General features: G+C 64.0%; 196 protein-coding genes, 1 tRNA gene, 5 pseudogenes and 1 riboswitch (2 of these 203 only partly in view). Of the genes and pseudogenes, 82 read left to right on the top strand and 120 right to left on the bottom strand.

The features are described 5' to 3' along the window. From AC3IYG_RS03420 to aptA, 4 genes are all read right to left on the bottom strand, one after another. On the bottom strand, positions 1-486 hold the 5' portion of the coding sequence (locus tag AC3IYG_RS03420) for a gamma-glutamyl-gamma-aminobutyrate hydrolase family protein (protein ID WP_489312323.1). It extends 297 nt beyond the left edge of the window; only the first 486 of its 783 coding nucleotides appear in the window; the start codon lies at positions 484-486; the stop codon falls past the left edge of the window. Positions 487-704: 218 nt separating this feature from the next. Continuing rightward, positions 705-2,201 carry a CoA-acylating methylmalonate-semialdehyde dehydrogenase gene (locus AC3IYG_RS03415; protein ID WP_489312322.1) on the bottom strand — a complete coding sequence of 499 codons (1,497 nt, stop codon included), beginning with the start codon at positions 2,199-2,201 and terminating at the stop codon, positions 705-707. A 99-nt stretch (positions 2,202-2,300) separates the two neighbouring features. Beyond that, on the bottom strand, positions 2,301-2,585 hold the full coding sequence (locus tag AC3IYG_RS03410; protein WP_489312321.1) for a cupin domain-containing protein: 285 nt from the start codon (positions 2,583-2,585) through the stop codon (positions 2,301-2,303). 7 nt (positions 2,586-2,592) lie between these two features. Then, complete coding sequence (aptA, locus tag AC3IYG_RS03405; RefSeq protein ID WP_489312320.1) at positions 2,593-3,939, bottom strand: omega-aminotransferase AptA; 1,347 nt, start codon at positions 3,937-3,939, stop codon at positions 2,593-2,595. Positions 3,940-4,118: 179 nt separating this feature from the next. Here aptA and AC3IYG_RS03400 point away from each other — a divergent pair, with 179 nt between their 5' ends. The 8 genes from AC3IYG_RS03400 to AC3IYG_RS03365 all read left to right on the top strand — a co-directional run bounded on the left by AC3IYG_RS03400 (position 4,119) and on the right by AC3IYG_RS03365 (position 12,153). Continuing rightward, positions 4,119-5,039 (top strand): LysR family transcriptional regulator, encoded by a 921-nt coding sequence (locus AC3IYG_RS03400; protein ID WP_489312319.1) that lies wholly within the window; start codon positions 4,119-4,121, stop codon positions 5,037-5,039. A gap of 267 nt (positions 5,040-5,306) precedes the next feature. Next, entirely contained in the window at positions 5,307-6,125 is an 819-nt protein-coding gene (locus tag AC3IYG_RS03395; protein ID WP_489312318.1) for an outer membrane protein OmpK, read from the top strand. Between the two features lie 243 nt (positions 6,126-6,368). Beyond that, positions 6,369-7,022 (top strand): TetR/AcrR family transcriptional regulator, encoded by a 654-nt coding sequence (locus AC3IYG_RS03390; protein ID WP_489312317.1) that lies wholly within the window; start codon positions 6,369-6,371, stop codon positions 7,020-7,022. Next, complete coding sequence (locus AC3IYG_RS03385; RefSeq protein ID WP_489312316.1) at positions 7,022-7,606, top strand: IMPACT family protein; 585 nt, start codon at positions 7,022-7,024, stop codon at positions 7,604-7,606. Before AC3IYG_RS03390 ends, AC3IYG_RS03385 begins: the two co-directional genes overlap by 1 nt. Then, the gene (locus AC3IYG_RS03380; protein ID WP_489312315.1) at positions 7,603-7,878 is read left to right on the top strand and encodes a hypothetical protein; all 276 of its coding nucleotides are present in this window, start codon (positions 7,603-7,605) and stop codon (positions 7,876-7,878) included. The genes AC3IYG_RS03385 and AC3IYG_RS03380 overlap by 4 nt, the downstream gene beginning before the upstream one ends. Before the next feature lie 571 nt (positions 7,879-8,449). Beyond that, the gene (locus tag AC3IYG_RS03375; protein ID WP_489312314.1) at positions 8,450-10,024 is read left to right on the top strand and encodes an ABC transporter ATP-binding protein; all 1,575 of its coding nucleotides are present in this window, start codon (positions 8,450-8,452) and stop codon (positions 10,022-10,024) included. 11 nt (positions 10,025-10,035) lie between these two features. Then, complete coding sequence (locus AC3IYG_RS03370) at positions 10,036-11,133, top strand: ABC transporter permease (RefSeq protein WP_489312313.1); 1,098 nt, start codon at positions 10,036-10,038, stop codon at positions 11,131-11,133. A gap of 93 nt (positions 11,134-11,226) precedes the next feature. Beyond that, positions 11,227-12,153: an ABC transporter permease gene (locus AC3IYG_RS03365; protein WP_489312312.1), complete on the top strand. Its 927-nt coding sequence runs from the start codon at positions 11,227-11,229 to the stop codon at positions 12,151-12,153. A 95-nt stretch (positions 12,154-12,248) separates the two neighbouring features. Here AC3IYG_RS03365 and AC3IYG_RS03360 read toward each other — a convergent pair whose 3' ends face one another. Continuing rightward, on the bottom strand, positions 12,249-12,698 hold the full coding sequence (locus AC3IYG_RS03360) for an REP-associated tyrosine transposase (protein WP_489312311.1): 450 nt from the start codon (positions 12,696-12,698) through the stop codon (positions 12,249-12,251). Between the two features lie 245 nt (positions 12,699-12,943). Here AC3IYG_RS03360 and AC3IYG_RS03355 point away from each other — a divergent pair, with 245 nt between their 5' ends. The 4 genes from AC3IYG_RS03355 to AC3IYG_RS03340 all read left to right on the top strand — a co-directional run bounded on the left by AC3IYG_RS03355 (position 12,944) and on the right by AC3IYG_RS03340 (position 17,734). After that, positions 12,944-14,299 (top strand): 8-oxoguanine deaminase, encoded by a 1,356-nt coding sequence (locus tag AC3IYG_RS03355; protein WP_489312310.1) that lies wholly within the window; start codon positions 12,944-12,946, stop codon positions 14,297-14,299. A 333-nt stretch (positions 14,300-14,632) separates the two neighbouring features. Then, positions 14,633-15,715, top strand: coding sequence for a BMP family ABC transporter substrate-binding protein (locus AC3IYG_RS03350; protein WP_489312309.1), 1,083 nt, complete (start codon positions 14,633-14,635; stop codon positions 15,713-15,715). A 200-nt stretch (positions 15,716-15,915) separates the two neighbouring features. Continuing rightward, positions 15,916-16,881, top strand: a complete 966-nt coding sequence (locus AC3IYG_RS03345) for a 2-oxoglutarate and iron-dependent oxygenase domain-containing protein (RefSeq protein WP_489312308.1) — start codon at positions 15,916-15,918, stop codon at positions 16,879-16,881. A 166-nt stretch (positions 16,882-17,047) separates the two neighbouring features. Next, entirely contained in the window at positions 17,048-17,734 is a 687-nt protein-coding gene (locus tag AC3IYG_RS03340) for an SDR family oxidoreductase (protein ID WP_489312307.1), read from the top strand. A gap of 285 nt (positions 17,735-18,019) precedes the next feature. Here the strand turns inward: AC3IYG_RS03340 and AC3IYG_RS03335 are convergent, their stop codons facing one another. Further along, positions 18,020-18,184 carry a hypothetical protein gene (locus AC3IYG_RS03335; RefSeq protein WP_489312306.1) on the bottom strand — a complete coding sequence of 55 codons (165 nt, stop codon included), beginning with the start codon at positions 18,182-18,184 and terminating at the stop codon, positions 18,020-18,022. Positions 18,185-18,420: 236 nt separating this feature from the next. Between AC3IYG_RS03335 and AC3IYG_RS03330 the strand changes: the two genes are divergently transcribed. Continuing rightward, complete coding sequence (locus tag AC3IYG_RS03330; RefSeq protein WP_489312305.1) at positions 18,421-19,374, top strand: adenosine deaminase; 954 nt, start codon at positions 18,421-18,423, stop codon at positions 19,372-19,374. Positions 19,375-19,381: 7 nt separating this feature from the next. Here the strand turns inward: AC3IYG_RS03330 and AC3IYG_RS03325 are convergent. The 8 genes and pseudogenes from AC3IYG_RS03325 to AC3IYG_RS03290 all read right to left on the bottom strand — a co-directional run. Next, positions 19,382-19,582, bottom strand: a pseudogene (locus AC3IYG_RS03325) (transcriptional regulator); the annotation flags it as partial. Between the two features lie 101 nt (positions 19,583-19,683). Further along, positions 19,684-20,211 (bottom strand): cytochrome b/b6 domain-containing protein, encoded by a 528-nt coding sequence (locus AC3IYG_RS03320; protein WP_489312304.1) that lies wholly within the window; start codon positions 20,209-20,211, stop codon positions 19,684-19,686. 3 nt (positions 20,212-20,214) lie between these two features. Further along, on the bottom strand, positions 20,215-20,496 hold the full coding sequence (locus tag AC3IYG_RS03315) for a PepSY domain-containing protein (RefSeq protein WP_489312303.1): 282 nt from the start codon (positions 20,494-20,496) through the stop codon (positions 20,215-20,217). Between the two features lie 93 nt (positions 20,497-20,589). After that, on the bottom strand, positions 20,590-21,966 hold the full coding sequence (locus tag AC3IYG_RS03310) for a PepSY-associated TM helix domain-containing protein (RefSeq protein WP_489312302.1): 1,377 nt from the start codon (positions 21,964-21,966) through the stop codon (positions 20,590-20,592). 59 nt (positions 21,967-22,025) lie between these two features. Continuing rightward, on the bottom strand, positions 22,026-22,499 hold the full coding sequence (locus AC3IYG_RS03305) for a copper chaperone PCu(A)C (protein ID WP_489312301.1): 474 nt from the start codon (positions 22,497-22,499) through the stop codon (positions 22,026-22,028). Between the two features lie 62 nt (positions 22,500-22,561). Further along, a complete protein-coding gene (locus AC3IYG_RS03300; RefSeq protein WP_489312300.1) occupies positions 22,562-24,601 on the bottom strand; it encodes a TonB-dependent receptor family protein in 2,040 nt (679 codons plus the stop codon). Positions 24,602-24,746: 145 nt separating this feature from the next. Beyond that, positions 24,747-25,124: a DUF2946 domain-containing protein gene (locus AC3IYG_RS03295; protein ID WP_489312299.1), complete on the bottom strand. Its 378-nt coding sequence runs from the start codon at positions 25,122-25,124 to the stop codon at positions 24,747-24,749. A 78-nt stretch (positions 25,125-25,202) separates the two neighbouring features. Further along, positions 25,203-26,120 (bottom strand): LysR family transcriptional regulator, encoded by a 918-nt coding sequence (locus AC3IYG_RS03290; protein WP_489312298.1) that lies wholly within the window; start codon positions 26,118-26,120, stop codon positions 25,203-25,205. A gap of 107 nt (positions 26,121-26,227) precedes the next feature. Between AC3IYG_RS03290 and AC3IYG_RS03285 the strand changes: the two genes are divergently transcribed. Together AC3IYG_RS03285 and AC3IYG_RS03280 are read left to right on the top strand one after the other, a co-directional pair. Further along, a complete protein-coding gene (locus AC3IYG_RS03285) occupies positions 26,228-27,241 on the top strand; it encodes a zinc-binding alcohol dehydrogenase family protein (protein WP_489312297.1) in 1,014 nt (337 codons plus the stop codon). A gap of 199 nt (positions 27,242-27,440) precedes the next feature. Next, positions 27,441-27,620, top strand: a complete 180-nt coding sequence (locus AC3IYG_RS03280; RefSeq protein WP_489312295.1) for a hypothetical protein — start codon at positions 27,441-27,443, stop codon at positions 27,618-27,620. A 54-nt stretch (positions 27,621-27,674) separates the two neighbouring features. On the opposite strand, the gene AC3IYG_RS03275 is transcribed toward AC3IYG_RS03280, so the two are convergent. From AC3IYG_RS03275 to AC3IYG_RS03265, 3 genes are all read right to left on the bottom strand, one after another. After that, on the bottom strand, positions 27,675-28,847 hold the full coding sequence (locus AC3IYG_RS03275; RefSeq protein ID WP_489312294.1) for a multidrug effflux MFS transporter: 1,173 nt from the start codon (positions 28,845-28,847) through the stop codon (positions 27,675-27,677). A gap of 133 nt (positions 28,848-28,980) precedes the next feature. Then, positions 28,981-32,118 carry an efflux RND transporter permease subunit gene (locus AC3IYG_RS03270; protein ID WP_489312293.1) on the bottom strand — a complete coding sequence of 1,046 codons (3,138 nt, stop codon included), beginning with the start codon at positions 32,116-32,118 and terminating at the stop codon, positions 28,981-28,983. Between the two features lie 12 nt (positions 32,119-32,130). Then, positions 32,131-33,309 carry an efflux RND transporter periplasmic adaptor subunit gene (locus tag AC3IYG_RS03265; RefSeq protein WP_489312292.1) on the bottom strand — a complete coding sequence of 393 codons (1,179 nt, stop codon included), beginning with the start codon at positions 33,307-33,309 and terminating at the stop codon, positions 32,131-32,133. Positions 33,310-33,484: 175 nt separating this feature from the next. Between AC3IYG_RS03265 and AC3IYG_RS03260 the strand changes: the two genes are divergently transcribed. Beyond that, entirely contained in the window at positions 33,485-34,123 is a 639-nt protein-coding gene (locus tag AC3IYG_RS03260) for a TetR family transcriptional regulator (protein ID WP_489312291.1), read from the top strand. Here AC3IYG_RS03260 and AC3IYG_RS03255 read toward each other — a convergent pair. After that, positions 34,102-34,299: a heavy-metal-associated domain-containing protein gene (locus AC3IYG_RS03255; protein ID WP_489312289.1), complete on the bottom strand. Its 198-nt coding sequence runs from the start codon at positions 34,297-34,299 to the stop codon at positions 34,102-34,104. The genes AC3IYG_RS03260 and AC3IYG_RS03255 overlap by 22 nt on opposite strands. A gap of 168 nt (positions 34,300-34,467) precedes the next feature. On the opposite strand from AC3IYG_RS03255, the gene AC3IYG_RS03250 reads away from it, so the two are divergent. From AC3IYG_RS03250 to cueR, 3 genes are all read left to right on the top strand, one after another. Then, positions 34,468-34,860: a hypothetical protein gene (locus AC3IYG_RS03250; protein WP_489312288.1), complete on the top strand. Its 393-nt coding sequence runs from the start codon at positions 34,468-34,470 to the stop codon at positions 34,858-34,860. A gap of 90 nt (positions 34,861-34,950) precedes the next feature. Then, complete coding sequence (locus tag AC3IYG_RS03245) at positions 34,951-37,467, top strand: heavy metal translocating P-type ATPase (RefSeq protein WP_489312287.1); 2,517 nt, start codon at positions 34,951-34,953, stop codon at positions 37,465-37,467. Then, positions 37,464-37,865 carry a Cu(I)-responsive transcriptional regulator gene (gene cueR / locus AC3IYG_RS03240; RefSeq protein ID WP_489312286.1) on the top strand — a complete coding sequence of 134 codons (402 nt, stop codon included), beginning with the start codon at positions 37,464-37,466 and terminating at the stop codon, positions 37,863-37,865. The genes AC3IYG_RS03245 and cueR overlap by 4 nt, the downstream gene beginning before the upstream one ends. Here the strand turns inward: cueR and AC3IYG_RS03235 are convergent. The 3 genes from AC3IYG_RS03235 to AC3IYG_RS03225 form a co-directional block, all read right to left on the bottom strand. After that, a complete protein-coding gene (locus AC3IYG_RS03235; RefSeq protein ID WP_489312285.1) occupies positions 37,831-38,733 on the bottom strand; it encodes an EamA family transporter in 903 nt (300 codons plus the stop codon). The genes cueR and AC3IYG_RS03235 overlap by 35 nt on opposite strands. A gap of 137 nt (positions 38,734-38,870) precedes the next feature. Next, positions 38,871-39,764, bottom strand: coding sequence for a PA4780 family RIO1-like protein kinase (locus tag AC3IYG_RS03230; RefSeq protein ID WP_489312284.1), 894 nt, complete (start codon positions 39,762-39,764; stop codon positions 38,871-38,873). A gap of 128 nt (positions 39,765-39,892) precedes the next feature. Further along, on the bottom strand, positions 39,893-40,783 hold the full coding sequence (locus AC3IYG_RS03225; RefSeq protein WP_489312283.1) for a LysR family transcriptional regulator: 891 nt from the start codon (positions 40,781-40,783) through the stop codon (positions 39,893-39,895). Between the two features lie 103 nt (positions 40,784-40,886). Here AC3IYG_RS03225 and AC3IYG_RS03220 point away from each other — a divergent pair, with 103 nt between their 5' ends. Further along, positions 40,887-41,528: an NAD(P)-dependent oxidoreductase gene (locus AC3IYG_RS03220; protein ID WP_489312282.1), complete on the top strand. Its 642-nt coding sequence runs from the start codon at positions 40,887-40,889 to the stop codon at positions 41,526-41,528. Between the two features lie 34 nt (positions 41,529-41,562). Then, entirely contained in the window at positions 41,563-41,853 is a 291-nt protein-coding gene (locus AC3IYG_RS03215; protein WP_489312280.1) for a DUF2218 domain-containing protein, read from the top strand. A 184-nt stretch (positions 41,854-42,037) separates the two neighbouring features. On the opposite strand, the gene AC3IYG_RS03210 is transcribed toward AC3IYG_RS03215, so the two are convergent. Then, on the bottom strand, positions 42,038-43,315 hold the full coding sequence (locus AC3IYG_RS03210; RefSeq protein ID WP_489312279.1) for an acetyl-CoA C-acetyltransferase: 1,278 nt from the start codon (positions 43,313-43,315) through the stop codon (positions 42,038-42,040). Between the two features lie 159 nt (positions 43,316-43,474). On the opposite strand from AC3IYG_RS03210, the gene AC3IYG_RS03205 reads away from it, so the two are divergent. Then, positions 43,475-44,827, top strand: a complete 1,353-nt coding sequence (locus AC3IYG_RS03205; RefSeq protein WP_489312278.1) for a 3-oxoacyl-ACP reductase — start codon at positions 43,475-43,477, stop codon at positions 44,825-44,827. 50 nt (positions 44,828-44,877) lie between these two features. On the opposite strand, the gene AC3IYG_RS03200 is transcribed toward AC3IYG_RS03205, so the two are convergent. Further along, positions 44,878-45,870, bottom strand: coding sequence for an AraC family transcriptional regulator (locus AC3IYG_RS03200; protein WP_489313830.1), 993 nt, complete (start codon positions 45,868-45,870; stop codon positions 44,878-44,880). 182 nt (positions 45,871-46,052) lie between these two features. On the opposite strand from AC3IYG_RS03200, the gene AC3IYG_RS03195 reads away from it, so the two are divergent. The 7 genes from AC3IYG_RS03195 (at position 46,053) to AC3IYG_RS03165 (ending at position 50,430) form a co-directional block, all read left to right on the top strand. Next, positions 46,053-46,904, top strand: coding sequence for a MaoC family dehydratase (locus tag AC3IYG_RS03195; RefSeq protein ID WP_489312277.1), 852 nt, complete (start codon positions 46,053-46,055; stop codon positions 46,902-46,904). 36 nt (positions 46,905-46,940) lie between these two features. After that, on the top strand, positions 46,941-47,246 hold the full coding sequence (locus AC3IYG_RS03190; RefSeq protein ID WP_489312276.1) for a nucleotide pyrophosphohydrolase: 306 nt from the start codon (positions 46,941-46,943) through the stop codon (positions 47,244-47,246). After that, on the top strand, positions 47,243-47,992 hold the full coding sequence (locus tag AC3IYG_RS03185) for a methyltransferase domain-containing protein (protein ID WP_489312275.1): 750 nt from the start codon (positions 47,243-47,245) through the stop codon (positions 47,990-47,992). The genes AC3IYG_RS03190 and AC3IYG_RS03185 overlap by 4 nt, the downstream gene beginning before the upstream one ends. A 21-nt stretch (positions 47,993-48,013) precedes the next feature. After that, positions 48,014-48,616: a DUF4136 domain-containing protein gene (locus tag AC3IYG_RS03180; protein WP_489312274.1), complete on the top strand. Its 603-nt coding sequence runs from the start codon at positions 48,014-48,016 to the stop codon at positions 48,614-48,616. Positions 48,617-48,792: 176 nt separating this feature from the next. Beyond that, positions 48,793-49,353 (top strand): DUF4136 domain-containing protein, encoded by a 561-nt coding sequence (locus AC3IYG_RS03175; protein WP_489312273.1) that lies wholly within the window; start codon positions 48,793-48,795, stop codon positions 49,351-49,353. Positions 49,354-49,381: 28 nt separating this feature from the next. Next, positions 49,382-49,873, top strand: a complete 492-nt coding sequence (locus AC3IYG_RS03170) for a GNAT family N-acetyltransferase (protein WP_489312272.1) — start codon at positions 49,382-49,384, stop codon at positions 49,871-49,873. Between the two features lie 107 nt (positions 49,874-49,980). Then, complete coding sequence (locus AC3IYG_RS03165) at positions 49,981-50,430, top strand: DMT family transporter (RefSeq protein WP_489312271.1); 450 nt, start codon at positions 49,981-49,983, stop codon at positions 50,428-50,430. Here AC3IYG_RS03165 and AC3IYG_RS03160 read toward each other — a convergent pair. After that, positions 50,414-51,352, bottom strand: a complete 939-nt coding sequence (locus AC3IYG_RS03160; RefSeq protein ID WP_489312270.1) for an SdiA-regulated domain-containing protein — start codon at positions 51,350-51,352, stop codon at positions 50,414-50,416. The two genes, AC3IYG_RS03165 and AC3IYG_RS03160, sit on opposite strands and share 17 nt — an antisense overlap. A 285-nt stretch (positions 51,353-51,637) precedes the next feature. Here AC3IYG_RS03160 and AC3IYG_RS03155 point away from each other — a divergent pair, with 285 nt between their 5' ends. Continuing rightward, positions 51,638-52,768: a GGDEF domain-containing protein gene (locus tag AC3IYG_RS03155; protein ID WP_489312269.1), complete on the top strand. Its 1,131-nt coding sequence runs from the start codon at positions 51,638-51,640 to the stop codon at positions 52,766-52,768. Between the two features lie 24 nt (positions 52,769-52,792). Here AC3IYG_RS03155 and AC3IYG_RS03150 read toward each other — a convergent pair whose 3' ends face one another. The 6 genes and pseudogenes from AC3IYG_RS03150 to AC3IYG_RS03125 all read right to left on the bottom strand — a co-directional run bounded on the left by AC3IYG_RS03150 (position 52,793) and on the right by AC3IYG_RS03125 (position 58,576). Next, positions 52,793-53,521 carry a methyl-accepting chemotaxis protein gene (locus AC3IYG_RS03150; RefSeq protein ID WP_489332197.1) on the bottom strand — a complete coding sequence of 243 codons (729 nt, stop codon included), beginning with the start codon at positions 53,519-53,521 and terminating at the stop codon, positions 52,793-52,795. 135 nt (positions 53,522-53,656) lie between these two features. Continuing rightward, positions 53,657-54,679, bottom strand: a pseudogene (locus AC3IYG_RS03145) (cache domain-containing protein); the annotation flags it as partial. A gap of 358 nt (positions 54,680-55,037) precedes the next feature. Further along, on the bottom strand, positions 55,038-55,691 hold the full coding sequence (locus tag AC3IYG_RS03140; RefSeq protein ID WP_489312268.1) for an ABC-type transport auxiliary lipoprotein family protein: 654 nt from the start codon (positions 55,689-55,691) through the stop codon (positions 55,038-55,040). Then, a complete protein-coding gene (locus tag AC3IYG_RS03135) occupies positions 55,688-56,626 on the bottom strand; it encodes an MlaD family protein (protein WP_489312267.1) in 939 nt (312 codons plus the stop codon). Before AC3IYG_RS03135 ends, AC3IYG_RS03140 begins: the two co-directional genes overlap by 4 nt. A 1-nt stretch (position 56,627) precedes the next feature. After that, a complete protein-coding gene (locus AC3IYG_RS03130; protein WP_489312266.1) occupies positions 56,628-57,434 on the bottom strand; it encodes an ABC transporter ATP-binding protein in 807 nt (268 codons plus the stop codon). Next, the gene (locus AC3IYG_RS03125; RefSeq protein ID WP_489312264.1) at positions 57,431-58,576 is read right to left on the bottom strand and encodes an MlaE family ABC transporter permease; all 1,146 of its coding nucleotides are present in this window, start codon (positions 58,574-58,576) and stop codon (positions 57,431-57,433) included. Before AC3IYG_RS03125 ends, AC3IYG_RS03130 begins: the two co-directional genes overlap by 4 nt. Before the next feature lie 261 nt (positions 58,577-58,837). On the opposite strand from AC3IYG_RS03125, the gene AC3IYG_RS03120 reads away from it, so the two are divergent. Next, positions 58,838-59,965, top strand: coding sequence for a glycoside hydrolase family 5 protein (locus tag AC3IYG_RS03120; RefSeq protein WP_489312262.1), 1,128 nt, complete (start codon positions 58,838-58,840; stop codon positions 59,963-59,965). Here AC3IYG_RS03120 and AC3IYG_RS03115 read toward each other — a convergent pair. From AC3IYG_RS03115 to pbpC, 3 genes are all read right to left on the bottom strand, one after another. After that, on the bottom strand, positions 59,962-61,731 hold the full coding sequence (locus AC3IYG_RS03115; protein WP_489312261.1) for an ABC transporter ATP-binding protein/permease: 1,770 nt from the start codon (positions 61,729-61,731) through the stop codon (positions 59,962-59,964). The two genes, AC3IYG_RS03120 and AC3IYG_RS03115, sit on opposite strands and share 4 nt — an antisense overlap. Then, a complete protein-coding gene (gene glk / locus AC3IYG_RS03110) occupies positions 61,732-62,712 on the bottom strand; it encodes a glucokinase (RefSeq protein ID WP_489312260.1) in 981 nt (326 codons plus the stop codon). Positions 62,713-62,921: 209 nt separating this feature from the next. After that, positions 62,922-65,216: a peptidoglycan glycosyltransferase PbpC gene (pbpC, locus tag AC3IYG_RS03105; RefSeq protein ID WP_489312259.1), complete on the bottom strand. Its 2,295-nt coding sequence runs from the start codon at positions 65,214-65,216 to the stop codon at positions 62,922-62,924. Between the two features lie 251 nt (positions 65,217-65,467). Here pbpC and AC3IYG_RS03100 point away from each other — a divergent pair, with 251 nt between their 5' ends. Next, positions 65,468-65,761, top strand: coding sequence for a hypothetical protein (locus AC3IYG_RS03100; protein ID WP_489312257.1), 294 nt, complete (start codon positions 65,468-65,470; stop codon positions 65,759-65,761). A 98-nt stretch (positions 65,762-65,859) separates the two neighbouring features. On the opposite strand, the gene AC3IYG_RS03095 is transcribed toward AC3IYG_RS03100, so the two are convergent. After that, on the bottom strand, positions 65,860-66,150 hold the full coding sequence (locus tag AC3IYG_RS03095) for a GYD domain-containing protein (RefSeq protein ID WP_489312256.1): 291 nt from the start codon (positions 66,148-66,150) through the stop codon (positions 65,860-65,862). A gap of 41 nt (positions 66,151-66,191) precedes the next feature. After that, complete coding sequence (locus AC3IYG_RS03090; RefSeq protein WP_489312255.1) at positions 66,192-66,473, bottom strand: DUF3303 domain-containing protein; 282 nt, start codon at positions 66,471-66,473, stop codon at positions 66,192-66,194. 349 nt (positions 66,474-66,822) lie between these two features. On the opposite strand from AC3IYG_RS03090, the gene AC3IYG_RS03085 reads away from it, so the two are divergent. Then, entirely contained in the window at positions 66,823-67,476 is a 654-nt protein-coding gene (locus AC3IYG_RS03085) for a peroxiredoxin (protein ID WP_489312254.1), read from the top strand. 141 nt (positions 67,477-67,617) lie between these two features. On the opposite strand, the gene AC3IYG_RS03080 is transcribed toward AC3IYG_RS03085, so the two are convergent. After that, complete coding sequence (locus tag AC3IYG_RS03080) at positions 67,618-72,525, bottom strand: alpha-2-macroglobulin family protein (RefSeq protein ID WP_489312253.1); 4,908 nt, start codon at positions 72,523-72,525, stop codon at positions 67,618-67,620. A 180-nt stretch (positions 72,526-72,705) separates the two neighbouring features. On the opposite strand from AC3IYG_RS03080, the gene AC3IYG_RS03075 reads away from it, so the two are divergent. Genes AC3IYG_RS03075 through AC3IYG_RS03065 form a run of 3 tightly spaced genes read left to right on the top strand, consistent with a single transcriptional unit; the run spans position 72,706 to position 75,601 of the window. Continuing rightward, positions 72,706-74,073 carry an MATE family efflux transporter gene (locus tag AC3IYG_RS03075; RefSeq protein ID WP_489312252.1) on the top strand — a complete coding sequence of 456 codons (1,368 nt, stop codon included), beginning with the start codon at positions 72,706-72,708 and terminating at the stop codon, positions 74,071-74,073. Next, positions 74,060-75,112: a sensor domain-containing diguanylate cyclase gene (locus tag AC3IYG_RS03070; RefSeq protein WP_489312251.1), complete on the top strand. Its 1,053-nt coding sequence runs from the start codon at positions 74,060-74,062 to the stop codon at positions 75,110-75,112. The genes AC3IYG_RS03075 and AC3IYG_RS03070 overlap by 14 nt, the downstream gene beginning before the upstream one ends. 33 nt (positions 75,113-75,145) lie before the next feature. Beyond that, positions 75,146-75,601, top strand: coding sequence for a DUF2214 family protein (locus AC3IYG_RS03065; RefSeq protein ID WP_489312250.1), 456 nt, complete (start codon positions 75,146-75,148; stop codon positions 75,599-75,601). 42 nt (positions 75,602-75,643) lie between these two features. On the opposite strand, the gene AC3IYG_RS03060 is transcribed toward AC3IYG_RS03065, so the two are convergent. From AC3IYG_RS03060 to AC3IYG_RS03040, 5 genes are all read right to left on the bottom strand, one after another. Continuing rightward, positions 75,644-76,564, bottom strand: coding sequence for an alpha/beta hydrolase (locus AC3IYG_RS03060; RefSeq protein ID WP_489312249.1), 921 nt, complete (start codon positions 76,562-76,564; stop codon positions 75,644-75,646). 131 nt (positions 76,565-76,695) lie between these two features. After that, positions 76,696-78,606 (bottom strand): arginine decarboxylase, encoded by a 1,911-nt coding sequence (gene speA, locus AC3IYG_RS03055; RefSeq protein WP_489312248.1) that lies wholly within the window; start codon positions 78,604-78,606, stop codon positions 76,696-76,698. Between the two features lie 125 nt (positions 78,607-78,731). Continuing rightward, complete coding sequence (locus AC3IYG_RS03050; RefSeq protein ID WP_489312247.1) at positions 78,732-79,103, bottom strand: translation initiation factor Sui1; 372 nt, start codon at positions 79,101-79,103, stop codon at positions 78,732-78,734. A gap of 287 nt (positions 79,104-79,390) precedes the next feature. Further along, positions 79,391-79,918: an NUDIX hydrolase gene (locus tag AC3IYG_RS03045; RefSeq protein WP_489312246.1), complete on the bottom strand. Its 528-nt coding sequence runs from the start codon at positions 79,916-79,918 to the stop codon at positions 79,391-79,393. A 3-nt stretch (positions 79,919-79,921) separates the two neighbouring features. Beyond that, on the bottom strand, positions 79,922-80,995 hold the full coding sequence (locus AC3IYG_RS03040) for a DUF2333 family protein (RefSeq protein WP_489312245.1): 1,074 nt from the start codon (positions 80,993-80,995) through the stop codon (positions 79,922-79,924). 288 nt (positions 80,996-81,283) lie between these two features. Between AC3IYG_RS03040 and AC3IYG_RS03035 the strand changes: the two genes are divergently transcribed. The 15 genes and pseudogenes from AC3IYG_RS03035 (at position 81,284) to AC3IYG_RS02965 (ending at position 101,556) form a co-directional block, all read left to right on the top strand. Next, complete coding sequence (locus AC3IYG_RS03035; RefSeq protein WP_489312244.1) at positions 81,284-82,891, top strand: diguanylate cyclase; 1,608 nt, start codon at positions 81,284-81,286, stop codon at positions 82,889-82,891. Positions 82,892-84,457: 1,566 nt separating this feature from the next. Beyond that, positions 84,458-84,973 (top strand): annotated as a pseudogene (locus AC3IYG_RS03030) (methyl-accepting chemotaxis protein); the annotation flags it as partial. Between the two features lie 114 nt (positions 84,974-85,087). Then, positions 85,088-86,887 carry a protein-disulfide reductase DsbD gene (locus AC3IYG_RS03025; RefSeq protein ID WP_489312242.1) on the top strand — a complete coding sequence of 600 codons (1,800 nt, stop codon included), beginning with the start codon at positions 85,088-85,090 and terminating at the stop codon, positions 86,885-86,887. A gap of 122 nt (positions 86,888-87,009) precedes the next feature. Further along, entirely contained in the window at positions 87,010-87,453 is a 444-nt protein-coding gene (gene aroQ / locus AC3IYG_RS03020; protein ID WP_489312241.1) for a type II 3-dehydroquinate dehydratase, read from the top strand. A 25-nt stretch (positions 87,454-87,478) separates the two neighbouring features. Further along, on the top strand, positions 87,479-87,934 hold the full coding sequence (gene accB, locus AC3IYG_RS03015) for an acetyl-CoA carboxylase biotin carboxyl carrier protein (protein WP_489312240.1): 456 nt from the start codon (positions 87,479-87,481) through the stop codon (positions 87,932-87,934). 17 nt (positions 87,935-87,951) lie between these two features. After that, positions 87,952-89,301, top strand: coding sequence for an acetyl-CoA carboxylase biotin carboxylase subunit (gene accC / locus AC3IYG_RS03010; protein WP_489312239.1), 1,350 nt, complete (start codon positions 87,952-87,954; stop codon positions 89,299-89,301). 160 nt (positions 89,302-89,461) lie between these two features. Further along, positions 89,462-90,340: a 50S ribosomal protein L11 methyltransferase gene (gene prmA, locus AC3IYG_RS03005; protein ID WP_489312237.1), complete on the top strand. Its 879-nt coding sequence runs from the start codon at positions 89,462-89,464 to the stop codon at positions 90,338-90,340. A 113-nt stretch (positions 90,341-90,453) separates the two neighbouring features. Then, positions 90,454-91,752 (top strand): DUF3426 domain-containing protein, encoded by a 1,299-nt coding sequence (locus tag AC3IYG_RS03000; protein WP_489312236.1) that lies wholly within the window; start codon positions 90,454-90,456, stop codon positions 91,750-91,752. Positions 91,753-91,918: 166 nt separating this feature from the next. Then, entirely contained in the window at positions 91,919-92,917 is a 999-nt protein-coding gene (dusB, locus tag AC3IYG_RS02995) for a tRNA dihydrouridine synthase DusB (RefSeq protein ID WP_489312235.1), read from the top strand. After that, entirely contained in the window at positions 92,914-93,234 is a 321-nt protein-coding gene (fis, locus tag AC3IYG_RS02990) for a DNA-binding transcriptional regulator Fis (RefSeq protein ID WP_489312234.1), read from the top strand. The genes dusB and fis overlap by 4 nt, the downstream gene beginning before the upstream one ends. An 82-nt stretch (positions 93,235-93,316) precedes the next feature. Further along, entirely contained in the window at positions 93,317-94,924 is a 1,608-nt protein-coding gene (gene purH, locus AC3IYG_RS02985; protein WP_489312233.1) for a bifunctional phosphoribosylaminoimidazolecarboxamide formyltransferase/IMP cyclohydrolase, read from the top strand. 262 nt (positions 94,925-95,186) lie between these two features. Further along, positions 95,187-96,476, top strand: coding sequence for a phosphoribosylamine--glycine ligase (gene purD / locus AC3IYG_RS02980; protein WP_489312232.1), 1,290 nt, complete (start codon positions 95,187-95,189; stop codon positions 96,474-96,476). 114 nt (positions 96,477-96,590) lie between these two features. Continuing rightward, entirely contained in the window at positions 96,591-99,380 is a 2,790-nt protein-coding gene (locus AC3IYG_RS02975) for a response regulator (protein ID WP_489312231.1), read from the top strand. Positions 99,381-99,435: 55 nt separating this feature from the next. Further along, entirely contained in the window at positions 99,436-100,029 is a 594-nt protein-coding gene (locus AC3IYG_RS02970) for a MarC family protein (RefSeq protein WP_489313828.1), read from the top strand. Between the two features lie 261 nt (positions 100,030-100,290). Beyond that, positions 100,291-101,556: an Hsp70 family protein gene (locus AC3IYG_RS02965; RefSeq protein WP_489312230.1), complete on the top strand. Its 1,266-nt coding sequence runs from the start codon at positions 100,291-100,293 to the stop codon at positions 101,554-101,556. Positions 101,557-101,653: 97 nt separating this feature from the next. Here AC3IYG_RS02965 and AC3IYG_RS02960 read toward each other — a convergent pair whose 3' ends face one another. Beyond that, positions 101,654-102,136 (bottom strand): GreA/GreB family elongation factor, encoded by a 483-nt coding sequence (locus tag AC3IYG_RS02960; RefSeq protein WP_489312229.1) that lies wholly within the window; start codon positions 102,134-102,136, stop codon positions 101,654-101,656. A 160-nt stretch (positions 102,137-102,296) separates the two neighbouring features. On the opposite strand from AC3IYG_RS02960, the gene AC3IYG_RS02955 reads away from it, so the two are divergent. Continuing rightward, positions 102,297-102,503: a hypothetical protein gene (locus AC3IYG_RS02955; RefSeq protein ID WP_489312228.1), complete on the top strand. Its 207-nt coding sequence runs from the start codon at positions 102,297-102,299 to the stop codon at positions 102,501-102,503. 68 nt (positions 102,504-102,571) lie between these two features. Here the strand turns inward: AC3IYG_RS02955 and AC3IYG_RS02950 are convergent, their stop codons facing one another. Then, positions 102,572-102,874: a PsiF family protein gene (locus tag AC3IYG_RS02950; RefSeq protein ID WP_489312227.1), complete on the bottom strand. Its 303-nt coding sequence runs from the start codon at positions 102,872-102,874 to the stop codon at positions 102,572-102,574. A gap of 90 nt (positions 102,875-102,964) precedes the next feature. Next, entirely contained in the window at positions 102,965-103,336 is a 372-nt protein-coding gene (locus tag AC3IYG_RS02945) for a hypothetical protein (RefSeq protein ID WP_489312225.1), read from the bottom strand. Between the two features lie 321 nt (positions 103,337-103,657). Between AC3IYG_RS02945 and AC3IYG_RS02940 the strand changes: the two genes are divergently transcribed. After that, positions 103,658-103,864, top strand: a complete 207-nt coding sequence (locus tag AC3IYG_RS02940; protein WP_489312224.1) for a hypothetical protein — start codon at positions 103,658-103,660, stop codon at positions 103,862-103,864. Positions 103,865-103,969: 105 nt separating this feature from the next. After that, entirely contained in the window at positions 103,970-104,332 is a 363-nt protein-coding gene (gene osmE, locus AC3IYG_RS02935) for an osmotically-inducible lipoprotein OsmE (RefSeq protein WP_489312223.1), read from the top strand. 47 nt (positions 104,333-104,379) lie between these two features. On the opposite strand, the gene AC3IYG_RS02930 is transcribed toward osmE, so the two are convergent. Next, entirely contained in the window at positions 104,380-105,354 is a 975-nt protein-coding gene (locus tag AC3IYG_RS02930; RefSeq protein ID WP_489312222.1) for a cysteine synthase A, read from the bottom strand. Here AC3IYG_RS02930 and AC3IYG_RS02925 point away from each other — a divergent pair. Both AC3IYG_RS02925 and AC3IYG_RS02920 read left to right on the top strand, forming a co-directional pair. Further along, positions 105,353-105,712: a hypothetical protein gene (locus AC3IYG_RS02925; protein WP_489312221.1), complete on the top strand. Its 360-nt coding sequence runs from the start codon at positions 105,353-105,355 to the stop codon at positions 105,710-105,712. The genes AC3IYG_RS02930 and AC3IYG_RS02925 overlap by 2 nt on opposite strands. Before the next feature lie 121 nt (positions 105,713-105,833). Next, positions 105,834-106,058 (top strand): hypothetical protein, encoded by a 225-nt coding sequence (locus AC3IYG_RS02920; protein ID WP_489312220.1) that lies wholly within the window; start codon positions 105,834-105,836, stop codon positions 106,056-106,058. Positions 106,059-106,122: 64 nt separating this feature from the next. Here AC3IYG_RS02920 and AC3IYG_RS02915 read toward each other — a convergent pair whose 3' ends face one another. Continuing rightward, entirely contained in the window at positions 106,123-107,226 is a 1,104-nt protein-coding gene (locus AC3IYG_RS02915) for a fatty acid desaturase family protein (protein ID WP_489312219.1), read from the bottom strand. 19 nt (positions 107,227-107,245) lie between these two features. After that, the gene (locus tag AC3IYG_RS02910; protein ID WP_489312218.1) at positions 107,246-108,361 is read right to left on the bottom strand and encodes a flavin reductase family protein; all 1,116 of its coding nucleotides are present in this window, start codon (positions 108,359-108,361) and stop codon (positions 107,246-107,248) included. Positions 108,362-108,502: 141 nt separating this feature from the next. On the opposite strand from AC3IYG_RS02910, the gene AC3IYG_RS02905 reads away from it, so the two are divergent. Next, the gene (locus tag AC3IYG_RS02905; RefSeq protein ID WP_489312217.1) at positions 108,503-109,138 is read left to right on the top strand and encodes a TetR family transcriptional regulator; all 636 of its coding nucleotides are present in this window, start codon (positions 108,503-108,505) and stop codon (positions 109,136-109,138) included. Positions 109,139-109,320: 182 nt separating this feature from the next. Beyond that, positions 109,321-110,235 (top strand): glycerophosphodiester phosphodiesterase family protein, encoded by a 915-nt coding sequence (locus AC3IYG_RS02900; protein ID WP_489312215.1) that lies wholly within the window; start codon positions 109,321-109,323, stop codon positions 110,233-110,235. On the opposite strand, the gene AC3IYG_RS02895 is transcribed toward AC3IYG_RS02900, so the two are convergent. The 9 genes from AC3IYG_RS02895 to amaB all read right to left on the bottom strand — a co-directional run bounded on the left by AC3IYG_RS02895 (position 110,213) and on the right by amaB (position 121,220). Next, positions 110,213-110,977 carry an SDR family oxidoreductase gene (locus AC3IYG_RS02895; protein ID WP_489312214.1) on the bottom strand — a complete coding sequence of 255 codons (765 nt, stop codon included), beginning with the start codon at positions 110,975-110,977 and terminating at the stop codon, positions 110,213-110,215. The genes AC3IYG_RS02900 and AC3IYG_RS02895 overlap by 23 nt on opposite strands. A gap of 702 nt (positions 110,978-111,679) precedes the next feature. Continuing rightward, entirely contained in the window at positions 111,680-112,618 is a 939-nt protein-coding gene (gene lhpI / locus AC3IYG_RS02890) for a bifunctional Delta(1)-pyrroline-2-carboxylate/Delta(1)-piperideine-2-carboxylate reductase (RefSeq protein WP_489312213.1), read from the bottom strand. A 167-nt stretch (positions 112,619-112,785) separates the two neighbouring features. Next, positions 112,786-113,502, bottom strand: a complete 717-nt coding sequence (locus AC3IYG_RS02885) for an ABC transporter ATP-binding protein (RefSeq protein ID WP_489312212.1) — start codon at positions 113,500-113,502, stop codon at positions 112,786-112,788. Beyond that, a complete protein-coding gene (locus AC3IYG_RS02880) occupies positions 113,499-114,374 on the bottom strand; it encodes an ABC transporter ATP-binding protein (protein ID WP_489312211.1) in 876 nt (291 codons plus the stop codon). Before AC3IYG_RS02880 ends, AC3IYG_RS02885 begins: the two co-directional genes overlap by 4 nt. Further along, entirely contained in the window at positions 114,371-115,657 is a 1,287-nt protein-coding gene (gene livM / locus AC3IYG_RS02875) for a high-affinity branched-chain amino acid ABC transporter permease LivM (protein WP_489312210.1), read from the bottom strand. The genes AC3IYG_RS02880 and livM overlap by 4 nt, the downstream gene beginning before the upstream one ends. 2 nt (positions 115,658-115,659) lie before the next feature. Then, positions 115,660-116,574, bottom strand: coding sequence for an ABC transporter permease subunit (locus tag AC3IYG_RS02870; RefSeq protein WP_489312209.1), 915 nt, complete (start codon positions 116,572-116,574; stop codon positions 115,660-115,662). A gap of 245 nt (positions 116,575-116,819) precedes the next feature. After that, entirely contained in the window at positions 116,820-117,941 is a 1,122-nt protein-coding gene (locus tag AC3IYG_RS02865) for a branched-chain amino acid ABC transporter substrate-binding protein (RefSeq protein ID WP_489312208.1), read from the bottom strand. A gap of 422 nt (positions 117,942-118,363) precedes the next feature. Then, a complete protein-coding gene (gene amaA / locus AC3IYG_RS02860) occupies positions 118,364-119,647 on the bottom strand; it encodes an L-pipecolate oxidase (protein WP_489312207.1) in 1,284 nt (427 codons plus the stop codon). A gap of 82 nt (positions 119,648-119,729) precedes the next feature. Further along, positions 119,730-121,220: an L-piperidine-6-carboxylate dehydrogenase gene (gene amaB / locus AC3IYG_RS02855; RefSeq protein ID WP_489312206.1), complete on the bottom strand. Its 1,491-nt coding sequence runs from the start codon at positions 121,218-121,220 to the stop codon at positions 119,730-119,732. Between the two features lie 144 nt (positions 121,221-121,364). Between amaB and AC3IYG_RS02850 the strand changes: the two genes are divergently transcribed. Together AC3IYG_RS02850 and AC3IYG_RS02845 are read left to right on the top strand one after the other, a co-directional pair. Then, positions 121,365-122,273 (top strand): LysR substrate-binding domain-containing protein, encoded by a 909-nt coding sequence (locus AC3IYG_RS02850; RefSeq protein WP_489312205.1) that lies wholly within the window; start codon positions 121,365-121,367, stop codon positions 122,271-122,273. Between the two features lie 121 nt (positions 122,274-122,394). After that, complete coding sequence (locus tag AC3IYG_RS02845; RefSeq protein WP_489312204.1) at positions 122,395-123,423, top strand: DUF1338 domain-containing protein; 1,029 nt, start codon at positions 122,395-122,397, stop codon at positions 123,421-123,423. A gap of 132 nt (positions 123,424-123,555) precedes the next feature. Here AC3IYG_RS02845 and azu read toward each other — a convergent pair whose 3' ends face one another. After that, on the bottom strand, positions 123,556-124,005 hold the full coding sequence (gene azu, locus AC3IYG_RS02840; protein WP_489312203.1) for an azurin: 450 nt from the start codon (positions 124,003-124,005) through the stop codon (positions 123,556-123,558). 399 nt (positions 124,006-124,404) lie between these two features. On the opposite strand from azu, the pseudogene AC3IYG_RS02835 reads away from it, so the two are divergent. Next, a pseudogene (locus tag AC3IYG_RS02835) lies at positions 124,405-124,968 on the top strand (cytokinin riboside 5'-monophosphate phosphoribohydrolase); the annotation flags it as partial. A gap of 88 nt (positions 124,969-125,056) precedes the next feature. Here the strand turns inward: AC3IYG_RS02835 and AC3IYG_RS02830 are convergent. After that, positions 125,057-125,905, bottom strand: a complete 849-nt coding sequence (locus tag AC3IYG_RS02830) for a mechanosensitive ion channel family protein (protein WP_489312202.1) — start codon at positions 125,903-125,905, stop codon at positions 125,057-125,059. A gap of 252 nt (positions 125,906-126,157) precedes the next feature. On the opposite strand from AC3IYG_RS02830, the gene AC3IYG_RS02825 reads away from it, so the two are divergent. Beyond that, positions 126,158-126,340 carry a hypothetical protein gene (locus tag AC3IYG_RS02825; protein ID WP_489312201.1) on the top strand — a complete coding sequence of 61 codons (183 nt, stop codon included), beginning with the start codon at positions 126,158-126,160 and terminating at the stop codon, positions 126,338-126,340. 252 nt (positions 126,341-126,592) lie between these two features. Here AC3IYG_RS02825 and AC3IYG_RS02820 read toward each other — a convergent pair whose 3' ends face one another. The 6 genes from AC3IYG_RS02820 to AC3IYG_RS02795 all read right to left on the bottom strand — a co-directional run bounded on the left by AC3IYG_RS02820 (position 126,593) and on the right by AC3IYG_RS02795 (position 138,552). Continuing rightward, entirely contained in the window at positions 126,593-127,708 is a 1,116-nt protein-coding gene (locus AC3IYG_RS02820; RefSeq protein ID WP_489312200.1) for an SO2930 family diheme c-type cytochrome, read from the bottom strand. Then, positions 127,705-128,946: a parallel beta-helix domain-containing protein gene (locus AC3IYG_RS02815; RefSeq protein ID WP_489312199.1), complete on the bottom strand. Its 1,242-nt coding sequence runs from the start codon at positions 128,944-128,946 to the stop codon at positions 127,705-127,707. The genes AC3IYG_RS02820 and AC3IYG_RS02815 overlap by 4 nt, the downstream gene beginning before the upstream one ends. A gap of 179 nt (positions 128,947-129,125) precedes the next feature. Further along, positions 129,126-130,013, bottom strand: a complete 888-nt coding sequence (locus AC3IYG_RS02810) for a transglutaminase family protein (RefSeq protein ID WP_489312198.1) — start codon at positions 130,011-130,013, stop codon at positions 129,126-129,128. Then, entirely contained in the window at positions 130,013-132,499 is a 2,487-nt protein-coding gene (locus AC3IYG_RS02805; protein WP_489312197.1) for a circularly permuted type 2 ATP-grasp protein, read from the bottom strand. The genes AC3IYG_RS02810 and AC3IYG_RS02805 overlap by 1 nt, the downstream gene beginning before the upstream one ends. Before the next feature lie 203 nt (positions 132,500-132,702). Further along, on the bottom strand, positions 132,703-135,993 hold the full coding sequence (locus AC3IYG_RS02800) for a transglutaminase family protein (protein WP_489312196.1): 3,291 nt from the start codon (positions 135,991-135,993) through the stop codon (positions 132,703-132,705). A gap of 255 nt (positions 135,994-136,248) precedes the next feature. Further along, positions 136,249-138,552: a YgiQ family radical SAM protein gene (locus AC3IYG_RS02795; protein WP_489312195.1), complete on the bottom strand. Its 2,304-nt coding sequence runs from the start codon at positions 138,550-138,552 to the stop codon at positions 136,249-136,251. 231 nt (positions 138,553-138,783) lie between these two features. On the opposite strand from AC3IYG_RS02795, the gene AC3IYG_RS02790 reads away from it, so the two are divergent. Further along, the gene (locus AC3IYG_RS02790) at positions 138,784-140,694 is read left to right on the top strand and encodes a diguanylate cyclase domain-containing protein (protein WP_489312194.1); all 1,911 of its coding nucleotides are present in this window, start codon (positions 138,784-138,786) and stop codon (positions 140,692-140,694) included. A 33-nt stretch (positions 140,695-140,727) separates the two neighbouring features. Here the strand turns inward: AC3IYG_RS02790 and alr are convergent, their stop codons facing one another. From alr to rnr, 8 genes are all read right to left on the bottom strand, one after another. Continuing rightward, positions 140,728-141,804, bottom strand: a complete 1,077-nt coding sequence (alr, locus tag AC3IYG_RS02785; RefSeq protein WP_489312193.1) for an alanine racemase — start codon at positions 141,802-141,804, stop codon at positions 140,728-140,730. Between the two features lie 96 nt (positions 141,805-141,900). Continuing rightward, complete coding sequence (gene dnaB / locus AC3IYG_RS02780; protein ID WP_489312192.1) at positions 141,901-143,298, bottom strand: replicative DNA helicase; 1,398 nt, start codon at positions 143,296-143,298, stop codon at positions 141,901-141,903. Between the two features lie 125 nt (positions 143,299-143,423). After that, positions 143,424-143,870: a 50S ribosomal protein L9 gene (gene rplI / locus AC3IYG_RS02775; protein ID WP_489312191.1), complete on the bottom strand. Its 447-nt coding sequence runs from the start codon at positions 143,868-143,870 to the stop codon at positions 143,424-143,426. 20 nt (positions 143,871-143,890) lie between these two features. Next, positions 143,891-144,784 (bottom strand): hypothetical protein, encoded by an 894-nt coding sequence (locus AC3IYG_RS02770; RefSeq protein ID WP_489312190.1) that lies wholly within the window; start codon positions 144,782-144,784, stop codon positions 143,891-143,893. Positions 144,785-144,820: 36 nt separating this feature from the next. Then, positions 144,821-145,051, bottom strand: coding sequence for a 30S ribosomal protein S18 (rpsR, locus tag AC3IYG_RS02765; protein ID WP_002551829.1), 231 nt, complete (start codon positions 145,049-145,051; stop codon positions 144,821-144,823). A 28-nt stretch (positions 145,052-145,079) separates the two neighbouring features. Further along, a complete protein-coding gene (gene rpsF / locus AC3IYG_RS02760; protein ID WP_003439045.1) occupies positions 145,080-145,505 on the bottom strand; it encodes a 30S ribosomal protein S6 in 426 nt (141 codons plus the stop codon). Positions 145,506-145,776: 271 nt separating this feature from the next. Beyond that, positions 145,777-146,541: a 23S rRNA (guanosine(2251)-2'-O)-methyltransferase RlmB gene (rlmB, locus tag AC3IYG_RS02755; RefSeq protein WP_489312189.1), complete on the bottom strand. Its 765-nt coding sequence runs from the start codon at positions 146,539-146,541 to the stop codon at positions 145,777-145,779. Beyond that, complete coding sequence (rnr, locus tag AC3IYG_RS02750) at positions 146,538-149,123, bottom strand: ribonuclease R (protein ID WP_489312188.1); 2,586 nt, start codon at positions 149,121-149,123, stop codon at positions 146,538-146,540. Before rnr ends, rlmB begins: the two co-directional genes overlap by 4 nt. 209 nt (positions 149,124-149,332) lie before the next feature. On the opposite strand from rnr, the gene AC3IYG_RS02745 reads away from it, so the two are divergent. After that, a tRNA-Leu gene (locus AC3IYG_RS02745) sits at positions 149,333-149,419 on the top strand. Positions 149,420-149,596: 177 nt separating this feature from the next. Here AC3IYG_RS02745 and AC3IYG_RS02740 read toward each other — a convergent pair. The 14 genes and pseudogenes from AC3IYG_RS02740 to AC3IYG_RS02675 all read right to left on the bottom strand — a co-directional run bounded on the left by AC3IYG_RS02740 (position 149,597) and on the right by AC3IYG_RS02675 (position 164,784). Continuing rightward, the gene (locus AC3IYG_RS02740; protein ID WP_489332195.1) at positions 149,597-150,481 is read right to left on the bottom strand and encodes a methyl-accepting chemotaxis protein; all 885 of its coding nucleotides are present in this window, start codon (positions 150,479-150,481) and stop codon (positions 149,597-149,599) included. Next, a pseudogene (locus AC3IYG_RS02735) lies at positions 150,455-150,616 on the bottom strand (HAMP domain-containing protein); the annotation flags it as partial. The pseudogene AC3IYG_RS02735 and the gene AC3IYG_RS02740, both read right to left, overlap by 27 nt. A gap of 1,062 nt (positions 150,617-151,678) precedes the next feature. Continuing rightward, positions 151,679-152,971: an adenylosuccinate synthase gene (locus AC3IYG_RS02730; RefSeq protein WP_489312187.1), complete on the bottom strand. Its 1,293-nt coding sequence runs from the start codon at positions 152,969-152,971 to the stop codon at positions 151,679-151,681. 53 nt (positions 152,972-153,024) lie between these two features. After that, on the bottom strand, positions 153,025-154,212 hold the full coding sequence (locus tag AC3IYG_RS02725; RefSeq protein ID WP_489312186.1) for an ATP phosphoribosyltransferase regulatory subunit: 1,188 nt from the start codon (positions 154,210-154,212) through the stop codon (positions 153,025-153,027). A 42-nt stretch (positions 154,213-154,254) separates the two neighbouring features. After that, positions 154,255-154,440, bottom strand: coding sequence for a DUF2065 domain-containing protein (locus AC3IYG_RS02720; RefSeq protein ID WP_489312185.1), 186 nt, complete (start codon positions 154,438-154,440; stop codon positions 154,255-154,257). 106 nt (positions 154,441-154,546) lie between these two features. Beyond that, positions 154,547-155,416 (bottom strand): protease modulator HflC, encoded by an 870-nt coding sequence (gene hflC, locus AC3IYG_RS02715; RefSeq protein ID WP_489312184.1) that lies wholly within the window; start codon positions 155,414-155,416, stop codon positions 154,547-154,549. Continuing rightward, a complete protein-coding gene (gene hflK / locus AC3IYG_RS02710) occupies positions 155,416-156,570 on the bottom strand; it encodes an FtsH protease activity modulator HflK (protein ID WP_489312183.1) in 1,155 nt (384 codons plus the stop codon). Before hflK ends, hflC begins: the two co-directional genes overlap by 1 nt. A 96-nt stretch (positions 156,571-156,666) precedes the next feature. Continuing rightward, on the bottom strand, positions 156,667-157,968 hold the full coding sequence (hflX, locus tag AC3IYG_RS02705) for a ribosome rescue GTPase HflX (protein WP_489312182.1): 1,302 nt from the start codon (positions 157,966-157,968) through the stop codon (positions 156,667-156,669). A 12-nt stretch (positions 157,969-157,980) separates the two neighbouring features. Then, entirely contained in the window at positions 157,981-158,241 is a 261-nt protein-coding gene (gene hfq / locus AC3IYG_RS02700; protein WP_137818587.1) for an RNA chaperone Hfq, read from the bottom strand. A 95-nt stretch (positions 158,242-158,336) separates the two neighbouring features. Then, complete coding sequence (miaA, locus tag AC3IYG_RS02695; protein ID WP_489312181.1) at positions 158,337-159,278, bottom strand: tRNA (adenosine(37)-N6)-dimethylallyltransferase MiaA; 942 nt, start codon at positions 159,276-159,278, stop codon at positions 158,337-158,339. A gap of 224 nt (positions 159,279-159,502) precedes the next feature. Then, complete coding sequence (gene mutL, locus AC3IYG_RS02690) at positions 159,503-161,377, bottom strand: DNA mismatch repair endonuclease MutL (RefSeq protein ID WP_489313826.1); 1,875 nt, start codon at positions 161,375-161,377, stop codon at positions 159,503-159,505. 17 nt (positions 161,378-161,394) lie between these two features. Then, positions 161,395-162,822 carry an N-acetylmuramoyl-L-alanine amidase gene (locus AC3IYG_RS02685; protein ID WP_489313825.1) on the bottom strand — a complete coding sequence of 476 codons (1,428 nt, stop codon included), beginning with the start codon at positions 162,820-162,822 and terminating at the stop codon, positions 161,395-161,397. Between the two features lie 4 nt (positions 162,823-162,826). Beyond that, complete coding sequence (gene tsaE / locus AC3IYG_RS02680) at positions 162,827-163,258, bottom strand: tRNA (adenosine(37)-N6)-threonylcarbamoyltransferase complex ATPase subunit type 1 TsaE (RefSeq protein ID WP_489313824.1); 432 nt, start codon at positions 163,256-163,258, stop codon at positions 162,827-162,829. Positions 163,259-163,284: 26 nt separating this feature from the next. Continuing rightward, entirely contained in the window at positions 163,285-164,784 is a 1,500-nt protein-coding gene (locus tag AC3IYG_RS02675) for an NAD(P)H-hydrate dehydratase (protein WP_489312180.1), read from the bottom strand. A 62-nt stretch (positions 164,785-164,846) separates the two neighbouring features. Between AC3IYG_RS02675 and queG the strand changes: the two genes are divergently transcribed. Next, the gene (queG, locus tag AC3IYG_RS02670) at positions 164,847-165,908 is read left to right on the top strand and encodes a tRNA epoxyqueuosine(34) reductase QueG (protein ID WP_489312179.1); all 1,062 of its coding nucleotides are present in this window, start codon (positions 164,847-164,849) and stop codon (positions 165,906-165,908) included. 39 nt (positions 165,909-165,947) lie between these two features. Here queG and orn read toward each other — a convergent pair whose 3' ends face one another. Next, positions 165,948-166,490 carry an oligoribonuclease gene (gene orn / locus AC3IYG_RS02665; protein ID WP_489312178.1) on the bottom strand — a complete coding sequence of 181 codons (543 nt, stop codon included), beginning with the start codon at positions 166,488-166,490 and terminating at the stop codon, positions 165,948-165,950. Between the two features lie 179 nt (positions 166,491-166,669). Between orn and rsgA the strand changes: the two genes are divergently transcribed. Beyond that, positions 166,670-167,701 carry a small ribosomal subunit biogenesis GTPase RsgA gene (rsgA, locus tag AC3IYG_RS02660; protein WP_489312177.1) on the top strand — a complete coding sequence of 344 codons (1,032 nt, stop codon included), beginning with the start codon at positions 166,670-166,672 and terminating at the stop codon, positions 167,699-167,701. A 44-nt stretch (positions 167,702-167,745) separates the two neighbouring features. Here rsgA and motB read toward each other — a convergent pair whose 3' ends face one another. Together motB and motA are read right to left on the bottom strand one after the other, a co-directional pair. After that, a complete protein-coding gene (gene motB / locus AC3IYG_RS02655) occupies positions 167,746-168,759 on the bottom strand; it encodes a flagellar motor protein MotB (RefSeq protein ID WP_489312176.1) in 1,014 nt (337 codons plus the stop codon). A gap of 3 nt (positions 168,760-168,762) precedes the next feature. Continuing rightward, positions 168,763-169,614: a flagellar motor stator protein MotA gene (gene motA, locus AC3IYG_RS02650; RefSeq protein WP_489312175.1), complete on the bottom strand. Its 852-nt coding sequence runs from the start codon at positions 169,612-169,614 to the stop codon at positions 168,763-168,765. Between the two features lie 119 nt (positions 169,615-169,733). Here motA and AC3IYG_RS02645 point away from each other — a divergent pair, with 119 nt between their 5' ends. From AC3IYG_RS02645 to AC3IYG_RS02625, 5 genes are all read left to right on the top strand, one after another. Next, complete coding sequence (locus AC3IYG_RS02645) at positions 169,734-171,254, top strand: HDOD domain-containing protein (RefSeq protein ID WP_489312174.1); 1,521 nt, start codon at positions 169,734-169,736, stop codon at positions 171,252-171,254. Between the two features lie 45 nt (positions 171,255-171,299). Then, positions 171,300-172,115, top strand: a complete 816-nt coding sequence (rhdA, locus tag AC3IYG_RS02640; RefSeq protein WP_489312173.1) for a thiosulfate sulfurtransferase — start codon at positions 171,300-171,302, stop codon at positions 172,113-172,115. A gap of 39 nt (positions 172,116-172,154) precedes the next feature. Next, positions 172,155-173,012 (top strand): archaetidylserine decarboxylase, encoded by an 858-nt coding sequence (gene asd / locus AC3IYG_RS02635; RefSeq protein WP_489312172.1) that lies wholly within the window; start codon positions 172,155-172,157, stop codon positions 173,010-173,012. A gap of 265 nt (positions 173,013-173,277) precedes the next feature. Then, the gene (locus tag AC3IYG_RS02630; RefSeq protein ID WP_489312171.1) at positions 173,278-175,095 is read left to right on the top strand and encodes a molecular chaperone; all 1,818 of its coding nucleotides are present in this window, start codon (positions 173,278-173,280) and stop codon (positions 175,093-175,095) included. Positions 175,096-175,158: 63 nt separating this feature from the next. Beyond that, positions 175,159-177,228 carry a GGDEF/EAL domain-containing response regulator gene (locus AC3IYG_RS02625; protein WP_489312170.1) on the top strand — a complete coding sequence of 690 codons (2,070 nt, stop codon included), beginning with the start codon at positions 175,159-175,161 and terminating at the stop codon, positions 177,226-177,228. A gap of 65 nt (positions 177,229-177,293) precedes the next feature. Here AC3IYG_RS02625 and serB read toward each other — a convergent pair whose 3' ends face one another. Continuing rightward, on the bottom strand, positions 177,294-178,508 hold the full coding sequence (serB, locus tag AC3IYG_RS02620) for a phosphoserine phosphatase SerB (protein ID WP_489312169.1): 1,215 nt from the start codon (positions 178,506-178,508) through the stop codon (positions 177,294-177,296). Between the two features lie 144 nt (positions 178,509-178,652). On the opposite strand from serB, the gene AC3IYG_RS02615 reads away from it, so the two are divergent. Then, complete coding sequence (locus tag AC3IYG_RS02615; RefSeq protein ID WP_489312168.1) at positions 178,653-180,197, top strand: AhpA/YtjB family protein; 1,545 nt, start codon at positions 178,653-178,655, stop codon at positions 180,195-180,197. Beyond that, positions 180,194-180,730, top strand: a complete 537-nt coding sequence (locus AC3IYG_RS02610) for a metal-dependent hydrolase (protein WP_489312167.1) — start codon at positions 180,194-180,196, stop codon at positions 180,728-180,730. The genes AC3IYG_RS02615 and AC3IYG_RS02610 overlap by 4 nt, the downstream gene beginning before the upstream one ends. Positions 180,731-180,768: 38 nt before the next feature. Here AC3IYG_RS02610 and AC3IYG_RS02605 read toward each other — a convergent pair whose 3' ends face one another. The 9 genes from AC3IYG_RS02605 to AC3IYG_RS02565 all read right to left on the bottom strand — a co-directional run bounded on the left by AC3IYG_RS02605 (position 180,769) and on the right by AC3IYG_RS02565 (position 190,036). Further along, on the bottom strand, positions 180,769-181,482 hold the full coding sequence (locus AC3IYG_RS02605) for a PqiC family protein (protein WP_489312166.1): 714 nt from the start codon (positions 181,480-181,482) through the stop codon (positions 180,769-180,771). Positions 181,483-181,620: 138 nt separating this feature from the next. Beyond that, positions 181,621-183,873 carry a DNA topoisomerase IV subunit A gene (parC, locus tag AC3IYG_RS02600; RefSeq protein WP_489312165.1) on the bottom strand — a complete coding sequence of 751 codons (2,253 nt, stop codon included), beginning with the start codon at positions 183,871-183,873 and terminating at the stop codon, positions 181,621-181,623. A gap of 7 nt (positions 183,874-183,880) precedes the next feature. Beyond that, the gene (locus tag AC3IYG_RS02595) at positions 183,881-184,405 is read right to left on the bottom strand and encodes a retropepsin-like aspartic protease family protein (protein ID WP_489312164.1); all 525 of its coding nucleotides are present in this window, start codon (positions 184,403-184,405) and stop codon (positions 183,881-183,883) included. Continuing rightward, positions 184,402-185,400, bottom strand: a complete 999-nt coding sequence (locus tag AC3IYG_RS02590; protein WP_489313823.1) for an esterase-like activity of phytase family protein — start codon at positions 185,398-185,400, stop codon at positions 184,402-184,404. The genes AC3IYG_RS02595 and AC3IYG_RS02590 overlap by 4 nt, the downstream gene beginning before the upstream one ends. Beyond that, positions 185,397-187,301, bottom strand: coding sequence for a DNA topoisomerase IV subunit B (gene parE / locus AC3IYG_RS02585; protein WP_489312163.1), 1,905 nt, complete (start codon positions 187,299-187,301; stop codon positions 185,397-185,399). The genes AC3IYG_RS02590 and parE overlap by 4 nt, the downstream gene beginning before the upstream one ends. A 19-nt stretch (positions 187,302-187,320) precedes the next feature. Next, a complete protein-coding gene (locus AC3IYG_RS02580; protein ID WP_489312162.1) occupies positions 187,321-187,947 on the bottom strand; it encodes a YqiA/YcfP family alpha/beta fold hydrolase in 627 nt (208 codons plus the stop codon). 92 nt (positions 187,948-188,039) lie between these two features. Beyond that, a complete protein-coding gene (gene cpdA / locus AC3IYG_RS02575) occupies positions 188,040-188,855 on the bottom strand; it encodes a 3',5'-cyclic-AMP phosphodiesterase (protein ID WP_489312161.1) in 816 nt (271 codons plus the stop codon). A 120-nt stretch (positions 188,856-188,975) separates the two neighbouring features. Beyond that, on the bottom strand, positions 188,976-189,428 hold the full coding sequence (locus AC3IYG_RS02570) for a DUF1249 domain-containing protein (protein ID WP_489312160.1): 453 nt from the start codon (positions 189,426-189,428) through the stop codon (positions 188,976-188,978). Beyond that, the gene (locus AC3IYG_RS02565) at positions 189,419-190,036 is read right to left on the bottom strand and encodes an NUDIX domain-containing protein (RefSeq protein WP_489312159.1); all 618 of its coding nucleotides are present in this window, start codon (positions 190,034-190,036) and stop codon (positions 189,419-189,421) included. The genes AC3IYG_RS02570 and AC3IYG_RS02565 overlap by 10 nt, the downstream gene beginning before the upstream one ends. Positions 190,037-190,249: 213 nt before the next feature. Here AC3IYG_RS02565 and AC3IYG_RS02560 point away from each other — a divergent pair, with 213 nt between their 5' ends. Beyond that, positions 190,250-190,996, top strand: coding sequence for an RsiV family protein (locus AC3IYG_RS02560; protein WP_489312158.1), 747 nt, complete (start codon positions 190,250-190,252; stop codon positions 190,994-190,996). 65 nt (positions 190,997-191,061) lie between these two features. On the opposite strand, the gene cytX is transcribed toward AC3IYG_RS02560, so the two are convergent. After that, a complete protein-coding gene (gene cytX, locus AC3IYG_RS02555) occupies positions 191,062-192,351 on the bottom strand; it encodes a putative hydroxymethylpyrimidine transporter CytX (protein WP_489312157.1) in 1,290 nt (429 codons plus the stop codon). A gap of 180 nt (positions 192,352-192,531) precedes the next feature. Beyond that, the gene (thiC, locus tag AC3IYG_RS02550; protein ID WP_489312156.1) at positions 192,532-194,421 is read right to left on the bottom strand and encodes a phosphomethylpyrimidine synthase ThiC; all 1,890 of its coding nucleotides are present in this window, start codon (positions 194,419-194,421) and stop codon (positions 192,532-192,534) included. Between the two features lie 138 nt (positions 194,422-194,559). Next, a riboswitch (TPP riboswitch) is annotated at positions 194,560-194,665 on the bottom strand. Positions 194,666-194,907: 242 nt separating this feature from the next. Between thiC and AC3IYG_RS02545 the strand changes: the two genes are divergently transcribed. After that, a complete protein-coding gene (locus AC3IYG_RS02545) occupies positions 194,908-196,356 on the top strand; it encodes a TolC family outer membrane protein (RefSeq protein ID WP_489312155.1) in 1,449 nt (482 codons plus the stop codon). Between the two features lie 128 nt (positions 196,357-196,484). On the opposite strand, the gene waaA is transcribed toward AC3IYG_RS02545, so the two are convergent. Both waaA and AC3IYG_RS02535 read right to left on the bottom strand, forming a co-directional pair. Then, complete coding sequence (gene waaA / locus AC3IYG_RS02540) at positions 196,485-197,783, bottom strand: lipid IV(A) 3-deoxy-D-manno-octulosonic acid transferase (RefSeq protein WP_489312154.1); 1,299 nt, start codon at positions 197,781-197,783, stop codon at positions 196,485-196,487. A 70-nt stretch (positions 197,784-197,853) separates the two neighbouring features. Then, complete coding sequence (locus AC3IYG_RS02535; RefSeq protein WP_489312153.1) at positions 197,854-198,738, bottom strand: LysR family transcriptional regulator; 885 nt, start codon at positions 198,736-198,738, stop codon at positions 197,854-197,856. A gap of 92 nt (positions 198,739-198,830) precedes the next feature. Here AC3IYG_RS02535 and AC3IYG_RS02530 point away from each other — a divergent pair, with 92 nt between their 5' ends. From AC3IYG_RS02530 to AC3IYG_RS02515, 4 genes are all read left to right on the top strand, one after another. Beyond that, positions 198,831-199,163: a DMT family transporter gene (locus tag AC3IYG_RS02530; RefSeq protein WP_489312152.1), complete on the top strand. Its 333-nt coding sequence runs from the start codon at positions 198,831-198,833 to the stop codon at positions 199,161-199,163. Positions 199,164-199,327: 164 nt separating this feature from the next. Then, entirely contained in the window at positions 199,328-200,503 is a 1,176-nt protein-coding gene (locus AC3IYG_RS02525; RefSeq protein WP_489312151.1) for an FAD-dependent oxidoreductase, read from the top strand. After that, complete coding sequence (locus AC3IYG_RS02520) at positions 200,500-201,309, top strand: aldo/keto reductase (protein WP_489312150.1); 810 nt, start codon at positions 200,500-200,502, stop codon at positions 201,307-201,309. Before AC3IYG_RS02525 ends, AC3IYG_RS02520 begins: the two co-directional genes overlap by 4 nt. A gap of 41 nt (positions 201,310-201,350) precedes the next feature. Then, positions 201,351-202,364, top strand: coding sequence for a metal ABC transporter ATPase (locus AC3IYG_RS02515; protein ID WP_489312149.1), 1,014 nt, complete (start codon positions 201,351-201,353; stop codon positions 202,362-202,364). Positions 202,365-202,437: 73 nt separating this feature from the next. Here the strand turns inward: AC3IYG_RS02515 and AC3IYG_RS02510 are convergent, their stop codons facing one another. The 4 genes from AC3IYG_RS02510 to msbA form a co-directional block, all read right to left on the bottom strand. Next, complete coding sequence (locus tag AC3IYG_RS02510) at positions 202,438-203,646, bottom strand: acyl-CoA dehydrogenase family protein (protein ID WP_489312148.1); 1,209 nt, start codon at positions 203,644-203,646, stop codon at positions 202,438-202,440. A 13-nt stretch (positions 203,647-203,659) separates the two neighbouring features. Beyond that, a complete protein-coding gene (locus tag AC3IYG_RS02505; RefSeq protein WP_489312147.1) occupies positions 203,660-204,949 on the bottom strand; it encodes an acyl-CoA dehydrogenase family protein in 1,290 nt (429 codons plus the stop codon). A 223-nt stretch (positions 204,950-205,172) separates the two neighbouring features. Next, a complete protein-coding gene (gene hldE / locus AC3IYG_RS02500) occupies positions 205,173-206,597 on the bottom strand; it encodes a bifunctional D-glycero-beta-D-manno-heptose-7-phosphate kinase/D-glycero-beta-D-manno-heptose 1-phosphate adenylyltransferase HldE (protein WP_489312146.1) in 1,425 nt (474 codons plus the stop codon). Positions 206,598-206,636: 39 nt separating this feature from the next. Then, a complete protein-coding gene (gene msbA / locus AC3IYG_RS02495; protein ID WP_489312145.1) occupies positions 206,637-208,445 on the bottom strand; it encodes a lipid A export permease/ATP-binding protein MsbA in 1,809 nt (602 codons plus the stop codon). A 163-nt stretch (positions 208,446-208,608) separates the two neighbouring features. Here msbA and AC3IYG_RS02490 point away from each other — a divergent pair, with 163 nt between their 5' ends. Beyond that, positions 208,609-209,268 carry a lipopolysaccharide kinase InaA family protein gene (locus tag AC3IYG_RS02490; RefSeq protein WP_489312144.1) on the top strand — a complete coding sequence of 220 codons (660 nt, stop codon included), beginning with the start codon at positions 208,609-208,611 and terminating at the stop codon, positions 209,266-209,268. 47 nt (positions 209,269-209,315) lie between these two features. Here the strand turns inward: AC3IYG_RS02490 and AC3IYG_RS02485 are convergent, their stop codons facing one another. The 4 genes from AC3IYG_RS02485 to AC3IYG_RS02470 all read right to left on the bottom strand — a co-directional run bounded on the left by AC3IYG_RS02485 (position 209,316) and on the right by AC3IYG_RS02470 (position 216,112). Further along, a complete protein-coding gene (locus AC3IYG_RS02485; RefSeq protein ID WP_489312143.1) occupies positions 209,316-210,767 on the bottom strand; it encodes a hypothetical protein in 1,452 nt (483 codons plus the stop codon). Between the two features lie 84 nt (positions 210,768-210,851). Then, positions 210,852-211,760: a glycosyltransferase family 2 protein gene (locus tag AC3IYG_RS02480; RefSeq protein ID WP_489312142.1), complete on the bottom strand. Its 909-nt coding sequence runs from the start codon at positions 211,758-211,760 to the stop codon at positions 210,852-210,854. After that, entirely contained in the window at positions 211,744-213,501 is a 1,758-nt protein-coding gene (locus AC3IYG_RS02475) for a carbamoyltransferase family protein (protein ID WP_489312141.1), read from the bottom strand. The genes AC3IYG_RS02480 and AC3IYG_RS02475 overlap by 17 nt, the downstream gene beginning before the upstream one ends. Positions 213,502-213,736: 235 nt before the next feature. Beyond that, the gene (locus AC3IYG_RS02470; RefSeq protein WP_489312140.1) at positions 213,737-216,112 is read right to left on the bottom strand and encodes a glucose/quinate/shikimate family membrane-bound PQQ-dependent dehydrogenase; all 2,376 of its coding nucleotides are present in this window, start codon (positions 216,110-216,112) and stop codon (positions 213,737-213,739) included. Positions 216,113-216,410: 298 nt separating this feature from the next. Between AC3IYG_RS02470 and AC3IYG_RS02465 the strand changes: the two genes are divergently transcribed. After that, positions 216,411-218,507 (top strand): TonB-dependent receptor family protein, encoded by a 2,097-nt coding sequence (locus AC3IYG_RS02465; RefSeq protein WP_489312139.1) that lies wholly within the window; start codon positions 216,411-216,413, stop codon positions 218,505-218,507. Between the two features lie 10 nt (positions 218,508-218,517). On the opposite strand, the gene AC3IYG_RS02460 is transcribed toward AC3IYG_RS02465, so the two are convergent. The 9 genes from AC3IYG_RS02460 to glnE all read right to left on the bottom strand — a co-directional run bounded on the left by AC3IYG_RS02460 (position 218,518) and on the right by glnE (position 229,654). Continuing rightward, on the bottom strand, positions 218,518-219,954 hold the full coding sequence (locus AC3IYG_RS02460) for a lipopolysaccharide kinase InaA family protein (RefSeq protein ID WP_489312138.1): 1,437 nt from the start codon (positions 219,952-219,954) through the stop codon (positions 218,518-218,520). Further along, positions 219,951-220,697, bottom strand: a complete 747-nt coding sequence (locus AC3IYG_RS02455) for a lipopolysaccharide kinase InaA family protein (protein ID WP_489312137.1) — start codon at positions 220,695-220,697, stop codon at positions 219,951-219,953. Before AC3IYG_RS02455 ends, AC3IYG_RS02460 begins: the two co-directional genes overlap by 4 nt. Next, entirely contained in the window at positions 220,694-221,431 is a 738-nt protein-coding gene (locus tag AC3IYG_RS02450) for a lipopolysaccharide kinase InaA family protein (protein ID WP_489312136.1), read from the bottom strand. Before AC3IYG_RS02450 ends, AC3IYG_RS02455 begins: the two co-directional genes overlap by 4 nt. Continuing rightward, entirely contained in the window at positions 221,424-222,272 is an 849-nt protein-coding gene (gene rfaP, locus AC3IYG_RS02445; protein ID WP_489312135.1) for a lipopolysaccharide core heptose(I) kinase RfaP, read from the bottom strand. The genes AC3IYG_RS02450 and rfaP overlap by 8 nt, the downstream gene beginning before the upstream one ends. Next, positions 222,269-223,393, bottom strand: coding sequence for a glycosyltransferase family 4 protein (locus AC3IYG_RS02440; protein ID WP_489312134.1), 1,125 nt, complete (start codon positions 223,391-223,393; stop codon positions 222,269-222,271). The genes rfaP and AC3IYG_RS02440 overlap by 4 nt, the downstream gene beginning before the upstream one ends. A 13-nt stretch (positions 223,394-223,406) precedes the next feature. Beyond that, complete coding sequence (waaC, locus tag AC3IYG_RS02435; RefSeq protein WP_489312133.1) at positions 223,407-224,411, bottom strand: lipopolysaccharide heptosyltransferase I; 1,005 nt, start codon at positions 224,409-224,411, stop codon at positions 223,407-223,409. Next, on the bottom strand, positions 224,408-225,445 hold the full coding sequence (gene waaF / locus AC3IYG_RS02430; protein ID WP_489312132.1) for a lipopolysaccharide heptosyltransferase II: 1,038 nt from the start codon (positions 225,443-225,445) through the stop codon (positions 224,408-224,410). The genes waaC and waaF overlap by 4 nt, the downstream gene beginning before the upstream one ends. Positions 225,446-225,674: 229 nt before the next feature. Next, complete coding sequence (locus AC3IYG_RS02425; RefSeq protein WP_489312131.1) at positions 225,675-226,598, bottom strand: branched-chain amino acid transaminase; 924 nt, start codon at positions 226,596-226,598, stop codon at positions 225,675-225,677. Between the two features lie 110 nt (positions 226,599-226,708). Then, positions 226,709-229,654, bottom strand: a complete 2,946-nt coding sequence (glnE, locus tag AC3IYG_RS02420) for a bifunctional [glutamate--ammonia ligase]-adenylyl-L-tyrosine phosphorylase/[glutamate--ammonia-ligase] adenylyltransferase (protein WP_489312130.1) — start codon at positions 229,652-229,654, stop codon at positions 226,709-226,711. Between the two features lie 255 nt (positions 229,655-229,909). Between glnE and aceE the strand changes: the two genes are divergently transcribed. Next, positions 229,910-230,686, top strand: the start of a protein-coding gene (aceE, locus tag AC3IYG_RS02415; RefSeq protein ID WP_489312129.1) for a pyruvate dehydrogenase (acetyl-transferring), homodimeric type. 1,869 nt of this gene lie beyond the right edge of the window; 777 of the gene's 2,646 nt are visible here — the first part of the coding sequence; it begins with the start codon at positions 229,910-229,912; the stop codon falls past the right edge of the window.

Below are 230,686 nucleotides of genomic sequence, written 5' to 3'. Positions count from 1 at the left end.
TTCGGTCAGGTTGACCTTGTGGATCGGGCCGTAGGCCACGTTATCCGGCACGTCCTTGACCTCGCGGTGGTCCAGGCGACCCGGCGCTTCGTGCACCTGGCGATGCAGGGTGCCGCCGAACAGCACGTTCATTTCCTGCACGCCACGGCAGATGCCGAGGAACGGGATGCCACGCTCCAGGCAAGCGCGCATCAGGCGCAGCACGGTGGCGTCGCGCGGTTTGTCGGCCAGGCCCAGGCCGGGATGGTCGTCGCCGTAGAAGCTCGGGTGGACGTTGGACAGCGAGCCGCCGAACATGATGCCGGAGACGCTATCGAGCACGGTGTCCATGTCCAGGTCGTCGGCAAAGGCCGGGATCATCAGCGGGAAGGCACCAAAACCGGTGACCGAGCTGATGTACTTCTCGCCCACTAGGTGAAACCAGCCAATGTCACGATCAGTCAGCTGCCAGCGGCACAGTGGGAGGCCAATCAGGGGTTTGCTCATGGCAAGGGTTTCCTCTTGTTCTGCGAAGATTGCTCTGGGCTGCCCTTGGGTCAACGGCCTCCACGGTCACCGATTGGTGGCCGCAAGCCCGCTCGCCCAAGGGGTGCCGTTTCCCGGCGACGGTTGGCGCCACCAGGGTCACTGCACCAATGCCGCGCCCGCGCGGCAGGTTTTTTGCGAAAAAAAGGCCGGTCTTGCGACCAGCCTTTGGGTGTTACTTAGCTGTTGCTTGGGAAAGCGAACTGCGCGGCTTCGTGGCTGGCGCGTTGCGGCCAGCGCTGGGTGATGGCTTTGCGGCGGGTGTAGAAGCGCACACCGTCCGGACCGTAGGCGTGGAGGTCGCCGAACAGCGAGCGTTTCCAGCCGCCGAAGCTGTGGTAAGCGACCGGCACAGGCAGTGGGACGTTGACGCCGACCATGCCGACTTCGATTTCGTCGCAGAACAGGCGCGCGGATTCGCCATCACGGGTGAAGATGCAAGTGCCGTTGCCGTATTCGTGGTCGTTGATCAGCTGCATGGCCTCTTCCAGGCTGCCGACGCGCACGATGCACAACACCGGGCCGAAGATTTCTTCTTTGTAGATGCGCATCTCCGGGGTCACGCGGTCGAACAGGCAGCCGCCGAGGAAGAAGCCGCCTTCATTACCGGCAACCTGCAGGCCACGACCGTCGACCACCAGTTGCGCGCCGGCGTTTTCGCCATCGGCAACGTAGCTGCTGACTTTGTCCAGGTGCTGGCTGGTGACCAGTGGGCCCATGTCCAGGCCGCAGGAGGTGCCGGCACCGATTTTCAGGGCCTTGATTTGCGGCACCAGCTTGGCGACCAGCGCATCGGCGACCTGATCACCCACGCACACGGCTACCGAGATGGCCATGCAGCGCTCGCCGCAGGAGCCGTAGGCGGCGCCCATCAGAGCGCTGACGGCGTTGTCCAGGTCGGCGTCAGGCATCAGTACCGCGTGGTTTTTCGCGCCGCCCAGGGCCTGCACGCGCTTACCGCGCTTGGTGCCTTCGGCGTAGATGTATTCGGCAATCGGTGTGGAGCCGACGAAGCTCAGGGCTTTGACTTCCGGCGCTTCGATCAGCGCATCGACCGCTTCCTTGTCGCCGTGCACCACGTTGAGCACGCCTTTCGGCAGGCCGGCCTGGTTCAGCAGGTCGGCGATCAGCAGGGTAGAGCTGGGGTCGCGCTCGGATGGTTTGAGGATGAAGCAGTTGCCGCAGACAATGGCCAGCGGGTACATCCACAACGGCACCATGGCCGGGAAGTTGAACGGGGTGATGCCGGCGACCACGCCGAGCGGCTGGAAGTCGCTCCAGGCGTCGATGTTCGGGCCGACGTTGCGGCTGTATTCGCCCTTGAGGATTTCCGGCGCGGCGCAGGCGAATTCGACGTTCTCGATCCCGCGCTTGAGTTCGCCGGCGGCGTCTTCGAGGGTTTTGCCGTGCTCTTCGCTGATCAGCTGGGCGATGCGTGCCTCGTTGGCTTCGAGCAGTTGCTTGAAGCGGAACATGACCTGGGCACGCTTGGCCGGCGGGGTGTTGCGCCAGGCCGGGAACGCGGCCTTGGCGGCGTCGATGGCTTGCTGCACGGTGGCGCGGCTGGCCAGCGGGACTTTATGGATGGCGGCGCCGGTGGACGGGTTGAATACGTCGGCAGTGCGGCCAGTGTCGGTCACGAACTCGCCGTTGATCAGGTGCTGGATGGTGCTCATGGTACGGTTCTCTTGTTGAAGGCTTGTAGGGTTGGGGGGTTACCCTCTCCCCCGCCCTCTCCCTGGGAGGGAGAGGGGGTAAATTGCGATGGGCCGCGTTTATTTGATCTCGGTTTCGACGAAGACGATTTCATGTGCGCTGGCGTTGATCACATTGTGTTCGACGCCGGCTTTGCGGAAATACGCCTGCCCAGCCGTCAGGGGCGCGTGCTTGTCGCCCTCGGGGGTTTCCAGCAGTAGCGTGCCGCTGGTCATCGGCACCACTACGTAGTCGTAACCGTGGCTGTGGTGGCCGGTTTCGGCACCGGGCGCAAAGCGCCATTCGGTGACGATCACCCGCTCGTTGTTCACTTGCACGCTCGGCACGGCTTGCGGTCGGCTCATGCTGGCTTCAATCCAGGCTGTTCAGCGCTTCGCCAACGGCATCGAACACGCGGTCGAGGTCGGCGGGCTTGGCGTTGAAGGTTGGGCCGAACTGCAGGGTGTCGCCACCGAAGCGCACATAGAAGCCGGCTTTCCACAGTTTCATCCCGGCCTCGAACGGACGGACGATGGCGTCGCCATCACGCGGGGCGATCTGGATCGCACCGGCCAGGCCGCAGTTGCGGATGTCGACGACGTTCTTCGCGCCTTTCAGGCCATGCAGGACGTTCTCGAAGTGCGGCGCCAGTTCGGCGGACTGTTGAATCAGGTTTTCGCGCTCAAGCAATTCGAGTGCGGCCAGGCCAGCGGCGCAGGCGACCGGGTGTGCCGAGTAGGTGTAGCCATGGGTGAATTCGACTGCGTACTCGGGTGTCGCCTGGTTCATGAAGGTTTGGTAGATCTCGCGGCTGGCGATCACGGCGCCCATCGGGATAGCGCCGTTGGTGATCTGCTTGGCGACGTTCATCAGGTCCGGAGTCACGCCGAAGTATTCAGCGCCGGTGGCTTTACCCATGCGACCGAAGGCGGTTATCACTTCGTCGAAAATCAGCAGGATATTGTTGGCATCACAAATCTCGCGCAGGCGTTGCAGGTAACCCTGCGGCGGCACCAGCACGCCAGCGGAGCCGGCCATCGGCTCGACAATCACGGCGGCGATGTTGGAGGCGTCGTGCAGCTCAATCAGCTTCAACAGTTCGTTGGCCAACTCGATGCCACCGGTTTGCGCCATGCCACGGGTAAACGCCAGGCCCGGTTGAAGGGTGTGCGGCAGGTGGTCGACGTCCATGAATTGGCCGTACATTTTGCGGTTGCCATTGATGCCACCGAGGCTGGTGCCAGCGATATTGACACCGTGGTAGCCACGGGCGCGGCCGATCAGTTTGGTCTTGCTCGCCTGGCCTTTCAGGCGCCAGTAGGCGCGGGCCATTTTCACCGCGGTGTCGGCGCACTCGGAGCCGGAGCCGGTAAAGAACACATGGTTCAGGTCGCCTGGCGTCATGTCGGCGATTTTCTCAGCCAGTTTGAATGACAGCGGGTGGCCGTATTGGAAGGCCGGCGAATAGTCGAGGGTGCCCAGTTGACGGGCCACTGCTTCCTGGATTTCCTTGCGGGTATGCCCAGCGCCGCAGGTCCAGAGGCCGGACAGGCTGTCGTAAATCTTGCGACCCTGCTCGTCGATCAGGTAGCTGCCTTCGGCGCCGACGATAAAGCGCGGGTCGCGTTGGAAGTTGCGGTTGGCAGAAAACGGCATCCAGTGCGCGTCCAGCTTGAGCTGGCTGGCGAGAGACGGAGTGGCGGTTTGTGGCATGTTCATGAGCGGCCTCGCAAGTAAATGCTGTGTTCTGGTCTGTAGGAGCGGGCCATGTCCGCGATTGCGGATGTTCGTGGCCATGGCCCGTGCCTAAGGTTGTTTCTCTTGCCGGCTAAGGTGCCACGGGCATAAAGTCTTAAAAACACGATTCTTCTAATTCTCAGATTGGCTTTCACTAAACTATGAGCACCCGTCGCCCCGATCCCCTGGCGCAAGTCAGCGACTTCGATATCCGCCTGTTACGCATCTTTCGCAGCGTGGTGGAGTGCGGCGGCTTTTCTGCCGCAGAAAGTGCGCTGGGCATCGGCCGCTCGGCCATCAGCCAGCAAATGAGCGATCTCGAGCAACGCCTGGGTTTGCGCTTGTGTCAGCGCGGGCGTGCCGGCTTTGCCCTGACCGAGGAAGGCCGCGAGGTCTACCAGTCGTCCTTGCAACTGCTCAGCGCCCTGGAAAGTTTTCGCACCGAGGTCAACGGCCTGCACCAGCACCTGCGTGGCGAGCTGAACATCGGTCTGACCGACAACCTGGTGACCCTGCCGCACATGCGCATCACCAACGCCCTGGCGCTGCTGAAGGAGCGCGGGCCGGACGTGCACATCCAGATCCGCATGACCCCGCCAAGCGAGGTCGAGCAAGGGGTGCTCGACGGCAGCCTGCATGTCGGCGTGGTGCCGCAGGCCAACACGCTGTCTGGGCTGGAGTATCAGCCGCTGTACAGCGAACGTTCGCTGCTCTACTGCGCGGTCGGCCACCCACTGTTCTATGTCGACGACCAGCAGTTGGCCGATGAGCGCCTCAATAGCCAGGATGCCATCGCCCCAACCTTTCGCCTGCCACCGGAGATCCAGGCCCAATACCAGGCGCTGAAATGTACGGCCAGTGCTTCGGACCGTGAGGGCATGGCCTTCTTGATTCTCACCGGACGCTATATCGGCTACCTGCCGGACCACTACGCCAGCCTGTGGGTGCAGCAGGGGCGGCTGCGCGCGCTGAAACCAACGACGCGTTTCTATGACCTCAGCCTGGCCTCGGTGACCCGCAAAGGCCGGCGGCCGCATCTGGTGCTGGAGAGCTTTCTCGAGGCATTGGCAGCAACCAGCTGATCGCGCCCCGCCTCGGTGCAGCCACAGCCCCAGCGCGATGCAAAAGGCGCCACCTCGACTACACAGTCATTCATGCGACTGCTCGGAAGGCCCGCGGCAGCGAATGTATGCAACCCCTGAAACAAGGCCCAGGACGATTGCGCACAATTGCGCGGATCTTTCTTGATACAAAGCTGATCACTTGGACAGAAAATTGCAGAGGGTGGCGTACCTGACCAAAAGGCCAGGAAAAAATTAGAACAGAACGATGCCATCCTGGGAGCAAACATGAATCGCAAAGCCTCGTCCCTGCTGCTCGCCGGCAGCTTGCTACTCGCCGCCGATGCACACGCCGACAGCCCGCTGCTGTGGCAGGACAACAGCGTCACCTACCTCTATGGCCGGGATTTCAAGATCGACCCACCGATCCAGCAGACCCTCTCCTTCGAGCATGCCAGTGGCTGGAGCTTCGGTGACCTGTTCATTTTCTTCGACCAGATCAACTACAACGGCGAGGAAAGCGCCGGCGCCGGCAAGGACACCTACTACGGCGAGTTCGCTCCGCGCCTGTCCTTCGGCAAGACCTTCGACCAGAAGCTGGAATTCGGCCCGATCAAGGACGTACTGCTGGCCGGCACCTACGAGCGTGGCGAGAACCGCAACCAGAACTACCTGCTCGGCCCAGGCTTCGACCTGGCCATCCCCGGCTTCGACTACTTCCAGCTGAACTTCTACTACCGCAAACCCGACGGCATCACCAAGAATCCGTCCGGCCAATGGCAGGTCACCCCGGTGTGGTCCTACACCATTCCCGTGGGCAACTCCGACATCCTCATCGACGGTTTCATGGACTGGGTGTGGAACAACAAGGACGCCACCAACAGCCGCCCGAATGACCTGCACGCCAACCTGCACTTCAACCCGCAGGTCAAATATGATCTGGGCAAGGCCATGGGCTGGAGCGCGGTCAAGCACTTCTACGTCGGCGTGGAGTACGACTACTGGAAGAACAAATACGCCATCGACGATGAGAGCTTCCTCGGTGACGAAATCCTCGAAGGCACCACCCAGAGCGCGATCAACCTGATCGCCAAAGTGCACTTCTGATTCAGCTGAGTAGCGCCGGTGCCCGCCACCGGCGCCGCTCGGATGATTGCAACAGCACACCTTATCGATTTCAGGCGGACAGGCAACACAATCGAGCACGCCCTGCGCAATCACGCACAACAGCAGTGCACCCCAAGGTCTTGGTACTGACGGCCACGCTTTTTCTGCGCCTTGCGCTTGTCACCTCGCCGACAGTGGGTTATCTGTGCTCGCTGCGCTCCCTGAACCGTTCGGAATCGCCCCATGACCCTTGAAGTTCCCGCCCACGGCTCCAAACCTGCCGGGCGCATACGCCAGAAAAACGAAGAAGCGATCCTTGCCGCCGCCGAAGAAGAGTTCGCTCGCCACGGTTTCAAGGGCACCAGCATGAATACCATCGCGCAGACCGTCGGCCTGCCGAAGGCCAACCTGCACTACTACTTCAACAACAAGCTGGGCCTGTACCTGGCGGTGCTGAGCAACATCCTCGAACTCTGGGACAGCACCTTCAACACCCTCACCGCCGAGGACGATCCGGCTGTGGCGCTGGCCGGCTACATCCGCGCCAAGCTGGAGTTTTCGCGGCGCTATCCGCTGGCCTCGAAGATCTTCGCGATGGAAGTGATCAGTGGCGGCGTTTGCCTCGAAGCGCATTTCGATCAGGACTACCGCGACTGGTTCAGGGGCCGGGCCGCGGTCTTCGACGCCTGGATCGCCGCCGGCAAGATGGACGCCGTCGACCCGATGCACCTGATCTTCCTGCTCTGGGGCAGCACCCAGCACTATGCCGACTTCGGCGCGCAGATCTGCCGCGTCAGCGGGCGCAAACGCCTGACCAAGGAAGACTTCGAGAGCGCCACACAGAACCTTATCCACATCATCCTCAAGGGTTGCGGCCTCACCCCGCCAAGCGCCTGATGCCCCTCACGCTCGGCGCCTCTTGCGAGTACCGCGCGGAGATCCGCAAAAGCCGCTTCCTCGCCCTCGCCGCACCGGTTGCCAGCGCGGCCGAGGCGCAGGCCTTCATCGCCACCGCCAGCGACAGCGGTGCTTCGCACAACTGCTGGGCCTGGAAGGTCGGCAACCAGTACCGTTTCAGCGACGACGGCGAACCCGGCGGTACCGCCGGCCGGCCGATCCTGGCAGCCATCGAGGGGCAGGCCTTTGACCAGGTGGTCGTGTTGGTGATCCGCTGGTACGGCGGCATCCAGCTTGGCACCGGCGGCCTCGCCCGAGCCTACGGCGGCAGCGCCAGCAAGTGCCTGCAAGGCGGCGAAAGCAAGCCGCTGTTGCAGCTGCGGCACTTCACCTGCCACCTGAGCTTTGCCGAACTGCCGCTGCTCAAGGCCCGCCTGGCCGAATTGGAGATCCTGCTGGAACACGAAGCCTACGATGCCAGCGGGGCCGAGTTGCAGTTGGCCGTAACCGATGCGCGCTGCGCCGAACTGCAGCGCTTGCTGGCCGATATCAGCCGGGGCCGCGCGCAGCTGCAGCGTTTGTGAGCAGGCTACGGGCGCCGTGGATCCTGGCTCTGCTGCTGGCCGGGCCACTGCGCGCCGAAGTCAGCTCGCCGATTCGCGCCAACGGCCAGGCCAGCTCCAGGGAGATCGATCAGCGCCGGCAAAGCACCGCGCCACAAGCCGACGACAGCCGCCTGGAACAGCAGGCCAACCAATTGGCCCACAGCATTCTGAACCGGCATCTCGAACGGGTGTGGCGCTACGACCTGGAAACGGGTCATGGCAATACCCTGGGCGCCAGGCTAGGCGAATAGCCAAGCCTCGGTGAGCCGTTGCAACTCGCGGGGCATGGCCAAATTACCTGCCTGTATTGCCCGTTGGCCCCACCGCCATTTCCACGAAAACGGTTGGGCAAAGCACCCACACAATCGGTTAACAAGCCTGTGGATAAGCTCTGCAAAGGCGTGCCCAGGCTCCGCCGTGCGGGCCCCTCAAACACCTGTACGTTTTTTGACCAACACTCAAGACGCTCGCCAACATGCCGTAAGCACCTGATCTGTCGAGCTTTATTTTGCATGATCGACAGACCGTGCGGCGCCAGGCAAGTCGATGCGGGCGGCCTTGTCCACAATGGCCGTGGACAGAGCTGTGGATAAGCGTGGGAATAAAGTCGCCAGCCCCGGCGCCATCGGCCCTGCCGCAGGCTGCTGGTTTTTTCACCAGCGGCCTGCGCCGTGATCGGCCATGGCGCCCCAATAGCGTGCAACCCATCCGCAGCGAATTCCTTGCGCGCAGCCGCAAAACCTCGGCCCCGGCGCTTTCTGACCAAGTGGCCAGCTTTTTGCTTTACCGGGTGCATGCTGCCCTCCCCGAGAAAGACTGAAGATGAATAGCCCGACCTCCCCGCCGCGCCTGGAGTTGCATGGCATCAGCAAGCGCTACCCCGGCTGCCTGGCCAACGACCGCATCGACCTGAGCATCGCGCCTGGGGAAATCCATGCCTTGCTCGGCGAGAACGGCGCCGGCAAAAGCACCCTGATGAAGATCATCTATGGTGTCACCCAGCCCGACAGCGGCGAGATCCGCTGGCAGGGCGAGGCGCTGAAGATGCACGACCCGGCCATGGCGCGCAGCCTGGGGGTCGGCATGGTGTTCCAGCATTTCTCGCTGTTCGAAACCCTCAGCGTGGCGCAGAACATCGCCCTGGCCATAGGGGCCGAGGCGGGCACGCCGAAGCAGCTCGAACCACGGATTCGCGAGGTCTCGCAGCGCTACGGCATGGCCCTGGAACCGCAACGCCTGGTGCACAGCCTGTCAATCGGCGAACGCCAACGGGTGGAGATCGTCCGCTGCCTGATGCAGGACATCAAGCTGCTGATCCTCGACGAGCCGACCTCGGTGCTCACCCCGCAGGAGGCCGACGAACTGTTCGTCACCCTGCGCCGTCTGGCGGCCGAGGGCTGCAGCATCCTCTTCATCAGCCACAAGCTCGGCGAAGTACGCGCCCTCTGCCAAAGCGCCACGGTGCTGCGCGGCGGCCGGGTGTCCGGACACTGCGTACCGGCCGACTGCTCCGACCTGGAGCTGGCGCGACTGATGGTCGGCGACGCCGAGGGCCTGGAAGGCTGCTACCCCAAGGCCTGCGGCGGCCTGCCGCGTTTGCGCGTAGACGACCTCAGCTGGCACAACGACGCCCCCTTTGGCACCTCCCTGAGCCACCTGCGCCTGGACGTGCGCAGTGGCGAGATCGTCGGCATCGCCGGGGTCGCCGGCAACGGCCAGGATGAGCTGCTGGCCTTGCTCAGCGGCGAAGTGCGCCTGTCCCGTGGCGAACGCGAACGCATCAGCCTCGATCAGCAGGCGGTCGCCCACCTCTACCCGGATGCCCGCCGCCGTCTCGGCCTGGCCTTCGTCCCCGCCGAGCGCCTGGGCCATGGCGCCGTGCCAGACATGTCGCTGGCCGACAACGCGCTGCTTAGCGCCTTCCAGCAGGGCCTGCTGCGCAAGGGCCTGATCCAGCGCGGCAAGGTGCGCGCCTTCGCCGACGAAATCATCCGCCGCTTCGCGGTGAAAACCCCGGACGCCGACACCGCCGCGCGCAGCCTGTCCGGCGGTAACCTGCAGAAATTCATTCTTGGCCGGGAAATCATGCAGCAGCCGAAACTGCTGGTCGCCGCCCACCCGACCTGGGGCGTCGACGTCGGCGCCGCCGCGGCGATCCACCGCGCGCTAATTGCCCTGCGCGATGCCGGCGCGGCGATCCTGGTGATCTCCGAAGACCTCGACGAGCTGTTCCAGATCAGCGACCGCATCGGCGCCCTGTGCAGCGGCAAGTTGTCGCCCCTGGCCGCCACCGAACGGACCTCGCCGGTCGAGGTCGGCCGCTGGATGGCCGGCGAGTTCGCCCCGGTCGCCCCCTTGAATAACCTGGTCGCAGCCGCTGCTGCCGCCCTGCGCTGACGGAGTCTGCCATGCTGCTATCGCTCGAACCGCGCGGCCAGCAATCGCGCCCCATGCTTTGGCTGTCGCCGCTACTCGCAGCGCTGCTGACCCTGTTCAGCGGCTCGCTGCTGTTCGCCATCCTCGGCCATGACCCGCTGGCCACCCTGCACACCCTGCTGATCGCGCCGCTGGCCGACTGGTACGGGGTCTCCGAACTGCTGGTCAAGACTCTGCCGATCCTGCTCTGCGCCCTCGGCCTGGCGGTGGCCTACCAGGCGCGCATCTGGAATATCGGCGCCGAAGGCCAACTGCTGCTCGGCGCCCTGGCCGGCAGCGCCATGGCCCTGCAACTGCTCGACTGGGAAAGCCGCTGGGCACTGGTCTGGGTGGTGGCCGCCGGCACCTGTGCCGGCGCGGCCTGGGCGGCCATCACCGCCTGGCTGCGCACGCAGTTCAACGCCAACGAAATCCTCACCAGCATCATGCTCAACTACATCGCGCTGAACCTGCTGCTGTTCTTCGTGCATGGCCCGCTGAAGGACCCGGCCGGTTTCAACTTCCCCGAGTCGGCGATGTTCGGCGACGCCAGCCGCCTGCCGCTGGTCAGCGAGGACGGCCGCGTGCACGCCGGCCTGTACCTCGCCCTGTTGGCGTTGGTGGCGGTGTGGGTGCTGCTGCACAAGAGCTTCCTCGGCTTCCAGATCAAGGTGCTCGGCCTGGACCGTCGCGCCGCCGGTTTCGTCGGTTTTCGCGAGAAACGCCTGGTGTGGTTCGCCCTGCTGGTCAGCGGTGCGCTGGCCGGGCTGGCCGGGGTCGGCGAAGTGGCCGGTCCGATCGGCCAACTGGTCCCACAGGTGTCGCCGGGCTACGGCTACGCGGCGATCACCGTGGCCTTCCTCGGCCGCCTCAACCCGCTCGGCATCCTCTTCGCCAGCCTGCTGATGGCCCTGCTCTACCTGGGTGGCGAGAACGCGCAGATGAGCATGAACCTGCCGCAGGCGATCACCCAGTTGTTCCAGGGCATGATGCTGTTCTTCCTGCTCGCCTGTGACGTGCTGATCCTCTATCGGCCGCGGCTGAAGCTGAAGTGGGGGCGACGCGCGGCACTCAAGGAAGCGGCGGCCTGACGTTGGCCATGAACCTAGCCCCTCCCACCCAGCCAGCACCCTGCAATCACTTTTTCACCTGCCGCATGTGGCGCGCAGCTTGAGGCTTCGATTATGGATCTCGATCTACTGAGCAATATCTTCTACGCCATGGTGCGCACCGGCACGCCGCTGCTGCTGGTGGCCTTGGGCGAACTGATCTGCGAGAAGAGTGGCGTGCTCAACCTGGGCCAGGAAGGCATGATGCTGTTCGGTGCGGTGATCGGCTTCATCGTCGCCCTCAGCACCGGCAACCTGTGGCTCGGCGTGCTGCTGGCGATGGCCGCCGGTATGCTCCTGTCGCTGCTGTTCGCCGCCGTGGCCCTGGGTTTCAACGCCAACCAGGTGGCCACCGGCCTGGCCCTGACCATCTTCGGTGTGGGCCTGTCGACCTTCGTCGGCGCGGCCTGGGTCGGCAAACCGCTGGCCGGCTTCGAGCCCATCGCCATCCCGCTGCTCAGCGAGATCCCGCTGATCGGACGCATGCTGTTCGCCCAGGACGTGCTGATCTACCTGTCCTTCGCCCTGTTCGCTCTGGTCGCCTGGGTGCTGCTGAAAAGCCGTATCGGCCTGATCATCCAGGCCGTCGGCGAAAACCCCGACGCGGCCAGCGCCATGGGCCTGCCGGTGCTGCGCGTGCGCACCCTGGCGGTGCTGTTCGGCGGTGCCATGGCCGGACTGGCCGGCGGTTACCTGTCGCTGGCCTACACGCCGATGTGGGCGGAGCACATGACCGCCGGGCGCGGCTGGATCGCCCTGGCGCTGGTGGTGTTCGCCAGCTGGCGGGTGTTGCGCGTGCTGCTCGGCGCCTACCTGTTCGGCCTGGCCAGCATCCTCCATCTGGTGGCCCAGGGTATCGGCCTGTCGATCCCCTCCAACCTCCTGGCGATGCTGCCCTACGTGGCCACCATCCTGGTGCTGGTGCTGCTCTCGCGCGACGCGATCAAAACCCGCCTGTTCGCCCCGGTATCGCTGGGCAAGCCGTGGCAACCAGGGCATTGAGGGCAACAGGTCGCGGCTAAAGCCGCTCCCACAGGAATCGGCTGCTTCCTAGGAGCGCTTTCGTAGGAAGGGCTTTAGCCGCGACCCACCCAAGGTCAAAGCCACACCACATCCCACAGGGGATAATCCCCAACCCGACTGACCAGTCCAGCCCGTAACGGATTGGCGACGATATAGCGGGCCACAGGCAGCACATCCTCTTCACGACGTAGCGCGCGGTCATGAAAACCGTCCTGCCAGCGCTTACCCTGGCGCCCGGTCATTGAATTGATTTGCTTGGCGCTACGGCCCTTGATCCGGCGCATCAGCATGCTGAGTGATCCCTGCTTAAGGGCCACCAGCCAATGCAGATGATCCGGCATAACGACCCAAGCCAGCGAGTCGACCAGGCCGTCGTCGTGAGCGGCTCTCAGTTCACCGACAAGGAGACGAGCCAGACTGAAATCCGTGAAGAGTGTTTCACGCCCTTCGACGGTTGCGGTCAGCAGGTAGATACGCGCCGGCTCCGAGACCCGGCCAGCACGCAAACGGGCTGAATGGGGCATTCCTTTGCCTCCTTGGTGGGTATGGCAAAGGTATAGCCAATCTTTTGCGGCAGGGGGCAGGTCGCGGCTAAAGCCGCTCCCACAGACTCGCTTCGTTCCTGTGGGAGCGGCTTTAGCCGCGACGCCTGTTGATCCTGACCTGAAGGGCAGGTATCGTCGTCCGACGTCATCCGACGCACCTGGATCAGCAGACAGGGTCAACACTGAGCTGGCTAACCTGAACTCACCCTCAGAGGAGCCTGCTCATGGCAGCCACCCGTATCTGGATCAAAAACCCTCTCGCCATCTTCACCGCCAACGACCAAGACGCTAGCGGCGGCCTGGTGATCGAAAACGGCGTCATCGCCGAACTGCTCGGCGCCGGCCAGCAGCCCTCGAAACCCTGCGCTCAGACTTTCGACGCCCGCGAACACGTGGTGTTGCCGGGGCTGATCAACACCCACCACCACTTCTACCAGACCCTCACCCGCGCCTGGGCGCCGGTGGTCAACCAGCCGCTGTTCCCCTGGCTGAAGACCCTGTACCCGGTGTGGGCGCGCTTGACCCCCGAGAAGCTGGCGCTGGCCAGCAAGGTAGCCTTGGCCGAGCTGCTGCTGTCCGGTTGCAGCACCGCGGCGGACCACCATTACCTGTTCCCCGGCGGCCTGGAAAACGCCATCGACGTACAGGTCGAGGCGGTGCGCGAACTGGGCATGCGCGCCATGCTCACCCGCGGTTCGATGAGCCTGGGCGAGGCCGACGGCGGCCTGCCGCCGCAGCAGACGGTGCAGCAGGGCGAAGTGATCCTGGCCGACAGCCAGCGCCTGATCCAGCAGTACCACCAGCGCGGTGACGGCGCGCAGATCCAGATCGCCCTGGCCCCCTGCTCGCCGTTCTCGGTGACCCAGGAGATCATGCGCGCCAGCGCCGAGCTGGCTGAACGGGAAGATGTACGCCTGCACACGCACCTGGCGGAAACCCTGGATGAAGAGGAGTTCTGCCTGCAGCGCTTTGGCCTGCGTACCGTGGATTACCTCGACAGCGTCGGCTGGCTCGGCCCGCGTACCTGGCTGGCCCACGGCATCCACTTCAACCCGGATGAAATCGCCCGCCTGGGCCAGGCCGGCACCGGTATCTGCCACTGCCCCAGCTCGAACATGCGCCTGGCCTCGGGCATCTGCCCGACCCTCGACCTGGAAGCCGCGGGGGCGCCGATCGGTATCGGCGTCGACGGCTCGGCGTCCAACGATGCCTCGAACATGATCCTCGAGGCCCGCCAGGCCCTGTATATCCAGCGCCTGCGCTACGGCGCCGAGCGCATCACCCCGGAACTGACCCTGGGCTGGGCCAGCAAGGGCTCGGCCAAGCTGCTTGGACGCAGCGACATCGGCGAGTTGGCGGTGGGCAAGCAGGCCGACCTGGCGCTGTTCAAGCTCGACGAGCTGCGTTTCTCCGGCAGCCACGACCCGCTGTCCGCCCTGTTGCTGTGCGGCGCCGACCGTGCCGACCGGATGATGATCGGCGGCACCTGGCGGGTGCTCGACGGGCAGATCGAAGGTCTCGACGTGGCGCAATTGATCGCCGACCACCGCCAGGCAGCCAAAGCCCTGATCGCCGGCTAAATCAGCGCGGGTCTGTGGGAGAGGCTTTAGCCGCGATCTTTTTGAAAAAATCGCGGCTAACGCCTCTCCCACAAGACACCACAACCCTCTGCACCACGACACAGCACACCTCTCTTTTCTCGCACCAGAGCAGCCCCGGCGCGACGCGTTATCGGCACGCCCGCGATCTGCCTGGCCGAACGTATCGCGGGCATGGGCTAGGCGCCCCCGCCGCTCCCACGACCTTCAGCAGATAAATCCACGCTCTATTTGTCCACTTGGTCAGCTTTTTGCAATCCAGTGATCAGCCGCCGTCCAGGCCACCACCCGCTACCCACTGGAGCTCCACTCGCTATGCAGAACAACACTAAAAAACCGCTGCTGCGCGCCCTCGTCGCCGCCCTTGGCTTCAGCGCCACCTTGAGCGCCTCCGCCGCCGACCCGCTGAAGGTCGGCTTCGTATATATCGGCCCAATTGGCGACCACGGCTGGACCTACCAGCACGAACAGGGCCGCAAGATGCTGGCCGAAACACTCGGCGACAAGGTCGCGACCAGCTACGTGGAAAACGTCCCGGAAGGCGCCGATGCCGAGCGGGTGATCCGCAACATGGCCAAGGGTGACTACGACCTGATCTTCACCACCTCCTTCGGCTACATGAACCCGACGCTGAAAGTGGCCAAGCAATTCCCCAAGGTCACCTTTGAGCACGCCACCGGCTACAAGCAGGACAAGAACCTCGGCACCTATCTGGCGCGCTCCTACGAGGGGCGCTACGTCGGTGGTTTCCTCGCGGCGAAGATGACCAAGAGCAAGAAAGTCGGCTACGTCGCCTCCTTTCCGATCCCGGAAGTGATCCGCGACATCAACGCCATCCAACTGGCCCTGGACAAGTACAACCCGGGCACCGAAATCAAAGTGGTGTGGGTCAACTCCTGGTTCGATCCGGGCAAAGAATCCGATGCCGCCAACGCGCTGATCGACCAGGGCGTCGACGTGGTGTTCCAGCACACCGACAGCCCGGCACCGATCCAGACCGCCGAACGCCGGGGCGTCTACTCCGTGGGCTACGCCTCGGATATGGCCCACTTCGGACCGAAAGCCGTGCTCACCTCGATCGTCAACGACTGGGGCCCGCATTACGTGAAAGCCACCCAGGCCACGCTCGACGGCAACTGGACAGCGCAGGACTACTGGGGCGGCCTGGATGACGGGACCATCAAGCTGCCGATCAGCGACTTGGTGCCGGCCGAGGTGAAAAGCGAAGCCGAGCAGATGATCGCCGATATCAAAAGTGGCAAGTTCCACCCCTTCACCGGCCCGATCAAGGATCAGGCCGGGGTCGAAAAAATCGCCGCCGGCGTAGTGGCGACCAATGCCGAACTGGCCTCGATGAACTACTACGTGGAAAACGTGAAGGCCGAGCTGCCGAAGTAAGCGGCGGGCAAAAACCTGTGGGAGGGGCTTTAGCCGCGATAACTGGATTGATCGCGGCTAAAGCCCCTCCCACAATCACTCCCACCGATGCCGTCCCTCCTCGTCCAAGCGGAGAACCGCATCAAAAGGACGATACCTTCGCCCTTTTTCGCTGCCCTGGGTACGAGAAGACTCGCAGCACCGCCCCACCCGGAGCCTCTATGCACACGCTGCCCATCATCGACATCGCCCCCCTCTACGCTGCCGACGAATCCGCCTGGCCCGAAGTGGCCGCGCAGATCGACCGCGCCTGCCGCGACTGGGGTTTCTTCTACATCACCGGCCACCCGATCAGCCCGGCTCGCATTGCCGAACTGCTGGCTGCAGCCAAGACCTTCTTCGCCCTGCCGACGCAAGACAGGCTCAAGATCGACATCACCCAGACCGCCCACCACCGCGGTTACGGCGCCATCGCCACCGAGCAGCTCGACCCGAGCAAGCCAAGTGACCTCAAGGAAACCTTCGACATGGGCTTGCACATGGCCGCCGAGCACCCCGAGGTACTCGCCGGCAAAGCGCTGCGCGGGCCCAATCGCCACCCCGACCTGCCCGGCTGGGCCGAGCTGCTGGAGCAGCATTACAGCGACATGCAGGAACTGGCCAAGACCCTGCTGCGTGCCATGACCCTGGCCCTGGGCATCGAGCGCGAGTTCTTCGACAGCCGCTTCTTTGATCCGATCAGCGTGCTGCGCATGATCCATTACCCGCCGCGGCATACCGCCAGCAGCGTGGAACAGCAGGGCGCCGGGGCGCACACCGATTACGGCTGCATTACCCTGCTCTATCAGGACGAAGCCGGCGGCTTGCAGGTACGCAGCCGCGATGGCCAATGGATCGACGCACCGCCGCTGGCCGGCAGTTTCGTGGTCAATATCGGCGACATGCTGGCGCGCTGGAGTAACGATCGTTACACCTCCACCCCGCACCGGGTGATCAGCCCGTTGGGCGTGGATCGCTACTCCATGCCGTTCTTCGCCGAACCGCACCCGGACACCGAGATCAGTTGCCTGCCGAACTGCTCGGACGCCGCTAACCCGCCCAAATACCCGTCCGTGACCAGCGCCGAGTACCTGCTGTCGCGCTTCGCCGACACCTACGCCTATCGGCGCGAACAGGACGCCATTTAACCGCTAGGGCCGACTCGGGAGCACAGCGAACAGCCCACCAAGTTGCCGCAACGTTGGACGGCGTGCCGCGTCCTACGGGCGGGACGGGCAACCCCGGGCTCGGCCACGCATCGACTTACCGGTATGCTGTGGCTCGCATTCATCGTCACGGAGCACCTATACGGCTATGGCACAGGCAAAAACGGCATTGATCATTGGCGCCTCGCGCGGGCTGGGTCTGGGCCTGGTCAACCAGTTGCTGGCGGACGGTTGGCAGGTCACCGCCAGCGTCCGCGAACCTGCGCGCGCCGAGGCATTGCAGGCACTCCCGGGTGTACGGATCGAGCAGCTGGATATCGACGATGCCCAGCAATTGAGCGCCCTGGAGCAACGTCTCGAAGGGCAGGTGTTCGACCTGCTGTTCGTCAACGCCGGCATCTCCGGCCCGGCGCACCAATCCGCCAGCGCCGCCACCGCGGCGGAAGTCGCGCAGCTGTTCATGACCAATGCCATCGCGCCGATTCGCCTGGCCGAACGCTTCGCCCTGCATATCCGCAAGGGCAACGGCGTGCTGGCGTTCATGAGTTCGGTGCTGGGCAGCGTGGCCAATCAGGAAGGCAGCAATCTGGCGCTGTACAAGGCGAGCAAGGCCGCACTCAACTCGCTGACCAACAGCTTCGTCGCCGAACTGGGCGAGAATCGGCTGACCGTATTGTCGCTGCACCCCGGCTGGGTAAAGACCGACATGGGCGGCCCAGGCGCCAGTGTGGAAGTGGAGGCCAGTTGCCAGGGGCTGATTGCGCAGATCGAACAGTATGCCGGCAGCGGCGAGCATCACTTCATCGACTACCAGGGTCAGACCATCCCCTGGTAGAAACTCGCTCCCACAGGTTCGTCCAGCCCAAGCAACCGGCTTCGATGCACCTGACACCGGCAGTCTCGCCAATTCATGGCAGCAACAGCCTGGCACACCCTCATACTGCACAGGGTTGCAAATAGAAGAATTGCAATTGGCGTTACAAAGAGCTGAAAAAGAGCGCTCGCCTAAAGACCGCGACGCGCTAATGAAAGAGTTTATGTCGCTCGGTGACAGGCTTACCCATGACGAGACAGTAGCCCGAAATCGAGCCGCCACGGCTTGATACCGGTTACCTAGCTTTTAATAGGTTAATGACATGAACTTCCCCGCATCGAGGCGCAGACGATAGCCGCAACCAGGAGCAACGCGCTGGCCGGAGCCAAGCAGCCAATGCGCCAACGGGTAGACAATCGCAACAGCCCGCAACGCCAGCAGCAGCTTTTCATTTTTCAGGTGGACGAACATGCTCGGTGCAGCATCCTTGGCCGGAGCAACGGGGAAAGATCGTGCCGTCTCAACTGAGGCCAAATGTCTGTCAGCCGCAAGCGCAGGCTGGTGTATGGCGCAGCCGCTGACTACTGGCAGGCTTTGCAGGCAGCGCCGGGCGTTGAGAACGCGTGCGAGGCGATTGATTCACAGGAGATTCTGTCCTGGCGGTCAGTTAAACTCCCGAACATCAACCCTCGACAAGGCTCTGACTTATGTACGACTGGCTCAACGCCTTGCCCAAGGCCGAACTGCACCTGCACCTGGAAGGCTCGCTGGAACCTGAGCTGCTGTTCGCCCTGGCCGAGCGCAACCGGATCGCCCTGCCCTGGAATGACGTCGATACCCTGCGCAGCGCCTACGCTTTCAACAATCTGCAGGAATTCCTCGACCTCTATTACCAGGGCGCCGATGTGTTGCGCACCGAGCAGGATTTCTACGACCTGACCTGGGCCTACCTGCAACGCTGCAAAGCGCAGAACGTGATCCACACCGAACCCTTTTACGACCCGCAGACCCACACCGACCGCGGCATTCCTTTTGAAGTCGCGCTCAATGGCATCGCCACCGCGCTCAAGGATGGCCGTCAGCAGCTCGGCATCAGCAGCGGCCTGATTCTCAGCTTCCTGCGTCATCTGCCGGAAGAGCAGGCGCAAAAAACCTTCGATCAGGCCCTGCCTTATCGCGATGCCTTTTTTGCCGTCGGCCTCGACAGCTCCGAAATGGGCCACCCGCCGAGCAAGTTCCAGCGGGTGTTCGACCGCGCGCGCAGCGAAGGCTTCCTGACCGTTGCCCACGCCGGTGAAGAAGGCCCACCGGAATACATCTGGCAAGCCCTCGACCTGCTGAAGGTCAGCCGCATCGACCATGGCGTGCGCGCCAGCGAAGACCCGCGGCTGATGCAGCGGATCATCGACGAGCAGATCCCGCTGACCGTCTGCCCGCTGTCGAACACCAAGCTCTGCGTGTTCGACGACATGAGCCAGCACAACATCCTCGACATGCTCGAACAGGGCGTGAAGGTGACGGTGAACTCCGACGACCCGGCCTACTTCGGCGGCTACGTCACCGAGAACTTCGCCGCCCTGCACGACAGCCTGGGCATGACCGAAGACCAGGCCAAGCGCCTGGCGCAGAACAGCCTGGATGCGCGCCTGATCAAGGGTTGAGCGCCAGCTAGGCGCAGACCCGCGCCGCGATGCGCGGGATCTCCCGGCTACCGCTGGGCGACACATGCAACGCCCGCGAACCCTTCATCGGCCGCAGCCAGCGCTGCTGCACGCAAGCCTGCAACAACGCCGCCCCCAAGGCGCCACCCAAATGCGGCTTGCGCGCGCGCCAGTCGGGGCAGGCGCAGGCGAATTGGCGGCGGCGTTTGCAGAAAGAAGAGTTGATCCAGGCATTGGGTTCTTCAGCGGGTTATTGCGGCTAGGCGCCAACCTGACCTTGCGCGCGGTGCTCTGATCGACACGCCCGAACTAACGCTGCCTACGGCGGCCGGTGATCATCGACAGCGGCAGGTTTTCCTTCAGCCGGAAGCTCTCGAAGATCGCCGCCGTCACATGCAGGCAAACCAGGGCAAACAGGGCATCGGCGAAAAACACATGCACATCCCGTGGCAGGTCCTCGCCCCAGAAGTAATCGATTTCTTCGAGCATGAAGCCGGTAATGCCCAGGCCCAAGATCAACAGCAACATCAGCACCATCACCAGACCACCCAGTGGCGAATGGCCAAGGCGATGATGCGGCTGCCCGCTGAATAGCGCCCGCAGGTGCGCGGCAAGGCGCGCCGGGGTCGGCCAGAAGTCCGCCCAACGCGCCGCCCCTGAACCAATGAAACCCCACACCAGGCGCAGCAATACGCACGCCACTGCGTAGTAGCCAAGCCAACGGTGCCAGCCGTCGCCCGCTTCGTTGAAGAAGTAGTCGCTGAAGAAAGCCAGCACCAGCGACCAGTGACACACACGCACCACCGGGTCCCACAGACGCAGAGTCTCCTGATTCATGGATCAGTAACCGCCGTCCTCGTCCTCGACTTCTTCCTTGACCACCTTGCCGCTGACCGGATCGAAGTAAATTTCGACTTTGCGCTTTTCCTTGTCGAAGCCGTAGATTTCGTAGCAGTTGCCACCGGTGACCTTGAACTTCTTGATCTCGTAGCCCTGGGCCTTGAGGTTGTCCTGGAACTTGGTCTGGTCCTGCCACTGCGCCTTGTCGGCAGTGGTGCACTCCGTGGCGGCGAACGTCAGCGGGCTGGCGACGATGAGAGAAAGCAGCATAAGTTGGCGCATGGGAATTTCCTCGTAGTGTTGGAATCGCCACATAAAAATTAGCCCATGCTCAGGTTTAAGCCAGTAATTATTCTCAGCCGCTAGTGCTTCTCGTCATCTTTCCAGTAGCTCTCGGGAGCCAGCCAGGCGCGAAAACAGCAACCAGTCCAGCACGCCAATCACCAACAGCGAAGCACCGACCAAAGGGAAAGCCACGCCAAGCACGACGATGATCACCAGCGCGGTCTTCCACAACGGCAAGTCATGACGCAGCGGTGGCACGCCAAGACCGCCTTGCGGGCGACGCAGCCACCAGATCGCCAGGCCGCTGACCGAACTGAGCAAAATCAACAGGCAGACCAGCAGCATCAGCAGTTGGTTGGCCAGGCCGAAGAACTTGCCCTCGTGCAGCACCACGCCCATTTCCACGCTTTTCGCCACCGCACCGTAGTCCTGCCAGCGCACGTCGGCCAGCACCTTGCCGCTGTATTGATCGACATGCAGCGTCGCGTCATGGCGCGGGTCGTCGGCGAATAGCGCAATGGTATAGACCCCTTCCGCGCCCTTGGGCAAAGTCACGCTATAACCCGGCGCCACACCCTTGGCGCTGGCGATTTCCAGCACCTGTTGCAGGCTGACCTCGGCCACGGCCGGCGCCGAAGAACCCACGGCCTGAGCGTTATGCGCGGCATGCGGGTCGGACGCCGGTATCGGCGTATTTTCCATCGCCCAGGCGACGGTCTGCCCCTGCGCCGTATTGAGGCTGCGCGCCTGCTCGGTGGATTTGGGCACCTCGTTCCACATCGTCGCCGGGAAGCGGTTCCATACACCGGCGAAGGTCTCACCCCAGAAACCGGTCCAGGTCATGCCCGTCAGCAGCATGAACAGCAACAGCAGCGCGCCCCAGAAACCGGTTACCGCATGCACATCGCGCCAGAACAGCCGGCCACGATTGGCCAGCCGTGGCCAGAACACACCGCGCAGACCATTGCCACGCGGCCACCAGAGATAGAGCCCGGACACCACCAGGACGATGGCCCAGCCGGCGGCCAATTCCACCAGCCGATCACCGACCGTACCGATCAGCAACTCGCCATGCAGCGCACGGGCAATCGCCTGCAGGTTATTCACCGCGTCCTGGCTGCCGAGCAGGGTGCCCTGGTAGGGATCGAGAAACAGGTTGAGCTTGCGCCCACCCTCGGTCACCACGAACTGCGCGCTGTGTTGCGCGTCCACGGGTGGCAGGTACTGGTTGATCGTAGCCTGCGGATAAGCCAGCTTGACCCGCGCCAGTTGCTGATCCGCGCTGAGCAGTTGCTCGCCCTGCGGCACCAGCAGCAGGTCGGCGTAGAGCAGGTTGTCCAGCTGCGGCTTGAACAGGTAGATGATGCCCGTCAGCGACAGCATGATCAGAAACGGGATCACGAACAGCCCGGCATAAAAATGCCAGCGCCAGGCCTGGTGGTAGAAAGACATAGGTGACTTGGTCATGATTAAGACTCCTCTCGAATGAATCAGCCCTCTGCGCGCAAAGGGCTGGGCGTTATGCCTCAGTTCTGCGGTTCGTGCCGATGCTCGGCCGGTGCTTCTTTCTGCACCGCTACCTCGACCTGCACATCACCGGCTTTCTCGAAGTGCAGGGTCAGCGGGAAGCGCTCGCCAGCGCGCAACGGCTGCTTCAGGTTGAACAACATCACGTGGTAACCCATGGGCGCGAAGGCCACCTCGCCAGCGGCGGGAATGGTCACGGCCGGCACCTGTTGCATCTTCATCAGGCCGTCCTGGTGCAGGTGCTCATGCAGCTCGGCCTTGCCCGCCGCGGGGGTGTCCGCACCGAGCAAACGATCGGCATTCAGGCCTTGGTTATGCACGACGAAATAGGCCGCGGCGGTCGGCGCATTCGTGGGCATTTCCCGCGACCACGGATGGGCGATGTGCAAGTCACCGGTCTGGTACTCCTGGGCCGATACGCCCCAGGCGCAGGTCAGCAAGGTGGTCAACAACAGGGATCGAGTGAGGTTCATGGTGGCTCTCCTGGGTTGCGACTCAGCGGTTTCAGGTAAAGGCTCGAAAATCAGAGCCGGGCTCACATCCGCCACTCCAGGCCGGCGAACACACCACGGCCATCGCCCGGCAGGAACTGCGCGCTGTCCTGGCCGTTGGCATCGGCGATCACACCAGTGGTGGCGACGTAGGTTTTGTCCGAAAGGTTGCGGCCTTCGATAAAGAAGCCGAAGCCTTCGCTCGGCCGATAGCCACCCTTCAGGCCCCAGATGGCATAGCCTTCGGCGTACAGGGTTTCGGCCTGGTCGACGTTGTAGTGGGTCGGCGTCCACTCGAGGGTCGGCCCGGCATACCAACCGTCCTGCTGCCACAACGCCTCGCCCTTGATGAACTGGCGCGGAGTGCCGGCCAGGCGGTTATCGCCATAGACATCGTCGTTATCGAAGCGAAAATCATTGAACAGATACTGGCCGCGCAGTACGACCTGCCCGAGGGTCAGCGCCCCACCCAGTTCGATGCCCTGGTGCAGGGTGCGGTCGGCGTTGATGGTGCCCAAGGGTTGGCCGTTGCCATCGTTGAGGGCCAGCAGCTCGTCGCGGATTTCGCTGCGATAGACCGCCAGGTCCAGGTCGAGGTTGTCGCGGTTCCAGCGCAAGCCGGCCTCAAGGGTATTGGCCTTCTGTGCGTCGTTCCTGGTCACCACCTGGCCGCCGGTCAGCTCGCTGAAGGTCGGCGGCTCGAAGCTCTGGCTGAAGTTGCTGAACAACTGCACGCCTTCCGTCAGGTCATGACGCAACCCGATGCGGCCAACCCGGCCCACATAGGTTTCGTTGAACGACTCATTCTGCGGTAAGCAAAAAGCGCTGACGAAGGCGTTGCATCTCAAGCGGTCGTCGACATCGCGCTCCTGATGCAGCCAGGCCAGCCCGCCGATCAGCGCCCAGCGTTCGGCCAACGGCACCTCCAACTCGCCAAAAGCATTCAGGTTGCGGGCGGTCTGGTGCAGCTCATTGACCTTGCGCCCCTTGTGCCCGCTGACATTCTGGTAGCGCGAATCCCAGTTACGGCCCTGGCTGGCTTCGACACCACCGGTCCAACGCCAGCCTTGCTGGTTCTCCCATTTGTGCGCCAGACGCATGCCGTAGTCTTCACTGTTGATATCCAGCACCTGGAAGATCGGGTGCCACAGCGACTTCTCGCTGTAGTAGCTGGACAGCTCCAGGCTGTGGCCGTCATCCAGCTGCAGCGTGGTGATGTTGCCGATGCGGTTGAGGGTGAAATCGCGGCGCTGATCGCCGCTGATATTGCCCGCCGCGGCCTGCTCCGGGTCGCGGTGCAGCTGAGCCTTGGTCAGGTTGCCCGGCAGTTCCGAATCGCTCTCCACATGGGTCAGGTAGACGCGGGTGGACAGGCGCTCATTGATGCGCCCGCCGAGGTTGGCGAAGTAGCGCTGGTTATCCTGCTTGGAGTGAGCGCGAAAACCGTCCTGGGCCGAGTCGGAGAGACTGACGAAGCCGTCCCAGTCGCCGAAGTCCTGGGCGAAGGCGCCGTACAGGCGCTGATAGCCGAAGCTGCCGCCTTCGTAGCGCAGGTCCACCGGTGGCGCCGTCTTGCCGGTGGGCGTGACGAAGTTGATCGCCCCGCCGAGGTTGGCCGCGCCATAGCGCCAGGCATTGGCGCCGCGCAGCACTTCGATGTGGTCGGCGGCCAGCGGCTCGATGGTCTGGAAGTCGAAACTGCCATCGGCCAGGTTCACCGGGGCGCCGTCCTGCATCAGCAGTATGCCGCGACCGTGAAAGGTGCGTTGCAGGCCCGAGCCGCGAATCGACAGGCGCGCCTCTTCGGCACCGAAGCGTGGCTGGATGAACACTCCGGTGGCCAACCCCAGGGCATCCTGCAGGGTGCTGCTGCGACCGGTCTTGTAGGTTTGCGCATCGATTACGGTTGCGCCGCCAGGGACGTGCGAGAAATCAGCACGCTTTTCGGCGATGCTCGGTGCCGTGGGGTCCTTCTGATACTCACCCGTGACCACGGTGTCGTTGAGTTCGACATTCTCGGCCTGGGCGAAAGGAGCCAGGCCCGCGCTCAAGGCGAGCAGGCTCAGCATGGATAGATTGCGCATCACGCACTTCCCTAGATTTTCTTAATAGCGTTCTGGTTGGCAGGCAGCAGTCCTCTGCTGCCGTGACGGCCCTGCAGAAACAGCTCGGACAGGCACGGGCAAGCGCCCGGCAGCGGAACTGCAGGTGCTGAAGCGAGCGAACGCGTTAAGGGGAGGCGCGGGGGTTGGCCGAGGGCCAGGTGTAACGAGGCGGGGTTTTACTCTGACGTTCGTAGCTCGGGCGCAGATCGCCGGGGGCCCGGCGCAACCAGCTGAGGCAGAACAGCAAGGCCAGACCGAGGCTGATGGTGCCGCACAACGGGCAACTGATAGTGCTCGACCAGGCGCTGTCCGACAGAGAGCCTGAGCCGGAATCCAAGGTCGGCCCTGGGTTGCCTTCGGCGGAGCAGAACGCGCCACCGAAACCATTGAGGCTCAAGCCGAGCATTTGCCCATGACCAATACCGCAGGCGAGCACGTTGAACAGGACGCTGAAGTACAGCATCCAGGCAATCAACGAACGGTCGGTACGGGTTAATTTCATGGCCGCGACTCTAACATTGTGCCCTCGGATAGCAAGCTCCCGCCCTGTGCTCGATTGCCGCACGGCGAAGGCTCTGGACTAACCGGCCCAGGGCTTGTGTAGCAGCAGTTCGGCACAGCGGCGCTGGACGAACTCGCGGAGCAGATGCACCGCCTTACTCAGCTGGGCGCGATGGGTACAGACTAGGTTAAGCGGTGCCAGCTCGCCACGCAGCTGAGGCAACAATACGTGCAAACGACCGGCCCGCACGTCGTCCGCCACATCCAGCCATGATTTGTAGACCACCCCACACCCCGCCACGGCCCAGCGGCGCACCACGTCGGCATCATCGCTGACGCGATTGCCGCTGACCGTCACGCCGAGCTCGCGCTTGCCGTCCTGAAAGCGCCAGCGCTCATGCACGCGGCCGCCGAGCATGTACAACAGGCAATTGTGCTGCGCCAGCTGATCCAGCCGCTGCAGTTCGTCGTGTTGTTGCAGGTACGCCGGCGCCGCGCAGAGCACCCGCCGGTTGCCCGCCGCCAGTGGCAACGCCACCAGGCTGGAGTCTTCGGGGGCGCCATAGCGAATGGCGATGTCGACCTGCTGCCGGAACAGATCGGCAACCCGGTCACCAAGCAGCAGCCGTACGCTCAGTTGCGCGTGCTCCTGCTGGAACTCATCGAGCCAGGGCAAGAGTACGTTGCGGCCCAGGTCGGACGGCGCCGAAAGCTGCAACACCCCGCTGATGCCGACCTTGCGCCCGGCCAGTTGCTGCTGGCCTTCATCCAGGCTCTGCAAGGCCGCCCGCGCATAACCGAGAAACTGCTCGCCCTCCGGAGTCAGGCGCAGGCTACGGGTCGAGCGGGCGAACAGGCGCACGTCCAACTGCCGCTCCAGGCGTTTCAGCGCGCCACTGGCGACCGCCGGTGAAACGTCCAGGGCGCGGGCAGCGGCCGACAGACTGCCGAGCTCGGCGGTGCGCACCACGATTTGCAGGTCATCCAGGCGCAACATGGTTCGGACCTTTATTTTCAACAAATAATTGAAGGAGACTTTATCTCTACCTGGTTTTTCTACCCAGCGAAATAGCCGACCATGGCCGCAGCCAACGGAGACGCCCCATGAAAGCCATCGCCTATTACCAAGCCCTTGCCATCGACCACCCCGAGTCGCTGCAAGACATCGAACTGCCGGAACCAACGCCGGGGCCGCGCGACCTATTGGTGGAAGTCCGCGCCATCTCGGTCAACCCGGTGGATACCAAGATCCGCCAGAACGTGCAGCCGGAAAACGGTCAGGCCAAAGTGCTCGGCTGGGACGTGGCCGGCGTGGTCAAAGCAGTCGGCCGCGAGGTCAGCCTGTTCAAGGTCGGCGACAAGGTCTACTACGCCGGCGCCCTCAACCGCGCCGGGGGCAACAGCGAGCGGCACGTGGTCGATGAGCGCATCGTCGGGCACCTGCCGAAAAGCCTGAGTTTCACCCAGGCCGCCGCCCTGCCGCTGACCGCGATCACCGCCTGGGAACTGCTGTTCGAGCGCCTGCACGTCGCACAAGAGAAAACCGACCGGCAACAAAGCCTGTTGATCGTTGGCGCGGCCGGCGGCGTGGGCTCGATCCTGACCCAGCTGGCCCGCCAGCTCACCGGCCTGACCGTGATCGGTACTGCCTCCCGTGCGCAAACCCAAGCCTGGGTCCGCGAGCTTGGCGCCCACCACGTGATCGATCACAGCCAGCCACTGAGTGCCGAACTCAAACGCATCGGCATCGACCAGGTCACCCACGTCGCCAGCCTGACGCAGACCGATCAACACTTCGATCAATTGATCGAAGTGTTGGCGCCGCAAGGCAAACTGGCGCTGATCGACGACCCGAAAGCGCTGGATGTGGTCAAGCTCAAGCGCAAGAGCCTGTCGCTGCACTGGGAGTTCATGTACACCCGCTCGCTGTTCGAAACCCCGGACATGCTCGAACAACACAAGCTGCTCGAGCGGGTGGCTGAGCTGATCGACAGCGGCATCCTGAAAACCACCGTGGGCGAGCATTTCGGCAGCATCAATGCGAGCAACTTGCGCCGCGCCCATGCCCTGCTGGAAAGCGGCAAGGCCAAAGGCAAAATCGTACTGGAAAGCTTCTAACTCGGTATAAACGGGATGACCCGGGCAAGCCGCACAGGCGCAGGTTGGGCTGAGAGGCGCGTAGCCCAACGCCCCAGACAAAGCAAACGCGCCACTGGCGCGAAAGGCTGACGACCGTCAGTCGGCCGCTTGCTCCAGGTCAAAGAAAGTTCACACATGGGGACTAGACTGCAATTTCTTCGTCCAACGGGAGGCAGCCATGAACATCCTTATTCGTACGCTCTCCAAGCCCCAAGGGACCTGCTGGCAGGTGCGCCTGGATCAACATGCGGTGACCTTTCGCAGCGAAGCTGAAGCCCGCGCATTCGTCACCACCCTCGAAGCACGATTGCGGGCGCCGCACACCTTGCCGCTGGTTGAGCAACGGGCCGCCGGTTAACGGCAGCAGGAACACGTACCTGACGCTGAGCGGGACCGCAGCGTCAGGTCCCGCTCAGCGCGCCTGAGCGCGAGCCGTCAGTTGCGCGCAGACCAGCGCCAAGACACCACACAGACTGATCACCAGCGCCATCGGCAAGGCACTGCCATCGTGTAGTGCCGCCACCAGCGCCGCCGCCGCAGCGGACACGCCGGACTGCAAACAACCGAGCAAAGCCGAAGCACTGCCCGCATTCGCACCTTGCCCGGCCATCGCGCACGCCGAGGCGTTGGGGATGATGCAACCGAGGCTGGCGATGCAACCAAACAGTGGAATCAACAGCGGCCACAGTGCCGTCGGCCGCAACGCCGTCAGCCCGAGCAAGATCAGCGCGAAGGCCAGGTAGACCCACACCATCCGCACCAACCAATACGCCGGGCCATGGCGGCGCAACAGCCACGCATTGACCTGGGCCATGAGAATGAAGCCCGCCGCGTTGCTGCCGAACAGCCAACCGTAGTCCTCGGCAGGCACGCCATACAGCTCGATGAACACGAACGGCGAACCGGCAACGTAAGCAAACATCCCGGCCATCGCCACCCCGCCGGTCAAGGCATTGCCGAGGAACTGGCGGTTGCCGAACAGCCGCCGGTATTGGCCGAGGGCGCCGCTCAGTGGCGCGCGCGCCAAGCCGGCGGGAATGGTCTCCGGCAGCCAGAGCGCGACAGCCACCATGCTCAGCGCGCTGAATACGGTCAGGCAATAGAAAATCGACTGCCAGCCGAACGCCCCCAGCAGCACACCACCGGCGAACGGCGCCAGAATCGGCGCTAGGCCCATCACCAGCATCAGTTGCGAAAACACCTTGGCCGAGGCCAGCGGGTCGCACAGATCGCGCACCACCGCCCGCGACACCACCATCCCGGCACAGCCACCCAGCGCCTGGACGAAACGCGCAGCGATCAACCATTCCAGGCTCGGCGCCAGCGCGCAGGCCCCCGACGCCAGGGTGAACAACAGCACGCCAACCAGCAGCGGCGTGCGCCGGCCATAACGATCCGCCAGTGGCCCATAGACCAATTGGCCGATCGACATGCCGATAAAGTAGACCGCCAGCGACAGCTGCACATGCTCGACATCCGTCGCGAAAACCCGTGCCAGCGTGGGGAAACTCGGCAGATAGAAATCAATCGCCAACGGCCCGAAAGCGCTTAGCGCACCGAGGATCAAGAGCACTCTTAAATTCATCGGATATCCAATAACCGGCGCCTACAGCGAACCCGGTTCGCGGCGCGTAAGACGTTAGCCAAGCCATGCGCTTGGCCACACCCCAAAAACAAATACGCCGCCATCTTCGCAGATGGCGGCGCACGGGTGAACCTTACTCCGCGTTGACCACGGCCTCGGGCTTCTTGTCTTTGCTGAGCTTGGCCGCCGCCGACTCCACCAGCAGGTAGAACATCGGAATCAGGAAAGTCGCCAGGATGGTCGCGGCCAGCATACCGCCAATCACCCCGGTGCCGATCGAGTGGCGGCTGGCCGACCCCGCGCCGGTGCTGATGGCCAACGGCACGCAACCGAGGATGAAGGCCAGTGAAGTCATCACGATCGGCCGGAAACGCAGCTTCGCCGCCTCCAGCGCCGACTCATGGATGCCCATGCCCTGCGCCCGACAGAGCACCGCGAACTCGACGATCAGGATGGCGTTCTTCGCCGCCAGACCGATCAAGGTCACCAGCCCGACCTGGAAGTACACATCGTTCTGGATGCCGCGCAGCCAGACCGCCAGGATCGCGCCGAATACCGCGAACGGCACCGCGGTGACCACCGCCACCGGCAAGGTCCAGCGCTCGTATTGCGCAGCGAGGATCAGGAACACCATGACCAGGCCGAACACGAACGCCGTGCTGCCGGAGCCTTGGGACGCCAGCTCCTGGTAGGCCGAGCCGATCCAGCCGATGCTGTAATCCTCCCCCAGGGTCTGATCGGCCACTTCCTGCATGGCCACCAACGCCTGCCCGGAGCTGTAGCCCGGGGCCGGGCCGCCGAGCACCTTGGCCGCCGGGTAGACGTTGAAGCGCGCGTAGCTGTCGGGCCCGAGGATACGCTGCACACTGACCAGGGAGGACAGCGGCACCAGATCATCGCTGGCCGAACGCACATAGACCTGGCTGAGGTCTTCCGGCTTGCGGCGGAACTCCGACTCGGCCTGCAGGCTGACCTGCCAGGTGCGCCCGTAGAGGGTGAAGTCGTTGACATAGTAGCTGCCGAAGGTGGCCTGCATGGCGGTGAACACATCGTTGACCGCCACGCCCAAGGCCCGCGCCTTGGTGCGGTCGAGATCGATGTAGTACTGCGGCACGTCGGCGTTGAAGGTGGTATTGACCCCCGCCAGTTCGGGGCGCTTGGCCGCCTCGGCGAGGAACTTGTGCACCACCGCTTGCAACTGCTCGCTGTTACCGCCGCTACGGTCCTGGATGTAGGCCTCGAAGCCACCGGTGGTACTCATGCCGGTGATCGGCGGCGGGTTGAAGGTCATCACCACCGCGTCTTTCTGCTGCGCCCCCATGCTCATGAAATCGCGCGGCAGGTTGCGAGCGTCGAGCTCGGGCGTGGTCCGCTCGCTCCAGTCCTTCAGCGGCACGAACGAGACCCCGGCGTTGCTGCGGGTGCCGAAGGTGAGAATGTCGAAACCGGCGAAGGTCACCACATCCTGCACCGCCGGGTGCTTCATCAATTCCTCGGTGACCGCGCCGGTGACTTTCTCGGTACGGGTCAGCGAGGCCGCTGGCGGCAGGAAGTAGGCGTTGAGCACATAACCCTGATCCTCGTCCGGCACCAGCGAGGTCGGCACCCGGCCAAACAACACGACCATCAGCGCGATCATCCCGCCGAACAGCAGCAGGCCGATCACCGAGCGTTTGAGGAAGAACTGCACCCCGGCACCATAGCCGGCGGTGGCGCGATCGAACACTCGGTTGAACCAGCGGAACGGCGCCGCCGGCTCATGCTCACCGGGCTTGAGCAACAACGCGCAGAGTGCCGGCGACAAGGTCAGTGCCACCACCCCGGAGACCATCACCGAGACCGCGATGGTGATCGCGAACTGCTGGTACATCTGGCCCGCCAGCCCGCCGAGAAAACCCACCGGGATGAAGACCGCGCAGAGCACCAGCACGATGGCGATGATCGGCCCGGTCACCTCTTCCATTGCCTTGATCGCGGCTTCGCGCGGAGCGAGCTTCTCGGTGCGCATCACCCGTTCGACGTTCTCCAGCACGACGATGGCGTCGTCGACCACGATGCCGATGGCCAGCACCATGCCGAACAGGGTCAACAGGTTGATCGAGAACCCGAGCAGGTACATGCCGGCGAAGGTGCCGATCAGCGACACCGGAATCGCCAGCACCGGGATCAGCGTGGCGCGCCAGTTCTGCAGGAACACGAAGACCACCAGGACCACCAGCAGCAAGGCCTCGAAGAAGGTGTGAATCACCTCCTCGATCGAGACTTTGACGAACTTGGTGGTGTCGTAGGGAATCTTGTAGGCGATGCCTTCCGGGAAGCGCTTGGACAGGCGCGCCATGGTCGCCTCGACCGCTGCGGCGGTGTCCAGGGCGTTGGCGCCCGGCTGCAGATAAATGCCGAACGCGGCGTTCTGCTGGCCATTCAGCGAGGTCATCAACGAGTAGTCCTGAGCGCCCAACTCAACCCTGGCAACGTCCTTGAGCAACAGGCTGGCGCCGGTCGCGTCGGTGCGCAGGATGATGCTCTCGAACTCTTTCGGGTCGGTGAAACGGCCCTGGGTGGTGACCGTGTAGGTGAAGTCCTGCTCCTGCTTGAGCGGTTGACGACCAAAGCTGCCGGCGGCGAACTGCGAGTTCTGCTCCTGGATGGCGTTGACCACATCGGTCGGCGTCAGGTCGTACTGTGCGAGTTTGTCCGGCCGTAGCCAGATGCGCATGGAGTAGTCCTTGGAGCCGAACTGGCTGGCGTCGCCAACGCCCTTGAGACGCTTGAGCTCATCGATCACGTTGATCAGCGCGTAGTTGCTGATGAAGATCGGATCGCGAGAACCATCCGGCGAGTAGAGGGTGATCACCTGCAGGATGTCGGAGGATTTCTTCTCCACCTTCACCCCTTGCCGACGCACTTCCTCGGGCAGTTTCGCCAGTGCCGCCTGCACCTTGTTGTTGACGTTGATGGTCGCCTGATCCGGGTCGGTGCCGACCTGGAAATACACCGTCAGGCTCATGGCGCCACTGCTGTCGGAGTTGGACAGCTGGTAGATCATGTTTTCGACGCCGTTGATTTCCTGCTCCAGCGGCGCCGCCACGGTTTCGGCGATGACCTGGGAGCTGGCGCCCGGATAGGAGGCGCTTACCGAGACCTGCGGCGGCAGGATTTCCGGGTATTGGGAGATCGGCAGCGAGCGCATGGCCGCAAGACCGGCCAGCACGATGACGACGGAAATGACGGTGGCGAAAATCGGCCGGTCGATAAAGAAGCGCGAGATCACGATAGGCGCTCCTCAGGACTGCTTGGCAGGTTGGCTTTCGGCGGGCTTGGCGCGGCTATCGACCGCCTTGACCGGCTGATCGGGGCGCACCTTGAGCAGGCCCTCGACAATCACCCGATCACCGGCGGCAACACCGGACTCGATCACCCAGCGACCATTGGCGGTCTGCCCGGTGGCGACCTGACGAATCCGCGCTATCCCCTGGTCGTCGACCACATAAACGAAGGTGCCACGTGGCCCCTGTGCCAGCGCGCGCTCGGGCACGGTCACCGCCTCCGGCCGGCTGAGGCCTTTGATCAGCACGCGCACGAACTGGCCGGGCAACAGCTTCTGCTCGGGGTTGGGGATCACGGCACGGGCGCTGACCGTACCGGTGCCGGTATTGACGAAGCTGTCGGTGAAATCCACCCGCCCTTCGAGCGGGTAGGCGCTGCCGTCGCCAAACTGGAGCTCGGCGAACAACTTGCCGTCCGCCGGCAGCACCAGCTTGCCGCTCTGCACCCCCTCACGCAGGCGTTCGGCCTCGGTGTCCGGGTAGGCGAAGTTGACGTACAGCGGGTCGAGCTGGGTCAGTTGCGTCAGCAGGCTGCTATTCGGATCGTTCGCCGCCACCAGGCTGCCTTCGGAGCGGGTTTCCTTGCTGGTCATGCCCGAGATCGGTGCTTCCACCGTGGTGTAGTCGAGGTCGATCTGCCTGGCCTGCACCTCGGCCCTGGCCGCCTCGACATTGGCCTTGCTCTGCTCGAAGTTGGAGATCGCGTTATCCAGCTCGCTCTCACTGGCGTAGCCCTTCTTCTGCAGCTCGCGCGTGCGCTTCAGATCGCGGTCGGTCTGCCGGTAGCGCGCCTCGGCCTGGGCCAGCGCGCCCTTGGCCTGCCCAAGGGCGGCCTGGTAGGAACGCGGGTCGATGCGAAACAGAATCTGCCCCTTGGTGACCCGGCTGCCTTCATCGTAGGTCCGTTGCTGCAGGATACCGCTGACCTGCGCCCGCACCTCCACTTCCCGGTAACCAGCGGTGCGTCCGGCGTACTCCAGCACCAGCGGGAAAGGCGCGGCGGTGACCGTTTCCACCGCCACCTCCGGTGGCGGTGGCGCAGCTGCCGAGGGATCGGCCGCCACTGCGTGCTGTGCCAAAACGCTACTGAGCGCAAAAACTTTAAGGACAGAAGGAAGGTGACGAGCAAACAACATAGAGGTCTCCATGACAACCCAATCCGGACGGAAGCAGCAGGCTAGCGATGCTAATTACATACATTCATGCTTGTAAACAGAATATCGGCGTTAAACTCATTACACTCTGTCCCCAAGCAAATGTCCCCAACATCTGCTCCAAAATAAGAGCCTAGTCAGAAATACCCTAACTGCCATGCGCCGGACTAAAGAAGAAGCCGAGAAAACCCGCAGCGCCATCCTCCTGGCGGCGGAAATGCTGTTCCTGGAAAAAGGCGTGGCCCACACCACGCTCGAGCAGATCGCCCGCACTGCGGCGGTAACCCGTGGCGCGGTGTACTGGCACTTCCAGAATAAAGCCCATTTGTTTCACGAAATGCTCAATCAAGTGCGTCTGCCACCGGAGCAGATGGCCGAAGTCCTGTCCGGCTGCAACGAGCAGGATCCCCTGCAGACGCTGCGCAACCTCTGCGTCGACGCCATGCAGAACCTGGCACGCGACGAACAGCGCCGGCGCATCCTCACGATCCTGCTGCTGCGCTGCGAATTCACCGACGAGTTGCGCGAAGCCGAAGACCGCCACAAGGCCTTCATCAACCAGTTCATCGCCCTCTGCGAGGAGCTGCTGAGCCGTGCCCAGGCGCGCGGTCGCCTGCAACCGGGCATGACCCCGCGCATCGCCGCCCGCGCCCTGCATGCGCTGATCATCGGCCTGTTCAGCGACTGGCTGCGCGACCCCACGCTGTTCGACCCCTTGCAGGACGCCGCCGCGATGATCGACGCACTGTTCCGCGGCCTGACCCGCGACTGGCCTCAATCGGCCGTGGCGCTGTAGCCTTGCGCCTCGATCGCCTGCAACAGTTCGGCCGTCGCCAAGCGGCTGGTCACCCGCACTTCGCCAGCAGCGAGATCCACCTGCACCTCGGCCTGCGGATCACGCGCTTGCAATGCCTGGGTGATGGCCCGCACGCAGTGCCCGCAGGACATGCCCTGCACCTTGAACCTTTGCATACCGATACTCCCGAGTGAATGACGGGGCAAACCGTGCGTTTGCCCGTGCAAACCAAGCATCGACCTTGCCACAGAGGCAAGGTCAAGGGCCTGCCGGCATCCGCACTTGTCGATGCGCGACAACTCGACCACCCTTGCAGCAACCCTTTGCCGACCCGGAGGTGTTACATGCGCCGCTTGAACCTGAGTTTGCTGGCCGTGCTGGCACTGCCGCACGGAACCCTGGCAGAAATCCCCCAGCCCATGACGCCGCAAGCCGACGGCTATGGGGTGTTGATCATCTCCCGCGAACGCCTGGAGGTCGCCAGCCCCTGCGACATCGGCCTGTACCTGGACGATCAGCTCGCCGCCCGCCTCTACCAGGGCCAGTCCGTCTCCTTCAACCTGCCGCCGGGCCCGCTGTCGCTGCGCCTCGGCCTGGTCGGTAGCGGGGCCTGCCAACCCGGCATCACCCAGCTCAACAGCCAGTCGATCGCCCTGCAGGCCGGCGAAATCCGCAAATACCGCATCGCCCTCAACACCCAGGGTCTGTACCTGCTGCCGGCCCCGGCCAGCCGCTAACCCCGGCTGTGCGGGGCTGGCATCGCTAAAGACTTGACCTTACCCAGGTGGCAAGGTTGATCCTGTGGGTGAACGCAATGGAGATCACCCATGCCCAGCCCGACCACCTTCGACCTGCCCATCACCGGCATGACCTGCGCCAGTTGCGCCGGCCGCGTTGAACGAGCGCTGCAGAAAGTCCCCGGCGTACAGCGCGCCAGCGTCAACCTGGCCACCGAGCAGGCGCGGGTCGAAGCGGCCGATCGCGACCTGCCAGCACTGATCGAGGCGGTGGAAAGCGCCGGCTACCAGGTTCCCAGCCAACGCCTGGAACTCGCCATCGAGGGCATGACCTGCGCCAGCTGTGTCGGCCGCGTCGAACGCGCCCTGCAGAAAGTCCCCGGCGTGCGCGCGGTCACCGTCAACCTGGCCAGCGAGCGCGCCCACCTGCAGCTGCTCGACGGGCTCGACAGCACGCTGTTGCTACACGCCGTCGAAGCCGCCGGCTATCACGCCGACATACTCGCTGACGGCCACCCCACCAACACTCACGAACGGCACCTGCGTCGCGAACGCTGGGCCGTACTGCTGGCCCTGGCCCTGGCACTGCCGCTGCTCGCGCCGATGCTGCTGGAGTGGTTCGGCCTGCACTGGATGCTGCCGGCCTGGGCTCAGTTCGCCCTGGCCACGCCGGTGCAGTTCGTCCTCGGTGCGCGGTTCTACAAGGCGGCCTACAAAGCCGTGCGCGCTGGCGCCGGCAACATGGACCTGCTGGTCGCCATCGGCACCAGCGCGGCTTATGGCCTGAGCCTTTACCAGTGGTGGACGGTGCCCGCCGGCGCCATGCCGCACCTGTATTTCGAAGCCGCCGCCGTGGTGATCAGCCTGGTATTGCTCGGCAAATACCTGGAAAGCCGCGCCAAGCGCCAGACCGCCAGCGCCATCCGCGCCCTCGAAGCGCTGCGCCCGGAACAGGCCATCCGTCTGCGCGACGGCCAGGAAGAAACGGTCGCCATCGCCGCCTTGCGCCTGGACGATCAGGTCGTGGTCAAACCCGGCGAGCGCTTCCCGGTCGATGGCGAGGTGCTCGAAGGTCAGAGCCACGCCGACGAGGCGCTGATCAGCGGCGAAAGCCTGCCCGTGCCCAAGCAGCCCGGCGATCCGGTCACCGCTGGCGCCATCAACGGCGAAGGTCGGCTGCTGGTGCGTACCCGCGCCCTCGGCGCGGAAACCGTGCTGGCGCGGATCATCCGCCTGGTGGAAGACGCCCAGGCGGCCAAGGCGCCGATCCAGAAGCTGGTGGACAAGGTCAGCACGGTGTTCGTCCCGCTGGTGATCGCCATTGCCGTCGCCACCCTGCTCGGCTGGCTGTGGTCCGGCAGTTCGCTGGAAACCGCGCTGCTCAACGCCGTGGCGGTGCTGGTGATCGCCTGCCCCTGCGCCCTCGGTCTGGCCACGCCGACGGCGATCATGGCCGGCACCGGCGTGGCGGCACGCCACGGTATCCTGATCAAGGACGCCGAAGCCCTGGAAGTCGCCCATGCGGTCAGCGTCGTCGCCTTCGACAAGACCGGCACCCTGACCTCGGGCACGCCGCAAATCGTCCACCTTGCTTCTTTACCGGGTCCCCGCCTTCGCGGGGATGACGGCGACCAAGAGGATGAGCGTGATGGCGGGAGTGGCGGGAGTGGCGGGGATGAGGGTATTTTGCAGCTGGCCGGGGCGCTGCAGCGGGGCAGCGAACACTCATTGGCCAAGGCCGTGCTGAGCGCCTGCCAGGCGCGCGGCCTGGAACCGCGTAACGTCACGGCCAGCCAGGCGTTGGCCGGGCGCGGCATTGCCGGCACCGTCGAGGGGCGGCAACTGGCACTGGGCAATCGCCGGCTGTTGACGGAAAGCGGCTTGCCCGCCGATGAACTGGAAGCTTCGGCGCAGACCTGGGAAGCCGAAGGACGGACCTTGTCCTGGCTGATCGAACAGGCGCCGCAACCCAGGGTGCTGGGCCTGTTCGCCTTTGGCGACAGCCTCAAGCCCGGGGCCGCGCAAGCCATCCAACAGCTGAACGCGCGGGGCATCGGCAGCCACCTGATTACCGGCGATAATTCAGGCAGCGCGCGGGTTGTCGCCGACGCCCTGGGCATCAGCGCCGTCCATGCCCAGGTGCTGCCGGCCGAGAAATCGGCAATCATCAGCGAGTTGAAAAAAACCGCCGTGGTGGCGATGGTGGGTGACGGCATCAACGATGCGCCGGCCCTGGCGGCGGCCGATGTCGGTATCGCCATGGGCGGTGGCACCGCTGTGGCCATGCACGCCGCCGGCATCACCCTGATGCGTGGCGACCCGCGGCTGGTGCCGGCGGCGCTGGACATCAGCCGCCGCACCTACAACAAGATCCGGCAGAACCTGTTCTGGGCGTTTATCTACAACCTGGTCGGCATACCGCTGGCGGCGCTCGGTTTGCTTGACCCGATGCTCGCCGGCGCCGCCATGGCGCTGTCCAGCGTCAGCGTGGTGAGCAATGCGTTGCTGCTGAAAACCTGGACACCGCAGATCGACAGCGAACGCTCGAAAACCCCACGCGCCGACTCGCTCAACCCGGCCCGTAACTGGAGGACGACCTCGCGATGAACATCGGCCAAGCAGCCAAAACCAGCGGCCTGAGCGCCAAGATGATCCGTTACTACGAGTCCATCGGCCTGCTCAAACCGGCCAGCCGTAGCGACAGTGGTTACCGCCGCTACAACGCCCAGGACTTGCACGCTCTGGCGTTTATCAAGCGCTCACGCGACTTGGGCTTCTCCCTGGAGGAAGTCGGCAAATTGCTCGCCCTCTGGCAGGATCGCCAACGCGCCAGCGCCGATGTGAAAACCCTGGCCCGCGGTCATATCGACGAGCTGAACCGCAAGATTGCCGAACTGACGGGCCTGCGCGACACCCTGCAAGAACTGGTGGAGCACTGCCAAGGCAATCATCGTCCGGATTGCCCGATCCTCAGAGACCTGGAGTCGAATGGCGCTTGCCACTGAACAGGTGCCGCAACCGCTCGTTGGGCAATACGGTGATCGCCAGGCCGACGAACACCAGCGCGCAGGCCAGCCAACTGGCCACGCTCAGACCCTCATCGAGAAACAGCCAGCCGGCCAGCAGCCCGGAAACCGGCACCGCCAAGGCGAATGGCGTGACCACGCTGGCCGGGTAACGGCGCAACAGGAAACTCCAGATCCAGAAACCGAGGGTGGTGGCGAAAAAAGCGATATACAGCAGCGCGCCGACACCCGCCCAGGTGAAGTGGCTGAGCGCAGCCTGAATCGCCTGCGGCCCCTCGAACAGGTAGGACAACCCCAGCAACGGCAGCGGCGGAATCAAACTGACCCAGCAGATCAGCCGCAGCATGTCGGTCGCGCCGGAGCCTTTAGTGGCGATATTCGCGAAAGCCCAGGCCAGCGCTGCCGCGACCACCAGGCCGAACGCCAGCAAACTGTCGCCCAACGGCCGTTGCCAACCGATGACCAGCAACCCCAACGCGGCCAGCAGCAAGCCCGCCAGCGCCCGTATGCCCGGTCGCTCGCCCAGTAAAACGGCGGCGATCAGCACGGTGAAAAACACCTGGCTCTGCAACACCAGCGAAGACAAGCCGGCCGGCATCCCCAGGTGCATACCGACGAACAACAGGCCGAACTTGATCACCCCGAGCAACAGGCCGATCTGCACGATCCGCCACAGCGGCGCCGGCATTGGCCCCCGCAGGAACAGCAAGGGCAACGCCGCCAGGGCGAAACGCAGGGCGCAGAACAGCAGCGGTGGAAAGTCCTGCAGGCCGACCTTGATCACAACGAAATTGATACCCCAGATCAGGGTCACCAGCAGGGCAAGCAAGGCGTGGGGCAAAGACATGGCGAAAGCTCCAGAACAGCTCAGAGCACGCTAGCAGTTTGTCTTGACGCTGTACGGATACAGCTGGCGAGAAACAGCTGGTATGGCGGATTGACCGCAGGGCGTTGCGCCCTGCGGTTCACGGTCTTATTCGCGGCTTATTGCAGCCAGGGCGGCGGTGGCGGCTCTTCGGCTTTCGGCGGGCCATCCGCTTCGGCGCGGCCGGCCTGGCGACGCAGTTCATCGAGGCGCGCCGCTTCGATTTCGCGGATCACGCCATCGACATCGGCCAACTCGTCCGGCTCGTCGAACTCGCCGGTCAGCGGGCTCAACGGATGCAGCGCGCCGGCCTCGTACAAGGCCCACATCTCCTTGGCGTACTTGGTGGCTTTCAGTTCCGGGGCGTAGCGACCGAAATAGGCGGCCATGTTGCCGACATCGCGTTCGAGCATGCTGAAGGCGTGGTTGTTGCCCGCGGCATCCACCGCCTGCGGCAGGTCGATGATCACCGGGCCCTCGGCGTCGAGCAGCACGTTGAATTCGGACAAGTCGCCATGCACCAGGCCGGCGCAGAGCATCAGCACGATCTGCCGGATCAGGAAGGAGTGGTAGATGCGCGCTTCTTCCGCATCCATGACCACGTCGTTCAGCCGCGGCGCGGCTTCGCCGTAGGCATCCGCCACCAGTTCCATCAGCAGCACGCCTTCGAGGAAGTCGAACGGCTTGGGCACCCGCACACCGGCGCTGGCCAGACGGAACAGGGCCGCCACCTCGGCGTTCTGCCAATTGTCTTCCTGCTCCTTGCGGCCGTGCTTGGAGCCCTTGGCCATGGCCCGTGCATCCCGGCTGTTACGCACCTTGCGGCCTTCCTGATACTCGGCGGCCTGGCGGAAACTGCGCTTGTTCGCCTCTTTATAGACCTTGGCGACGCGCAGCTCCTTGCCGCAGCGCACCACATAGACCGCCGCTTCCTTACCGCTCATGAGCGGGCGCAGCACCTCGTCGACCAAGCCATCTTCAATCAGGGGTTCAATGCGTTTTGGAGTCTTCATCAGCTTTTATCGCGGGTCCTTTGTGGCTGGCGTCTGTCGCACCTGAGGGTTGTCACGTGCGCCATCCTCTCACAGCGCGCAGCAGTTGCCGACCATTGAACGCGAAGTGACGCGCTTATGTGTTCAACTCAGGCGGCGAGCAGGTTCTGGCGCAACGCCTCGATGGCATAACGCACTTTCGCCGGCTGCGCATCACGGCGCGGGGTCACGATGTAGATACCGAATTGCGGCGCCTGCCACTGCGGCAACACCCGCAACAAACGACCGCTGGCCAGTTCGGCACGGATTTCCGGCTCCGGTTGCAGGGAAACACCCATGCCGGCCAGGGCAAACTCGCGCGCGGCAATGATGTTGTTGCTGCTGACGCGGCTGTCGATACGTAACCGCTGCTCTGCGCCGCCGGGGCCGCGCAGGGTCAAGTGCTGCGGCTGCGCATAGGCACTCTGGCTCAACCAGTCGAGGTCGAGCAACTGCTCCGGCCGCTCGATCGCGTCGTGGCGCGCCAGGTAGGCCGGCGCGGCACAGAGCACGGTATGCCAGTCGGCGATATGCCGCGCCACCAGGCTGGAGCTTTCCTGCTTGCCGACGCGGATGGCGATGTCGATGCGCTGCTCGATCAGATCGATCTGCTCATCGTGAAAGAACAGTTGCAGGCTCAGTTGCCGGTGCGCCGCCAGCAACGGTGCCAGGGCCGCGCACAGGCGTCCACCGGCGAAGCCCACGGGGGCGGCGATGCGCAACTCGCCGACCGGCGCATCGCGCAACTCGATCATCTGCTGTTCCGCCTGCTGGGCCAGTGCCAGCACCTGCGCGCAACTGCGGTAAAAGAGTGCGCCGGCTTCGGTCAGGGTCAGCTTGCGAGTGGTGCGGTGCAGCAGACTGACCTGGGTGCTCTGCTCCAACCGGCGAATCTGCTGGCTGACCGCCGAGGGCGTCATGCCCAGCACCTCGGCGGCGGCCACCATCGAGCCCTTGTCCACCACCGTGGCAAACACGGCCATGCGTTTTAACTGTTCCATTATTAAGCTCTGCTTAATTGTTAAAGTTTTTTAGCCTATTTTTCTGGCCTTTATCTATCTGAGATTATCTGTCCACTCGAATCACCACACTCGGAGACAGTTGATGAAACTCGCATTGATCGGCGCCAGCGGCTTTGTCGGCGCCGCAGTTCTGCAAGAAGCCCTGAACCGCGGCCATCAGGTCAGCGGCCTGGTTCAACACCCGGAAAAACTGCCGCGGCATGCCAATCTGACCGCGCTCAAGGTCAATGCCTATGACCGCGCCGCCGTCGCACAAGCGGTCGCCGGACATGACGCCGTGATCAGCGCGTTCAATCCGGGCTGGGACAAGGCGGATATCCTGCCGCTGTTCATTCAAGGCAGCCAGGCCATAGTCGCCGGCCTCAAGCAAAGCGCCGTCAAGCGCCTGCTGGTGGTCGGCGGGGCCGGCAGCCTGTACGTCGCGCCGGGGCTGCAACTGATCGATACCCCGGACTTCCCGGCCGCTTACCGCGACGGTGCCGAGGGTGCGCGCCAGGCCCTGCAACAGCTGCGCGACGAACACAGCCTGGACTGGACCTTCCTCTCGCCGCCGGCACTGCTGCAACCGGGTGAACGCAGCGGGCACTACCGTCTGGGTGGCGAACAGCTGCTGATGAACGGCGAAGTGCCAGCCAGCATCAGCGTCGCCGACCTGGCCGTGGCGATTCTCGATGAGATCGAGCAACCGCAGCACCGACAACAGCGTTTTACCGTCGGTTATTGAGCCCGCCGGGCCCGTCTTTTCTCAGGAATACGCCATGTCGTTTACCAGCACCGCTTATGTACCCACCGACACTGCCGGCCGCTACATCAGCCGCCTGTGCAAGCACTTCGCCCACAAGATCCCGGTCAGCTTCGATGAACAGCAAGGGCGGATCGAATTCGCCTCCGGGCTCTGCCTGCTGCGCGCCGAAAACGACGGCCTGAGCCTGCAGGTGGAAAGCACCGCGGCCGAGCCCCTGGAACAGCTCAAACAGGTGGTCGCCAGCCATTTCGAGCGTTTCGCCTGGCAGCAGGCCCTGCAACTGGAGTGGCACGACGCGGTTTAATCCACCGCCAAGGTCTGGCGGATGAAAAGCCGCTGGCCGACCTCGTGTCATGGTGTGCGGGCGCAGCCCGAAACAAGCAAAAAAAGGCGGCACCGCCGAAACGGGCCGCCGCTCTCAACTTGAAGAGAATCACGGAGTTGCTTACATCCTGTTGCCGCGCTGAACTGCGCCAACAGGGGTTAGATCACTTTTCGATGATTGCAGTCACACCCTGACCACCCGCGGCGCAAATCGAGATCAAGCCACGGCCGTGCTCAGCCATCGACAACAGCTTGGCCAGGTTGGCGACGATGCGCCCGCCGGTGGCGGCGAACGGGTGACCGGCGGCCAGCGAGCTGCCTTTGACGTTCATCCTGCTGCGGTCGATCGAGCCCAATGGCTGCTCGAGGCCGAGCCGGGTCTTGCAGTACTCGGGGTCTTCCCAGGCCTTCAGCGTACACAGCACCTGGGCGGCGAAGGCCTCGTGGATTTCGTAGTAGTCGAAGTCCTGCAGGCTCAGCTGGTTGCGCGCCAGCAGTCGCGGCACGGCGTACACCGGCGCCATCAGCAGGCCCTCCTGGCCTTTAACGAAATCCACCGCCGCGGCTTCGCCATCGCGGAAATAGGCCAGGATCGGCAAACCGCGAGCCTTGGCCCAGTCTTCACTGGCCAACAGCACCACCGAGGCGCCATCGGTCAGCGGCGTCGAATTGGCGGCGGTCAGGGTGCCGCGCGGGCCTTGGTCGAACACCGGTTTGAGGCTCGCCAACCTCTCCAGGCTGATGTCCGGGCGCAGGTTCTGATCGCGGGTCAGGCCGAGGAACGGCGTCAGCAGGTCGTCATGCCAACCCTCGGCATAGGCGGCCGCGAGCTTCTGGTGGCTGGCGACGGCCAGTTGGTCCTGCTCATCGCGGGGGATGGCCCAGGTCTGCGCCATCTGTTCGCAATGCTCGCCCATCGACAAACCGGTGCGCGGCTCGCCATTGCGCGGGATGTGCGGGGTCAGGTGACGCGGGCGGATCTGCAGCAGAGCTTTCAGCTTGTCGCCCGTGGACTTGCTACGGTTGGCTTGCAGCAGGATCTGCCGCAACCCTTCATTGACCCCGATCGGCGCATCGGAGGTGGTGTCGACGCCGCCGGCGATGCCACTGTCGATCTGCCCGAGGGCGATCTTGTTGGCCACCAGGATCGCCGCCTCCAGGCCGGTACCGCAGGCTTGCTGGAGGTCGTAGGCCGGGGTTTGCGGCGCCAGCCGCGAGCCGAGCACGCACTCGCGGGTCAGGTTGAAGTCGCGCGAATGCTTGAGCACCGCGCCGGCCACCACCTCGCCCAACTGCTCGCCATGCAGGTTGTAGCGCTCGATCAGACCTTCCAGCGCAGCCGTCAGCATCTGCTGGTTGCTCGCCGTGGCGTACACCGTATTGGAACGGGCGAAAGGAATACGGTTGCCGCCGACAATGGCGACCCGGCGCAGCTGGGTCATGTGAGACTCCTTGGGAGATACGTGGTCACAAGACTAGCTTGCCACGCCTTCCTCGCATTGGCCGCCTTGCCAGCGAGGCGAGCGGCGCGGTCAATTGCGCAATCCACCGGGCTGCGTAGAGTGGCTCTACATTTGATTCTCCAGCTGGAGCCGACTGCCATGTCCGACCGCTATCTGAACTTCGCCAACTCCGCTATGGGCCGCCGTCTGGTCGGCGCCCTCGGGCTGCCCGCGCCGTTGCGCCTGGAGCGCTGGGTGGCCGGGCGCACACGGCCGGTCGATGGCGCCCTGCTGATCAGCGACGGCGTGCTGGCCAAAGCCGCCAGCGCTTGTCTGAACCGACTGACCGATGCCGCCTTCGCCAGCGAGGACGGCCTGTTCGGCCTGAACCGCTGGACCGCCGAGCACGGCCCGAAACTCAAAGCCCTGATCTTCGACGCCAGCGGCATCGGCAATGCCGAGCAGTTGCGCGAACTGCGCGCGTTCTTCCAGCCCGCCCTCAAGGGCCTCGGCCATTGCCCGCGCGTGGTGGTGCTCGGGCGGCCACCGGAGTCGCTGAAAGACCCGTTCGCCGCCAGCGCGCAACGTTCGCTGGAAGGTTTCACCCGCTCGCTGGGCAAGGAAATCCGTCGTGGCGGCAGCGTGCAACTGGTGTATGTCGGCAAGGGTGCCGAAGATCAGCTGGAAGGCGCCCTGCGCTTCTTGCTGTCGCCGAAAAGCGCTTACGTCTCTGGCCAGGTCATCCGTTTGGCGGCCTGTGCGGCGCAGGTGAAAGACTGGACGCGGCCGTTGGCCGGCCAAACCGCGCTGGTCACCGGCGCCAGCCGTGGCATCGGCGCCGCCATCGCGGAAACCCTCGCGCGCGACGGCGCCCAGGTATTGCTGCTGGATGTGCCGCCGGTCAAGGATGCGCTCGACGCCCTGGCCGCACGCTTGGGCGGGCGCAGCATCGCACTGGATATCTGCGCCGCGGATGCGCCGGCACAACTCATCGACGCACTGCCCGAAGGCGTGGATATCCTAGTGCACAACGCCGGCATCACCCGCGACAAGACCCTGGCGAAGATGAGCGAAACCTTCTGGGACTCGGTGATCGAGGTCAATCTGCGCGCCCCCGAGTTGCTGACCCAGGCCCTGCTGGAGGCCGGCAAGCTGCACGACAACGGCCGGGTGCTGCTGCTCGCCTCGATCAGCGGCATGGCCGGCAACATGGGCCAGAGCAACTATGCGGTCAGCAAAGCCGGGCTGATCGGTCTGGCCCAGGCCTGGGCGCCGGCACTCGGCAAGCGCGGCATCAGCATCAATGCGGTGGCGCCGGGCTTTATCGAAACGCAGATGACCGCCGCCATCCCCCTGACCATCCGCGAAGCCGGCCGGCGCATGAACTCCATGGGCCAGGGCGGCCTGCCCCAGGATGTCGCCGAAGCGGTGGCCTGGTTCGCCCAGCCGAGCTCAGGGGCCATCAGTGGGCAGACCTTGCGGGTCTGCGGGCAGAGTTTGTTGGGGGCGTAGGGCGCCGCTGGAGCGGTCGGTGGGTTACGCCGCTGCGCGGCTAACCCACCCTAGGGTTTGCCGCGTTTTCGGAACTCCACCGGGGTCTCCCCGACCCAGCGCTTGAACGCGCGGTAGAAGGTGCTCGGTTCGGAAAAACCGGTGCGCTCGACTATCACTTCGATGCGCTCATCGGTCTTGAGCAGCAGCTCCTTGGCCAGCCGACAGCGGTAGTCGGTGACCAGATCGTTGAAGCGCACGCCCGCCACCGCCAGACGCTCGCGCAGACGGCGCGGCGGCATGTTCAGGCGCCCGGCGACCTGCTCCAGGGTGGCGCCGCTCTCGACCAGCAGTTCACCGATCAATTCGCGCACCTTGCGCACCAGGTCCAGGCGCTCGACCTCCGCCAGTTGCCGGCGCGCCAGGGACTCATGCATGCGCAACAGTTCCGGGGCGGCGTGGCGGGAGATCTGGTCCAGCACAGCGGCGTCGAACAACAAGGCATAGCGCTCGGCGCCCAACTGCGCGGGGCACCCATAAACCTCGGCGTAACGCTCGGCGGGGGCACCCTCGCGGTGCATCAACTGCACGGCCTGGGGTTTGAAGTTGCCCTCGGTCAGCGCCGCGAACAGGCGGATCACCGCGCCGGCGAGCATTTCCGGAAAGTGCCGCGGCACCCCGGCAGTCATGCCGAGCACCAGGGTCGCCTGCCCGCCCTCGACGTCCAGCTTGGCGTTCAGGGTGTCGGAGAGCAGCCGCACGTAGCGCAGGGCATGGCGCAAACCATCGCCGAAGGTTTCGCTGGAGAGGAACAGATACTCCAGCAGCAAGCCATGAAATGCCGGCAGATGGCGCGCCAGGTACAGGCCGATGTGCTCCTGCGCGCACTCGTCGGCTGCGGCTTTCCAGAACAGCGCCTGGGCGCAATGGGGGAAGCGGCCGGCGGGCAAGCCACCAGGGGGTAAGCCGACACGCACCAGCACCCGATCAGGATCGGTTCCACTGGCCCGCAGGGCATCGATCACCGGGCGCATCAGCGCCACATCGTCGGTCAGATCACGCAGCATTTTTTAGGATTCTTATTGTCGTGAGGCGCGGCCATCTTATGCAGCTTTGGCCTTGCGGCTCAAGACGCGAATCAGCGCCATGAGCCGATTGGCTCGCCTGCCAGGCTGTCGCGCCGCGCGGCCAATGCAGCCGCAACACGGCAGACTAAGCTGCTGGCATCTGAATAAGGAACGTATCCATGGCCACCACCTGGCTCGACCTGCCCGTCCCCCCGGCGCTGCCAGGCCTGTTCGCCCGCGCCGCAGTGCGCCGTGGCGTAACCGGGCAGACCCTGCCCAGCCACGGGCTGCGTTGCTCGGTCAGCGTCGATTCCGAGCATTTGCGCCGCTACCGGCAGCTCTGCGGCTGCAGCGACGATGGGCGCTTGCCGCCGGCCTATCCGCATCTCCTCGCCTTCCCGCTGCAAATGCAACTGCTCACCGAAAAGGCGTTCCCGTTCCCGCTGCTCGGCCTGGTCCACCTGGAAAACCGCATCCGCGTGCTGCGCCCGCTCGGCGGCCTCGGCCCGTTCAGCGTCAGCGTGCAGGTGGAAAACCTGCAGCCCCACGAAAAAGGCGCGGTGTTCAGCCTGATCACCCGCCTCGAAGACCAGCTCGGCCTGCTCTGGGAGGGCGACAGCCGCATTCTCTGCCGCGCCCTGCACCTGATCGGCCAGCCAACCGAACGCACCGAGGACGAGCCGCTGGCACTGGATCTCATCGCACAGTGGCAGGCACCGGCGGATATCGGCCGACGCTACGCCAGGGTGGCAGGCGACTACAACCCGATCCACCTGTCCGCCCTCAGCGCCAGGCTGTTCGGCTTCCCGCGCGCCATCGCCCATGGCCTGTGGAGCAAGGCCCGCGCACTGGCCGCCCTTGGCGAACGGTTGCCGGCGGCCGGTTATGTGCTCGAGGTGCGCTTCCAGAAACCGCTGTTGCTACCCGGCGAAGCCTGCCTGCTGGCCAGCGCCGTGGCACCCGGCGGGCAGTTCAAACTGCAGAGCCTGGACGGCGTCCCACATATGAGTGGTAGCTGGCGGGCCCTCTAAGCGCGTGAAACAATGCGGCTCTGACCGGAGAGCCGCATGAACCTCGAAGAACTCACCACCCGCCTGCACGCCATTCGCGACAGCAATGACTGGCGCGGCTTCCACAGCCCGAAGAACCTGGCCATGGCCGCCAGCGTGGAGATGGCCGAGCTGGTGGAAATTTTCCAGTGGCTTTCCGAAGACCAGTCGCGGCAACTGCCGGCCGATCAGTTGGCGCATGCAGGCCAGGAAGTTGGCGACATCGTGCTCTATCTCCTGCTGCTCTGCGCCGAACTGGGCGTCGATATGGAACAGGCGGTGCGCGGCAAACTGGCCGATAGCGAACGGCGGTTCGGCAAATGAGCGACCGCCATTTCGATGAACTGGCGACGCGCTTCGCCGAAAAGATCTACGGCGGCGCCAAGGGGGCGATCCGCCTGGCGGTGCTGCAGGCCGATCTGGCTGAAGCGCTGCCAGACCGCCCGTTGCGGGTGTTGGATATCGGTGCGGGCCTGGGCCATATGTCGTTGTGGCTGGCCGAGCGCGGCCACCAGGTCACCGTCAGCGAACCCGCCGCGCCGATGCTGCAAGGCGCCCGCGAGCGCTTTGCAGCCGCCGGGCAGAGCGCGACCTTTATCCAGGCGCCCTGGCAGGAATTACTCGGCCAACTGACCGAACCCTACGACCTGGTGATCTGCCATGCGGTGCTGGAGTGGCTGGCCGAACCCCACGCGATCCTGCCGGTGCTGCACCAACTGACGGCGACGGGCGGCTGGCTGTCGCTGGCCTTCTACAACCGCGATGCGCTGATCTACCGCAACCTGCTCAAGGGTCACTTTCGCAAGTTGCGCAAACAGGAGTTCGCCGGCGAAAAACAGAGCCTGACGCCGCAGCGGCCGCTCGACCCCCGCGAGCTGGCGGCGCAACTCGCCGGGCACTGGCAGGTCGAAAGCCAAAGCGGCGTGCGGGTATTTCACGATTACATGCCGGTGGAGTTCCAGGCCAAGGCCGAGCTGATCGACCTGCTGGAAATGGAGCTGGCCCATCGCCGCCACCCAAGCTTCATGGGCCTTGGCCGCTACCTGCATTGGATCTGCCGCCCGCTCTAGCGGGGCGGCGCGGAGGATGAGATGAATCGCTGCCTTTGTTTGTTGGCCTGTTGTCTTTGCCTCGCAGCCTGCCAAGCCAGCAACCCCTACACCGCCAGCTCCAAACCCTTGCCCCCGGCGCCGGCCCAGGCGGCCAATACGTTCGACCTCAGTGCTTACCCCGCCGCGCCCCGCGATTACGGACGCTACCGCACCTGGACCTGGCAGAATGGCCGCTTGCCGGCGGGCACCGCCTGGGCCAGCCCGGAACTGCTGCAGGAAACCCTGAGCACCAGCCTTGACCAGCGCGGCCTGCGCCCCGCCAGGCAAGGCGCTCAGGCCGACTTGCGGGTCAGTGCGGACATGCAGGTCGAGCGCCGAGTGCGCCAGGAGCGCGATGACTACGGCAGCTATTACGGCCACGGTCCCTACGGCAACAACTACGGCCTGTATGGCAGCGTGCCGCTGGTACGCACCTACGAGTATGAAGTCCTGGTGGTGCGCATTGACCTGTTCGACGCCGGCAACGGCCAGCCGGTATGGAGCGGCAGCGCCGAAAGCCAAAACAGCGGCAGTCAGTCCGAACGCGCCACGGCCCTGCGTTCGGCCGTACAAAAAGCCCTGAGCGACTACCCGCCGTACTAGCGCGCCGGGTACATCCTCCGCCAATGGCACAGCGAGAGCGGCAAACGACTATTCAACCTTGCGCTACGAGCCCGCCGCACTGGCGAAGCCCAGGACTCGCAGCACATTGCAATCTGCGCTTGCGGTCGCTCGCCGCTTGCGCTTGGATAGAAGCTCTAGCATCCGGAGATGCCATCATGTTTCCCCGTCTTTTCCTGGCCACCATCCTATTGTTGCTGGCCGCCTGCCAGACCGACCAACTCAGCCGCGATTACGACGCCTCCCGCGACTTCGGCGCTTATCGCAGTTGGGGCTGGCAAGAACCAGCGCTGCAGTACACCCCCGACGATCCGCGGATCAAAAGCGACCTCACCGAACAGCGGATACGCGAAGCGGTCAGCCAGCAACTCGACCAACGCGGCCTGCGCCCGGCACCGGCCGGCGCCAAGCCAGACCTCAAGGCTCAGGCCTGGCTGATCGTCGAGAATCGCCAGGATCAGGTCAGCACCAGCTACGGTGGTGCCTGGGGCGGTTACTGGAACGGCTACTGGGGTGGCCCGGCCTACACCGAGACGCGCAACGTCGATTACAAAGTCGCCACCCTGCAGGTCGACCTGTTCGACGGCAAGGACGGCAAGCTGGTCTGGCGTGGCAGTGCCGAGCAGATCATGCGCAGCGCGCCACCCAGCCCCGCCGAGCGTGAAGCGGCGATCCGCGAAACCGTCGGCAAGGTGCTCTCGCAATACCCGCCGCATTGACTGCCACCGGCCTGGAGTGAACAGACAAATGGACTTGCCCGTGCACGGCCTCAGCCAGCGGCCCGCGACCGTCGCCGACCTCGGCGACATCGTCGGCTTCCCGCAGAACCCGGACGAGTTGTTTTTTTGCTACCCGAAAGCCATCTGGCCGCTGAGCATCGGCCAGCTGGCGGCGGTCATGGCCGAGCGCCGCGCCAGCACTGTGGCGCTGCTCGATGGCCGGGTCGCCGGCTTCGCCAATTTCTATCAGTGGCAGCACGGTGAATACTGCGCCCTTGGCAACCTGATGGTCGCCCCTTGGGCGCGCGGCCAGGGGGTGGCCGACTACCTGGTCGGCGTGATGGAACAGCAGGCACGGGAGCACTACAAAGCCAAGTCGATGCAGGTCTCCTGCTTCAACGCCAACAGCGCCGGCCTGCTGCTCTACCCTAAGCTCGGCTACCAGCTCACAGGGCTGGTGGAGCGGCGCAATCAGCTCGAACAGCGCGTGGCCTTGCTGCAATTCAGCAAACCGCTTTAGCCAGGGCCTGGATGGCACGCTGGTGATGCTGGCGGCAAGCCCCGCGAAGGCTAGCAAGCGCTGCAATCCACGTCATACTTCGCGCCCTTGCCTACTGGAGATTCCCCATGCCCGCCCCCGCCTGGTGGTTGCTGATCCTGCCCTTTATCGCCGGGGCTTTTCTGCCGCTGCAAGCCGGCATCAACGGCCAGTTGGCCAAACAGGTTTCCAGTGTGCTGGCCGCCGCGCTGGTCTCTTTTCTGATCGGCTCGCTGGCGCTGCTGTTACTGGTAGTAGTGCAACGCGAGGTGCCTAGCCTGGCGGCACTCAAGGGGCTGACCTGGTGGCACTGGAGCGGCGGGTTGCTCGGTGCGTTTTTCATCACCTGCGCCGCATTCGCCGGCCCACGGATCGGCGCCCTGCTGTTCATGGCCCTGGTGCTGGCCGGGCAACTGGCGATGGCGCTGACGCTCGATCACTTCGGCTGGGCCGGCTTTCGCGAAACGCCGGTTAGCGCCGGCAAGATCACCGGCCTGGTCCTGATCGTCGCCGGCGTCTGGTTTATTCGGCGCGGCTGAAGCGGTAGAACAGGTTCGGCTCGCTGACCAGGTAGAGGTTGCCGCGGTTATCCATGGTCACGCCTTCGGCCTGCGGCACGCCATGGTCGAGCCCGGCGAAGCCGCGAAACAGTGAGCGGAAGCTGACCAGTTCGCCCTCGTCGCTCAGCTCCATCAACAGCTTGGACTCGTCGCTGAGCAGCAACAGATGGCCGGTCTGCTCATCGAAATGCACCGCCGACAGGTCGGTGGCGAAGATCTTGTTCCTGATCCAGCTCGAGCGGTCGATCACCTTCAGGTTGAAGTCGCCCTGCAAGCTCTGGCGCAGGCCCTGAATTTCATAGAGCTGGCGTGGCGAATCTTCCTTGACCACATACAGACGGTCGCCCTTGCGGTCGTAGCCCACCCCTTCGAAACCCTTGTTGGTGCCCGCGCCGAGGCCCAGGGTCAAGGCCTGGTAATCCTCGCGATAGAGGGCCCCCCCGCCGGCCGGGGCCGGCACCACCACCAGGGCGTGGGTTTGCTCCTCGACGAGCAGCAATAGGCCATCGCCCAGGTAGGTAAGGTCCTCGACATCACTGAAGCCGCTCAGGGAATAGCGTTCCAGCAATTCACCCGATTTGTTCAGTGCCTGCAACTCGGGCGGGTTGTTGACCACCGACCAGAGCTGGTCGCGCTGATCATCGTAGGCCAGCCCGGACAGGTTGGCGCCGACCCCCACCACCGGCACCGCCTGCTCGCGCACGCTGAAATCGGGCAGCCAGATGCTGCGATTTTCCCACTGTGTCTGTTGGCTGCTGGTCTGCAACCAGAAATACAGGCGGTGATCCAGGTGCCGGCTGACAACCTGGTAGGACAGCGTCAACAGCAGCAACGCCATGCCCCAATGCAGGGGCGTCAAACCAGGCAGCCTTCCAAGCAGCCCCTTAGCAGCGGACATCATCAATACAGTTCTCACGTGCCATCGGATAGCGCCAGTCTGCCCCGCGACTGTGTCAATTCGTCGTGGGGCGGCAAACCGACAGGTGGCGTGGATAGGCCGGCGTCCTAAATGGAGTACCCGGCACGCGCATAAGTTCAGCCGGCATCGCGCCGCCGCTCTGCCTGTAACCGCGAGCCGCCGCGCGCGGCCAGAGCCGCGGGACGGCGCCGCAAGTGATGGCGATTTGACAGCCTTTTTCTGACAAGAGCACTATGCAGGAGCCAGCTGTCTTTGTGATCACAACCTATGACCGACACCGAATTACCCCGCCACCCCACTGCATTCGCGCTGTGGCGCGAAGTCCAGGACACGCGCATACGCACGCGTCTGGGCGGTGTCTATTATCTGTTGGCCTGGTTGCTCACCTGGCTGTTCAGCGACACGCCCGGCAGCCAATTGCTCAGCGGCCTGCTTGGCGCCGCAGTGTTCACCACCCTGCTGGCCCTGCGCGTGCTGCACCGCCCACCACTGCTGCAAACCCCACAACACCTACAAGCCTGGCTCGACTGGCACTGGGCCTTGGTGCTGCTCACCGCGTTGTGCTGGGGGCAAACCCACGCCTGGGCCCTGTACAACCCGGCGCTCAATGCCTCGGAACTGATCGCCACCCTCAGCACCATCGCCTTCAGCACGGCGATGACCTTCAACTTCGCCATGCGCAAACAACGGGCGCTGGTGGCCATCCTGCTGCTCTACGTGCCGGGGCTGGCGGTTCTGGCGCTGGACTGGGCGGCGCAACGCACCATCCTGATCACGCTGCTGTTCTACCTCAGCTACCTGCTGCTGGCTCTCAACCGCAGCCATCGCGAATACCGCAACACCCTGGAACTGGAGCTGCGCCTGCTGGAGCAACAGGAGCGACTGGATCAGTTGAGCCGTACGGACAGCCTGACCCAGCTGGGTAATCGCTACCAGTTCAACAGCCTGTTCCAGTTGCTGGTGGCCAACGCCCGGCGCGATGGCCAGCCCTTGTCGCTGGTGCTGCTGGATATCGACTTCTTCAAGCGCGTCAACGACGAGCACGGCCACGCCAGCGGCGATGCCTGCCTGAGTGCTTTTGCCCTGCGCATGCGTGAGGTGTTCCGCCGCGACAGCGACGCGCTGCTGCGCCTGGGCGGCGAGGAGTTTGGCGTCCTGATGCCCAATACCCCCCTGGACCATGCCCAGGAACTGGCCGAACACTTTCGCCGGGAACTGGCGCAGAACGGCATCGACCTGCAGGGCCAGCACTTGCCGCTGACCGCCAGCCTGGGCGTGGGCGGCTACGACCCCGATCTGGACAGCGACGCCGAGGCCTTCTTCAAACGGGTCGACAGCGCCCTCTACCAGGCCAAGAGCAGCGGCCGCGACCGTCTGGTACTGGCGGCCGTGAACTGATCGCCCCCGCTGGGGGCACTGCGCCTACAAGCGGAAACTGCGCATCTGCGCGGCCAAGTCATCGGCCAAGCCGCGCAGCGTCAGGCAATCCTTGCGGCACAGTTGCACCTCGCCGGCGGTGGCGTGAGCCAGGTCGGCGATCCCCTGCACGTTGCGGTTGATCTCTTCGGTCACAGTGGACTGCTCTTCAGTCGCCGCCGCCACTTGCGTATTCATGTCGCTGATTTTTTCGATCTGTCGGGTGATCGAGCCCAGCGACTCACCCGTACGCTGGCTGGCCTCGACCCCCGTACCCGTCGCGGACTGCCCGGCGTGCATGGAGTTGACCGCTGTTTGCGCGCCGGCTTTCAGCCGCTGGATCATCTGCTGGATCTCGCCAGTGGAGGCCTGGGTCCGACCGGCCAGGCTACGCACCTCATCGGCGACCACGGCAAAACCACGGCCCATCTCACCGGCCCGAGCCGCCTCGATCGCCGCATTGAGGGCGAGCAGGTTGGTCTGCTCGGAAATTCCGCGAATCACGGCAAGCACCTGATCGATCGATGCCACCTCGTTGGCCAATTCGCCAACCGCACTCGCCGCGTGGCCGATATCGCCGGACATCGTCTCGATATGGGCGATGGAACTGCCCACCACCTGACGGGCCTGCACCGCCTCGTCGCGGGCACTTTGCGAGGTGTTCGCCGCGCTGCTGGCGTTGCGTGCGATCTCTTGCACGGTCAGGCCCATCTCATGCACGGCGGTGGCCACCATATCGGTCATGTCCTGCTGCTGGCCGGCACGCCCGGCGGTGTTTTCCACCACCTGCGCCACCTGGCCGACCGCCGTACGCAGTTGCTCGCTGGTGGTCAGCACGGCGCTGATCAGCTCCCGCTGGCTGCCGACGAAGCGGTTGAAGCCGCGCGCCAGGTCACCCAGCTCATCGGCGCGCGACTCGTCCAGGCGCCGGGTCAAATCGCCACCGCCGCCACCGATTTCCACCAGCGCGTCGGTGACCTGGCGAATCGGGCGCACCAAACCACGGGCCAACAGCACCACCAGGCCAAGCGAGAACAACGCCACCAGCAGGCCGATCAGGCTGCTGGTCAGCAGCGCCTGGCGGGCGTCGGCGTAGATTTCCGCCTCCGGCACCTCGCTCACCAGCAACCAGCCGAGGCTCTTCAAGGGTTTGGCCAAGGCCAGATACGCCTCGCCACCACGCTCGAAGCGCACCGCCTGCCCCTTGCCGGCGAGTAATTCGCGGGCCGCGTCGGCACCCAGCACATCGCCCAGCTCACGCCTGTCGTTGAACTCCGACTGCGGGTGAATCTTGACCCGGCCATCGGCGCTGATCAGAAAGATCCGGCCGCTCTCACCGAAGCGGAAATTGCGGATCAGTTGTGACATGGCGTCCAGGCTGAAGCCCAGCCCGGCGAGCCCCAGCACCTTGCCGCCAGCACTGATGCGCTGATTGATGAACAGGGTCGGCATGCCGGTGGACTTATCCGTATCGATCTGCACCGCCCGCGCTTCAGCGCCATCGACGAAGCCATAGAACCAGGTATTTTCCGCCGGCCCGCGACTCAGGGTGCGGTCGAGTTTTTTCTCGGTGAAGTAATGGCCGCTGTCCAGCGCGACGATAAAGGTGGTCAGCGCCTGCTGCTGACCCTGCACACTTTTCAGGTAACGCAGGAAGGCCTCCTGCTGCGCCGGGTCTTCACCGCCGGCCAGCCACTCCTGGACCATGCTGTTTTCGGCGATGCCACGAGCGGCGGTCAGCGGCTCGGTGAGAATCCGCTCAAGGTCATTGCCGATCGCCGCCACGCTGGCCGGCAACGCCTGCTCGACCAGTGCCCGCTCGGCCAGGCGGTTGACCACCGCCGCATAGATGCCGACCACGATCAGGATGCTGGCGAGCAACGCCGCGCCCATGCTGAGGATCAACTGCCACTGAATACTGCGTTGCCAGAGGCGCATGGGGATTACCTGTTCGGGAGAGGAGACGCGCGGATTGTATACAAAGAAGTGACTGAATTTCTTTTTTGTGACCACCACAGAGAGGCTATCGACCAACGGACATGTGGGCTTTAGCGATAATTTTTATTGTGTACAAAAAAATTGATAGCGCACCCGCAAGCGCAGCGTCCGGGTCGGCGAGACCGCAGACAGCGCCTGACGTGTCGCCGATCAGCGAACCGCGAGGCTGGAAGGCCGGTGCGACCTTGTTGGGCTTCGCTGCGCTCAGCGCCAACCTACGAGGCGGCTGCTGCTGGTGCTTGCCTGGGTACTCTCAACGCTGCTTCTGCGCCGGCGACTGGCCGTGTTGCAGGGCCCAGTTCAAGAGTTGCGCGGCGAGCGCATCGCTGGCCTGGCCGAAAGCCGTGACCACATCCGCCACCTGCACGCTGCTGGATGCCTGTCGCACCTCGAAGCGTTGCATCGCCACGATTTTGCGGCTGGCGCCTTGTACCAGGCGCGCGTCCAGGCGGATCACCACCTCGGGCTTGCCGGCCCGGTATTCGCTCTGAAACGCCCGCAGGTCGCTGACCAGTTCCAGATCGGCCTGCAGGCGCGTGTCGTCACTGCTGAGCGCGGCAATTCGGCCATCGGCCTGGAAGGTTTCCAGCAGCCGGTCGCGCAACAGCAGCGGGCCGCTGTCGCCCCAGCGCGCGCCCTTGTAGCTGCTGATCCGGCTGCCCTGGGGCAGCACCGCAATCCGCGGGCTGTCCAGCACCTGGCTGGCCTGCGGCTTGGCGATGCGCAACGACCAATCGACCGCGGCGCCCGTGCCGGCCTGCCGGCTGGTCCCGGCGGGCAACAGGTAGACATCGCTCGGCTCGCTCTGTGGCAATAACGAGCAACCCGACAGCAGGCCCAGCAGCGCCCCCGCGGCCAACGCCCGCAGTCGATAGGGCAAGCCACGCTGCAACAGGGATGGCCTCATGGCTCGAACTCCTTGGTCTTGTCGCCGCCGAGCAGGTATCCCGTCGGGTTTTCTTCCAGCCTGCGCGTGATCGTGCGCAGGCCGCTGAGGGTTTCCCGCAACTCATTGACCGCCGGGCCTATCTCGCTCAGGCCCTGCACGCTCGAGTCGAGCGAGTCGCGGTTGTCATTCAGCAGGCGTTCGATGTTGCCACTGGCCCGATCCAGAGCGCCCATGGCCTGCTGCGCACTGTCGAGCGCGCTCTTGCCCTGCTTATCCAGCAGGCCATTGGCGGAACGCATCAATTGCGCGCTCTGCTCCAGGGTCGCGTTGGCCTGCTTGCTGGCGCTGGCCAATTGCTGCACCAGCTCGCGAATATCGTTGCGCTGCTCGGCGACCACGCCGGTGGCCTGCTCCAGATGCTCCAGGGTCCGGCTGATGCGCTCGGCGTTCTCCGACGAGAGCATACGGTTGGCACTGTCGACGAATTTGTTGATGTTGGTCAGCAAGTCTTCGCCGTTGGCCAGCAGCGCGGTGATCGGCGAACGGTCGGCGACGATCACCGGCACCTTGCCACTTTTGCTTTCCAGCAGCGGACTGTCGGGCGAGCCGCTGTGCAATTGGATGAAGGCACCGCCAGTGATACCGACCAGCGCCAGCTTCGCCCGGGTGTTCTGCTTGATCGGCGTATCGCTGGCCAGGCGCACTCGCGCCCGCACCTTGCGCGGGTCCTTGGGGTCGAGCTTGAGCTGGATCACATCGCCGACCTTGATCCCGCTGTACTGCACCGCACTGCCCTTCGACAGACCGGTCACGGCCTCGTTGAACACGATGTCATAGAGGGCGAACTCGCGGTCCGCGCTGGACTTGGTCAGCCACAGGCCGAACAACAGCGCGGCGGCCACCACCAGCACGGTGAACAGGCCGATCAATACATGATGGGCTCGGGTTTCCATATCAAGAAGTCTCCGTCAGGCGTGCGCCAGCCTGCTGCGCCGCTCGGCCGCGCGGGCCGTGAAAGTAATCGTGCACCCAGGCATCGTCAGTGGCGGCGACGGTTGGCAGATCGCCCACCACCAGCACGCGTTTCTGCGACAGCACCGCAACGCGGTCGCAGATGGTGTACAGCGTATCGAGGTCATGGGTGACGAGAAAAACCGTGAGGCCCAGTGCATCGCGCAGGGTCAGGATCAATTGATCGAACGCCGCCGCGCTGATCGGGTCGAGGCCCGCAGTGGGTTCATCGAGAAACACGATTTCCGGGTCCAGCGCCAAGGCGCGCGCCAGCGCGGCACGTTTGACCATGCCACCGGAGAGCGAGTCGGGATATTTATGCGCCGCAGTGGACGGCAAGCCCGCCAGTGCCAGCTTGACCCCGGCCAGCTGCTCGGCGTCGGCGCGGCTGAGGCCGGCATGCTCGATCAGCGGCAAGGCGATGTTCTCCAGCACGGTCAGTGAGGAAAACAGCGCGCCGGCCTGAAACAACACACCGAACCGCCGTTCCAGCTGCGAACGGCGCTCGGGCGAGAGGCTCAGCAGGTGTTCGCCGAAGACCTGCACGCTGCCGGAGTTTGGGCGCTGCAAGCCGACAATCGCGCGCAACAACACCGATTTGCCGGTACCGGAGCCACCGACCACACCCAATATCTCGCCGCGCATGATGTCCAGATCGAGGTGCTGATGCACCACCTGGGTGCCGAAGATATTGCTCAGGTCGCGCACCTGAATGATCGCCTCGCAGCTGCTTTGCCGTTCGCTCGTCACCAGCCCATCTCCATGAAGAACAGCGCTGCGACGGCGTCCAGCAGGATCACCACGAAAATCGACTGCACCACGCTGGAGGTGGTGTGGTCACCCACCGACTTGGCACTGCCGCTGACCTTGAAGCCCTCCAGGCAGCCGACCACGGCAATCAAAAATGCGAATACCGGCGCCTTGGATAAACCGACCAGCAGATGCCGCACCTCGATATCGGTTTGCAGGATCGACAAGAACATCGTCGGGGAAATATCCAGCACCAACAAGCACACCATGCCACCGCCGAGAATCCCGGACAGCATGGCCAGAAACGTCAGAATCGGCAGGCTCACCAACAGCGCCAGCACCCGTGGCAGCACCAGCAACTCGATGGGATTCAACCCCAGGGTGCGGATCGCATCGATCTCTTCATTGGCTTTCATCGAGCCGATCTGCGCGGTAAAGGCGCTGGCGGTGCGACCGGCCATGAGGATGGCGGTCAGCAATACGCCGAACTCGCGCAAGAAGGCGAACGCCACCAGGTCGACGGTGTAGATGGTGGCGCCGAAATTGGCCAGCACCGTGGCCCCGAGAAAGGCCACCACCGCACCGACCATGAACGTCAGCAGCGCGACGATGGGCACCGCGTCCAAGCCGGTTTGTTCGATGTTCGCGACCAGCGAGGTCACCCGCCAACTGCGCGGCCGGAACAGGCCCCGCGCCAGGGTTTCCAGGGTCAGGCCGATAAAGGCCAGCAACACGGTGATCTGCCGCCAGTTCGCCTCGACCGCCTGGCCGATGTGGGCCAGCAATTCGACCAGGCCCGCGCGCGGCTCGGGTTTTTCCGCTTGGCAGTATTGCGTCAGGGCGCCGCCAACCGTTTGCAACAATGCCCGCCGCGCCGCCAGCAGCCCCGGCGCTGTGCTCGCCAGCTGGGTCAGGCGCTCGGCGCCGAGCAAATCGGCCAGCAATGACGCGCCAGCGGTATCCAGCGCGCCCAGGTCGTCGAGCACCACCTGGGTTCCGGCTTCGAGACCCTCGCGCAGTTCGGCCACGTCACGAGCCAGGGCGGAATAATGCGGCAGGGTCCAATCCCCGCCGATAAACACACTCGGCGGGCTGGTTGAGGTTTCCAGGCGGACACTGCCCGCTTGCGGCACTGTAGTCATAGGCAGGCAGCTTACTATTGTTTGCGCGACAGAAAATATGTCGCTGTTTGCCGCATGTAACCTTCAACTCGCGGCGCGGCCGGACAAGCCTCAGTCAAGCACACTGCACCCGGCCCGCTCGGCGTGCCCGGCATCGGCGGGCTCTTTTCTGCGGCTTTTCCACATCTGTTGGCGTCTATCGAGGTCAGTGTTGGCGGCCCAACTATGCTTAGGTCGTCGCGGCGTCTCGCCGCAGTCCTTTCGGGTTGAAGGAGCGTAGTCATGCAGCAGCAGATCCCCGTCCACACCAACCCCGGCCAGAAGTTGCGCGGGGTCAATCTTGGCGGCTGGCTGGTTCTGGAGAAGTGGATGACCCCCAGCCTGTTCGCCGGCTTGCAGGCCGTCGATGAAACCACCTGGTGCGCCGAGCTGGGCACACGGGCCACGGCCAGGCTGCAACAGCACTGGAACAGTTTTATCCGCCGCGAGGACTTTGCCTGGTTGCACGAGCGCGGCATCAATGCCGTGCGCATTCCGCTCGGCCACTGGATATTCGGCGCCGGTTACCCCTATCACCGCAGTTACGGCGAAAATCGCCAGCCCTTTGTCGAGGGCGGGATCGAGGTGCTCGACCGGGCGTTCGCCTGGGCGGAGGAATTCCAGCTGCGGGTCGTCCTGGATCTGCATGCCGCCCCCGGCTGCCAGAACGGCTTCGATAACGGCGGGATCAAGGATGTCTGCGAATGGCACACCCAGGCGCAATACCGCGAGCACTCGCTCAAGGTGCTGGAGCGCCTGGCCGAGCGCTACCACGGCCAGCCCAGCCTGCATGCCATCGAGGTTCTCAACGAGCCGCGCTGGGATGTGCCGACCGACTACCTGAAGAGTTACAACCTCGACGCCTACCAGCGCATTCGCCAGTACTGCAAGGCCGACCGGGTCAGCGTGGTCTTCCATGACGGCTTCCGCTCCTTCGAGGAGTACCTGGGCTTTATGCAGGCGCCGGAATTCGCCAACGTGGTGTTTGATCTCCATCGCTACCAGTGCTTTGAGCGCGGCGACATCGACAGCGATATCTACACCCACCTGCACAAGGCCAGCGGCCAGTGGAAAGCCGAAGCCGATGCGCTCATCCAGCAGCTGGGAATACCGGCGTATTGCGCCGAGTGGAGCCTGGGCCTCGACCTGAAAGTCGTTTCGCTCTGGGCAGAAGGGCCGTTCAATCACGCCCTGGAAAGCATGGACGACTTCCAGAAGGACATTGCCTATCGCGGCTATGCCGCCGCCCAGTTGCTGACCTTCGAGAAGTACCTGGGCTGGTTCTTCTGGAGTTATAAAACCGAAACCACGCCGGCCTGGTGCTTTCGCGAATGCGTCCAGCGTGGCTGGTTACCCGCGCGTTTTTCTTAGTGCCTGTTCCTTAGCACGCTGACCGGCCTGCCGCAGGTGAGGAACTTGTCTTGCGGCAGGCGCTGGAGCAGCAGCTTGCGCGGGTAAAAAGACTCCAGGCCGGTATGAAAACTGATGGTCAGCAGCGTCGAGCCGGGCAGTTCGCGGTGCAGCATCTCCATCATGCATTCCTCGCCCTTGGGATCAAAGGCGTTGGTCGCCTCCTCGATGAACACCCAGGCCGGCTGCTGCAGGAACAGCCGGGCCATGCCGAGACGTTGCTGTGCACGCAGCGGCAACACGCGGTCCCAGTTATCGACATCGCCCAGGCGCGGCGCCAGCCAGGCAACCCCGGCGCATTTCAGGGCGTGGAGCATGGCACCGGCCGTGAAGGTCTCCGTCGGCAGCGGATAACTCAGCACCGACTGCAAGCTGCCAGACGGCAGAAATGGCCGCTGTGGCAAAAAGCTGATCGCCGGCCCCGCCGGCAGCCAAACCTCGCCATGTCCCCACGGCCACAAACCCGCCAGCACTTTGAACAGGCTGATGGTGACCGCCGGATCGCCGGCAATCAGCACCCGTTCGCCAGGCTGGATCACCGCATTGAGCCCCTCGACCAGAATCTGCCCGTCGGGGTTGGCGATGCACAGGTCGCGCAGCACCAGCTCGGCCTGGTTCGACTGCGCCAGGCTGATGCGATGTTCTTGCGGCTTGGCGGCCTGCGCTTCGAGCGCCAGCAGGTCGTAGTAGAGGCTCATCACCCGCTCCGCGGAAGCCCGGCAGCGCGCCAGCTCGGCGAGGTTATCGACCGGCCAGGAGAGTGCCGAGGTCAACTGCTGGAACGCTTGCGCGGACTGCATCAACACCCCCAGGGTCATGCTGCCGGCAATGTACTGCGGCGCCACGACCAGGATCGGGAACACCGGCAACAGCACGCCATAGCCCGAAGAAAACGACACGATGCCCATATAGCCGAGGGTCTGGCGATACCAGCGGCGGCCCAGCTCGCTGAAAAAGGCCGTCGAGTTCTGCCGCTCGACCCCTTCGCCGTGCATCAGCGCAATCGACTCGGAACTCTCCCGTGAATGTGCCAGCCCAAAGCGAAAATCCGCCTCCGCGGTTTGCAAGCGGTTGGTCGAATCGATCAGCGGCCGCCCGAGCAGCAGGCCGAACAGCGTGCCGGCGCCGGCGTAAACAAACGCCAGGATCACCATGTAACCCGGTACCAGCAGGGAGGTACCGGGCAAGTGGATACTGCCGGTAACCGTCAGCAGGATGTCGACAAAGCTGCCGAAAATCAGCAGCGAATAAACCAGCGAGTGGGCCAGGCCGATCGCGCTTTCGGTGGCGACGCGGATATCTTCAGCGATACGCCCATCAGGGTTGTCATGCTCACCCTCGATCAACTGCAACTGGTAGTGATGCCCGCGCGCCATCCACTGATCGAGGACCTTTGCCGTCAGCCACCGACGCCAGTCCAGCTGTATCCAACGCTTGACCTGCATATGCAGCGCGGTAACGCCCATGGTCAGCAGGAGGATCACCACGAAGGTGCCGATCTGCAACAACAGACGGCTTAAGGACTTGGCCTCCAGGGCATCGAAGAGCGCGCGGCTCCAGTAGTTCATCCAGATCACCAGGCTGACCTGGGCCAGGGTAAGCAGCAGCAGTGCCAGGATGAAACCGCGCACCTTCCACTTTTCGGCAGAGTTCCAGTACGGCATGACCAGGCGCAGGAACTGCCAGGGCAACCTCGCCGGTTGCCGCAACCCTGCACGCCCGGCCATTTACGCGATCCCCCGCGCGGCGGCTGGCGGCTGACACAGTTGCGCCGCGCAGGTGGCCGCGCCGAACAAACCCAGCTGCTCGTTCAGCACCACATGCAACGGGATGCTCTCCAGCAGCTCGCGCATCGGCGGTTTGTTCACGAAGGCTTCGACAACCGCCGGGCTTTGCAGAAAGCCGAGGATTTTCGGAGCGATCCCGCCTGTCAGATAAATCCCGCCGCGGGCCAGGCTGAGCAGTGCCAGATTGCCCGCGCAGGCGCCGTAGAGCCGTGCAAACAGCGCCAGCGCCGCCGCGGCCAGCGGCTCCCCGCGCTCCGCCGCGAGGGCGATCGCCCGCGTATCCGGCGAATCCTCGCGCAACTGCACACCGGCCCCGCCGAGAAACCCGTAGATGCGCTCCAGCCCATGCCCGGACAGCAGCAGCTCCTGGCTGGCTCGCCCGTAGGTACTCTGCAGCGCCTGGCATAAAGCCCACTGCTGAGCATCCACGGGCGCGAAATCGGCCAGCCCGCCCTGACTGGCCAAGGCCTGCCAGTGCCCGTCGCAGCGAACCCGCATGGCCATGCCCAGGCCGCTGCCGGCCCCGAGCAACGCCCGCACCCCGTCGGGCTCGGGCCGGCCCTGCTGCAAGGTGCACAGATCGCTCGCGGGCAAAGCGTCCAGGGCATAGGTTTGCGCGGCAAAATCATTCAGCAGCCGTACCGTGGGGATGCCGAACTGCTGGCTGATCAAACTGGCATCGAGCTGCCAAGGCAGATTGGTCATGCTCACCCGTTGCCCCTGAAGCGGCCCGGCGACGGCAATGCAGGCCACGGCCGGACGTTCGCCAGCGGCCAGGAACACCTCCAGCAACGCATGCAACCCAGGGTACTCATGACACAGAAAGCGCTCCTGGCGAACGCTGCGCCAACCCTCAGCGCAAAGCTCCCCCACTAACAAACGGGCATGCGTACCACCCACATCTACCGCCAGAAAATTCATCAAAACCCCCTACTGCTCAAGGCTGAGAACCCTAGATTGCTCAGCCAACTCCGGGGAGGGTGTTGTTCACCCTGCGAAACTATTTTCGCGGCCAGGGTCTTTCGCCACTCAGCAACAGCCGCAGGGCACGGCGATGGTGGGTAAGCAAACACAGGCCGGTGACGGTGTTTGCCGCACGTTGAACCCAACAGAAGGCGACGCCCTAAGGTTCAGTCAAGCACACTGAACTCGACCCGTGCGATTTGTCCGCCCTCGTCGAGCACGCTGAGCTGATAGCGGCCACTGCGTTCGAGCAGCGGGTTGATCGCCGTTTCCGCCGCACTGTCGGCCAGCGGCGCGCCGTTGAGGAACCACCAGCGATGACCGCTGCCACCCAGGGCGGTGAGTTTCAGACGCAGCGGCTCGGCGCTGGCCAGCGGCCGCCGTAGACTGTCGCCCTCGCGCACCCCGACGATGGACAGCGGCGCCGCTGCCGGCGGCAGTTGCGCCGGGCAGCCGGGGTCCAGCGCCGGCAAGCGCGCGCCACGCCGTTCGCGGCGTGGCAGCCAGGGCTCCAGTGGCGCCGGCCAGAGCGCTAGTTCGTGGGCCGTGGCGCCGGGACACGTGGCATCCACACGCAGGCCCTGTGGGTTGAGCCAGATTTTCTGCAACAGGCCCAAACCCAACGGCTGGTCCAGGGCCTGCAAGGTCGGCGGCGTGGTGCCGTCGAGCGTCCAGGCGAAGCGCTGGCGACGGCAATTGGGGTCGTCCTTGCCCAGCGGCTGACCGAGTGGCCAACAGATCGCCGCCACGCCGATACTCTGCGGCACCCCATCCACCGGCACCGCGATGCCGCGCTGGCTGTCGCGGTTGACCAGCAGATCGTGCACCTGCAACAACAACGGCGCCGCCGAAGCCAGGCCGAATTGGCCGGGCACCGGGGTGCCGTCCGGGCGACCGATCCAGATGCCGATCAGGTAGCGTGGCCCCACGCCAATCGCCCAGGCATCGCGAAAGCCGTAACTGGTGCCCGTCTTCCAGGCCAGCACCGGGCGCTGTACCAGTTGCGCGCGCGGGTCACGGTCCGGGCGCGCCTGACCGCTGAGAATGCGCCGCACTATCCAGGCCGCGCCAGGCGACAGCAGGCGCCGTTCGCGCAAGCCATCGTCGGGCTGAAAGCGCAGCCGTGCGGCCTTGCCCGCGCGGGCGAAGGCGCTGTAACCGGTGAGCAGTTCTTCCAGGCTACTGCCGGCGCCCCCGAGGATCAGCGCCAGGTTCGGCTCAGCCAATGGCGGCAGCGCCAGCGGCACACCGGCACTGCGCAATTCACCGGCAAAGCGCTTCGGCCCATAGGCTTCGAGTAACTGCACCGCCGGCAGGTTGAGCGACGTGGCCAACGCTTCGCTGGCCGATACCGCGCCGGTAAACCCGCTGGAGAAGTTGCCGGGCCGGTAGTCGCCATAGCGGCGCGGTACGTCCTGCAACAACGACTCGGAGTGGATCAGGCCGGCGTCCAGGGCCATGCCGTAGAGGAAGGGCTTGAGCGTCGAGCCGGGCGAGCGCTGGGCAGCGATCATGTCGACATGGCCGAAACGGCGCGGGTCGCCGATATCCACCGAGCCCAAGTAGGCGCGCACCGCCATGCTCTGGTGCTCGACCAGCAGAATCGCCGCCGAGGTGTGCTCCGGCAGGCGGGCGCGCCAGCCGAGCAGCAAGTCTTCCAAACGTCGCTGCAAGGCGGCATCCAGGGTGGTGCGAATCAAGGGCGGGCTGTCGGCTTTGTTCAGCCGCCGCGCCAACAGCGGCGCCAGCCGTGGTTCCTGGCGCGGCGCCAACAGCACCGGCTCCTCCAGGGCCTCCTTGACCGCCAGCTCGGGCCACACCTGGAACCAGGCCAGGCGCTTGAGCACTTTGTCGCGCGCCGCCTGCGCGCGCTCGGGGTAACGGTCGGGGCGCAAGCGGCTGGGCGCCTGCGGCAGCACCGCGAGCAAGGCGGCTTCGCCACGGGTCAGTTGCGACGGCGGCTTGCCGAGGTAAGCCCAGCTGGCCGCCGCCACCCCCTGCAAGGTGCCGCCGAAAGGCGCGCGATTGAGGTAGAGGGTGAGAATCTCGCTTTTCGACAGGTACCACTCCAGCTGCGCGGTTCGCCAGAGCTGGCGCAATTTGCCGGCGAAGGTGCGCGCGTGCGGATCGAGCAGCCGCGCGACCTGCATCGACAAAGTGCTGCCACCCGACAGCACCCGTCCACCGCGGAGGTTCTGCCACGCCGCCCGCAGCAACGCCAGCGGGTTGACCCCGGGGTGGCGGTAGAACCAGCGGTCCTCATAGGTCAGCAGCGCCTCCAGGTAATAGGGCGAAACCTCCTCGGGCTTGATCGGGTAGCGCCAGACACCTTCGGCATCGGCAAAACGCCACAGCGGCGTGCCGTCTTCGGCCAGCACCACGCGGGCCAGGTCATCGCCAGGCAACTGCAACGGGAACAGCCCGTCCGCCGACCAGAGCAGCCCGGCCAACAGCAGGGGCACGGCGATCCATGGGCGCCGCAGCCAGGGCCAAAGCCTGGCCAACCGCGTAGCGAACGGATGCAAACGAGGCGGGAGAACGAACGTCAAAGGTGGCTGTCCGACGGAGCACGGCGTACAGCATAAGGGGGCGGGCGGAAAAGGTCAGCCCGCGCTTCAGCGCGCGTGCGCCGCGCACGGTTCGGTTACCCTAGGTCATCAGCCGGGTAGCCGGCTACCGACCGCCACACACCGTTTACCCTCGGGAACTCAGCATGCAGGTAGAAGGCTTTTTCGATTGGCTCGGCCAAGCACTTGGCAGCGTGATCCGCTTTATCGTCGAAGGCCTGAGCGGCTTTCTGCAACTGATCGGCAACGCCGGCAGCCAGTTCATCCATGGCCTGTCGCGCGCGCTGGGCATCACCCCCTCGCTGCTCAGCATCGTCGCGCTGGTGCTCGGCCTGCTGCTGATCTTCAACGCCGGCCGCGCCTTCATTCGCCGCTCGTTTTTCGTCGGCGTCATCTGGTTGCTGCTGGGGCTGTGGTTGCTGAGCCTGATCATCAGCTGACAATCCTTTGAGCAATACCGCTCCTCCCCTCAAAAGAGAGGGGCGGTATTGCTCACAGCCGTTCCAGTGCCGAACCACTTACACCAAAAGAGCAGAACCTAAGGCATGTTGCCGATGAGGCCCCGCATCTCCTGCTCGGAGTAGCCGCGCAGCGTTTGCGTGCGCACATTGCCGAGCGAACCTGCTTTCAAGAGCAACGAGGTTGCAGCGTCCTCGGGGCCCTCGACGACAAACACCATGTCGTAATTCCCGACCGTCCAGTACGCGGCCTTGACCGTGAGGCCGAGCGCTTCGCCCATCGTCTTGAAGGCTTGGAAACGATCCGGGGAATCCTTGACGCCGCGGATGCCCTGATCGGTGAAACTCGCCAGCGTGATGAAGGTAGCCATGATCTCAATCCTGTTCAGGTTGTTAGATGACTGTCACAGAGCTATCGCTTAGCGACCGCTGCAGCCAGCAGAGGAGCGACCTGCTCGTCGGTTAATGCGGCGTAAACCTCCATGGCGAACAGGTCATTCCATTCGAGCGCCCATTTCTGTATCAAAGCCAGATCGCTGGCCTCCGCCACGCCGAAGCCAGACATGTGGCCCACTGCATGCCAGCGCCCCAGCATCGTCACGCCCTTGGGCGGGCCACCGCCAGTTTTCAGGAACCGCTCGATAGCGGCATTACGATGTTCTGGGCTGATGGACCAACTGATGATGAATAACATCTGCGACCTCCCGTTATAGGGTGGCACCTGCGCTTTGCGCGCCTGGCGGGTGCCGCGGCCAGGCACCGCGTATCATGGGCCGTGTTGACCGCGCCGGCGGCCACGCCTCCCACCCCTCACTTGCGCGCAGGCGGAATTAGAGTCATTCATCCGCCCGGCAACCGCCTCTGAAGGAATAGCAGCCCGCTACTGCCGCCGCACGACCACTGATCTACTGCCGCCACGGCAGGCGCAGATGGGGGCGCCTATACTTTTTGCCCCGACAGGTTCAAGGCGCATGCCCCAACCTGATCGAAACAGCTGTCGTGGCAACGACAGCCACTCCCCAGCCACAAGCAAGGAGATCGAAATGGCAATCCGCATTGGCGACGAAGCACCGGATTTCACGGCCGACAGCACTGAGGGCCCCCTGCACTTCCACGAGTGGATCGGCGACAAATGGGCCATCCTGTTTTCTCACCCGAAGGATTTCACCCCCGTCTGCACCACCGAACTCGGTTGCATGGCCGGGCTCAAGCCGGAATTCGACAGGCGCAACACCAAGGTCGTCGGCCTCAGCATCGACCCGGTCAGTGACCATCGAGCCTGGGTCGGCGACATCGAGGAAACCCAGGGCCACGCGGTCAACTATCCGCTGATCGGTGACGATAACCTGGTGGTGGCGAAGCTCTACGACATGATCCACCCGAATGCCGGCGGCGGCCCGCGCACCGCGGTGGACAACGCCACGGTGCGCTCGGTGTTCATCATCGGTCCGGACAAGAAGGTCAAGGCGATGCTGATCTACCCGATGAGCGCCGGGCGCAATTTCGACGAAGTCCTGCGCCTGCTCGACTCGTTGCAGTTGAACGCCAAGCATACGGTCGCCACCCCGGTGAACTGGCGGCCGGGCGAGGATGTGATCATCCCCACCTCGGTGTCCGACGAAGATGCCCGGAAGAAATACCCGCAGGGCTTCAAGACGCTGAAACCCTATCTGCGCGTGGTGGCGCAGCCGAAGTAACAGAGGGGGCAACCGTCTCTGCACCCAGGGCCGCCACTGACACGCCGTCGCGATAGCGTCTTCGTTCCCACGCTCTGCGTGGGAACCACCAAAAAGCCCGCCGCACGATGATCGCCCGGCGGGCTTTGGGCTCTGGCGGGGCTAGCGCGCCTTGATCACCAGCGCGGCCGGGGCTTCGCCGAGTGCCCGCCAGCTCGGGCGGTACATCGACTCCACCTGTGGTGGCGGTACGCGATAGCGGCCGGGGGTCACGGCGCGAGCCAGGTAGAGCAGATGGGTGGTGCCGTAGCCGCCCACATCCAGGGCGGCGACATAGCGGTCGTCACGAAATTCCTGGTGTTTCAGGTTGGCGTTCTGCATCGATCGCTGCCACTCCTTCACCGCACGGCTGGCGTCCTCCAGGCTGGCGGCGCTCTGCGCGAGGTTCTGGTTTTCCAGCTCCAGGCCAGCTGGCAGCAGGTCCACCACCAGGGCATCGGGCACCCGTTGCTTGGCTTCCACCGCGAGGTGCACCAGCACCAGCTCGCCACTTTCCAGCGCCGCCAGGTTCAGCGGTTGGCCATCCATGCCCAGGTACTCGCGGCGGATGCTGAGGTTCTCGCCACCGGCCGCCGGCGCGGCCAGCGGGTAACCGGAAATGCTCAGCTGCTGATAGAGCGACTCGCTGCCCGCGTTGCGCAACGTCAGCGGCGCGGCCAGCCCGGCACCGTCCAGCTTCAACGCCGGCGCGGCCGTACTCAACTCGCGAACGACACCTTCAATGCTCAGCTGCGCCGTCCAATCGCGCTCAGGCTTGATCAGCAAACCACGCCCGGCCAGGTACAACGCGTTGCGCTCCTGGGTCGAGAAGTACTGATTGGCCGCCAGCTCATCGGCCAGGGCGAACAACCGTTCCTCGCGACTGCTGGCCGCCAGGTCGTTCTCTTCCAGCAGGGCCAGGATCAGCGCCTGGTCGCGCAACGGGCTGCCGTAATCCGCCAGCCACTCTTTGGCGCTGCGCGCACGGGCCAGGCCCGCCGCCAGGGCATCGTCGGCGCGGGGCTGGTCGCCCATCTGCTTCAGGGCCACCGCCAGTTGCACCAACGGCAAGCCGGACATGGCCTCGGCGCGCCGTTCGAACAGCGTACGCAAGGCACCCAGCGGCGCCTGCTGACTGCGCGCCAACACGTAACCGGCATAGGCCTGCACGGCGAAGCGGGTATGCTCGGCGTTCTCGCTGTAGCTGACTTCGATCAGGCTGCGCTCCTGCAGGTAACGCAACAGCCGCTCGCTGGCCTTTTTCAGCGCCTCGGGCGGTACGGCGAAACCTTGCTCGCGGGCGCGCAGGAGGAAGTCGGTGACGTACGCGGTCAGCCAATACTCCTCGTCGTTGTCGGATCCCCAGAGGCCGAAGCTGCCGTTATAGCGCTGCATGCCGAGCAGGCGCTCGATGCCCAGTCCGATCGACTGGCGCCGCTGCTCGTCCGATTCGCCGGTCAGGCCCAGACGCTCGAGGCTGGCGGCATCGGCATACAGCGACGGATACAGCCCGCTGGTGGTCTGCTCCAGACACCCATAGGGGTAGGCCTTGAGCGCGCGAATCTGCTCGCCGAGATTCAGTGGCGGGCGGCTCGAGAGGGCCAGCAGCGCCTCCCGTCCCGCCGGCTCGAAGCTCTCCAGCACGCCGTCCGGCAGGCTCCAGGTTTCGCCCTTGAGCACCGCACGGAACTGTTTGACCAGCGCCGGGTAAGCCGGACGAATGCCCAGGTTCCACTCACGGCTGAACGGCGGCAGGCTTTCACCCGGCAGCTCCAGCCCCTGTACCGTGACCTTGAAACGCCCCTGCCCGTAGCCGCCCAGCGCTCGCACCGGAATGCGCAGGGTGATGCGTTGGCCCTTGCTCAATTGCACCGGCGCCACTTGCCCGCCGGCGCTTTGCGTCAGGCCCAATTGGCCCTCGGCGCTCAGCTGCACGTCCAGTTGCTGGGTTGTGTCGGTCAGGTTGCTCAAGTCCAGGGCCAGGGTGGTTTCATCGCCACCGGCGAGAAAACGCGGCGCCGAGAGTTCGGCGATCAGCGGCGCGGCGACTACAGTCTTGCCCTCGGCCATGCCGTAGCGCTCGTCGCTCCAGGCCTGCGCCATCAGCCGCAGCTCGCCGTTGAACTCGGGGATGTCCAGGCTGACTTCACCTTCGCCCTGCTCGTTCAGGTTCAGCGGCTGGCTTTGCAAGGCGACGATGGTGACGCTGGTGTCCGGGCGCTTGCCGCCCTTGGCCAGCGCCGCGTCGCCACCGAACGCCAGGCTGGCCAGACGGCCTTGGCCGGCCTCGATCAGTTGGCCGTAGATGTCCAGCTGATCGGCGCCGTAGGCCTTGCGCCCGAACAGGCTGGCGAAGGGATCCGGCGTCGGGTACTGGGTAATATTGAGGATGCCGACATCCACCGCCGCCACCAGCACGCGCACCTGTTTCGGCACGCTGCCGTCGGCATTGCGGGCCTGCACCTTGACCGTCAGCGGCTGCTTGGGGCGCATCTTTTCCGGCGCCGTGAGGGTCAACGCCAATTTGCGCGGCGCGCGCTCCAGCGGCAGATGCAGCAGGCCGACCGCGCGCTTGGGCGTGACATTGGCTTTGCGCTCGCCGGGGCGAATGATCAGGGCACTGACATACAGGTCATGCCGGGCCCACTCCTTGGCGATCGGAATGTCGAAGCTCTTGCCTTCGGCAGGCACCTCGATTTCCTCCCACCAGAGCGGGCCATTGCTCGACTCGACCAGCAGATAACCCTTGCCGGCCGAGGGCGGCGTGACCGTGACCCTGGCCGTGTCGCCATCGACATAGGCCGGCTTGTCCAGCGCCAGCTTGACCTGATCGGGGCGCACGGCGCCGCCTTCGGTGTTGTCTTGCCAGCGGTAGCCGGCCCAGAAGCGCAGGCTGCTGAGCAGGCCGGTTTGCGGGTCTTCGAGCTCGACGCGATAGGGGCCCCACTCGACCGGGAAACTGACCTTGGCGGTGCTGCCGGCTTTGACGCTGAGGGTCTCTTCGCTGAGGTTCAGGTACTTCTCGTTGTAGTGGTAACTCCAGCCGTCGTTCTCGGAGTAGTTCCAGTAATAGTCGCGGCGCTCGCGGATCAAGCGCACCTTGAGACCATCGGCGGCCAGCTTGTTGCCGGCCGGGTCGGCTACCAGCAGCTCGAATTCGGCCAACCCATCGGCGTCGATCTCTTCACCCTCGAACAGGCTGCGCAGCCCTGGCAGGCGCTCGGCCGGCCAGACCGGCTGGACGATGCGCCGGGTGATCGGCCGGCCGCCGGACTCCTGCAGGCTGGCCTGGAGGATCAATTTCAGCGGCGACTTGGCATCGGCCCACTTGCTCTGGATATCCAGGGTGGTTTCGCCATCGGCATCGAGGACGGTTTCCTCCAGTTCGAGATCCTGGCTCAACTCCTCTTCCGTCACCGAACCGAACTGGTAACCCGGCAGCGCCTCGACCGCTTCACGCAGCGGGCGTACGTAGAGTTGCCCGCTCAGGCGATTGCCCGCCGCCGGTGCGCCGTAGAGGTAGCGGCCGTTGACGCTGAACCGGGCGTTGTCCGCCGGGGCGAACGGCGTATCACGGCCCTGCAGCTCCAGCGCCAAACGTTCGGGCAGGAAGTCCTCGACCAGGAACTCATACAGTTGTGGCTTGCCGTCGCCCAGATCGAACAGCAGTTGCCAGCGCCCGGTTGGTGCTTCGCCCGCCAGTTGCAGCTGGTATTGATAGAGGCCGGCTGCGTCCGCCTCCCAGACGAACTTGCGGCTGACCTGCTCGTCCGGGCGGCGCACTTCGACGCTGACCGGCTGGGTTTTCACCGCACGGCCATCGGCGTCGCGCAACAAGGCGTTGAGCGCTACGGTTTCACCGGGGCGGTACAGATCGCGCGGGCCAAAAACGAAGAACTGCAGCGGATGCGCCTGCGGCCCGGCGATATCGAACTCGGCCAGATCCAGCGCCGCGCCGTTGAGTTGCAGCAGGCTGGTCTGTTCGCCTTGGTGCGCCAGCAGCACTTCGGCCTTGGGCGCCAGCGCCAGCTCGGCATGACCGGCACCGTCGGTTTTACCGCTGACCAGCACATGGCCGGCGCCATCCAACAGCTCCAGCTCGACCCCCTCCAGCGCCTTGCCACCGTCCAGGGCCTGGGTGAAGACATCCAGACGTTCCCGGTAGCGGTGCGCCGACAGGCCGATATCGCTGAGGCTGAACAGCGTGGCGGGCTGCGAATAGGTGTAAGTGCCGGCGCCGCGCATCACCGCCAGGTACACCCCGGGCTGTTTGAGCGGCTGCAGGCCGGCAATCGGCAACAACAAGGTTTCGCGGGTGTTGCGCGCCGGGTTCAGGTCGAAGCGGCCGCTGTAGACCAGATCCGCCATCGGCAACAGCTCGCGGGCATCCCAGGTGCCCAGGCTGGTGCTGCGTCCCCAGCGACTGAGAAAGGCCGGCAGCGCCTGTGGTTGGATGCGGAAGAACTCGACGTTGACCTTGTCGACGTTCAGGGTCAGCACCGGCAGACCTTCGGCCAGACGGGTTGGAAGCAGCGAACCGCGGCTGGCGAAACCGATGCTGGCTTGCAGATCGCGGGTTTCCAGCCGGCTGATGAAATCCTTGGCCAAGGTCGCGTCGTTCACCCCACGCAGGCCGGCATCCACCGTCAGCACCAGTTTGCGCCGCGGTTCCAGATGACGCAGGCGCAATTCCATCAGGTTGTCGGAAAGCTCCCAGGCGCCGTCGACCTTGCCGCTCTTGCCGTCGACCAGGTGCAGCTTGTCAGCGAATTTCTGCTCGGGATCGAGCGGTATGCCGAAGCTCACCGACAGCGCGCTGGCACCGTCCAACTGAACTTCCGAGACGTCCACCACCGTCAACTCACGCCCGGCATAGCGTTTGGCCAAGGCGGGCACATCCACTTCCGGTCGCGGCGTGGCCTGCTCGCTGCCGGCCGGCACCGAGCTCGCGACGGGGTGCTCGGGGGTCGAGGAATCACAAGCGCTGAGCAGGCTCAGAACAAGCGCCAGAAGCAGTCCTTTCTTCGGCATTTTGTACTCCGACATATCGGGGGCAACAGAGGCCGAAAACTATAGCCGAGCAACATTACCGGTGCTGGTTAAACCATGACGGAGGATAAGAACCGGTTCACACGCAGGGTTTAAACGGCTTCGGCTTCGCGGTTTGCCAATGGCGCGCCACTATAATGCGGCCTACTCAGGAGCCTCCTTATGCTGCGCGACGCCTGGCAACACACACCGACCCACCGCAAGGTTTGGGCGCTGGCCGCGCCGATGATCCTGTCGAATCTTTCGGTGCCGCTGGTGGCGTTGGTCGACAGCGCCGTGGTCGGCCACCTGCCCCACGCTTACCAACTGGCGGCGGTGGCGGTCGGCGGCAGCCTGTATACCTTGCTGGTCTGGGCCATGGGGTTTCTGCGCATGGGCACCACCGGTTTCGCCGCTCAGGCCGCCGGGCGCCTGGATGGCGGCGCGCTGCGGCAGGTGCTCTGTCAGGCGCTGCTGTTGGCGCTGGGGCTGGCGTTATCACTCGGCCTGCTCGCGGTGCCGTTGAGCGGCGCTGCCCTGGGCCTGATGCGACCCTCGGCGCAGTTGCAGCAACTGACCGGCGACTTTCTCGCCACTCGGCTGTTCGGTCTGCCCGCGGCCCTGGCCAACTACGCCCTGGTCGGCTGGTTTCTCGGTACGCAGAACGCCCGTGCGCCGCTGGCGATCCTGCTGAGCACCAACCTGATCAATGTGCTGCTGGCGCTGTGGTTTGTCCTTGGCCTCGACTGGGGTGTGGTCGGCGCCGCCCGCGCCTCGGTATTGGCCGAATGGAGTGGTGCCCTGCTCGGCCTGCTGCTGACGCGCAAGGCCTTGCTCACCTATCCCGGCCAGATCGATTGGGCCGCACTGCGGCGCTGGCTGAACTGGCGGCCACTGCTGGCGGTGAACCGCGATATCTTCATTCGCACCCTGGCGCTGGAGCTGGTGTTCTTCCTGATCACCGCGCAGGGCACCCGCCTGGGTGACGCGACCGTCGCCGCCAATGCCCTGTTGCTCAACGGCCTGCTGCTCACCGCCCATGCCCTCGATGGTCTCGCGCATGCCGTGGAAGCATTGTGCGGCCACGCGATTGGCGCCCGCGACCGCAGCGCCTTGCGCCGCTGCCTGATAGTGGCCGGCGGCTGGTCGCTATTGGCGAGCCTGGGGTTCGCGCTGTTCTTCCTGCTCGCCGGCCCGCTGTTCGTCCAACTGCAAAGCGACATTCCCACGGTGCGCGCCACCGCCCTGGTCTACCTGCCCTACCTGGCGCTGCTGCCGCTGGTGGCGGTATGGAGCTATGTGCTCGACGGCCTGTTCATTGGCGCCACCCGGGCGCGGGAGATGCGCAACGCCATGTTGGTCAGCGTATGTTTAGCCCTGCCGCTGGCCTGGGGTCTGCAAAGCCTGGGTAATCACGGCCTGTGGCTGGCGTTTCTGTGCTTTATGCTGCTGCGGGGCCTGAGCCTGGGCGTCTATGCTTACCACCTGACCCGTCACGACCTGTGGTTCGGTCCGTCTAACCACCAAGGAACTGCGCATGCTCAGCCCTGAGTCACCCGCGAACGAAGTCTTCCGCCAGCAGGTGTTGGACAACCAGGAGCTGCTCGACACGCCCGCCGACCCTTATCTGGACATTCTGGTACGGGTGGTGCGCGAGATGTTCGAGGTGAAAACCGTGCTGGTCAGCCTGATCGACCGCGACCGCCAGTGGTTCAAGGCGCGCCTTGGCCTGGAGGTACCGGAAACACCGCGCACCTTTTCTTTCTGCGGCCATGCGATTCTCTGCAGCGGAACTTTTATCGTCGAAGACGCCCTGGCCGACCCGCGCTTTCGCGACAACCCGGTGGTGACCGACAGTCCGTTCCTGCGCTTCTATGCCGGCCAACCCCTGCTTTCCGAGGACGGCCATGCACTCGGCACCCTGTGCCTGCTGCACCCCGAACCCAAACGACTGAGCGACAAGAAAATCCGCCGCCTGAAAGACATGGCGACGCTGGTCGAAGGCTACCTGAAGCTGCGCTCTGTCAGCGCGCAGACGGAACAGCTCCGCGCCGCCCTGAGCCGCGAACAGCGCAAAGCCATGCTCGACCCCCTGACCCAGCTATGGAACCGTGCCGGCCTCAACCACTTTCTGCCCCGCGAGCAGCGCCAGGCACAAGAACGTGGCCTGCACCTGGGGCTGTTGTTCTGTGATCTCGACCGGTTCAAGCGGGTCAACGACACCTACGGCCATGGCGCGGGCGACCAGGTGCTTTGGGAAAGCGCTCGGCGCATCGCCGCCGCCGTGCGCCCGCAGGACGTGGTGACACGCAGCGGTGGCGAGGAGTTCGTGGTGCTGACACAGGTCCGCGATCAGCAGGAGCTGCGGCAGATTGCCGAACGCATCCGCAGCGCCATCGCCAAGACCCCGATCAGCGCCGACGGCATACAACTCGACCTGACCATCAGCATCGGCTGCGCCCTGGCGGGGCCGGATGAAGAGGGGAATGACACCCTGGAGCGCGCCGACCAGGCCATGTATCAGGCCAAAAACAACGGCCGCGACCGGGTGGAATACGCCGCCGACCCAGCACAAGACCAGAACGACTAAACACTGACGACCGCCGACCTGAAAGGAACTCCCATGGCCCAAGCCATCGCCGCGTACCTGCACTTCCTCTCGATCTTCCTGCTGTTCGCCCTGCTGACCCTCGAACACCTGTTGTTCAAACTGCCGCTGGATCTGGCCCGCGCGCGCAGCCTGATCCGCATCGACATGGCCTACGGTCTGACCGCCGGCCTGGTGCTGGTCACCGGCGCGGCGCGGGTGGTCTGGTACGGCAAGGGCACCGCCTACTACCTGCACAACAGCGTGTTCCACGCCAAGTTGGGGCTGTTCATCCTGGTAGGGTTGCTGTCGGTGCTGCCGACCTTCACCTTCCTCAACTGGCGCAATGCGCTAAAGGCCGGCCAGGTGCCGCAGGTCAGCCCACGGCAAGCCACGCTGACGCTCATGACCATTCGCCTGGAGCTGCTGTTGCTGCTGATTCTGCCGCTGCTGGCCAGCCTGATGGCGCGCGGTTATGGGGTGATCGGCTAAACGCTGCACTTTTTTAGCAAGCCCGGCAGGGACCGGGCTTGGTTATGGCCGAGCCGGGCCGTGGCTGTCGTGGACCAGCGCCAAGGGCCTGCGCCCGCCATCGGAACGCACGAAGCGTTCGATCTCATCCAGTACCGGTGCCAGCCGCCGTAACGGCAGCGCCAAGGTGGCGACCAGGCTGGTATGGCTGACGCGCGGAAAATACTGCTCCTGAACCGGAACCCCGGCGGCGCGCAGCTTGCTCGCCAGACCACCGGTATTGCGCTGCGGGTTGACCCGTTCGTCGTCCTCTGCCGCCAGCAACAGCGCAGGTGGCGCAGCGGCGCTGACGTGGTTGATCGGCTGCGAATCGACCGGTGAGTCCGGATAGAAAAACACTGGCTGCACGCTTTTGTTCTTGATCGGTAGAAAGTCGTAGGGCCCGGCCAGGCCGATCCAGCCGCGCATGACGCTCGGCTGCAGAGCGACCTCGGCGAGCAGGCGCGGATCAAGGGCGAGCATCGCAGCGTTATAGGCGCCGGCGCTGTGCCCCATCACGAACAACTGTGCGGGATCGCCGCCATAGCCGCTGATTTCACGGTTGATCCAGGCCAATGCCTGGGCACCGTCTTGCAGAAATGCCGGGTAGCGCACCTGCGGGTAGAGCCGGTAATCGGCGATAACCGCCACCAGGTCTTTGGATGCCAGCGCCTCGCCGACGAACCGATACTCCGCGCGCGCGCCGCTGTTCCAGCTGCCACCGTAGAAGAACACCACCACCGGCGCAGCCCCCCGCAGATCGCGCGGCGTGTAGACGTCGAGACGCTGGCGCGGATCGCGGCCATAAGCCAAGTCGACAACCTTGCTATAGCCCCCGCTGGGCGTCAGCGCATTCAAGACGCTCAGCGGCGAGCACGCCACCAGGGCGCCAAGCGCCAGGAGCAGCACAGCCGGCAGCAACAGCGGTTTGCCCAGCGCGCGCATGGCGACTCCTTGTTGGCTGCGCAGCAGGATCGGGCGGCGCAGGCCGGGTTAGGCCAGCGCTTCAGCTACAACCAACGCGGCCTCGGCGGTTAGCGCCCAGGCATAAGCCGGGGCGCTCCGGGCCCAGCCGATTACGACAGGTACGAGGAACGGGTCAGGCCCAGACGCAGGGCGTCGAGGAACTGGGTGCGTTCGCGGGCACTGATCTTGGCGCTGGCGACCTTGTCGCGGTAATGGGTCATCAACTCTTCCGGCGACAAGTGCACGTAACGCAGCATGTCCTCGATGGTGTCGTGGGTTTCGATCCCGGCGTGGTACACACTGCCGTCCGGGTTCTGGTAGATGTTCACCGAGTCGGTGTCACCGAACAGGTTGTGCATGTCGCCGAGGATTTCCTGGTAGGCGCCGACCAGGAAGATCCCCAGCAGGTAGTCCTCGCCCTCGCGCACTTCATGCACCGGCAGGCTGGTTTCGATGCTCTGCTCGTCGACGTACTGCTTGATCTTGCCGTCGGAGTCGCAGGTCAGGTCCTGCAGCACGGCGCGGCGTAGCGGCTCTTCGTCGAGGCGGTGCAGCGGCAGGATCGGCAGTACCTGGCCGATGGCCCAGGTGTCCGGCAGGCTCTGGAACACCGAGAAATTGCAGATGTACTTGTCGGCGAGCTTGTCGTTCAGTTCGTCCAGCACCTGGCGATGGGAACGCTGGCGCGCCTTCAGCGAGTTGTGCAGACGGCGGCAGACGGCGAAGTAGCACTGCTCGGCCAAGGCTTTCTGGGTCAGGCTGATTTTGCCGTCGGCGTACTGGGTAGCGACGTCGCTCATGTAGTGGGTGGCGCGCCAGTAGGTTTCGGTGACCATTTCCAGATCGGTCGGCCCGAGCAGGTCGACCAGCCATTGCACGGTTTCCGGCAGGCTTTCCTTGTCGTCGATCACCGGCATTTCATCGTTGTGCTTCTCGACGTCGGTCACCTGCACCACCAGCATCGCGTGGTGCGCGGTCAGCGACCGGCCGCTCTCGGAGAAGATATGCGGGTGCGGCAGTTCCTGGGCGTCGCAGAACTCTTTCAACATGCCGACGACTACGCCGGCGTAGTCGTCCATGTCGTAGTTGATCGAGCTGGCGTTGCGCGAGTGGGTGCCGTCGTAGTCGACCCCCAGGCCACCGCCGACGTCGATATGGTCGACCGGCAGGCCAAGGCCGCGCAGCTCGCCGTAGTAACGGATGGCCTCCTTGAAGCCGTGCTGGTAGTCGGCCAGGTTGGCGATCTGCGAGCCCATGTGGAAATGCAGCAGGCGGATGCCTTGATCCAGACCGGCCTTGCGGAAGCGCTCGACCACCGACAACAGCTGCGCCGCCGACAGGCCGAACTTGGACTTCTCGCCACCGGTATCGGCCCATTTGCTCGACGCCAGGGACGACAGGCGCACGCGCAGGCCGACCTGCGGAGCGACCTTCAGCTCGGCCGCCTCCTCGATCACCAACTGCACCTCGGATTCTTTCTCGATGACGATGAATACGTTGTGGCCGAGCTTCTGCCCGATCAGCGCCAGGCGAATGAACTCGCGGTCCTTGTAGCCATTGCAGACGATGGTGCCGCCCTTCGGCGCCAGCGCCAGCACAGCCAGCAGTTCGGGCTTGGAGCCGGCTTCCAGGCCGATGGAAACGTCCTGGGTGGCGATGATGTTTTCCACCACCGCCTCCTGCTGGTTGACCTTGATCGGGTACAGCGCGGTGTAGCGGCTCTGGTACTCGAGACGGGCGATATTGGCGTCGAAGGCACCGGTCAGCTGGCGCACGCGGTCTTGCAGGATGTCCGGGAAACGCACCAGCAGCGGCAGCGACAGGCCGCTCTGGCGCAGTTGTGCAACCTGGGCGAACAGATCGATCGGCGCACTCTGCGGGCCACTGGGGCGCACTTCGACGCGACCGGCGTCGTTGATCGCGAAATAGCCGGCGCCCCAATGGCGAATGCCATAGACGCTACGGCTGTCCGCTACCGTCCACTGGCTACCGTCATCTTTACGTGTGCGTCGTACGGACATCGAGGTCCCCTTATCAAGAAGTCAAAAGCTCCGACCACGCCGGACCGAAGCAGAATAAGCAGTGGAAATGACGATTACTGAGGTGTTGACCCAGGGTGCGAAGCAGAAGTTTAGAAACCAGCGGATCAGCCGCCCGATTTCTTCGCCTTGAAGCCCTGCTTGATCAGCTCATCGAGCAGCAATTGCACGTGGTCGCCCTGAATCTCGATGATCCCGTCTTTCAACGAGCCACCGCAGCCGCAGCGCCGCTTGAGCTGGCTGGCCAACTCCTTGAGCGATTCTTCGGCCAGCGGCACACCACTGATGGTAGTCACCGTTTTGCCGCCACGACCTTTGGATTCGCGACGCACACGGGCAATACCATCGCCATCGGGAATGACAGTTCGTTTGCAGATACAGGCATCCACCGGCTGGCTGCAGTCCGGGCAATGCCGGCCTGCATCGGTGGAAAACACCAAACCGCCAAGGGCGGCAAAGGACGAAGCTTTCTTGACCACCGGGCTATCCTCGTAGGGGTCAGAAGGGTCTATCTCAGCAGCTGATTATCGACATAGACCTGAAAGCGACTGGCTGACCATGGTCAGCCGCGAAGCCCCACTCTGGCAGGGGCAGCGCACCTGGGCCGGGAGGCTCAGGCTTGAAAGGCCGCGCAGTGTACCGGCAAAAACCAGCAATGCTAATAGCGAAATTGCGCCATTAATCGGCGGATACGCGACTTGAGCGCTTTTCACCCCGCGCGACGGGCGGGATAACGCCCGTGCCACGCGCCTGACGAGCACCGCGACTAGCCCAGATAACGCTTGAGCGCCGCCAGGGAGTCGGGACAAAACGGCGTGTCCTGCGCCAGCGCCAGTGCCGCCGCGACCGAGATGAAGCGCGCCTCCAGCACTTCTTCCGGCTGCAACCGCAGCGGCGCATCGGAAACAGCGGAAAACACCGCGCACCAGAGCCGGTTGTCCGGCTGATCGAAGAAAAAATGCTCGTGCTCACGCAACGGCACGTCGGCGATCCCCAGCTCTTCTTCCAGCTCGCGGGCCGCGGACTCGGCGTAACCCTCGCCCTCCAGCACCATGCCGCCCGCGGCGACATCCCAGTAGCCGGGGTACAGCGCCTTGCTCAACGTGCGCCGATGCACGCAGAGTTCGCCGGCCGAGTTGAACAACAGGATGAAGGTGCCACGGCCGATCAGCCCCTGCTCGCGCAGGGCCAACCGCGGCATGCCGCCGAGCAACCGGTCCGCCTCATCGACCCAGGCGATGCGCTCGGCGTCCGAGGCGGCGCGGTGGGCCGCCTCGCTCGCGGAAACAGCCATCGATCAGCCCTGGCTCAGCAACTGACGCAGGTCGATGATCGCGGCATTGGCGCGCGAGATGTAGTTGGCCATCACCAGCGAGTGATTGGCCAGCACACCGTAGCCGCTGCCATTGAGGATCATCGGGCTCCACAATGGCTCCTGCGACGCCTCCAGCTCGCGGATGATCTGCCGCACGCTGACGGCGGCGTTCTTCTTCGCCAGCACATCGGCGAAGTCCACCTCGATCGCCCGCAACAGGTGCGACAGGGCCCAGGCCTGGCCTCGCGCCTCATAGAACACGTTGTCGATCTGCAGCCACGGTGTTTCATAGGTTTCTTCGCTGACCACCGGTGCCTCACCGGCGGCGGCCTGCGCGGCATCGTTCTTCTGCCCGGTGTTCAGGCGGATCTGCCCGACGCTGGCGGACAGGCGCTGGGACAAGGACCCCAAGCGCGTGGCGGTATCGCCCAGCCAGCTGTTCAGGTTGTCGGCCCGGGTGTAGAACTGCGCGTTCGGCTGGGCCGGGTCGGCCAGGCGGGCCAGGTAACGATCCAGCGACTTGATCCCTTCGCGGTATTCCGCTTCGCTTTCCGGCAGGGCCCAACTTTTATTGTCGAAGTTGAAGCGCGGCTCGGCCTTGGCCAAATCCGCATCTTCGGTGGACTGGCTTTGCGAGCGGGCGAAATCCTTGCGCAAGGCCCGCGACAGGTCGCGCACCTGCACCAGCACGCCGTACTCCCAGCTCGGCATGTTGTCCAGCCACAGGCCGGGCGGAGCGATGTCGTTGGACAGGTAGCCACCCGGCTTGTCGAGCAGGGTGCCGACGACCTTTTTCAAGGTTTCTACCGTGGTGTAGCCACTCACCAACTGCCGCTGCGCCTTCTGTGCCGCGGCCTGGGCATTCTGTTGCACCGGGAACAGCTCGGGCTCCAGGCTCCAGTACCAGCCGACCACCAGCGCCACCAACAGATAGAGCCCCAGCAACGTGCCCAGCGCCCGACTGAGCCAGAGGCCGCCGACGTAGCTGCGCACGTCATCCACCGAGTCATCGACACTGTCGCGCAAGCTGCCCGCGCGGTTCTTCCAGTTCAGCATGGCCATGTCCTTCAAATCATCGAGTTCAGGTGTTCGACCACAATCCCGCTCCAGGGTTGCCGTCCGGTCCTGCACTATAAGGGAAGCGCCGGGCATGCGCAGCGCGACCGTGCAAACTTAGAGCGGGTTGAACATCCTCGGGGGCTATCGGTCCTATCCTCTGCCGGGCAATAGATCGAAGGTTGATCACAAATGATCGGCGGTACTACCGTACCCAAACACGAGTGGTAGCATGGAGCCATCACTCAAATCGCCGCGTGGCGATAGCGCACAATAAGAAGTCAGGCCATGACCGAGCAAGAAGACCCCAGCAGCGACCGCCTCAAACACCACTTTGCACAACGCGTCATTCACCAAGCGCGACAAGTGCTGGAAGTCTGGCAACGGCTGCAACAGAGCGATTGGAACAACGCCGAACTGGCCGAGGCCAACCTGCGACTGCTGCGTTATGCCGAGCGCTTCGAGCAAGCCGAACACGCGCAACTGGCACAAGGCATCGCCAACTGCCTGGAAGCCAGCAGCGCCAATCGCGGGCGCCTGACCAGCGACCTGATCACCGAACTCAACCAGCTTATGCAAAGGTTGTCGCGCACCGGCTTGCGGCATGGCGACCAGTTCGAGCAAACCTTTCTGCCACCGCTGCGCAAGCCGGTCTACCTGGCCTTGCAGGATCGCGAGCGCGCCGAACGCCTGGCTCAGCAGCTGGAGTTCTTCGGCTTGATCGCCCAGCCGTTCGACAGCGCCAATGCCTTTCGCTCCGCCATGATCGAGCGCCACCCGGCCGCCATCCTCATGGAAGTCGACTTTTCCGGCCCGGGCCTCGGCCTGCAACTGGCGGCCGATATCCAGCAAGGGCTGGAGCAGAAGTTGCCGCTGCTGTTCTTCAGCCACGAAGAAACCGACACCCCGACCCGCCTGGCAGCCGTGCGCGCCGGCGGCCAAGAGTTCTTCACCGGCAGCCTGGACGCCTCCATGCTGCTGGAACGGATCGAAATTCTCACCCATGTGGCGCAGTACGACCCCTACCGCGTACTGATCATCGACGACTCCCGCGCCCAGGCCACGCACACCGAGCGCGTGCTCAACAGTGCCGGCATCGTCACCCACACGCTGGTCGACCCGATCCAGGCAATGAGCGCGCTGGCCGAGTTCCAGCCAGACTTGGTGATCCTCGATATGTACATGCCGGAATGCAACGGCACCGAACTGGCCAAGGTGATCCGCCACAACGACCGCTACGTCAGCGTGCCGATCATCTACCTGTCGGCCGAAGACGACCTGGACAAGCAGCTCGATGCGATGAGCGAGGGCGGCGACGACTTCCTCACCAAACCGATCAAGCCACGCCACCTGATCGCCACCGTACGCAACCGCGCCGCCCGCGCGCGCAATCTGAAGGCGCGGATGGTGCGCGACAGCCTGACCGGCCTGTACAACCACACCCATATCCTGCAACTGCTCGAAGACGCCCGCTCGCGTGCGCGCCGCGACAGCCAGCCACTGTCCTTCGCCATGCTCGATATCGACTACTTCAAGAAGGTCAATGACGTTTATGGCCACCCGATGGGCGATCGGGTGATCAAGAGCCTGGCGCTATTTCTCAAGCAGCGCCTGCGCAAAACCGACCACATCGGCCGCTACGGCGGCGAAGAGTTCGCCGTGGTACTGCCGAACACCGATGCCGATACCGCGCGCAAGGTGATCGACGAAATCCGCCGGCGCTTCGCCGAGATCCGCTACCCGGCACAGCCACAGGATCTGTCGTGTACCTTCAGCTGCGGCATCGCACAACTGAACGGCAGCACAGACAGCAACACCCTGTCGAAACAGGCTGACGAAGCGCTGTACGTGGCCAAGCATGGCGGGCGCAACCGGGTGGATATCTTCACCGGCTAGACGGCGTCGACTCATCCACGCTCGACCGACACAGCGTGATCCTCGTCACGCTGTCATCACCCTGCAATGAAAGCGCAATAAATTCACAGGCTTACCGTTCCGCCGTCGGTCGAGCCGCATATGCGCCTGAAGCTACTCACCAATCTCAACACCCTGTTACTGGTCGCCGCTTGCCTGGCCCTGGGCGCAACCCTCTGGTGGTCGCAGCGCGCCCTGGAACGCCCCTACCTGCTGATGGAGCGCTACCTGAGCCTGTCGCAGCAGTTCCAGACCGAGGTCGCTGGCAATATTCAAAGCTATCTGGCCAGCGGCGACGCGCTGCGCCATAGCCGCGCCAGCCAGGCCATCGACAGCCTGCAACAGGCCCTCGGCGAACTGCCCACGCCACTGGCCGACAACCTGCGCCCGAGCCTCGATGAACTGCAGAGGTACAGCGCTGACGAACTGCTCGCCGCCGGTAAACTGGCCGGCGATCCCCAAGGGCTGTTACTGCAAGCCGAACGCGAGATGGTCGGCGCCCTGGAGCAATTGGCCCAGTACGCCGAGACCGGCGCCAGCGCCGCCGCCGACTACCGCGCCCCACTGCTGCACGCGGCCCAACACCTGACCCGCCTCAGCCATGCGCGCGGCAAGCTGGTCAGCAGCGGCCGCGACGAGCTGGCGGCGGATATCGAACGCGAACTCAGCGCCCTCGATCGCCAGGCCGCAAGCCTGGACGCGCTGCCACTGCTGGGCGTTGCCGACAGCGCCGAATCCGCCACCGATGATTTCGCCGCGATGATGGGGTTGGCCAGCGACAGCCCGAGCCAGCAGGCGGAAGACCGTGGCATTGCGCTCAAACGCGACTTCGCCAGCCTGCTCAAACGCTACCCAGCGGAACTGGCGCGCACCCGCGAGCTGATCCAGCGCCGGGCCGAACTGGCCAGCAGCACCACGGCCAAAGTCGGCGCCGCGCAACAAGCCCTGGCCGCCCTGGCCCCGGCGGTGCGCGCCGAACATGGGCGCATCCAGGGCGAGGTGCGCTTGCTGCAGGGCCTGATGATCGGCCTGATCCTGCTGATCGCCTTGACCATCGACACCATCCAGCGTCGCCTCAGCAATGTGCTCAGCCGCCTGGCCCCGGCGCTCTCGGCCTGGGCCGAGGGCGACTTCGGCGCCGACATCCGCCTGGACACGCGGACCCGCGAATTGCGCGACATCGAAGAATCCCTCAACCGTCTGCGCGCCTATCTGGTCGACCTGGTCGGCACCATTCGCCTGCACGCCGCACAGGTCGCCGGCAGCAGCCGCACCCTGGCCGAACTGAGCAGCGGCCTGCACAGCGGTGCCGAGCGCCAGGCCGGCGACACCGAACAGATCCGCGACGCGCTGGGCGACCTGGAGTCGACCATCCAACAGGTCGCCGGCGATGCCAGCCACGCCGCCGACGCCAGTCGTGAGGCTGGCCGTGCGCTGGAGCACGGGCAACACGTGATCGGCCAAAGCCTGACCGGGCTGCACACGCTGGTCGGCGAGGTGCAGGGCAATGCTCAGGCGATCGAGCGCCTGGCGGAAGAGTCGGCGACCATCGGCAGCGTGCTGACGGTGATCCGTTCCATCGCCGAGCAGACCAACCTGCTGGCCCTGAACGCTGCCATCGAGGCCGCCCGCGCCGGGGAAAGCGGGCGCGGCTTCGCCGTGGTGGCCGAAGAGGTACGCTCCCTGGCTCAGCGCACCGCTGGCGCCACCGGCGAGATCCAGCAACTGATCGCACGCCTGCAACAGGCGGCCAGGCAGTCGCTGGACGCCATGCGCACCCAGGTCGAGCACGCCGAGGCCACTGCCAGCCAGGCCCAGGCCGCCGACGGCGCGCTGGACGAAATCGTCGCGGCGATCCGCACCATCGCCAGCATGGCCGAACGCATTGCCGATGCCACCGCCCAGCAAAGCGGAGCCGTCAGCGAGATCCGCGGCCATAGCGAGCGCATCCACCAGCTCGGCGGCGACAACCTGCTGCGCATCGGCCACGGGCGCAGCCAAGGCGAGCAACTACTGGCGCTGGGCGGCCAATTGCATACGGCGGTGCAGGCGTTTCGACTGTAAACCGTAACCGCTCCTCCGACCTGCGCGCCTATGCCACAACCCGTTACGCAGCCGCCGGGTCGTAGCGGGCGGCTTTCCGTTATCATGGCGCCATCTTCGACGTGCGAGACCTCCATGCGCCGCCTGCTCAGCCTGATTCTGCTGTTGCTCGCCCTGCCTGCCAGTGCGGGCCTTTTCGACAACCGCCCAAGCCCGACGACACTCGGTGCGCCACTGAACAACAGCGCGGACTTCCTGCCGGTGCGCGAAGCCTTCCGCCTGAGCGTGGTGGACAGCAACGCGCAGTCGGTCAAGCTGCGCTTTGTCGCCGCCGAGGGCTACTACCTCTACCGCCACCGCTTCCAGTTCCGGATCGAACCCTCGGATATCGCCAACGGCGCAGCGCAATTACCGGCCGGCAAACAGAAAACCGACCAGTACTTCGGCGAGGTCGAGGTGTACTACGGCGTACTCGAGGTCGAGTTGCCGCTGAAAAACCCCTACAACCTGCCCTTCAGCTTGCACGTGACCTATCAGGGCTGCGCCGACAAGGGCCTTTGCTACCCACCGGAAACCGAACGCCTGGAGATTGGTGACGGCGCGGCGACCAAGAGCCCGGCCGCCGCCAGCGATGCCGCCACGTCCAAGCCCGTCAACGGCGGCTGGAGCTGGCGCGAACTGGCATTGTTCTTCCTTGCCGGCCTCGGTCTGACCTTCACGCCTTGTGTGCTGCCGATGCTGCCGATCCTCTCCGGGGTGGTGCTGCGCGGGCAGATTGGCGGCGTGCGCGGCTTGACCCTGTCGCTCGCCTATGTACTGCCGATGGCCGCCTGCTTCGCCCTGCTCGGTGCGCTGATGGGCATATTCGGCGCCGAGCTGAACCTGCAGGCACGCCTGCAATCGGCCTGGGTACTGGTGCCCTTCGCATTGTTCTTCAGCCTGTTCGCCCTGGCCATGTTCGGGGTGTTCGAGCTGCGCCTGCCGCGGCTGCTCAGCGAACCGCTGGACCGCTTGGCGAGCAACGCTAAAGGGGGCTCGGTATGGGGCGCGGCGTTGCTCGGGGTGCTCTCCAGCCTGCTGGTTTCGCCCTGCGTGTCCGCGCCCCTGGCCGGTGCGCTGCTGTATATCAGCGCCAGCGGCGATGCCCTCGGCGGCGGGCTCAAGCTGTTCGCCCTGGGCCTCGGCATGGGCGCGCCGCTGGTACTCTTCGCAACGGGTGGCGGCACGCTGCTGCCGAAAAGCGGCACCTGGATGCTGATCGTGCGCAACGCTTTCGGCGTATTGCTGCTGGCCGTGGCCGTCTGGCTGCTCGAACGGGTGCTGCCCGGCAACTGGGCACTGGCGCTCTGGGGCCTGCTGGCCGGCGGAGTGGCGCTGTTCCTCGGCGCCCTGGAGTTCAGCTACAAGCCACCGCGGCAGCGCCTGGCGCAACTGGCCGGCCTGGGCCTGCTGGTGTACGCCCTGACGGCCTGGGTCGGCGCGCTGCAAGGCGAAACCGACCCGCTGCGCCCGCTCGGCAGCCCATCGCTGGTCGGCAGTCCGGCAAGCGGCGGCAACACGGCCGCCAGCGCCACCTGGCAAACGCTGAAAACCCCAAGCGAGCTCGACGCCGCCCTGGCCGCCGCCAAAGCGGCCAACCAGCCACTGTTGCTCGACTGGTACGCCGACTGGTGCATCAGTTGCAAAGTGATCGAACGCGAAGTGCTGAACGCTCCGCAAGTGGTCAGCCAGCTCGGCGGCTATCGGCTGATTCGCTTCGACATCACCGAAAGCACGCCCGAACAACGCGCCCTGCTCGACCGCTACCAATTGTTCGGCCCGCCGGCGATTCTGTTTTTCTCGCCCAAGGGTGACGAATGGGCGGATATCCGTGTCGTAGGAGAGATCGACGCCCTCGACTTTGCCGAGCGGCTGCGCAAAGCCAGCACCCGTTAAAGCGTCACGGTCATATATTTGCCGCAATCAGCGGCCATTGTGCTGGCTATTGCCGACAACTGGACAGCCTTTAGCGCCTGCGGCATAGTCCGACGCAGCGCGAAAAGAAGGGAAACAACAATATGGCTACCTTACTGGTATTGCACGGCCCCAACCTGAACCTGCTGGGCACTCGCGAACCGGGCGTCTATGGCGCCGTCACCCTCGAACAGATCAACCTCGATCTGGAGCGCCGCGCCCGTGAAGCCGGCCACCACCTGCTGTACCTGCAGAGCAATGCCGAGTACGAGCTGATCGAGCGCATCCATGCCGCACGGGGCGAGGGTGTGGACTTCATCCTGATCAATCCGGCGGCATTTACACATACCAGCGTCGCATTACGTGACGCGCTGCTGGCGGTGAGCATCCCATTCATCGAAGTGCATCTGTCCAACGTGCATAAACGCGAACCTTTCCGCCATCACTCCTACTTTTCAGATGTAGCGGTGGGAGTGATCTGCGGCCTTGGCGCCAGTGGTTATCGACTGGCCCTGGAGGCCGCCCTGGAACAACTTGAACGCCCCTGACCTTACCCTTGGGAGTTGCTGATTAATGGATATTCGTAAAGTTAAGAAACTCATCGAACTGCTGGAAGAGTCCGGCATCGACGAATTGGAGATCCGTGAGGGCGAAGAGTCCGTACGCATCAGCCGCCACGGCAAGCAACCGCAGTACGCCGCACCGCAGATGTATGCGGCCCCGGCTCCCGCACCTGTCGCGGCCGCCCCGGCACCCGCCGCCGAAGCCGCGGCGCCTGCCGCCGCCAAGCTGAACGGCAATGTGGTGCGCTCGCCGATGGTTGGCACCTTCTACCGCACCCCGGCACCGACTTCGCCAGCCTTCGTCGAAATCGGCCAGAGCGTGAAGAAAGGCGACATCCTCTGCATCGTCGAAGCGATGAAGATGATGAACCACATCGAAGCTGAAACCAGCGGCGTTATCGAATCCATCTTGGTGGAAAACGGCCAGCCGGTGGAATACGACCAGCCGCTGTTCACCATCGTTTGAACCGCGGAGAGCCTGCGATGTTGGAAAAAGTTCTGATCGCCAACCGCGGCGAAATTGCCCTGCGCATCCTGCGCGCCTGCAAGGAACTGGGTATCAAGACCGTCGCGGTGTACTCCACCGCCGACCGTGAATTGATGCACCTGGGCCTGGCGGACGAGACGGTGTGCATCGGCCCAGGCCCTGCGGCGAAATCCTATCTGCATATCCCGGCCATCATCGCGGCGGCCGAAGTAACCGGCGCCACGGCGATTCACCCGGGCTACGGCTTCCTCGCGGAAAACGCCGACTTTGCCGAACAGGTGGAAAAATCCGGCTTCGCCTTCATCGGCCCGAAAGCCGAAACCATTCGCCTGATGGGCGACAAGGTTTCCGCCAAGCACGCCATGATCGCCGCTGGCGTACCGACCGTTCCCGGTTCCGACGGCCCGCTGCCGGAAGACGAAGAAACCGCGCTGCGCATCGGCCGTGAAGTCGGCTACCCGGTGATCATCAAAGCCGCTGGCGGTGGCGGTGGTCGCGGCATGCGCGTGGTGCATGACGAAGAAGACCTGATCAAGTCAGCCAAACTGACACGTACCGAAGCGGGTGCAGCCTTCGGCAACCCGATGGTCTACCTGGAAAAATTCCTCACCAACCCACGCCATGTGGAAGTGCAGGTATTGTCCGACGGCCAGGGCAACGCCATTCACCTGGGTGACCGCGACTGCTCGCTGCAACGCCGCCACCAGAAGGTCCTGGAAGAAGCGCCAGCCCCGGGCATCGACGAGAAAGCCCGGCAGGAAGTCTTCGCTCGCTGCGTCAAGGCCTGCATCGACATCGGCTATCGCGGCGCCGGCACCTTCGAGTTCCTCTACGAGAACGGCAGCTTCTACTTCATCGAGATGAACACCCGCGTACAGGTGGAGCATCCGGTGTCGGAGATGGTTACCGGTGTCGATATCGTCAAGGAAATGCTCAGCATCGCGGCGGGCAACAAGCTGTCGATCAAGCAGGAAGATGTCGTGATCCGCGGCCACGCGCTGGAATGCCGGATCAACGCGGAAGACCCTTCGACCTTCATGCCGAGCCCTGGCAAGGTCAAGCACTTCCACGCGCCGGGCGGCAATGGCGTGCGCGTCGATTCGCACCTCTACAGTGGCTACAACGTGCCGCCGAACTACGATTCGTTGATCGGCAAGCTGATCACCTACGGCGCCACCCGCGATGAAGCCCTGGCGCGCATGCGCAATGCCCTGGACGAAATCGTGGTCGACGGGATCAAAACCAACATCCCGCTGCACCGCGACCTGGTTCGTGACAAGGGCTTCTGCAAAGGCGGCGTCAACATCCATTACCTGGAAAAGAAACTGGGTATGGATAAGCACTAAGCTGCTTGCTGCACCACGACAAGGGCTGCCCACGGGCGGCCCTTGTCGTTTGCGCCTAACCTGAAGCGGTGGAAGCCAACCCGCCCCTCAAGTAAGCTTGCCCGCCAATTGCGCCAGCCCCTGTCATCGGCTCGCCGCGTCATCGCTCAAGAGGTTTGTCATGCCCTGGTTACAAGTCCGTCTCGCCATCAGCCCGGAACAGGCAGAAACCTACGAAGACGCGCTGCTCGGCGTTGGTGCCGTGTCGGTGACCTTCATGGACGCCGAAGACCAACCGATCTATGAGCCCGACCTTGGCACCACGCCACTCTGGTCGCGCACGCACCTGCTCGCCCTATTCGAAGCCGACGTCGACGAAACCAATCTGCTGGCGCACCTGACACTGCTGACCGGCGCGCCACTGCCGAACCATCAGATCGAGCGCATTGAAGACCAGGACTGGGAACGCAGCTGGATGGACAACTTCCAACCGATGCGTTTCGGCCAACGCTTGTGGATCGTGCCGAGCTGGCATGCCGCGCCGGAGCCGGAGGCGGTCAACCTGCTGCTCGATCCGGGCCTGGCCTTTGGCACCGGCACCCACCCGACCACCGCACTGTGCCTGGAATGGCTGGACGGTCAGGAGCTGCAAGGCTGCAACGTACTGGATTTCGGCTGCGGCTCCGGCATTCTCGCCATCGCCGCCCTGCTGTTGGGCGCCAAACAGGCAGTCGGCACCGATATCGACCCGCAAGCGCTGGAAGCTTCGCGTGACAACGCCGGGCGCAACGGCATCGACCCGGCACTGTTCCCGCTCTACCTGCCAGCCGATCTGCCGCCACAGCCGGCTCAGGTGGTGGTCGCCAACATTCTGGCCGGCCCGCTGGTGCAACTCGCCGCGCAAATCACCTCGCTGGTACAGCCCAACGGGCGCCTGGCCTTGTCGGGCATCCTCGCCGAACAGGCCGAAGAAGTGCGGGCGGCCTACAGCGAGGCTTTCGAACTGGACCCGACCGCCGAAAAAGATGGCTGGGTGCGCATCAGCGGGCGCCGTCGCTGAAGGCCGAATTCAGGTTGTTGTAAGCGCTGCGGAGCATCAACCGGCTCCGAGGCGCCATCCGCGGCGACCTTGAGTTAGACTAGGCGTCCCGAGTTACTCGCGTAGAACACTGCATGACCGCCAGCTTCGTCACCCAATGCCCCCATTGCCGCACCAGTTTTCGCGTAAGTCGCGCGCAACTGGGCGCAGCCCATGGCGCAGTGCGTTGCGGGGCCTGCCTGCATGTGTTCAATGCCGCACAACAGTTGCTCGGCGAACCAGCGGCCATCGCCAGCCCGCCGCCAGCCGCGCAACCGCCGCGCCAGACCATCCCGGTCCGGCAACCCGCCGCCGCGCCCGGCAAAGGCGTCAGCGATACCTTGTGGATCCACGACGACCTCGACCTCGACAGCCTCGATGAAGAGCTGGCCAAGCTCGAGCAGCAGGAGCTGCAACTTTCCCAGGAGTTCCTCGCCCTGGCGCCCGGCCCAAAATTGACCGAGGACCTGCTCAAGACGCCGGAGAAAGCCCGCGAGCCTCACGACGAAGGCTGGGCCGAGGCACTGCTCAGGGAGGAAGCCACACCGCATCCAGCACGCTTCAGCCCCACACCCGGCGCCCCACCGGCGCCAGAACCGACTCCCGCGGCGACGGTAGCAATGCCTGCCACCGAAACGCCCCTGCCGCGCCAACCGAACGCCGAGCCCGCAGCGCTCGACCAAGCCGATGAGGATGACGAGGCGCTGGACGACGGCTTCAAGCTCAGCGCCGAGCGCGACCAGCCGGATGCCAGCCTGTCCGCCACGAACACCCGTGACGACCCGGACAACACCTTTGCCGCCGTCAGAACCTTGCAGAATCCCGGGCGCAGCGAACCCGGCCTGCGCGACGAAGGGCTGTTCAACCTGACCGAAGAACCGCTGCAGCTCGACTGGCAAGAGCAGCGCAAACCCTGGGGCCGCTGGCTCGGCTGGGGCCTGCTGAACCTGATCGGTGCGCTCGCCCTGAGCAGCCAGTACATCGCCTACCATTTCGACGAACTGGCGCGCCAGGATCAGTACCGCCCCTGGTTCGAGCGGTTCTGCCCGAGCCTCGGCTGCAACCTGCCGTCGAAGGTCGAGATCAGCCTGATCAAGAGCAGCAACCTGGTGGTGCGCAGCCATCCGGAGTTCAGCGGCGCCCTGGTGGTGGACGCAATCCTCTACAACCGCGCCCCCTTCGCCCAGCCCTTCCCGCTGCTGGAAATCCGCTTCGCCGACATGAACGGTCAACTGCTAGCCAGTCGTCGTTTCAAACCCAGCGAATATCTAGCGGGCGAGCTTGCCGGGCAGGCCGAAATGCCACCGCAAACGCCAATCCATATTTCCTTGGACATTCTCGACCCAGGCACCAAAGCCGTGAATTACAGCTTGAGCTTCCACTCGCCCGAGTGATCGCAGGCACTGGATTTTGGCATTTTCACGGCCTTGTGCAGGCACCAAGGACCACCTATAACTGTTCAAAATTTATCCAGAACAACCTTTATCCAGTCATCGAGAGCGGGTATTATGCCAACCCTTTTTCGCACTCTCACATCCGCCTTTTCAGCAGGGAAGCCCCATGTCGGCGGTACGCATCGGTCCATACACATTGCCCAATCAGCTGATACTCGCCCCCATGGCGGGCGTCACTGATCGCCCGTTCCGCCAGCTTTGCCGTCACCTTGGCGCGGGCCTGGTGGTCTCGGAGATGGTCACCAGCGATATGAGCCTGTGGAACACCCGTAAATCGAGCCTGCGCCTGATGCATGCCGGCGACCCGGAACCGCGCTCGGTACAGATTGCCGGCGGCGACCCGCAGATGCTGGCCGACGCCGCGCGCGCGAATGTCGAGTTGGGTGCGCAAATCATCGACATCAACATGGGCTGCCCGGCCAAGAAGGTCTGCAACAAGGCCGCCGGCTCCGCGCTGCTGAAGGATGAAGCGCTGGTTAGCGCCATCCTGCAGGCCGTGGTAGCGGCAGTGGACGTACCGGTAACCCTGAAAATCCGTACCGGCTGGGATCGCGAGAACAAAAACGGCATTGCGGTGGCGAAGATCGCCGAGCAATCGGGCATTCAAGCGCTGGCCGTGCATGGCCGGACACGTGCGGACCTGTACACCGGCGAAGCCGAGTACGAGACCATCGCCGCGATCAAGCAGGCGGTGTCGATCCCGGTGTTCGCCAACGGCGATATCGACTCGCCGGAGAAAGCCCGGCAGGTGCTTGTCGCCACCGGCGCCGACGGCCTGCTGATCGGTCGCGCCGCGCAAGGGCGGCCGTGGATTTTTCGCGAGATCGAGCATTACCTGCGCACCGGCGATACGTTGCCGGCGCCAACGTTGTACGAGGTGGAACGCATTCTGCTAGAACATCTGGCCGAACTGCACAGTTTCTATGGCGATGTGATGGGCGTGCGTATCGCCCGCAAGCATGTCGGCTGGTACCTCGCCACCCTGCCGGGCGCCAGGGAGTTTCGCGCCCAATTCAATCGTCTGGAGAACACGGACGTGCAATGCGCCAGCGTTCGGCAGTTTTTCGCCGAACGTCATAATGACGGAGAAGGGGTGGCTGCATGACGATGATGACTGAGACATTAGTGAGTGGAACTGCATCCGTGACCGATAACGTCAATTTGAAACAGCACCTGAACACGCCGAGCGAAGAGGGCCAGACCCTACGCGGCAATGTGGAGAAGGCGCTGCACAACTACTTTGCCCACCTGGATGGGCAGGATGTCTGTGACGTCTACAACCTGGTGCTCTCCGAAGTTGAGGCGCCGCTGCTGGAGACCGTGATGAATTACGTCAAGGGCAACCAGACCAAGGCCTCCGAACTGCTCGGGCTGAACCGCGGTACGCTGCGCAAGAAGCTCAAGCAATACGACCTGCTGTAAGCATGCATTCAAACGAAGAAGGGCGGCCCCTGTTGATGGCCGCCCTTTTTTGCTGATTTCTCTGCTTTAGATGGAAATTGAGATGACCGACCAAACCACCCGCCTGCCCATCCGCCGTGCCTTGATCAGCGTTTCCGACAAGACCGGCATTCTTGAGTTCGCCCGCGAGCTTTCGGCCCTCGGGGTTGAAATCCTCTCCACCGGCGGCACCTTCAAGCTGCTGCAGGACAACGGCGTGGCCGCAGTGGAAGTCGCGGATTACACCGGCTTCGCGGAAATGATGGACGGCCGGGTCAAGACCCTGCACCCGAAAATTCACGGCGGCATCCTCGGCCGTCGCGGCATCGACGACGCGATCATGAACGAGCACGGCATCAAGCCGATCGACCTGGTCGCCGTCAACCTCTACCCGTTCGAAGCAACGATTTCCAAACCCGGCTGCGACCTGCCGACCGCCATCGAGAACATCGACATCGGCGGCCCGACCATGGTCCGCTCGGCGGCCAAGAACCACAAGGACGTCGCCATCGTGGTCAACGCCAGCGACTACGGCCAGGTGCTGGAAAGCCTGAAAGCCGGTGGCCTGACCTACGCTCAGCGCTTCGACCTGATGCTCAAGGCGTTCGAGCACACCGCGGCCTACGACGGCATGATCGCCAACTACATGGGCACCGTTGACCAGGCCGCCGAAACCCTCTCGACCTCCGGCCGCAGCGAATTCCCGCGCACCTTCAACAGCCAGTTCATCAAGGCCCAGGAAATGCGCTACGGCGAGAACCCGCACCAGAGCGCGGCGTTCTACGTGGAAGCCAAACCGGCCGAAGTCGGCATCGCCACCGCGACCCAGTTGCAAGGCAAGGAACTGTCGTTCAACAACGTGGCCGACACCGACGCCGCGCTGGAATGCGTGAAAAGCTTCGTCAAACCGGCCTGCGTCATCGTCAAGCACGCCAACCCGTGCGGCGTGGCGGTCAGCCCGGACGCCGAAGGCGGCATCCGTCAGGCCTACGAACTGGCTTACGCCACCGACACCGAGTCGGCGTTCGGCGGCATCATCGCCTTCAACCGCGAGCTGGATGCTGAAACGGCCAAGGCCATCGTCGAGCGTCAGTTCGTCGAAGTGATCATCGCCCCGTCGGTCAGCGAAGAAGCGCGCGCCATCGTCGCCGCGAAAGCCAACGTGCGCCTGCTGGCCTGCGGCCAGTGGTCGGCCGAGCGCGCCGCTGCCTGGGACTACAAGCGCGTCAACGGCGGCTTGCTGGTGCAGAGCCGCGACATTGGCATGATCGGCAGCGACGACCTGAAAGTGGTGACCAAACGCGCGCCGACCGAGCAAGAGATCAACGACCTGATCTTCGCCTGGAAAGTGGCCAAGTACGTCAAATCCAACGCCATCGTCTACGCCAAAAACCGCCAGACCATCGGCGTCGGCGCTGGCCAGATGAGCCGCGTGAACTCGGCGCGCATCGCCGCGATCAAGGCTGAACACGCCGGCCTGCAGGTGCAGGGCGCGGTCATGGCCTCGGATGCGTTCTTCCCGTTCCGCGACGGCATCGACAACGCGGCCAAGGCCGGCATCACCGCGGTGATCCAGCCGGGCGGCTCGATGCGCGACAACGAAGTGATCGCCGCCGCCGACGAAGCGGGGATCGCCATGGTCTTCACCGGCATGCGCCATTTCAGGCATTAAATCGGCCGCACTGAAACCGGCATCGGCTGTGTTGCCCGGGTTCCGCCAATGCTCATTGCCACGAGGCAACTCCGCTTGTCGAAACCCGGTGCGCCTTGCATCTACCGGCTTCATTGCGACCTCGATTGGCGTAGCCGTTTTTGTAGGTTGGGTCGCGGCGCGTAGCCTGAGCGAAGCGATACCCAGCAGCGTTTCGTAGGGTGGATAACGCTTCATCTATCCACCAAAAGGGCCGCAGGCCCGCCTCCTGAAGGAGACAGCAATGAACGTTTTGATCATCGGCAGCGGTGGCCGCGAACACGCCCTGGCTTGGAAAGTGGCGCAGGACCCGCGCATCGAGAAGGTCTTCGTTGCCCCGGGCAACGCCGGCACCGCCACCGAAGCCAAGTGCGAGAACGTCGCCATCGACGTGCTGGCGCTGGAGCAGTTGGCTGACTTCGCCGAGCAGAACGTCGGCCTGACCATCGTCGGCCCGGAAGCGCCGCTGGTGGCTGGCGTGGTCGACCTGTTCCGCAGCCGCAACCTCAAGTGCTTCGGCCCGACTGCCGGCGCCGCGCAACTGGAAGGCTCCAAGGCCTTCACCAAGGACTTCCTCGCACGCCATAACATCCCCACCGCCGACTACCAGAACTTCACCGAAGTCGAGCCGGCGCTGACCTACCTGCGCGAGAAAGGCGCACCGATCGTGATCAAGGCCGATGGCCTGGCCGCCGGCAAAGGCGTGATCGTCGCCATGACCCTGAGCGAAGCCGAAGACGCCGTGCGCGACATGCTCGCTGGCAACGCTTTCGGCGACGCCGGCTCGCGTGTAGTCATCGAGGAGTTCCTCGATGGCGAAGAAGCCAGCTTCATCGTCATGGTCGATGGCAAGAACGTATTGCCGATGGCCACCAGCCAGGACCACAAACGCGTCGGCGACGCCGATAGCGGCCCGAACACCGGCGGCATGGGCGCTTATTCGCCAGCACCGGTGGTCACCGCCGAAGTGCACCAGCGGGCGATGGATGAAGTGATCTGGCCGACCGTGCGCGGCATGGCCAGCGAAGGCAACGTCTACACCGGCTTCCTGTACGCAGGGCTGATGATCGACAAAGCCGGCAAACCAAAAGTCATCGAATTCAACTGCCGCTTCGGCGATCCGGAAACCCAACCGATCATGCTGCGGCTGCAATCGAGCCTGGTCCTGCTGATCGAAGGCGCACTGGCTGAGGCACTGGACAAGATCGAAGCCCAGTGGGACCCGCGCCCGAGCCTCGGCGTGGTGCTGGCTGCCGGCGGCTATCCGGGCGACTATGCCAAGGGCGTTGCGATCAACGGCCTGGACGCTGCCGTCAGCGAGCACGGCAAGGTGTTCCACGCCGGTACGGCGCTGCAGGACGGTCAAGTGGTCACTTCCGGCGGCCGGGTTCTCTGCGCCACGGCACTCGGCGAGAGCGTGGCCGAGGCCCAGCAACAGGCCTATGCACTGGCGGCGAAAATCGACTGGGACGGCTGCTTCTACCGCCACGACATCGGCTATCGGGCCATCGCGCGCGAGCACGACAGCGAATAAACGCGAAATAAGTGATAAAGCGTACAAAGGCAGCCATTTGGCTGCCTTTTGCGTATTACCGCCAAGCAGGTGCTTGGCTATAATCGGGCGATTAACATACAAAGGGATTTCACTGTGCGCGGGCTCAGGATCGCCATAGGACTCACCGTAAGCCTGCTGCTGAGCATGCTCAGTCTGTGCCCGGCACAGGCGGCGGAGCAGGGGCAATGGTCGGCGCTGCTCGACAGCCGCGCCACCCTGCAATTGGATGAGATCCGTTCCCCGCGTTATATCCCGCAGTTCAGCCCGGTCGACCTGCAACAGCTCTATACCCCCGGTGGCGACAGCGCGCTGTGGCTGCACTACCGTTTGCCCGCCAATGATCGCGAGCAGTTGCTGCGGGTCTTCGCACCGTACCTCGACTACCTCGATCTGTATGTGCTGCAAGGCGATGAACTGCTTGCCAACACCCGCACCGGCAGCCGCCTGCCCTTTGCCAGCCGACCACTGCCCAGCAGTGACTTCCTGCTGCCGCTACCGGTAGCCAAGGCACCGCTGGATATCTACCTGCGCCTGGCCTCGAGCCATGCCCTGCGCCCGGGCATCAGCATCGAGTCGGCCGCCGCGATGGCCGCCGACAACGCCCGGCCACTGCTGTACGGCATGCTGCTCGGCGCCTTCGGCATGTTGCTGCTGTATAACCTCGTACGTTTTGCCTACGCCCGCAACCTCAGCAGCCTGTGGCTGGCCGGCACCCAGGTCGGCCTGCTGGGCACCAGCCTGAGCCTGCTGGGCATCAGCACGCCATGGCTGGCCGACTGGCAGACTTCGCAACCACAGATTGCCAATCTGTCGATGCTCCTGACGATGCTCTTTGGCCTGGCCTTCACCGTCAGTTTTTTCCGCAAGACCTGCCCACGTACGCTGCTGCGCCACCTGTTGATCGGCGAAGGCGTACTGATCGGCCTGACCGGCACCGTGCTGTTGATTGCCAGCAACCTGCAGTTCAATCAGTTGGTGTACATGATTGCCGCGGTGACCAGCCTGAGCATCATGATCGTCGCGGCCTTTCACTGGCTGCACGGCTATCCGCCAGCACGGCTGTTCACCCTGGCCCTGCTGGTATTCAACCTGGCGTTCATCGGCGCCCTGCCGGCGTTGTTCGGCTACTGGTCGGTGCAATCCGACTGGCTGGCTTTCGCGCTGCTGAGCGTGGCCGCCCTCAGCGGTTTCATGCTCAGCATTGCCCTCAGCGAGCGACAGCGGCGCATCATCCAGGATGATTTCAGTGTCAGCCGCAAGCTTGCCGCAAGCTCCGCCGAACTGAAGGCCAAAGCCGAATTCCTCGCCAAGATCAGCCACGAAATCCGCACGCCAATGAATGGCGTGCTGGGCATGACCGAACTGCTGCTCGGCACGCCGCTCTCGGCCAAGCAACGCGACTATGTGCAGACCATTCACAGCGCCGGCAACGAACTGCTGACGCTGATCAACGAGATCCTCGACATCTCCAAGCTGGAGTCCGGGCAGATCGAACTGGATGACGTGCAGTTCGACCTGAATGCACTGATCGATGATTGCCTGGATATCTTCCGCGCCAAGGCCGAGCAGCAGAAAGTCGAACTGATCAGTTTCATGCAGCCGCAAGTGCCTCGGGTGATCAGCGGCGACCCGACACGCCTGCGCCAGACCTTGCTCAGCCTGCTGGACAATGCGTTCAAGCAAACTGACGAGGGCGAGATTCTGCTGGTGGTCGCACTGGATGCCAGCGCCGACGCGCCGCGCCTGCGGATTGCCGTGCAGGACAGTGGCCGCCCGCTGGAGAGCGGCGAGCGCGATGCCTTGCTCAACGCTGAACTGCACAGCAAGGACTTCCTCACCGCCTCCAAGGTTGGCGGCCGGCTCGGCCTGATCATCGCCCGCCAACTGGTGCGCCTGATGGATGGCACTTTCGGCATCCAGAGCGGCGGTACACAGGGCAACACCTTGTGGCTGACCCTGCCGCTGGACGCCGAGCGCCTGGAGCACCCCACCGCCGACCTCGATGGCCCGCTGCAAGGCGCACGCTTGCTGGTGGTCGATGACAACGACACCTGCCGCAAGGTCCTGGTCCAGCAGTGCAGCGCCTGGGGCCTGACGGTCAGCGCGGTGCCTTCCGGCAAAGAGGCCCTGGCCCTGCTGCGAACCAAGGCGCACATCCGCGAATATTTCGATGTAGTGCTGCTCGACCAGGAAATGCCCGGCATGACCGGCATGCAGTTGGCGACGAAAATCAAGGAAGACCCCAGCCTCAACCACGATGTGCTGCTGATCATGCTCACCGGCATCAGCAACGCGCCGAGCAAGATCGTCGCCCGCAATGCCGGGATCAAACGCATTCTGGCCAAACCGGTGGCCGGCTACACGCTGAAGACCACCCTGGCCGACGAGTTGGCGCAGCGCACCCAGGGCGGGACCATACGCCTGGTCCCGCAGTTGGTGAGGGCGCCGCTGAATGTGCCCGGCGACTTCCGCATCCTGGTTGCCGAAGACAACAGCATCTCCACCAAAGTGATACGCGGCATGCTCGGCAAACTCAACCTGCAACCGGACACCGCCAGCAACGGCGAGGAAGCGCTGAGCGCGATGAAAGCCCAGCCGTACGACCTGGTGCTGATGGATTGCGAGATGCCGGTGCTCGATGGGTTTTCCGCCACCGAACAACTGCGCGCCTGGGAGGCCCAGGAGCATCGCCGCCGCACCCCGGTGGTGGCCCTTACCGCGCACATCCTCGCCGAACATAAAGAGCGGGCCCGCCTGGCCGGCATGGATGGACACATGTCCAAACCCGTGGAGCTGTCACAACTGCGGGACCTGATCGAATACTGGGTCGCCGAGCGCGAACTGCATCAGCAGAACAAGGCTGACGGCACCCTGTCGTCCTGAGCCCCCGGCATCTAGAGTCAGGGGTGACCACTTCCAACCACGAGCCAAACCCATGCTGTCCGAGCTGTTCAGCCTGTACTTGAAGATGCTGGTGCTCTATAGCCCCTTCTTCGTCCTTTCCTGCTTCATCAGCATGACCCGTGGCTACACGGTGAAGGAGCGCAAGCGATTGGCCTGGAAAGTGGCCGGTGGCGTGGTGATCGCCAGCGTGCTGCTCTACCTGTTCGGCCAGAGCATCTTCACCCTGTTCGGCATCACCATCGACGCCTTCCGCATCGGCGCCGGCAGCGTGCTGTTCATTTCCGCGCTCGGCATGGCTCAGGGCAACCCGGTGCTGCAGAGCGACAATGTGCAACAGGACGTCACCATCGTGCCGTTGACCATTCCGCTGACGGTGGGTCCCGGCACCATCGGCGCGATGCTGGTGATGGGCGCCGGCCAACCGCACTGGGATGCCAAGCTGGTGGCGCTGCTGGGTATCGTGCTGGCCAGCCTGACGGTCGGCGTCGTGCTCTACCTCTCCGACCAATTCGAGCGCCTGCTCGGTGAGAAGGGCTTGCAGATCGTCAGTCGGCTGATGGGCTTGTTCGTCTGCGCCCTGGCGGCGCAGATTATCTTCACCGGGGTAAAAAACTACCTGGGGCTGTAGGCCGACTGAGGCATCACCGTTCGCTCAGGGCCGTGGACCGGGTTAGGCGCGCAGCCACATGGTAATCCACGACGCGCCGTAACCCGGCGATACACTCGTGCCAATGCCATCGCAATGCCAGGTTACATGCTGAAAAACTGCAGTTCCCACCCGCCCGACATCCGCAACCATCCTCCCCTTCATCGCCGAGCCATCACCCGTTGCAGCACCACACCTCCCTCTCGCGATACACTAGGCGGCTGTCTTCAAGCGGAACACATCATGAACAACACCCTTCCCGCCCGTGCCTGTGGCATCGATTTCGGCACCTCCAACTCCACGGTCGGCTGGCTGCGGCCCGGTATGGAGTCGTTGATCGCGCTGGAAGACGACAAGATCACCCTGCCCTCGGTGGTGTTCTTCAATTTCGAAGAGCGTCGCCCGGTGTATGGCCGGCTGGCCCTGCACGAATATCTGGAAGGCTACGAAGGCCGCCTGATGCGCTCGCTGAAAAGCCTGCTGGGCTCCAAGCTGCTGAAAAGCGAAACCGCCGTGCTCGGCAGCGCCTTGCCATTCAAGGACATCCTCGGGTTCTTTATCGGTGAGCTGAAAAGCCGCGCCGAGACAGTCGCCGATCGCTCGTTCGAGGAAGTGGTATTGGGGCGCCCGGTGTTTTTCGTCGACGACGACGAGAAGGCCGACCAGGAAGCCGAAGACACCTTGGTGGCCGTGGCGAAAAAGCTCGGTTTCAAGGACGTTTCGTTCCAATACGAACCGATCGCCGCCGCCTTCGACTACGAAAGCACCATCAACCGTGAAGAGTTGGTACTGATCGTCGACATCGGCGGCGGCACCTCGGACTTTTCCTTGATCCGCCTGGCCCCCGAACGGCACATGCTCGCCGAGCGCCACGACGACATCCTGGCCACCGGCGGCGTGCATATCGGTGGCACCGACTTCGACAAGCAACTGAGCCTGAGTGGCGTCATGCCGCTGTTCGGCTACGGCAGCCGGATGAAGAACCTGGCCTACATGCCCACCAGCCATCACCTCAACCTGGTGACCTGGCACACCATTAACGCGGTCTACTCGCAGCAGGCGCAGAGCGCGCTGCGCAACATGCGTTACGACGCCCAGGACACGGCGGGGTTCGACCGCTTCTTCAAGCTGATCGAGCAGCGCGCCGGGCATTGGCTGGCGATGCAGATCGAACAGACCAAGATCGAGCTGACCGAGGTCGAACAACGTACCGTACTGCTCGACCGGATCGAGCCTGGTCTGGCGGTGGTGCTGGATCGGCTCGGCTTCGACGAATCCATCGCCAGCTTGCTCGATCGCATCAGCGGCAGCGTCCTGCAGTTGCTCAGCGACGCCAATGTCAGCACCGAACAGATCGACACGGTGTTCTTCACCGGCGGTTCCAGCGGCATTCCCGCCCTGCGCCAAGCCATCAATCAGTTGCTGCCCAACGCCCGGCATGCCGAGGGCAATACCTTCGGCAGCATCGGCAGCGGGCTGGCCATCGAAGCGAAGAAACGCTACGGCTGATTCCTGCCAATGCGCTGTCGGTTGGACCTGGGTTGGGTCGAGCCCCGCGAGGCCCAACAGCCCAGCGAACGAGGCAGCAGAAAGCCCAAACGGGCAATCAGAGCACCTCCAGCACCTCGAATTCCTGCTGTTGATTGGCCACGCGAACCGCCACCAGCGCACCCCGCGCCTTGCCCAGCAGGCTCTGGCCCATGGGCGAAAGCGGCGTGATGACCATGATTTCCCGGCCGTCATCCATAATTTTCAAACCAGCCGCATCCGGACCGAGAAACAACAGACGCTGCGCGCCACTTTCCAGCGCCAGCAGCACCAGCGCCGTCAATTGAATACCCTGCAGCGGATCGAAGGTCCGCAACAGCAAGTGCCGATACGCGCTCAATGCCTGCTCTATCTCAGCCACCCGCTTCGCCTGGCCATGCGCCAGGTAGCCGGCCTCCAGACCAAGGGTGTCGTATTTGTTCTCGGCAATATTTTCTTCATGGGTCGCCGCCTCATAGGCCGTTTGCAGCGCCCCTTGGGCGACCTGCAGGTCGGCGGCGAGTTTGTCGATGATCAGCTGCTGAATGCGGTGTTTATTCATGATTCCGGTCATTGGCGAGCGAGGCAGCCGTTGATCGGCCGCGCGGCGAGTGTGTCGGTATCCACAAGAATTTATGAAGCGCTTTCGCGCCGTCGGCCGTGCACGCTACAGTTGCCAGCGCCACTCATCTGGCCGCAACCCGAAACCGCAGGAGCCCAGCATGAGAACCTTTCAAGCCGTTACCGCACTGCTCACCCTGCTCGCACTAAGCGCTTGCGGGCTCGGGGAAACGGCTGCAACGGCGACTCTGCAGGCCAAGCAAGCCGAGCAGGCGCAGCAGCAAATGGCCCAGCTCAAACAACAGATCGACCAAGCCAACGCAGTGAATAATCAGCGCCTGCAACAGGCTACTGAAAGCGCGCAGTAATCACCACATACGCCAGTGACGCGAATTTGCCCTGAACAGGAGCAACGCGGGTCGCTCCGTCGAGCGGCTTATTTCTTCTTCAGGCACTCGCTCATAAACGTCTTCCGCGGGTCGCCTTTAAGCGCCTTGCTGGTGGCGTCGGCATTGCACGACGTCATTCTTTCTTGTGGCGTGCTGGCTGTTGCCACTGCCGATGCGCTACCGGCTTTCAGGCAAGTACTCATAAACGCCTTGCGCTCATCGCCTTTGAGCGTCTTGCTGGTGGCCTCGGCATTGCACGACTTCATCTTCTCTTGCTGGGCGGTAGCGGCAAAAACCTGGGAGCACGCCAGCAAGGCCAGCGCCAGCACAGGGATACGAAGCATATTCATAAGCGTTCTCCAGGGTGGACTGCAGACAGGGCTGCAGGTCGATGAAGCTTAACCAGTGCCTGGTTCTTTGCCGAACGCAGCAACATTTGTTCAGGGTTGATCGGCTGGCACCAGCGTGAGTTCGACCGGCTCACCAGGGTTGTGGATGCGTAACTGAAACTCGTCGCGACTCAACTTCACTATCTCGACCTTATAGGATTGCCCTGCTTCGACCATGGTCAACCCGCCACCTTCGGCTTTCCAGCTACCGAACGCCGGCTTGTTGTTAGCCGAGGCCAATACCAGCGTGCCGTCCGCGAGAAAGACATAGAGCATGCCGCGCGCAACGGTGGGGGACGCACTGACGCGCCAGACCTGGTTGATAAAGCTGACCTTGGCCGGCGCGGGCGGCTCGGAGCAGGCGCCGAGAGCCAGACTGGCGCCGATGCCCAGAGCGAGGCGGCGAAGACGTTTGGTATTCATTGCTTGAAGCTCCGTGTGAGGCTGGATCTGCTGCGCCTGCGCGACTTGCTCGCGGAGCAAACGCCTTACTCTGTTGTGGGTATTAACGCGCGCACCCGGTCATTGCCTGTCGCGGAATGATTGCATGCATGGCCTTGTCACTGCCGTCAGCCTCAGCCCTGAACGCAACTTTTGCAAATACCATCAACCCCATATCCGGCGGCTGTCGACAGCCGCGCAGCACGGTCGAAAAAACAGTCTGCTGACGACGGCGCGCCTACACTCAAACAGCTGATTCAGGCGGCACCACGCCCATCGACTGCACGCACATGAGGTGTTCTCTTGGACGGTTCCGCGGCACTGCTGGGTGGCCTGGTATTCGGCTCGATAGGGCTGGGTTATTTCATCTATGGAAAGACACAGAATCACCTGATCGCCCTGCTCGCGGGCATCGCTCTGATGGGCTACAGCTATTTCGTGAGCGACCCGTATTGGCTGCTGGGGATCGGCATTGGCTTGATGGCGCTGCCACACTGGGTAAAGCGCTGAAGACCGCAGCGGCTCTGGGCCTGAAGAGCGGCGCTGACGAACCAGCCAGGTGTTATCGACCGCACATCAAGCACACCCCAAAGATCAACCATAAGGAACCACAGCATGTACAAGCAAACCCTCGCGGTTTTTTGCGCACTGGCAGCAGTGACTGGTTGCGCCAGCAAGCTGGAAAACCCGACCGACTACCTGACCTACCGCGACGCACCGCTGGTCAAGAATGTCGAGAAAGGCATGACCAAGGCTCAGGTGCTGAGTATCGGCGGCACGCCCTCCACGGATCGGCAACGCAGCGTAAGCCCCGGCAGCTGCAACAACTATATTCTGGATAAAGATGGCCATCAGCAGGCCTATCACGTCAGCTTCGACGCGGCCGGGAAAGTCGATGGCAAGGGCTTCATGACCTGTGAGCAGATGGAAAACAACGAGCGCGCCAAGGAGCGGCCCGTGCATGAGGGCGGCTACTAGCCCGCAAATCCCTCGCGCTGGCCATTGGCGCCCCCGGGAGCCTGCGCCTAACCAGGTTCCAGCCCCCGCTCGCGCAACCAACCGGGATTGAACAGGCGCTGGAAGTACAGCCCGCCGCGGTCGCACAGCAGGGTCACCACGGTATGCCCGGGCCCCAGTTCGCGCGCCACCCGGACGGCGGCGACCAGATTGATCCCGGAAGAGCCGCCGAGGAGCAAACCCTCCTCGCGCAACATGCGGTAGACCATGTTCACGCAGCTCTGGTCGTCCACTTGAATGGCGCTGTCGATCGGCGTGCCCTCCAGATTGGCCGTGATCCGCGTGGTGCCGATGCCTTCGGTGATGGAGCTGCCCTCGGCCTGCAGTTCACCGCTCAGCACCCAATGGTAGAGCGCACTGCCCATCGGGTCGGCCAGAACGATATGGACCTTGGGATTGTGCTCCCGGAGATAGCGGGCGACGCCGGCCAGCGTGCCGCCGGTGCCGGTGGCGCAGACGAAGGCGTCTATCCGGCCCTGGGTTTCGCGCCAGATTTCCGGCCCGGTGGTTTCGTAGTGCGCCTGGCGATTGGCCAGGTTGTCGAACTGGTTGGCCCAGATCGCATTGGGCAGGCCAGCGGCGAGCCTACCGGCGACTTTCTGGTAATTGTCCGGATCCCGGTAGGGCTTGGGCGGCACCGGGCGCACCTCGGCGCCGAGCACACGCAGCAACTCCAGCTTCTCCGGCGACTGGTTATCGGGAATCACGATGATGCAGCGGTAGCCGCGCACGGCGCAGATGTGGGCAAGGCCGATGCCGGTATTGCCGGCGGTGCCCTCGACTATGGTGCCGCCGGGGCGCAGCGCACGGCGCCGTTCGGCGTCGCGCACGATGTAGAGCGCGGCGCGATCCTTGACCGAGCCGCCGGGGTTGAGAAATTCGGCCTTGCCGAGAATCTCGCAACCGGTCTCGTCGCTGAGTCGGCCGAGGCGGATCAGCGGCGTGTTGCCGATACTGCCGATAAAACCTTCACGGATATCCATGCTGCACCTCCACCTGGCGCACGGGAAAATGCCGTTTTCACTGTTTCAGTCTAGCGTCCATGCAGCGAAGGGCACGCCTCGAACCGGTCTGGCGCTATTGCTTCCCCGAGCGTTGCAGCTGTTGCAGCAATGGGGCGCACTGATTTTCCTGCTCGCCGCTCGGTGCCACCAGCGCCAGCCATTCGGCTCACCGCAACCGCTCTGCATCGGCGCGCAGGTTGGGAACAGCTGTTTCAGTTTTACGCTGCATGGGCCAGGCAAGCGGGATACGTCGCCCGCAGGCGGCATTGGCAACGTTTCCAGCGCCCTGCCATTATTTTTCCAGATAGCCAATGCACAGCTGAAAACATCGGATTAGAGCCTTTCAGGCCACCATTGACAGTGTCGATAGGCACTATCGAGCGGGTCAACTTCTTATTCTCAGCACAGAACTTAGTATTGCCTACGACCCCACCCCTGCTCACTCTTCGGAGATGATCATGAACAGCAAATTACTCCTCGGCCTGACCCTCGGCGTACTCGCCGCCAATGCCTTCGCCTTGCCACGGGACTCGCAACCGACCTTTGAAGAAGTCAAGGACAGCCAAGAAGCCGCCCTCCAGGATCGCAACCTGGCCGAAGACGGCGCCGATCGTCTGCTGCAACGTCTGCGGGTAGCCGAAGGCAGTTCCGAGCGTTTTCTGGAGCAACGCCATGCGGGCTGACTCCACCCTTCGCCAGAATAAAAAGCCCGGCCAAATGGCCGGGCTTTTTATTCTGCGGGGTTGATCAAGCCGCCAACGGCTCGCGATTCGGCAGACGATAGATCCAGATGCGCCGCAGCACCGTGGCGAACTGCGCACTCAGGCGACCGCTGTTGTAGATCTGGCCGTAGCGCTCGGCGATCTCGCGCACCTCCACAGCCATGGCGGCATAGCGACGGGCCGGCAGGTCAGGGAACAGGTGGTGTTCGATCTGGTGGCTGAGGTTGCCGCTGAGGATATGGAACAGCCTGCCGCCCTGCAAATTGCTCGAACCGCGCAACTGGCGCAGATACCAGTGGCCACGGGTTTCGCCCTGCAGCACCTCGCGCGGGAAGACTGCGGCCTGCTCAGTGAAGTGGCCGCAGAAGATGATGGTAAAGGTCCACAGATTGCGCAGCAGGTTGGCGGCGATATTTCCCGCCAAGACCGCCAGCCCATTGGCGCCGAGCGGCAGGGCCAGCAGCGGGAAGAACAGGTAATCCTTGGCCCACTGCCGCAGCAGTTTGGCCTTGAACTGCTTGAGCAGCGGCCTGACTTCCTCCTTGGAAATCTTGCCCTTGTAGAGCTTGTCCAAGCGCAGGTGCTGGATCCCTATCGAGTACTGGAACAACACGGCCTGGATCGTCACCCACAGCGGCTGCCAGCGGTAGAACGGCTTCCAGCGCTGCTCGGGGAACAGCCGCACCAGGCCATAGCCGACGTCGTCGTCCATGCCCAGCACGTTGGTGTAGGTATGGTGGATATGGTTATGGGTATGCCGCCAGAAGTCGCCGGGGCCGGCGATATCCCAATCGTAGCTGCGCCCGGCGAACTCCGGATCATTCATCCAGTCGTACTGGCCGTGCATGACGTTATGGGCCAACTCCATGTTCTCGAGGATCTTCGCCAGGCCGAGCAGGGCGGTGCCGAGCAGCCAGGTCGGCGGGAGCCAGCCGAACAACAGCAGTGCCCGGCCACTCCAGGCACAGCCCCGGGTGACGGCGCGGATACGGCGAATATAGCGGGCATCCTGCTCGCCCAACTCGGCCTGGGTCCGTTGCCGCAGGGCATCCAGCTCGGCGCCGAAGGCCTGCAACTCGGTGGCGGAAAGGTCGCGGTCGATGCGCATAGCGATCTCCTTATCGGTCATGGGTGCGGTGTAACGCCGGTTATAAATCCACCGCCACATCGCCCTGAGGGGCGCTGACGCAGAGGCGGATCGGCTGATTGGGCTCACTGAACAGGGCGCCGCTGCGCAGATCGCGCACCGCACCGCTGAGCAACAAACAGGTGCAGCTGGCGCAAATGCCCTGCCGGCAGCCGTGGGCCGGCCGCAGGCCTTCGGCTTCGGCCTGCTCCAGCAGGCTGCGCCGACTGTCACCCTGAACCTCCCGTTGCGCGCGGGCGAAACGCAGGCGCACCTGACGCACGGGCTCGGCGTGGTTGAAGGCTGGCGGACTAAAGGTCTCGACCTGCAACTGACCGTCGCGCGGCGCGCCGTGCCACCAGCCCTGCACCTGCTCGACGAAGCCCGCCGGGCCGCAGGCGAACACGCTGCACCGCTCGACATCGTCCAGCTCGTGCAGGTGCTCGGCGGTAAAGCGCCCACTCAGCTCGCCGGCCTGCACCGGGTCGCCGCTCAGGGCCCAGCGCACCCGCAGATTGGCGTGCTGCGCCTGCAAGGCCTGCAACTCGTGGATGAAGGCGTGCTGGCCGTGCCGGCGCACATAATGCAGCAGGGTGACGGGGGCGCCGAAGCCCTGCGCCAGAGCGCCGCGCAGCAAGCCGAGCAGCGGCGTCAGGCCGCTGCCGGCGGCCAACAGCAGCACGCCCGGGGCCTGTTCCACCCAGCGCAATTCGCCGAACGACTGACCGATCTCCAGCACCTGGCCGACCGCGACCCAATCCAGCAGGCGATTGGACAGACGACCACCGGCCTGGCGTTTGATGGCGATCTCCAGGCTGCCGTCGGCATGCAGTGCGGTCAGGCTATAACTGCGGCTCAGGCGCACCCCAGCGACCTCCAGATACAGCCGCACATGCTGGCCCGGCCGCGCCCCACGCCAGTTGCCGTTAGGTTGCAGGGTCAGCGCCAGCATGTCGTCGGCGACCCAGCGCCGCCCCTGGACGCGGGCGAACACCCGGTTCAAGCGCCAGGTCGGATTGAGCCAGGCCAGCAACCCATCGATTTCCGCTTCACGCAGCCAACGGCGAGCGGCCAGGGCGCGCAGCGGACGCAACCAGGGCGCGAGGTAACGCACGGCAGACAGTGGGACAAGAGGCATGGCATGGACTCTCAGTGAACATTTGTTCACTAAGCTGACAGAGACGAAGCACCCCAGTCAACACTTGTTCACTGAAACCGGTTCGACGCCTGCAAAGCCCATTTGTTAAAGTGCCCGCAACTCCTTGAAAATTAGCCCCGCATGCCGCCGCGCGCCCTCCAAAAACAGCAAACCCGCCAAGCCTTGATGGATGCCGCACGCAACCTGATGGACAGCGGTCGCGGGTTTGGTAGCTTGAGCCTGCGCGAGGTGACGCGCAGTGCCGGCATAGTGCCGACCGGCTTCTATCGCCACTTCAGCGACATGGATCAACTCGGTCTGGCGCTGGTGACCGAGGTCGGCGAAACCTTCCGCGAAACCATCCGCAGGGTGCGGCATAACGAATTCGAACTGGGCGGATTGATCGACGCCTCGGTGCGCATCTTCCTCAGCGCCGTCAGCGCCAACCGCTCGCAGTTCCTGTTCCTCGCCCGCGAGCAGTTCGGCGGCTCCCTGCCGGTGCGCCAGGCACTCGCCACCCAGCGCGAAGGCATCACCGCCGATCTGGTCGCCGACCTGCAATTGATCGACAAACTGCAACACCTGGACACTCCGGCCCTGGCGGTGCTCGCCGACCTGGTGGTGAAAACCGTGTTCGCCACCCTGCCCGAGCTGATCGACCCGCCCGCCACGGAGCTGCCCGCACACCTGACCCCACAAGCGAAGATGATTCAGCAACTGCGTTTCATCTTTATCGGCGCCAAGCATTGGCAAGGCCTGGGCAGCGTGCCCGGCTAGCCGCTCTTCCCGCTACTGCCGGTGACATGCCCCCGCGACTGGCGCGAGATTTGCTCTACGACTTCACAACCTGGGGCCTGATGCTTAACCACAACGGTCTTCGCTCTCGCCCTGCGGTCACACCTTTGTCATAGTCTGGGCGTTTGCTGTGCCACGCCCGCCCACTTTGTCTGGAACACGCCATGCTGCGCTTCGCCCGCTTCCTGCTCATACCGCTGCTGTTGATCGTTGCCGCACTCGGTGTCCTGGCGCTGACCAGTCAGCCGACCGGCACCCCGGCGGTGCTTGCCAGCCTGGGCAATGAACCCTTGGTGATCGCCCATCGGGGCGGGCGCGGGCTGTGGCCGGAAAACAGCCTGTTCGCCTTCGATCGAGCCAATGCGCTGGGCGTCGACATGTTGGAAATGGACCTGCGCCGCAGCCGCGATGGCCAACTGGTGGTGATCCACGATGCCAAGGTCGACCGCACCACCAATGGCGCGGGCCGGGTCGCCGAGCTCAACCTGGCCGAACTGCAAGCGCTGGACGCCGGCTACCGCTGGACTGCCGATGGCGGCGAAAGCTACCCGTACCGCGATCAGGGCATCCGCATTCCGACGTTCGCCGAAGTGCTGGCGCGCTTTCCACAGCGGGCCAAAGTGATCGAGATCAAGGTGCCGGATATCGGCATGGAGGCGCAGCTGTGCCAGTTGCTCGACGCCAGCGGCCAGCGTGACAAGGTGCTGGTCGGCAGTTTCTACGACCGCAGCCTGCAAGCGTTCCGCGAAGTCTGCCCGGGCGTGGCCACCTCCGCCGGGCCGGGCTCGGTGCGGCTGCTGGTGGCGCTGAACTGGGTCGGGCTCGGCGCGTTGTTGTCGCCGTCCTACCAGGCCCTGCAAATCCCCGAGCGCAGCGGCAGCCTGGAAGTCGCCAGCGGCAGCCTGCTAGCCACCGCCCAAGGGCGGGGCCTGAACGTGCAGCTGTGGACCATCAACGAGCAGCCGGCGATGCGTCATCTGCTCGACATGGGCGCCCAGGGCCTGATCACCGATTACCCGGATCGCGCCCTGCAATTGCTCGGGCGCTCAACCCAGGTCAGCGCGCTGAGCGATCAATAGCGAAACCCGCCCACGACTGGCTCACCGGCATCAACTCCAGGCTGTTGATGTTGATGTGCGCCGGTTGGTTGAGCACCCAGAAAATCGTCTCGGCAATGTCTTCCGACTGGATCGCCTCGGCGCCGGCATAGGTGGCGTCATAACGCGCCTGGTCACCGCCGAAGCGCACCAGGGAAAACTCGCTCTCGCACAGCCCCGGTTCGATATTGGTCACCCGCACGCCGGTGCCTTGCAGGTCGCAGCGCAGGCTCAGCGAGAACTGCCGCACGAATGCCTTGGTCGCGCCATACACGTGGCTGCCCGGATAGGGATAACTGCCGGCAATCGAACCGAGGTTGATGATGCCCGCGCCGCGCCCGTGGGCGATCAGCCGTGGCAGCAGCAAACGGGTGCTGTACATCAGGCCCTTGATGTTGGTGTCGACCATGGTGTCCCAGTCATTCAGGTCGCACTGCGGTGCCGGGTCCGCGCCCAACGCCAGCCCGGCGTTGTTGATCAACCCGCGCAGGGTGGCGAACTTCGCCGGCAAGGTGGCGATCGCCGCCTCCATCGCATGCCGGTCGCGCACATCCAGCTCCAGCGGGTACACGTCGGTGAGCGCCGACAGCTCATCGCAGAGCGCTTGCAGGCGTGTCGCGCGGCGGCCACTGAGCACCAGCGACCAGCCCGCCAGGGCAAACCGCCGGGCACAGGCCTCGCCGAAGCCGGAGGTGGCGCCGGTAATGAAGAGGGTCGAAGTCATGGGGTTCTCCTTGATCGGCTGGGCGCTGCGAAATCCGGCCGTCGGCACGGCCAGGCACAGCGCAGCCCTTGGTTAACGCGCAACACCGTCGAGCTGCGCTATTGGTCATAGGGTACGTCATCGCTATCCGCTTGGCGTTGCAGCACGCACCTCGATCCACCGCCGACAAAGCGCTATTGATCAAAAAACGTACGCTTTCGCCGAAGCCACGCCAGGCTAGGTTCAAGCCGAGCTTTGCCCACCTTATCCACAGTTCGCTCCACAGGCTACTGGGATAACTTTTCCACAGCCAGCAATACCATGCGCTAAACCCTTGAAATAACAGCCTTATCCCTTGACTAAAGGGCATCCAACGTGCCGCCGGCAGCCATTGACGAGCCATGATCAAATTCTGATCAGCCGGCGAAAAGCCGCACGGGCTATGGGCTCAAGCCATTGCTCCCGTAGTTACCCACAGGCCTACCCACAGTAGTCGGGGGTAACTTTGCCGCCAGCCCGAAGCGGCGGTGGATAACCCTAATAAATCGTTGTTTTAATGCTAAAAATCCAAGTGATCAAAAAACCACCAGAAACCGCCAGGGCGCTACGGCTATGGCTGCCGGAGAGTTCAGGCGGCCTTATCCACAGAACGCCCCACAGCTTTTGGGGACAACTTTGTAGGTCGACATGGGTTCGGCGATGCGCCGGTGGATAACCCTGTTCTTACCGCTGCGGCGCCTGCTCGAGCAAGGCCCGGGCAGCGATCAAATCTTCCAGGGCATAACCCATCGATTTGAACAGGGTGATCTCCTCGGCATTGTCGCGCTGCCCACGGCCCCGTAGCAGGTCGCTCAACTCGAGGCGGATGTCGGCCTCGGCAATCACGCCCTCGCCGAGCGCGAACAGCAGATCACCGGCCTCCTCCAGCGCGCCCTCGTGGGTGTCGACGACAATCCGCGCACGGCCGACCGCCGCCGAATCGGTCTCGCGCATGCTCGGCAGGAACGCCCCAACCAGGTCCAGGTGCGTGCCCGGTTTGAGCCAGGCGCCCAGCACCAGCGGCGTGCGCGAGGTGGTGACGCAGGTGATGCTGTCGGCCTGCTCGACGCTGCCTTGCAGGTCCGTGCTGGCGCTGACCGGGTAACCTTCGGCGAGCAATTGCGCGACCAACGCAGCCAACTTGTCGGCGCTGCGCCCCCAGATCTGCACACGCTGGTAATCACGCACGGCGCAGTGGGCACGCACCATGTGCGCGGCCAGGGTGCCGCTGCCGACGATCAGCAGGTTCCTGGCATCGCTACGCGCCAGGTAATCGGCCGCCAGCGCCGAGGTGCAGGCGGTACGCCGGGCGGTCATCTCCGAGGCTTCCAGCAGCGCCAGGGGTTGACCGTTGGCGTCGTCGAACAAGGCGAACACCGCCGCGACCGACGGCAGGTCGCGCGTGCCGTTGTGCGGAAAGACCGTGACCAGTTTGACGCCGATGCCTTGCCCGCTTTGCCAGACTGGCATATGCAGCAGGCTGGCCTCGTCGGGCAAGGCCTGACAGCCACGCACCGGGGATACGCAGGGTACGGCCAGGCCTTTGCGCAAGGCTTCGATCAATGGGCCATACGCCAACGCCGCAGCGACATCGGCGTTAGTGAAAAAGCGCAGGGTTTGCATGGGATGACTCCTTGGGCCGCCCCTTCTTCAGCCCGCGCACCAGGAGGCATCGGCAAGATTGACGGGCGAAGGCAACGGCGGCGTTGAAACGCGGGTTGTTAGGGGCGGCACAGCTTCCTGGCCGCCAAACCCGCCCCCTCTCCCAGAGGAAGAAGGGGCGGCAAGCACTAGTGCCCGCCGAGGTAGGCGTTACGCACTTCCTGATTGACCAGCAGTTCCTGCCCCGTGCCGGTCAGGCGAATCTCGCCGTTGACCATCACGTAAGCTCGATCGGAGAGCCGCAGCGCATGGTTGGCGTTCTGCTCCACCAGGAAGATGGTCATGCCGGTCTTGGCCAGCTCGCGCAGGGTCTGGAAGATCTGCTTCACCACGATCGGCGCCAGACCCAGGCTCGGCTCATCGAGCAACAGCAGCTTGGGTCGACTCATCAACGCCCGGGCGATGGCGAGCATCTGCTGCTCGCCGCCGGACATGGTCATCGCCCGCTGATTGCGTCGCTCCTTGAGCACCGGGAACAACTCGAACATGCGCTGCATGTCCTCGCCCGCATGTTCGTCGCCAATCGGGATGGTGCCCATCTGCAGGTTTTCCTCGACACTCATGTCGGGGAACACCCGCCGCCCTTCCGGTGACTGCGCCACGCCGTTGGAGGCGACGTAGTGCGACGACTTGTGGGTGATATCCGTGCCGCGATAGATGATCTGTCCGGCCGCCGCCCGCGGCTGGCCGAAGATCGACATCAACAGCGTGGATTTACCCGCACCGTTGGAGCCGATCAGGCTGACCGTTTCACCTTCGTTGATGTGCAGGCTGACCTGCTTCAACGCCTGGATCGGGCCGTAGAACACATCGATTTCTTTCAGTTCGAGAAGCGCTGCGGTCATATCAACTCCTCCTCGTCCGCGCCCAGGTAGGCGGCGATCACCTTGGGATCGTGGCGGATCGCCTGGGGCGGTCCTTCGGCGATCACCTCGCCATGATCGAGCACCACAATGTGATCGGAAATACTCATGACCATCCCCATGTCGTGCTCGATCAAGACCACGGTGAGGTCGTGGTCGTCGCGCAGCAGCCGGATAATGCGGCTGAGCGCCTCGGTTTCCGCCGGGTTGAGGCCGGCCGCCGGTTCGTCCAGGCAGATGATCTGCGGCCGCGTGCACATGGCGCGAGCGATCTCCAGACGGCGTTGCTGGCCGTAGGACAATTCGCCGGCCAGGCGGTTGGCGCAGTCCACCAGATCGACCACTTCCAGCCAGTAGAAGGCGTGATTCAGCGCGTCCTCTTCGGCGTTGCGAAAGCCCTTGGTATTGAAAATCCCGGCGAGCATGCTGTGGTTGATCCACATGTGCTGCGCCACCAGCAGGTTCTCGATCACCGACATTTCCCGGAACAGGCGAATGTTCTGGAAGGTTCGCGCCAACCCCGAACGGTTGACCAGGTGGGTGCCGCCGAACATTTTGTAGTAGAGCCGACTGCCGAGCGTTTTCAGGGAGATGAAGTCCCGCGCCCGGAAGGGTTCGCCGAGCACCTTGATCACGTCGGTCGTGGCGCCACGGGCCTTCATCTTGATGCTGCCGCCGGTGGCTTTGTAGAAGCCGGTCAGGCAGTTGAACACCGTGGTCTTGCCAGCGCCGTTGGGGCCGATCAGGGCCGAGATGCTGTTGCGCTTGATGTTCAGACTGACATCGTTGAGCGCCTTGATGCCACCGAAGTGCATCATCAGGCGGTCCACGGACAGGACGATTTCGTCGCTCATGGCGCTACTCCTTTACGCGGCACGAAGCCACTGCGGCTGATCCGGATCAAGCCACGCGGTCGCCAGATCATCATCAGCACCATCAGCATGCCCAGCAGCAGCACCCGGTATTCGGCGAAGCTGCGCAGCAACTCCGGCGCCACCGTCAGCACGAAGGCGGCGATCACCACCCCCACGGTCGAGCCCATGCCGCCGAGCACGACGATGGCGAGCACCATTGCCGACTCGAAAAAGTTGAACGACGACGGGTTGACGAAGCCTTGGTAGGTGGCGAAGAACACCCCGGCCAGGCCGGCAGTGGAGGCGCCGAGCATGAACGCCGAAAGCTTCACCAGTACATGGTTAAGGCCCATGGCGCGGCAGGCGATCTCATCCTCGCGCAACGCTTCCCAGGCCCGTCCGACCGGCATCCGCGTGAGACGGTGCTTGATGTAGAGCACCAGCATCACCACCAGGAACAGCACGATGTAAATGAACAGGAACTTGATATTGGGGTTGTAGGTAAGGCCGAAGAACTCATGGAACGGCACCCCGCCATCCTTGGCCCTGCGTGCGAACTCCAGGCCGAAGAAGGTCGGTGACGGCGCCGGCATGCCATTCGGGCCACCGGTGAAGGACAGCCAGTTGTTGAGAATCAACCGGATGATTTCACCAAACCCGAGCGTAACGATGGCCAGGTAGTCGCCGTGCATGCGCAGCACCGGGAACCCCAGTAACGCCCCGGCTAGAGCTGCTGCCAGCGCCGCCAGCGGCAGCACCGTCCAGAAGCCCAGCCCGAGGTACTGATAACCCAGCGCCAGCCCATACGCGCCGATCGCATAGAACGCCACGTAGCCAAGATCGAGCAACCCGGCCAAGCCGACCACGATGTTCAGCCCGAGGCCGAGCAATACGTAGATCAGGCCGAGGATCACCACCGTCAGCAAGTATTTGCTGGCGAAGAAGGGGAAGATCACCGCCAGGACGATGACCAGCGGGATGACCCAGCGCAGGTTGGTTTTGTAGTTCGGCGGCAGCACATGCACGCCCGAACCGGTGTTTTCGAACGTCTGGGCGATGGCCAGGCCTCTGCTGGTCTGCATGAACAGGCTGATGGCGAAACGACCGAGCATCACCGCGGCGATGATCCAGCCGACCCGCTCGAACTGCAGATTGAAGCTGTAGCCGTCGAGCACTACACCGACGATCGGGCCGAACACGATCAGTGCGATCAACCCGGCGAGAATCGCATCGACCAGGCTCTTTTTGAAATCCAGGGATTTGTTATGAATGGCTGCGGACATGCTTACACCTTTGCCACGTGTGGGCGACCGAGTAGCCCTTGTGGTCGGAAAATCAGAATCAGCACCAACAAGGAGAAGGAGAACACGTCCTTGTAGTCGGTGTTGACCATGCCGGAGAACTGCGCCTCGGCCACACCGAGAATGATGCCGCCGAGCATCGCACCTGGCAGCGAGCCGATGCCGCCGAGCACCGCGGCGGTGAACGCCTTGATGCCGATGATGAAGCCGGCATAGAAGTCGAAGGTGCCGTAGTTCATGGTGATCAGCACGCCGGCCAGCGCGGCCATAGCGGCGCCGATGACGAACACGTAGGAGATCACCCGGTCGGTATTGATGCCGAGGATCGAGGCCATCTTGCGATCCTGCTGGGTCGCCCGGCACATCCGTCCAAGCTTGGTGTGCTGAATCACGTAAGTCAGCACGCCCATGCCGAGGAACGAGGCGATCAGGATGAACACCTTGGTGTAAGTCAGTTGCACGTACCCGTCACCGATCTGCAGCTTCAGGGCGCCGTCGAGCAACGTGGGCACGCCTTGCTGGCGCGCGCCCTGGCTGATCTGCACGTAGTTCTGCAGGATCAACGACATGCCGATGGCGCTGATCAGCGGTGCCAGCCGGGTCGAGTTGCGCAGCGGTTTATAGGCAATGCGCTCGATCACCCAGCCGTACACGGCGGTCACCAGAATGGTGAACAGCAGTGTGCCGAGGATCAGCAGCGGAAAGGATTCCAGGCCAAAGAAGGCCAGTAGAGCCAGGGTGATCGCCGAGAGGTAGGCGGAGATCATGTACACCTCGCCATGGGCGAAGTTGATCATGCCGATGATGCCGTAAACCATGGTGTAGCCGATGGCGATCAGGCCGTAGACCGACCCGAGGGTCAGCCCGTTGATCATTTGCTGCAGGAAAATACCGTCCATTGACTCAGTCTCGTCTATTGGGGTAACCGGCCTGGGGTTCGGCCGGTCTCCTCAAGTGAAATCAGACGGGTACTGCTGAACAACCTCGGCACTGAATGCAGCGGTGAGCGCGGTTGACGACTCAGCAGTTCCCGGAAGGCACCAACCGTTCAGGCGCGTTTGGCGCCTGAACGGTTAGCCGAGCCAGGAGCCTGTCGGGCTTAGGCGTCCGTAGGGCAGCCCTACGTCCGGCAGGCTCCCAGAGCTTACTGCTGGTGGTATTTGCCCTGCGCGTCCCACTCGTAGACCACGTAGTCGGAGACCTTCAGGTCGCCCTTCTGGTCCCACTCCTTCTTGCCCAGCACGGTCTGCACCGGATGGCCTTTCAGCCATTCGCTGGCTTTGGCCGCATCGTTCGCGCCAGCGCCATTGAAGCCCGCGGCCAATGCTTGCAGTGTGGCGTAGGCATAGAGGGTATAGCCTTCCGGCTCGAAGCCGCCGGCACGGAACTTCTCGATCACCGGCTGACCATCCGGAATCTTCCGCGGGTCGGCGCCGAAGGTCATCAGCACACCCTTGGTGTACTGCGGCCCGCCAGCGGTGGTGACCAGCTCGTCGGTGACGATGCCGTCGCCGGAGAGGAGGACGGCGGTCAGACCTTGTTCACGCATCTGCCGTACCAGCGGCCCGGCCTCTGGGTGCAGGCCACCGAAATAGACCACTTCGGCACCGGAAGCACGAATTTTGGTGACCAGGGCGTTGAAGTCTTTCTCGCCGCGGGTCAACCCCTCGTAAAGCACTTCCTTCACGCCGCGCTTGGCCAGTTGCGCCTTGGTCGCATCGGCCAGGCCCTGACCGTAGGTGTCTTTATCGTGAAGAATGGCGATCTTCTTCGCTTTCAGCGTATCGACGATGTAGTTGCCGGCGACGATGCCCTGCTGGTCGTCACGCCCGCACATGCGGAACATGCCGGACAGGCCGCGCTCGGTGACCACCGGGTTGGTGGAGCCTGGGGTCATGGCGATCACGCCAGCCTCGTCGTACACCTCAGATGCCGGGATGGTCGAGGACGAGCAGAAGTGACCGACTACGGCCAAGACCTTGTCCTGATCCACCAGGCGGTTGGCCACTGCCACAGCCTGCTTGGGTTCGCAGGCGTCATCGGCCTTTACCAGCTTGATCTTTTCCCCATTGATGCCACCGGCAGCGTTGATGTCTTCCGCCGCTTGGGAAGCACCGCGCCAATATTGTTCACCGAACGATGCGTTGGCGCCTGTGTGCGGGCCAGCGACACCGATTGTTACGTCCGCCTGTGCGACGGCAGAGATTCCTAATGCAGTTGTAACTGCGAGAGCCAGAAAGCCTTTTCTGAAAATCTTCTGCGACATGGAGTTTTGCTCCTGAGGGGTTTGAGTTGCGCTCGTATTTCGGGGAGTTACGAGAGCAAGTGGCGTGCCATTAATTTTTATATTTAGAGATCGCCCACAACGTCTTTTTTGTTCGCTGCTCACCTCGCATTAAGTGTTTTAAATCAGATAGTTACTCGGATTAAACGAAAAACCTGAAACATCCCTGGGCGCAGCATCGACGGAATCCGCCAATACCATAAGTAACAATAGACAGAGGGCTGATATTTGCACATGACTGGTGCGCAATCCACTCACATGCGCACCGTTGCGACCCAGCCGAAAAACAGGGGAAAAACCGCCCCGGCCCAAGCCAAGTCCGCGTAAACCCCAGCCCCCAAAACATCGATCCCAGTGCCGCATAGGTAACCTAAAAAGATCGCCACCAAAACGACCTCCAGCATTCAAATAACGACACGCAAACATTGCCCGGCGTGGTACAGGGAAAAGCCCGTCTCGTACAAACAGCTGCGCAAGCCCGCCGCGGCAACCTTGTGCATGGGTTGGAACGGCATCGGTAACACCTGCGCGTCGCCACTCACCAGGTAGTCGGCGAACGCCTTGCCCACCACGCTGCCGGTGGTAACCCCGCGACCGTTGTAACCGGTCACGGCGACCAGCCCCGGCGCGGGCTCGAACAGGCGCATCAAGTGATCCGGAGTGAAGGCGATGGTGCCGGTCCAGGTGCTTTCCCAATCCACGGTTCCCAGCTCGGGGTAGTAATGTTGCTGAATCCGATCAGCCCACGCGCGCAGAAACCAGGCCGGTTTACTCGTACCACTGCCCAGGCTACCGAGCAGCAAACGACCGTCGGCATCGCGACGAATACTGCTCAGCACCTGCCGGGTATCCCAGGCCCCCTGGCCACCCGGCAAAATGCGCCCAGCCGCCTCGCCGCCGAGTGGCGCGGAGGCCACCTGGTAGTAGAAACCGGGAAAGAAATTGCGCCGCAGCTCGGTCCACTCACCTTCGGTGTAGGCATTCGAGGCGATCACCACCTGTTCGGCCGTTACCGCGCCGCGCTCGGTCAACACGCACCAATTGGCACCTTGACGCTCCAGGCGGCTGACCGGCGAGTGATGGAACAGCTTGCCGCCCAGCTGGGTTACCGCCCTCGCCAAGCCGCTGGTGTACGCCATCGGATTGAGCGTGCCGGCGCGCCGATCGAGCAAGGACGCGGCAATCCGTTTTGTCCCCGTCGCGTCGTGACAGGCCGCGCCGGTGAGCATTTCCACCGCCGCGCCGCGCCGCTGCCATTGCGCGCAACGGCTTTGCAGATCGGCCACGCCGCGTGCGTTGTGCGCCATGTGCAGGGTGCCTTCGCGGCGCGCCTGGCAGTCGATGGCGTACTTGTCGATCAGGGCGAACACCAACGCCGGGGCCGCGCCCATGGTCGTCACCAGCTTGCTGCCGACCGCCTGACCAAGCCCGGCTTCGACCTCGTCCGGGGCGATCCACATGCCGGCGTTGACCAGCCCGACGTTGCGCCCCGAACCGCCATGCCCGGTTTCGTGGGCCTCCAGCACGCACACGCTTTTACCCTGTTCGAGCAGGTGCAGCGCAGCGGACAGCCCGGTGATACCGGCACCGATCACGCAGACATTGACCTTCAGCTCGCCGCTCAAGGCGTTGGCTTTCGGCCGTTCGGGCGTGAGGGTTTCCCACAAGCATTCCTGGCGCAGCGTCATTCACGAATCCTTAAGGTCGGCAGGGTTGCGGCGGACGCGACCGCGATCACGCCCGCCCGGGCCACTCAGCCCATGGAACCACTCAGTCGAAGGTAATGCCCTGTGCCAGCGGCAGTTCGTGAGAGTAGTTCACCGTATTGGTCTGCCGGCGCATATAGGCGCGCCAGGAGTCCGAGCCGGATTCGCGACCGCCCCCGGTTTCCTTTTCGCCACCGAAGGCGCCGCCGATCTCCGCGCCGCTGGGGCCGATATTGACGTTGGCGATGCCACAATCGCTGCCGACCGCCGACATGAACAGCTCCGCCTCACGCACATCGGTGGTGAATATGCAGGAGGACAAGCCCTGCGGCACGTCGTTGTTCAGGCGCAGCGCCTGGTCGAAATCGCGGTAGCCGATCACGTACAGAATCGGCGCGAAGGTTTCCGTGCGGACCACTTCGCTCTGCTCCGGCATTTCGACGATAGCCGGGGCCACGTAATAGGCCTCGGGGAACTGCTCGGCCAACTGCCGGGTACCGCCGAACACCTTGCCGCCCTCGCTCGACGCCTGCTCCAGTGCGGCCTGCATGCTGTCAAAGCCGTGCTTGTCGATCAGCGGACCGACCAGGTTGCCTTCCAGCGGATGACCGATGCGCACCTTGGCATAGGCGGTTTTCAGCCGGCTGACGATCTCGTCCTTGACCGACTCGTGGGCGATCAGGCGCCGCAGCGTGGTGCAGCGCTGCCCGGCCGTGCCGATGGCGCTGAACAGGATGCCGCGCACCGCCAGATCGAGATCGGCGCTGGGCGCCAGGATCATCGCGTTGTTGCCGCCCAGTTCGAGAATCGAGCGGGCGAAGCGGGCCGCTACTTTCGGTGCCACTTCGCGCCCCATGCGGGTGCTGCCGGTGGCGCTGATCAGCGCCACGCGCGGGTCCTCGACCAAGGCCTCGCCCGCTTCCCGCGCACCGATGATGACTTGGGCGAGGTGTGCCGGCGCCTCGCTGAACTGCTTGGCCACGCCATCGAACAGCGCCTGGCAGGCCAGGGCGGTCAGCGGCGTCTTCTCCGACGGCTTCCACACCACCGAGTTGCCGCAGACCAGCGCCAGCGTGGTGTTCCAGGCCCATACCGCGACCGGGAAGTTGAACGCGCTGATCACCCCGACAACGCCCAGCGGGTGCCAGGTTTCACGCATATGGTGGCCCGGGCGCTCGGAGGCGATGGTCAGGCCGTAGAGCTGGCGTGACAGGCCGACGGCGAAGTCGCAGATGTCGATCATCTCCTGCACTTCGCCCAAGCCTTCCTGGGTGATCTTGCCGGCCTCCCAGGACACCAGTTCACCGAGCTCGGCCTTGTGCTTGCGCAGGGCCTCGCCGAACAGGCGGATCAACTCGCCACGGCGCGGCGCCGGCACCTTGCGCCAGGCCTGGAACGCCTGCTCGGCATGCGCGATCTGCTGCTCGACCTCGGCGCGCCCCTGCAACTGCACGGTGGCGATCTGGCTGCCGTCGATGGGCGTGTGAACGGCATGCCCGCCCTGTTGATAACGCTGCGGGTCAACGCCCAACTTATCGAGCAATGAAGCAACCATGAGTTCTGCACCTGAAGTGATTGAGGAATGGCAAGCAATGGCAGCAGTAATAACTGGACTCCCGCGCCCCAACAAACGACCTTTACTCCGTATATCATTCCGTTTATTCATGCCAAAAACCTCCACGACCCGATGAGGCTCGCCATGCTCAAGCGCCATATGCCCTCGTTGACCGCTCTGCAATGCTTCGAAGCCGTGGCGCGGCACCTGAGTTTTACCCGCGCCTCGGAAGAGCTGAGCCTGACCCAGAGCGCCGTGAGCAAACAGGTGGCGCAGCTCGAGGAGCTGGTTCAGCACCTGCTGTTTCGCCGCGTGCGCCGCAGCCTGCAACTGACGCCGGCCGGCTCGCTGTACCTGGTCGAGGTGCGCAAGATCCTCACCCAGGTCGAGATGTCCACCCACTACCTGCGCTCTTACGGCGGCGAAACCGAGGTGCTCAGGGTGTCCACGCTGCCGACCTTTGGCGCCCGCTGGCTGGTGCCACGGCTCAAGGGCTGGCGCCTGCGCCACCCGAATATCCACCTGGATGTGCGCAACGAGCTGGAGCCCGACGAACTGGCGCAGGGCCACAGCGACGTCGCCTTCTTCTTCGGCCAGAGCGCCCGGCCGGGGGCCGAATGTATCCGCCTGTTCGGCGAGGAGATGGTTCCGGTCTGCGCGCCCAGCGCCTTGCCGGCCGAACCGTTCAGCGATCCGACCCAGTTGACCGAACTGGTGCTGCTGCAGAATGCGACCCGCCCGGAGGCCTGGCACGAATGGTTCCAGAGCCAGAACCGGCAGACCGAACACAGCTACCACGGGCCACGCTTCGACACCTTCTACATGTGCATTCGCGCGGCCCAGGTCGGCTGCGGCGTCGCGCTGTTGCCGCGCTTTCTGGTGGAAGAGGAGCTGGCCGAAGGCAAGCTGGTGATCCCCTGGCCACACAGCCTGACCAGCAGCAACGCCTACTACCTGGCCTACGCGGAACATGCCGCCGAGGTGCCGAAGGTGCGCGACTTCGTGCAATGGATACTGGAACAGCTCGAGGTCTCGGCAACGCCACAGCCGTAGGGCGCACGCCCAGGCTGTGACAGGAATTAATGGAATGAACCCGGCATTTTTTTTCACTTGCCGCTTGGCCCGGCGCCGGCTTACATACAGCCTCGCTTTCACTGTCAGAGCCGCCGACGCCATGCCTAACTCCACCCGCCTGCTCAATCTGGTCGCTTCGGTCATCGGCCAACCGGCTGCCGACTGGGTCTTCGCCCACGTCGAAATTCCCCAAGGCTTGCAGGCTTTCGCCAGTAGCGAGCAGACCCTGCATCGCGCCTGGCTGGCCGAGGCGCTCAACCTCTGCCTGCTGCACAAACTGGTGGAAGCCGTGCCTGCGGGCCGCACCTATGTCGCGGAGCAACTGCAGCAAGGCCGCAAGGTCTGTTTCGATCACGGCGCGATCCGCACCGTCGACTGGCCGGAGAACGGCGACCTGCCTCGCGGCCGTCAGGCATTCGCCCGCCTGCTCGAGCCGCTGGGCTTTACCGATGTACGCACCTACCCGCTGACCAAACTGAACATGACCGGCTACGCCTATCGGCACCAGGACCTGCCAGCGGATATCGCCCAGTTCTTCGTCTCCGAGCTGCATCCGGGGCGGTTCAGCGAAACTTTCCAGCAGGCCGTCACCCGCGTCGTCCAGAACAGCCGCGACCCGCTGCAGGCCGAGCACCTGGCCATCCTCAAACAACTGCGCCTGAGCCGCCATTGCAGCCTGGCGCAAGCGCACACCCTGCTGCCGGCGTTGTACCAGGCCTTCGACTGCCAGCATGCCGTGGCACAGGAAAGCGACTACCAGTTGTTGCTCAGGGAAAGCGCGGAAATGGCCTGGATCGCCACCGAAGGCAATCGCTTCAACCACCTCACCGATCGGGTCAACGACCTGAAACAGGTGGTCGCCGAGCAGCGTGGTTTGCAGCGGCCGATGAAGGACAGCATCGAAGTCTCCAGCTCCCGCCGGGTCATGCAAACCGCCTACAAGGCGGTGCAGGTCCAACGCACCTTGGTCGATGCCGCTGGCCAGCAGGTCCAGCGCGAGGTGCCGGGCTCCTTCGTCGAATTCATTCAGCGCGAGATCGACAGCGACACCGGGCTGCTGGACCTGCATTTCGACAGCGGCAATGCCCAAGGCATCTTCAAGATGACCGACTCGCGCAGTGCACGCTGACGCCCGAAATAAGCACGCGGGAGCGGCTCCAGCCGCGATAGTCGCCAATCGTGACGGAAGTCACCCACAACCGCACGCTGATCTTCGAAACAGGAAAAGGCCGCGCATGCGGCCTTTCCTTAAGCCTGGCGATCAGTCCACCAGCGTGACGCTGCCTTTCATCATCGACGAATGCCCTGGGAAGGAGCAGAAGAACGAATAGGCTTCGCCAGCGGTAAGCATCGACACATCGAAGCTCACCGAGTCCTTTTCACCGCCGCCAATGATCTTGGTGTAGGCGATCACGCGGCTGTCGTCCGCCTTCAGGTAGTTCTTGTCGAGCCCGGCGGCCATGCCGTCGGTGGCGACAGGCTGCATATCGGCGGCCTTGCTCAACACCCAGTTATGCCCCATCACGTTTTTCGGCAATTTGCCGGTATGGACGAGGTTTACCGTAAAGCTCTTGCAGCTTTTGCTGATCGTGATGTCCTTGGTGTCGTAGGACATCTGGTCGGTCGAGTTCACCGTGACAGTGCACTCGGCAGCGAGTGCCTGGACACTGGCCAGGGTCAGAACGGAAGCGATGACAAGTTTGCGAAGCATGACGGACTCCTTGGCAGGATGGGCAAATCGCCCTGAGCACCCGCTGTGCAAGCCATCGACAACCTTGCAGCCGTCGACAAGCAGGTTCTAGGAAGACGTTATTAGCACAACCGAGTTCCCCGCCCGGCGAGGCAAAAGGCCGCACTCGATCCCACGCCGCGTTTTCTATGGCCGCCATCGACACAATCAAACAGCCGGCCCCGGGTGACGCACATAAGCTGACAACCTCAACCATCGAGGAAATCGTCATGCCACTCAACGATCTGCTACGCAGCCTGCTTGCCGCCTATGCCTGCGGTGCCAGCGGCGCTTGCCCGAACGAACGACACAGTGCCTGAGGTTTGGTCACCGTTACCGTAACCCGTACTCCGCGGGCATTCTCAACCCGCGGAGTAGACGATGTCCCTGCGTTCCATCTGTGTGTTCTGCGGTGCCAGCCCCGGCACCCACCCGGCCTACCGCGAAGCCGCCATCGCCCTCGGCCGCTGCCTGGCCGAACGTAACATCCGCCTGATCTATGGCGGCGGCGCCGTGGGTCTGATGGGCATAGTCGCGGATGCCGCAATCGCCGCGGGCGGCGAAGTGATCGGCATCATCCCGCAGAGCCTGCAGGCGTCCGAAATCGGCCACAAAGGCCTGAGCCGCCTGGAAGTGGTCGACGCGCGGATGGCGGAACTCAGCGACGCCTTCATCGCCCTGCCGGGCGGTCTTGGCACACTGGAAGAACTCTTCGAAGTCTGGACCTGGGGCCAACTCGGTTACCACAGCAAACCGCTCGGCCTGCTGGAAGTGAACGGTTTCTACGCCAAACTCAGCGACTTCCTCGACCACCTGGCCGACGAGGGTTTCGTGCGCGGTCAGCACCGCGCCATGCTGCAGATCAGCGAGTCCACGCCGCAACTGCTGGCAGCGCTGGGCAGCTGGCAGCCGGCCGTCGCACCCAAGTGGGCCGAACGGGAACCCGCATCGTCCCCTGCCAGCCAGCCGATACAAGGCCCCGAGCCCATGCGTCTTGCGCAGCTGACAGCCACCCGCAGGAGGCCCCTTCTGCTTAGCCGGCCTGCTGCATGATTACCGTCTGCGCCGGCATTGGCGCCGGGAAGCCGCCCTCGCCGAGGGCGTCCTTGATCATTTTGTTGGTGTCGAAATACACCTGCCAGTAATGGTCGTTATGGCAATAAGGGCGCACCGCCAGCACCGGCCCGAGCAGATTGAACTCGAGAATTTCCACATCCACCGGCGGCTCGGCCAGGACGTTGGGAATCGCCGCGATCCGACTCTTCAGCAGTGCGCTGGCGGCCTGATAGTCCGCCGCGCCAGACAGTTGCGCCTTCAGCTCCACCCGCCGGAAGCTGTTATGCGAGTAGTTCTGGATGTTGTCGGAGAAGATCTTGTTGTTGCCGACCAGGGTCAGGACGTTGTCCGGGGTGTTGATCGCGGTGGCGAACAGGCCGATTTCCATCACCGTGCCGGTCACGCCGCCAGCGCAGATGAAATCGCCGACCTTGAATGGTCGCAGCACGATGATGAAGCCACCCGCCGCCAGGTTCGCCAGCAACCCCGACCAGGCCATGCCGATGGCCAGCCCGACCGCCGCCAGCAACGCCGCGAAGGTGGTGGTCTGCACCCCGAAGAAACCGAGAATGCCGATCACCAGGATGATGTTCAGGGTCACGGTGATGAACGAGCCGACATAGCGCAGCACGGTGGGGTCGACCTTCTGCCGGCCCAAGGATTTTTGCACCAGCCCGACGGCGAAGCCGATCAGCCAGCGGCCGATGACCCAGAAGGCAATCGCCGAGAGAATCTTGATGGCAAAGGCCGCACCGTATTGCGAAGCCATAGTGGCTAGCGCGTTGATTTTTTCCGTACCGACATTAACGATCGTTGTTTCGTCCATGGTGACCCACCTGGTGCAAGGGATTGACTCGGAAAACGCTAGCACGGCAAACGCCACTTGGCTGAAAACTTGAGCGCCTTGAATAAGGCCCGCGCCCCATAAATACGGGCTAAAAGCGCCAGTCGCCCTGTTGCGGAGCGTTCTGGGCGCATAATCACGCTTTAATCGGAGTGAATCGTCGAGAACAGCCCAAAGTCGCAGGACTCACTGGCATAATCACAACAACATCGCCCCCACGAGAGAGGATCACCAATGGCCAAACCTAATTATTCCTTCGCCAAGCGTCAGCGCGACCTCGCCAAAGAGCAGAAGAAAGAGGAAAAACTGCAGCGCAAGAACGCCGCCCTGGCCGAACAAACGCAACTGGAAGAAGGCGAGACGCCCGCTGACGAAACCGCTGATCAAGCGCCAGCAGACGAAACCCCTAGCGCCTGAGTCCCCGGTCGGGGCCGAGGCCATGCCGACGCCCGCACGACCACTCAAGTTGGCGTGCACAGGTGTTCAACCCTTGCGGTTCAGCACACCTGTGCACAGGCCAGTAGGGCAAACCGCCACGGGCTTGCCGCTGTCACCGCCGCACTCGCTCGCACAGCAGCACAGCATCGACCGGCGCGGCGCCGATCCACGCCACCCTTTACCGCCCCGTAACCCACGGCCCTCGCGGCAAAACCCACCCGCGCCTGAGCATCAGCAATCGCCATCGAGGCTGGCAATCCAGCGCGTGAGCAGTTCGAGCCCTTCGCGGTGCACCACCGAGCGCCCCAGCTCCGGCATCATCACGCTGGGGTCGACGCTTTCCACGCGATAGATCAGCACCGACTTCTGCGGCTGGCCTGGGTGGACATCCACCAGCCGGTCGCCCGAGCCCTTGCCCGCCGCCACCGGCTGTTTGCACAGGCCCGTCGGAATGCCCAACGGCGTCGCCGGATCGAGCATCAGCCCTGACGTACGGGCCGGCCCCTTGGGGCTGTGGCAGTGCGCACAGTTGGCGTCGAGGTAGCTGCGTGCCTGCTGCTCCAGACTCTCGCCGGCGCGCGGCTGCCCCCACAACGCATTCTGCGGCACACCCGCCAGTTCCGCCGGCAAGCCTTCGAGCAGGCCACCTTGCTGCCAATGCTGGAGCTGGTTGCCCAGCCCTTCGGCGTAAGCGAAATCCTTGTTCAGATGCCGCGCTTTCGGCCCCAGCGGGTTGATGCCCTGGCCATGTCGCTCCTCATGGCAGCCGGCGCATTGGTTGGCGTCCGGCACCTGGTAATCGACCGCCAGGGTCTGCCCTTGGTCGTCGAGCAGGCTTAGCGCCCGGCTGTCGCCGGCCAACTCCAGGTGCGCCTCCTGCTGTTGCTCGTCCCACACGTAAGGCAACGCCACCCAGCCGCTTTTCTGCTTGAGCAGGATGCGCGTTTCGATCAGTTGCACCCGCGCCAGCGCCAAGCCTTGTCGCGGCTCGCGCTCATCGAGATTGTTGCGCCGCAGCCGGCCCTCTGCATCCTTGGGGTAATAGAAGGTTTTGCTCAGCACCGTGCCAACGGGGTAGTCGAAATGCTCCGCGCCGTACTGCGCCGCCTCGCCCGCCGGCAGCCAGACCGTACGCAGCTTGTGCGCATAATCGGTGAACAGCGGGGTGTTGAGGTCGTAGGGCAGGACCCCTGCGGCCGGTTGCAGATGACCGGCGCCGAGCTGGAGCATGCCCCATTCGCTGAGGGTTTGCGGGTAGCTGTCGCCTTGCGGCAGGTACAAGGGCGCCGGCTGCTCAGTGCAGGCGACCAGCAGCAGCGCCCCCAGCAGCAATAGCGAACGCTTCATGCACCCTGCCCCACCTTGGCCGAAGCCAGGTCGATGGCCGGCAGTTTCGGTAATGTGCAGGCGTGGCGGCTCATGTCGGTGCTGATGTTCTTGTAGCCATTCGGGCCGTCGACGTTGATCAACCCGGCCTCGCCGTTGTCGACGCAGATCGCCAGGGGGGCCGGCAGTTTGCCGTCCACCAGCTTGGCCGGATTGACGTAGCCATCCCAGAGAATGTCCGGCAGGCGGCCATTGAGGCCGTACTGGGTGATTTTCAGCGCTTTCAACTCGAGGTTGTCCGGGCTGTCGCCACCCGGGCCGAAACGGTTGCCGTAAATGAAGATGCCTTCCGGGTAGGGGTCGAAAGCTTCGGCGGTGGAGAGGTCGCTGTAACCGGTGCTGAAGTAGCTGCTGACGATGACATTGGCGGTCTTGTGCTCACCGATATCGTTGTCGAAGACTTCGACCAGGTCGTTGGAGTTGATCACCACGCCCGACCCGGCCGGCACGCTGGCCACCGGCGTGCCCTTGTGGCCGAAATTATCGTGGTTATTGCCCTGCACCTGGTTGTGGAACACCCGCGTGCCGCTACCGGCCAACTGCAGGTTGGGCATGTTGAACACCAGAATGCCGCCGGTGTTGCCGGTGGCCACATTGTCGTAGACGTCGGCGCCGACGGTGTTCTCGATCTCGATCCCGGCGACGTTGCGCTCGGCGCGGCTGTTGCGCACCACCACGTTGCGCGACTGGCCGACATAGATGCCGGCATCCGAGGCGCCGATGGCGATGACGCCGTCGATCAGGGTGTTCTCGGTCTGCACCGGGTAGATGCCGTAGGCGCCGTTCTCGGTCGCCGGGCCGTTGGTCCACTCGGTGCGTACGCGACGGATGATGATGTTCTTGCCGCCGACCACCTTCAGCGAATCGCCTTTGGTGTCCTCGAACGCCAGGTCTTCGATGGTGAAGTCCGAGGCATCCACCAACAGGCCTTCGGCACCGCTCTTCTGGCCCTTGAAGCTGAGGATGGTCTTGTCCATGCCGGCCCCCTTGATGGTCACGCCGCTGGCTTTCAGGCTCAGGCTGCGGTCGAGCTGATAGGTGCCGGCCGGAATCTCGATGACGTCACCGGCCTTGGCCTTGATCAGCTTGGTCTGCAGCGCCTTCTGGAAGTCGACGTGAGTGGTCGGTGCCTTGCCTTGCTCACCACAGGCAGCGAGCAATACGGACAGGGCAAGCAGGGACAGGGTGGCGATACGCATGGCAGGCTCCGCACGATTCTTTTTATGAGATTGGAACTATAGTACCAATTACTTATCAAGCCAAGCCCCCGCTCATCGCCATGGCCGGAACAATCAATGGCTCAGCGGGGCCGCGCCCTAGCGTTTATCTATGCCCCCCGCCTGCGCGGGATGACGGGGGCGAACCCGCGCCTGCCGGGTCAGATCGGCATCACCGTGACCTGCACCTCCAGGTCATGGCTGCCACCGCCGAGAATCACCCCGCGCAGCGGCGACACATCGGAGAAATCCCGGCCCCAGGCCAGGCTGATGTGCTCCAGGGCTGGCTGGACATTATTGGTCGGATCGAAATCGACCCAGCCCAGCGTCGGACAGAATACCGAGACCCAGGCATGCGAGGCATCGGCGCCGATCAACCGCGGCTGGCCGGGTGGTGGCTGGGTCAACAGATAACCGCTGACATAGCGCGCCGCCAAGCCTCGCGAGCGCAGGCAGGCGAGCATCAGGTGGGCGAAGTCCTGGCACACCCCGCGCCGCCGCTCCAGCACTTCGACCAGCGGGGTCGACACATCGGTGGCTTCGGCATCGAAGGTGAATTCTTCGAAGATCTTTTCCATCAGCGCCTGCGCGCCGAGCAATGACGGCCTGCCGAGCGGAAAACAGCTTTCGGAGAAGTCGCTGAAGGCCTTTTTCAAGCGCACATAGGGCGACTCGAAACGATAGCGACAGGCTTCCAGCAACGCCGCCGGCATCGGCTGGCCGCTGTAGGTCAGCGCCTTGCACGCGGCGTCCCAGGCCAACGATTGCTCGAAGTCCAGGGGCGGACGCGGCAGGACTTCCACCCGCAGCCGGGCATTGACCTGCAATTCATCGTGGGGCCGCTCGAAAGCCAAGCGCGTCAGCGGATTGCCGAACACGTCCAACTCATCGCGGCGGCTGGACGGCTGCGGGCTGATCTGCAACTGCTGTTCGTGGCAAACCTGCCAGGCACAGGGCCGGGGCCACAGGTGAGCCAGTTGCTGGGCCAGGGAAACCGGGCTGTCGTAGCGGTAGTGGGTGTCGTGCAGGATCTGGTAGTGGGCGCTCATCAGACGGATACCGTTTGCTGGCTGACATCATCGACATGGGCGAAATGGCGTAAAGCCAGACGATCGGAGACCTGGCTGCTGGTCTCGGCGATGCTCTGCAGCAAATCGACCAGGCCATCGAGTACCGCCCGCACGCTGGTGGCGCCGAACAGCTGGTTTTCCAGACTGCCCAGGTCGAATGCCGCCAAGCGCTCGACCAGCACGGCCAGGCCGATTTCGCGTGGGGCGCCGAAGTCATCGTTCAGGCGCGCCAGGGAGCGCGCCACCAGTTTCAGTTGAAACAGCACCGCGTGGGGGTTCTGCTCATCGAGCAGGAGCAAGTCGAGCACCGGGATCAATTGCGGCGCGGCCATGTAGCGCGAGCGGTAGGTGATGCTGCTATTGCCCAGTTCCAGCAACCACTCCAATCCAACCTGATCGGCCACCGCGATTGCGCGCAGGAACGCCGCCAGGCCGCTGCTGAAAAATTGCAGGCGCTCGATCTGCCGTCCGGTCATCAGAAAGCGCCAGCCTTCATCGCGGGTCATGTCGTCCAGGGCGAACCCGGACAGCGCCGCCAGTGACATCACCAGGCGGTTGAGAAAATCCAGCAGCTCACCGAAGTCCGGCTCCTCGGTCTCCAGGCTCAAGGCCTCACGCTGCAACTCCACCAGCGCCTGCCAGTTCTCCCGCGACAGCTTGCCGCGCACTTGCGACGCGGCCCATTGCAAGCGCTGCAGATTGGCCCGCAGGCTGAACGCCCCGTCTTCGCCCAGCAGGGCCGCCAGCAAGCGTTCGGGCAATTCGCCCTCTTCCGGCAGCAAGGCCAGGCTTTCGCCCAGCTCGACGGCGGCCTGCAAGGCCAACGGGTCGTCACCATCGATATAGCGCGCCAGTATGATGCGCAGCAGCCGCGCACTGTCATCGCAGCGCTCGCAGTAGCGGCCGAACCAGTACAGGTTTTCCACCACCCGCGACGGCAGGTAAGGGTCGCGCCGCACCAGAGCATGCACCCCGAGGCTGCGCTGGCCGCGTCGAGGCTCGCCACTGTAGGCACGCTCGCCGAGCACCCAGGTGTCCTTGCTGGCGCCGCCGCGCTGCATCGACACCACTTCGGCATCGGCCTCGGCCGCGACCCGCGTCAGGCCGCCGGGCAAGACCCGGTAGCCCTCGGCACTGGCCACCGCATAGACCCGCATGCCGATGGCCCGTGGCCGCAACTGGCCGTCCTCGACTTGCCAGATCGGCGCTTGCGACAGTTGCGCCAGCTCCTGGGCGACATACGCGTAGGGCCGCGCCTGAATCCGCTCGGCCAGGGCCTGGCGCTGCTCGGCATTGAGGTCGCGGCCGAATACCGGGGCAAAACTCTGCGACGGGAATGCCGGCTTGATCAGCAACTCGGGCAGTTTCTCCAACGCCTGGGCCATTACCGGCGCCTCGCCGCACCACCAGGTGGCGAGCGAGGGCAAGCACAGTTCCTCGCCGAACAGGTGCTGGTTGATCCGTGGCAGAAATCCCAGCAGGCCCGGCGACTCCAGCACGCCACTGCCCAGGGCATTGGCGACCAGTACCCGGCCCTGACGCACGGCTTCCAGCAGGCCGGGCACGCCGAGCGCCGAATCCGTGCGCAACTCCAGGGGGTCGCAGAAGTCATCGTCGAGCCGGCGCATGATCGCGTGCACACGGCGCAAGCCATTGAGGGTTTTCAGGTACACCGTGGCATCGCGGACGGTCAGGTCGCCGCCCTCGACCAGCGGATAACCGAGCTGGCGCGCCAGGTACAGGTGCTCGAAGTAGCTTTCGTTGAAGCGCCCCGGCGTCAGCAACACCACCAGCGGCACTTCGCCGTCGCTGGGCGCCTGCCTGGCCAGGGTTTCCTGCAAGGTGCGGAAAAACCCGGTCAGGTGCTGTACCTGCAAATCGCGATACAGCTCGGGAAAGGCGCGCGAGACGATCTGTCGATTCTCCAGCGCATAGCCCGCGCCCGAAGGCGCCTGGGTGCGATCGGCGGTCACCCACCAGCGGCCATCCGGGGTGCGCGCCAGGTCCACCGCATAGACATGCAGGTAAGTGCCATCCGGCGGTTGCATGCCCTGGCAAGGCCAGAGGAAATTGTCATGACCGAAGATCAGCTCGGCCGGCAACAGGCCATCGGCGATCAAACGCTGCGGCCCATACAGATCGGCGAGCACCGCATTGAGCAACGTGGCCCGCTGGGCGATGCCGAGGGCGATCTGCTGCCACTCGTCGGCCGCGATCAGGTTCGGCAGCAGGTCCAACTCCCACGGCCGGTCAGCGCCTTTGGGGTCAGCGTAAACGTTGTAGGTCACGCCGTTTTCCTGAATCTGCCGGGCCAACAGGGCCTGGCGCTGCGACAGCTGCACAGGGCTGCTGCGTTGCAGTTGCTCATACACGCGCAGCCAATGCGGCCGCACCGCGCCTTCGGCGTCGAGCATTTCATGATAGGTGCCCGGCGTTAGCGGGTAGCGGTCAAGCAGGTCGTGCATGGAGAGCTCGGCAGACGGCAAGGGAAGTCAGGTTAGCGCAGACCGATGGCGTGCTGGTATTGGAAACAGCGGCACGCCATTGGCCCGGCTGAACGCCTGGCGAACGCGGACAGGCTGCAGCACGCGAAGATCGACCCGCCAGGGCGGGCCGATTTTAACCCAGAGCACGCGTGCAGCCCGCAGTGGCTTTCACCCGGTCGGCATCAATACAGCCGCAGGTCCAGGGTCATGGGCAGCTCGTCGTTGACGCCCAGCGCCGGCACCGGCAGTTTGCCGGGGCTGTGTCCGAGGCGGAAAAACCGCGCCAGACGCCGGCTTTCCGCTTCATTGGCGTTCACCGGCAGGCTGTCGTAGTTGCGCCCCCCCGGATGCGCGACATGGTACTGGCAACCGCCCAGCGAGCGTTGCATCCAGGTGTCGAGCAGGTCGAACACCAGCGGTGCATGCACCGGGATGGTCGGCTGCAAGCAGTTGGCCGGCTGCCAGGCGCGATAACGCACGCCGGCGACGAACTCGCCCACCCGCCCGGTCGGCTGCAACGGCACCGCAACCCCATTGCAGGTCAGCACATAGCGCTGCGCCGGCACACCCGTGAGTTTGACCTGCAAACGTTCCAGCGATGAGTCGACATAGCGCACCGCGCCACCGGCCGCGCCCTCCTCGCCCAGCACATGCCAGGGCTCCAACGCCTGGCGCAGCTCCAGTTCGATACCGCTGACCGCGTAATCGCCGACCTTCGGGAAGCGGAACTCCAGGTGCGCGGCAAACCACTCGCTGCGCAGCGGATAACCGGCGGCATTCAGCTCGACGATGACGTCGGCGAAATCCTGCGCGATGAAATGCGGCAGCAGGAACCGGTCATGCAACTCGGTGCCCCAACGCGCCAACTTGGCCGGGGCATAGGGCTCACGCCAGAAGCGCGCCACCAGCGCCCGCAGCAACAATTGCTGGGCCAGGCTCATGCGGGCATGCGGCGGCATCTCGAAAGCCCGCAGCTCCAGCAGGCCCAGACGCCCAGTGGCGCCATCCGGGGAATACAGCTTGTCGATGCAGAACTCGGCCCGATGGGTATTGCCGGTGACATCGATCAGCAGGTTGCGCAGCAAGCGGTCGACCAGCCAGGGTGGGCACGACTCGCCGGGCTGCGGCATTTGTGCGAAAGCGATTTCCAGCTCGTAGAGCGAATCGTTGCGTGCCTCATCGACACGCGGCGCCTGTGACGTCGGGCCGATAAACAGGCCGGAGAACAGGTAGGACAAGGACGGGTGGTTATGCCAGTAGCTGATCAGGCTGCGCAGCAGGTCGGGCCGGCGCAGGAATGGCGAATCCGCCGGGGTCGCCCCGCCGAGCACGAAGTGGTTGCCGCCGCCGGTACCGGTGTGGCGGCCGTCGATCATGAACTTCTCGGTGGTCAGGCGCGTCTGCCGCGCTTCTTCATAGAGAAACTCGGTACGCTCGACCAGCTCGTCCCAACTGGCGGAGGGCTGCACATTGACTTCGATCACACCCGGATCGGGCGTGACCCGGAAGTTCGCCAGGCGTGGATCGCTGGGCGGCTCGTAGCCCTCCAGCAACACCGGGCAATGCAGCGCCTCGGCGCAGGCTTCGATGGCGCTGACCAGTTCGAGATAATCCTCCAGGCGTTCCAGCGGCGGCATGAACAGGTACAACCGCCCCTCGCGGGCTTCGGCGCAGAGCGCGGTGCGGGTCAGCCAGTCGGCGGACTCATCCAGCTTCGGCTGGCGCTCTTCGATCGCAGCCGGCGCGGCGGCCTTATCCTCAAGCCGTGCGCGCAGCCGCTCGTCACTGGGTAACTCGGCAAAATCCTGGTTGTGGTCGGTCGGGTGGATAAACGGGTACTCGGCCGCCGTGACCCAGGGCTGCGAAGCCAGTGGCAGACGGTAACCCAGGGGCGAATCGCCGGGCACCAGGCGGCAATGGCTGTCGCGCAGGTACCAGCGGCCACTCTGCCAGCTGTCGCCGGCGGCATTGCGCGCCAGCGGCAGCACCTGGCCAATGACCTTATCCAGCCCCTGGGCGAAGACCTTGCGCAGGCGTTCGCGCTCAAGACCGTCGGCCAGCCGCGCATCCTCGGCCGTGACATTCAGCGGCAACGCGCCTTCGCGCCAGAGGTAGTAGAAATTGTCCTCGTAAGCCGGAAACACATAGGCCGCCAGCAGCTGCAAACGCTTGGCGACGCTGGCCAGAAAGCGCCCGGCCAACTCACCGTCAGCGCCGTAGTCCTCGTTCTCATCGGCGATCAGCGCATTGTTCTGCCAGACCGGCTGACCATCCCGGCGCCAGAAACAGTTCAGCGACCAGCGCGGCAGCTGTTCGCCGGGGTACCACTTGCCCTGACCGAAATGCACCAGCCCCTGCGGCGCATAGCGTTTGCGCATGCGCTGGAACAGCTCGGCAGACAGCAGCCGCTTCTGCGGCCCCAGCGCCGCGGTATTCCACTCGGCGCCATCCGGGTCGTCGATTGAGACAAAGGTCGGTTCGCCACCCATTGTCAGGCGTACATCGTCGCGCAACAGGTCACTGTCGATCTGCCGGCCAAGGGCCTGGATCGCCTGCCACTGCTCGTCGCTATAGGGTTTGGTGACCCGTGGAGCCTCCCAGAGGCGCTCGACCGACATGTCATGGGCGAACTCGCATTCGCAAGGCCCGACCACCCCGCTGATCGGCGCAGCCGACGAGGGTTCCGGGCTGCAGGCCAGCGGAATATGGCCTTCACCGGCGAACAGCCCGGAGGTCGGATCGAGGCCGATCCAGCCGGCGCCGGGCAGATAGACCTCGCACCAGGCATGCAGATCGGTGAAGTCGACCTCGGTCCCGGAGGGCCCGTCGAGGGCCTTGAGGTCGGCGGTGAGCTGGATCAGGTAACCCGAAACGAAGCGCGCGGCCAAGCCGAGTTGCCGCAGCAGCTGCACCAGCAACCAGGCCGAGTCGCGGCAGGAGCCGGAAACCTTGTCCAGGGTCTGCTCGGGTGTTTGTACGCCCGGCTCCATGCGGATCAAATAATTGATGTCTTCGCTCAGACGCTGATTGAGCGCCACCAGAAAGTCGATGCTCGGCAGCGGCGTGCGCTCGATGCTGGCCAGGTACGCCTTGAACTTCGGCGTCAACGGCAGGGTTTCCAGGTAGGGCGCCAACTCCCGCTGTTCGTCAGCAGCGTAGGCAAACGGGATCTTTTCCGCGTAGGGTTCAAGGAAGAAGTCGAACGGATTGAACACCGCCATCTCGGCCACCAGATCGACCTCGATCCGCAACTCGTCGGTCTTCTCCGGAAATACCAGGCGGGCCAGGTAGTTGCCCTGGGGGTCCTGCTGCCAATTGATGAAGTGCTGCTCGGGCAGGACCTTCAATGCATAGGACAGGATTCGCGTCCGACTATGGGCGGCCGGGCGAAGACGCACGATCTGCGGGCCAAGTTCGACCGCTCGGTCGTAGCGGTAATGTGTGACATGGTGCAAAGCGACATGAATCGACACGGCGGGCCTCCTGCGAGCCTTGACGGTACCTGAACCGCGCAAGACTTATGCCACCCGGGCAACCCCGTTGACGCCGTGCTTGCCGGCCCAGCACAGCACTAAAATAGCGCCGCGCTCGTACTACAGTGCAGAGTCTCGCACACGATTGGTGCGCACAGAGATCGACCAAGCACTGAATGCCGACTCCCCTCAGCACAACGCCAGCCCGAAGGCTGGCGTTGTGCGTGAAGCGGCAAGGCTTAGCGGCCCGCGAGGCTAGCGCGGTACAACCGGCTTGCGCGCGGGCTTCTTGCCCTTGCCTTTGCTGGCGTCATGCCGCGCTTTGGCCGCCTCCTGATTTTTCGCAAACGCGGCCGCCTTGGCCTGCTCGCGCTTGTCCCACGGGTTGCCGCCATCACTGGCGCGGGGTGGCAGACCGGTGTGCTGGGTGAGGATCTTGGTGGTCGTTTCCCTGGCCACTTTATGGCTGCCGGCCGGCGTCGAGTTCTTGCGGCGGGCGCTCTGGTAGCTGTCGGTCGCCGGTTGATGCAGCGGAATCAACTGGTTCTTGCCCGGCCCGATCAGGTCGGCGCGGCCCATGCGCGTCAAGGCTTCACGCAGCATCGGCCAGCCTTTCGGGTCGTGATAACGCAGGAACGCCTTGTGCAGACGGCGCTGCTCCTCGCTCTTGACGATGGTCACGCTGTCGCTCTTGTAGGTGACCTTGCGCAGCGGGTTCTTGCCCGAGTGATACATGGCGGTGGCGGTGGCCATCGGCGACGGGTAGAACGCCTGCACCTGGTCAGCACGGAAGCCGTTGCCCTTGAGCCACAGGGCCAGGTTCATCATGTCTTCGTCGGTGGTGCCGGGGTGCGCGGCGATGAAGTACGGAATCAGGTACTGCTCTTTCCCGGCTTCCTTGGAGTACTTCTCGAACATGCGCTTGAACTTGTCATAGCTGCCGATGCCCGGTTTCATCATCTGGTTGAGCGGACCTTCCTCGGTGTGTTCCGGGGCGATCTTCAGGTAACCACCGACGTGGTGGGTCACCAGCTCTTTAACATATTCCGGCGACTCGACCGCGAGGTCGTAGCGCAGGCCGGAAGCGATGAGGATCTTCTTCACCCCCGGCAAGGCACGGGCGCTGCGGTACAGCTGGATCAGCGACGAGTGGTCGGTGTTCAGGTTCGGGCAGATGCCCGGGAACACGCACGACGGCTTGCGGCACGCGGATTCGATTTCCGGGCTCTTGCAGGCGATGCGGTACATGTTCGCGGTCGGGCCGCCGAGGTCGGAAATCACGCCGGTAAAGCCCGGCACCTTGTCGCGGATTTCTTCGATCTCGCGAATGATCGACTCTTCGGAACGGTTCTGGATGATCCGCCCTTCGTGCTCGGTGATCGAGCAGAAAGTGCAGCCGCCGAAGCAGCCGCGCATGATGTTCACCGAGAAACGAATCATGTCGTAGGCCGGGATCTTCTCCTTGCCATAGGCCGGGTGCGGAATGCGCGCATAGGGCATGCCGAACACGTAGTCCATTTCTTCAGTGGTCATCGGAATCGGTGGCGGGTTGAACCAGACGTCCACTTCGCCATGCTTCTGCACCAGCGCACGGGCGTTGCCCGGGTTGGTTTCCAGGTGCAGCACGCGGTTGGCGTGAGCATAAAGAACGGCATCGCCACGGACTTTCTCGAACGACGGCAGACGAATCACGGTCTTGTCGCGGGTCATTCGCGGGCTGGCCAGGATTTGCACGACCTTGGCTTCCTGCGGATCTTCGACCGGGCCTTTCTCTTGCTCGATGGCGCAGGCCTGGGTGTCCTGGGTGTTGACGTACGGGTTGATGATCTTGTCGACCTTGCCCGGACGGTCGATGCGCGTGGAGTCGACCTCGTACCAGCCTTGCGGCGTGTCACGACGGATGAACGCGGTGCCGCGCACGTCGGTGATGTCTTCGATCTTGTGGCCGTAGGACAGCCGCTGGGCGACTTCGACGATCGCCCGTTCGGCGTTGCCGTAGAGCAGGATGTCGGCGCAGGCGTCGATCAGGATCGAGTTGCGCACCCGGTCCTGCCAGTAGTCGTAGTGGGCGATGCGGCGCAAGGAAGCCTCGATGCCGCCGAGCACGATCGGCACATGCTTGTAGGCCTCTTTGCAGCGCTGGCTGTAAACCAGGCTGGCGCGATCCGGGCGCTTGCCGGCCATGCCGCCAGGGGTATAGGCGTCATCGGAGCGGACTTTCTTGTCGGCGGTGTAGCGGTTGATCATCGAGTCCATGTTGCCGGCCGCGACACCGAAGAACAGGTTCGGTTCGCCGAGCTTCATGAAGTCGTCTTTGGACTGCCAGTTCGGCTGCGCGATGATCCCGACGCGAAAGCCCTGGGACTCCAGCAGCCGGCCGATGATCGCCATGCCGAACGACGGGTGATCGACATAGGCATCGCCGGTGACGATGATGATGTCGCACGAATCCCAGCCGAGCTGATCCATCTCCTCCCTGCTCATGGGCAGGAAGGGTGCTGGCCCGAAACATTCGGCCCAGTACTTGGGATAGTCAAATAACGGCTTGGCTGCTTGCATGTCGATGACCGGTATAGGTGTAAATAAGGGCGCGTTGATTTACTGAGAAATTCGCGGGCGCGGAATATAGCACAAAAAATGACCAATTCCGACTACTACGCTCAGCCTTATCCCCGCCAGCAACGCCGAAAAAACTTTGTGCGACGGTTTGTGATCAGCACCATGGCTTATGGCTATACTCGGGCGCAAACATCACCTCCCGGGCTCATGAGCCGGGCGCAAGGAGCCTGAGTGGTGCAGCGTATACTCTCCCTTTGCATCCTGCTGTGCCTGGCCGGCTTCGGCGGCTGGGCCAGTGCCGCGCCCATCGTACTGGAGCGCGCCAGCAGCGGCTCGACGCTGAACAGCCAGATCGAGTTGCTGGAGGACGTCGGCGGCCAGCTGACGATCGACGACATGGCCGACGAGGCCGTGCAGCAACGCTTCCAACCGGCCGCCGGGCGCGCCAGCGTCGGCCAGAGCCGCAGCACCTGGTGGGTCAAGGTGCAGCTCGCGCGCAGCGCGCAGGCCCCGCGCCAATGGTGGCTGGAAAATAGCGGCATCACCGTGCTCCAGGTGCAACTGTATCTGCCGGACGGCAACGGCGGCTGGCGCGCGCGTGAAACCAGCGAAAGCGTGCCCTACGCCGCCGGCCGCGACCATCCTTACCGACGCATGCTGTTCAAGCTGCCGGAACTGGGTGAGCAGCCGCTGACGCTCTATTTCCGCAGCTACGACCCGGCCGGCAACTCCTTCCCGCTGAAGATCTGGCAACTGAGCGACCTGGAGCAGCACGCAACCCAGGAAAACCTCGGCTTCGGCCTGATCTACGGGGTAATCCTCGCCCTGCTGCTGTACAACCTGTTCATCCTCATGGCCCTGCGCGACCGCGCCTATTTCTGGTACGTGCTGGCCACGGCCAGCGCCCTGGTGTTCATCCTGAGCATGAGTGGGCATGGCTTCCAATACCTCTGGAGCCATGCACCGACACCTTTCTGGCTGGACCGCATCAGCCTGCCTTCGCTCTGGGGCATCTTCGTCATGCGCTTCACCCAGGAGCTGCTCTATACCCGCCAAGGCCTGCGCTGGGCCCATCGCCTGCTGAATGCCGGCTGTGCGCTGTACCTGCTGGCGATCCTGATCAACGCCTGCGGTTACCGCGCCGAGGGCGCCCTGCTGATCGCCCTGACGCCGATCGTCACGGTGCCCACCGCACTGATCAGCGCGGCCATCCGTTGCTACCAGGGCTTTATCCCGGCGCGCCTGTATCTGCTCGGCTACAGCGCCGTGCTCGGCAGCACAGCGGTACTGGTGATGCGTGCCGCCGGCATCATCCAGCCAAGCACCTTCACCGCCTACCTGTTCCCGATCTCGGTGGCCGCCGAGTCGATCCTGTTCTCCTTCGCCCTGGCGTACCGCATCCAGATGCTCAAGCAGGAAAAAGCCATGGCGCAGGAGCAGCTCGACCGTGAGAAGACCGCGCGCTTGAGCCAGATGCAGGCCAGCGCCGACGAACTGCAGGCAGCCGTGGAGCTGCGCACCTCAGAGCTGGCCGCCGCCAACCTGAGCCTGTGCGAGCGCGAGCAGGCGCTGCAGCACGCCGCCTTCCATGATCCGCTGACCGAACTGCCGAACCGTCGTTATCTCATCGAGCGCGTCGAAGCAGCGCTGGCCGATGCGCAGCGGCGCGGAGAAACACTGGCCCTGATGCTGATCGACCTGGATCACTTCAAGCCGATCAATGACACCCATGGTCACGACGCCGGCGACCTGATGCTCTGCACCCTCGCCCAGCGCCTGCGCCAGCAGGTGCGCAGCAACGACATGGTGGCGCGCCTGGGCGGCGACGAGTTCGCCGTACTGATCGGCGGGCCGGAAGCGGAAGAACATGCCCGCGAGATCGCCGAACGCCTGCTCGCTGAGTTGGCCCAACCGGTGCTGTATGGCGAGGCGCAACTGGTGGTGACCATCAGCATCGGGGTGGCGCTCTACCCGCAGCATGGCGAGCAGTTCGCCAGCCTGTACAAGGCTGGCGATGGCGCGCTCTACCAGGCCAAGGCCCGTGGCCGCTCAGGCTTCGCCCTTAGCGGCGGCGAGGGCGAGCAGAACGACGCCAGCAGCCTGCAACTTGATGTACTGAAGGTACCGAGCGGGCTGTTCTAAGCGGGCACACCCGATGGCGCGACAACGCCCAGCCTACGCATCGAGGTAGCGGCGCGGCACGCGGGCGGTGACCTTGCTCAGCAATTCGTAACCGATGGTGCCGCAGGCCTGGGCCAACTCATCGACCGGCAAGTGCGCGCCCCACAGCTCCACCGCGTCACCCAGCTGCGCTTGGGGCAGGTCGGTCAGATCGAGCGTCAGCATGTCCATCGACACCCGCCCGACCAACGGCACGCGCTGGCCGCGCACCAGCAGCGGCGCGCCGCAAGGCGCATGCCGCGGATAACCGTCGGCATAGCCGCAACTGACCGTACCGATCCGCGAAGGACGCTGCGCGACCCAGCTGGCGCCGTAGCCGACGCTTTCGCCGACCGCGACGTCGCGCAGGCCGATCAGTTGCGCCGTCAGGCTCATGGCCGGGCGCAGCCCCAACTCCTGGGCCGTCAGCTCGGTAAAAGGCGTGGCGCCATAAAGCATGATGCCCGGCCGCAGCCAGTCCATATGCGCCGCCGGAATGGTCAGGATGGCGGCCGAGTTGGCCAGCGAGCGCTGCTGGAAATCCAGATCGAGCAGCCCGAGGAAAACCTCCACCTGCTGCTCGGTGAGCGGATGGCCGCGCTCATCGGCACAGGCGAAATGACTGAGCAGGTTGAGCTCCGCCACCTGCGCCGCGCCCGCCAAGCGCGCATGCCAATGCCGCAGCGGCTCCGCGCTGAAGCCCAGCCGGTGCATGCCACTGTCGAGCTTGAGCCAGACATTCAACGGCGTCGGCAGTGACGCGGCGAGCAAGGCCTCGACCTGTTCCGCGCCCTGCACCACCACATCCAGCCGCCACAGTGCAGCCTGTTGGTATTCCGCCGGCTCGAAGCAGCCTTCGAGCAACAGCACGCGTGCCGTGGCATTCACCTGGCGCACCAGGATGGCCTCCTCCAGGCAGGCCACGGCAAATCCGTCGGCCTCGCCCAAACAACCCACCACCTCGCGCACCCCGTGGCCGTAGGCATCGGCCTTGACCACCGCGAACGCCTCACGCCCGGGCGCGCAGCGCTTGGCCACCGCGTAGTTGTGGCGGATGGCGGCCAGATCGATGGTGGCGATTAGGGGGCGCATGAAGAAGATCCTTGAGTCAACACAGAGAATCGCTGCTCGTCGAACCGCGCGAGGGTGACACAGCCTGAGTGACGCGCAGCAGGTTCGGGCCGGCGATTACTCGTCGTCGTCGAAGTTGTAGCTACCCGGGGCGAGGTTCTCGAAGCGCGTGTATTTGCCGAGGAACGCCAGGCGGATAAAGCCGATCGGGCCGTTCCGCTGCTTGCCGATGATGATTTCGGCAATGCCCTTGTGCTCGGTTTCCGGGTGATACACCTCGTCACGGTAGACGAACATGATCACGTCGGCGTCCTGCTCGATCGCACCGGATTCACGCAAGTCGGAGTTCACCGGGCGCTTGTTCGGCCGCTGCTCGAGGGAGCGGTTGAGCTGCGAGAGGGCCACCACCGGGCAGTTGAACTCTTTCGCCAGCGCCTTGAGGGAGCGCGAGATCTCGGAGATCTCGTTGGTACGATTGTCACCGCTGGAGCCGGGGATCTGCATCAGCTGCAGGTAGTCGATCATGATCAGACCGATATCCCCGTGCTCACGCACCAGCCGACGGGTGCGCGCGCGCATTTCCGAGGGGCTGATGCCGGCGGTATCGTCGATGAACAGCTTGCGGTCGTTGAGCAGGTTGACCGCCGAGGTCAGGCGCGGCCAGTCGTCGTCGTCCAGTTGGCCGGAACGCACCTTGGTCTGGTCGATACGCCCGAGCGACGAGAGCATCCGCATCATCAGCGATTCGCCGGGCATCTCCAGCGAGTACACCAGCACCACCTTGTCGCTGCGCAGCACGGCGTTTTCCACCAGGTTCATCGCGAAGGTGGTTTTACCCATCGACGGCCGACCGGCGACGATGATCAGGTCGGACTGCTGCAGACCACTGGTCTTTTCATCGAGATCGGCGTAACCGGTGGACAGCCCGGTGATGCCGTCGCCGGTATTGAACAGGGTATCGATCCGGTCGATGGCCTTGGTCAACAGCGCGTTGACGCCGACCGGGCCACCGGTCTTCGGCCGCGCTTCGGCGATCTGGAAGATCTGCCGTTCGGCCTCGTCGAGGATTTCAGCGCCCGTGCGCCCCAGGGGGTTGAAGGCACTGTCGGCGATTTCATTGCTGATGCCGATCAACTGCCGCAGGGTCGCCCGCTCGCGGACGATCTGCGCATAGGCCTTGATGTTGGCCACCGACGGCGTGTTCTTCGCCAATTCACCGAGGTAAGCCAGGCCGCCGGTTTGTGAGGTCTGCCCTTCCTTGTCCAACTGCTCGGACAGGGTCACGACGTCGAACGGCTGGTTGTGGTCGGCCAGCTTGGCGATGGCACGGAAGATCAAGCGGTGGTCATGCCGATAGAAATCGCCGTCGGACACTTGGTCCAACACCCGCTCCCAGGCGTTGTTGTCGAGCATCAAACCACCGAGCACGGCCTGTTCGGCCTCGATGGAATGCGGCGGCACCTTGAGGGCGGCGGTTTGCAGGTCGTACTGCTCGGGGGCGGAGATATCGTTCATGGCCACACGGAATCAGGATGCTCTGAATGACAGAGGCAGAAAAGACAAAGGGCACGACCTGCTGATGCAGGATCGTGCCCGATGTTAGCCGTCAAGCGCACAAGGTGCCAGACGATTCGTGCAGCTTAAGCAGCCACCACAACAACGCGTACGGTTGCTTCTACGTCGCTGTGCAGGTGCACGGCCACGTCGAATTCGCCAACGTTGCGGATGGTGCCGTTCGGCAGACGAACTTCGCTTTTTGCCACTTCAACGCCGGAGGCGGTGAGGGCATCGGCGATGTCGTGGGTGCCGATCGAACCGAACAGCTTGCCTTCGTCGCCAGCGGTGGCGGTGATGGTCACCTCCAGCTCGGCCAGTTGGGCAGCGCGCGCTTCGGCGGACGCTTTCTTGTCTGCAGCCAGTTTTTCCAGCTCGGCGCGACGCTCTTCGAACGCAGCAACGTTCGCAGCGGTAGCGGCGGTAGCTTTGCCAAACGGCAGCAGGAAGTTACGACCGTAACCGGCCTTAACGTTCACCTTGTCGCCCAGGTTGCCCAGGTTGGCGATTTTCTCCAACAGAATGACTTGCATTGGGTCTTACCTCTTAACTTTTAACCTTCACCGTTCGCAGGGCCGGCACCGTTCTTGCGCGCCAGGCGTCTACGAAAATCAATCAGACTGTCGACAATGGCCAATGCCACGAGTAACGGATAGATCAGCTGCATAAACAGCAGCAGGGTGATGTACAACCCGACCAGCCAGAATTTGCCCAGTCGCCCTTCAGCCACCAGCCCATGCAGCAAGGCCAGCCCGGCGAACGCCAACGGTACGCTGCACAACGGTGTCAGCATCGCCAGCTGCGAACCCAGATTGGGCCCCAGCAGCATGCTCACCAGCAGCAACATCGCCAGCGCTGGCGGCAGTCGCAGCGCGCGAAATTCGCGGCCAAAACCACCAGGGTTATACAACGCCGCCTGCCAATAACGTCCAAGCATCAGACATAGCAGGCTGACGATCTGCAGCACAGCTGCCAACAATCCGGTCAGTACAGGTACCAGCAAGGCATCCAGTTGCGCCCGCTCATCCACCGACAACTGCTGGTGGAGCTCACCAAGCGCCTGCGGCAAGAGTTTTTGCAACTCCACCACCACGGCGTCGATGAATTCGCGAAATTGCGCACCCAACACCAAGCCATACACCAGGCCCAAAGCCACGCTGCAGAGCAACACACGGTTCCAGGACTGGCCGGCGCGCAACAACAGCGCCAGCCCCAGCGACCCAAGCAGCACCAGCAAGGTGCGCGGTTCGCCGAAATACCACCAGACCAAAGCCGGCAGCAATGCCCAAACCAGGATGCCAACAGCATCGCTCAAACCACGCCGCAGCAGCACCAGGCAACCTGCGGCAGCACTCAACCAGAACAGCAGCGGCAATGCCGCAGAACCCACCACTACGAGAGTGGCCTGCATGCGACCGCGCATGATGAACTCAGCTATGGCGCGCATGCGATCTATCCCTTACTTCTTGCCGACCTTCCGGTCTCAGCGGCCGTGGCTGTCGGTGTAGGCCAGCAGGGCCAGGAAGCGGGCGCGCTTGATAGCGGTGGCCAGCTGACGCTGATAACGAGCCTTGGTGCCAGTGATACGGCTAGGAACGATTTTGCCGGTTTCGGACACATAAGCTTTCAGCGTGTTGAGATCTTTGTAATCGATCTCCTTCACGTCTTCAGCGGTGAAACGGCAGAATTTACGACGACGGAAGAAACGTGCCATGAGAGTGGCTCCTCAATAGGTCCGTGGATTACTCGTCAGCGTTATCGCTGGCGTCGCTGTTATCGCTGTCATCGCCATCGGCGCTGTCAGAGTGCTCAGGACGGTCACGACGCTCACGGCGCTCACTGCGGTTTTCTTCAGCCTTGAGCATCTCGGACTGGCCAGTTACGGCTTCGTCGCGACGGATGACCAGGTTACGGATCACGGCATCGTTATAACGGAAGTTGTCTTCCAGCTCAGCCAGGGCTTTGCCGGTGCACTCAACGTTCAGCATCACGTAGTGAGCCTTGTGAACATTGTTGATTGCGTAGGCCAGTTGACGACGGCCCCAATCTTCCAGGCGGTGGATCTTGCCGCCGTCTTCTTCGATCAGCTTGGTGTAACGCTCAACCATGCCGCCGACTTGCTCGCTCTGGTCCGGGTGAACCAGAAAGATGATTTCGTAATGACGCATAAATGCTCCTTACGGGTTGTAGCCTGCCGCCAAAAGCGGTCAGACAAGGAGTGAATGACACTGTGTGTCTTGCCGAACTGAAAGGCACATGAGCGCCCGCCGTCACGGCAAGGGGCGCCATTCTAGAGAAGGGACCGGGGCCGCGCAAGGCAATTGGTGATTATTTGAACAGACAAGCCAGAGCGAAGACCGGCCGCTGCCGGCAAGCCCCTGTCGCGCCCAAAGGCGCGACAGACAGACCCGCCAGCGGGATTGCCGGTCGAACGCAAGCTCACTTGCCTGCGGGCTTCGCCGCCTTGATGCTGCGCTGGCGCAACGCCTCGAACAGGCAGACGCCCGTCGCGACCGAGACATTGAGACTGCTGACGCTACCAGCCATCGGCAGGCGCACCAAATAATCGCAATGATCGCGGGTCAGGCGGCGCATGCCTTTACCTTCAGCCCCCATGATCAGAATCGTCGGCCCGGTCAGGTCCTGCGCATACAGCTCCTGCTCCGCCTCGCCCGCCGTACCGACCACCCACAGCCCACGTTGCTGGAGCTTTTCCAGGGTGCGCGCCAGGTTGGTCACGGCCACCAGCGGAATGACTTCAGCGGCGCCGCACGCGACCTTGCGCACGGTCGGGCTGAGGGTCGCCGACTTGTCTTTCGGCACTATCACCGCCAACGCACCGGCCGCATCGGCCGTGCGCAAGCAGGCGCCGAGGTTGTGCGGATCGGTCACGCCGTCCAGCACCAGCAGCAAGGGCGGGCCTTCGGCGCGATCCAGCAGCTCATCGAGCATCGCCTCACCCCATACCTGGCTTGGGCTGACCTCAGCAACGACGCCCTGATGCACGCCCTCGACCCAGGCATCCAGCTCACGGCGCTCAGCCTGGCCTACCGAGACCCGCGACTGCGCCGCCAGCTCGATCAGCACCTGTACCCGCGGATCGCTGCGACCTTCCGCCAGCCAGATCTGCTTGACCCGTTTCGGGTGATGGCGCAGTAACGCCTCTACAGCATGCACACCGTAGATTTTTTCCAACTGGCTCATGATTTAGCCTTGGGACGCTTGGCCTTGGATGCCGGCGACCCACCGCTCTTGCCAGCCGGCGCCGAGCCGGACTTGGCCGGCCCTTTGCGATGGCTGCTTGGCTTGCCAGGTGCCGCAGCACCGGCCTTGGCCTTGCCCGCGCGAGCACCGCTCTTGGCCTCGGCCAGCAGCGCACCCTTCACCTCGCGACTTTTTCGCACATCGGTATTGCCCGCCAGATGGGCATCGGCCCGCGAGGCCGAAGCGTTCTTCTCAGCCCGCTCGCGCCCGCCCTTTGCCGCCGGAGCAGCGCCACGCCCCTTGCGACCAATGGGTGCATCGATTGCGCTTTGCGCCAGCTCGAAGTCGATCTTGCGTTCATCCAGGTCGACACGCATCACTTTCACGTCGACGCTGTCGCCAAGGCGGAAGCTGCGACCGGTGCGCTCGCCCGCCAGGCGATGATGAACCGGATCGAAGTGGTAGTAGTCGCCCGGCAACGCCGTCACATGCACCAGACCTTCGACGTAGATGTCTTTCAGCTCGACGAACAGGCCGAAACCGGTCACGGCAGTGATCACGCCCGGGAAGCTCTCGCCGACGCGATCCTTCATGAACTCGCACTTGAGCCAGTTCACCACGTCACGAGTGGCCTCGTCGGCGCGACGCTCGGACAGCGAGCATTGCTCGCCCAGCTGCTCCAGCGCCGGTTCGTCGTAGGGGTAGATACGCGCCTTCGGAATGATCATCGCGCCCGCACGCTTGACGTGCGGCGTATCGGCCTTGGAGCGGATCACGCTGCGAATCGCCCGATGGGTCAGCAGGTCCGGGTAACGGCGGATCGGCGAAGTAAAGTGGGTGTAAGCCTCGTAATTCAGGCCGAAGTGACCATGATTGTCGGCGCTGTACACCGCCTGACTCAACGAACGCAGCATCACGGTCTGGATCAGGTGGTAGTCCGGCCGCTCGCGAATACCCTCAAGCAAGGCTTGGTAATCCTTGGGCGATGGGCCTTCTTTGGCCTTGCCGCGATGCAGGGACAAGCCGAGCTCGGTCAGGAAGGCCTTGAGCTTCTCCAGGCGCTCCGGCGGCGGGCCGTCATGCACGCGGTAGAGCGCGGGGATTTCGTGTTTCTTGAGGAACTCGGCGGTGGCCACGTTGGCGGCCAGCATGCATTCCTCGATCAGCTTGTGCGCATCGTTGCGCGTGGTCGGGCGGATTTCCGCGATCTTGCGCCCCGAGCCGAAGATAATGCGCGTTTCCTGGGTTTCGAAGTCGATGGCACCGCGCTCATGGCGCGCCGCGAGCAGCACCTGATACAGCGAATAGAGCTGCTTGAGGTGCGGCACGACATCTGTGTACTCGCTACGCAGCTGCTTGCCTTCGGTGCTTTTCGGCTGCTCCAGGATCGAACTGACCTTGTTGTAGGTCAGGCGCGCGTGGGAGTGGATCACCGCCTCGTAGAACTGGTAGTCGGTCATCTTGCCGGTTTTCGAGATGGTCATCTCGCAGACCATGGCCAGCCGATCGACTTGCGGATTCAGCGAGCACAGGCCATTGGACAGCTGCTCCGGCAGCATCGGCACCACGCGCTCGGGGAAATACACCGAATTGCCGCGCACCTGGGCCTCATCATCCAGAGCCGAGCCGATCTTGACATAGTGGGACACGTCGGCGATGGCGACATACAGGCGCCAGCCACCGGAGAACAGCCGCCAGTTGCTGCCATTCTTCTCGCAGAACACCGCGTCATCGAAGTCGCGCGCATCTTCGCCATCGATAGTGACGAACGGCAGGTGGCGCAGGTCGACGCGCTTTTCCTTGTCTTTCTCTTCCACTTCCGGCTTGAGCTTGGCGGCTTCTTTGAGCACGGCCTCGGGCCAGACGTGCGGGATGTCGTAGCTGCGCAGCGCGACGTCGATCTCCATGCCCGGTGCCATGTAGTTACCGACTACTTCGACCACATCGCCCTGGGGCTGGAAGCGCGGTGTCGGCCAATGGGTGATTTTCACCTCGACGAACTGGCCTTGCTTGGCATTGGCGTTGCGCCCTGGCGTCACCAGCACTTCTTGCTGGATCTTCGGGTTGTCGGCCACCACGAAGCCGATGCCGCTCTCTTCGTAGTAGCGGCCAACGATGCTTTCGTGGGCCCGCGACAGCACTTCGACCACCGCGCCCTCGCGACGACCACGCCGATCGAGGCCGGAAACGCGTGCCAGGGCACGGTCGCCGTCGAACACCAGGCGCATCTGCGCCGGGCTCAGGAACAGGTCATCGCTGCCATCGTCGGGAACCAGGAAGCCGAAGCCATCACGATGGCCGCTGACGCGGCCGAGGATCAGGTCCAGCTTATCCACCGGCGCATAAGTGCCGCGGCGGGTGTAGATCAATTGGCCGTCGCGCTCCATCGCTCGCAGTCGGCGCCGCAGGGCTTCCAGCTGCTCCTCAGTGGTGAGGCCGAATTCTTCCACCAGTTGTTCGCGGTTCGCCGGCGAACCGCGATCGGCGAGGTGCTGCAGAATCAGCTCGCGACTGGGGATGGGGTTTTCGTATTTTTCCGCTTCACGGGCGGCCTCGGGATCGAGGGATTGCCAATCGGCCATTAGAGAGAGTTCGCCTTATCTATATAAAGTATTTTTGCCATGCGCCTATTGAAGCGCGAAAACGCTATCTTGGTCTGCCCGATGAGATGAATAAAGTTTTTTTTCACATCAGGGGTTTACAACCTTCCAGAGCACCCGTATATTTCGCGCCCACAACGACGGCAAACGTTGTTGTAGTTGAAAGTAGTTGAGCAATCAATGAAATCGACGCCCAGGTGGCGGAATTGGTAGACGCACATGGTTCAGGTCCATGCGGTGGAAACATCGTGGAAGTTCGAGTCTTCTCCTGGGCACCAATTACAGTCAAGGATCTACCATTCCTTGGCAACAGAGAAACCGGCTTAGGCCGGTTTTTTTGTGCCCGCGAATCAGCACCCCAGCCCTTGCACCACAGCGTAGCGCCCGCAAACCGCCACGCCCCACCCAGAAAAAAGCCGAGCATCGCTCGGCCTTCAGTCAACGCCTGCTGGCCATCACACGCGAAACTGCCCGAGACTGGCCTTCAACCGCGCAGCCAGGCCATCCAGCACGCGCCCACTGGCCGCCGCCGCCACCCCGGCGGCTGCCGCTCGCTGCGCCTCGACGTGAATCACCTCGACCCGCCCACGCACCGCATCCGCACCATCGGCCTGATGCGCGGCGGCCTGGGTCGCCGCATTGATCGCCGCATGCACATCATCGACCGCCGACTGCACCGACTGCTGCAGCCGCGCACTGTCGCGCAGCGCCAACAAACCTTCGTTAGCCTGCTGACCGGCCTTGCCGATCACTGACACCGCTTCGCGCGCGCCCTGCTGCAAGGCATTGATATGCGCCTGGATATCGCCAGTGGACTGCTGCGTCTTGCTGGCCAGCGCCCGCACCTCATCCGCCACCACGGCAAAACCACGCCCACTCTCACCGGCGCGAGCCGCCTCGATGGCCGCATTCAAGGCCAGCAGGTTGGTCTGCTCGGCAATGCCATGAATCACTGTCAACACCATCTCGATCTGCTCGCTTTGCCGCGCGAGGCGCTCGATCACCGCCGAGCCCGCGCCCACGCGCGCCACCAACTCCTCGATAAGGGTACCGACCTTGGCCGCGATCACCGCATTTTCATTAGCCGCCTGACGAATCGAGACGACACGCTGCAAGGCCTCCTGCATGGCCTGGCTCTCAGCCTGCGCATCGCCCGCCATGATCGCCAGCGCCTGCAGGCTGCCCGCCACCTCATCGCGCTGGCGCTCGGCCGCTGCTTCCGCCGCCACACTGCGCGTCGCCAGGCCTTTGATTTCCACGCCAGTGCTCACTGCCACCTCGCCCGCCTCACGCACAATGGGCTGCAACTTGGCGACAAACCTGTTAACCGCGGCCGCCATATCGCCGATCTCGTCCCGACCGCCCACCTCGATACGCCGAGTCAGATCCCCCTCACCCGCTGCCAGGTCATTCAGGGCTGCAATCAGCAAATGCAGCTTGCTGACCACGCGACGCCCCAGCACCACGGCCAGCATCAGCAGAACCGCCAAGCCAACCAGCGCCAAGCCGACGCCGATACGCCAACGCAGCGTGCCAGCCGCCTCCTGTACCGCATGCCGAGCCCCGGCGGACATGCCCGCAGCCTCAGCCTGGGCCGCCTGCAGACGCGCCGTCAGCGCGGCGGAACTGTCGGTCGCCGCACCAGCCAGGCTGTCGGCCACCAACTGATCGCCACTGGCGATCAACGCCGCAAAACGCTTGTCCAGCGCCGCCAGCTCCACGTCGACGGACGCCGTGGAAACCCCCATCAAGACCTTGCCGATTTCCACACCATTCGGACTGATGGGTGCCTCGATGAAATACACCGAGGGATCGCTGCGCGCTGCGCTGAGCACCTTGTCCAGCGCTCGCGTGCCCTGCCCCTTCTCCAGCAAAACCTTGATCGCGGCGTTTTCCCGGTTGAGGTAGCGCGTCAGGTGCTGACCCTGGGCATCGTCATAGACCACAAACAGCACATTGGGATTGCGCTGCGCCCGCCGCGCGAACTCTGAAAGCGTGGGCACATCGCTGTCCCACATCGCTCTCGGCGCCACGGCGGCGAGCAGTTGCGCCATGTCGTTGGCGGAATCCTTGAGGTTCTGACCCAGGGTCGTGCGCAGCTGCGCCTGCTCTTCTTCGAGCCGCGAAGAAAGCCCCGCCGTAAGCCGCTCGCGGGTGCGCGACGAAAGCGTGTCGAGCCCGGAAGACACCTCACGCCCAGCCTTTTCCAGCTCGGCGGACAAACGCTCGGTGTCGGCACCCAGGCGACTGCCCAAGTCCACCTCGAGCGCACCGACCGTGCTCCGCGTGAGTGCGACGGCGACCAGCACTTGCACCAGAAGCGCAACACCAAGGGCAATGAACACCGGCCGCAGCAAGCGGCTACGCAACAGGGAAAGAATGGCGGACACGACTTCAACCTCCAATATCCGCCACAAATATGACGGCAACCTCAGGGATTCATAGCTCACAGCAAGGGCCGTGCCGCTGACGAGTGCGACAGCCATCCTAAAACGACAAAGGGCCGCACATGGCGACCCTTTGTCAGATTGAAGCGCTTAAGCGAACGGATGGCGCAGGACGATGGTCTCGTTGCGGTCCGGGCCAGTGGAAATGATGTCGATCGGCGCACCGACCAACTCTTCCACGCGCTTGATGTAGGCCCGAGCGTTCTCCGGCAGCTCTTCCAGGGTCTTGGCACCCAGGGTCGACTCGCTCCAGCCCGGCATTTCTTCGTACACCGGCTCCAGACCGATGTAGCTGTCAGCATCGGTCGGCGCATCGATCACGGCGCCGTTTTCGTTCTGATAGCCGACACAGATGCGGATGGTCTCCAGACCATCGAGCACGTCGAGCTTGGTCAGGCACAGGCCGGAAATGCTGTTGATCTCGATGGCGCGGCGCAGGATAACGGCATCGAACCAGCCGCAACGACGGGCACGGCCGGTGGTTGCACCGAATTCATGGCCGCGCTTGGCCAGGAAGGCGCCGACGTCGTCGAACAGCTCGGTCGGGAACGGACCGGAACCGACGCGCGTGGTGTAGGCCTTGGTGATGCCCAGGATGTAATCCAGGTACATCGGACCAAAGCCCGAACCGGTGGCGATGCCGCCCGCCGTGGTATTGGAGCTGGTGACGTACGGATAGGTGCCGTGATCGATGTCCAGCAGCGAACCCTGGGCACCTTCGAACATGATGTCCTTGCCGGCGCGACGCAGGTCGTGCAGCTCGGCGGTCACGTCGACCATCATCGGCTTGAGCAGCTCGGCGTATTCCATGCACTCGTCCAGAGTCTTCTGAAAGTCGATGGCCGGCTCTTTGTAGTAATTGACCAGCACGAAGTTGTGGTAGTCCAGCAACTCACCGAGCTTGGCGGCGAAACGCTCGCGATGGAACAGGTCGCCGATGCGCAGGCCGCGACGCGCCACTTTATCTTCATAAGCCGGGCCGATGCCGCGCCCGGTGGTGCCGATCTTGTGCTCGCCACGCGCCTTCTCGCGCGCCTGATCGAGCGCCACGTGATAGGACAGGATCAGCGGGCAGGAAGGGCTGATGCGCAGGCGCTCACGCACCGGCACGCCTTTTTCTTCCAGCTTGATGATTTCACGCATCAAGGCGTCGGGGGCCACGACCACGCCATTGCCGATCAGGCACTGCACGCCTTCGCGCAGGACACCCGACGGGATCAGGTGCAGCACGGTTTTTTCGCCGTCGATCACCAGGGTATGACCTGCGTTGTGACCACCTTGATAACGCACTACAGCTGCGGCATGTTCGGTCAGCAGATCGACGATCTTGCCTTTGCCCTCATCACCCCATTGGGTGCCCAGGACTACGACATTCTTACCCATAACACTTGTCCTCTTCGCGCAAGCTTGATGCCGGCCGCGGCCGGCGGAAAAACTTAAGAAAGCAGTGGCACGACTTGCCAGCGCCCATCACTGAGCACCAGCTGCCGGTCACAGCCCGCCTCGTGCGCTGCCGCCACATCCTGGCCAGGCAACGCTTGAACCACGCGGGCGTTCTCGCCACGCAACTGCCGAACCGCTTTCCACAGATAGAGATCGTGGTTGTCCGGCGCCCAAATACCCGCAGCAGGCTCATCCAGCTCCATTTGCCCCAGGGTCACCAGGGTTTTCAGATCAGTGGAAAAACCTGTCGCCGGGCGTGCCCGACCAAAATCCGCACCGATATCATCATAGCGGCCACCCTGGGCGATCGACTGACCAACACCCGGCACGAATGCCGCGAACACCACGCCGGTGTGATAGTGGTAGCCACGCAGCTCGCCGAGATCGAAATACAGCGGCACTTCCGGATAGCGATTGCTCAAGGTATCGGCAATGGCGATCAGATCGTCCAGCGCGGCATGCACATCATCCGGCGCCTCGACCAGACAGGCCTGAGCCAGATCCAGCACATCGCGATCACCGCACAGCTCCGCCAGCGCACGCAGCATCTTCTGCAGCTCGGACGGCAAGGTCTCGGTAAGCGTAGCCACTTCATCGACGGCCTTGCGCTGCAACGCATCGAACAGCTGCTGCTCGGCCTCGCCCGACAACCCGGCAGCCCGCGCCAGGCCACGGTAGATACCGACATGACCCAGGTCGATATGCACATCCGGCACAACAGCCAGCTCAAGGGTTTCCAGCAGCAGGCTGATGACTTCGACATCGCTGGCCGGGCTGGCATCGCCATACAGCTCGGCGCCCAACTGGATCGGGCTGCGCGAGGTGGTCAACGCCCGCGGCTGCGCATGCAGCACGCTGCCCGCATAGCAGAGGCGGCTGGGGCCTTCGCGCCGCAGGGTATGCGCATCGATACGCGCGACCTGCGGCGTGATATCGGCACGAAAGCCCATCTGACGACCCGTCTGCGGATCGATCACCTTGAAGGTGCGCAGATCCAGATCCTGACCGGCGCCAGTGAGCAGCGATTCGAGGTATTCGATATGCGGCGTGACGACGAACTCATAGCCCCAGCGCTGGAACAGATCCAGCACCTGGCGGCGCGCCGCTTCAATGCGCGCCGCTTCCGGCGGCAGTACTTCTTCGATGCCATCTGGCAGCAGCCAGCGGTCTACCGTTGCCATTTCGCCATTCCCCTCTTGATCCGGGCGGCGAGCCGTTAGGCTCTAGTGAAGCAAATATAGGAGGGCCGTCCCCAGCAACATGCTGGCCAGCCCGATTAGGCGCAGGTGGCGATCAGGCAGTTGCAACAACTGCGTGAACGCCTCGCGCCAACCTCGTGGATAAAGGAAGGGCAGGATGCCTTCCAGTACCAGCAACAGACAAAACGCTATGCCGAGTTCCTGCCACATGGTTCCTACAGACGCAAAAAAGCCGGGATTTTCCCGGCTGGCCTATGATAACACGTTTCCTTAATCGGTCACCCCGGCGGACGACTGGCGCCCGCCGGAGCACTGATTACGGCTTGGACTTTTCCAGGTAACGGAAGAAGTCGCTGCCCGGATCCAGCACCAGCACATCGCGCTTGTCGGCAAAGCTTTCGCGGTAGGCGCGCAGGCTGCGGTAGAAGGAGTAGAACTCCTGATCCATGCCGTAAGCGTTGGCGTAGATGGCTGCCGCCTTCGCGTCACCATCACCGCGCGTCTCTTCCGCCTCTCGGTAAGCTTCGGCCAGGATCACGCGCTTCTGCCGGTCGGCATCGGCACGGATACCTTCTGCCAGCTCCTTACCCTTGGCGCGATGCTCACGCGCTTCACGCTCACGCTCGGAACCCATGCGGTCGAACACGCTGCGGTTGACTTCCTTCGGCAGGTCGATGGCTTTGACGCGCACATCCACCACCTCGATGCCCAACTCGCGCTGCGCCGCCTTGTTGAGCGTCGCGGTCACGTCGGCCATCAACGCATCGCGCTCGCCCGACACCGACTCGTGCAGGGTGCGCTTACCGAACTGGTCACGCAGCGAGGCTTCGAGGCGGCGCGAGAGCCGCTCATCAGCGATCTGCTTGAGGCCAGAGGTCGCGGTATAGAAGCGCTCGGCATCCAGCACTCGCCACTTGGCGAAGGCATCGACCATCAAGGCCTTCTTCTCCAGAGTCAGGAAGCGCGAGGTGGAGGAGTCGAGCGTCATCAGCCGGGCGTCGAACTTGCGCACCTGGTTGACGTACGGCACCTTCACATGCAGGCCGGGCTGTACGTCTGCCTCGACGATGCGGCCAAACTGCAGCAGCACCGCGCGCTCGGTTTGAGCGACGATGTAGAAGCAGTTCCAAGCGACCAGCGCGAGTACCACGCCGACGATCAGGGTGATCAGCGATTTATTGCTCATCAGCGAGTCTCCCTAGAGCGCAGATCACGCTGCTGCATCTCAGCGCTTACGCGCGACCCCAGATCACCGCTGGCGGTGCTCGCAGGAACGCCCGGAGCGGCAGTGCCACGGCTGTCGATCATCTTATCCAGCGGTAGATAGAGCAGGTTGTTCTGCCCCTTCTCGCCAGTCACTAACACTTTACTGGTGTTGCTCATCAACTCCTGCATGGTGTCCAGATACAGACGCTCACGCGTCACCTCCGGCGCCTTGCGGTACTCGGCCACCAGCTTGGTGAAGCGATCGGCCTCACCGGTAGCGCGGGACACCACTTCATCACGGTAACCACTGGCATCTTCGATCAAGCGCTGAGCCTGACCGCGAGCCTCGGGCACCACGCCATTGGCGTAGGTTTCCGCCAGATTGCGCTCGCGCTGCTCATCTTCACGGGCACGAATCACGTCATCGAAGGCTTCCTGCACCTCACGCGGCGCCGCGGCGCTCTGCAAGTTCACCTGGGTCACGGTGATACCGGTTTTATAGGTATCCATGAAACGCTGCAGGCGTTCCTTGACCTCGCTGGCCATCAGTTCCCGGCCTTCGGTCAGCACCTGATCCATCGCGGTGGAGCCCACCACGTGACGCACTGAACTGTCAGTGGCCTGCTGCAGGCTGACTTCCGGCTGATCGACGTTCAAGACGAAGTCCTGCAAATTGCTGATCTTGTACTGCACGGTCAGCGGTACTTCGATGATGTTTTCATCTTCGGTGAGCATCTGCCCCTGCTTGCTGTAAGCACGCTCGCGGGTGACGTTCTCCTGGTACTTGCGATCGATCGGCGGGAAATAGAAATTCAGGCCCGGGCCCACCGTTTCATAGTATTTGCCGAAACGCAGCACAACCGCCTGTTCCTGCTCATCCACGACATAAACAGCGCTATACAGCCAAACAGCCGCCAGCAGTCCCAGACCGATGGCGAGCAAGCCGAAGCCACCACCACCGCCCGCGCCACTGTCGCCACCACGTTTCTTGCTGCCGCCGAACAGCCCGTTCAGGCTCTCCTGCAACTTGCGGAAGGCTTCGTCGAGATCTGGTGGCCCCTTGCGGTCGCCGCCTTTGCGCCCACCCCAAGGATCCTGATTGTTCGAGTTGCCACCCGGCTCATTCCAAGCCATAGCGCTCTCCATACTGATAAAGCAAAGACGCACCCACGGCACGCCCGCCAATGCTACAGATGCCGGCCACCAGCAGCAAAGCCGCAGGTGCAGGCTTTATTGCAAAGTGTGTTGTTCAAGAAACTCTGACGGCTGCCAACCTTCGCGACTGATCAACCGATTCAGCTCAACCCGCGGCACGCGAATCGCCAGCAGGCTGCCACCCTCTTCGTCATGCCCTTCGCTCTGCACCACGCCCAAGGCGAAGAATTGCGCCCGCAACCGACCCAGCCGCTGCGGTAAACACAGGGTACCGACAAACAGATCATCGCCCAGCAGCTCGGCAACCGCCTGACGCAGCAAATCCAGCCCACGACCATCACGGGCCGACAGCCAGACACGCTGCGGCTTGCCTTCGGCATCCCGCTGAATCTGCGGCTCTACGCCTTCGAGCAAGTCCAGTTTGTTGTACACCTCGAGAATCGGCAGCTCCTGGGCACCGATCTCGGTGAGCACCACCATCACCTGCTCGATCTGCTGCATGCGCTCCGGCTCATGGGCGTCGATCACATGCAGCAACAGATCGGAGTTGCTCGACTCTTCCAGAGTAGCGCGAAATGCCTCGACCAATTTGTGCGGTAGATGGCGAATGAAGCCCACGGTATCCGCCAGCACCACCGGCCCCAGGTCATCCAGCTCCAGGCGCCGCAGCGTCGGATCGAGGGTGGCGAAGAGCTGGTCGGCGGCATACACCTCCGAGGCGGTCAGCGCATTGAACAGCGTAGACTTGCCGGCGTTGGTGTAGCCCACCAGGGAAACCGAGGGGATATCCGCACGCTTGCGCCCACGTCGCGCCTGCTCGCGCTGGCTGCGAACCTTTTCGAGTTTCTGCTTGATCTGCCGGATGCGCACACGCAGCAAGCGACGGTCGGTTTCCAACTGGGTTTCACCCGGGCCGCGCAGACCGATACCGCCTTTCTGCCGTTCCAAGTGGGTCCAGCCGCGCACCAGCCGCGTACTCATGTGATCCAGCTGGGCCAGCTCGACCTGCAGCTTGCCCTCATGGGTTCGCGCGCGCTGAGCGAAGATATCGAGAATCAGCCCGGTGCGATCCAGTACGCGACACTCGAACACGCGCTCGAGGTTACGCTCCTGACTGGGCGTGAGGACGTGATTGAAAATCACCAGATCGGCCTGTTCAGCCTTGACCAGGTCGTGCAACTCGCTGACCTTGCCACTGCCGATCAGGTACTTAGCGGTTGGCCGCTGACGCGGCACGCTAATGAACGCCACCGTATCCGCACCCGCCGAAAGCGCAAGCTCCTGAAACTCCTGCGGATCTTCGCGCGCCTCGGGATCCTGGCCGTCCAGATGAACCAGGATAGCCCGCTCACCTCCTTCATGACGCTCGAAGAACAAGGCAGACTCCTATCAGGCGTTGCCCGGCTCGGCTTCGGCTTGTTCGCCTTCAGTCGCGCTAGGCAGACGAACCGGACGGCTCGGCACTACAGTGGAAATGGCGTGTTTGTAGACCATTTGGCTGACAGTGTTCTTCAGCAAAATAACGAACTGGTCGAAGGACTCGATCTGGCCTTGCAGCTTGATGCCGTTAACCAGATAGATGGAAACCGGTACGCGTTCCTTACGCAGGGTATTGAGGTAAGGGTCTTGTAGCGAATGCCCTTTTGACATGTGCCGCACTCCTTTGTGGATCAATAGTTTTAGTAATGAGAAGTAAATGACTGATGCCGTCCCACCCCCAAGGATAGACGGCCACAAGCAAGGTCTCAGTTCAATATGGAGACCGATGCCAAGTATTTCAAGGCACGTGGCAGATTGTCGCAAGCCAGGCTGTCCAACCAGTGTAAATCAGGCCAGCTGCGCAACCAGGTGAACTGTCGCTTGGCCAACTGCCGCGTGGCAATGATGCCACGCTCGACCATTTCCGCCCGGCTCAGGTTGCCATCCAGGTAATCCCAGGCCTGGCGGTAACCCACCGAGCGAATCGACGGCAACCCCACGTGCAGGTCACCGCGACGACGCAAGGCTTCGACCTCTTCGATGAAACCCTGTTCCATCATCAGCCGAAATCTTTCGGCAATACGCCCGTGCAGCACCTGCCGCTGCGCCGGAGCGATCGCCAGATGCGCCACAGTATAAGGCAATTGCCCCTGGCCTGACGCCTCTGTACTGGAGTTTTGCCCGGCCTGACGCTGACGATGTGCAGTCATCGTCAATCCGCTGAGGCGAAAGACTTCCAGGGCACGGGTCAGGCGCTGCGGGTCATTCGGATGGATGCGCGCCGCCGACTCCGGGTCGACAGCCGCCAGCTCGCGATGCAACGCCTCCCAACCTTCGACCGCCGCGCGCGCTTCCAGCTCGGCACGCACCAGCGGGTCGGCTCCCGGCATATCCGCCAGGCCTTCCTGCAAGGCCTTGTAATAAAGCATGGTGCCGCCGACCAACAACGGAATCCGCCCCCGGGCCGTGATCTCGGCCATGGCTGCCAGGGCATCGCTGCGGAATTCGGCGGCCGAATAGCGCTCAGCCGGGTCGCGGATGTCGATCAGGTGATGGGGAAACTCCGCCAGCAGCTGCTTCGACGGCTTGGCCGTACCGATATCCATCCCTCGGTAGATCAACGCCGAGTCGACGCTGATCAGCTCGCAGGGCAAGACACGGCTCAGCTCAATGGCCAAATCGGTTTTGCCGGCCGCGGTCGGCCCCATCAGAAAAATCGCCGGAGGTAATCGTTCAGCTATCAAAATTGTTCTCTAAGCGTCGTGAGCGCCGGCCAGGCAAGAATCGGCGAGGAGGCGGAGTTTACAGCCAGCAAACGAGCATTACTCGTTTCACTCGCCCTTCGGGCCGTCCTGCGGACGCTCTCCCGCAAGCGGTCGTCCGAGCCGATTTTAATGCCGCATGGCCAGGCGCAACCGCTTAGGGAGCAATTTTAGCGACCCCGCAGGAACAGCTTATCGAGATCATCCATGCCCAGCTGCGTCCAGGTCGGGCGACCGTGGTTGCATTGACCACTGCGCTCGGTGTGCTCCATGTCGCGCAGCAGCGCGTTCATCTCCGGCAGGGTCAAACGCCGGTTGGCGCGCACCGCACCGTGACAGGCCATGGTGCCGAGCAGCTCATTGAGATGCGCCTGGATCCGGTCACTGGTGCCATATTCCATCAGGTCGGCCAATACGTCATGCACCAGGCGATTGGCTTCGGCCTGCTTGAGCAGGGCTGGAATCTGGCGGATCGCCAGGGTTTCCGGGCCTAGACGCTGCAACTCGAAGCCCAGCCGCTGGAACCAGGCGCCATGTTCTTCGGCGCAATCCGCTTCGCGCTGGCTGACGGCAATCGACTCGGGCACCAGCAAGGGCTGGCCACTCAGGCCTTCGCTGGCCATCGCGACCTTCAAGCGCTCGTAAGTGATGCGCTCATGGGCCGCGTGCATATCGACCAGCACCAGGCCCTGGAGGTTTTCCGCGAGGATATACACGCCTTTCAACTGGGCCAGGGCATAGCCGAGCGGCGGCACATCGCCCTGACTGTCCGGCAACGCCACAGCCGCCGCCCCCTGCAGCGGCGCGAAATACTCGCGATACGCACCCTGCACTTCCGCCACCGGCTGACCCTGGCCAGGCCGCGGGGCCGAATAACCGCCAATCGGCGCCCGCCAGCCCGGCTCGGCCACCGGCTGTTGCAGCAGATTAGCCGACAGGCTCATCTCGTTCTGCGGGCCGAACTCACCGGCGGCCTGGCCGGTCGGGCGCAACATGCCGGCAACGGTCGCCGGCGCCGCCAACTGATCTTCCGGGCGCACTTCGCCGAGGGCGCGGTGCAGGGTACCGTAGAGAAAGTCATGCACCATGCGCCCGTCGCGGAAACGCACCTCATGCTTGGTCGGGTGCACGTTGACGTCGACCACCGCCGGGTCGATCTCGAAAAACAGCACAAAAGTCGGATGGCGGCCATTGAACAACACATCGCGATAGGCCTGGCGCACCGCGTGGGCCACCAGTTTGTCGCGGACCATGCGGCCGTTTACGTAGAAATACTGCAGGTCCGCCTGGCTGCGCGAGAAGGTTGGCAAACCGACCCAGCCCCATAGCCGCAGGCCGTTGCGCTCGATTTCGATTGGCAGCGCCTGCTCCAGAAAAGCCGGGCCACAGACACTCGCCACCCGCCGCGCACGGCTGGCTTCATCCGGCGCCTCATGCAGCGCCAACACGGTTTTGCCGTTATGCCGCAGATGGAAAGCCACATCGAAACGCGCCAGAGCCAGGCGTTTGATGACTTCCTGCAAATGGTCGAATTCGGTTTTCTCGGCCTTGAGAAACTTGCGCCGTGCCGGGGTGTTGAAGAACAGGTCGCGCACTTCCACCGAGGTGCCGACCGGGTGCGCAGCCGGCTGCACCCGTGGCGCCATGTCGCGACCCTCGGTCTCAACCTGCCAGGCCTGGTCGGCATCGGCGGTACGCGAAGTCAGGGTCAGGCGCGCCACCGAGCTGATCGAAGCCAGCGCCTCGCCCCGGAAGCCCATGCTCATCACCCGCTCGAGATCTTCCAGCTCGCGGATCTTGCTGGTGGCATGCCGGGCCAGCGCCAGGGGCAGGTCGTCGGCGGCAATGCCGCCACCGTCATCACGCACGCGCAGCAACTTGCTGCCACCGAGCTCGACGTCCACATCGATGCGTTTCGCGCCGGAATCGAGGCTGTTCTCCAGTAATTCCTTGATCACCGAGGCGGGCCGCTCGACCACTTCACCGGCCGCGATCTGGTTCGCCAGCCGCGGGCTGAGCAGCTGGATACGCGCCTGCTCGCTCATCGAAGGCTCATGGCTGCTCACGGCTGCACCGCCAGCGCGGTCGACGGGATCTGCAGGTTCTGGCCAGCTTTGATGGCGTCGGACTTCAGCCCATTGGCACTGCGCAGCGCCGGCAGGCTGACCTGGTAGCGCTGAGCGATCAAGGCCAGGCTCTCACCGGAGCTGACCACATGCTCGCGCGGCCCGGGCGCAATCTTGCCCTCGTCGCGCAACCAGGCGATGTAGGTCCCTGGCGGCGGGTTCTGCCGGAAGAACTGGCGGATTCCGCTGTGGATCGAACGCGCCAGCGACTGCTGATGGCCGCCCGTCGCCAGCTTCATCGCCTCGTTCGGGTTGGAGATAAAGCCGGTTTCCACCAGGATCGACGGAATATCCGGCGATTTCAGCACCATGAACCCGGCCTGTTCGACTCGACGCTTGTGCAGCGGTGTAACCCGCCCCAGGTTGCTCAGAACCTTCTGCCCGACGTTCAGGCTGGAGGACAACGAAGCGGTCATCGACAGGTCGAGCAGCACGCCCGCTAGCATGCGGTCCTTGTCGTCCAGGCTGACGTTGCCGGCACCGCCGATCAGGTCGGAGCGGTTCTCGCTGTCGGCCAGCCAGCGCGCGGTCTCCGAGGTTGCCCCGCGATCGGACAAGGCGAACACCGAAGCGCCGAACGCCGAAGCCCGCGGCGCGGCATCGGCATGGATGGACACGAACAGGTCCGCGCCCTTCTTGCGGGCGATCTCGGTGCGCTTGCGCAGCGGGATGAAGTAATCGCCGCTGCGCACCAGCTCGGCACGAAAGCCCTTGTCCGAGTTGATCTGCCGCTGCAGCTCCTTGGCGATGGCCAACACCACGTCTTTCTCGCGCGCACCTTTCGGCCCGAGCGCGCCGGGGTCTTCGCCACCGTGGCCGGCGTCGATGGCGATCACGATTTCACGCTTGCCACTGGGCAATGGCGTCAGCTTTGGCGCCGCCTGGGTCGGCGAAACCGGCACCGCGGGCGCCGTGGCAACGGTAGCCGAAGGCAGATTGGGCGAGCTGTCGGCGCCCTGATCGAACAGGTCGATCACCAGGCGGTCGCCGTATTGCTGATTGGGCGCCAGGCTGAAGCTTTTCGGCGTCACCGCCGCCGAGAGATCGATGACGATGCGCAGGTCGGTCGGCGTGCGCTGTGCGGAACGCACGCTGGTGATCGGGGTATTGGCGATGGACAGTTGCTCAAGCTTGGTCGCCAGCTGCGCGCCATTCACATCGATGACGATGCGGTTCGGGGCGGTCAGGGTGAAAACGCTGTGTTGCACCGGCCCGGACAGGTCAAACACCAGCCGCGTGTTGTCCGGCGCCCGCCATAGCCGCACCCCGCGGATATCCGCAGCGGCAAAAACGTCGGCGGCCAACGCCACAAGCAACACACCCACCCCGGTAACCAGCGCGCGCATGCGCATACCCAACCCCACTCTCTTATTCATGTCCTATGGCCAAGGCGGCACACCAGGCTTCGCCACGCACGTTGTGTGGCAGCAAGCGCAGCAAACGGCCGTCTTCTTGCGGGGTAATGGTAATGGTCAGGTCAGCCTTTGGCAAAACGCCAGCTCCACGCTGCGGCCATTCGATCAGGCAAAGCGCATCGCCCTCGAAATAATCACGGATGCCGAGAAACTCCAACTCCTCTGGATCGGCCAGCCGGTACAGGTCGAAGTGAAAAGCCCGCACAGCACCCAGCTCGTAGGGCTCGACCAGAGTAAAGGTCGGGCTTTTGACCGCACCGACATGCCCCAGACCGCGAATGATCCCACGCGACAGGGTGGTTTTACCGGCCCCCAGATCGCCATGCAGATAAATAATCCCGCGACCGCCGGTCGCCTGGGCGATGCGCGCGCCGAGAGCCAGCATCTGGGCTTCGCCCACGGCATGGATGGTTAGTTCAGGCAAGGCGACTGTTCCTCTAATAACTGACGGATGACTGCGATCAAGTCGCTGGCGGCCAACCCACGCCCTTGCGCCCCGAGCCGCTCGCCGGCCGTGGCGTGCAGCCAGACCGCCAGGCTTGCGGCCTCGAACGCGGGCAAGCCCTGGGCCAGCAAGGCCCCGACCAGCCCGGCCAGAACGTCGCCCAGGCCAGCGCCAGCCATGGCCGGATGACCACGGTCGCACAGACTCAGGCGGCCGTTCGCAGCGGCGATCAGGCTGCCGGCACCCTTGAGCACGATGACGGCTGAATATTTTTGCGCCAGCGCCCGCGCGGCGGTGGGGCGATCGGCCTGCACCTCGGCAGTCGAAATACCCAACAAACGCGCCGCCTCGCCTGGATGCGGGGTGATCACGCTACCGGAGGGCAGACTCAGCCCTCCATTCGCCAACAGGTTCAACCCATCGGCATCCCAGACCTGTGGCCGCGCGCAACTCGCCGCCACCGACAACAGGCTGCGGCCCCAGGCGCCCAGCCCCAAGCCAGGGCCGACCACCAACACCTGGGCGCGCTCGGCCAGGCCGAGCAACTGGTTGGCTGAAGCCACCGCCACACTCATCAACTCCGGCCGCCGCGCCAGTGCGGCGACCACATGCTCGGCCCGCGTCGCCAGCGTCACCAGCCCGGCACCGCTGCGCAACGCGCTTTCGGCCGCCAGCAAGGCCGCGCCACCCAGCCCGTGATCGCCGCCGACCACCAGCAGGTGACCGAACTGGCCCTTGTGCGCCGTAGGCTGGCGCGCCGCCAGTCGCGGCAGATTGCTCATGGCCAGGCGCTGCGCCTGGGCGGGTGTCTGCGCGACGATCTGCGGGTCCGCCTGCAAGTCATCGAACACCAGTTCGCCAACCAAGGCCGGCCCATCGCCGGTGAACAGGCCGATCTTCAAACCGATAAAACTCACCGTCAGCGCCGCGCGCACCGCCACTCCTAGCATTCGGCCGGTGTCGGCGCAGAGCCCCGAGGGCAGGTCCAGCGCCAGCACCGGCAAGCCACTGGCATTCAGCAGACGGATCACCTGGGCATAGGGCTCACGCACCATGCCGCTCAGGCCGGTGCCGAGCAGACCATCGACCAGCACGCCGGTCAGCTCGGCGCACTCGCTCCACGGTTGTAGTGGCACGCCGGCCTGGCGCGCCTCGTCGCGGGCCAACGCCGCATCACCCAGCAACTGCGCCGGGTCGCCAACCGCCAGCAGTTGCACGCGCCAGCCGGCCCGCAGAGCCAAGGCCGCCAGCAGATAGGCATCGCCGGCATTATTGCCACGCCCGGCCAGCACCGTCACCGCCTCGGCCGCCGGCCAACGGCGGCGCAACGCCCGCCAGGCCGCATGGGCGGCACGCTGCATCAGCTCGAATCCGGGCGTACCGGCGGCGATCAGGCGCGCATCGAGATCCCGCACCTGGGCGGCGCTGTATAAAACAGTCGGAAAAGCGTCGTAAGAATGCGGCATGCGTCGATCAGCTCAGATGTCTGGCAGAATTATACCCACCTCCGCCCCGGTTGCCTGTTCGCATGTCCACATCCCCGCTCGATCTTGCCGCGCTCGCCCAGTCGATCAAAGACTGGGGCCGTGAGCTGGGCTTTCAACAGGTCGGCATTGCCGGGCTGGAACTGGGCGAGCACGAAGCGCACTTGGAACGCTGGCTGGCGGCCGGCTACCAGGGCGAGATGGATTACATGGCCGCCCACGGCAGCAAACGCTCGCACCCTGAACAGCTGGTGCCCGGCACCTTGCGGGTGGTTTCACTGCGCATGGACTACCTGCCCGGCGACACGCTGATGGTGCAGCGCCTGGGCCAGGCGGAAACCGCCTACGTGTCGCGCTACGCCCTGGGCCGCGATTACCACAAGCTGATCCGCAAACGCCTGCAACAACTGGCCGAACGAATTCAGCAGGTGATCGGCCCGTTTGGCTACCGGGCCTTCGTCGACAGTGCCCCGGTACTGGAAAAGGCCATCGCCGAACAAGCGGGGCTGGGCTGGATCGGCAAGAACACCCTGGTACTGAATCGCAAGGCCGGCAGCTATTTCTTTCTCGGCGAGCTGTTCGTCGACCTGCCGCTGCCGGTCGACCCGGCCCACGGCAGCGAACATTGCGGGCGCTGCACGGCCTGCCTGGATATCTGCCCGACTGCCGCCTTTGTCAGCCCTTACGTGCTGGATGCGCGGCGCTGCATCTCCTACCTGACCATCGAACTGAAGGGGCCGATCCCATCGGAGCTGCGCCCGCTGATCGGCAACCGGGTGTTCGGCTGCGACGACTGCCAGATCGTCTGCCCCTGGAACCGCTTCGCCCGTCCGACCAGCCAGGGCGACTTCCAGCCCCGGCACAACCTGGACAACGCCGAGCTGGCTGAACTGTTCCGCTGGAGCGAGGAGGAGTTTCTCAGCCGCACCGAAGGCTCGCCACTGCGGCGCGCCGGCTATGAGCGCTGGCTGCGCAACCTGGCCGTCGGCCTGGGCAATGCGCCGTCGAGCATTCCGGTACTGGAAGCCCTGGAAGCACGTCGTACGCACCCCTCGGCGCTGGTGCGCGAGCATGTCGAGTGGGCCCTGAGCCGGCACGGCCGCTAGGCGCGAACGACCGGCGGCAGCCGCCCGCAGCACAGGCCCTCAGACCTTGATGAAGTGTTCGCGGTAGTGCCTGAGCTCGGCGATGGACTCACGGATATCGTCCAGCGCCAAATGGGTGCCCTTCTTCTGGAAGCTGTCGCGCACCTGTGGCGCCCAGCGCGAGGCCAGCTCCTTGAGGGTCGAGACATCCAGGTAGCGGTAGTGGAAATAGGCTTCCAGGTTCGGCATGTAGCGATAGAGAAAGCGCCGATCCTGGCCGATGCTGTTGCCGCAGATCGGCGACTTGCCCTTGGGCACCCACTGCTCGAGAAAGGCGATGGTCTGGGCTTCCGCTTCCTGCACGCCGATCTTGCTCTCGCGCACGCGCTGGGTCAGGCCGCTTTCGCCGTGGGTACGGGTGCACCAGTCATCCATCCGGGCAAGCACCTCATCGCTCTGGTGCACGGCGATCACCGGCCCTTCCGCCAGGATGTTGAGGTCACTGTCGGTGACGATGGTGGCCATTTCGATGATCACATCGGTATCCGGGTCCAGACCGGTCATTTCCAGGTCGATCCAGATCAAACTCTGCGGGTTTTGCATAATCGGCTCCTCGGCTTAGCTGCGCAGTTTAGCCTAGGGCGTGGCGTCTCGCGGAACGAGTTGTTCCCGCCAGCGAGCGGCAACGGCAAACTTGAGCCAGCAGCCGGCGTGCTAAACTCGCCGCCGACTGACCGAGCACATCGCGTTATCTATTCGCTGTTTTATTTATCGGAAACCCCATGGCCAAACGCCAGCTCAACCGTCGCCAAAACTGGCGCATCGAGAAGATTCAAGGTGAGCGTGCCGCGCGCGCCGCCAAGCGCGAGTCGCAATCGCTGGATGCCCTGGAAGGCGGCGAACTCGGCCCCGAGCAGATCGGCCTGGTAATCGCCCACTTCGGCGTGCAGGTCGAGGTTGAAGCTCAGGATGGCGAGTTGGCCGGCCAGGTCTTCCGCTGCCACCTGCGCGCCAACCTGCCCACGCTGGTCACCGGCGACCAGGTGGTCTGGCGTGCCGGCAACCAAGGCATCGGCGTGATAGTCGCGCAGCTGCCGCGCAACACCGAGCTATGCCGCCCGGACAGCCGTGGCCAATTGAAGCCGGTGGCGGCCAACGTCGACCTGATCGTCATCGTCTTCGCCCCGCTGCCCGAGCCGCACGCCAATCTGATCGACCGCTACCTGGTCGCCGCCGAGCATGCCGGCATACGCCCCTTGCTGCTGTTGAACAAAGCCGACCTGATCGACGATAAGAACGCCGTGGCGCTGAATGCGCTGCTTGGTGTCTATCGCCAGCTGGGTTATCCGCTGCTGGAAGTTTCCGCCCACGAAGGCGATGGCATGCAACAGCTGCAAGCGCAACTGGACGGGCATGTCAGCGTGTTCGTCGGTCAGTCCGGCGTCGGCAAGTCATCGTTGGTCAACAGCCTGCTGCCGGAAGTCGACACCCGCGTCGGTCCGCTTTCGGAACTGACCGGCAAAGGCACGCATACCACCACCACCGCGCGCCTGTTCCACTTCCCGGGCGGCGGCGAGCTGATCGACTCACCCGGCATCCGCGAGTTCGGCCTGGTACACGTCAGCCGGGATGATGTCGAGGCCGGCTTCATCGAGTTCCACGACCTGATCGGCCACTGTCGCTTCCGCGACTGCAAGCATGATCGTGAGCCAGGCTGCGCGCTGCTGCAGGCACTGGAAGAGGGCCGCATCCAGCCGCAGCGGATGGCCAGTTACCGGCACATCCTCGCCAGTTTGCCGGAGAATGGATACTGAAACGAAAAGGCCGCGATTGAACGCGGCCTTTGGTTTTCAGCGCCTCACTCCTGCGGTTCGTCGAACTTGAGCGCACCGTCCTCGAAGATATTCAGCTTCTCGCGCAGCTCCGGCGCCTGTACGGGCACGCCTTCTTCGACCGAGCCGCCGGGTGCGGGCTGGCCATCGACTGGCGCGGCTGCCTCAGGCGTGGCGTCCTGCTCACCTTCGATGGCGCGCTGGGCTTTCTTGGTCAGGACGATGATATCGATCCGCCGATTGACCGGGTTGAGCGGGTCCTGGCGATCGAACAGCGCTGAGGAGGCATAGCCGACCACCCGCGCCACTTGCTCATCCGGGTAGCTGCCGGCAACCAGGGTGCGCCGCGCCGCGTTGGCGCGCTCGGCCGAAAGCTCCCAGTTGCCATAATCGCCGCGACCGATAAAGGGTTTGGCATCGGTATGGCCACTGACGCTGATCTTGTTCGGCACCGCCTTGATGGTGTCGGCCATGGCCAGCAGGATGTCTTCGAAATAGGGTTGCAGGTGCGCGCTGCCGCTGTCGAACATCGGCCGGTTGGTCGCATCCATGATCTGGATGCGCAGGCCGTCCTGGGTGATCTCGAACAGGATCTGATCCTTGAAACGCTGCAGCTGCGGGTTTTCATTGACCTTGTTCTGCAACTCCTGCAGCAACAACTCGAGGCGCTCGCGCTCGATCTGCTCGGCCAGCGTCTCGGCCTGCGCCGGATCGACCGGTTCGACCTCGGCCTTGGTCTCATCGACCGTTTGGGTATCCTTGACGTCCGGATTGAGAGTGTCGTCCGGCGCCGGGGTCGGCGTGCCACCAAGGTCGATGACATAGGGGCTAGCGCTTTCGGTAAAACCGATGGGATCCTGGAAATAGCCGGAGATGGCCTTCTTCTGTTCCGGTGTGGCCGAGGACATCAGCCAGAGCACCAGGAAGAACGCCATCATGGCCACGGCGAAGTCGGCGAAAGCGATCTTCCAGGCGCCGCCATGGTGCCCCGCGGCGTAGCGCTTGACGCGCTTGACGATGATTGGCTGATTGTTATCCATGACTCAGCGACCGCGAATCGCTTGCTCCAGCTCGCTGAAACTCGGCCGGTGCGCGTGGTACAACACCTTGCGGCCGAACTCTACCGCCAATGACGGTGGCATGCCCGAGGCCGAAGCCACCAGGCAGGCCTTGATCGCTTCGAACACGTTCAACTCTTCCTTGGCATCGTGCTCCAGGCAGGTTGCCAGGGGCCCGAAGAAGCCATATGCAGCAAGAATGCCGAGAAAGGTCCCGACCAGCGCCGCGCCCACGTGCTGACCGAGAGCCGACTGCTCGACCTGACCGAGCAAGGCCATGGTCACCACGATGCCGAGTACCGCGGCGACGATACCGAAGCCCGGCAGACCATCGGCGATCCGCGTTACCGCATGAGAGGGATGATCCAGTTCTTCCTTGAGGCTGACCAGTTCCATGTCGAACAGGCCCTCCAGCTCATGCGGCGCCATATTGCCGGAGGACATGATGCGCAGGTAATCGCAGACGTAGGCGGTCATCCGCTCGTCCTTCAGCACCGCCGGATACTTGCTGAAAATGGTGCTGGCGCTGGGGTCTTCGACATCCGCCTCGATGGCCATCATCCCTTCGCGGCGGCTCTTGTTGAGAATCTCGTAGAGCATGCCCAGCACTTCCAGATAGAAGGTGTGGGTGAAGCGCGAACTGAACATCTTCAGCGACTTCTTCAGCACGTGCATGGTCATGCTGCCAGGGTTCGCCTGCAGAAAGGCACCCAAGGCTGCGCCGCCAATAATCATCACCTCGAAAGGCTGGATCAGGGCGCCGATTTTGCCATGGGAGAGAACATATCCGCCCAGCACAGCAGCGAACACAACGATGATGCCAATGATTTTTGCCATAGAAAGGTACTTGCACAGCCAAGATTAAGAGTTATTAAAAACAACCCTTCTAATTATCGGAACTTATACGCCAGACTATAGCCAGTTAAGGCTAAAAGCCACAATCTGGCTAAACCAACATGCCGACCTCACACCCCTTACCACGCAGCCTCAAAGCCTGGCTCAAGCAGCTCGACGGCGTGCGCCTGCCGATTCTCCCCGCCAACCATGAGCGGGTGCGCCGCGCCCTGGCCAGCAGTAGCAGCTCGCTGCGCGAAGTCGCCAGGCTGATCCAGGACAGCCCGGCCATCGCCCTGATGGTGCTGCGTGAAGCCAACCGCAGCAGCAACAGCCTCAGCGAACCGGCGGACAGCCTGGAGATCGCCCTGACGCGCCTGGGCCTGCAACGCACCGAAGCGCTATTGAACAGTCAGCCCTTGAGCACCGTACAGGACATGCCGCGCGCCCTGCGCCAGCTGCAACTGATCAGCCAGCACGCGGCACAACAGGCCAACGGCCTGTTCGCCAGCCGCCTGGCGCGACTCTGGCAAGAAATCCACTGGGGCAGCCTGCTGTTCCTGGCGCCGCTGTGGCCATTGGCCGCCGCCCACCCCGAACTGATCGAAGCCTGGGAACAGCGCGTGCTGGGCAAGGGCGAGTCGGCCAGCAAGGTCGAACAGGAGCTGTTCGGCGTACCGCTGCTCAGCCTGTGCCTGGCCCTGGCCGAACAGTGGCGATTGCCGGAGTGGATACTGCAGGGTTACCGTTTGCTCGCAAGCGAGCGGCGCCTGCTGGTCAAAGCGCTGCATATCGCCCGCGATAACGAATTGCCACTGCAGCAACAGCAGTTGCTCGACGCCGACAACTCGCTGCGCCGCTGGTTGACCCAGCCGGCCAACACCATCCTGCTGGCCAACGCCCTGGCGCTCGCGGCACATCAGGCCTGGGACAGCCCGCACAGCCTGCGCTGGCAGCGCCTGACCGGCCTCTACCTGCAGCTGCCGCTGGCCGAATTGCAGCAACTGAGCCATCAACAGGCCGTGCTCAGCGCGCACCAGCATGCCGACACCGGCCTCTGGCATCCGGCCGAAGCCTTGCTCTGGCCCTGGTCCGCCCGCCACCTGCAGCCGGCGGTTGCGACCGCGGCCGCCAAGGGCGAAGCGCCGAGCGCCTGGCAGCAGCACTGCCGCGAATTGCTGCGCGAGCCCAGCCCGTTCGCCAACCTCATGCAACTGACCAGTTGCGCCCGCGACGCACTCCAGGCCTGCGGTCTGAGCCGAGCCTTGCTGCTGCTCGCCGACCGCACGCACACACGCCTGCTCGCCCAGCAGGCCGTCGGGCTGCCCAAGGAGGCCAGCAGCCTGACCCTTGATCCGAACCAGAGCCAGGTATTGCGCCGCCTGCTCGCGCAACCGGGCCAGCTGCGCCTGACCCCAGCCAATATCGCGCAATTCTCGACCCTGCTGCCGGGCACCCTGAAAGCCCTGTTCCCCAGCGAACACCTGCTGCTGCGCTCCCTGACGAGCAATGGCCGGGTGGTGATGCTGCTGCTCGCCGACCAGCAGGGCGCGCCCCTCGCCGACGCCCGCGTGCAGGCCTTTGGTAAAACCGCGCAATGTATTGAGCGGGCGCTGGCCAGCTTTGCCAAACGCGGACGCTGACCTTTCCGCTACAATTCGCCCCTTTCCTTGATTCGGAGGCCTTTCATGTCTGCCTTCTCTAGTTTGCCCCTGGTCATCGAGCCCGCCGACCTGGCTGCCCGCCTATCGGCCCCGGAGCTGATCCTGGTCGACCTGACCAGCGCAGCGCGCTACGCCGAAGGGCATATCCCCGGCGCACGCTTCGTCGACCCGAAACGCACGCAACTGGGCCAACCGCCCGCCCCTGGCCTGCTGCCGGCGCTGACGCAACTGCAAGCCCTGTTCGGCGAACTGGGCCATAACCCGGACGCGCACTATGTCGTCTACGACGATGAAGGCGGTGGTTGGGCCGGACGCTTCATCTGGCTGCTCGACGTAATCGGCCATCGCCATTATCACTACCTCAATGGCGGCCTGCTGGCCTGGCTCGATGAGGCCCGCGAGCTGGCGCAGGACAGCCCGGCCAGTGCCGGCGGCCCGGTCGCGCTGACGCTGCATGACGAGCCGAGCGCGACCCGCGAATACCTGCAAAGCCGCTTGGGCGCCGCCGACCTGGCCATCTGGGATGCTCGCGCACCGGGCGAGTACCGTGGTGAAAAAGCCCTTGCCGCCAAAGCCGGGCATATCCCCGGCGCGGTCAACTTCGAATGGACTGCCGGCATGGACCCGGCGCGCGCCTTGCGCATCCGCGAAGACCTGCCGACGATTCTCGAAAGCCTGGGGATCAGCAAGGACAAGGAAATCATCACCCACTGCCAGACTCACCACCGCTCGGGCTTCACCTACCTGGCGGCCAAGGCCCTCGGCTATCCGCGGGTCAAAGCCTATGCCGGCTCATGGGGCGAATGGGGCAACCACCCGGACACGCCCGTCGAGGTGTAAGCCTCTTCCCTCGATGGTTTTCTATTTCTAAGGACATTCATGAAACAGCGTTTATTCATCCTCAGCCAGTACCTGCTGCCACATCACCTGCTGTCGCGCCTGATCGGTTACGCAGCCGAATGCCGTGCCGCCTGGCTCAAGAACCGCCTGATCACTTGGTTCGTCCAGCACTACCAAGTGAACATGAGCGAAGCCCAGGTCGAAGACCCAACCGCCTACGAGCACTTCAACGCATTCTTCACCCGCGCCCTGAAAGATGGCGCGCGGCCGCTGGATGAAACCCCCGGAGCCATCCTCTGCCCGGCAGACGGCGCCGTCAGCCAGCTCGGTCCGATCGAGCACGGGCGCCTGTTCCAGGCCAAGGGTCACAGCTTCAGCGCGGTCGAACTGCTCGGCGGTGATACTCAGCGGGCGGCGCCATTCATGGGTGGCGAGTTCGCCACTATCTACCTTTCACCGAAGGACTATCACCGCGTACACATGCCGCTGGCCGGCACCCTCACCGAGATGGTGTACGTGCCGGGCCGGCTGTTCTCGGTCAACCAGACCACCGCCGAAAATGTTCCCGAACTCTTTGCCCGCAACGAGCGCCTGGTATGCCTGTTCGACACCGAGCGCGGCCCCATGGCCGTCGTCCTGGTTGGCGCGATGATCGTTGCCGCGATTGAAACGGTCTGGGCCGGCCAGGTCTCACCGCCCAAGCGCGAACTGAAAACCACCCGCTACGATGTGGCCGCGCGCGGGCCTGTCGAACTGGCGAAAGGCGCTGAACTCGGGCGCTTCAAGCTGGGCTCCACCGCCATCGTGCTGTTCGGCCCGAACCAGGCGAAGTGGGCGCCTGAGCTGGCTGCCGGCAGCGCGGTGCGCATGGGCCAACGCATGGGCAGCGGGCAATAACCACGACGACCTCGACGCACCGAGCAGGTCAGCCTGGGCGGTGAGCCAGGCGCCGGGTTGAACATCTCGACACCCCCCGTGGTCCTAGACAGTATCGACACAGGTGCGCTTATTACTGCCCACCCTGAGCAACAGCCTGCAACCCACCCAGTGATGGGCTGCGGGCGCCGCAAGATGCTGCTAGAGTGCGGAAAAACCCAACTTCGTTAACGACTCGCCGCACCCTGCTTCATTGGAGTATCCAGCCACATGGATAACGAGCTACATGGATAAACAGAGCCCTCACCTGCTGTTACGTGTTCCGACGCCCAATCAGCAGAAACTGTCGTTCTGTGATTCCAGCCCTCGCGACCTGAAACGCTGGATATCCGGTCTGCCAAAAGCCAACCTCGGAGAAACTGCGCGCCAGCTCTATCAGAGCCTGGTCGAACTCAACCAGTTGGTGACCCCGGCGGAGAATCGCCTGCAGCTTCTGGAGTTGCTGCGCGCGGAAGTCTATTTCGTCTGCAAGCACCTTGAACGGCACTTCCTCAACCAGGCGATCGTGCTCGATGAGCGCCCACGCAAAGTCGCCAACCTCTGCCAGGCGCTACAAAACCATCTGGCCGCCGGCTACAAGCTGATCATTGCCCAGGAGGCGCCGCGCCAGAGCCGCGAGCGCGCCCAACTGCAACTGCTCACGGTCGCCTTGCAGCGCGCCGCGCACAGCCTTTGCGGCCCGCTGATTCGTGCCAGCCAACTGTATTGCCCGGTTCCGGAAGGCTTGTGGCTGGAGCTGCACAAGCTTTATCAGATCGCCCGCGAGCGCAACGTTCAAGCCGCTGTGGTACGCGACCACATGGCGCTCCACACCAAGGGCCTGAGTGTCGAGCAAACCTACCTGATCGCCTTGCTGCTCGGCTGCGCCCGCTGTAATCAGATGCGCCAAAGCGGCATTGCACGCTTGGCGGAGATCCTCGAATCCTGGAGCGCGCTGGTCAATCTGCAAACGGCCGACGAGCCCGGCAGCCTGTTCGCCATCCCGGCGCAAGTCGATGGCCCGCCGCGCTACAAATCGCTGTTCCAGGAAGCGGAACTGCACAACCTGCTGGGCATCGATCCGCAGCCGCTGGTCGATGCCATCAAGGAATACCTGCTGTTACCGCCGGAAAGCCGCAGCGTCTCGCGTCTGCTGGTGCCCGAAGGCATGAGCATCGACCTGCTGCAGCACCTGAGTTCGGCTTGGGGCGATATTGCCGAGCGCACGTTCCAACGCAGCAATGGCCAGGGCAACCTGACCCTGTGCCTGGGCATGAGCGCCGTGCATTACTTCATCGCCGGGCAAAAACCCTTCAACGAAGTGCTCAAACGCCCGGAAGAAAGACACGCCGCCGTGTTCAAGCCGGCGAACAGCGACGCCCCGGACATTTGGCGCAATGCTTTCGATGCACTACCGACCACCGAGTGGGAAAAGGGCGTACCGCACGAAGAAATCCAATACCAGCGCCCATCGATCGAGGGGCAGGAAGAGCCGAACAGCAGCGCCGGCGAGAACTTTCCCACCTTCGAGTTGGCGATCGTCAACCATAGCCCGGGTGGCTATTGCCTGAGCTGGCCGAAAGAAGTCCCCAGCCAACTCCAGGCCGGCGAACTGCTGGGCGTGCAGGACGCCCCCGGACAGAGCTGGAGCGTCGCCCTGGTGCGCTGGATCCGCCAGGTACGCGGCGGCGGCACACAGATGGGCATTGAGCTGATCGCCCCACACGCACAACCCTGCGGCCTGCAACTGCTGCGCAAAGCGGAGCAGAACAGCCAGTACCTGCGTGCCCTGCTGCTTCCGGAAATCAGCGCCATCTCTCGCCCCGCTACCCTGATCACCCCCCGCCTGCCCTTCCAGGAAGGCAACAAAGTGCAGATCAACCTGAACGGTGAAGAACGCCGCGCAGTCTTGAGTCGCCGACAAACCAGCACCGGCAGCTTCAACCAATTCGAATACCGCACGGTCGAAAAAACCCCGAGCGAACAAGGGAAGCCCGTCACAGCCAAGACAAACCAGAGCAATGGTGGCGAGGAAGACTTTGACTCACTCTGGAAGTCGCTGTAGATTGCCGGCACACCACCTTTTGTCGTCTTTTCGCGCCCGTTCGGCGCCGTCTAAGCACACGTCATGGCCATCGAAAAGAAAACCATAAGGCTGCTGATTCTCGAGGACTCGCAGAACGAGGCCGAACGTCTCGTCAGCCTGTTCCGCAATGCCGGTCGCGCCACCCGCGTGCATCGTCTGACGTCAAGCGACGACCTCGCCACGGCCCTGCAACAGAGCTGGGACCTGCTGATCGCCGCGCCCAGCAGCGAAAACCTTGAACCCAGCGAAGCCATCAGCGCGATCCGCCGCCAGGCCAAAGATATTCCGCTGATCCAGCTGATCGACGGCAACGACTCCGACGACATCACCCAGGCCCTGGCGCTTGGTGCCCAGGATGCCTTGCCGCAAGGCGAGGACGAGCGCCTGATCCTGGTGGCCAACCGCGAGCTGGCCAACCTGGAAGAACGCCGCGCCCGCCGTGCAGCCGAAGTGGCCCTGCGCGAAACCGAGAAACGCTGCCAGCTACTGCTCGACAGCTCGGTCGACGCCATCACCTACGTGCATGAAGGCATGCACATCTATGCCAACCGCGCCTACCTGAAGCTCTTCGACTACGAAGACGCCGACGAGCTGGAAGGCATGCCGATGATCGACCTGATCGCCAACTGCGACCAGGCCAGCTTCAAAGACTTCCTGAAGAACTACCAGAGCGCCGAAGGCAACGCCGAGCTGGCGTGCAGCGGCATCAAAGCCGACGGCCAGAGCTTCCAGGCACGCATGAGCTTCTCGCCGGCGACCTATGACAGCGAACCCTGCATCCAGGTGGTGATCCGCGCGGAAAGCGGCAATGCCGAGCTGGAAGAAAAGCTGCGCGAGATCAGCAGCCAGGACCTGGTCACCGGGCTCTACAACCGCAGCCACTTCCTCGAACTGATGGACGCCGCCGTCGAGCGCGCCGTGAATGCCGGGCAACCGGCCAGCCTGGCCTACATCCGCGTCGACCGTTACACCAACCTGCTGGCCGAAACCGGCCTGGCCGGCATCGATCTGCTGCTGACCGACCTGGCCAACCTGCTGCGCGCCCACTTTGCCGGCGAAGCACAGCTGGCACGCTTTGGCGACGACGTGTTCGCCGTACTGCAACCCGGGCAAACGCCCGAGCAGTCGCAGTCGGCCTTGGCCGAGCTGCTGAAGAAAGTCGAGAGCCACATGTTCGACGTCAGCGGCCGAACCGTGCAGACCAGCCTGTCGATTGGCATTGCCGGGCTCAACGAAAAGACCCCGAAAGCCCAGGAAATCATCGACCGCGCCCACCGCTGCGCCGACGAACTCGGCGAAGGCAACGCCCTCAAGCTGTTCAACCCGGCGCAGGAGCTGGCCGCTGCCGCCAGCCGTGGCAATATCGTCGCCATGGTCCAGCAGGCGCTGGAGAAGAACAGCTTCCGCCTGCTGTTCCAGCCGATCATCAGCCTGCGCGGCGACAGCAACGAACACTACGAAGTGCTGCTGCGCCTGCTCAGCCCGCAAGGCGTCGAAGTACCACCGAGTGAGTTCCTGAGCGCCGCCAAGGATGCCGGGCTCGCCGAGAAGATCGATCGCTGGGTGATACTCAACTCCATCAAACTGCTCGCCGACCACCGCTCCAAAGGCCACAACACCTGCCTGTTCGTGCACCTGTCGAGCATCAGCCTGCAGGATCAGACGCTACTGCCCTGGCTCAGCGTGGCACTCAAGGCCGCCCGTCTGCCTTCCGATGCCCTGGCCTTCCAGATCAATGAACCGGACGCCATTGCCTACCTGAAACAGGCCAAGGCACTGACCCAGGGCCTGGCCGAATTGCACTGCAAAGTGGTGCTGAGCCAGTTCGGCTGCTCGCTCAACCCCTTCAATACCTTGAAGCACCTGAGCGTCGACTTCGTGAAGGTCGATGGCTCCTTCTCCCAGGACCTGTCCAAGGCGGAGAGCCAGGAAGCGCTGAAAACCTTGCTGAGCAGCCTGCACGCCCAGGCCAAGCTGACCATAGTGCCCTTCGTCGAGAGCGCCAGCGTGCTGGCCACCCTCTGGCAAGCCGGGGTCAACTACATCCAGGGCTATTACCTGCAGGGCCCCAGCCAGTCGATGGATTACGACTTCTCCGCCGGCGACGAGTAACGCACGGCAGCCTACGCCGCCCATGAAAAAGCCGCCCGAGGGCGGCTTTTTCATGGGCGGCGCACTCAATCCTGGCCATCGCGGTCGCGGTAGCCCAACAGGTACAGCACCCCATCCAGCCCAAGGGTCGAGATCGCCTGCTTGGCCGACTGCTTGACCAACGGCTTGGCACGGAACGCCACGCCCAGCCCGGCTATCGCCAACATTGGCAGGTCGTTGGCGCCATCGCCGACCGCGATGGTCTGCTCCAGGCGCAAACCTTCCTGCTGCGCCAACTCCCGGAGTAGATCCGCCTTGCGTTGGGCATCGACAATCGGCTCGATCGCTACGCCGGTGAGCACGCCATCGACGACCTGCAACTCATTGGCGAAGACGTAGTCGATACCCAACTTGGCCTGCAACTGCTTGGCGAAATAGCTGAAGCCACCCGACAGGATGGCGGTCTTGTAACCCAGCCGTTTGAGCTCGGCGAACAGCGTTTGCGCGCCCTCGGTCAACCGCAGCGAGGCGCCGATGGCCGCCAGCTCTGACTCGGGCAAGCCCTTGAGCAGCGCCAGTCGCTCCTTGAAGCTGGCACGGAAATCCAGCTCGCCGCGCATCGCACGCTCGGTGATGTCCGCGACCTGCTCACCGACACCCGCCACCTTGGCCAGCTCATCGATGACCTCGGCCTCGATCAGCGTGGAGTCCATATCGAACACCGCCAGGCGGCGGTTGCGACGGAACACCGAGTCCTGCTGGAAGGCGATATCGACATTCAACTCCTGCGCCACACTGAGGAACTCGGCACGCAGCGCCAGCGGATCGGCCGGCTCGCCACGCACGGAGAACTCGATGCAGCCCTTGCTCTGATCGACCGGGGTATCCAGCGGCATGCGCCCGGACAAGCGATCGATATGGTCGATATTCAGGCCGTACTTCGCCGTGATCGAACTGACCCGCTGCAACTGCTCGGCGGTGACCTTGCGCGTCAGCAGGGTGACAATATGCCGCGGCTTGCCCTGGCCACCGACCCATTGCTGGTAGTCGTCCTCGGAAACCGGGGTGAACCGCACCTGCTGATCGAGTTTATAGGCCGTGAACAGCACATCCTTGAGCACAGTCGAGGCTTGTTCTGCGCCCGGGATTTCGACCAGAATGCCGAACGACAGGGTGTCGTGAATCACCGCTTGGCCGATGTCGAGGATATTCACCCCACCCTGCGCCAGCACACCCGTGATGGCGGCGGTCAGGCCCGGACGGTCTTCACCAGTGATATTGATCAGGACGATTTCACGCAAGGCGCAGCTCCTGGGGTCTGTTGCCCATGAAAAGGCGCACATTCTAACCACTTTCAGCACCCTACGGGCACGCACGGCGCTTTGCCCACCCCTGAGCGCTCGTTATACTGCGCGGCAATTCCATTCAAGAAAGAGCCGAGCTCTGTGAACCGGCCCGCACCCGTCAAACCTGATAACTTCTTCCTGCTGATCTTTCACGCGCTGCGCCAGCGGCGCGTGCCCCTGGCCCTGCGCATTGCCAGCCACAGCTTGCTGCTGGTAGCGCTGGCCCTGGTGATCTACGCCCTGGTCATGGGCATGCAGTTCAAGCAGGCCATGCAGCAGCAGGCCGATGCCCTGGGGCAGAGCCTGATCACCCAGACCGCCTCCTCGGCCACCGAGCTGCTGGTGTCCAATGACATCCTCAGCCTGAATGTGCTGCTCAACAACCTGGTGAAAAATCCGCTGGTGGCCCATGCGGCCATCTTCAGCGTGGATAACCGCATCCTCGCCGAAGCCGGCTCGCGGCCGACCCAAGGCATGCTCGGCGAGGCCGAAGGCCTGTACTCAACGCCCATCACCTTCCAGGAAGTGATAGCTGGACACCTGCGCATCAGCCTGGACATGCAGCAGTTCCAGCAGCCGATGACCATCAGCCTGCAGAGCATGGGCCTGCTCAGCCTGATCCTGCTGGCGCTGACCCTGAGCCTGAGCCTGCGCCTCGGCCGGCATATCTCCACACCACTGATGCAGCTGCGCCTGTGGTTGCGCGACCCGGACGACCCGGCCCCCGGCGCTGGCCGTCAGGACGAGATCGGCGACCTGGCCCGCCAGCTGCAGGCCCGTCTGGTGCCGGAGAAGCCACAACCGGCACTGCCAGAAGAGCCTGAATACCGCGAAGACAGCTACGCCGAAGCGGACTATGTCGAAGAGGACGAGGACTATCTCGACGACACCGACAATGAACCGGCCTTTGAAATCCGCGATCTGCGCGATCCGACTTTCGATAGCGAGGATGAAGACGGCGAAGCACCGAGCCGCCTGGCCGCTGTCGATGACGACCCGTTCGCCGACCTGCGCGTCCCGCAAGCCGAGACCATGCCGAGCCCCGTCAGCGATAGCGATAGCGAGCCGCAGCGCAGCGCCGTACTGGCCATCCAGCTCGGCGCCCAGGAACAACTGCGCCGCCTGCCGCGCGCGCGACTGATGGACCTGCTGCAACGCTATCGGGATTGCCTCGACCAGGCCGCCGCGCTCTACCAGGGCGTACTGCATACCCTCAAGGACGGCAGCAGCCTGATGCTGTTCAACAGCCTGGACAGCGGCGAAGACTACCTGACCCACGCCATCTGCTGCGGCGAGCTGATGCGCGCCCTCGGCCACGCCCTGCAAATCGAGGTCGCCGACAGCGGCATCACCCTGCAATTGCAGCTGGGCCTGACCGACGGCGAAGACCTCCTCGACCTCGGCCAGGGCGAGCTGCTGCTCAGCGACACCGTCCAGGATGCCCTGGCGCTCTCGCAGCACAGCCGCAACCTGCTGCTGGTCGAGCGGCGCATTGGCGATGACCCGCTGCTGCGCCAACGCGTGCGCATCCGCGCCATCGCCAGCCCGGAAGGCGCCTGCTGCGTCGAGCGCCTGCTGGAACCCTACCCCTCGCTGCTGGAGCGGCAACTGGCACGCATGCACGAGCACCCGACGGGCCCTTGACCACCCTGATCAGCCATCCGCTGCCGGTACTGGCCCTGGGTCTGGTACTGGGCAGCCGTGTGATTCCCGCGCGATTACTGGCGGCAGGAATGGTCGCCGCCTGCCTGCCCGACCTCGACATGCTGGCCTTCAAGTTCGGCATTGCCTATGCCGATACGCTTGGCCATCGCGGCTTCAGTCACTCCCTGCTATTTGCCGGACTACTCGGAATATCCGGCGCGCTCGCTTGCCGCCTGCTTGGCGCCGGGCCGATCAGGAGCGGGTTGTGGATCGCCCTGGCCTGCGCCTCCCATAGCCTGCTGGACGCATTCACCGATGGCGGCCTGGGCGTCGCCTGGCTCTGGCCCTGGAGCGAACAGCGTTATTTCCTGCCATGGCGACCGATTGCGGTCTCGCCCTTTATCAGCGGCTTCTTCAGTCCCCGCGGGCTCGCCGTGCTGGCCTCGGAAGCACGCTGGGTCTGGCTACCCTGCCTGGGACTGGCGCTGCTGGGCATTGGTCTGCGCCGAGCATTGGCGCCGCGCAACCAATAAAAAGCCCGCATTACGCGGGCTTTTTATTAGCAGGCCGGTTAGAAGCGGAAGACTTCCGCATCGGTACGTACCGGCGCCGCCTTGGGGATCTGCGGCCCAGCGGGTTCCTGGGAAGCGCGGGGGCGCACCGGGGCGGCGGGCACCGGCTTGCGGGGCTCCTCGACCAGGGGCTCGGACAACGGCTTGATGGCCGTCGCCAGTTGCTCCGCCAGACGGCGCAGAACCACGCTTTGCGCCCGCACCTGATCGGCGGCAGCCCCATGATGCGGCTCTTCCAGATGGATCAAGCGGCTCTCGCGCAATTGCCCGCGCTTGTCCAACAGCCGCCACTGAGCTTCCAGCACCGCTGGCTGCTGCGGCCCGGAATCCAGACGCGTGATCGCCAGCACCACCTGCACATCCGGAACAAAACCGGCCGCGCCCGGCGCCAGCACCAGGCGCTGACTGTCCAGGCGCCACGCCAGCTGGCGCAACAGCAGTTGATCGATATCGGCCCCCAGGCCGCCCGCCCAGCGCGCTTCGTTGACCGAGGTCAGGCTACCGTCGGGCTGGCGCTGCAACAGCGTTTCACTCTGCAGGTAGTCCGCCACCGAAACCGGCCCCAGCAGCACGGCCAGGCCTTTGTTTGGCGCCGGCAAGCCTGGATTGCCACTATCCAGCTGATAGAACATCTGCGGCGGATGGCTGACGCAACCGACCAGGCCGAGCAAGCTGCCGAGCAATAGGAGCAAGCGAAAACGCAACACCATCATTCATCTCATCCAAGCGGCGGCCCGATGGCCGCCCGCAGTCAAAACGCCGCCTTGAAAGGCTCCACGAGGGCCTATCATCCGTTAATCCTCCGCGCGACTCCAGCGTCTCGCGGCTCGACGCGACCAGCAGGCCTGCTTCTAGGCCTCGACCAACAGCCCGTCGACACGCTGGAAGCCGCGTGGCAGTTTGTTTCCGCGCCGACCGCGCTCGCCTTTGTAGTGCTCCAGGTCATCGGCTTTAAGCGACAAGGTGCGCTTGCCGGCTTGCAGCACCAGGGTTGCTCCGCCCGGCAACACGGCCAGATCGGTGAGGTATTCCTCGCGGCTGGCCACCCGTTCGCCGGGGATGCCTATGATCTTGTTGCCTTTGCCTTTGCCCAGCTGCGGCAGATCGCTGACCTTGAACAACAACAGACGCCCTTCGGTCGTCACCGCCGCCAGCCAATCTTCTTCGCGGTTGGCCACGGGGCGCGGCAACAGCACTTTCGCGCCGTTCGGCAGGCTCAGGAGCGCCTTGCCGGCTTTGTTCTTGGCTTGCAGGTCCTCACCTTTGACGACGAAGCCGTAACCCGCATCCGAAGCGATCACATACAGCGCATCGTCTTCCGGCAGCAGCACGCACTCGAAGCTGGCGCCCGGCGGTGGCGTCAGGCGACCGGTCAGCGGTTCGCCCTGGCCGCGGGCCGACGGCAACGAATGCGCCGCCAGCGAGTAACTGCGGCCGGTCGAATCGATGAACACTGCATACTGGTTCGAGCGGCCCGGCGCGGAAGTCTTGAAGCCATCGCCGGCCTTGTAGGACAGGCCGGTGGCGTCGATATCGTGGCCCTTGGCGCAACGTACCCAGCCTTTTTCCGAGATCACCACGGTAACCGGCTCGGTCGGCATCAGCTCGGTTTCCGACAGGGCCTTGGCTTCGGCCCGCGCAACGATTGGCGAGCGACGCGCATCGCCGTAGGTTTCGGCATCGGCGATCAGCTCGCTGCGCACCAGCTTGCGCAATTTGCTTTCGCTGCCCAGCAGGGCCTGCAATTTGGCTCGTTCCTTGGCCAACTCTTCCTGCTCGCCGCGGATTTTCATCTCTTCCAGCCGCGCCAATTGGCGCAGGCGGGTATCGAGGATGTAGTCGGCCTGAATATCGGTGAGGGCGAAACGCTCCATCAGCACGGCTTTCGGCTGTTCCTCGGTACGGATGATGTGAATCACCTCGTCCAGGTTGAGGAAGGCGATCAGCAAACCGTCCAACAGGTGCAGGCGCCGCTCGACCTTATCCAGGCGGAACTGCAGGCGCCGGCGCACGGTGCCGATGCGGAACACCAGCCATTCGCTGAGCAGTTCGCGCAGGTTCTTCACCTGTGGCTTGCCGTCCAGGCCGATGATGTTGATGTTGACCCGGTAGCTGGACTCCAGCTCCGTGGTGGCGAACAGGTGCTGCATCAGTTCGTCGGCATCCACGCGGTTGGAGCGCGGGATGATGACCATGCGGCACGGGTGCTCGTGATCCGACTCATCGCGCAGGTCGGCGACCATCGGCAGCTTCTTCGCCTGCATCTGCGCGGCGATCTGCTCCAGCACCTTGGCGCCGGAGACCTGATGCGGCAGCGCGGTGATGACGATGTCGCCATCCTCGACGTGGTAGACCGCGCGCATGCGCACCGAGCCCTTGCCGGTTTCGTAGATTTTCAGCAGGTCGGCACGCGGGGTGATGACCTCGGCCTCGGTCGGGTAATCCGGCCCCAGCACATGTTCGCAGAGCTGCTCCACCGTCGCGTTCGGCTCATCGAGCAGGCGCACGCAGGCGGTCGCGACTTCGCGCAGGTTGTGCGGCGGTACGTCGGTGGCCATGCCCACGGCAATACCGGTGGTGCCATTGAGGAGCAAGTTCGGCAACCGCGCGGGCAAAACAGCCGGCTCGTCGAGAGTGCCGTCGAAGTTCGGCACCCAATCGGCCGTACCCTGCCCCAGCTCGCTGAGCAGCACCTCGGAATAGCGCGACAAGCGCGCCTCGGTGTAACGCATGGCGGCGAAGGATTTCGGATCGTCCGGTGCACCCCAGTTGCCCTGGCCGTCGACCAGGGTGTAGCGGTAGCTGAACGGCTGCGCCATCAGCACCATGGCTTCGTAGCAGGCCGAGTCGCCGTGCGGGTGGAACTTGCCGAGCACGTCACCGACGGTACGCGCCGACTTCTTGTGCTTGGAGTCGGCGTCCAGCCCCAGTTCGCTCATGGCGTAGACGATGCGCCGCTGCACGGGCTTAAGGCCGTCGCCGATATGCGGCAAGGCGCGGTCCATGATCACGTACATGGAGTAATTGAGGTAGGCCTGCTCGGTGAAATCGGCCAGGGAGCGCCGCTCCACGCCGTCCAGGCTCAGGTCCAGGGAGTCGCTCATGCGTGCCTCATCGAGTAATGGTCTGGCGCAGCACCAAAGTGCCGTCGCGCTGGGTGAATTCGAGTTGTTTCAGCGCACTCATGCCGAGCAGTACGTCGTCGCCGTGCATGCCGGGGGCGACCAGCGCGCGCACGTCATGCAGAACGATATCGCCCAACTGCAGGCGCTCGAGATGGGTGCGATAGCCGGTACTCAGGCCATTGGCGGTATTCAAGGTGACCGGCGCGCCGCGCTTGAGCCCGAGTCGCTTGGCCAACTCGGCCGGGATCGCCACATCGGTGGCGCCGGTGTCGAGCAGGAACAGCACGGTTTGGCCATTGATCTGCCCGCTGGAGAGGAAATGCCCCTGGCCATTGCCGGCCAAGCGCACTTCGATATAACCCTCGCCGCGGGACGAGGCCGGCACCTGGTTGGGGTTGCGCTGCTCGTCCTCCCACTGGCCGAAGAAGCGCGTCGCCAGCAGCAGGCCGGCCCCCCAGGCCAGCACCAGCATCACCCGCCCAGCCCGCCGACCGACGCTTTGCGCCGTCATGGCGTAGCACCCCAGCCGCCGGCGGGGGCGGCGAAACGCCAGACGATCGGCCGCGCCTCGCCATCGCCACGGGCCTTACCGCCGTTATCCACGCCGACCCAGGCACCTTGCGCATCGAGCCACAGCCCCTCGGCCGCCCCGAACGGCTGGCTATAGCGGCGCGCATCGGTCAGTGCCTCCTTGGCGAACGACCAGCAGCGCTCGACTTCGCCAGTCTCCAGCTTGCGCCGGCAAATACGGTGCGCCAGGCGCTCCAGGGTGAACAACTGGTTCTGCAAGAGCGCGGCATCGGAAAAATCGCGGGCCCGCGGCGGGCTGTCGAGCTGCGCTGGCGGCGCCTCGTTGCCGCCCTCGCTGAGCACTACGCAACCGCCGGTGCAGCGCCAACCCGACTGCTGCTTGTGCAGCACCAGCAAACCACGGCGCTCGCGCTCGGCGGCCAGCCACAGGCGCTCACCCGCCGGATCGACGGCCACACCCTCGAACTGCGCATTGAAATGCAACAACATGCCACTGGCCCGCGCCTGGCGTACCAGGTTGGGTGGCAGGCTCAACCAGCTCGCCGTGCCCGCCAGCGGGATCTGCAGCACCCCGCCGTGGGCTTCGCTGAGCAGATAGCGATTGCCTTTGCTATCACAGCTCAAACCTTCGAAATCCATGGCTCCGCCACGCACCAGGCTCGCCACCCAGGTGCGCATGCGCAGCCCCCAAGGCAAGCCGTTGTCCGGCGGCGCGGGTGCCTGGAACAGCTCGGCTTCAGCATGCAGGGCATCAACGCCGGCCGTCAGCCGGTACAGTCGGTCATCTTCGCGATCGGAAACCGCCCACAGCGCATCGCCGCACCAGGCCAACCCGGACAAGTTGCCGCCCGGCATGCCCTCTACCGGTTGTTCGGCCAGCAGCTGCAACTCTTCAACGGGTTGCAACCCGTCCAGCGGCTGCGCCAGTGCCGGTGTGGCAATCAGCAGCAGCGCGGCGAACAGCCTCCGCATCAGGCCAGAACCTCGGCCAGGTTACCCTTGGACTCCAGCCAGCTCTTGCGATCACCGGCGCGCTTTTTCGCCAACAGCATGTCCATCAGCTCCTGGGTGGAATCGAAGTCTTCCAGTGTCAGCTGCACCAGACGGCGGGTGTTGGGGTCCATGGTGGTTTCGCGCAGCTGTGGCGGGTTCATCTCACCGAGGCCTTTGAAGCGCGTGACCTGCGGCTTGCCGCGTTTCTTCTCGGCCACCAGACGATCGAGAATGCCATCGCGCTCGCCTTCGTCGAGGGCGTAGAAAATTTCCTTGCCCAGGTCGATGCGGTACAGCGGCGGCATCGCCACGTACACGTGACCGGCATCCACCAGCGGGCGGAAATGGCGCACGAACAGGGCACAGAGCAAGGTGGCGATGTGCAGGCCGTCGGAGTCGGCGTCGGCGAGGATGCAGATCTTGCCGTAGCGCAGCTGAGTCAGGTCGGCCGCGCCGGGATCGACACCGATCGCCACCGCAATGTTGTGCACTTCCTGGCTGGCCAGCACTTCACCGCCATCGACTTCCCAGGTATTCAGAATCTTGCCGCGCAACGGCAGGATCGCCTGGAACTCCTTGTCGCGCGCCTGTTTGGCCGAGCCGCCGGCGGAATCGCCCTCGACCAGGAACAGTTCGGAACGCATCGGGTCCTGGCCCGCGCAATCGGCCAGCTTGCCGGGCAAGGCCGGGCCCTGGGTGACGCGTTTGCGCTCAACCTTCTTGCCGGCCTTGAGCCGACGGCCGGCGTTGTTGATCGCCAGCTCGGCCAGTTGCAGGCCCAACTCCGGGTGCTGGTTGAGCCACAGGCTGAAGGAATCCTTGACCACCCCGGAGACGAACGCCGCCGCCTCACGGGAGGACAGCCGCTCCTTGGTCTGCCCGGAAAATTGCGGCTCCTGCATCTTCATCGAGAGGACGAAGGCGATGCGCTCCCAGACATCTTCCGGAGCCAGCTTGACCCCGCGCGGCAGCAGGCTGCGAAATTCGCAGAACTCGCGCATCGCATCCAGCAGGCCTTGGCGCAGGCCGTTGACGTGGGTGCCGCCCTGGGCGGTGGGGATCAGGTTGACGTAGCTTTCCTGCACGCTCTCGCCGCCTTCGGGCAGCCACAACAGCGCCCAATCCACCGCCTCTTTGTTGCCGGCGAAGGTGCCGCAGAACGGCTCGTCGGGCAGCCGCTCGACTTCGGTGACCGCATCCACCAGGTAAGAGCGCAGGCCGTCCTCGTAAAACCACTCGACGCGCTCGCCGCTGGCCTTGTCCTCGAAGCTGACCGCCAGCCCCGGACAGAGCACGGCCTTGGCCTTGAGCACATGCTTGAGGCGGCTGACGGAGAACTTCTGCGTATCGAAATACTTGGGATCGGGCCAGAAATGCACGCTGGTGCCGGTGTTGCGCTTGCCGACGCTGCCGACCACTTCCAGGTCGCTGGCCTTGAAGCCATTGGCGAAGGTCATGCGGTATTCGTTGCCGTCGCGCTTGACCCGCACCTCGACGCTGGTCGACAGCGCGTTGACCACGGAAATACCAACGCCGTGCAAGCCACCGGAGAACTGGTAGTTCTTGTTGGAGAACTTCCCGCCGGCGTGCAGTTTGGTGAGGATCAGTTCGACGCCCGAGACGCCCTCTTCCGGGTGGATATCCACCGGCATGCCGCGGCCGTCGTCGCTGACTTCCAGCGAGTTGTCCTCATGCAGAATCACCTGCACCGATTTGGCGTGACCGGCCAGGGCTTCGTCGACGCTGTTGTCGATGACTTCCTGGGCCAGGTGGTTGGGCCGGCTGGTGTCGGTGTACATGCCCGGGCGTTTGCGCACCGGGTCGAGGCCGGAGAGGACTTCGATGGCGTCTGCGTTATAAGAGCTGGATCCTTGCTGGGCCATGGGTCTCGTTCGTCAGTCGTTAAATGTCGGAAAAATCAATGTCATGCCAGCGGGCGCGAGGGAAGCCAGCGAACGCCAACAGCTCGGGCAAGCGCGCGGCAAAGCCCTGGAAACCATGGTCGCCGCCAGCGTGGATGCGCAGTGCACAGGCCCGGTAGTAAGCCTCGGCCTGACGGTAATCGAGCGTCTCGTCGGCGGTCTGCAGCCATACCTGGTAACGCGCCGGGTCGCATGGCGGCGGCACTTCCAGTTCGGCCAGCGCCGTCACGTGATCGGTCGTCAGCTCCCAGCTCTCGCCGCTGTAATAGTTCTGTTGCGTGCCGAGGCGGCCCTCGAACAACCGGTGCGGGCGGACCGCCGGATTGATCAGGACGGCCTTCAGGCCATGGCGCTCGGCCAGGTGGGTCGCATAGTAGCCGCCAAGGGAGCTGCCGACCAGCACCGGCCGGCCCAGCTCGGCAATGGCCGATTGCAACTGTTCGACGGCCTGGCGCGGGTGATGGTGCAACGCCGGTACGCGCACCTGTGCCGCCCAGCCCAGGCGCTCCATGACCTGCAGCAACTGGCTGGCCTTGAGCGACGCAGGCGAACTGTTGAGGCCGTGAATATAGAGAATGGAGGGGATTTCAGTCAGCACGCGGGCCATTCCTAAATCGTTTGCCGCGCACTTTAGCAAAGCCTTGCGCGCCTTGGTCAGCCAACTTTCAAGCCAAGGCGAGCAAAACCTGGCACCTCGGTTCAGTAACCTTTGACGCTGTAGTCCACGACGAACGGAATGCCGGTGACCCTTGACACGCCGGTTTCCAACCGCCCATCGGCATGCAGGCGCAGCCAGCGATAACCCGGCGCCTCCTGATCGACCTGGAATTCTTCGCTCCCAGGGGCGAACTGGACACAGGTCGATGGCGAAGCGAGCAAGCGCACACCGTTGCGCAACTGGTCGAACTCCTGGTGGATATGCCCCCAGAGCAACGCCCGCACCTGCGGGAAACGATCCAGCACGGCGAACAACTCATCGGGGTTGCGCAACCCGATCGGCTCCATCCAACGGCAGCCAATCGATACCGGATGGTGGTGGAAGCAGATCAAATGGTGTCGGTCGGGCGCCTCGCTCAACGCGCGGGCGAGCAAATTGAGCTGCTGCTCGTCCAGATAACCCGGTACCGAGCCTGGCACGGATGAGTCGAGCAAGGTGATGCGCCAGCCACCGAGATCCACCACCGGCTCCAACAGCTCGGTGCCGGCACAGGCGCTGCGCATGGCCGGCAGCTCATCGTGATTACCGGCGAACCAGCGCGCCGCCGCCGGGATAGCCGCTGTCAGTTCACGGAAGCGCACGTAGGACTCGAGCGAGCCATCCTGGGACAGATCGCCGCTGGCCAGGATCAGATCGATCTCCGGCTGTTCGTCGAGCACGCGCTCGATCACCCGCTGCAGGCTGGCCTGGGTGTCCATGCCAAGCAGTTTGCCGTGTGCATCAGCAAAGAGATGGCTGTCGGATAACTGCACCAGCAGCACCGAGGAATCAGCAGCGAGAGTGGGCGAGCTCGGCAAGGCCGTCTCCTTGAGCGGGGTCGGAGGAATTATGGTGGCTCAAGCGGGTAACGGTAAAGCCGCGATATGGGCGTGGATCACAGTTAGCACGCGCCAAGACGCCGGTAGCGGCGGGTTTGCCTAGCGGACCGGCTCCAGTTCGTGGCCACAGGCCAGGCAATGGCTCAGCCACTCGCCGAGGAACAGGTTGAGCTGGGTCTTCTCATCCGGCTGGTGCATTGCCGCATTGGGGTAGGGGTAAATGCTGCGAAAGCGCCGCGCATTCTCCGCGCTGATCACTTCGGCCATGCGCGCATCGTGGTAGACCCGCACTTCCAGCTGCGGCACCGGCAGCCAGGGCAGGCTGTGCTCCTGACGCACCTGCAGGGTGGTGGTATAGGGGCAGGCCTCCAGCACATCCAGCGCCAAAACACCCAGCAACCGCTCCCCCTGGCTCAAGGCCACCCGGCGCGAACCCCGCTCGTCGCGCATGGCCGGCAACAGGCGCATCAGCCGCGCGTAGTTGGCCTCGCACGCGGCTTGCAGCTCGATCAGGTCGACGCGATAACGTTCTCGCAGCAGGTTCACACCCACAATCCCCTCACTTCGGCACGATTGAGTGCCAGCCATTGCAGCGCAATGATGCTCGCCGCGTTGCAGATACGCCCATCGCGCACCGCAGCCAAGGCGTCCGCCAGCGACCAGACATGCACGCGAATATCCTCCCCCTCCTCGGCCAGCCCATGCACGCCACCGGCGCCAGCGCTGTCGCAGCGACCGACAAACAGGTGTACCCGCTCGTCCGAACCACCCGGCGACGGGTAGTACTGGGTAATCGGCCACAACGCGCCGAGGGTCAAATCAGCTTCCTCTACTGCTTCGCGGCGCGCCACCTGCTCCGGCTCTTCATCCTTGTCGATCAGGCCGGCGACCAACTCCAGCAACCAGGGGCTCGAACTTTTCTCCAGGGCCCCGACGCGGAACTGTTCGATCAGCACCACGCAATCGCGCTGCGGGTCATAGGGCAGCACGCAGACCGCATCGTGCCGCACGAACAGCTCGCGGCTGATCTGCGGGCTCATGCCGCCGGCGAACAGGCGATGACGCACATGCACGCGGTCGAGTTTGTAGAAACCACGGAAACAGTTTTCCCGCTCGACGATTTCTACATCCGCTGGCCCTGGGATAAAAGTATCGCTCATCGGTTCCCCGCTCTAATTGCTGTTGCGCGCCGAAGAAAGTCCCTGGCTTAACCTCATCCTAGCGCGCCTGCACAACCACCGCAGCCCCTTTCAAGATCACCCACGGGCTGCCAGGATACTCGGCCCATTCAATCGGCCCGACGGCGAACTCAGCTCGCCGTCGACAGTCGAACCCAGGCTCAGATTGAAAACCCGGAACCGCCAAGGAATGCCATGCACTTGCTGAAAATCGCTCTAATCGCCACCCTGGCCCTGGCCTTAAGCGCCTGCCAGAGCCTGTTCCAGGCCGATCCCACGGCCCAGATCAGCGCCACCCGCTCGGCCTGGGAACACACCCAGACCGGTTGCCAGGGCGACGAATGCCCGCTGGTCAACATCGACACCCTGAGTTTCGCCGCTGAACCGGCGCTCGACAGCCTGATCGAGCATGAACTGCTGGAAATGACTGGCGATACCCCGGAGGCCGCGCCGCCCGCTTCGCTGCAAGCCTATGAACAGGCTTTCTTGCAGTCGGCGCAGCCCGGCTGGAACAGCTATTTGCAAGCCAAAGTACGCGAGCAGCATGACGGCCTGGTGATCATCGAGCTGTCCAGCTACCTGTCCACCGGCGGCGCCCACGGCATGCCCGGGCGGCGCTTCATCAACTACGACCGCAAGCTACACAAGGCACTGACCCTGCAGGACATGCTGCTACCCGGCCAGGAACAGGCGTTCTGGCAAGCCGCACGCCTGGCGCACCAAGGCTGGCTGGCGGCCAGCCAACTCGACCAGGACCCCGAGTTCGTCAAGAACTGGCCGTTTCAACCCACCGAAAACGTAGCCCTGACCTTCGGCGCGGTAACCCTCAAGTACGAGGTCTACGGCATCGGCCCCTACGCTTCCGGCCACCCGGAATTGAAAATCCCCTACCCGCGCCTCAACGGCATTCTCAAACCGCAGTACTTCCCCGGCCGCGGCTGAGCGACTTACTCTTTCAGGCGGATAGATAACCGCGGAGCGGGCCCAACCCAGTGGTGGCTATTTGTTCACGACGAATAAGCCGCCCGGCGCACACTCATACGGCCCAGACCGAACTGCAGTACCCCGGCCAACAGCAAGGCAGGTAAGGTCGCGCCGACCTCTGGGTAGAAATGCGCCAGCAGGTGATAGGTCGTTACGCCGCCCACCCAGGCCGCAAACGCCGCCCAGCGCAAGCCGGCCACCGCGCTGAGGGTGGCGCGGCGACGCAGGATGAAGTGGTCGACCAGCACCACCCCGAACAACGGTGCGAACACCGAACCGATCAGCAGCAGGAAGTTCTGGTACTGCGCCAAAGGTGCGAACCAGGCGATCAAGGTGCAGATCGCGCCGATGATCAGCGCCAGGCGCTCGACCGACAGCGGCAGCAGGATGCCGATGGAGACCGCCGCCGAGTGGATATCGGCGAAGGCCTTTTCCGACTCGTCGAGCAGGATCAGCAACAGCGGCACGCCCATCCCCGCACCCGCCAGAGCCAGCAACAGGGTATTGACGTCGCCGCTCGCGGCGAATGCCAGGGTGTAGGCCACGCCCAGGCTCATCAGCCAGAAGTTGCCGATAAAGAAGCCCAGTGCCGTGCCGCCGAACACTGACCGGGCCCGTTTGCCGAAACGCGAGTAGTCCGCAATCAACGGCAGCCAGGACAACGGCATGGCGATAGCGATATCGAAGCCAACGGCAAACGGCAGCGAGCCATCGCCGGCACGCGCCCACAATGCCGACAGATCGGCCTTGGCGAACAGGTTCCAGGTCAACCACAGGCACGCCGCCAACAGCAGCCAGATGCCCCACTTGCGCAGCACCCGACGCACGAACGCCAGCGGCCCACTGATCGCCAGCAGGGTCGCCAGTGCACCGAATGCCAAGGTCCAGAGCAGCGGATTGGCCCACAGGCTGTCCGCGCTGAAGGCCCGCGTGCCGAGCAGGCTGGCCGCATCGCGCATCACGATGATCTCGAACGCTCCCCAGCCGACCAGCTGCAGCAGGTTCAACAGCGCCGGCAAGCTCGCCCCCCGAGTGCCGAGGCTGAGCTTCAACGCCGCCATGGACGACAGACCGGTGTCGCTGCCGATCACGCCGACCGCGGCCAACAGCAGGACCCCGACCGCCGAGCCGAGGAAAATTGCCAGCAACGAACCGGACAGACCCAGCCCTGGCGCGAGCAAGGCGCCGGTCTGCAACACCATCAGGCCGATGCCGAGGGAAAACCACAGGGAAAACAGATCGCGCGCTCCGAACACGCGCTGAGCCAGAGGCACAGCTTGGTCGGGGGAATACGTGCTGCTTGGTGTGTTCACGGGTGTTATCTCGAAGGAACAATGTTGTTGTGAAGATGATCATTCCCACGCCCTGCGCGGCAACGCCTCACTGGACGCTCCAGCGTCCGCTCTTGTGACGCAGAGCGTCACGGGCTGCATTCCCACGCCGGAGCGTGGGAATGCAGCCGATCGGTGCACGGGAACGATCGCCGGTTCAAATCAAACCTTTTTGTACAACTGGCTGCCTTCCTGCTTGAAGCGCTCGGCCTGCTCGCGCAGGCCGAGCGCCACGTCGACATCGACGGTTTCAATCCGCTGGTTGGCCGCGTACTCGCGGACTTCCTGGGTGATCTTCATCGAGCAGAACTTCGGCCCGCACATGGAACAGAAGTGCGCCACCTTGGCCGAGTCCTTCGGCAGGGTTTCATCGTGATACGAGCGCGCGGTGTCCGGATCGAGGCCGAGGTTGAACTGGTCTTCCCAGCGGAACTCGAAGCGCGCCTTGCTCAAGGCGTTGTCGCGGATCTGCGCGCCCGGATGCCCCTTGGCCAGGTCAGCGGCGTGGGCGGCGATCTTGTAGGTGATGATCCCGGTCTTGACGTCATCCTTGTTCGGCAACCCCAGGTGCTCCTTGGGCGTCACGTAGCAAAGCATGGCGCAACCGAACCAGCCGATCATCGCCGCGCCGATGCCCGAGGTGATGTGGTCGTAACCCGGCGCGATGTCAGTGGTCAGCGGGCCGAGGGTGTAGAACGGGGCCTCGTCACAGCACTCCAGCTGCTTGTCCATGTTCTCCTTGATCAGCTGCATCGGCACGTGGCCAGGGCCTTCGATCATGGTCTGCACATCATGCTTCCAGGCGATCTTGGTCAGCTCGCCGAGAGTCTCCAGCTCACCGAACTGCGCTTCGTCGTTGGCATCGGCAATCGAGCCCGGACGCAGGCCATCGCCCAGCGAGAAGCTGACGTCGTAGGCCTTCATGATTTCGCAGATGTCTTCGAAATGGGTGTAGAGGAAGTTCTCTTTGTGGTGCGCCAGGCACCACTTGGCCATGATCGAACCGCCACGGGAGACGATGCCGGTGACGCGCTTGGCGGTCAGCGGCACGTAACGCAGCAGCACACCGGCGTGGATGGTGAAGTAGTCCACGCCCTGCTCGGCCTGCTCGATCAGGGTGTCGCGGAACAACTCCCAGGTCAGCTCTTCCGCCGCGCCGCCGACTTTTTCCAGGGCCTGGTAGATCGGTACGGTACCGATCGGCACCGGCGAGTTGCGGATGATCCACTCGCGGGTTTCATGGATGTGCTTACCGGTGGACAGGTCCATGACCGTGTCCGACCCCCAGCGAATGCCCCAGGTCAGTTTCGCCACTTCTTCTTCGATGGACGAACCTAGCGCCGAATTGCCGATATTGCCGTTGATCTTCACCAGGAAGTTACGGCCGATGATCATCGGTTCCAGTTCGGTGTGGTTGATGTTGGCCGGGATGATCGCGCGACCGCGGGCGATCTCTTCACGGACGAATTCGGGGGTGATGATTTTCGGCACGCTGGCGCCGAAGCTGTGGCCGGCGTGCTGCTGATCCAGCAGGCCCGCCGCACGTGCTACTTCGAGCTTCATGTTTTCGCGGATGGCGACGTATTCCATCTCGGCGGTGATGATGCCTTTACGGGCGTAGTGCATCTGGCTGACGTTGGCGCCGGCCTTGGCCCGACGCGGGTTGTTCACGTGAGCGAAACGCAGCTTGGTCAACTCGGCATCGGCGAGACGTTCCTGGCCGAAGTTCGAGCTCAGGCCGGGCAGGCGCTCGGTGTCGCCACGGGACTCGATCCACGGCGAACGCACGTCGCCCAGGCCTTTGCGCACATCGATGATCACGTTCGGATCGGTGTAGGGGCCAGAGGTGTCATAGACCACCACCGGTGCGTTGACCTCGCCGCCGAAATCGGTTGGGGTGACGTCGAGGCTGACTTCGCGCATCGGCACGAGAATGTCCGGGCGCGACCCCTGGACGTAGATTTTTTGCGAGCGGGTAAAGGGCTGAACCGATTGCTGATCGACCTTGGCCGAGTCACTGAGGTTTGTGGCGTTTTTTAGTTTTGTACTCATCACGGGCTCTCCAGACAGTGGTATGTCGGAGTGAACCTGAAAGGCACGGACGCACCAGGACTGGTGCTGTGCTCAACCTCGAACAGCTGCTCATTTCGTGAACAGCAATCCCGGACGGAGCACAAGAGGACTCGCCGGGTGACGAGAAATCTTGTTCCCTACGCAGGCGCTAACCTGATCAGGTTCAACGGGATCCGGATTTATCCGATCTCAGCCTCAACGCAAGGCACCCCGACAAGAACGCGGCCAGTCTAATCAAGGTGGACAGAGAAAACCAACCCGGCAGTCAAAAAACCTGACCAGCCCGTCGGAAAGTGACGCCCGCCACAACGGCGCGCCCGATTGTTCCCGCGAAGCAACATAGCTTGTTGCAAACTACACTCACGCCGCTATCTGCGCGCTTGACCCCCTTGACGGCGCCGCTTAGCCTTGCCCAACACCGCCCCATCACCATCCAACAGGGGCCAAATCATTAGGATGATTAACATGCTGCGCAGACTCTCACTGGCACTCGCTGTGGCCGCCGCTTCCAGTGGACTGGTCCAGGCAGAGGAAGCACCCCTGTCAGCCAAGACTGACCTGGTCAGCGTCTATCAGGAGGCCGTGAACAATAACGCCGATCTGGCGGCCGCCCGCGCCGATTACCAGGCACGCAAGGAAGTGGTACCGCAAGCCCGTTCCGGCCTGCTGCCCAACCTGTCTGCCGGTGCCGACCTGAGCAGTACCCGTACCGAGCTGGATCAACCGGCCAGCACCGCCGACCGCAGCGGTACGGTGTATCAAGCGACTTTGAGCCAGCCAATTTTCCGCGCCGATCGCTGGTTCCAGCTGCAAGCGGCTGAAGCGACCAACGAGCAAGCGGCGCTGGAATTGTCGGCTGTAGAGCAGGATCTGATCCTGCAAAGCGCCGAAACCTACTTCGCGGTGCTGCGCGCGCAGGACACCCTGGCCTCGACCAAAGCCGAGGAAGCGGCCTTCAAGCGCCAACAGGACCAAGCCAACGAGCGCTTCGATGTCGGCCTCTCGGACAAGACCGATGTGCTCGAAGCCCAAGCCGGTTACGACACCGCCCGGGCCAACCGGATTCTCGCGCAGCGCGCGGTGGACGATGCCTTCCAGGCCCTGATCACTCTGACCAACCGCGACTACAACGCCGTTGAAGGGATCAAGCACACCCTGCCAGTGCTGGCGCCGACGCCGAATGATGCCAAAGCCTGGGTCGATACCGCGGCGCAGCAGAACCTCAACCTGCAGGCCAGCAACTATGCGGTCGATGCCGCCGAAGAGACCCTGCGCCAGCGCAAGGCCGGCCATGCGCCGACCCTGGATGCGGTCGCGCAATACCAGCGCGGCGACAACGACAGCCTCGGCTTCAGCAACACCGGCACGGCGCAGCCTGGACAAGAACCCTTCGGTGGCGACGTGGAGCAACGCAGCATCGGCCTGCAGTTGAACATCCCGATCTACAGCGGCGGGCTGACCAGCTCCCAGGTGCGCGAGTCCTATCAGCGCCTGAACCAGACCGAGCAACAGCGCGAAAGCCTGCGCCGGCAGGTCGTCGAGAACACCCGCAACCTGCACCGTGCCGTGAATACCGACGTGGAAACCGTGCAGGCGCGCAAGCAGTCGATCATCTCCAACCAGAGCGCCCTGGAAGCCACGGAAATCGGTTACCAGGTCGGCACGCGCAATATCGTCGACGTGCTCGACGCCCAGCGCCAGCTGTACAGTTCGGTGCGCAACTACAACGACGCGCGGTATGACTACATCCTCGACAACCTGCGCCTGAAACAAGCCGCCGGCACCCTCAGCCCGGCGGACCTGGAAGCCCTGGCACGCTTCCTCAAGGCCGATTACAACCCGGACAAGGACTTCCTGCCGCCGGACCTGGCCAAGGCCGCCGAGACCAACCTGCGCTCCAACCCGGAATACTGAGTCAGCGCGGCGCAAAAGCCCGGCGCAGGGTGGACTCAGGAGCGCAGCGAACAGTCCAGCGCCTGCAATTGCATACCGCTGTGCTCCTGAGCCCTACCGCTGCCGGGCTTCGCTGAGCTCAGCCCAACCTACGACGCAGCAGCGCTGGCGAGCAGACGCCCCAGGCCATCGAGCAAACGCGCCAGCGCGCCCTGGTTACGCTCCAGCACCGCCAAGCCGGCGGCGCGCATGCCGGCGGCCGCCTGCCGGTCGTGCCACAGCGTGGCAACCTGCCGGGCCAGCTGTTCGGCGTCGGCCACCTCGCGCAACGCACCGGCCTCACGCAATTGCGCGGCGATCTCAAGGAAGTTGAACAGGTGCGGCCCAGCCAGTACCGGCTTGCCCAGGGCCGCCGGCTCCAGCAGGTTATGCCCACCATTGGCCACCAGGCTGCCACCGACCAGGGCCACATCGGCCAAGGCATAGAGGAACAGCAGCTCGCCCATGCTGTCGCCCAGCAGTACGGCGGTTTCAGCCGTCACCGGCGCCGCGCTGGAACGGCGCACGGTGCTCAGCCCGGTTTTCCTGCACAGTTCGAACACGCTGTCGAAACGCTCGGGATGGCGCGGCACCAGAATCAGCAGCGCGTCAGGGTCGTTCTGCAGCAACTGTCGATGCGCGGCGAGCACCAGTTCGTCCTCACCGGCATGGGTGCTGGCGGCGATCCACACCGGCCGCGTCGTGGCCTGCCAGTCCGCGCGCAACGCCGCGGCGCGCTGCAACAGCTCGGGGTCGATAGTCAGGTCGAATTTGATCGAACCGGTCACCGTCACGCACTCCGCGCGCGCACCCAACGCCCGGAAGCGCTCGGCCTCGGCCTCGGTCTGCACCGCCAGCCAACTCAGCTGCGCCAACATCGGCGCCGTCAGCCCGGCAAAGCGCGCATAGCCACGGGCCGAGCGCTCGGACAACCGTGCGTTGGCCACTACCACGGGGATCTCGCGCAGCGCGCACTGCCGAATGTGGTTGGGCCACAGCTCGGTTTCCATGATCACCGCCAGCTTCGGCTGCAGCCGATCGAGGAACCGCGCGGCCGCCCACGGCAAGTCATAGGGCAGGTAGCAATGCTGCACCCGCTCGCCAAACTCTTTCTCCGGGAACAGCGCACGAATCCGCTCGGAGCCGGTCGGCGTCATACAGGTCACAGTGATCGGCAGCTGCGGATAGCGCCGCAGCAATTCGCGGATCATCGGCGCGGCGGCAATACTCTCGCCCACCGACACCGCATGCACCCAGATCCCGCCCGTTTTGAATGGCGGCAGATTGCAGGCAAAACGCTCACCGATGCGTTTGGCATAGGCCGGCGCGCTGCGCGCACGCAACGCCAGGCGCACGCCGATCAGCGGCAGGCCGAGATGAAACAGGGCGGTATAGAGGCTTCGATTCATGGGGGCGGAGTTTACTTGGTTCGCCGGGGAGGTGAAGACTCCATGTGCGCACAGACCGGGTGCATTCGGCTCAACCAATCGCCTGCAGGTGCTTGGCAAAACACTCGGCCAGCCAGCGCGCCGCCGGGCCAAGCGCCTCGTCCCGGCGACAGACCAGTTCCACCACCAAAGGCGGCGGCGTCCAGTCGCTGTGCAACTCGACCAGCTGATTCTGGTAGGTCGGATACTGCACCACATGACGCGGCAGCCAGGCCCAACCGAGGTTGCGCATCAACAGTTCGGCCATGACGTAGAAGCTGTCGGTACGCCACACCGCCGGGCTGATCTGTTCACCACCGGGATAGTGGCTGTCCTGCGGCGCCATCAGCAATTGCCGATGCCGCGCCAGGGCATGGCGATCCACGTAGCTCGAACCCGCCAACGGGTGGCCGGCGCCACAGACGGTGACCATCTCGATGGTGCCGAGCCGCTGCCGCTCCAGCGCTTCGGGCATGCGCTCATGGTGAAACAGCAGGCCAAGGTCGGCGCGTCGTTCTAGCAGTTTGCGCGCCACATCGCCCTGGGCGCCGCTGGCCAGTTGCACCTCCAGCAACGGAAACTGCCGGGCCAGCGCCTCCAGGCTGTCGAGCACCGGCTGATAGGGCATGGCTTCGTCCTGGGCCAGCCGCAAGCGCGCCTCTTCACCGCGCACCAGCCCCAGGGCCCGGCCTTCGAGCCGCTCGCACTGGCGCAGAATTTCCCGCGCATCCTCAAGCAACGCCACACCGGCTTCGGTCAAGCGCGGCTGGCGACCGCTGCTGCGTTCGAACAGCAGCATGCCCAAGTCCGCCTCGAGCAACGCAATCGCACTGCTGACCGCCGATTGCGCGCGGTTCAACTGCCGCGCCACGGCCGAGAACGACTGCCGCTCGGCGACGCTGACAAACAACCGGAGCTGATCCAGATTCCACTGCATGGCCGGCAACCCATCTTTTAACCTGATAGGCAATGACTTTATCCCATCGCCCAACAGCTTAGAATCCCCGTCATCACTTAAGGAGCACGACCATGTCCGGCTATCTCTACCTGGGTATCGCCATCGCCGCCGAAGTGGTGGCAACCACCTCGATGAAAGCCATCGACGGCCTGAACAAACCGCTGCCGCTGCTGCTGGTGATCGCCGGCTATGCCATCGCCTTTTGGATGCTGACCATCGTCGTGCGCACCATTCCGGTGGGCGTGGCCTACGCCGTCTGGGCCGGGCTGGGTATCGTGCTGGTGAGCATCGCCGCGGTATTCATCTACGGGCAGAAGCTCGACCTGCCGGCCATCCTCGGCATGGCCCTGATCGTCGTCGGCGTGGTGGTGATCCAATTGTTTTCCGCCAGTACCGGCCACTAGTCGATCGCTCACCAATACGGTATCCGTAGGCGCGGGCCATGCCCGCGATGCGTGAAAAGGCCTTCGCGGGCATGGCCCGCGCCTACGAAAAGCTCACCTTACATAGCTAGGCCCGACCACGGGTTATACTGCCGGCCAGTTTTCCGACCAAGGCAGCTCGCTCCATGTCCCAGGCCCTTTCCACTGACGTGCTGATTGTCGGCGGCGGCATCGCCGGCCTCTGGCTCAACGCCCGGCTACGCCGCCAAGGCTTCGCCACCCTGCTGGTGGAAACCGCCAGCCTCGGCGGCGGGCAAAGCGTCAAGTCGCAAGGGATCATCCATGGCGGTGCCAAATACGCCCTGCATGGCGCGTTGACCGGCGCCTCGGAGGCCATCGCCGACATGCCGCGGCGTTGGCGCGAAGCCCTGGCCGGTAGCGGCGAAGTGGACCTGACCGGCGTGCGCCTGCTCTCCGACGCGCATTACCTGTGGTCGCCCGGCACCCTCGCCGGCAACCTGACCAGCTTCTTCGCCAGCAAAGCGGTGCGCACCCGCGTCGATCAGGTCAAGGGCGCCGACCTTCCGGCCGCCCTGCAACACCCGCAATTCAAGGGCAAGGTCTATCGCCTGAGCGAGCTGGTACTCGACGTGCCGAGCCTGATCGCGCGGCTGGCCGAACTGACCGCCGACAGCCTGCTGGGCGCCGAGCAGGTTGCGCCGCTGCACGACAATGGCGCGCTGGTCGGCCTGAAAGTCGACGGTCGCGAGATCCGCGCAAAACGCATCGTGCTCAGCGCCGGCGCCGGCAATGCCGCCCTGCTCGGCGCCCTCGGCCTGGCGCACCCGGCCATGCAACGCCGCCCGCTGCACATGGTGCTGGTCAAGGCGCCGAGCCTGAAACCGCTGTACGCCCACTGCCTCGGCGGCGGGCCGAAACCGCGCATCACCGTTACCAGCCACCCGGCGGCCGATGGCCAGTGGGTCTGGTACCTGGGTGGCGACCTGGCCGAAGCCGACGGCGTGGCCCGCAATGAAGGCGCACAGATCGCCGCGGCACAAAAGGAACTGGGCAATCTGCTGCCCTGGGTCGACTTCAGCCAGGCGCGCTGGGCCACCCTGCGGGTCGACCGCGCCGAACCGGCGCAATCCGGGCTGGTGCGCCCGGACAATGCCTTCCTCGCCGAACAGGACATCCTGCTGATCGGCTGGCCGACCAAGCTGGCGCTGGCACCGGACTTCGCCGACCGGGTACTGGCCGCGCTGGCCCGCGACGGCATCCAGCCCGGCGAGCACGCGGCGCTGCCAGCATTGCCGCGCCCGCCAATCGCACCCGCGGTCTGGGAGGCCCTACTGCCATGAACAGCCTGCACGACCTGCACCGCCCGCTGGGTAGCACCGGCCTGCTGGTCTCGCCGCTCGGCCTGGGCACGGTCAAGCTCGGCCGCGATCAGGGGGTGAAGTACCCCAATGGCTTTACCATCCCCGATGACTTCGCCGCCCGGCAACTGCTGAACCTGGCGCGCGAGCTGGGCATCAACCTGATCGACACCGCGCCGGCCTATGGCAACAGCGAAGAACGTCTCGGCCCCCTGCTACGCGGGCAGCGCGAGGATTGGGTGATCGTCAGCAAGGTCGGTGAAGAGTTCGAGAACGGCCTGTCGCACTTCGACTTCTCCGCCGAACACACGCGTTTCTCCGTCGAACGCAGCCTGACGCGCCTGCAAACCGAGATCATCGACCTGGTGCTGGTGCACTCGGATGGCAACGACCTGACGCTGCTGCGTGACGGCGGCGCGTACGAGACGCTCGCCGAGTTGAAACGCGAAGGCAAGATCCGCGGCTTCGGCCTCTCCGGCAAAACCGTCGAAGGCGGCCTGCTGGCGCTGGAACAGGGCGACTGCGCGATGGTCACCTACAACCTCAACGAACAAAGCGAGCGCCCGGTGCTGGATTACGCCGCCAGCCATGGCAAAGGCATCCTGCTGAAAAAGGCCCTGGCCAGCGGCCACCTTTGCCTGCTGCCCGACGTCGACCCGGTGCGCGCCAGCTTCGAGCTGATCTTCGCCCACCCCGCGGTCAGCTGTGCGATAGTCGGGACCATCAACCCGCTGCATCTGACCCATAATGTCTCGACCGCCGCCAGCGTGATTCGAGCACTGCCCTAACGTCGCAGCCGCGGCCGACCCCGACGCAAGAAGGAGCCGAGATGCCGCGCATCCTCACCCGCAAGGACCCGAGCAACTTCCAGACCCAGGCACTGGCCGTCGACGCCACGGCCAGCAGCCTGAGCTACCAGGGCCTCGGCCGGCCGCTGAATTTCTGCCAGGTGCTCGAACGCCGCCAGCCGCTGAGCATCGGCAACAGCGAGTGCTTCAGCGCGGAGTTGGCCAACCTCGGGGTTTCCGTGCGCCTGACCCTCAGCTGGCAAGGCCGCGATTACTGGGTGCTGGTGCGGCAGCGGCGCCAGGATCGCGGCGACGTGGTGCTGAAACTGATCTCCGGCTACGTGCCGGGCCATGAGCTGAACCTGCCCTTGCTCACCGCGATTCAGGAAGTCGCCGAAGAATGCCTGCTGGAAACGCCGGAAGGCTGGCTCGGCGGACGCTTTGGCGACACCTGGCTGCCAACCCCCTATCAGGGTCCGCTACGCTACCGCGAGGCCACCAGCTTCAGCCTCGGCCCGCTGTCCGGCGCCGCCCGCCCGGTACGCTGCGGCAACATGACCCTGCTCGAACGGCCACGGGCCTATGTCCATCTGCCTACTGCGTCCCTGCAGCTGGTCTACGACCTGCGCCTGGAACTGCCGAAAGAGACCAGGCAGCTCAGCCTGTTCCATGTCGACGAGTGCCTGGAAAACGGGCAACTGGTCGCCCGCCTCAATCGTCGCCGCCAGGACCTGTACCTGATTCCGCTGGAGCACGGCCGGCCCTGCGCCAGGCTGCTGACCCTGAAACAGGGCATCCTGCACCCCGCCAGCAGCCGCGGCTGCTGGCTGGCGGAAAGCTTCGCACCGCAAGAAGGCTGGCTGGTGCGCGAGGAGCGGATTCGCTGGAAGGACTGGCTGACGCAACAGCACCTCACTCAACCGGCCGCAAAAAGGCCCCCGTCGCAGGCTGTGCTGAAACGTAACGAGCGAAGATCCGGCAAGGCAAAACCAGGCACAGAAGTACAATTCGCCGGCTGTAATGAGCGCTCTGAGCCTGTTTTCAACACCCTATAGCGCGCAAAGTCGCCATAGCTCCCACACAGCCAGGCAGCGTCTGGCTGTGTGGCTTGCCGGTGAGCGAAGCCCGCTATTTCAGTTCGCTGGAGCTTTTACCCAGCAGGCGCCGGGCGACGATCAGCAGCTGGATCTGCTGGGTGCCCTCGAAGATGTCAAGGATCTTCGAGTCCCGCGCCCACTTCTCCAGCAGTTCGTCCTCGGCATACCCCAGGGCGCCGGCCAACTCCACGCACTTGAGCGTAACTTCATTGGCCACCCGGCCGGCCTTGGCTTTGGCAATCGACGCCTCTTTCGAGTTGGGCAGTTTGTTATCGGCCATCCACGCCGCCTTCAAGGTCAGCAGGCGTGCGGCTTCCCACTCGGCCTCCAAGCGATAGAGCGTCGCTTCGGCATGACTGGCATGGAACAGCGGCTTGCTGTAATCCAACGTGCAGGCTTTGCTCAGCAGCTCACGGGTGCGGTCCAGTGCCGCCTTGGCCACCCCGACCGCCATCCCGGCCACCAGCGGGCGGGTGTTGTCGAAGGTTTCCATGACCCCGGCAAAGCCTTTCTGCACATCGATTTCCGGGTTGCCCAGCAAGTTGGCGGCCGGCACGCGGCAGTCGCTGAAACTGATCGAGGCGGTGTCGGAAGCCTTGATCCCGAGCTTCTTCTCCAGCCGGGTCACCGTCATCCCAGGCGTATCATGCTCGACCACGAAGGACTTGATCGCCGCGCGCCCCAGGCCTTTGTCCAGGGTTGCCCAGACCACCACCGCATCGGCGCGCTCGCCCGAGGTGACGAAAATCTTCTCGCCGTTGAGGACGTAGTGCTCGCCCTCCTTGCGCGCCGTGGTACGGATCGCCGCCGAGTCGGAGCCACAGCCCGGCTCGGTGATGGCCATTGCCGCCCAGGTGCCGCCGAAGCGGGCGAGCTGCTCGTCATTGGCCACCGCGGCGATCGCCGCATTGCCCAGGCCCTGGCGCGGCATGGCCAGCAGCAGGCCGACATCGCCCCAGCACAACTCGATCACCCCCAGGCAAGCCGAGAGGTTGCCACCGTTCCTGATCCCGCTTTCCAGCGACGCCGCCGCGCCGCGCTTGCTCGCCGAGGTCGCGCCGATTGCATCCGGCGAGCCGGCGTTCATGCCATCGAGCAGCGCCGCGAGCAGATCCAGCTCTTTCGGGTAGGCATGCTCGGCCTTGTCATACTTGCGCGAGATCGGCCGGAAATAATGGGCCGCCACCTGATGCGCCTGCGTGACCAGGCCGGTGAATTTCTTCGGGGTTTCCAGGTTCATCCGTATCGTCCCCTTAAAGCTGCAGGCCGCCGGCCATCAGGCCCACGGCGCGTAAATCGCGGTACCAGCGCTCGGCTGGATGCTCTTTGGTAAAACCATGGCCGCCGAGCAGTTGCACGGCATCGGTGCCGATCTTCATCGCCTTCTCGGCGCACAACAGCCGCGCCAGGTAGGCTTCGCGATGAAAGGACAGGCCCTGCTCGGCGCGGGCGCAGGCACGCCAGACCATCAGGCGCATGGCATCCAGTTCGACGGCGATATCCGCGACCATGAAGGCCACGCCCTGGCGATGGCTGATCGGCTCGCCAAAGGCCAACCGCTCGTTGCAGTAGCCGACCACATAATCCAGCGCCGCCTGCGCCGTGCCCACGGCCAGAGCGCACCAGCCCAGGACGGCGTGGTCGAGGAAACTCTGGTAATCGAAATGCTCGGCCGCCAGCCGCTGTTCCAGCGCGACTTTGACGTTCTTCAACTCAAGCCGTGCAGTGGCGCCGGCCTTCAGCCCCATGGCGGGCTGCGGCTGCCGCAACAACCCCTTGGCGCCAGCTTCGACGATGAACAAGGCGGGACCGTCCTCGGCCTGCGCGGCAACGATCAGCTGGCTGGCATCCAGCCCGCGCAGCACCAGGCACTTCTCCCCGGACAGGCGATAGTGCTTGCCCTTGCGCTTGGCCCGCGTGTTCAGACGCAGCGGGTCGAACAGCGCGCTCGGCTCATTTACCGCAAGCGCCATGAGCGGCGCCGCATCCTCGCCGACGAACGCCGGCAACCAGCGCGCCTGCTGCTCGGGCGAGCCCCAGCGACGGATGCAGTTGGCGGCGGACAGCGGTACCAGCAGAGCCGCCGCCAGGGACAGGTCGCCCCTGGCCAGCGCCTCGGCGATCAGCGCATTGCTGACCGTGGTGCGCTCGCCGACCATGCCGCCATGCACTGCGCCAACGCCATAGTGGGTCAGGCCCAGCTCATGCGCCTGGTTGAGCAACTCGGCGGACAGCGCCGCGTTGGCGTCGGCGTCATGGGCCGCCGGGCGCAGCACTTCACTGGCAAAGCTTTCCAGCATCTGCACCAGCATGTGTTGTTCGTCGGACAACGACAGATCGAACAGCGCATCGGGGTCGACCGGGCGCGGATCGCGAGCATTCTTCAACGCACGCGCGGCGGCCAGGCGAAAGCTGGCACGACTGCCGCGATAGATGAGTTTCTCGAAAGGCTTGCGCAGCTTCAGGCGATCCGGCCAATCGGCCTGGGCCATGCGATTCAGAAGGGCCAGGGCGCGGCCTTGGACATCGGCGTTCATGGGCATCTTTCCATTCAGGATGAAGATGCCCAGAGCATGCGCGCGGGAACCGCTAGCGGCTATGACCGCCCCGCCGGCAGCGACTGGCAAGTCAGCCAGTCGTAATCGCAGGGTGGGTTAGCCGCTCGGCGGCGTAACCTACCGCAGCATTGCCGGCAACACTAAGATGCAGCGCCTGACGCCATGCGGGCGCCCGATGGGACGGGCGGCGGATTACGCCGCCCTGCGGCTAATCCGCCCTACGGATCTTCTCGACGATGGCCGTGGTCGAGCTGTTTTCCACCAGACCGAGCACCCGCACTTCGCCGCCGTAGGCGGTGACGATATCGGCGCCGACCACCTGTTCGATGCCATAGTCACCGCCCTTGACCAGCACGTCGGGCTTGACCGCGCGCAGCAGGTTTTCCGGGGTGTCCTCGCCGAAGCTCACCACCCAGTCCACCGCGCCCAGGCCGGCCAGCACCGCCATACGCCGGTCGACCGAGTTGATCGGCCGGCCAGGGCCTTTCAAGCGAGCGACCGAGGCATCGTCATTGACCGCCAGCACCAGGCGATCGCCCTGGGCCCGGGCCTGTTCCAAATAGGTCACATGACCGGCATGCAGGATGTCGAAGCAGCCGTTGGTGAAGACGATCTTCTCACCGTGGGCCCGGGCATCTTCAATGCTGGTCAGCAGTTGCTCGAGGCTCAGCACACCGCGTTCGGAACCCTGCTCGCGCTGCACCGCACGGCGCAGTTCGGGGGCGCTGATGGCCGCCGTACCGAGCTTGCCGACCACGATGCCGGCAGCCAGGTTGGCCAGGGCCACGGCCTGCGGCAGTTCTTCGCCCGCGGCGATGGACGCCGCCAGGGTGGAAATCACCGTATCACCGGCACCGGTGACATCGAACACTTCCCGCGCCCGCGCCGGCAGGTGCAGTGCCGGATGCCCGGGACGCAGCAGGGTCATGCCGTGCTCGCCACGGGTCACCAGCAACGCGCCGAGCTCAAGCTCGCGCATCAGCTCGGCGCCCTTGGCCACCAGCTCAGCCTCATCGGCACAGCGGCCGACGATGGTTTCGAATTCGTTCAAATTGGGGGTGATCAGGCTTGCGCCACGGTAGATGGCGAAATCCTTGCCCTTGGGGTCGGCCAGCACCGGAATATTGCGACTGCGGGCGGCCTGGATCAGTTCCTGGTGATTCTGCAGGGCGCCCTTGCCGTAGTCCGACAGCACCAGCACCTTAACGCCTTCCAGCAGGCTTTCGACCATGGCCGTCAGTGCGACCGTGTCCGTGGCGAACAGCTCTTCGAAGTCCATCCGCAGCAGCTGCTGATGCCGGCTCATGACCCGCAGCTTGACGATGGTCGGTTGCGTGGCGATGCGCTGAAAGTGCGCATCCACGCCGGCCGCGCTCAGTCGCTCGGCCAGGCTGTCAGCCGCCTCGTCCTCCCCCGTCACCCCGACCAGACGCGCCGGCGCACCGAGCGCGGCGATGTTCAACGCCACGTTGGCGGCACCGCCCGGACGATCCTCGATCTGCTCGACCTTGACCACCGGCACCGGCGCCTCCGGAGAAATCCGCGAGGTGCCGCCATGCCAATAACGGTCGAGCATCACATCACCGACCACCAATACGGGGGCCTGGTCGAAACGGGGCATGGACAACTTCATGGGGATCTCCGGAGCCTCAAGTGGCGGGCAGGTAGTTTATCAGGCGATCCCCACCGGCGCGCCTTCATCCAGCCCCATGGCGTGCAGGCGCGCATAAAAACCGTTCTGCGCCAGCAGGTTGGCATGGGTGCCACGCTCGACGATCTGCCCCTGGTCCATCACCAGAATCAGGTCGGCTTTTTCGATGGTCGACAGGCGGTGCGCGATGACCAGCGTGGTCCGCCCCTTCATGACCCGATCCAGAGCCGCCTGGATATGCCGCTCGGACTCGGTGTCGAGGGCCGAAGTCGCCTCATCCAGCACCAGAATCGGCGCATCCTTCAACAAAGCCCGGGCAATCGCCAGCCGCTGGCGCTGCCCGCCCGAGAGCAGCACGCCGTTCTCGCCGACCTCGGTATCCAGGCCCTGCGGCAGTTTGTCGATGAATTCCTTGGCATAGGCGGCTTCGACGGCCTGCTCGATCGCCTCGCGCGGAGCGCCGGCCAGGTCACCGTAGGCGATGTTGTTGGCCACACTGTCGTTGAACAGGGTGACTTGCTGGGTAACCAGCGCGATATGCCGGCGCAGGTTGCGCAGTTTGTAGTCTTCTACGTCGATACCGTCGAGCAGGATTTGCCCCTGCTCATGGTGATAGAAACGCGGAATCAAGCTGGCCAAGGTCGACTTGCCGCTGCCGGAGCGACCGACCAGAGCGATCATCTGCCCGGGCTCGGCACTGAAACTGATGTCGTGGAGCACCGGCTTCTCGCTGCCCGGGTACTGGAAGCTCAGGTTACGCACCTCCAGACGCCCGCTGACCTGCTCTCGCTCGACGCTGCCATGATCGACCTCGGGGACTTCGTCGAGTTGTTCGAAAATGCTTTCGGCGCCGGCCACGCCTTTCTGGATCGTCGAACTGACTTCGGAAAGCTGACGAATCGGCTTGGGCAACAGACCCGCAGCCGTGATGTAAGCCACCAGATCGCCCGCCGTGGCATCGCCACGCAAGAGCAGTACGAGGAACAGCAACACCGCCATGGCAATGTAAATCACCAGCTGCAGCATCGGCGTATAGACCGCACCGGTCTTGGTCATGCGCAATTGCTTTTCGGTATTGTCCGCGCTGGCCAAGGCAAAACGCTTGGCCTCATAAGGCTCGCCGCCAAAGCTGCGCACCACCCGATAGCCCTGGATGGTTTCAGACGCGACATGGGTGACATCACCCATGGCCACCTGGATCTTCTTGCTCTGCTTGCGAAACTTCTTGCTGGCGCTGCCCACCATCAGCGCAATCACCGGCAGGATGGCGAGCATCACCAAGGTCAGCTTCCAGTTCATCCACAGCAGGTAGGCGAACAGGAAAATCACCGTCAACCCCTCGCGGATCACCACCTTGATCGCATCGGTTGCCGCGCCGGTGACCATGGTGACGTTGAAAGTGATACGGGAAATCAGGTGCCCGGAGTTGTGATTGTCGAAATAGCGATTGGGCAGCACCAGCAGGCTGTTGAACAGCGCGATGCGCATATCGTGCACCAGGCCGAGCGAGACCTTGGCCAGAAAGTAGTTGCCGAGGTAGGAGCCGAGCCCCTGCCAAACCGCGATCAACACGATGAGCAGCGGCACCATCTGCAGCATCGGCAAATCGCGCAGCAGCGGCAGATTCGGGAACAGCACCGCACTGGGATTGGACAGGCCATCGACGAAATACTTGAGGATTCCCGCCAGCATCGGCTGGGTCGAGGCGAAGATGATATAACCGAGAATACTGATCAGGAACATGCCGGCATAGGGCCGGACATAACCCAACAGACGCAGGTAGATCTTCAGGCTCGAGGTCTGGGAAGTACTTGGGTGCTGGTCGGTCATGCGCTCACGCTTGGGCTTGGGCAAAAAGGTCCAAGAGCTTAGCACAGCGGCGGCTGCCTCTTGCCGGCGTATGCATTAAGATGCCCGCCCAGCAAGGAGCGTAACGGAGCCATCCGGACGTGCAGCCAGCGCCACGCCCCCAACCCATGCCAAGAGTCCGCCGATGAGACCGTTTGACGAGACAGAACTCAACGCACTGTTGAAAGACGCGCAAACCATTGAAGAGGATGGTTATGGCCTGAAGGTCGCACGCCTCGGCAACGGCGACTTCCTCAAGCTGTTCCGCCGCAAGCGTCTGCTTTCCTCAGCGCTCTGGTCACCTCCGGCGCAGCGCTTCGCCGACAATGCAAGACGCCTTCTCCGGCTCGGCATTGCGGCGCCAGCCATCATCGAAACTTTTCGGGTTCCCAGCCGCCGGCTGAACGGCGTGCGCTACCAGCCACTACCCGGCCTGACGCTGCGCAACCATTGGCGCACGCTGGAGCCGGCACAACGCGAAACCGAGGTCGAACGCTTCGGACTCTTCCTCGGCCAACTGCATCAGCAAGGCATCTATTTCCGTTCCCTGCATCTGGGCAACGTACTGCTGCTCCCCGAGGGCCAGTTCGGTCTGATAGACCTGTCGGACATGAAGATCGCAAACCGCCCCCTCGCCCCCTGGAAGCGCCAGCGCAACCTGCTGCACATCCTGCGCTACGAGGAAGATGTGCAGTGGCTGACTGGGCCGCATCGCACGGCGCTGCTCAAGGGCTATGCGCAGAGCAGTGGCAAACGCCATGCTCTGCGCTTGGCGCAGAACATCGAGCGCCTGCATCCGAGCTGAAGTACTCCGCCAGGGCTTGCCGCCCCTGCACCGACCCGCCCCTGGAGTCACTCACCGATTACCAACACGGTTGCGCCCTTGGCATTGGCGAACTCGGCCAAAATCTGTCGGTGATGCCGTTGCAACCATTGCTGCAGCCATGGCTCGTCGGCCTTGACCTCGATCAGGTAGTAACGATAGCCGTTGACACGAGCATCGCTCATTGCCTCTTCACGCGTCAGCGTCGGAGGTTGATAGCCCCAGCCAGCGTAATAGCGGATGCGCGGGTCATCGTAATAGATCGCCTCGGTTGGTTGGACATGCTGCGCCAGCCAGTGCCCCGCCTCGATGTAGTGGACTTTCTTCGCCGACAAGGAAATCACGTTGGCGAGCATGACCAGCAGCGCCACCACCACCAGACCCCGTATCCCTCTGGGGAAACGGCGGGCAAGCGCGACCAGAGCGATTACAACCAGGGGCACCGCCAACAGGTCGAGAAAGCTGGTGTAGCGGGCGTTGATGAACTGCTGCTGAATGTAGAAGAACATCAGCACCGCGAAGTAGCAGAGCCAGGCCCAGGCGAACACGCGGAAGGACTTGAGGTAGGTACGGATCGCCGCCCAGCCTTCACGGAAGAGGAAGGGCACGCTGAACGGCCCGAGCAGCTTCACGAACATCAGCAGCAGCGTCGCCAGAAAACCGAAGAACAAAATTTTTCCGGCATCGTCCGCCGAGTATTTCCGCAGCAGGGTCGCGCCGAAACGCTCCGATACCGAGCTGAAGGTGGCGAACAGCGAGCGTGGATCGATTAGATTCAGGTATTGCCCAATGCGCCCGAGCGGCCATTGATCAAAGCTCAACAGCAGCCCGCCCGCCAGCACGGCAACCAGCAACGGCAGCGCGACCAGTTGCGCCATCCGCCCCCAGCCTGCCCGAGTAGTCAAACCGCTCGCCTGCCAGAACACCAGTGCCGGAATCAGCAATACCGCTTCCAGGCGAAACAGCGCAGCCAGCAGCACCGATAGCTGGATAAGGGTCGCGTGTGCCCAGCCACCTCGTTCTTCCCAACGCAAAGCAAGCCAGAGCGCCAAGATGCAGAAAAACCAGAAGCCGAATTCGCGCAGAATATCGCCGCGGAACTCATTGAAGGCGGGCATGGCCAATACCACCAGACAAGCCCAGTAACCACTGCCGGGAAGGCGTCGGGAAATACCGTCGACCAGCAGCGCACAGGTTCCGGCCATGAAGAACGCGCACCACAGATAGGCTGCTGTCTCCAGCGGGAGACCCGTAAAGGCGTGTATGGCGCCCAGCAAAATGGAGAACCAGGGCCAATCGAACCGTGAGAGGGTGTCGGCCAGACCGTGTTCGATAAAGTGCTGCGCCAGCGCCAAGTAGAAGGCCGCATCCTTGGCGACGGTGCCTGAATTGGCCACCGCGACCCAGGAGAGCAACAGGCTGCCCAGGAAAGCCCACTGCGGCGCCGACAAACGTTTCAATTGAAGAGCGATTCCTTGCATGACCTCTCCCAAGGGTAAAAATCGCAACCTATAGGAAGGTCAGCGTAGAGATGAAACAACGAGCCGAGCAGTCACCCAGCTCAATCAAGACCGCAGCCAGAGCCGCAAAGCCTTGCGCGTATAGGACCAGTTGAACAATACCCGGTGGTCCGCCCGCAGTGCCTCGCGGTAATAATGCCTGGCGCCGGCATAATCCCCGGCCAGCAGACAGGTGCGGAACAACGACAGGCAACGCTGGGCACGGTATTGGCGCTTGAGCGGCTGGCAGGCGACTGGCAGGCGGTCGAACACTTCATCCACCAGGCTCAAATCCACCTTGCGTGCCGCCTCGGCATTGTGGCGCAGGCTGCCCGGATGTTTGTGGATGCGCGCCAGCAGCATGTCCAGCCTTTCGGCCCGGGCGTGGGTCAAGGTGAAGGCAAAGACCGGGATGTCCTCGCTGTGGCGCAAATGTTCAGGGTAGGGCCGCTGAACCAACAGATCCCGGCGGAACACACAGGAGCCATGGCCGAGCCCGATCTTCTTGCCGAGCAGGTAGGCACGCAGCCGCTGCACCGGATCATCCGGTACCTGCGCGGCCGGGTGCTCGCGCTCGCGACCATCCGGCTGCTGCGCCACATGGCCGGCCAGCCAGAGACCGACATCCAGATCCTGCCGCAGGCGCGCACAGAGGGCCGGCAGCACAGCCGGCAGCAGCTCATCATCGGCGTCCAGCAGCAACACGTAGTGCCCACTACAGAGGCGCACACCATGGTTACGGGCCGCCGAAGGGCCGGCATTTTCCTGGCGTACGCCCTGGAAACGCGCACCATACCGCTCGCTCAGCGCGGCGAAGGCTGCGGGGGTATCGTCAGTCGAGCCATCGTCGACCACCCACAATTCCACCTCATCCCCCGCCTGCGCGAGCACCGACTCGACGGCACGCGGCAGAACCCCGGCATAGTTGTAGGTGGGAATAACGATGCTAAGCAGCGGCTTAGCCAACATGCTCATACCGGTCCGCACCGTCCTTGACGACGAGGATGTCTTCCATGATCAGGTACTGCAGGTCCGAGCCGAAGAACATGTTCAGCGCGTCCGTCGGCGAGCAGATCATCGGCTCGCCACGGCGGTTCAGCGAAGTGTTCAGCGACACGCCGTTGCCCGTCAGCTTCTCCAGTTCGAGCATCATGTCGTAGTAACGCGGGTTGTACTCGCGCTTGAGCACCTGCGCCCGCGAGGTGCCATCTTCGTGCACCACTTCGCTGACGCGGGTCTTCCACTCCTCATTGACTTCGAAGGTGAAGGTCATGAACGGCGACGGGTGGTCGACCTTGAGCATCTGCGGGCCGACGGTATCCAGCATCGACGGGCAGAAGGGCCGCCAGCGCTCGCGGAACTTGATCTGCTCGTTGATCCGGTTGGCCACCCCGGGGATGCTCGGGCAACCAATGATCGAACGGCCACCCAGGGCGCGCGGGCCGAACTCCATGCGACCCTGGAACCAGGCCACCGGGTTGCCGGCGACCATGATCTCGGCGATGCGCTGCGGCATGTTGTCGATCTGCTGCCACTTGGGCGTATTCGGGTGCTTGGCGCAGGCGGCGATGACGTCTTCGTTGGAGTAGGAAGGGCCGAGATAGACGTGCTCCATCTTCTCCACCGGGACGCCGCGCTTGTGCGAGATGTAGGCGGCAGCGCCGACCGCGGTGCCGGCGTCGCCGGAAGCCGGCTGCACGAACAGCTCTTTGACTTCCGGGCGGGCGATGATTCTCTGGTTCAGCTTGACGTTCAGCGCGCAGCCGCCGGCGAAGGCGATCTTGCCGGTTTCCTTGAGGATATCGCCGAGGTAATGATCCATCATCTGCAGCGCCAGCTTCTCGAACAGCGCTTGCATGCTGGCGGCGTAGTGGATGTACGGATCGTCGGCGATATCGCCTTCACGCTTGGGCCCCAGCCACTCGATCAGCTTGGGCGAGAAGTAGAAGCCCTTACCGCTCTCTTTATGGCGGCGCAGGCCAATGACGTTGGCGTACTCGGTATTGATGATCAGCTCGCCATTCTCGAACGTGGCCAGACGCGAGAAATCGTACTTGCTGGCATCGCCATAGGGTGCCATGCCCATGACCTTGAACTCGCCGTCGAGCATTTCAAAACCGAGGAACTCGGTGATCGCGCCGTACAGGCCGCCGAGCGAGTCCGGATCGAAGAACTCCTTGATCTTGTGGATCTTGCCGTTCTCGCCGTAGCCGAAGAAGGTCGTGGCGTACTCGCCCTTGCCGTCGATGCCCATGATCGCGGTTTTCTCGGTGAACCCCGAGCAGTGGTAGGCGCTGGACGCGTGGGCCAGGTGATGTTCGACCGGCTCGATCTTGATTTTCTTCGGATCGAAACCCAGCTGCTGGAGGCACCAGACGATCTTGTTGCGGTAGCGCTTGTAGCGGCGATTGCCCATCAGCAGTGCATCGAGGGCGCGATCCGGGGCGTACCAGTAGCGTTTGGCGTAGTGCCAGCGAGCCTTGCCGAACAGGCTGATCGGCGCGAACGGAATCGCCACCACATCGACATCGGACGGTTTGATCCCGGCCTGTTCCAGGCAGAACTTGGCCGACTCGTAGGGCATGCGGTTCTTGGCGTGCTTGTCGCGCACAAAACGCTCTTCTTCGGCGGCCGCGATCAACTTGCCGTCGATGTACAGGGCGGCGGAAGGATCATGGCTGAGGGCGCCGGAAAGGCCGAGAATCGTCAGTGCCACGGGAAAGCCTCTTGAAACTGCGGGTAGCTACATAACCACCGAGGGAATGGGAGGCGAAACCGGCCACTGGCCGAGGGCGCCTAACAAAGCGAGGGATTATAGCCGCTGCGTCGAGTCGAAGGTAATCCGGCGCAAGCGAGCCCCTGAACTGCAGCACGTTGCGGCCAAAACCCTGCGCGCGGAATGCAGAGCCCAGCAAACAGGCGCCGGACACGACGGTGCCCGGCGCCAGGCATCATTGTTTCGGCAAGGCGTAGGCGATCACGTAATCACCACGCTCTGGCGACTGACGGGCACCGCCGGCACTCACCACCACGTATTGCTTGCCGGTCTTCGGCGACACATAGGTCATCGGTCCGGACTGGCTGCCCACGGGCAGCCGCGCCTTCCAGACTTCCAGGCCCGTGCCACTGTCGAAGGCCCGCAGGTAGAAGTCCTGAGTACCGGCGAAGAACAGCAGGCCGGACTGAGTGGCCATCGAGGCGCCCAGGGTCGGCATGCCAATCGGGATCGGCAGGTGCATTTTGATGCCCAGCGGACCGGTGTCCTGCACGGTGCCGACCGGCACTTGCCAGACCAGCTTGCGGGTTTTCAGGTCGATGGCCGACAGGGTGCCGAACGGCGGTTTCTGACACGGAATACCGACCACGGAAAGAAAGCGCTGACGCATCGCGCCGAACGGCGTGCCGGCCTGCGGCACCACACCCATTTCGATACCACTGGCACCGGGTGCGATCTGGTCACGCGGGATCATGTAGTTGGCCAACCCCAAGCGCATGTCATTGACGAACATGTAGTCAGTCGTCGGGTCGACCGACACGCTGCCCCAGTTCATCCCGCCCAGGGAGCCAGGGAATTGCAATGCATGGTCGAGACCTGGCGGTGTGTAGACGCCCTCGTGGCGCATGCTCTTGAACTGGATGCGGCAAAGCATCTGGTCGAACAGCGTGGCGCCCCACATGTCCGACTCGCTCAGTCGCTGGTTGCCAATCGACGGCATGCCCACCGAGAACGGTTGGGTCGGCGAATAACGTTCGCCGGGCACATTGCCCTGCGGCACGGGGCGTTCTTCGACTTCGGCGATGGGCGTGCCGGTTTCGCGATTGAGCAGGAAAATCTCGCCCTGCTTGGTCACCTGCGCCAGGGCCGGCAGCGTGCCGCCTTTGCCATCGGGGATATCGTAAAGCAACGGTTGTGCAGGAATATCGAAGTCCCACAGGTCGTGGTGGGTCATCTGGAAGTGCCAGCGCACCTGACCGGTCTTCGCCTCCACGGCAACCACTGAGGAGCTGTATTTGTCGTCGAGCTCGGTACGCTGACCCGCCCAGAAATCCGGCGTGGCGTTGCCCGTCGGCAGGTAGATCAAACCCAGCGGCTCGTCGTAGGCCATCGCCGACCACACGTTCGGCGTACCCCGGGTGTAGGTCTGCCCTTCTGGCGGACGTTTGGTCGTTTGCGGATTACCCGGGTCCCAGGCCCAGACCAGCTCGCCGCTGTGCACATCGAAAGCGCGCACCACACCTGGCGGCTCGTCGACGGCGAAGTTGTCGGCGACGCGGCCACCGACCACCACCAGGTTGCCGGCGATCAGCGGGGTCGAGGTCTGCTGGTAGTAGCCGTCCTTGACTTCACCCATGTCGACTTTCAAATCGACCGTGCCGTTGTCGCCAAAATCCGCGCAGGGCTCGCCGGTTTCGGCGTTGAGCGCGATCAGACGGGCATCGATGGTCGGCAGGAAGATGCGCTTGGCGCAGGCTGTCGGCGCTGCCTCCGCCTCGCTGGGCACAGCCGTCGCCTCTTCGTAATAACCCAGGCCACGGCAGCGCTGCCAGTTCGGTGCGGAGCCCTTCGGGTCGAAGCGCCAGCGCTCGGTGCCGCTGTCCGCGTCCAGCGCAAACACCTTGCCATAGGCCGTGCAGTGATAAAGCGTGTCGCCGACCTGCAGCGGGGTGTTCTGGTCCTCGGCACCGGAACCGGTGCTCTGCGGCAGATCGCCGGTACGAAAGGTCCAGGCCACCTGCAGTTTGTCGACGTTATCCTTGTTGATCTGATCGAGCGCCGCAAAGCGATCACCGCCGGTGGTATTCCCCCAGTGGCGCCAATCCTTTTGCTCATGCCCCTTGGCGACCGGCGTTACCTGAGCCAGGGTGGCGGCAGGCAGCACCGGCACGAGGACAAAGGCATACGCCGCCGTCGCCACCAGCGCCACCAGCAGCAAGCCGCTCAGGGCATAGCCGCCACGACCGGCGCTAGCGCCGGAAGCACGTCCCAGCGCCGGATAAAGCAGCGCAACGATAAGACCGATGACGCCCAAGGCGAACAGGCGCGAGACCAGCGGCCAGAACTCCAGGCCGGTGTCCCACACAGCCCAGACCGCCGAGAGCAGCAAAGTCAGGCCATAGATCCAGGCACCGGCAGGCTTGCGTTTGGCTATCAGCGCGCCAGAAAGCAGCACTGCCAACCCGGCCAGCAGGAAATACCAGCTACCGCCCAGCGAGGCGAGATAGGCACCGCCGCCGGCAAGAAAAAGCCCAACCAGGGCGATGATTGCCCCGACCCCCACCAGAACCCAGTGGCTAGCGCCCCCACTATTCAGCACCTTGTCGTTCATGCGTTTTTCATCCCTCTACCAATGCCGCCGGCGCCACCGTGTTAGACGCCGACAGCAGGCGCATTGTGCACCACGCTATCGTCGTCACTGAGCACCCGCCTTCGAAGGGGCGGATTCTGACCTTCATCGCAATTCGTTACACCTTGCGGGAGATAGGGCGATTGCCCGGACAACATCCGCCGACTGCAGCAAACCCAGCAATGGAGCGCCCCGGCGCCAGATGACTTTACGGTCGATAATCGCCCACTATGGCCACCTAGCGGACGCCAACCCACTTCGAACCTGTATAACGCCGACGATGAATGAATCTCCTCGCTTTTATTTCCACGCTCAATATCTCGCGCTGCTGGTTCTGGCCCTGGCCAATTCCGCCTTCGCGAGCGAAACCTCGCTGCTGCTCGATCCCATGGTGGTCACAGGTACGCGCCAATCCAGCGCCAGCTTCGACCTGCCGTTTTCAGTGGATAGCGTAGATCGTCAGCAAATCAGCGACGGCCAACTTGGCATAAACGCCTCCGAGGTGCTCGCCCGGGTGCCCGGCCTGGTGGTGCAGAACCGCCAGAACTATGCCCAGGACCTGCAGATTTCCTCCCGCGGTTTCGGCGCCCGCGCGGCGTTCGGTGTGCGCGGTTTGAAGCTGATTGCCGATGGCATCCCGGCCAGCACCGCCGATGGCCAGGGCCAGGCGGCCACCTTCAACCTGGATACCGCCGAGCGTATCGAAGTGCTGCGCGGCCCGGCCTCGACGCTGTATGGCAGCAACGCCGGCGGCGTGATCCAACTGTTCTCGCGCGACGGCGAGGGGCCGCCGAGTGTCGGCGCGCAAACCATCATCGGCAGCGATGGCATGAGCAAGAATCACCTGACGGCAGAAGGTGCCAACGAAAACGCCGGCTTCCTGCTCGATGCCTCGCGCATGGATACCGACGGTTACCGCGACCACAGCAGCGCGCGCCGCGACCAGACCTTTGCCAAGCTCAACCTGAAACCCGATGACGACAGCAAGCTGGCATTGATCTACAGCGGCTTGGAACAGAACGGCACGCAGGATCCGCTGGGTCAGACCTGGGCGGCGTATAAAGCCGATCCGCGCTCGGTGGCCAGCAACGCGCTGATCTACAACACGCGCAAAAGCATCGATCACCAGCAACTGGGCGCCAATTACGAACGCTACTTGGGCGACGCCACCTTGCAAGTGACCGCCTATGCCGGTCAGCGCAGCGTGATTCAGTACCTGTCGATCCCCAAAGGTGTACCGGCCAACAACAATGGCGGTGGCGTGGTGGACTTCGACCGCGACTTCCACGGCGGCAGCCTGCGCTGGCTGCAACCGGTCGGCGATGTAGAACTGGTATTCGGCCTGGACTACGACCAAAGCCAGGATGACCGCCAGGGCTATCAGAACTTCGTCGGCGATCAGCTTGGCGTCAAAGGCGAACTGCGCCGCGACGAAATCGACACCGCCACCAGCCTCGATCCTTACGCCCAGGCAACCTGGAAGGTCGGCGACTGGAGCCTGCAAGGCGGCTTGCGCTACAGCACGGTGGAAATCGATGTCGACGACCACTACCTGAGCAATGGTGACGACAGCGGCAACCGCCGCTATCAACAGGCCAGCCCGGTGCTCAACCTGGGCTATGCCTTCACGCCGGAGCTGAACGGTTATGTCAGCGTTGGCAAAGGTTTCGAGACACCAACCCAGGGCGAGCTGGCCTATGCGCCGGATGCCGCAGGCGTTAACTACAACCTCGACCCGTCGACCAGCACGCAGTATGAAGTCGGCCTGAAAACCCTGATCGGCGCGGGCACACGGATCAATGCAGCGGTGTTCCAGATCGACACCGACGACGAGATCGTCGTCTTCGCCAATCAGAACGGCCGCACCAGCTACCAGAATGCCGGCCGCACCCAACGCCGTGGTTTCGAGCTGGGCGTGGAAAGCCAGCTCAGCGAGCAGTGGTCGGCCAATCTCGCCTACACCTACCTGGCCGCGCAGTACGACTCAGGTTTTATCAGTGGCAGCGGCAGCAGTGCGAGAACCATCGACAAGGGCAACGACCTGCCCGGCGTGCCGCGCACCACCCTGTTCGCCGAGCTGAACTGGCAACCCTACGACGGCATCAGCACCGCCATCGAAAGCCTCTATCGCAGCAAGGTGTACGTGGAAGACAGCAACACCGAGAAAGCGGCGCCGAGCTATGCCGTATTCAATTGGCGCGCCCGTTTCGAGCAGAAGGCCGGCCCCTGGACCCTGCACCAGATTCTGCGTCTGGACAACCTGCTGGACCGTCAGTACGTCGGCTCGGTGATTGTCGGCGATGGCAACCAGCGCTACTACGAAGCCGCGCCGGGACGCGCCTGGTATGCCGGCGCGGGCGCCAGCTACCCGTTCTGACGGTGCCGGATTACAACACCGGCAGGCGCTGATCCAGCAGGCGATACAAAGCAGATACTTGCGGCCAGTTGCGCAAAAAGCGCGCCCGGTCGCGGGCATAGGCACGGGCAAAGCGGCCGTCACTGTGGTGCTGCTGCATGGCGTCGAGGTCGATCAGGGCCCAGCGACCGGCCTGCCACAGCAGGTTGGTCCCCTTGAGATCGCCATGGCTGATGCGCTCGCGCACCAGCGCCGCGAACAACTCGACCAGCGCATCGAGCTCGGCCTCTGGCGGCAAACCCGCGCCAGCCGGCTCGTCCAGCCAGGGTTTGAAGTGCGCGATTACATCCTCGCCCGCCGCGTGCTCGGTCACCAGGTAGGCGCGCCCACGCAACCAGCATGTGCGCAGCTCCAGCATCGCCAGGGGCTTGGGCGTGGCGATGCCGAGAAAATCCAGGCGATTGCCTTCGCACCAACTGTGCCAGGCCCGGCTCGGCCGCCAGAAACGCTTCAGCCAGTGCAGCCAGCCTTTGATGTTGTAACGTTTGACCACCAACAGGCGGCCAGCCACTTCGACCCGCGCCACCGTGGAGGAGCCGCCCAGCTTGAGCGGTTGAGCGGCGGCGATCGCCGCGTCGGGTGCGGCCAACAGCGGCGCCAGCCAGTTTTCGTCCTCACGCCGAACCACGCGCAAAGCGGACGCACCGCGGCGGACACTGAACAAACTGCAGTCACGCCCGATCTTGCGCAGGTAATCGCGCAAGCGCCAGCGGCGAACGCTGTGAACTTGCTTGAGCAGCGCCTCCAGCGGCAGTGCGTGCTCGCCGTTGACCAGCAGGTAGTGCACCAGCAGCTCTTCGATATGGCTGTCCAGGCTGACCGGCAACTGGGCGAAGAACACACCGAGATTGCCCAGCACCTTGTCACGCGACAGCGGCTGACCCGGCACCTCAGCACGCACGCCGCCACCGTCGATCAGGTACAGCCGTCCCTCGTGCCGCAGCAGGTTATCCAGGTGCAGGTCGTCTTGCCACAGCCCCTTGCCGTGCAGCTGGGCAATCAGCGCCAGCGCCTCACCCAGCAGCGCCTGCTGGGCAGCGCCCAGCAATGGCTCGGCGGCCAACCTGCGCCATTCGGCCCCCAGGCTGCTGGCCTCGGCCAGGTAGTCGAACAGCAGCCAGCCGCCCTCGCCAGCGCGAAAGCCCTGCTCGAGCAACGCTGGCGTGCACAGCCCCTGCTCAGCGAGCAGGCGCGCGCCCTCGCACTCGCGGGCAAAATGCCGCGCGGCTTTGCCGCCCACCAGCAACTTGGCCAGCACCGGCCGGCCCTGCCACTCGGCCTGGCCGACATAGCGCTGGCCCGGCAGCACGCGCAGCAGGCTGTCGAGGCGCAGCGGCTGACCCGTCACCTCGAGTTGCAGCGGCAGGTCCGGCGTGCGCCCGGCGCGCTGCAGTTGTTCGAGGTTCATCGACGCAACTCCTTGTGCTGCCGGCGGGCGCCAAGACGCTGCCACCAGCGCTGAACATCGCCGCCCGAGCCAACGTAAGCGAGAAGCAGCTGGCAGACCTCCGCCTCACTCCAACTGCTCGCCCGCCGGAGCAGCGGCTCCAGATCCTTGATCCGGTCACGCTCACCGAACCACAGCGAGCGGGTCTTTTCCAGATCGATCAGTTGGGCGGCAAACTCACCGTCGTGGTCGCGTAGAAAAATATGCTTGGGATAGAAGCAACCGTGCACCTGCCCGGCATCGTGCAAACGCCGGATCAACTCGCCGCAGGCCCGCAGAATGGCCATGCGCTGCGCTTCACTGCGCTCGTTCCAGCCCTGCAGCCAGTGCTCGAGGTCTTGCCAGCCATCCAGGGCGCGGGTCAGCAACAACGCACACTGCTTGCCGGCCACCTGCCGCTGGGCGAAGAACGCCGCCCGCAGCGCCGGGATGCCGAGCCGCTGGTAGCGTTGAATATTGCGAAATTCGCGGGCGAATGTCGGTTCGCCAAACGGATGTGTCAGGCTGCGGGTCAGGTGGTTGGTCTGCCGCTTCAAGTAATAGGCGGAGTCGCCCAGCACCAGCCGCGACACTGAACTGTGGCCGCCACGCTCGGTATTCGGCGTGTCCACCGCCGCCAACTCCAGGGCCCAGAGCGCCTCGAAACGGTCCAACTGGTGCGCGGCCAGAACCGCGCGGTCTTCGGCGGCGATGAAGTCGTTCATTCGCGTCCCTCGAAGAATTTGACGATCTGTCGAATACGCTGCTTGTCACAACCGCTCAGGCGCTGGCGCCCCTGATATTGCAGGTAGAAACGCAGGCGCTGGGCGCGCGAGAGTTTGTACTTGGCCACCTTGTCCAGGCAGGCCAGGTCCTTGATGATCCGATAGCGCAGCAAGGGCCCCCACCAGAAACCGCCGGTTGGGCAGTCGATCAAAAACAGCTCGCCCTGGCCGTTGACCAGCAAGTTGCGCCATTTCAGATCGTTATGGGTGAAGCACTGCTCATGCAGGGTACGGGTAGCACGGGCCAACTGCTGGCTCACGCCAGCCACCCAGGTCGGATCGCCCAGGCAGGCGGCGTCACGCTGCGCCAACTGAGCCATGTCTTCGGTGCCGACCAGCTCACGGGTGATCAGCGCACCGCGGACAAATGCCCCGGTCTTGCGCTCCAGCCCGTAGGCCACGATGGGCGCAGTGGGAATGCCCCACTTAGCGAAACGCTTGAGGTTCTGCCATTCGGCCTTGACCCGCGGCCGCCCGATAAAACGGCGCAAACCCTTGCCGGCACCATGGTAGCGCTTGACGTAATAACGCTGCCCCTGGCACTCGACGCGAATCACCTCCGACAACGGATCGTGGGTGATGTGCTCGCCCTGCAAGGCGAATACCGCATCGAGATCGGCAAAGGTGGCGGCCAGTTCTGGCGCCGCACCCTCGGTCAGCCGCCACTCACTCATGGCCGGCTCCCGGCGCATATTTGCGGGCATAACGGGCCAGCAGCTTGTCCGCCTTGCGCTGCAACCAGAGCAGCAACTGCGCCTCGTCACGCAAGATCTGGCGCAGCGACAGGCGGCCTTCTGCGGCCTGACCCTTTGCGGCAGAAAAATAGGCGCGCAGAAAACGCAGTTTGTCGCCCCGGGTCAGGCCGATATTGAGGGCGGAGAAATACAGCCCGGCCAGGTCCTTGTCGCGCCAGCGGCGGCTGACGACCGGACGCGACTGCGCGCGGTGCAAGTCGATCAGCGACAGTTTGAAATCCTCGGGCGTCACCGGCTTATCGGTGTGCAACAGGAAATGGCAGATATAGCAGTCGCGGTGATTGACCCCGGCGCGGTGCATATCGCCGGTCATCTTCGCCACCTCGGCGATCAGCGCGCGCTTGAGCTGGGGCTGCGGCGGCCGGGCAACCCAGTCGAGGCTGAAGTCTTCCAGGCTGATGGTCGGCGCCAACTCCTCGGTAACGATAAAGGAATGCTGGGCCGCCGGGTTGCTGCCACGAGCGCCGTAGGCCACCGCCGTCATGGTCGGCACACCCGCTTCATGCAGACGCTGGATCGCCCGCCATTCCTGACCGGCACCGAGCACTGGCAGTTTCGCGGTGAGCAGATTCTTGACGATCTCGCCCCAGCCGATACCGCGGTGGATCTTGACGAAATAGCCGCGCCCTTCGACCTCGGTGCGCAAGGTGCGCCGGCCTTCCAGCTCGCGGTAGACCTGACCTTGCAGCCGCTCGACCTCGGTGAAGGCATCGCGCCCGGCCCACAGACGCTGGAAGGGTTCAGCCAAAATGAGTTTCAAGCCTGCTTCTCCGCCAAAATCACATCCGCCGCGCGTTGCGGCAGGCTATAGAGGTCGGCCGACTCGGCGTACGCCAGGCCATTGCGCGCCCAGTTCGCCCGCTGTTCGCCCGCGGCGAGCATCTCGCTCAGCAGCTGGTTGAGCTGCACCTGCTCGAACGGGCTCGGCACGACCCGGCCACAATCGGCCTCCTCGATATAATGCGCATAACCGCAAACATCGGTGACCAGCACCGGCAGGCCGGCGACCAGGGCTTCCAGCAATACCGTGCCGGTGTTTTCGTTGTACGCCGGGTGAATCAACAGGTCGGCGCCGAGCAAAAAGCGCGGAATATCGCTGCGCCCCTTGAGTATCTGCACCTGCTCGGAAATCCCCAGCGTCTTGATCTGTAGCAGAAATGGCCTGGGGTCGTCCTGGCCGATGACGATCAGCCGGGTGCGTTTTTTCAGCGCCGGCGGCAGCGCGGCGACGGCTTTCAGGCTGCGATCCAGGCCCTTGGTCTTGAACCCGGAACCGATCTGCACCAGCAGCAGGTCATCGTCCGCCAGCTTGAACTCGCGGCGGAATGCGGCGCGAATTTCGGCGGCATTCGCCGGCGCCCGGCGATCCGGCGCGATCCCGGGTGGCAACAGGTGAAAACGCTGCGCCGGCGTCGCGTAATGTTTTACGAACAGCGGCTGCTGCACTTCGGAGATCATCAGCACCTCGGTCTTCGCTTCGGGCGCGAACACCGCGCGCTCGTAATCGGAGAAGTGCTTGTAGCGGCCCCACTGGCGGTACAGCGAATTGCGCAGGTTCTGCGCCTTGTCCTCGAAACAGCCATCGGCGGCGTAGTACACATCCAGCCCCGGCATCTTGTTGAAGCCGACCACACGGTCCACCGGGCGCTTGGCCAGGTCGGCCTCGACCCAGGCCAGCAGCTTCTCGTTGCGACGGTGGTTGAACAGCGCTTTGACCGGCGCCACCAGCACTTCGAAACCCGCCGGCACATCGCCTTCCCAGATCAGCGTGTAGACACGAATGCTATGGCCACGCTGCTGGCACTCCAGGGCGATGCGCATGAAGTCGCGCTGCAGGCCACCGAACGGGAAGTATTTGTAGAGGATGAAAGCCAACTGCATCAGAGGGTATCCATTAAAGAACGGTCTCCGGCGCCAATAACAACGCCTCCAACTCGGTGGCGACGCGCTCGGCCAGCAGGTCATCGAAACAGGCGGCATGGCGGTCGCCCAGCCCGGCATTCGGGCCACTGGCGCACAGGTGGATCTGCGCGCGACCATAGGCGCCGACCCGGCCCGGCAAGGTCGGGCCGTAGAGGGAAATGGTCGGCACATCCAGCGCCGCCGCCAGGTGCCCGAGACCGGTATCCACTGCCACGCATGCGGTGGCACCAGCGATCACTTTAGCCACCCCGGCGAGGTTCAATTTGGGCAGCAGCGCGGCATGTTCGAGGCCCGCGGCGATGCGCTCGGCACGCGCCTTCTCCACCTCGTTGCCCCACGGCAGGCGCACGGCCCAGCCGAGGTCGCTCATGCGCTCGGCCAGCGCACGCCAGTAGGCTTCCGGCCAATGCTTGCTCGGCCAGGTGGTACCGTGCAGGAACAGCAGGTAAGGCGGCACCGACGCATCGGCCAGTTGCGCGCGACTCAGGCCATAGTCGCCAATACCGGCCGGCAACGGATAGTCCAACGCCTGGGCGAACAATTGGCGCACGCGTTCCAGCGCATGTTGCTCGCGCGGCACGGCGTAGGCCCGGTCGTAGAAGCGACAGGCGAGCGGTTCGCGCGCCGAAGCGCGGTCCAGCCCGGCCACCGGCGCCTTGACATAACGGGTCAGCCAGGCGCTTTTCAGCAGGCCCTGGGCATCGATCACTAGGTCGTAGTCGGTCTCGCGCAAGCGCGCTTTGAAGCGTCGCCATTCGCCCGTCTTCAGGGTTTGCCAGAGGTGCTTGCGCCATCGGCGGATCGCCACCGGAATCACCTGCGCCACGGCCGGGTGCCAGGCCGGAATTTCGGCAAAGCCTTCCTCTACCACCCAGTCGAACTGGATGCCGGGAATCGCCCGCGCCGCATCGGTCAGCGCCGGCAAGCTGTGGATCACATCCCCCAGGGATGAGGTCTTGACCAGCAGCACCCTCATTCAGAAACCTCGATCGGGTCCGCAACCAGCCGGTCCAGCGCCTCGACCACTGGCCGCGGCTTGAGCTCGCGCAGGCAGTTGTAGTGGCCGAAACGGCAGGTGCGGTCGAAACACGGGCTGCACTCGATACCCAGACGCACAATCTCCACCTGCTCGGCCAGCGGCGGCGTGAACTGTGGCGAAGTCGAGCCGTAGACAGCCACCAGCGGGCGATTCAACGCGGCGGCGACGTGCATCAGGCCGGAGTCGTTGGAGACCACCGCGGCGGCGCACGACAGCAGGTCGATGGCTTCGGCCAGCGCCGTTTCACCGGAGAGGTTGCGAGCCTCCTCGCGCAGGCCGGGGATCAGGCGCGAACGGATGTCTTCACCGACCGCGTGATCGTTCTTCGAGCCGAACAGCCAGACCTGCCAGCCGGCACGGATCTTCAGCTCGGCGACCTTGGCGTAATACTCGCTGGGCCAGCGCTTGGCCTCGCCGAACTCGGCACCGGGGCAGAGCGCCAGCACCGGGCGATCCAGGCTCAGGCCGAACGTGGCCAGGGCCGCGTCGCGGCTGGCCGGTTCGATCTGCAACGCCGGCCGCGGATAAGGCCTGGGCAGCTCAGCACCCGGCTCGTAGGCCAGCGCCATGAAGCGTTCGATCATCAGCGGGTAGCGTTCTTTATCCAGCGTGCGCACATCGTTGAGCAGGCCGTAGCGCATCTCGCCCTTCCAGCCAGTGCGCTTGGGGATGCCGGCGAAGAACGGCACCAGCGCCGACTTCAACGAGTTGGGCAGCAGAATCGCCTGATCGTACTGGCCGGCCAGGGATTTACCGATCTTGCGCCGCGTACCCAGTTCGAGCACGCCATGGCCAAGCGGAAAGCTCAGCGCCTGGCGCACCTCGGGCATGCGCTCGAGGATCGGCCGGCTCCACTCGGGCGCCAGCACGTCGATCAGACACTCGGGATGGCGTTGCTTCAGGCACTGGAACAGCGTCTGCGCCATCACCATGTCGCCAACCCAGCTCGGCCCTACGATCAGTATTCTCATTACGACTCCGCAAATGATCAGGGAGGCTCGCGCCTCCCTGTCACTGCCTTATTCAAATTCTCTCACGCCTATTCGTGAAGCGTCGCGAGCCCGCAGGGTGGGTTAGCCGCGACGGCGGCGTAACCCACCGCCGATACCGACAGGCATCGTCATTGGCCGGCCCACTGGGCCGGATGGTGGATTACGGTCTTCGACCTAACCCACCCTACGCCTTGTAACTTGCAGCTTTTTATTTGACCAGTGTGCGCCATTCGGCATGCGCCGAAGTCTGTCCGGTGACCAGATCGAAGTAAGCCTTCTGCAGCTTCTCGGTGACCGGGCCACGGCTGCCGATACCGATCAACCGGCCATCGACTTCGCGGATCGGCGTGACTTCGGCGGCGGTGCCGGTGAAGAACGCTTCGTCGGCGATGTACACCTCGTCGCGGGTGATGCGCTTCTCGATCACCTGGATACCCAGCTCGGCGGCCAGGGTCAGGATGGTATTGCGGGTGATGCCATTGAGGCAGGAGGTCACTTCCGGGGTGTAGACCACACCGTTCTTGACCAGGAAGATGTTCTCGCCCGAACCCTCGGCCACATAGCCTTCGGTATCCAGCAGCATGGCCTCGTCGGCGCCGCCGGAGATGGCTTCCTGCAAGGCCAGCATCGAGTTGATGTAATTGCCGTTGGCCTTGGCGCGGGTCATCGAAATGTTCACGTGGTGACGGGTGAAGGAGCTGGTGCGCACCTTGATGCCCTTCTGCAGCGCCTCGTCGCCCATGTAGGCGCCCCAGTGCCAGGCCGCAACGATCAGGTGGACCTTCAGGCCGGTGGCGCGCAAGCCCATGGCTTCCGACCCGTAGAACACCATCGGGCGAATGTAGGCGCTTTCCAGATTATTCTCGCGTACCGCGGCGCGGGTCGCTTCGTTGACTTCCTCTTTCGAGAACGGAATCTTCATGCCCATGATGTGGGCCGAGTCGAACAGACGGTCGGTGTGCGCCTGCAGGCGGAAAATCGCCGTGCCTTGCGGGGTATTGTAGGCCCGCACACCCTCGAACACGCCCATGCCGTAATGCAGGGTGTGAGTCAGCACATGGGTGGTGGCATCGCGCCACTGGACCATTTCGCCGTCATACCAAATCACGCCATCACGATCGGCCATCGACATCGTTTCGCTCCTCAAGAATTCTCTTCAACCAAGGCTCGCCCATCAAAAACTCAGGCGCATTGCGGCCCTTGGGCAATGTGCGCGGGACGCCAGGCGGCTCGCCGGATTCATCAACTCAGCCCCAGCTCGCGCCAAATCCGCATCACGTCACGGCGCTCGGCGTGAAACTGTTCACCGCTGACGATACCCGCCTTCTTCTGCAAGGCCAGGCGGTGGGCCGCTGCGCGATAGGCCTTGTAGACCTCCTGCAACAGGCTGGCATCGGCGCTCGGGATCAACCCCGCGCGCTCCAGCCCTTCAAGAATGCGGATGTTATCGGTGAATTGCAGCAGCGCTGGATGCTCGCACGACCAGGCCAAGGCCGCGTATTGCACCATAAATTCGATATCGACGATACCACCGGCGTCCTGCTTCAGATCGAACGGCGCCGCGGCCTCGAAGGCATTTGCCGCGGTGCCGGCGGCGGTTTCCTTGGAACCGAGGTTGTCGCGCATCTTCGCGCGCATCTCGCTGACTTCCAGCTGCAACGTGGCCAGGTCGCGCTTGCGCCCGAGCACCTGGGCACGCACTTGCTCGAATGCCGCGCCAACCCGTGGGCAACCGACCAGCACGCGCGCGCGCACCAGGGCCTGGTGCTCCCAGGTCCAGGCCTCGCTCTCCTGATAGCGCTGAAAAGCGCCAAGCGAGCTGACCAGCAGGCCGGACGCACCCGACGGGCGCAGGCGCATGTCGACTTCGTAAAGCTGGCCGGAGTTGGTCTGGGCCGTCAGCAGATGGATGATGCGCTGCCCCAGGCGATTGAAGAACTGCGCGCCGTCGATGGGCTTGGCGCCATCGGTTTCCGCCTGCGGATCGCCATCGTGGATGAACACCAGATCCAGGTCCGAACCATGGCCGAGCTCGAGCCCACCGACCTTGCCATAGCCGACGACGATGAAGTCCGGGTCGCACAGGCTGCCATCGCTGCGCTGCGGCGTGCCGCTTTTCGCCACGGTCTGGCGCCAGGCCAGGGCCAGCACTTGTTCGAGGATCGCCTCGGCCAGCCAGGTCAGGTAATCGCTGACCTTCATCAGCGGCAAGGTGCCGGCGATCTCCGAAGCGGCGACCCGCAGGCGGTGGGCCAGCTTGAAGTGGCGCAGTGCCTCCATCTGCTGCTCCAGGTCATCCTCGGGGATGCGCGTCAGTCGCTCGCGCAACTCGGCGGCCAGCTCCGGCGCCAAGGGTGGCTTGAACAGCCGGCCTTCGTTGAGCAGCTCATCGAGCAACAGCGGAAAACGGGTGATCTGCTCGGCGATCCACGGGCTCGCCGCGCACAGGGTCAGCAAGCGCTGCAAGGCGCTGGGGTTTTCCGTCAGCAACACCAGGTAGGCCGAACGCCGCGCTACCGCCTCGATCAGCGGCAACACCCGCTCCAGCACCAAGTCCGGGTTCTCGTGCTCCACGGCCTGCGCCAACAGCCGCGGAATAAAGGCATCCAGGCGCTCGCGCCCAAGCCGCTGCATGGCCCGCACCTGATTGCTGACCCGCAATCCGGCCAGCCGCTGCCAGGCCGACTGCGCCTGGGCAAAGCCCGCCTCGCTCAGCTGCCGGCAGGCGGCCTCTTCATCGAGGGCATCCTCCCAGAGTGGCAGCCACTCACTGCCGACGCAGAGCACCGACTCGGCGCCCTCCTCCTCGTCCGGATCGGCGATGACCTGACGAAAGTGCCAGTCGACCCGCCCGCGCCAGTACAGCAAGCGCTCGTGGAAGGCCGCCCAGCTGTCGAAACCCATGATGAAGGCGACGCGCGCGCGGTCTTCGACGTTGTCCGGGAGCATTTGTGTCTGGCGGTCGGCAATCGCCTGCAAGGCGTGCTCGGTGTAGCGCAGAAACTCATAACCGGCGCGCATGTCCTCGACCACCGCCGGCGGCAGGTAGCCCTGGCCTTCGAGGGTCTTGAGCACGTTCAGCAGCGGCCGCTGTTGCAGGCTTAGGTCGCGGCCGCCGTGGATCAGCTGGAACGCCTGGGCGATGAACTCGACTTCGCGGATACCGCCGGAGCCGAGCTTGATATTGTCGGCCATGCCCTTGCGCCGCACCTCCTGCTGGATCAGCAGTTTCATCGCCCGCAACGCTTCGATGGCGGAAAAATCCAGGTAGCGCCGATAAACGAACGGCCGCAGCATCTCCAGCAGTTGCGCGCCGGCGACCTGATCGCCGCCGACCACCCGCGCCTTGATCATCGCGTAGCGTTCCCAGTCGCGCCCCTGGTCCTGGTAGTACTGCTCCAGCGCATTGAAACTGAGCACCAGCGCACCGGCCGAGCCGTACGGGCGCAGGCGCATGTCGACGCGAAAAACGAAGCCGTCGACGGTAATTGCATCCAACGCCTTGATCAGCCGCTGGCCGAGCTTGATGAAAAACTCCTGGTTATCCAGCGAACGCTTCACCCCTTCGGTTTCGCCACCCTCTGGATAGGCGAATATCAGGTCGATGTCCGAAGACAGGTTCAACTCGACCGCACCGAGCTTACCCATGCCGAGCACGACCATCTGCTGCACCTGCCCGGTGCGCCGACCGATCGGCGTGCCGAACTGCGCGCAATGCCGTGGGTACAGCCACGCGTAGGCCAGATCGATGCAGGCGTCGGCCAGGTCGGAGAGGTCGCGGCAGGTTTGCGCCAGGTCGGCCTGGCGGGTCAGATCACGCCAGATGATGCGCACCTGCTGGCGGTTGCGCTGGCGTCGCAGGCGCCGCCCCAGTTCGTTTTCATCGCCGCACTCGGCCAGCGCCTCGTTCAGTTGCGCGCGCAATTCACCGGGCTGCAGCGGCCGCTCCAGCTCGCCGCTGGCGGCCAGCGCCAGCAACATCTGTGGATCGCGCAGCACCTGCTCGGCGACGAAGTCGCTCGCCGCCGTCACCCGCTCGAGCGCCTCCAGCCTGGCAGCCGGCCAGCCAGTCAAATCCTGGACGGCTGGCGGCGACAAAGCGGCGAGCGCAGCATGCAACGACTGTTGCGCACGACTGACGAAAGGCTGCAGCGAAGCGGGCAAAGTGACGAGCGAGGGCAGGCTCATGATCTATCCTGTGATCGGCGTACTGTTGGCGATTTACCCGCCAACGGTCGCGGCTTTTTGGTTTTAACGCTGAACCACTTGTAGTTTTACTACTAAATAATGTGTCGAGAGGGCTGAAAATACCGTCGATCTGTAGTAAAACTACACAAGACCGGCCCTACCCCGGTTAATCCAAGAATTCACGTCGCCCGCCCAAAAGGCCGGCCACGCACCCGGGCTCCCGATTCTGGAAGCCTTTCCGCCCTGGAGCAAGCCATGCAAGACCTCGATCCCGTCGAAACCCAGGAATGGCTGGACGCGCTTGAATCCGTCCTCGACCGTGAAGGCGAAGACCGCGCACATTATTTGATGACCCGCATGGGCGAACTGGCCACCCGTAGCGGTGCGCAGCTGCCCTATGCGATCACCACGCCCTATCGCAACACCATCCCCGTTACCCACGAAGCACGCATGCCTGGCGACCTGTTCATGGAACGCCGCATTCGCTCGCTGGTACGCTGGAACGCGCTGGCCATGGTCATGCGCACCAACCTGAAAGACTCTGACCTGGGTGGTCACATCTCCAGCTTCGCGTCCAGTGCGACGCTGTATGACATCGGCTTCAACTACTTCTTCCAGGCCCCGACCGACGAACACGGCGGCGACCTGATCTACTTCCAGGGCCACGCATCGCCAGGCGTTTACGCCCGTGCGTTCATGGAAGGCCGCATCTCCGAAGAGCAGATGAACAACTTCCGTCAGGAAGTCGATGGCAACGGCCTGTCGTCCTACCCGCACCCCTGGCTGATGCCTGATTTCTGGCAGTTCCCGACCGTATCCATGGGTCTGGGCCCGATCCAGGCGATCTACCAGGCGCGCTTCATGAAGTACCTGGAAAGCCGCGGCTTCATCCCGGCCGGCAAGCAGAAAGTCTGGTGCTTCATGGGTGACGGCGAGTGCGACGAGCCGGAATCCCTGGGTGCGATCTCCCTGGCCGGTCGCGAGAAGCTGGACAACCTGATCTTCGTCATCAACTGCAACCTGCAGCGCCTC

This window comes from Pseudomonas sp. KH_027 (assembly GCF_057838565.1).
This window is presented reverse-complemented; position numbering and strand designations above follow the sequence as displayed.

Coding starts and splice junctions, on each gene's coding strand:
- AC3IYG_RS03415 (WP_489312322.1), bottom strand. CDS start 2,201: ATGAGCACCATCCAGCACCTGATCAACGGCGAGTTCGTGACCGACACT.
- AC3IYG_RS03410 (WP_489312321.1), bottom strand. CDS start 2,585: ATGAGCCGACCGCAAGCCGTGCCGAGCGTGCAAGTGAACAACGAGCGG.
- aptA (WP_489312320.1), bottom strand. CDS start 3,939: ATGAACATGCCACAAACCGCCACTCCGTCTCTCGCCAGCCAGCTCAAG.
- AC3IYG_RS03400 (WP_489312319.1), top strand. CDS start 4,119: ATGAGCACCCGTCGCCCCGATCCCCTGGCGCAAGTCAGCGACTTCGAT.
- AC3IYG_RS03395 (WP_489312318.1), top strand. CDS start 5,307: ATGAATCGCAAAGCCTCGTCCCTGCTGCTCGCCGGCAGCTTGCTACTC.
- AC3IYG_RS03390 (WP_489312317.1), top strand. CDS start 6,369: ATGACCCTTGAAGTTCCCGCCCACGGCTCCAAACCTGCCGGGCGCATA.
- AC3IYG_RS03385 (WP_489312316.1), top strand. CDS start 7,022: ATGCCCCTCACGCTCGGCGCCTCTTGCGAGTACCGCGCGGAGATCCGC.
- AC3IYG_RS03375 (WP_489312314.1), top strand. CDS start 8,450: ATGAATAGCCCGACCTCCCCGCCGCGCCTGGAGTTGCATGGCATCAGC.
- AC3IYG_RS03370 (WP_489312313.1), top strand. CDS start 10,036: ATGCTGCTATCGCTCGAACCGCGCGGCCAGCAATCGCGCCCCATGCTT.
- AC3IYG_RS03365 (WP_489312312.1), top strand. CDS start 11,227: ATGGATCTCGATCTACTGAGCAATATCTTCTACGCCATGGTGCGCACC.
- AC3IYG_RS03360 (WP_489312311.1), bottom strand. CDS start 12,698: ATGCCCCATTCAGCCCGTTTGCGTGCTGGCCGGGTCTCGGAGCCGGCG.
- AC3IYG_RS03355 (WP_489312310.1), top strand. CDS start 12,944: ATGGCAGCCACCCGTATCTGGATCAAAAACCCTCTCGCCATCTTCACC.
- AC3IYG_RS03350 (WP_489312309.1), top strand. CDS start 14,633: ATGCAGAACAACACTAAAAAACCGCTGCTGCGCGCCCTCGTCGCCGCC.
- AC3IYG_RS03345 (WP_489312308.1), top strand. CDS start 15,916: ATGCACACGCTGCCCATCATCGACATCGCCCCCCTCTACGCTGCCGAC.
- AC3IYG_RS03340 (WP_489312307.1), top strand. CDS start 17,048: ATGGCACAGGCAAAAACGGCATTGATCATTGGCGCCTCGCGCGGGCTG.
- AC3IYG_RS03335 (WP_489312306.1), bottom strand. CDS start 18,184: ATGTTCGTCCACCTGAAAAATGAAAAGCTGCTGCTGGCGTTGCGGGCT.
- AC3IYG_RS03330 (WP_489312305.1), top strand. CDS start 18,421: ATGTACGACTGGCTCAACGCCTTGCCCAAGGCCGAACTGCACCTGCAC.
- AC3IYG_RS03320 (WP_489312304.1), bottom strand. CDS start 20,211: ATGAATCAGGAGACTCTGCGTCTGTGGGACCCGGTGGTGCGTGTGTGT.
- AC3IYG_RS03315 (WP_489312303.1), bottom strand. CDS start 20,496: ATGCGCCAACTTATGCTGCTTTCTCTCATCGTCGCCAGCCCGCTGACG.
- AC3IYG_RS03310 (WP_489312302.1), bottom strand. CDS start 21,966: ATGACCAAGTCACCTATGTCTTTCTACCACCAGGCCTGGCGCTGGCAT.
- AC3IYG_RS03305 (WP_489312301.1), bottom strand. CDS start 22,499: ATGAACCTCACTCGATCCCTGTTGTTGACCACCTTGCTGACCTGCGCC.
- AC3IYG_RS03300 (WP_489312300.1), bottom strand. CDS start 24,601: ATGCGCAATCTATCCATGCTGAGCCTGCTCGCCTTGAGCGCGGGCCTG.
- AC3IYG_RS03295 (WP_489312299.1), bottom strand. CDS start 25,124: ATGAAATTAACCCGTACCGACCGTTCGTTGATTGCCTGGATGCTGTAC.
- AC3IYG_RS03290 (WP_489312298.1), bottom strand. CDS start 26,120: ATGTTGCGCCTGGATGACCTGCAAATCGTGGTGCGCACCGCCGAGCTC.
- AC3IYG_RS03285 (WP_489312297.1), top strand. CDS start 26,228: ATGAAAGCCATCGCCTATTACCAAGCCCTTGCCATCGACCACCCCGAG.
- AC3IYG_RS03280 (WP_489312295.1), top strand. CDS start 27,441: ATGAACATCCTTATTCGTACGCTCTCCAAGCCCCAAGGGACCTGCTGG.
- AC3IYG_RS03275 (WP_489312294.1), bottom strand. CDS start 28,847: ATGAATTTAAGAGTGCTCTTGATCCTCGGTGCGCTAAGCGCTTTCGGG.
- AC3IYG_RS03265 (WP_489312292.1), bottom strand. CDS start 33,309: ATGTTGTTTGCTCGTCACCTTCCTTCTGTCCTTAAAGTTTTTGCGCTC.
- AC3IYG_RS03260 (WP_489312291.1), top strand. CDS start 33,485: ATGCGCCGGACTAAAGAAGAAGCCGAGAAAACCCGCAGCGCCATCCTC.
- AC3IYG_RS03255 (WP_489312289.1), bottom strand. CDS start 34,299: ATGCAAAGGTTCAAGGTGCAGGGCATGTCCTGCGGGCACTGCGTGCGG.
- AC3IYG_RS03250 (WP_489312288.1), top strand. CDS start 34,468: ATGCGCCGCTTGAACCTGAGTTTGCTGGCCGTGCTGGCACTGCCGCAC.
- AC3IYG_RS03245 (WP_489312287.1), top strand. CDS start 34,951: ATGCCCAGCCCGACCACCTTCGACCTGCCCATCACCGGCATGACCTGC.
- cueR (WP_489312286.1), top strand. CDS start 37,464: ATGAACATCGGCCAAGCAGCCAAAACCAGCGGCCTGAGCGCCAAGATG.
- AC3IYG_RS03235 (WP_489312285.1), bottom strand. CDS start 38,733: ATGTCTTTGCCCCACGCCTTGCTTGCCCTGCTGGTGACCCTGATCTGG.
- AC3IYG_RS03230 (WP_489312284.1), bottom strand. CDS start 39,764: ATGAAGACTCCAAAACGCATTGAACCCCTGATTGAAGATGGCTTGGTC.
- AC3IYG_RS03225 (WP_489312283.1), bottom strand. CDS start 40,783: ATGGAACAGTTAAAACGCATGGCCGTGTTTGCCACGGTGGTGGACAAG.
- AC3IYG_RS03220 (WP_489312282.1), top strand. CDS start 40,887: ATGAAACTCGCATTGATCGGCGCCAGCGGCTTTGTCGGCGCCGCAGTT.
- AC3IYG_RS03215 (WP_489312280.1), top strand. CDS start 41,563: ATGTCGTTTACCAGCACCGCTTATGTACCCACCGACACTGCCGGCCGC.
- AC3IYG_RS03210 (WP_489312279.1), bottom strand. CDS start 43,315: ATGACCCAGCTGCGCCGGGTCGCCATTGTCGGCGGCAACCGTATTCCT.
- AC3IYG_RS03205 (WP_489312278.1), top strand. CDS start 43,475: ATGTCCGACCGCTATCTGAACTTCGCCAACTCCGCTATGGGCCGCCGT.
- AC3IYG_RS03195 (WP_489312277.1), top strand. CDS start 46,053: ATGGCCACCACCTGGCTCGACCTGCCCGTCCCCCCGGCGCTGCCAGGC.
- AC3IYG_RS03190 (WP_489312276.1), top strand. CDS start 46,941: ATGAACCTCGAAGAACTCACCACCCGCCTGCACGCCATTCGCGACAGC.
- AC3IYG_RS03185 (WP_489312275.1), top strand. CDS start 47,243: ATGAGCGACCGCCATTTCGATGAACTGGCGACGCGCTTCGCCGAAAAG.
- AC3IYG_RS03180 (WP_489312274.1), top strand. CDS start 48,014: ATGAATCGCTGCCTTTGTTTGTTGGCCTGTTGTCTTTGCCTCGCAGCC.
- AC3IYG_RS03175 (WP_489312273.1), top strand. CDS start 48,793: ATGTTTCCCCGTCTTTTCCTGGCCACCATCCTATTGTTGCTGGCCGCC.
- AC3IYG_RS03170 (WP_489312272.1), top strand. CDS start 49,382: ATGGACTTGCCCGTGCACGGCCTCAGCCAGCGGCCCGCGACCGTCGCC.
- AC3IYG_RS03165 (WP_489312271.1), top strand. CDS start 49,981: ATGCCCGCCCCCGCCTGGTGGTTGCTGATCCTGCCCTTTATCGCCGGG.
- AC3IYG_RS03160 (WP_489312270.1), bottom strand. CDS start 51,352: ATGATGTCCGCTGCTAAGGGGCTGCTTGGAAGGCTGCCTGGTTTGACG.
- AC3IYG_RS03155 (WP_489312269.1), top strand. CDS start 51,638: ATGACCGACACCGAATTACCCCGCCACCCCACTGCATTCGCGCTGTGG.
- AC3IYG_RS03150 (WP_489332197.1), bottom strand. CDS start 53,521: ATGGTGGCCACCGCCGTGCATGAGATGGGCCTGACCGTGCAAGAGATC.
- AC3IYG_RS03140 (WP_489312268.1), bottom strand. CDS start 55,691: ATGAGGCCATCCCTGTTGCAGCGTGGCTTGCCCTATCGACTGCGGGCG.
- AC3IYG_RS03135 (WP_489312267.1), bottom strand. CDS start 56,626: ATGGAAACCCGAGCCCATCATGTATTGATCGGCCTGTTCACCGTGCTG.
- AC3IYG_RS03125 (WP_489312264.1), bottom strand. CDS start 58,576: ATGACTACAGTGCCGCAAGCGGGCAGTGTCCGCCTGGAAACCTCAACC.
- AC3IYG_RS03120 (WP_489312262.1), top strand. CDS start 58,838: ATGCAGCAGCAGATCCCCGTCCACACCAACCCCGGCCAGAAGTTGCGC.
- AC3IYG_RS03115 (WP_489312261.1), bottom strand. CDS start 61,731: ATGGCCGGGCGTGCAGGGTTGCGGCAACCGGCGAGGTTGCCCTGGCAG.
- glk (WP_489312260.1), bottom strand. CDS start 62,712: ATGAATTTTCTGGCGGTAGATGTGGGTGGTACGCATGCCCGTTTGTTA.
- AC3IYG_RS03100 (WP_489312257.1), top strand. CDS start 65,468: ATGCAGGTAGAAGGCTTTTTCGATTGGCTCGGCCAAGCACTTGGCAGC.
- AC3IYG_RS03095 (WP_489312256.1), bottom strand. CDS start 66,150: ATGGCTACCTTCATCACGCTGGCGAGTTTCACCGATCAGGGCATCCGC.
- AC3IYG_RS03090 (WP_489312255.1), bottom strand. CDS start 66,473: ATGTTATTCATCATCAGTTGGTCCATCAGCCCAGAACATCGTAATGCC.
- AC3IYG_RS03085 (WP_489312254.1), top strand. CDS start 66,823: ATGGCAATCCGCATTGGCGACGAAGCACCGGATTTCACGGCCGACAGC.
- AC3IYG_RS03080 (WP_489312253.1), bottom strand. CDS start 72,525: ATGCCGAAGAAAGGACTGCTTCTGGCGCTTGTTCTGAGCCTGCTCAGC.
- AC3IYG_RS03075 (WP_489312252.1), top strand. CDS start 72,706: ATGCTGCGCGACGCCTGGCAACACACACCGACCCACCGCAAGGTTTGG.
- AC3IYG_RS03070 (WP_489312251.1), top strand. CDS start 74,060: ATGCTCAGCCCTGAGTCACCCGCGAACGAAGTCTTCCGCCAGCAGGTG.
- AC3IYG_RS03065 (WP_489312250.1), top strand. CDS start 75,146: ATGGCCCAAGCCATCGCCGCGTACCTGCACTTCCTCTCGATCTTCCTG.
- AC3IYG_RS03060 (WP_489312249.1), bottom strand. CDS start 76,564: ATGCGCGCGCTGGGCAAACCGCTGTTGCTGCCGGCTGTGCTGCTCCTG.
- speA (WP_489312248.1), bottom strand. CDS start 78,606: ATGTCCGTACGACGCACACGTAAAGATGACGGTAGCCAGTGGACGGTA.
- AC3IYG_RS03045 (WP_489312246.1), bottom strand. CDS start 79,918: ATGGCTGTTTCCGCGAGCGAGGCGGCCCACCGCGCCGCCTCGGACGCC.
- AC3IYG_RS03040 (WP_489312245.1), bottom strand. CDS start 80,995: ATGCTGAACTGGAAGAACCGCGCGGGCAGCTTGCGCGACAGTGTCGAT.
- AC3IYG_RS03035 (WP_489312244.1), top strand. CDS start 81,284: ATGACCGAGCAAGAAGACCCCAGCAGCGACCGCCTCAAACACCACTTT.
- AC3IYG_RS03025 (WP_489312242.1), top strand. CDS start 85,088: ATGCGCCGCCTGCTCAGCCTGATTCTGCTGTTGCTCGCCCTGCCTGCC.
- aroQ (WP_489312241.1), top strand. CDS start 87,010: ATGGCTACCTTACTGGTATTGCACGGCCCCAACCTGAACCTGCTGGGC.
- accB (WP_489312240.1), top strand. CDS start 87,479: ATGGATATTCGTAAAGTTAAGAAACTCATCGAACTGCTGGAAGAGTCC.
- accC (WP_489312239.1), top strand. CDS start 87,952: ATGTTGGAAAAAGTTCTGATCGCCAACCGCGGCGAAATTGCCCTGCGC.
- prmA (WP_489312237.1), top strand. CDS start 89,462: ATGCCCTGGTTACAAGTCCGTCTCGCCATCAGCCCGGAACAGGCAGAA.
- AC3IYG_RS03000 (WP_489312236.1), top strand. CDS start 90,454: ATGACCGCCAGCTTCGTCACCCAATGCCCCCATTGCCGCACCAGTTTT.
- dusB (WP_489312235.1), top strand. CDS start 91,919: ATGTCGGCGGTACGCATCGGTCCATACACATTGCCCAATCAGCTGATA.
- fis (WP_489312234.1), top strand. CDS start 92,914: ATGACGATGATGACTGAGACATTAGTGAGTGGAACTGCATCCGTGACC.
- purH (WP_489312233.1), top strand. CDS start 93,317: ATGACCGACCAAACCACCCGCCTGCCCATCCGCCGTGCCTTGATCAGC.
- purD (WP_489312232.1), top strand. CDS start 95,187: ATGAACGTTTTGATCATCGGCAGCGGTGGCCGCGAACACGCCCTGGCT.
- AC3IYG_RS02965 (WP_489312230.1), top strand. CDS start 100,291: ATGAACAACACCCTTCCCGCCCGTGCCTGTGGCATCGATTTCGGCACC.
- AC3IYG_RS02960 (WP_489312229.1), bottom strand. CDS start 102,136: ATGAATAAACACCGCATTCAGCAGCTGATCATCGACAAACTCGCCGCC.
- AC3IYG_RS02955 (WP_489312228.1), top strand. CDS start 102,297: ATGAGAACCTTTCAAGCCGTTACCGCACTGCTCACCCTGCTCGCACTA.
- AC3IYG_RS02950 (WP_489312227.1), bottom strand. CDS start 102,874: ATGAATATGCTTCGTATCCCTGTGCTGGCGCTGGCCTTGCTGGCGTGC.
- AC3IYG_RS02945 (WP_489312225.1), bottom strand. CDS start 103,336: ATGAATACCAAACGTCTTCGCCGCCTCGCTCTGGGCATCGGCGCCAGT.
- osmE (WP_489312223.1), top strand. CDS start 103,970: ATGTACAAGCAAACCCTCGCGGTTTTTTGCGCACTGGCAGCAGTGACT.
- AC3IYG_RS02925 (WP_489312221.1), top strand. CDS start 105,353: ATGCTGCACCTCCACCTGGCGCACGGGAAAATGCCGTTTTCACTGTTT.
- AC3IYG_RS02930 (WP_489312222.1), bottom strand. CDS start 105,354: ATGGATATCCGTGAAGGTTTTATCGGCAGTATCGGCAACACGCCGCTG.
- AC3IYG_RS02920 (WP_489312220.1), top strand. CDS start 105,834: ATGAACAGCAAATTACTCCTCGGCCTGACCCTCGGCGTACTCGCCGCC.
- AC3IYG_RS02915 (WP_489312219.1), bottom strand. CDS start 107,226: ATGACCGATAAGGAGATCGCTATGCGCATCGACCGCGACCTTTCCGCC.
- AC3IYG_RS02910 (WP_489312218.1), bottom strand. CDS start 108,361: ATGCCTCTTGTCCCACTGTCTGCCGTGCGTTACCTCGCGCCCTGGTTG.
- AC3IYG_RS02905 (WP_489312217.1), top strand. CDS start 108,503: ATGCCGCCGCGCGCCCTCCAAAAACAGCAAACCCGCCAAGCCTTGATG.
- AC3IYG_RS02900 (WP_489312215.1), top strand. CDS start 109,321: ATGCTGCGCTTCGCCCGCTTCCTGCTCATACCGCTGCTGTTGATCGTT.
- AC3IYG_RS02895 (WP_489312214.1), bottom strand. CDS start 110,977: ATGACTTCGACCCTCTTCATTACCGGCGCCACCTCCGGCTTCGGCGAG.
- lhpI (WP_489312213.1), bottom strand. CDS start 112,618: ATGCAAACCCTGCGCTTTTTCACTAACGCCGATGTCGCTGCGGCGTTG.
- AC3IYG_RS02885 (WP_489312212.1), bottom strand. CDS start 113,502: ATGACCGCAGCGCTTCTCGAACTGAAAGAAATCGATGTGTTCTACGGC.
- AC3IYG_RS02880 (WP_489312211.1), bottom strand. CDS start 114,374: ATGAGCGACGAAATCGTCCTGTCCGTGGACCGCCTGATGATGCACTTC.
- livM (WP_489312210.1), bottom strand. CDS start 115,657: ATGTCCGCAGCCATTCATAACAAATCCCTGGATTTCAAAAAGAGCCTG.
- AC3IYG_RS02870 (WP_489312209.1), bottom strand. CDS start 116,574: ATGGACGGTATTTTCCTGCAGCAAATGATCAACGGGCTGACCCTCGGG.
- AC3IYG_RS02865 (WP_489312208.1), bottom strand. CDS start 117,941: ATGTCGCAGAAGATTTTCAGAAAAGGCTTTCTGGCTCTCGCAGTTACA.
- amaA (WP_489312207.1), bottom strand. CDS start 119,647: ATGACGCTGCGCCAGGAATGCTTGTGGGAAACCCTCACGCCCGAACGG.
- amaB (WP_489312206.1), bottom strand. CDS start 121,220: ATGGTTGCTTCATTGCTCGATAAGTTGGGCGTTGACCCGCAGCGTTAT.
- AC3IYG_RS02850 (WP_489312205.1), top strand. CDS start 121,365: ATGCTCAAGCGCCATATGCCCTCGTTGACCGCTCTGCAATGCTTCGAA.
- AC3IYG_RS02845 (WP_489312204.1), top strand. CDS start 122,395: ATGCCTAACTCCACCCGCCTGCTCAATCTGGTCGCTTCGGTCATCGGC.
- azu (WP_489312203.1), bottom strand. CDS start 124,005: ATGCTTCGCAAACTTGTCATCGCTTCCGTTCTGACCCTGGCCAGTGTC.
- AC3IYG_RS02830 (WP_489312202.1), bottom strand. CDS start 125,905: ATGGACGAAACAACGATCGTTAATGTCGGTACGGAAAAAATCAACGCG.
- AC3IYG_RS02825 (WP_489312201.1), top strand. CDS start 126,158: ATGGCCAAACCTAATTATTCCTTCGCCAAGCGTCAGCGCGACCTCGCC.
- AC3IYG_RS02820 (WP_489312200.1), bottom strand. CDS start 127,708: ATGAAGCGTTCGCTATTGCTGCTGGGGGCGCTGCTGCTGGTCGCCTGC.
- AC3IYG_RS02815 (WP_489312199.1), bottom strand. CDS start 128,946: ATGCGTATCGCCACCCTGTCCCTGCTTGCCCTGTCCGTATTGCTCGCT.
- AC3IYG_RS02810 (WP_489312198.1), bottom strand. CDS start 130,013: ATGAGCGCCCACTACCAGATCCTGCACGACACCCACTACCGCTACGAC.
- AC3IYG_RS02805 (WP_489312197.1), bottom strand. CDS start 132,499: ATGCACGACCTGCTTGACCGCTACCCGCTAACGCCGGGCACCTATCAT.
- AC3IYG_RS02795 (WP_489312195.1), bottom strand. CDS start 138,552: ATGCAAGCAGCCAAGCCGTTATTTGACTATCCCAAGTACTGGGCCGAA.
- alr (WP_489312193.1), bottom strand. CDS start 141,804: ATGCGCCCCCTAATCGCCACCATCGATCTGGCCGCCATCCGCCACAAC.
- dnaB (WP_489312192.1), bottom strand. CDS start 143,298: ATGAACGATATCTCCGCCCCCGAGCAGTACGACCTGCAAACCGCCGCC.
- rplI (WP_489312191.1), bottom strand. CDS start 143,870: ATGCAAGTCATTCTGTTGGAGAAAATCGCCAACCTGGGCAACCTGGGC.
- AC3IYG_RS02770 (WP_489312190.1), bottom strand. CDS start 144,784: ATGCGCGCCATAGCTGAGTTCATCATGCGCGGTCGCATGCAGGCCACT.
- rpsR (WP_002551829.1), bottom strand. CDS start 145,051: ATGGCACGTTTCTTCCGTCGTCGTAAATTCTGCCGTTTCACCGCTGAA.
- rpsF (WP_003439045.1), bottom strand. CDS start 145,505: ATGCGTCATTACGAAATCATCTTTCTGGTTCACCCGGACCAGAGCGAG.
- rlmB (WP_489312189.1), bottom strand. CDS start 146,541: ATGAGCCAGTTGGAAAAAATCTACGGTGTGCATGCTGTAGAGGCGTTA.
- rnr (WP_489312188.1), bottom strand. CDS start 149,123: ATGGCCGATTGGCAATCCCTCGATCCCGAGGCCGCCCGTGAAGCGGAA.
- AC3IYG_RS02740 (WP_489332195.1), bottom strand. CDS start 150,481: ATGGCGGCCGCGGTTAACAGGTTTGTCGCCAAGTTGCAGCCCATTGTG.
- AC3IYG_RS02730 (WP_489312187.1), bottom strand. CDS start 152,971: ATGGGTAAGAATGTCGTAGTCCTGGGCACCCAATGGGGTGATGAGGGC.
- AC3IYG_RS02725 (WP_489312186.1), bottom strand. CDS start 154,212: ATGGCAACGGTAGACCGCTGGCTGCTGCCAGATGGCATCGAAGAAGTA.
- AC3IYG_RS02720 (WP_489312185.1), bottom strand. CDS start 154,440: ATGTGGCAGGAACTCGGCATAGCGTTTTGTCTGTTGCTGGTACTGGAA.
- hflC (WP_489312184.1), bottom strand. CDS start 155,416: ATGAGCAATAAATCGCTGATCACCCTGATCGTCGGCGTGGTACTCGCG.
- hflK (WP_489312183.1), bottom strand. CDS start 156,570: ATGGCTTGGAATGAGCCGGGTGGCAACTCGAACAATCAGGATCCTTGG.
- hfq (WP_137818587.1), bottom strand. CDS start 158,241: ATGTCAAAAGGGCATTCGCTACAAGACCCTTACCTCAATACCCTGCGT.
- miaA (WP_489312181.1), bottom strand. CDS start 159,278: ATGGGGCCGACCGCGGCCGGCAAAACCGATTTGGCCATTGAGCTGAGC.
- mutL (WP_489313826.1), bottom strand. CDS start 161,377: ATGAGCGAGCAGGCGCGTATCCAGCTGCTCAGCCCGCGGCTGGCGAAC.
- tsaE (WP_489313824.1), bottom strand. CDS start 163,258: ATGCTGGCTCTCGGCGCGCGCATCGCCCAGGCGACCGGCGGTCGCGGG.
- AC3IYG_RS02675 (WP_489312180.1), bottom strand. CDS start 164,784: ATGCCGCATTCTTACGACGCTTTTCCGACTGTTTTATACAGCGCCGCC.
- queG (WP_489312179.1), top strand. CDS start 164,847: ATGTCCACATCCCCGCTCGATCTTGCCGCGCTCGCCCAGTCGATCAAA.
- orn (WP_489312178.1), bottom strand. CDS start 166,490: ATGCAAAACCCGCAGAGTTTGATCTGGATCGACCTGGAAATGACCGGT.
- rsgA (WP_489312177.1), top strand. CDS start 166,670: ATGGCCAAACGCCAGCTCAACCGTCGCCAAAACTGGCGCATCGAGAAG.
- motB (WP_489312176.1), bottom strand. CDS start 168,759: ATGGATAACAATCAGCCAATCATCGTCAAGCGCGTCAAGCGCTACGCC.
- motA (WP_489312175.1), bottom strand. CDS start 169,614: ATGGCAAAAATCATTGGCATCATCGTTGTGTTCGCTGCTGTGCTGGGC.
- AC3IYG_RS02645 (WP_489312174.1), top strand. CDS start 169,734: ATGCCGACCTCACACCCCTTACCACGCAGCCTCAAAGCCTGGCTCAAG.
- rhdA (WP_489312173.1), top strand. CDS start 171,300: ATGTCTGCCTTCTCTAGTTTGCCCCTGGTCATCGAGCCCGCCGACCTG.
- asd (WP_489312172.1), top strand. CDS start 172,155: ATGAAACAGCGTTTATTCATCCTCAGCCAGTACCTGCTGCCACATCAC.
- AC3IYG_RS02630 (WP_489312171.1), top strand. CDS start 173,278: ATGGATAAACAGAGCCCTCACCTGCTGTTACGTGTTCCGACGCCCAAT.
- AC3IYG_RS02625 (WP_489312170.1), top strand. CDS start 175,159: ATGGCCATCGAAAAGAAAACCATAAGGCTGCTGATTCTCGAGGACTCG.
- AC3IYG_RS02605 (WP_489312166.1), bottom strand. CDS start 181,482: ATGATGGTGTTGCGTTTTCGCTTGCTCCTATTGCTCGGCAGCTTGCTC.
- parC (WP_489312165.1), bottom strand. CDS start 183,873: ATGAGCGACTCCCTGGACCTGAGCCTGGACGGCGTGGAGCGGCGCTCC.
- AC3IYG_RS02595 (WP_489312164.1), bottom strand. CDS start 184,405: ATGACGGCGCAAAGCGTCGGTCGGCGGGCTGGGCGGGTGATGCTGGTG.
- parE (WP_489312163.1), bottom strand. CDS start 187,301: ATGGCCCAGCAAGGATCCAGCTCTTATAACGCAGACGCCATCGAAGTC.
- AC3IYG_RS02580 (WP_489312162.1), bottom strand. CDS start 187,947: ATGGCCCGCGTGCTGACTGAAATCCCCTCCATTCTCTATATTCACGGC.
- AC3IYG_RS02565 (WP_489312159.1), bottom strand. CDS start 190,036: ATGAGCGATACTTTTATCCCAGGGCCAGCGGATGTAGAAATCGTCGAG.
- AC3IYG_RS02560 (WP_489312158.1), top strand. CDS start 190,250: ATGCACTTGCTGAAAATCGCTCTAATCGCCACCCTGGCCCTGGCCTTA.
- thiC (WP_489312156.1), bottom strand. CDS start 194,421: ATGAGTACAAAACTAAAAAACGCCACAAACCTCAGTGACTCGGCCAAG.
- AC3IYG_RS02545 (WP_489312155.1), top strand. CDS start 194,908: ATGCTGCGCAGACTCTCACTGGCACTCGCTGTGGCCGCCGCTTCCAGT.
- waaA (WP_489312154.1), bottom strand. CDS start 197,783: ATGAATCGAAGCCTCTATACCGCCCTGTTTCATCTCGGCCTGCCGCTG.
- AC3IYG_RS02535 (WP_489312153.1), bottom strand. CDS start 198,738: ATGCAGTGGAATCTGGATCAGCTCCGGTTGTTTGTCAGCGTCGCCGAG.
- AC3IYG_RS02530 (WP_489312152.1), top strand. CDS start 198,831: ATGTCCGGCTATCTCTACCTGGGTATCGCCATCGCCGCCGAAGTGGTG.
- AC3IYG_RS02525 (WP_489312151.1), top strand. CDS start 199,328: ATGTCCCAGGCCCTTTCCACTGACGTGCTGATTGTCGGCGGCGGCATC.
- AC3IYG_RS02520 (WP_489312150.1), top strand. CDS start 200,500: ATGAACAGCCTGCACGACCTGCACCGCCCGCTGGGTAGCACCGGCCTG.
- AC3IYG_RS02515 (WP_489312149.1), top strand. CDS start 201,351: ATGCCGCGCATCCTCACCCGCAAGGACCCGAGCAACTTCCAGACCCAG.
- AC3IYG_RS02510 (WP_489312148.1), bottom strand. CDS start 203,646: ATGAACCTGGAAACCCCGAAGAAATTCACCGGCCTGGTCACGCAGGCG.
- AC3IYG_RS02505 (WP_489312147.1), bottom strand. CDS start 204,949: ATGCCCATGAACGCCGATGTCCAAGGCCGCGCCCTGGCCCTTCTGAAT.
- hldE (WP_489312146.1), bottom strand. CDS start 206,597: ATGAAGTTGTCCATGCCCCGTTTCGACCAGGCCCCCGTATTGGTGGTC.
- msbA (WP_489312145.1), bottom strand. CDS start 208,445: ATGACCGACCAGCACCCAAGTACTTCCCAGACCTCGAGCCTGAAGATC.
- AC3IYG_RS02490 (WP_489312144.1), top strand. CDS start 208,609: ATGAGACCGTTTGACGAGACAGAACTCAACGCACTGTTGAAAGACGCG.
- AC3IYG_RS02485 (WP_489312143.1), bottom strand. CDS start 210,767: ATGCAAGGAATCGCTCTTCAATTGAAACGTTTGTCGGCGCCGCAGTGG.
- AC3IYG_RS02480 (WP_489312142.1), bottom strand. CDS start 211,760: ATGAGCATGTTGGCTAAGCCGCTGCTTAGCATCGTTATTCCCACCTAC.
- AC3IYG_RS02470 (WP_489312140.1), bottom strand. CDS start 216,112: ATGAACGACAAGGTGCTGAATAGTGGGGGCGCTAGCCACTGGGTTCTG.
- AC3IYG_RS02465 (WP_489312139.1), top strand. CDS start 216,411: ATGAATGAATCTCCTCGCTTTTATTTCCACGCTCAATATCTCGCGCTG.
- AC3IYG_RS02460 (WP_489312138.1), bottom strand. CDS start 219,954: ATGAACCTCGAACAACTGCAGCGCGCCGGGCGCACGCCGGACCTGCCG.
- AC3IYG_RS02455 (WP_489312137.1), bottom strand. CDS start 220,697: ATGAACGACTTCATCGCCGCCGAAGACCGCGCGGTTCTGGCCGCGCAC.
- AC3IYG_RS02450 (WP_489312136.1), bottom strand. CDS start 221,431: ATGAGTGAGTGGCGGCTGACCGAGGGTGCGGCGCCAGAACTGGCCGCC.
- AC3IYG_RS02440 (WP_489312134.1), bottom strand. CDS start 223,393: ATGCAGTTGGCTTTCATCCTCTACAAATACTTCCCGTTCGGTGGCCTG.
- waaC (WP_489312133.1), bottom strand. CDS start 224,411: ATGAGGGTGCTGCTGGTCAAGACCTCATCCCTGGGGGATGTGATCCAC.
- waaF (WP_489312132.1), bottom strand. CDS start 225,445: ATGAGAATACTGATCGTAGGGCCGAGCTGGGTTGGCGACATGGTGATG.
- AC3IYG_RS02425 (WP_489312131.1), bottom strand. CDS start 226,598: ATGTCGATGGCCGATCGTGATGGCGTGATTTGGTATGACGGCGAAATG.
- glnE (WP_489312130.1), bottom strand. CDS start 229,654: ATGAGCCTGCCCTCGCTCGTCACTTTGCCCGCTTCGCTGCAGCCTTTC.